Raw genomic sequence first — 201527 nt, 5'->3', positions numbered from 1 at the left:
TCTGTTACAACTTTACCCGTGCGCTCAACATCCTTGGATTCGACGGGTTTCTGGCCGCGCTCGCAAAGACGCTTGCTCTTTGCCGATGCATCCTCGCAGCCCTCCGGCGCCGCATCCAGCTTGCTCAAGGGGCACTCTGGGCAAATATCCGGCCTCTGCCCGCAATCGGCCCGTTCGCTCCGGCCTGACGCCGCCAGCGACCAAATCTTGCCCAGCCTCGTCGGGCAAAACAGGAGCAGGATGTCATGCTGCCGCTGCTCGCCTGCTTAGCCCCTTCAATCAGCAACTCGCACGCGACGCTCGGGCGCCCCCGCCCGCCACGGAGCGGATTGGCGAAAATCTAGCCAGAAGTTGACTCGGCCGCGCCCGGTTGGAGCTGTCTCGTTTGTGCTCCGTACAACTCCTTGCCTGCGGCAGTGTCCGCGCCGCACTAGCGGCCCCATCCGGGGTTTGGCTATTCTCGGCGACAGATTCGAGAGCGGAAATGAAATGAGATTTCGAGGATTTTCAAGCGTCTCGGCGGCAGCTGCGGCTGCTTTCCTCCTGATCCTGGCACAACCTGCCGCAGCCCAGTCCGGCGGCATCAGCCTCTATCAGCAGATCAACAACAACGCGGTGCAGAACCTCCTGCAGAGCCTTCGCGACCAGATCCGTGCACGCAGGCCGGGCTCGCCTCCCACGAGACTCCCGTTCAGCGCAGGCGGATCGGATTTCGACGCTCGCAATCCGTTTGCAGTCACCGGTTTTGACGACCGCTTCGAAGCTCTTGCCTACGCGAAAGCCCCGGCAGGCACACCTGCCGTCGCCTCAAGCTGGCTCTATGGCGCCAATCTGATTGGCAGCGGGGAGCGCTCCATGACCGGCGGTATCATCACCGACACAGCGTCGGTCACGGGGGCATTCGACGTTACGAAGATCGGGATTTTCAACGGCAATGACGCCTTGACCTTCATGGGAACGGGAGGCGACGCCAGGTCCCACCAGGGTGGCCTGTTGAACGTCGACACCACCGTCCCTTCGACCTCCGCTACGCTTGCCTATCTCAACGGAGGGTTCTCCCTCGACCTCACCAGCTTTGTCGGCTGGACGAGAAGCGCCCTGTCCGGCCCCGTATTCGTCCCGACCGTCATCGAGGGCAGCTCGGTCGGCTTCACCGGAAACGTGCAATACCGGATCGACTTGCCCTATTCCGTGTTCATCGAACCCGGAATTGGCATGACTTACTCCGAAGGCTACACGGCCAATTTCGGAACGAAGCTCTCGGACACCACCGAAGTGCACGCTGGCGGGCGATTGGGCACGGAAATGAAATGGATGACCTATACGGTTCAGCCGGCCGTCTCCCTGTTCGCCTATCAGATTACGGACTCCAGCGCGCTGGGAGTCGTTGGGCCGATCTTCCCGTCGAGCGCAATTGGCTATCGCGGATCGGGCAAGATCAGCGTTGTCTGGAGCGCAAATTTTTCGTCGTACCTCGAGGTGCACGCCACCGGCCAAGCCAGTGGCCCCAGCAAGCCGATCGCGGCTTACAACACGACCCAGACAACGGGAGTTCAGGCCGGTCTCCGCTACACGTGGAATTGAGCGCGTAGCGCCTTTGCGACGGAGCGGTGGCGCTTGATAAGAGCTCCCGGGCATGTTCCACTCAAGGTCGATTATTTTGAGGATAACCCGCAATGTCTGGCAGAGCGATTTTACTTGCATGCGCGACCTTCGTCCTCGGCAACGTTCTGATTACAGCCGATGCCCGGGCCCAGAATGTACAGGTGCCCGCCGGCGGGAACGGCGTCACTGTTCGCGCATTGCCCACCCCCAACACGCCAAGGCAGCCCAATCAGGTCCAGCCCCAGGGATTGCAGACAGGCAGTTATTCGCGTCCCAACAACCCGCAGAATTTGGGCCAACGCCCGGAACAGAATATCGCGGTCTCCGGTCCCTATGTGGGGGCGAAGGTGATCAGAAACGTGCCGTAAGGGCTGTTGTGAGAGGCGGCGCCTGACGCACTGTTTTCTACGGTCGGGATATATTCGCCGATCGGCTCGAAGTCGAAGTTGTGGGCAACACCGAAGATTCGATTGGCTGCGGCGAAGCCGACTACGTCGGCGAAGAGGCATTGCATGCAGGCTTGGCGCTCGGCTTCGAGGGGCGCGGTGCCGTTCTCGCCCTGGAAGAGCGAGACGGGATAGGCATCGCCGGCGGCTTCGGCGTGCCAGCAGGCTTGAACCAGAGAGGTTCGGCTCATTCGAGCCACGCTCGCCCCCTCTGGAGACTGCTTCACTCAGCTGTCAGCCAGCCAAGCTCGAAGAGCCGACGGACCACATCGTCGTATGGCTGACTCTGCGCAATCTGTTCTTTGGTCATGCCGAAATTCGCGATAACGCCTTGCTCGATCAGCTCGGTAACAAACCAGAGAAAAGCGGCGCGCATCTTTGGCCGATCCGTTTCATTGAGAGGCATGCTCTGCACGAGCTCGTAAAGCCCCTGAAGTCGCAACCGATTCGCGTCGGGCAACAGGTGGATGATGCGATCGCGCGGGAGGGCAAAGGCGGCCTGCACGTAGGACGAGACCAGAAACAGCTTTTCGAGACCGATCAGTTTGACGACGGGAAGCAATGCCGCGATTTGCTGCCGCGCCACAGGAGGCGCGGCCGCGATCAACGCCTCGTGCGGCTGCCTTTGTCCCGTCAGGACGAGCTCAGCCACCGCGACCGCGTCCTCCGATCCGGCCGGCGGGTCGCCATTATATTGACGGATCATGGCCATCACGCCGATGAACATGGCTTCATCCGGATTGAAGCCCAGGAACCCGCCGCCGCTGAAACCGGGAGATATTCCAAGGGAGCCAAGCCTGAGAGCCACCTGGTCGTTGATCTGCTGTTGTCGGCGGATGGCATCGGCCCTTTGTCTCAAGTCCGCTGCCTGTCCGATGATCTCCGCGGGTAGCTTTTGCCACGACCACCGCGCCAACAGGGCTGCATGGGCCACATTCTGGTGCATCCATATGTCCCAGATTTTCCCCATGAACCCCTGATATGGATTCTTCGCCTGGAAGAGCTTGCTGAGGATTCCGAAAATGGGAGCCTCCCATCATTGAGATGCAATGAGCGGCGGTGACCCCTTGAGCTTTTCAATCCCTGAGGGGCGCGCGCAATTCCTTGTTGATCTCCTCCGGAGTAACGCTCTCCAGCGAACGCAGCGTTCCGGCGATCTCCACCTTGATGGTCCGGATCAACGCGCCGCCTTCCGTGACCATTTTGCGCAAGGCAACAAGAAGCGTCGTTCCGGCGCCGACCGCACCGGTCATCGCGGTGAGCAGGACTGCGAGATGGGCGACCGCTGCAGGATCGAGATTTGCCTCCGAACGCACAGCCATGCCATCAACCGCAACACCCTTTACATCCCCGAGATTCGTGCGCGCCAACGCAGCGATCTCGTCTTCGTGTTTCGCAGCGATTTTGGGGTCCGGGTCCCCGTTGATCTCGACGAATATCTGCAAACTCATCGCAACCTCCGTTCGCTATGCTTTCTTGCCAAACTGCATCGCCGTGAACGGCGCCCAGTCGTAGTGTGTTCGGTGCAAGAGGTTCTTGTAGAGTTCCAGCGCTGCTATTTGGACGCTAGCGGCAGCGTCCGCCCCATTGACCCAGGCATCGTACACGATGCCCGCCATTGTCTTGGCGGCGCCGACCTCGGCATTCCAGAGTGATCCGATGACTTGGCGCGCGCCGGCGGCGCGAAATGCGGCCTGGAGCCCAAACAGATCGTCCCCGGGCCAAAATTGAATCCCCATCCCGCCGACGGCTCGTTGCCCGGAGCAGCAGGCGACGAGCACGACAAGGTCCGCGGGAACGCGAGACGTGGAGATCATGTCTGCAGTCAGGCGTTCCGACCCCAGCTGCAGGAACGACTCTCCAGGGACGTCGCCCTGCGCGGAGGTGCCGTGGCAAGCCAGCAGCAGGAAGGCGGCATGATCCAGCTCACCGACGGCCAGCATCCGTGCGAATGTCTTGCAGGCGCCGGGCTCTGTGAGCCGACTGGCGGGAAGTCCCCGAGCCGCGTGCCTTGCAACGATCTCTTCGGCAGCACCGTCAAATCCCTTGGTGGGTCGAGCATCGGGATAGAAGTCGATACCCGCAGCAACCACGCCTCGCCCGTCGGCAATCGATATACGACGATGGATGGCCCCGAGATTTGGAATCATTGTCCACGGAAAGCGTAACCCGAGCCGCCTCTCCTCAAATCTGATCATGCTGAAGGGAATCGCATGGAGCGACCGGTGCGGAAGGATGAAGAGCTTCCGGGCGCTCGTCAGTCGCGACGTCACCAGGCAGGGCAACAACACCGGGCGCAGGACGTCGAGCAATTCAGCCTCTTTGGGAGTGAAGGACCAGCCGTTGACCGCGCCGTTTCGAAGATGGGTCGAGAACGACTCCAGAATGCGCAACGCCTCTGGATCGACCGTCACCGACTTCGCCTGCAACGCATTTCGCTCGACGGTCGCGACCAGGAGACGGTCGGCTGCCAACCAGGTGTAGACGATGGCGAGTTCACCAATGTGCAGAGCATCCTGAACCAGCTTCAAATCCAATGGCGGTTCGTTTGGTAGCGCGGGCCGCTGGTTCTCTGCTGCCTTCAGCGCACACGCCAGATGTCCAGCGGCCAACGCCGCCGAGGTCGCGCTCTCGAAGACGCGAATGCGATCCCGCATGGCGGTGGCCCGGAGAATTGGATCCGTTGTTCGTTCGCGATGCTGTCGGGCCAGCTTGATCGCGCGCTGCGTCAGGTCGTAGGCGCATTCCGGCTTGGGCTCGTCGGCCTTCATCGCCGCGTCCGCCTCGATCGCGAGCGAGAGCGCCGTGACGTTCGGTGCAGACGTCTCGTCCACCAGCTCGCGCGCCTGCACGGCAAAGCGCCCGGCCCTGCCAGGCTCTTCGTCGAGGCAGGCGTCGGCCAGTTCCAGCAGGCACGCGGCTCGAACGACGCGCTGCGTCAGCGGGGCCGCCTGCGCTGCGAGCCGCTCGGCTGCCGCGAGCCGGTCTCGCCCGCGCACGCCCGACAGGCGTTGGAGCCGAACCTCGCTCAGGAGCTGATTGACTGCCAGGAGCACACTACTATTTCCGCCGGGTTAGCAGTTGATGCCGCTCGATGAGGCCTGCGTAGTGATCAGCCATGCTCGGGTTTCCGGGGTTGCCCGCATCCACCGGGCCGTAGGCAACCTTCAAGCCGCTATACAATCGATGGAAGAGCAGCCTGAGCTTCAGGATGTTGCCGGCACGCTGCACCGATTGTGCGCCACTTCCGCTACCGCCCGCGATCGATGCCATCATTTCGCTCAGGATCGCGTCGGCTGCCGGAGGTTGGTCGTAACCGGCCTGCTTCAAGGTCGCTTCGGCGTCCTTGAAGGTCGCGATCGCCGCCCATTGATTGCCGGTTTGCAACTGGATTTCACCCAGCTGGATCAAACAAGACGCTTTCGAGACCGTGGAAGGAGGTGCCGAGGCGGCCGCCGCCCGCGCGCGCGCAAGCCTCTGCTCAACATTGCCGGTCGCAACATCGACGCATGCTGCCGCGTTTTCAGCGGCCTCCCGGGCTTCGGCCAAAAGGCCAGCTCTTTCGAAACCGGCTTGAGCCGCCCTGTATTGAGTCGCTGCACGAGCAGGCAAACCCAGCACGGTATCGAGGATGAAGGCGGAGAGCCGCGAACATTCAGCCGCTTGCGCGAGAGGCGGCGCCGGCCATCCAAAAGCCGGTGCGGGCTGACCCGCAAGGGCCAAAAAGTCGGTCTCAATCTGCCGAAGTTCCGCGATCGTTGCCTCATCCACCTGCATCGACGACACGCCCAGCGCTGCCCCGGCAGCTGGCGGCAGGCTCCAGCCCATCGAGGCAAACGTGGCCTTCAGGCTCACGCGCCGAAGTCTTCCGGTCACATCGAAGAATGCATTCATCTGCCGCATGGGATCAGCGCCGCCGAAGACGTTCGGCCTTCGTCGAAGGCGTTCGACAACGGCAACATGCTCATTGATCGAAGCCGCATCCAACGCGGTCCTTCCGTTCGCGTCCCGCAGATCCCGATCGGCGCCATGGTCGAGCAATACGTTCACGGCAGCGAGTTGGCCCGTCATCGCCGCGGACATGAGCGCGGAAAAGCCGTTATCGCCGGCCGAGTTCGGATCGGCTCCCCTGGACAGCATGAGACGAAGAACATCGACTTGGCCACGTTCAGCCAGGAGGTTGAGCAATGTCGGCCCTCCCAGATAGATGTTTGGCGGCACTCCTCTGTTCAGCCCTTCGGTGACGGCCGCCAGATCACCCCTGATGGCCGCTCCTGCCAACACGATCTCTTCGTCTGTCATGCGTTTGCACCCCAACTTCGCCGGTAGAGCGCTCCGAACGAGCAAGACATGCTTTGCTCGTGTCGTGTTGGATCAGCTTTGTATGCGCCATCAACGGCAGGAAAGGCTGGCGTGACCAGCCAGAGCACCACCGTTCCTTGCCTGTTATCGCTGCTGTTGCGACCTCTCAAACGTCCAAGCAGGTCGAAAATGGGCCCGAAAGTTCGCGGAGTCGAAATCACTTGTCGTTTGGGAAGGCCCGCATAAGCACTTCCCCTTGCACAACCACAGAGCGACTTTAGCATGATATGCTCTGCCGTCAAAGCCGCTCTCCTGTTCTTTGCATCATGTGTTCATCAGCAAATACACAGCCGCGTAGAGCCAATTTATGCGCCTCACCGCGAAAACCGTGTGAACCAATTCACGACCAACACGCAACTTTTGGCCAACTGAAATCGAGCTCTTGAGGCTTATCATTTCCACGACAGATCGACGTCACCCGATCGGGTAAGCGATGGCTGGCCACCGACAATTGGCAGAGTCCTGCTGACGTTTTCGCGCATTGCAAATTTTGAGAAGCTGAGATCAGACGCGCCCGCGCTGGCCTCGACCGGCTTGAAAATGATGTGTGGGTGAGCCGAAGATGTCGCGGGGACCTTGGCAACCAAGGCGACGGCATCGCGGAGAGCTGCTGGATGCAGACCATCCGGGGACGCGCTCTATCCTTAGAGGCCTCTTCTAGACCGGAGCTAATCCCGCCTGCCCCGCAATCTCGCTACTCCGCCAGCACCTCACCGCATGCCCGTCGGCACGCGTCTCCAGTACCGGCCCCGGCTCGCTCCGGCACACCGCCTCCGCGTAACGGCAGCGCGGGCTGAAGGCGCAGCCGTTCGGCGGATTGAGCGGGTTGGGAAGGTCGCCCCCTGTCGTTGCCAGCGGTGCGTGGCGCAAGGGATCGGGGATGGCGGCGATCAGGGCTTGCGTATAGGGGTGCGCCGGCCGTTCGAAGATCTCGCGCCAGTCGCCGTTCTCGACGATGCGGCCGAGATACATCACGGCGACGCGGTCGCTCATATGCTCGACCACACCGAGGTCGTGGCTGATCATGATGTAGGACAGGCCGAGCGTGTCTTTCAGTTCCAGCAGCAGGTTGATGATCTGGGCGCGGATCGAGACGTCGAGCGCCGAGACGGGCTCGTCGCAGATGACGATCCTGGGATTGAGGATCAGCGCGCGGGCAATGCCGATGCGCTGGCGCTGGCCGCCGGAGAATTCATGCGGGTAGCGGTCGGCCTGCTCGGGTCGCAATCCCACATGCTTGAGCATGGTCGCGACGCGGTCCTCGATCTCGCTTTTCGCGGTCACGCCATGCACGCGCAGGGGATCCTCGAGCGTGCGGCGAACGGTCTGGCGTGGATTGAGCGAGGCGTAGGGATCCTGAAACACGATCTGCACGGTCCGCGCCAGGGCCTTGCGATCGGCGGACTGGCTGTTCGTCACGACCTCCCGCCCGTCCACCACGATGCGGCCACGCGTCGGCGCCAACAGGCCAAGGATCGACAAGGCGACGGTCGACTTGCCCGACCCGGACTCGCCGACGAGGCCGAGGCATTCCCCGCGCTTCAGCGTGAGATCGACACCGTCAACGGCACGGAGCAGCCGCCGCTCGCGGCCAAACAAGCCGCCTCCCAGCGGGAAATGAACCGCGAGATCCTCCACCCTGAGGATGAGATCGTCGTCCGGCTTCCTCTGCGGCTCATGCATGGTGGTAACACCTGACGAAACCGCCGGCCTCGAGGACATCCGTCTGCGGCGCGACCGTCCGGCAGATGTCGGTCGCCTGCGCGCAGCGCGGATTGAACCGGCAGCCGTTCGGAAAGCCGGTGATCGCCGGAACCACGCCCGCGATCTCCTTGAGCCTGGTGCGCCCGAGCGCGGCGCGGCTGCCGAGCCGCGGCAGCGAGGCGACGAGGCCCTGGGTATAGGGATGCGAGGGCGCGCGGAAGATATCGGCCGAGCCACGCTCCTCGACAATGCGGCCGGCATACATGACGGCAACACGGCGGCAGACATTGGCGACGAGGCCGAGATCATGGCTGATCATCAGGATTGCCGTTCCGCGCTCGGCGCAGAGATTGCGCATCAGCTCGATGATCTCCGCCTGCACGGTGACGTCGAGCGCTGTCGTCGGCTCGTCGGCGATCAGGAGATCCGGACCGCAGGCCAGCGCAATCGCGATCATGACGCGCTGGCGCATGCCACCGGACAGCTGGTGCGGATAGTCGTTCACGCGCCGCTCCGGCGCGGGCACGCGGACACTCGCCAGCGCCTCGATGGCCAGCTGGTTGGCTTCCCGCCAGCTCTTGCCCTTGTGCAGCACGAACATCTCGGCGATCTGCCGGCCCACCGGCGAGACCGGGTTCAGCGCCGTCATCGGCTCCTGGAAGATCATGGCGATGCGGTTGCCGCGCAGCTCGCGCTGGCCGGCGGCGGAGAGGTGCTGGATCTCCTTTCCCTCGAACCGAATGACGCCGCCACCGATCGACAGAGGCGGCCGCAGCAGTCCGATCAGAGCGAGCGCCGTGATGCTCTTGCCGCAGCCGGACTCGCCGACAAGGCCGAACGTCTCGCCGCGATCGATGCGGAACGAAACGCCTTCGGCAGCCGCAACGCGCCTCGATCCATCATCGAGATCGATGCGGAGATCCTCGACCTCGATCAGCGGGGAGCCCGTCATGTCCGCCGGCTCCGCGAGTGGGGATCAAGGATGTCGCGCAGGCCATCGCCGAGCAAATTGAGGCCGAGCACCGTCAGGAAGATGGCAAGGCCCGGAAACAGCGAGAGCCACGGCGCCGTGGTGATCTGGTCGCGGGCCTCCGAGAGCATGCTGCCCCAGCTCGGAAACGGCGGACGGACGCCGAGGCCGAGGAACGACAACGCGGCTTCGGAGAGCACCGCGCTGCCCATGCCGAGCGTGCCAATGACGACGATCGGCCCGAGCATGTTCGGCAAGAGCTGCGTGATCATGATGCGCAGGTCACCGTAGCCGAGCACGGTTGCCGCCTGCACATAGCCCTGGTTCCGCAGCGACAGCGCCGAGGCGCGCGCGAGGCGGCAGGTGAAGGACCAGTTGGTCAAGCCGAGTGCGATCAACAGGCTGGTGAGGCCCGGGCCGAGCACCGCCATGATGGCGAGCGCGAAGATCAGCGAGGGGATCGCGAGCATCAGATTGGTCAGGGCATTGACGACATCGTCCCACCAGCCGCCAAAATAGCCGGCGCTCAGGCCCAGCGCCACGCCGATGACGCTGTTGATGAGCTGGGAGACGATGCCGACGGTGAGGGAGACGCGTGCGCCGTAAAGGACGCGGGAATAGATGTCGCGGCCCTGCCCGTCGGTGCCGAACCACCAGGTCCAGCTCGGGGGTTCCTCCGCGTTCATCAGATTGGCGTCCATGACGGGATCGGTGTGCGCCAGCCAGGGCGCGAGCAGGCCGACGATGATCGCCAGCGCGAACAACGATCCGCCGATGACGAGATTGGCGCGGAGCTTCATGCGTATCTGATCCTGGGATCGATCACGCCGTAGAGCACGTCGATCAGCAGATTGATCGCGAGAAAGAACAGCACCACCACGAGAATGGAGCCCTGGACGGCGGGAATGTCGCGCTGCAGGACGCTGTCCACGAGCAGCGAGCCGATGCCCGGCCAGGAGAACAGTTTCTCGACCACGACCGCCTGTCCCATCAGCGCGCCGAACTGCAGGCCCATGGTCGTGAGGATGAGGACCAGCGCGTTGCGCATCACGTGCCACTTCACGACCCTGGTCTCGCTCATGCCCTTCGAGCGCGCCGTACGGACGAAGTCGGCCGTCATGATCTCGAGGACCGCCGCGCGCGTCGTCCGCGCCAGCAGCGCCATCGGCGAGACGCCAAGCGTCACCGCCGGCAGGATCAGATATTTGAGGCCGCCGTCGCCATAACCGAAACTCGGCAGCCAGCCGAGTTTGAGCGCGAACAGGTACATCAAGAGCAGTCCGAGCCAGAACTTGGCCAATGACAGGCCCGACACCGCCAGCACCATCGAGACGGTGTCGACGAGGCTGCCCGGCCGCAACGCCGCAATGAAGCCGAGCGGCACGCCGAGCAGAACCGCAAAGGCCATGGATGCGAAGATCAGCTGCAGGGTCGGCCATGCCCGCTTGGCGATCATGGTCGTGACCGGCTCGCGCGTCCGGAACGAGGCCCCGAGATCGCCGGTCGCAAGCCTCGCGACATAGGCGCCGAAGCGCATGTAGACGGGCTGGTCGAGGCCGAGCTGCTTCTTCATGCGCAGCTCGACCTGCGGATCGCTGTCGTCGCTCATGGTCGAGACGATGCTGCCGGGAACGACGCTGAACAGCACGAAGACCAGCAGCACGACGGCGAGCACGGTCGGAATGGTCTGCAGGAGACGACGGATCAGGAACGAGAGCATCTCAGCTTTTCCCCGCTCCCTCCCTCGCCTGTAGCGCTAGAGGGAGCGCGCGTGTCACTTCGCGGGCGAGGTCTCGTCGACCCAGAGGTCTTCGACGCTCTGGTGGGTCAGCTCCGTCGCGTTCAACTGAACTCCCTTGAGCCAGGGCTGCACCGCCATGACCGCCTTGTTGTAGTTGAAGAACCAGACCGGCGCCTCATCATAGAGCAGCGCATTGGCCTTCTGCAGCAGCTGGCCGCGCTTGGCGACGTCGTCGGCCTGCCCGGCCGCGTCCATCAACTTGTCGAAGTCGGCGTTCTTGAAGTTCATGTAGTTGCAGGCCGATTGCGGCGTCGCCGAGTGGAAGCATTTCAGCGCCGCCTGGGGATCCGGGCCGGTCTGCTGGGAATAGATGAAGGCCTGGTAGTCACCGGTGCGAACCACCTCCGCCAGCACCGCGGTCTCGACCTGCTTGACCTTGGCCTTGATGCCGACCTTATCCAGCATCGGGATGACCGCCGTGACGATCGGCAGGCCCCAGCTTTCATTCTGGCTGGTGGTCCATTCGAATTCGAAGCCGTTGGGATAGCCCGCGTCCGCGAGCAGCTGCTTGGCCTTCGCCGGATCGAAGGGATACGGCTTCATGGTCTTGTCGTAGAGCGGCGAGGTCAGCGGCAGCCAGCTGGTGGCGCGATAGGCCTTGCCCTTGACCAGCTTGTTGATGATCAGGTCGGTATCGATCGCATAGTTGATCGCCTGCCGGACGCGCTTGTCGGCGAACGGCTTGAACGAGGTGTTCATCCCCATGTAGCGCGTGAAGACCTCGGCGACCTCGACAATGGTGCCCTTGAGGTCGGCGTCGGACTGGTAGGCGACATACTGCGCAGGTCCCAGCACCGAGGTGTCGATCTCCTTGTTGCGGAAGGCGACATCGCGTGCCGCGGCCTCGCCCATCACCGAGACGATGACCTTGTCGGCGTAGGGCTTGCCGGGCTTGTAGAACCGGTCCCAGCGCTCAAGCACGATGCGCGATCCCGGCACGTGCTCGACGAACTTGAAGGGACCGAGACCGATCGGCTTCTGGATAAAGCTCTCCTTGGCGGCCTCGTCGGCGGGATAGATCGAGGTCAGCGCGGTGAAGAAGTAGAAGCCCGGATCAACCTTCTCGGTCAGCTTCATCTCGATGGTGAAGTCGTCGATCTTTTTCAGGCCGGAAATTTCCTTGGCCTGGCCCTTCTCTACGGCGGCGGCCCCCTCAATCACGCGGACATAGCGCGCGCCGGGATAGGCCTTGGCGCCGTCCATGATGCGGTTGTAGGACCAGATGACGTCGTCGGCGGTCATCTTGCGGCCATTGTGGAAATAGGCGTCGTCGCGAAGCTTGAAGGTGTAAACGAGGCCACCACCCGAGACGACAGCCTCCCTGGCAAGCTCCGGAACCGGCTTGCCTTCCGCGGAATCCCAGATGTAGAGCGAGCGGTGCAGCGCCTTGGCGTAGATCTCGTCCTGGGCGCGCTGGGTGGTGTGAATGTCGAGGCTGGTGAAACTCGAGCCGTAGGGCGCCGTCATCCGGATGGTTCCGCCCTTGCGCGGCGTCTGGGCTTCCACTGATCCGGCGAGCGCCAGTCCCAACCCAGCGACGATCGCCACTACCTTGAACATCATGTCCCCTCCGGCACTGCAGGCATATTCCAGTCACGGAGTTGACCACTCGCGGCACGTCGAGCGCAAGCACCTCTTTTCGTCTTGGATGCCGCAGTTGCTGGCAACGCATTCTCCAGGACGCCCGCCCGGGAGAAAAAACCCTCAAGATGAGGTCGTGCTCTGCGGCGAGCCCCTCAAACCATCCAGAATCGGAAGCGGAAACAACGATCTACGAACGGTGAACGTCCCGCCTGATCGATGCGACCAAGCTCAGGACAAGGGCCTTCCGTCCAAGGATCTCGTCGAGACAGGAATCCGAATTATGAAAAGCCGAACACTAGGTGCTCTGCTTATCGGCGGTCTGATCGCCGCCACGGCTGTGCTGGCGCGCCCGGTCGCGGCAAGCCCCGGTGGCGAGAGCTCGGCCGACAGCATCCGCTTCGGCTGGAGTCGCACCTCCGGCTCGGACAACTATGTCGACCAGACGTGGTGGGCGGTCCGGGGCCATGACACTCCGGATAATTTCGTCGACCGACTGCTCAGCATCCCTGTCGGGGCGATAGCACGCGGCGCGAGCGCCAGTTTCGAGGCCAAGCTGTCCGACGACACCGGCCTGCCACTGCCGGAGGGCTGGGCCCTGACGACGGCGAAGAACTCGCCGCTGATCAGGTCGGTTTACGCAGAGACGCCGCGCGATTTCGCAACCGTGCTCGGATTCTATCGCACCGAGCTCAGCGAGCGCGGCTGGACGGAGAATGACAATGCGGTCCTGGAGCCAGACCGGGCCGTGATCGCGTTCACGACGGCCCATGGACCCGCCCTGCTCCGGCTCTCACGTCAGGACGACAGGACAATCACCGAGCTGTCGCAGCGCAAGCGGGCGGTCGCGACGGCCGGCCTCCAGCCGAAGCCTGGGCAAGTGAGGCTGATGCTCGGCAACAAGACGGATGACAATGCGGTCATCACCGTCGCCGAGCAGACGATCAAGCTGGCGGCGCACGCCGGCGAGAAATTGGCGAACTCCGACAGCGCCGCAGGCGAATTGCCGGACAGCCAGAAGATCGATCTGCCGCCCGGCAGGTACAAGATCACACTCAAAGTCGACGGCAGTGCAGCAGAAAGCCGGGAGTTCGAGGTCGCGGCCAACGAGACCTGGGGCCTGCTGGCCGGCACGGACGGCGTCCTGCTGCCGATGCGGCTTTATTGAGGCGCGTCAGCCTCTAGCCGTTAGCAAACTCCGGCTGCCAATCGCGTAGCTTTCGCGCGGCGCCGGTGACGTTGGCGATCGTCCGGAATGCCCCCGTCTCCACCATCATCGCCCTCGCCAGCCGCACGGCGCGGGCCTCGGTGCTCGCCCGCTGCCTGGGGTCCTCGATCAGCTCGAAATCGATGTTGTGGGCAAGGCCGAAGATGCGGCGGATGATTTTTGCCGCGGCGAAGCCGACAGTGTCGGCGAACAGGCGCTGCATGTAGGCCTGCCGCTCGGCCTCCAGCCGCGCGGCGCCCTTCTCGCCCGGAAAGAGCGAGGGCGGATAGGCATCACCGGCGGCGCCGGCGCGCCAGAGATCGAGGAATTTGCCGGCGAACCCGGTCCAGACCTGCTCGACGGCGTCCAGCACCCAACCTTCAAACGCCTGCCGTTCGCCCGGCGCACGCTCGTGGCCGGCGGAGGCGAAATAGGCCATCAGCAGATTGGCCAGCACCGCGCCGACGTCGAACCCCATCGGGCCGTAGAACGCGAATTCAGGGTCGATCACCCGCGTCTGGCTCTCCGTGACCATAATCGAGCCGGTGTGGAGGTCGCCATGGAGCAGCGCCTCGGGACTCGCCATGAACTTCAGCTTCAGCCGGGAGATCGCGACATGCAGCTCCAGGTCGTCGCGCAAATCGGCGGCGAGGCCGTCGAGATACGGCGCGGTCCAGCGGTTCTGTTCGGCGATGCGGTAGGGATCGGCGAAGATCAAATCCTCGGTGATTTTGCAAAGCGCGTGGTTGCCGGCGAACGCGGCGATGCCCTCTTTTTTCTCGGCGGCGGAGAGTGCGAGGTCCGAGGTGAAGAACAGGGTGCGCGCCATGAAGGTGGTGATGTCGTCCGTGAAGCGCGGATAGCGCGTTCCCGCGACCAGGCCCTTGCGCATGATGATGTGGGGCTCGAGCAGCTCCATCACCGTCAGCGCCAGCTTTTCGTTGTGATGCAACAGCACCGGCACGAGGCTGGGCGCGAGCTGGGCCTGCCGGGACAAGGCCAAAAATTCGTAATGGGCCCGCGACAGCGGCAGCGGCCAGCTCTCGCCAACGAGACGAACGTAAGGCAGCGCCTGCTTCACGGCGACACCGCCGCGCGCGCCCTTGACGATGAAGACGAGGTTGAGATTGCCGTCGCCGACCTCGGTGATCGCCCAGGATGCGGGATCGCCGCCGAGCAGCGCCTTCAGGTCCGCAAGGCCCGCGAGATAATCCCGCAAGGCCGCCTCATGCAGAATCCGATAATCCCCTGCCCGGTCCCCGGTCATGACGATCCCACCCCATAAGTATGGGCCGGATCGTTACTCCCGCTCCAGGAAGCTCGAGCCGATCTCGGCCTTTCTTTTGATCGGATCGTAATCGCAATAGACGCTGTCCGCCACCAGCGTGTAGCTGGCGATGACGTTGTATTTGTCCGGCTTGACCGAGTTCAGCCCGATCACCGAGGTGCTCTTGCCGCCATTCCACTTGAATGGCGTCGAGCTCTTGGCCTGCTCGCAGGCCATCACCGCCTCGTTGAAGACATAGCCCTCGACGAACGCCTTCAGCGTCCGGGCCTGAACGGCGATCTTCCATTCGAAATAGCCGATGGCGCCGAGACCAGCGACGATCAGCGCCAGAAGCGCGACGACGATCCGTTGAAAAGTCATTCGTTCCCCCAACAACCATGCAACAAGAAAAATCTAGCGAAGAATACCTAAAACGGCATGCCCATCATTTTCGACAGGCGTTCGATCGAGAGATAGCCGGCATGGTAAGCCACCATGCCGAGACCGTAGATGACGGCCGAGATGATCGTGGTCCAGATCAGCTTGGGGGCCATCCGGGTCAGGATCGGCGCGCCGGGATCGGTGCCGGGGGCGCCGACGCCGTCCTCGTGCTGGCTGCGCACGCCGAACGGCAGCGTCAGGAACAGCGCGATCCACCAGATGACGAAGTAGATCGCAAGCGCGGTCGAGATCTGGATGGCCATGGGGCGGCCTTACGCCTGCTCGATTTCGACCAGCGCGCCGGAAAAATCCTTGGGGTGCAGGAACAGCACCGGCTTGCCGTGGGCGCCGATCTTCGGCACGCCATCGCCGAGCACCCTTGCCCCCTCCTTCACCAGCGTGTCGCGCGAGCGGATGATGTCGACCACCTCGTAGCAGACATGGTGGATGCCGCCGTCGGCATTGCGCTCCAGGAACTTTGCGATCGGCGAGCTCTCGCCGAGCGGCTCGATGAACTCGATCTTGGTATTGGGCAGGGTTGCGAACACGGTGGTGACGCCGTGCTCGGGCAGCGGCACCGCCTCCGAGATCTGGGCACCGAATGCCGCACCGTAGATCTTTGCGGCCTTGACGGCGTCCTTGGTCGCGATCGCGACGTGATTGAGGCGACCCAGCATGTTTCTTCTCCCTCAGGGCGTGATCCGCAAGACCACACCTAGTCTACACTGTCAGGACATGTACCAGACAGGGGGGCTTTTTGCCCCAATGTTCGTTGATGACGGCCCGGACCGCGCGCCGCACAGACTCGGCCAGGGCATCCGGATCTCGCCGGCGCGCCTTCGGCAGCCCCTCGATCGTGGACATCACCGCGTCGAAGACGAGGTCGTCGAAGGTCTCGCCCGCCCTGTTCTTCTCGGGGATGCCGACCAGATCGACCTCGGGTTCGTCGGCAAGTTCGCCCTGCGCGGTCATGGCGATGGCGACGAAGGCGCAGCCGGAGAAGGCCATGCGGCGGCGCTCGACCACGGCACGGGATTTTGAGTCCTCCAGGATCGTGCCGTCCTTGTAGAGCCGGCCCGAGGGCACCTCGCCGACGATGCCGGGATCGCCGGGGCCGAGCTTGACGAGATCGCCATTGCGGCAGACCAGCACGCGCGGCACGCCGGCGGCGCGCGCGAGCTTTGCATGCTCGTGCAGATGCAGGGCCTCGCCGTGAACCGGGATCAGCAGCTGCGGCTTCACCCAGGAGATCAGGTCGCGCAGCTCGTCGCGGCGTGGATGGCCGGAGACGTGGACCAGCGCGTCGCGGTCGGTGATGATTTCGACGCCCTGGAGCACCAGATTGTTGATGATCGAGCCGACCGCCTTCTCGTTGCCGGGAATGGTGCGCGAGGAGAAGATGACGCTGTCGCCGCGGTTCAGGGTGATCTCGGGATGGTCGTCATTGGCGATGCGCGCCAGCGCGGCGCGCGGCTCGCCCTGGCTGCCGGTGCATAGCGCCAGCACCTTGTCTTGCGGCAGATGGCCGTAGACCTCGGGCGAGCGGAAATTCTGCACGCCGTCGAGATAACCAGTCTCGCGCGCGACCTGCACCACGCGTTCCATGGCGCGGCCGACCACGACGACCTCGCGGTCGGCGGCTTTCGCAGCATCGGCCACAGCTTTGACGCGTGCGACGTTGGAGGCGAAGGTCGTGACCGCGACGCGGCCCTTGGCCGATTTGACGAGCTCGATGATGGTTTTGGCGACCTCGGCTTCCGAAGGCGAGCGGCCGTCGCGCACGGCGTTGGTGGAATCGCCGATCAGGGCGAGCACGCCCTCCTCGCCGAGCTCGCGCAGCCGCTTCTCGTCGGTCGGAGCCCCCAGCGTCGGGGTCGGGTCAATCTTCCAGTCGCCGGTGTGCAGAACGATGCCGGCTTCGGTGCGGATCGCGAGCGCATGCGCCTCCGGAATCGAATGCGCGACGGGAATGAACTCGACGTTGAACGGGCCGATATCGACGCGGCCGCCTGACGGCACCACGGTCACCGGAATCTCGGGCGCATTGCGCTCGGCGGCGCATTTGGCCTCGAACAGCGCGGCGCTGAACTTGGTCGCATAGATCGGGCATTTCAGCTTCGGCCAGAGGTCGATGATGGCGCCGAAATGGTCCTCATGGGCGTGCGTCAGCACGAGGCCCATCAGGTTCTTGCGCTCCTTCTCCAGGAAGCTGATGTCGGGCATGATCAAATCGATGCCCGGCAGATGCTCCTCGTCGCCGAAGGAGACGCCGAGATCGACCGCCAGCCAGGAGCGCTGGTGGCGGTTGCCGAGGCCATAGATCGACAGGTTCATGCCGATCTCGCCGACGCCGCCGAGCGGCGCAAACACCAGTTCGTCGGACCTCGCCATCACGCAGCCCCCGCCGAACGGGCCGGGCCGAAGAAGACCTCGCCGGCCGCCACCGGCACGCGCCGGCCGTCCTCGGTGCGGACGATCAGGCAGCCGGTGTCATCGATGGTGTCGAAAATGCCTTCCAGCGTCGTCGTCCCCGTGTGGATCGCGACTTTCTCGCCGAGGCCGGCGGCGCGCTCAAGCCACAGCTTACGGATATCGGCAAAGCCGCGGCCATTGTCCCATATGCCACGGAACTCGACCCAGGCGTCAGACAGGGCCGTAAACAGCTCCTCCGCGCTGATCTGGACGCCGAGCGCTGCGAGCGACACCGCGGGCGTCGGCGTGCCCTCGGGCGCGGCGACGACATTGGTGCCGATGCCGACGACGATGGCCAGGCGATCGCCGACGGCCTCTGCCTCCAGGCCGATGCCGACGAGCTTCTTGCCATTGGCGAGCACATCATTCGGCCATTTCAGGGCGTATCGGGGACGGTCGGGACCGAGCCGCAGCGCGGCCTCAACGCTGACCTTCTCCAGGGCGGCCTCCTCCGCCAGCCCCGCCGCAAACCCGATGGTGGCGGCAACCGCTGGCGCGATGTCCAGGACCTCGAGGACGCTGGCGGCGAGGTTGCCTTTGGGCGCGATCCAGGCGCGCTGGCGGCGGCCGCGGCCGGCAGTCTGATCGGACGTGACGAACCACATCGGGCCGCGCTCGCCGGCCCGCGCGTGCTCGATCGCGTCGGTATTGGTCGAGCCGGTCCGTTCGAAAACCGCGAGCTTGTAGCCCGCCGCGATTGCGCGAGGACCGAGCGCGAACCCCATCCTAGAACAGCGACTTTGCCGCGGCGGAGGCGACGCTCACCACGGGACCTGCGAACAATGCGAACAGGATGTTGAACAGGCCCGCAACCGCCAGCACCGTCTTCACCTCGACGCGGACCGGATCGACCTGGCCGGCCGGCTCGTCGAAGTACATCGTCTTGACGATGGCGAGATAATAGTAGGCGCCCACGACGCTGGTCAGCACGCCGATGACGGCGAGCGTGAACAGGTTGGCCTTGATCGCGGCGACGAAGACATACCATTTGGCGAAGAAGCCGGCGAGCGGCGGAACGCCCGCGAGCGAGAACAGCAGCATCGCGAAGAAGAAGGCGAGCAGCGGATTGGTGCGCGACAGGCCGGCGAAATCGCTGATCTGCTCGACCGCCTGGCCGTTGCGCTTCATGGCGAGGATGATCGAGAACGCGCCGAGCGTCATCGAGACGTAGATCACGATGTACATCAGGACGCCCTGCGCGCCCTCGACCGTGCCCGAGGCAAGGCCGACCAGCGCAAAGCCCATGTGGCCGATCGAGGAATAGGCCATCAGGCGCTTGATGTTGCTCTGGCCGATCGCGGCGAAGGCGCCGAGCGCCATCGAGGCGATCGCCACGAACACCAGGATCTGCTGCCACTGCGACAGGATGCCCGGGAATGCCGTCAGCGTGACACGGGTGAAGACGGCGAGCGCGGCCACCTTCGGCGCCGAGGCGAAGAAGGCGGTGACCGGGGTCGGGGCGCCCTCATACACATCCGGCGTCCACATGTGGAACGGCACGACCGAGATCTTGAAGCAGAGGCCAGCGAGCAGGAAGACCAGGCCGAACACCAGGCCGATATTCGCGGTCGTCACGGCCGAAGCGATGCCGGTGAAGCTGACCGTGCCGGTGAAGCCATAAATCAGCGAGGAGCCGTAGAGCAGCATGCCCGAGGACAGCGCGCCCAGCACGAAATACTTCAGGCCGGCTTCAGTCGACTTGGCGTTGTCGCGGTTCGAGGCGGCCACGACATAGAGCGCCAGCGACATCAATTCGAGGCCGAGATAGAGCGAGATCAGGTCGCCGGCCGAGATCAGCACCATCATGCCGAGCGTCGAGAGCAGCACCAGGATCGAATATTCGAAGATGCGGCGCGAGGGATCGGACAGGAACTCGGTCGACAGCACCAGCGTCACCGCCGAGCCGATCAGGGCCAGGATCTTCATGAAGCGGGCGAAGTCGTCGACGATGAAGCTGCCGCCGAAGGTCACCTGCTTGCCCGCGGGCTGGGCGTAGACGAGCACGCCGACCACGACCAGCAGCAGGACCGCCAGCGAGGTGACCGTCCTGGTCGTCTCCTGCCCGCGATAGGCTCCCAGCATCAGAAGCGCCATGCTGCCGACCGCGAGCACGAGCTCGGGCAACACCGGCGCCAATTGATAACCTGCAGTCTCAAAGCTCATGGCGATATCCTGACCTGCCCGATCACTGGAGCAGTGCGGCGGCCTTCACGGCCGTCACAGCGGTGTTGTAGTTGTTGACGAGTTGCTGGACCGAGGCGGCCGACATGTCGAGGACCGGCTTCGGATAGACGCCGAACAGGATCGTCAGCGCGATCATCGGGAACAGCGTCAGGCACTCCCGGAAGGTGAGATCCTTCATGGTCATCAGCGACGGCTTGACCAGGGCCCCGAACACCACCTTGCGGTAGAGCCACAGCGCATAGGCCGCCGACAGGATCACGCCGAAGCTGGCGAAGAACGCGGTCGGGATCGAGACCTTGAAGGTGCCGAGCAGCGTCATGAACTCGCCGACGAAGCCGCTCGTTCCGGGCAGGCCGACATTGGCCATGGTGAAGACCATGAATGTCATCGCGTAGAGCGGCATCCGGTTGACGAGGCCGCCATAGGCCGCGATCTCGCGGGTGTGCAGGCGGTCATAGACGATGCCGACGCAGAGGAACAGCGCGCCGGAGACGATGCCGTGCGAGATCATCTGGAACACGCCGCCGGCGACACCCTGCATGGTGCCGGCGAAGATGCCCATAGTGACGAAGCCCATATGCGCCACTGACGAGTACGCGATCAGCTTCTTCATGTCCTCCTGCATCAGGGCCACCAGCGAGGTGTAGATGATGGCGATGGCCGAGAGCGTGAAGATCAGCGGCGCGAAGTCGTGCGAGGCCAGCGGGAACATCGGCAGCGAGAAGCGCAGGAAGCCGTAGCCGCCCATCTTCAGGAGGATCGCGGCGAGGACCACCGAGCCAGCGGTCGGCGCCTCGACATGCGCGTCGGGCAGCCAGGTGTGCACCGGCCACATCGGCATCTTCACCGCAAACGAGGCGAAGAAGGCGAGCCAGGCCCAGGTCTGCAAAGACCGCGGCACGGCGGTGTGCATCAGGGTCGGGATGTCGGTGGTGTTGCCGTTCCAGTACAGCGCCATGATGGCGAGCAGCATCAAGACCGAGCCGAGCAGCGTGTAGAGGAAGAACTTGAATGAGGCGTAGACCCGGCGCGGGCCGCCCCAGACGCCGATGATCAGGAACATCGGGATCAGGCCGCCCTCGAAGAACAGGTAGAACAGCACGAGATCGAGCGCCGAGAAGGTGCCGACCATCAGCGTTTCCAGGATCAGGAACGCCATCATGTATTCGCGCACCCGGCTCGTGACCTTCCAGCTCGCTATGATGCAGAACGGCATCAAGGCGGTGGTCAGGATCACGAAGGGCAGCGATATGCCGTCCACGCCCATGTGGTAGGTGATGCCGGTGGCGAGCCAGTTCGCCTTCTCGACGAACTGGAAGTCGGGGTTTGCGGGATCGAAGCGCATGACCAGGATCACCGACACCGCGAAGGTGATCAGCGTGGTCCAGAGCGCGATCCAGCGCGAATTGCGCCGGCTAGCCTCGTCATCGCCGCGGCTGAGATAGACGATCAGCGCGCCGACCACCGGCAGGAACGTCGTGACCGAGAGAATGGGCCAGGTTGTCATTTACTGGCCTCCAAAGCCGAACATGAACCAGGTGATCAGGCCGGCGGCACCGATCAGCATGGCGAATGCATAATGATAGAGATAGCCGGTCTGGATCTTCACGACGTTGCGGGTGACGTCCAGCACGCGGGCGGAGACGCCGTCGGGACCGAGGCCGTCGATGATGAAGCCGTCGCCCTTCTTCCAGAGCTGATAGCCGATCCACTTCGCCGGGCGGACGAAGATGATTTCGTAGAGCTCGTCGAAGTACCATTTGTTGAGCAGGAACTGGTACAGCATCGGCTGCTCTGCCGCGAGCCGAACGGGGATGTAGGGCCGGCGGATGTAGAACAGGTACGAGACGAGGAAGCCCAGCACCATCATCACCGTCGGCAGGAAGGCGATGGTCTCGGGGATGTGGTGCATCTCCTCGATGATGTGCGGGTTCATCTTCACGGACTCGCGGAAGAACTCCTCGACGCCGTGACCGGCGAACAGCTCCTTGAACGGGAAGCCCGCGACGATCGAACCGACCGCGAGCACGCCGATCGGGATCAGGATCCAGAGCGGAGCCTCATGCGCGGCCTCGTAATGATGCTCGTCATGCGGCTCGCCGTGGAAGGTTTTGAAGATCAGGCGCCAGGAGTAGAACGAGGTCAGGCCCGCGGCGACGACCGTCATCAGGAAGCCGTAGACCCCGAACGGATTGTGCGAGGCGTAGGCGGACTCGATGATCGCGTCCTTGGAGAAGTAGCCGGCGGTGAGCGGGAAGCCGGTCAGCGCCAGCGTGCCGACCACCATCACCGCATAGGTGTAGGGGATCTTGCGCCAGAGGCCGCCCATGTTGCGGATGTCCTGCTCGTGGTGCATCGCGTAGATCACCGAGCCGGAGCCTAGGAATAGCAGCGCCTTGAAGAAGGCGTGCGTGAACAAATGGAACATGCCGACCGAATAGGCCCCTGCTCCCATCGCCACGAACATGTAGCCGAGCTGCGAACAGGTCGAGTAGGCGACGATGCGCTTGATGTCGTTCTGGACGAGGCCGATGGTCGCCGCGAAGAACGCCGTGGTCGCACCGAAGAACATCACCACGGCCTGGGCGATCGGGGCGAGCTCGAACAGCGGCGACAGGCGCGCCACCATGAAGACGCCGGCGGTGACCATGGTCGCGGCGTGGATCAGCGCCGACACCGGGGTCGGGCCTTCCATCGCGTCCGGCAACCAGGTGTGCAGCAGGAACTGCGCCGACTTGCCCATCGCGCCCATGAACAGGAGGAGGCAGGTCAGGGTCAGCGCGTCGGCGTGCCAGCCGAGGAAGTTGATGGTCTTGCCTGTGAGGCCGGGCGCGGCATGGAAGATGGTCTCGAAATCGGTCGAGCCGGCCAGCATGAAGACCGCGAAGATGCCCAGCGCGAAGCCGAAATCGCCGACGCGGTTGACGATGAAGGCCTTGATGGCGGCCGCGTTCGCCGACGGCTTCTGGTACCAGAAGCCGATCAGCAGATAGCTGGCGAGACCCACGCCTTCCCAGCCGAAGAACAGCTGGACCAGATTGTCGGCGGTCACCAGCATCAGCATGGCGAAGGTGAACAGGCTGAGATAGCCGAAGAAGCGCGGCCGGTACGGATCCTCATCCATATAGCCGATGGAATAGAGGTGCACGAGCGAGGACACGGTCGTCACCACCACCAGCATCACGGCGGTGAGCGTGTCGACGCGCAGCGTCCACCAGACCTGGAGGTCGCCGGAGAAGATGAAAGGCAGCAGCTGGATGCGGGCGTCATGGTGCATGAAGCCGACGTCGACCAGCGTCATCCAGGACAGCGCCGCCGCGACGAACAGCAGACCGGTGGTGATCAGCTCCGCCGCGCGCGAGCCCGCAGCAGCCGGCTCGACTGGGCCGTGGTCGTCATGGCCGTGATCGTCGTGGTCATGGGCCGCCGACGCGTGGGCATCGCCGTGACCATGGTCGCCGTGATGCTCGACCTCGTCGCCCGAGGGGTTGCGGGCATGCGCGCCGACCAGGGAGATGAGCCCGGCCAGAATGGCGCCCAGCAGGGGCAGGAAAACGATTGCCTGAACCATTTGAGAGCTCAGCCCTTCATCAGATTGACGTCCTCAACCGCGATCGAGCCGCGGTTGCGGAAATAGACCACCAGGATGGCGAGACCGATCGCGGCTTCAGCAGCCGCGACGGTCAGCACCAGAAGTGCGAAGACCTGACCGACGATATCGCCGAGGAAGGTCGAGAACGCCACGAGGTTGATGTTGACCGAGAGCAGGATCAGCTCGATCGACATCAGGATGACGATGATGTTCTTGCGGTTCAGGAAGATGCCGAGGATCCCGAGCGTGAACAGGATCGCGCCGACCGCCAGATAATGTCCGAGCCCGATCGTCATTTCACCCACTCCGCCGCATCGGCATCCGAGAGCCCCTGCCCCGGCGCCACCTTGCGCATCGCCATCGCCATCTCGGGCGTACGCGCGTTCTGAACGTTGATGTCCTGCCGCTTCACGCTCGCCTTGTGGCGCAGCGTCAGCACGATGGCGCCGATCATGGCGACCAGAAGCACCATGCCCGCGAGCTGGAAGTAGTGGATGTACTTCGTATAGAGCACGAGGCCGAGCGCCTCGGTGTTCGAGACGTTGGTCGGGATCGCCGCCGTGATCGTCTTGGAGACGCCGGGGTTGATGACCCAGAAGCCGACGGTGAGCAGCAGCTCGAACAGGAAGATGCCGCCGATCACGAGGCCGACCGGCAGGTACTCGATGAAGCCCTCGCGCAGCTCGAGGAAGTCGACGTCGAGCATCATGATCACGAACAGGAACAGCACCGCGACCGCGCCGACATAGACGACGATCAGCATCATGCCGAGGAACTCGGCGCCCATCAGCACGAACAGGCCGGAGGCGTTGACGAAGGCCAGGATCAGGTACAGCACGGAGTGCACGGGATTGCGCGAGACAATCACCATCACGGCCGAGGCGACGCAGATGCCGGCGAAGAGATAGAAGAACAGCGCGGGAAGGATCATGCCCTCACCTCACCGGTACGGCGCGTCGAGCTCGATCGCCTTCGCGATCTCGCGTTCCCAGCGGTCGCCGTTGGCGAGCAGCTTGGCCTTGTCATAGAACAGTTCCTCGCGGGTCTCGGTCGCGAACTCGAAGTTCGGACCCTCGACGATGGCGTCGACCGGACAGGCCTCCTGACAGAGGCCGCAATAGATGCACTTCACCATGTCGATGTCGTAGCGCACGGTGCGGCGGGTGCCGTCGTTGCGGCGCGGGCCGGCCTCGATGGTGATGGCCTGCGCCGGGCAGACCGCTTCGCACAGCTTGCAGGCGATGCAGCGCTCTTCGCCGTTCGGATAACGGCGCAGCGCATGCTCGCCGCGGAAGCGTGGCGAGATCGGGCCCTTCTCGAACGGATAGTTCAGCGTCGGCTTCGGCTGGAAGAAATAGCGCATGGCGAGGAAGAACGCCGAGACGAATTCCGACAGCAGAAGCGAGCGTGCAGTGGCGTTGATGTTGATACCCATGACGGCCCTCACTTCGGCGCGATGCCGGCGAATTGCAGCACGCCCGCCACCACGACCACCATCGCCAGCGACAGCGGCAGGAACACCTTCCAGCCGAGGCGCATCAGTTGGTCGTAGCGGTAGCGCGGCACGATCGCCTTTGCCATCGCGAACAGGAAGAACATGAAGAACAGTTTCAGCGAGAACCAGATGATCCCCGGCACCCAGTTGAAGGGCGGCAGGTCCACCGGCGGCAGCCAGCCCCCGAGGAACAGGATCGTGGCCATCGCGCACATCGTGACGATCGCGACGTACTCGCCGAGCATGAACAGCAGATACGGCGTCGAGCCGTACTCGACCATGAAGCCGGCGACGAGCTCGGATTCCGCCTCGACGAGGTCGAAGGGCGGACGGTTGGTTTCCGCCAGCGCCGAGACGTAGAACACCACGAACATCGGGAACAGCGGCCACACATACCAGTTCAGGATGGTGAGCTGCGGCAGCCCGATCAGGCTGGCAAGGCCGCGCGCATGCTGGGCCTCGACCACGGCCGAGAGGTTCAGCGTGCCGGCGCAGAGCAGCACCGTGATGATGACGAAGCCGATCGAGACTTCATACGACACCATCTGCGCCGCCGACCGCAGTGCGGCCAGGAACGGGTATTTCGAGTTGGACGACCAGCCGGCCATGATGATGCCGTAGATCGACAGCGACGAGATCGCGAAGATGAAGAGGATGCCGACATTGATGTCGGAGATCACCCAGCCGAGATTGGTCGGGATCACCGCCCAGGCCGCGAGCGCGAGCACGCATGAGACCAAGGGAGCAAGGAGAAACACGCCCTTGTTGGCGCCGGCCGGGATGATCGGCTCCTTCAGCACGAACTTGAGCAGGTCGGCGAAGGATTGCAGCAGGCCCCAGGGGCCGACCACGTTCGGGCCGCGGCGGATCTGCACCGCCGCCCAGATCTTGCGGTCGGCGAGCAGGATGTAGGCGATCGCCACCAGCAGGACGACGAGCACCAGGACGCTCTCGGCGACCATGATGATCAGCGGCCAGAGGAACCCGGTCCAGAATGCGCTTTCGAAGAATTCCATCAGATCACGCTCACTCCGCTGCGGTCAGCATCTGCCCGGAGGCAAGCCGCGAGCATTCCGCCATCACGGCGGACGCACGCGCGATTGGGTTGGTCAAATAGAAGTCCTCGACCAGAGGCTTGAACGGCGCCTTCTCGGGCGAGCCGCCCTTCCCCGCCAGCTTCTTGACCTGGTCGGCGGTGCCGGCCTCGATCTGGTCGAGACGGATCAGGTGCGGCACGGCCTTGAAGATCGCCTGGCGCAGCGCCGACAGCGAGTCATAGCCGAGCTTCTTGCCGAGCGCCTCCGACAGCGCGCGGATGATCGCCCAGTCCTCGCGGGCTTCGCCCGGCGGGAACGCGGCGCGACCGGTCATCTGCACGCGGCCTTCGGTGTTGACGTAGATCGCGGACTTCTCGGTGTAGGCGGCGGCCGGCAGGATGACGTCGGCGCGATGGGCGCCGCGGTCGCCATGGGTGCCGATATAGACGACGAAGGTGCCATCCGGCGCCTTGATCTCGTCGGCTCCGAGCAGGAACAGCAGGTCCAGCGTACCGAACGTCGTCATCTGCGCGGCGTTGAGGCCGCCCGCCGTGGCGGAGAAGCCGATATCGAGCGCGCCGACGCGCGAGGCGGTCTCGTGCAGCACGCCAAAACCGTTCCAGCCGTCCTTGAGCGCGCCGACGTCGAGCGCGAGCTTGGCGCTAGCTGCGAGAATGGCGGCACCGTCGTGACGGGCGGCCGCGCCGGCGCCGACCAAGATGATCGGATGCTTGGCGTTCTTCAGCACGTCCATGAAGGAGTGCTTGCCGGCCGCGAGCTCACTGAGAGTCTCCGTGCCCGCGCCGAGATAGTCGTAGTCGTAGGTCAGATCGGCCTTGGCGCCGATCACGCCGACCTTGAAGCCGCCGGCGCGCCAGCGCTTGCGGATGCGGGCGTTGAACACGGCCGCCTCTTTCCGCGGATTGGCACCGATGATGAGCAGCGCGTCCGCCTGCTCGACGCCGACCAGGGTCGGATTGAAGATGTAGGAGCCACGGCCGAGCGCGGGATCGAAGGCGTCGCCGCCCTGCACTGCCAGGTTGCTCGAACCATACTTGGCGAGCAGGTCCTTCAGCGCAAACATCTCCTCGACACCGGCAAGGTCGCCGGCGATCGCGCCGATGCGCTTGCCGTCGGTGCGTGCCGCCTTGGCCGCAATCGTAGCAAAGGCCTCGGGCCAAGTCGCCGCGCGCAGCTTGCCGGCCTCGCGGATATAGGGCCGGTCGAGACGCTGGGTGCGCAGACCGTCGACGACGTGGCGGGTCTTGTCGGAGATCCACTCCTCGTTCACGGCCTCGTTGATGCGCGGCAGCACGCGCATCACCTCACGGCCGCGGGTGTCGACGCGGATCGCCGATCCGACGCCGTCCATGACGTCGATCGACTGGGTCTTGCCGAGCTCCCACGGACGCGCCGCGAAAGCATAGGGTTTCGAGGTCAGCGCGCCGACCGGGCAGATGTCGACGAGATTGCCCTGCAGCTCCGACGTCAGCGCGTGCTGGAGATAGGTCGTGATCTCCATGTCCTCGCCGCGCCCCGTCGCGCCCATCTCAGGGGCGCCGGCGACTTCCGCCGAGAAGCGGACGCAGCGCGTGCACTGGATGCAGCGGTTCATCGAGGTCTTGACCAGCGCGCCGAGATATTTGTCCTCGACGGCGCGCTTGTTCTCGGCGAAGCGGCTGGTGTCGACACCATAGCCCATCGCCTGGTCCTGCAGGTCGCACTCGCCGCCCTGGTCGCAGATCGGGCAGTCCAAGGGATGGTTGATGAGAAGGAATTCCATCACGCCTTCGCGTGCCTTCTTCACCATCGGCGAACGCGTGGAGATCTCCGGCGGCTCGCCCTTGGGGCCCGGACGGCAGTCGCGCACGCCCCAGGCGCAGCTGGCGACCGGCTTCGGGCCGCCCTTCACCTCGACGAGGCACATCCGGCAATTGCCGGCGATCGACAGCCGCTCGTGATAGCAGAAGCGCGGAATCTCGGCGCCGGCCGCCTCGCACGCCTGGAGCAGCGTGTACTCGGCGGGGACATCGATCTCTTTGCCGTCGATGATGAGCTTGGTCATGTCTCTTACTCCGCCGCGACCATGTTCACGGGATCGCGGACGCCGATATCGTCGACATCGGCCTTATGCGAATACTGATCGATGCGCGCTTCGATCTCATGACGGAAGTGCGCGATCAGGCCCTGGATCGGCCAGGCCGCCGCGTCGCCGAGCGCGCAGATGGTGTGGCCTTCGACCTGCTTGGTGACTTCCAGCAGCATGTCGATCTCGCGCTTGTGGGCGCGGCCTTCGGCCATGCGGGTCAGGACGCGCCACATCCAGCCGGTGCCTTCGCGGCACGGCGTGCACTGGCCGCAGCTCTCGTGCTTGTAGAAATAGGAGATGCGGGCGATGGCGCGGATCAGGTCGGTGGACTTGTCCATCACGATCACGGCCGCGGTGCCGAGGCCCGAGCGCAGCTTGCTCAGGCTGTCGAAATCCATCGGCGTGTCGATGATCTGCTCGGCCGGCACCATGCGCACCGACGAGCCGCCGGGGATCACGGCCTTGAGATTGTCCCAACCGCCGCGGATGCCGCCGCAATGCTTGTCGATCAGCTCACGGAACGGAATGCCCATGGCCTCTTCGACGTTGCAGGGCCGCTCGACATGGCCCGAGATGCAGAACAGCTTCGTGCCGACATTGTTCGGACGGCCGATGCCGGCGAACCAGGCAGCGCCACGGCGCAGGATGTCGGGCGCAACCGCTATGGACTCGACATTGTTGACGGTGGTCGGGCAGCCGAACAGGCCGACATTGGCCGGGAACGGCGGCTTCAGGCGCGGCTGGCCCTTCTTGCCTTCGAGGCTTTCGAGCAGCGCGGTCTCCTCGCCGCAGATATAGGCGCCGGCGCCGTGCGCGACGTAGATGTCGAACGGCCAGCCGTTGACGTTGTCCTTGCCGACCAGCTTGGCCTCATAGGCCTGGTCGATCGCGGCCTGGAGGCGCTCGCGCTCGCGAATGAACTCGCCGCGGACATAGATGTAGCAGGCATGCGCGTTCATCGCGAAGCTCGCGATCAGGCAGCCCTCGACCAGGAGATGCGGATCGTGCCGCATGATCTCGCGATCCTTGCAGGTGCCGGGCTCGGACTCGTCGGCGTTGACGACGAGATAGCTCGGCCGGCCGTCTGTCGATTCCTTCGGCATGAAGGACCATTTCAGGCCGGTCGGGAAGCCGGCGCCGCCGCGGCCGCGCAGGCCCGACGCCTTCATCTCGTTGATGATCCAGTCGCGGCCCTTGTCGATGATATTCTTCGTACCATCCCAGGCGCCGCGGCGCCGCGCACCCTCGAGCCCCCAATCGTGGAGGCCGTAGAGGTTCTTGAAGATGCGGTCCTTGTCCTCGAGCATATCAGTGCTTTCCGATCAACGATTGGACTGCTTGTAGGCAAGTCCGGCGGCGCAGACGGCGAAGGTCAGCGCCCAGAGCAGACTGGATTCCAGCGACGCGTTCAGGCTGAAGCGTTGCAGGAGAAAGATGAAGGCAGCCGCCACGGCGGCTTGCATCGCGATGAAGCCCCACTTCTTCATGGCACCGCTCCCCTCCACTGCCGGCGACGAGAGACCACGCATCAGGTGATCTCCTTCAGTGTGGTCGGCCCGCCGAGCGGCGCCGAGAACTGGCGGCCATTCTGCGGACCGGGCTTGGGCGGATTGCCGGAAGCAAAGCCGTCGAGCACCTTGCCGAAGCTTTCCTTGGTCAGGTCCTCATAGGTGTCCTTGCCGATCAGCACCATCGGCGCGTTCACGCAAGAACCCAGGCATTCGACCTCTTCCCAGCTGAAATTGCCGTCCTTGGAGAGATGGAATGGCTCGTGATGGATCCGGTGCTCGCAGACGTGGATCAGATCCTCGGCGCCGCGGAGCCGGCACGGCGTGGTGCCGCAGACCTGGACATGGGCCTTCTTGCCGACGGGGGCGAGCTGGAACATCGTGTAGAAGGTCGCGACCTCGAGCACGCGGATATAGGGCATGTCGAGCATGTCGGCGATGACGCGGATCGCGGCTTCCGAGACCCAGCCGTCATGCTGCTCCTGCGCCCGCCACATGATCGCGATCACCGCGGAGGCTTGCCGGCCGGCCGGATATTTCGCGATCTGCTGCTTGGCGAACGCGAGGTTCTCCTCCGTGAACGCAAAGCTCGCGGGCTGGACTTCCTTCGGTGCTAATCGGCGAACGGACATCTCTTCAATCTCTCACTGCATGCGGCGCGCGGTCTTCGCGCTCAGAGTCTTGGCATTCAGGGTCTTGGCATTCAGGGCGTCGATCCTGTCCTGCCAGAATGCGCTTGCGGTGCCGAAAACGTTGTAGCCGACGTGGGTCGAGACCTTGATGCGGTCGAGGATCGACAGCTCGGTCACGGTTTCCATCCGGTTGCTGCGCGGATCGAACACGATCAGCTTCAGCGGGGTCTGTTCGAGGATGTAGCGCGATACCGCATGCGAGCGGTCGCTGCCGTGCTCCTCGCACATGATGACGCTGTCAGCCTGGAGCAGCCGGGCGCCGCCCTTGATCGCCTCGATCTCGACACCCTCGACATCGAGCTTGATCAAGTACTTGCCGCTGGCGGCGACCTTGCCGTCGTCGATCAGGTTGTCCAGCGCCAGGACCGGCACCTCTTCCCCACCCGCCGATGCGTCGCCGGCGATGCTGAAGGCCTCGTGCTTGGTGCCGGAGAGCCGCGCGGTACCGCGGCTCGCGCCGATGGCGCATTTCATGGTCTCGAAGCGATTGCCGTTGACGCGGGCGTTGTTGGCGAGCTTCGGATAGTTCTGGCCCGACGGCTCGATCGCGATCGCCTTGTGCGAGCCGAACGGCTTGCTCGACACCAGCACCGACCAGTAGCCGTAATTGGCGCCGCAATCGAGCAGCGTGTAGTCGACGTCGACGGAGTCGGCAAACAGCAGCTCGAGCTCGTCCTCGTAGTTGTAGGAGCGGTTGAGCAGCTTGCTCCAGTAGCCGTCGCCATAGGGGAACTCGAACACGGCGTCGGGATTGAGCCTGATCGCGATGTTGCGCTTGGGCAGCGTCTTCGCCAGCAGATTGGCGCAGGCGATGTAGCCCATATGCGAAAAGTGCGAGGAGATCTTCGATCCCGTCACCAGCGCCAAGGCAGCCGTCCGCTCCCACAGGTTAGCCCCTTCAAGGGCCCCCGAGGCGCGGTCAAACTGGATTGGCGCCTGCGCCATCACCGATCGACCTCTCCGAACACGATGTCGAGCGAACCCAGGATCGCCGAGACGTCGGCGAGCAGGTGGCCGCGGCAGATGTGGTCCATGGCCTGAAGATGCGCAAAGCCCGGCGCGCGGATCTTGCACTTGTACGGCTTGTTAGTGCCGTCAGAGATCAGGTAGACGCCGAACTCGCCCTTGGGCGCCTCGACCGCGGCATAGACTTCGCCGGCCGGCACGTGGACGCCTTCGGTGTAGAGCTTGAAGTGGTGGATCAGCGCTTCCATCGAGCGCTTCATCTCGCCACGGCGCGGCGGCGCGACCTTGTTGTCGGCGACGACGACGGGGCCCTTGCCCTCCGGCGCGTTCAGCTTCTGGATGCACTGCTTCATGATGCGCACGGCCTGGCGCATCTCTTCCATGCGGATCAGGTAGCGGTCGTAGCAGTCGCCGTTCTTGCCGATCGGGATGTCGAAATCCATCTCGGCATAGCACTCATAAGGCTGCGACTTGCGCAGGTCCCAGGCGGCGCCCGAACCGCGCACCATCACGCCCGAAAAGCCCCACTCCCAGGCTTCCTTCAGCGGCACCACGCCGATGTCGACGTTGCGCTGCTTGAAGATGCGGTTGGCGGTGAGCAGGCGATCGAGGTCGTCGACGACCTTGAGGAACGGATCGCACCAGGCCTCGATGTCGTCGACCAGCTTCTGCGGCAGATCCTGATGCACGCCGCCGACGCGAAAGAAGGCCGCATGCATGCGGCTGCCCGAGGCGCGCTCGTAGAACACCATCAGCTTCTCGCGCTCTTCGAAGCCCCACAGCGGCGGGGTCAGCGCGCCGACGTCCATCGCCTGCGTGGTGACGTTGAGGAGGTGCGACAGGATGCGGCCGATCTCGCAATAGAGCACGCGGATGAGCTGGCCGCGGCGTGGCACCTCGATGCCGAGCAGCTTTTCGGCAGCTAGGCAGAAGGCATGCTCCTGATTCATTGGCGCGACGTAGTCGAGCCGGTCGAAATAAGGGATCGCTTGCAGATAGGTCTTCTGCTCGATCAGCTTTTCGGTACCGCGGTGAAGCAGGCCGATATGCGGATCGACGCGGGCGACGATCTCGCCGTCCAGCTCCAGCACCAAGCGCAGCACGCCGTGCGCGGCCGGATGCTGGGGCCCGAAGTTGATGGTGAAATTGCGAAGCTGTTCGGGTTGCTCGTTCATGATCAGACCTTCGGCCCTGCTTTTTCATCGCCCGGAAGCACCGGATAGTCGGCTCCTTCCCACGGAGACAAAAAGTCGAACTTGCGGAATTCCTGGTTGAGCCGGACAGGCTCGTACACCACCCGCTTCTCCTGGTCGTCGTAGCGGACCTCGACGAAGCCGGTGAGCGGAAAGTCCTTGCGCAGCGGATGGCCCTCGAAACCGTAATCGGTGAGGATGCGGCGCATGTCGGGATGGCCGACAAAGAACACGCCGTAGAGGTCGTAGGCCTCGCGCTCGAACCAGTCGGCGCCGGGGAACACCTCGATCAGCGACGGCACCTGGGTGGTCTCGTCGGCCTGGGCCTTGAGGCGGATGCGCGTGTTCAGGGTCGGTGACAGGAAGTGATAGATCACGTCGAAGCGCTTTTCGCGCGACGGATAGTCCGCAGCCGTGATGTCGGTAAAGTTGACGAAACGGCAGCTCGGATCGTCGCGGAGGTACTTGACCACCTCGACGATCTTGCTGGCCTCGACATCAACCGTGAGCTGGTTGAAGGCCACCGTGTGACCGGTGGCGGCGCCCGGAAGCGCGCTAACGATCGTCTGCCCCAGTGCGTCGAGCTTGGCGTCGTCCATGACGTAAAACCTTAGCGTTCGATGGTGCCGGTGCGGCGGATCTTCTTCTGCAGCAGCAGCACGCCGTAGAGCAGCGCTTCCGCCGTGGGCGGGCAGCCCGGCACGTAGATGTCGATCGGCACGATGCGGTCGCAGCCGCGCACGACCGAGTAGGAATAGTGATAGTAGCCCCCGCCATTGGCGCAGGAGCCCATCGAGATGACGTAGCGCGGCTCGGGCATCTGGTCGTAGACCTTGCGCAGCGCCGGCGCCATCTTGTTGGTCAGGGTCCCCGCGACGATCATCACGTCGGACTGGCGCGGCGAGGCGCGCGGGGCGAAGCCGAAGCGCTCGACGTCGTAGCGCGGCATCGACACCTGCATCATCTCGACCGCGCAGCAGGCGAGACCGAAGGTCATCCACATCAACGAGCCGGTACGCGCCCAGGTGATGAGGTCGTCGGTCGCGGCCACGAAGAAGCCCTTGTCGGACAGCTCGGAATTGACCTCGAGGAAGAACGGATCATTGGCCCCGACCGGCTTGCCGGTCGAGGGATCCAGGATGCCCTTGGGGGCCGGCGTAACGACCGGACCGGCGGGCGGTGCAGTGTTCAATCCCATTCCAGTGCCCCTTTCTTCCATTCATAGGCGAACCCGACCGTCAGCACGGCGAGGAACACCACCATGGACCAGAAGCCGGTCGCGCCAAGCTTGCCGAACGCCACCGCCCAGGGAAACAGGAACGCCACCTCGAGGTCGAAGATGATGAAGAGGATGGCGACCAGATAGAAGCGGACGTCGAACTTCATTCGCGCGTCGTCGAAGGCGTTGAAACCGCACTCATACGCCGACAGCTTTTCCGGGTCCGGCTGCTGGAACGCCACGATGAACGGCGCGATCAGCAGCACGAGGCCGATGAGGCCCGCTACCCCTATAAAGACGACGAGTGGAAGATAGTTCTGTAGAATGCCGCTCATTGACGAGCCCTTTTTCCCGCGACGTCGGGGGAGCCGCGGATTCGTCCCGATTTGGAATTATTCTGAGCCTTAGCGCAGTGCACCAATGGGCGCAAGACACGCTCTTTTTAGGCCCTTTGCCGCCCCCAGAACGGTGGAAATCCCGGAATCACCCCGCGGCTGGTATGGAGCAGATCGCCATGCCCAGCAAGGGCGACCACAGTTTTACACGGTGGCTTGTTCTGAGATTGCGGGGCACGGACCGGGACAGCGATCTGCCACACAGCATCCGGTCAAAATGCCCGATTTTTTCGTGCGGCAGCGCACCCAGACCTTGGCAATAACGGCCGTGGCGGCCCTTTCCGTCACTCAGGCGACATACTCGCCCGGCCGGGTGGCGCAACGGGCGGCCGGTGAAGCTCGCGGGCGCAGGCAGGAACATGCGCGGCAATATCCTTATCCGCAGGCGCGGCTGGTCAGCCATGCGTCATGACGGGACCGCACCTCGTCCGGCGAATGTGTCGGGGCAGCATCCGATCCGGAGCGACCGCGAGCGCGGCGGCGACTTACTCGGCCGTCGCGCGCGCCGCGCTCGCATGAGCTTCGGGCCGGGGGGCATGGCCCGGGAGCTCATCGATCTCCCGATGGAAGATCAGCGGTCGTTCGGTCAGTGGAGCAGGCAGCGCCGGGCCTGCCCTCTCCTCATCCCGTACCTCACCATTTGTAGGAGACGCTGGCGGTCACGCGCCGGCGGTCGCCGTAGAAGCATGATGTGGCCGACGCACAGCTCGCGACGTAGATCTTGTCGGTTAGGTTGATCACGTTCAGCGCCGTGCGCCAGTTCTGCCATTCGTAGTGGAGCGCGAGGTCGCCAAGCACCACAGCGGGAACCTCGAGGGTGTTGGCGGTATCGGCCCAGGACGCGCCGATATAGCGGACGCCGCCGCCGAAGCCGAAGCCCTCGAGCGGTCCGTCCTTGAACGTGTAGTCGGCCCAGCCCGACACGAGCATCTCGGGCGTATTGGTCGGCGTCTTGCCGACCAGCGACGGGTCGAGATCCCGGCTGTTGAACAGATGATAGGCCGTGAAGGCGCCGATCAGCTTCAGCTCCCTGGTGGCGTTGGCCACCGCTTCGAGCTCGATGCCGCGCGAGGTCACCTCGCCGGTCTGGGTCTGCAAGACCGGCGTAGTCACCGTAGTCGTCGCGACGTTCTGGCGCTTCAGGTCGAAGAACGAGGCGGTGAAATAGCCGTCGAACCCCTTGGGCGCGACCTTCACGCCGATTTCAGCCTGCTTGCCGGTTTCCGGCAGGAACAGCTGGTTCTGTGCGTTGAGACCGATGATCGGATTGTAGCTCGTCGAATAGGAGACATAGGGCGCGATGCCGTTGTCGAAATTGTAGATCAGGCCGGCGCGACCGCTGAACTTGCTGTCATTGCGGCTGGCGACATTCGCGCCGGTGTCGCGGGCGTCTTGCGTCGTCTCGACCCAGTCGTTGCGGCCGCTCAGCACGAGCGTGAAATTGCCGAGCTTCATCTGGTCCTGGAGATAGGTGCCGGCCTGCTTCTGCGTGATGAGGAAGTTGCGGAACGGCGCGCTCGGGAGCGGAGTTTCGGCTGCCCCATAGACGGGATTGAAAATGCTGATCGAGGGCACGCCAAACCCGAAGGCCTGATAGTCGTCGATCTGATACCCCTTGAGATCGAGGCCGAACAGCATCGTGTGCTTCACGGGGCCGGTGTTGAAGCGATACTCCAGTTGGTTGTCGAGATCGGCCTGATTGGCCGTGTTCTTCGCATACCAATTGTAGCGATTGAGCGTGGCCGTGTTGATGTTGTCCCAGCCGTTGCCGACATACCCGCGATAGGTCACGTCGACATGCGCAAAGCGCGCATTCTGGCGGAACGTGAGGTCGTCGGTGAGATGGCGCTCGAACTGGTAGCCGAGCATCTCCTGCTCGCGGGTGAACTTGTCGACACTGGGATCGCCGACGAAGAAGCTTGTCGGGATCTTGCCGAATGGCGCGTTCGTCACCGTGCCCTGATAGGGCAGGAAGTTGATGCCGCGGGTGTCCTGCCTGGAGGCCGACGCCAGCACCGTGAACGTGGTGTCGGCATCCGGCTTCCAGGTGAACGACGGCGCAATGAAGTAGTTGTTGTCGGGCGTGAAGTTGACCTGCGTCGGGCCGTTCTGGACCTGGCCGACGACGCGGTAGAACAGCTTGCCATCCTGGGGCTGCGTCGCGACCGGCCCGCCAAAATCGAAACCGACATAGGCGTTGCCGAAATTGTTGACGCCGGTCTCGACGTAGCGGATCGGCTCGGCCGGCGGCATCTTGCTGATGACGTTGACGATGCCGCTCGGGCTCGATCCGCCGTAAAGCACCGCCGAAGGTCCGCGCAGCACCTCGACGCGTTCCATGTTGGGTGTCTGCAGCTTCCAGCTCGCATAGGAGGTGTAGAACAGCTGCATGCCGTCGAGGAACAGTCCGATATCGTCCGACTTGAAGCCGCGGATCAGCCACCAGTCGTTGCGCGTATCCGCGCCGAAGGTCCCCGCCCGCACGCCGGCGGTGTAGCGCAGGACCTCGTCGAGCTTGTTCGGCTTCTGGTCGCGGATCTGCTCCGCGCCGATGACGGACACCGATTGCGGCGTCTCCATGATCGGCGTGTCGGTCTTGGTGCCGGACGAGCTGCGGCCGGCGACGTAGCCATTCACCGGTCCACGCGGCGTCTCGACGAACCCGGCGTTACGCTGGGGCTGCGGCTTACTTCTATTCGCGGCCTGCACCGATCGCCGCGGCGCACTGCGTGCGGCGGACGCGGGTGCGCGGCGGCGCGCTTCCGGTGCGGTGACGGTCACGGACGGCAGGTTCTGCGCGCCGCTCTGCGTGGATGATTGTGCAAACGATGCCTGCGGCACCCAAACCCAAGCGGATGCAGTCGCCAACACGGCCGACCGCAGCATTCCAAGACTGTTCAACGCGCCACCCCAAGCTGCATGTTTGATGCGTCATGCCGCCGTGTCCCCGGGGCGGCATACGCTTGCGGTGACGCTTATGTGAGGGTGCACGAATTCCCTAATTGAAAGCCTCTTAGAGAGACTCTTAGAATCGATCCATTGTGCCCGGCAAATTGCGGGACGTCAGCGCGCGTTCTTCTCGCTCTCGAGCATCTCGGCGGCAATCGCCGTGAGCTGGTCGACCTGCCGCAGCAGCATGTCGAACTCGGCGGCGCTCAGATGTTCCAGGAGGCGGCGGTTGCGCTCCTGCGCGCCTTCGACGATCGCATCATGGGCGGCGAGGCCCGCCGCGGTGAGCGAGATCAGCACCTCGCGGCTATCCTTGGGATTTGCCGATTTCGCGATCAGCTTGCGCGACACCAGATTGGCCAGCGCGCGGCTGATCTGGCCTTTGTCCTGGCCGACCGCCTCGGCGAGCCGCGCCACGCTCATCGGCGGGCGCCGGCCGAGCGAGGCGACGAGACCGAACTCGACGGAGGACAATCCGGTCAGCCGCTTGTAGCGCAGGATGGCGCCGCGCTTGAGCAGATTGGCGAGCACCATCAGCCGCGAGGACAGCATCGCGGTGATCGGCGCCGGCTCGCTCTTGCCCTGCTCGGGGGCCATCCACCCGTCCCTGCTCGGTGTCTGGTTCATCGTCCACCTCTGCCAAGAAAGCCCGGCCCTGCCAAGCCTGAGCCGCGCAGCCGGCCGTCCTCCTCAAATGCGATTAAGAGGCATTCAGACGATCGTTGACAATGTCATCGAATTATCCTTCACTGCCGCCAAGACATCAAAAAAGGCCCGGTCAGCACGGCCGAGAGCGGGAGGACCAGCATGACCATCACCCAGCGGGATCGCGATCTCGGCACGGCCTATGCGATGAAGCCGGCGCACACACGCACCGAGCTCACCTCGGTCGTGCGCGGCACGCCGATGGGTGAACTGCTGCGCCGCTACTGGCATCCGGTCGGGCTCATCAGTGACGCCTCCGACACCCCGAAGAAAGTGCGCGCGCTCGGCGAGGATCTGGTGCTGTTTCGCGACAAGCATGGCCGCGCCGGCCTGTTGCACGCGCGCTGCTGCCACCGCGGCACCACGCTCTACTATGGCAAGGTCGAGGAGGACGGCATCCGCTGCTGCTATCACGGCTGGAAGTTCGACACCGAAGGCCATTGCCTCGAGCAGCCCTGCGAGCCCGACGGCGGCCAGTTCAAGGACAAGGTGCGCCAGCCCTGGTATCCGGTCGAAGAGCGCTACGGGCTGATCTTCGCCTATATGGGCCCGGCCGAGAAACGCCCGATGCTGCCGCGCTATGAGTGCCTGGAAAAGATGGATGACGGCGAGCTGGTCGAGGCCGACGATTCCTCGATCGGCGGCGGCGGTCCGGCGATCATCCCCTGCAATTGGCTCCAGCATTTCGAGAACGTGGTCGACCCCTATCACGTGCCGGTGCTGCACGGCTCGTTCTCGGGTCCGCAATTCACCAACATGATGGCCTCGATCCCGGAGGTGAAGTTCGAGAAATCGCCGCGTGGCGTCCTCGTGCGCTCCGAGCGCAAGCAGGACGACGGCAAGGTGTTTTACCGCGTCAGCGAGGCGGCGCTGCCGACGCTGCGCGTGGTGCCGAACCCGCGCGTGGCGCAGTTCGCCCGCGTCGAATCCATCGGCTGGGTATTGCCGATCGACGACACCTCGTTCCGCATCTATGTCGCCGGCCGCGTCAAGGCTCCCGGCGACATCAGCCGCATGCGCTCGAAGTTCAACGGAAAATTCTGGTGGGACATGACCGAGGAAGAGCACCAGCAATTCCCGGGTGACTATGAGGCCCAGGTCGGCCAGGGCGAGGTGACCGTGCACTCCGAGGAGCATTTCGGCCAGAGCGACCGCGGCATCCTGATGATCCGGCGCATGCTGAGCGACCAGCTCGACGCGCTCGCCGCGGGGGGCGATCCAATCGGCGTCTCGTTCGACGGAAGCACGCCGCCGGTCGAATTCGAAGCGGGGAATTACATCCGCGAAGGCTGAACCACCAGCCCACAGGGCTGGACCGACAACGACAACAAAGACAAATTGGGGGAAGCGATGGTCGATGTGACGTCACAGGTGTCGGTGCAAATGGCTGCCGCGGCAAAGCCCTCGGCGCGGCGCTACTACGTGCTGGGGCTGCTCACCATCATCTACGCGCTGAACTTCCTCGACCGCACGATTTTCAATGTCCTGATCGAGCCGATCAAGAAGGAATTTCAGCTCAGCGACACCATGATGGGCCTGCTCGCAGGCTTCGGCTTTGCGCTGTTCTATTCCCTCCTCGGCATTCCCATCGCGCGTGTCGCCGACCGGCTGAACCGGCGCAACATCGTGGCGGTGGCCTTCGCGTTCTGGAGCGCAATGACGGCGCTGTGCGGCGCGGCCACCAGCCTGACCTCGCTGGCGCTGGCGCGCATCGGTGTCGGCATCGGTGAATCCGCGGGCTCCCCCGCCTCGCAGTCGATCGTCGCCGACCTCTTCGCCAAGAATGAGCGCCCGCGCGCGCTCGGCATCTACGCCATCGGCACCTATCTCGGCGTCTTCCTCGGCTATTTCGTCGGCGGCTACGTCAACCAGCACTATGGCTGGCGGATGGCCTTCTACGTCGCCGGCCTGCCCGGCATCCTGCTCGCGGCCATCCTGTGGCTGACGATCTCAGAGCCGAAGCGCGGCGCCATGCAGGAGAGTTTTGTGCCCGAGCCGCTGGGGCCAACGCTGCGCTTCCTGGCCTCGCAGCAGAGCTTCATCATCGTCCTGATCGGCTTCTGCCTCACGACTTACACGAACTACGCCACCGCAGCCTGGATCCCGCCGTTCCTGGCGCGCGTGCACCATCTGTCGAGCGCCGAGATCGGCACCTATGCCGGCACCTTCAAGGGGCTCGCCGGCATGGCCGGCACCCTGCTCGGCGGCTTCGTGGTGGCGCAAATCAGCCGCCGTGACGACCGCTGGAAGCTGTGGGCGCCCGCGATCACCTCAGGGCTCGCCGGCCCGGTGTTCGCGCTGTGCATGCTGACGCAGGATTTCAAGATGATGGTCGCGATGCTGGCGCTGACCTCGTTCCTGGTCGGCTTTCATCTCGGTCCGATCTTCGCGATCGCGCAGACCGTGGCAAAGCCCAGCATGCGGGCGCTGGCCTCCGCGCTGATCGCGCTCACCGCCACCTGCTTCGGTCAGGGCGTCGGCCCGCTCGTCGTGGGCGTCGTCAACGACGCGTTGAAGGGCAGTTATGGCGCAGAGGCGGTGCGCTACTCCCTGCTCTCGGCGGCGGTCACGACCACGCTCGGCGCCCTGCTGTTCATCTGGGCCGCCCGCTCGATCCGGAACGATATTGGCCGGGCCGCGGCCTGAAAGCCGCCCCCCGCGCCACGACCCGGCGAAACCAGCCGGGCGGCGAGATGAAACCATTTTGCGGAACCCGCGAAACCATCCGGAAACAGATGGCCCTTAGAAGAAGAGCCCATAGACGGCGGCTAAGCCCGTCGGGAGGCTCATATGAACCACTCAATTCACTCTGCTGATCGTGCGACCCACCTGAAGATCGTGGTGGTGGCGCTGGTTGCCGGCATTGCAGTGGCCGGTTTCGGGATTGCTGCCCGTACCAACGCAGATTACGGCCAGACCGCCCAGTCCACCCAGATGATCAAGGCCGGCAAGCCTGTCGCGATCACCAGCGCTGGCACATCGGAGATTCGCTGATAAGCCCTGCTTCGGGCTGACCGGAGGCCGCCTGCGGGCGGCCTTTTTCGTTTTCCAAAGCAATGCTTAGCCGAGATGTGCTGGCGAAGCGCAACGTCCTTGACTTCACCAAGTCCCGCCTTTAAGTCCCCCCTCGTTCCGCGCGCTTTCAGCGAACCACGCGGGAGTAGCTCAGTTGGTTAGAGCGCCGGCCTGTCACGCCGGAGGTCGCGGGTTCGAGCCCCGTCTCTCGCGCCATTTTGGCAATCCCTTCATAGTCTTAGCCCGAACTTCTCGACGCCTTTCGCGGCCGTGGGCCATCGTCGGCGGCCGTCGGGAACCCGTGGCATAGTCAGCCCGCGTCCGAATCGTCTACGCCTTCCAGGGTTTAAGAAGGGAACCCCCACGCTTTCCCGGCTTTTCCGGGGCTTCCCCTGCAATTGAGGAGGCCAGACATGGCGAAGAAGGCAGCCGCTCCTGCCACCATCACGCTCAAGCACCTCGCCGCCGATATCGCGGAGAGCCAGGACCTGTCCAAGAAGCACGCTGAGGCTGTCCTGACCGACATGGTCGATCTGATCACCAAGCACCTGAAGAAGGGCGACAGGGTCCGCATCGTCGGACTCGGCATCCTCCAGGTCCGCAAGCGCGCCGCCCGTACCGGCCGCAATCCTGCCACCGGCGAAGCCATCCACATCAAGGCGAGCAAGAAGGTCGCGTTCCGCCCGGTCAAGGAGCTGAAAGAGGCGATCTGAGGTGATGTTTCATTAAGCCTGATCGGATCTCGTTCCGGCCGCACCACGGCCCGCTTTTCTGATATACCGCCTGCTTCCCCAAGACCTGCTTCCAAAAGCCCCGGCGGTTTAACCAGAAATGTCCTCCCTCACCTTTACGCACACCGTGACCGAGCGCTTCCTGCGCTACGTCACCATCGACACCCAGTCCGATCCAGAATCCCCCAGCTCGCCCTCGACCGAGAAGCAGAAGGATCTCGGCCGCATCCTCGCCGCCGAGTTGAGGGCCATGGGCGTCGCCGACGCCCATCTCGACGACTACGGCTATGTCTACGGCACGATCCCGGCCAACACCGACAAGAAGGTGCCGGTGATCTGCTTCTGCTCGCACATGGACACCTCGCCCGACGTGACCGGCAAGGACGTCAAGCCGCAAATGGTGAAGAGCTATCGCGGCGGCGATATCGTGCTGCCGGGCGATACCAGCCAGGTGATCCGCTTCGCCGAGCATCCGGCGCTGAAGAACCAGATCGGCAACGACATCATCACCACCGACGGCACCACGCTGCTCGGCGCCGACAACAAGGCCGGCGTCGCCGAGATCATGGATGCCGCGCATTTCTTCATCAACAACCCTGATGTGAAGCACGGCACCATCAAGATCCTGTTCACCCCGGACGAGGAGATCGGCCGCGGCGTCGACAATGTCGATCTGAAGAAGCTCGGTGCCGACTTCGGCTACACCATGGACGGCGAGAGCGCCGGCTGCGTCGAGGACGAGACCTTCTCGGCCGACGGTGCCACCATCACCATCAACGGCGTCAGCGCCCATCCCGGCTACGCCAAGGGCAAGATGGAGCACGCGATCAAGATCGCGGCCGCCATCGTCGAGCGGCTGCCGAAAGAAGGCTGCTCGCCCGAGACCACATCGGGCAAGCAGGGCTTTCTGCATCCGATCGGCATCGACGGCGCGCTGGAGCAGGCGAGCCTCTCCTTCATTGTCCGCGACTTCACCGAGGAAGGGCTGAAGGAGAAGGAGGCGCTGCTCGAGGATATCGTCAAGGACGTGATGAAGGACTATCCGCGCTCGACCTACAGCTTCGAGGTCCGGGAGCAGTACCGCAACATGAAGCAGGTGATCGACCGGCACCCGCACGTGCTCGAATACGCGATCGAGGCGATCCGCCGGGCCGGCCTGCGCCCGATGCGCACTGCCATCCGCGGCGGCACCGACGGCTCGCGCCTGTCCTTCATGGGCCTGCCCTGCCCCAACATCTTCGCCGGCGAGCACGCCTTCCACTCGCGCCTCGAATGGGTCAGCCGGCAGGACATGGAGAAGGCGGTGCAGACCATCGTCCATCTGGCGATGATCTGGGAGGAGAAGGCGTAGCTTGCGCTGGGTTTAAATTCCGTCGCGGCTCAGCTGTTCGTCCGTCCGGCCTCAGGCCGTCGCGGCAGCTTGCCCGCCGCGATACTCCGCCCACGCTTGCCGCAGGATTTGCAGCGATGAGGTGAGGAAGATTCCCGCCATTACCGCGGCGACAGCCAGATCAGGCCAAGCCGTCGCGGTGCCGAACACTCCAACGGCAGCAACCATCACGATGACGTTGCCAATGGCGTCATTGCGCGAGCAGAGCCATACCGACCGGACGTTGGCGTCACCGTCCTTGTAGCGCGTCAGTAGGAGAACCGAGGTCAGGTTAGCCGCCAGCGCGGCCAGGCTCATCGCGCCCATCAACTCCGCACGGGGAAGTCCCAGGACGAGGGTCTGGTAGACCGTCGACCCGAACACCCAGGCGGCCATGGCGCTGAGCGACACCCCCTTGAACAGCGCGGCGGTTGCGCGCGTCCTGATGCCCGCACCGATCACCGAAAGGCTCAGGCCGTAGGTGACGGTATCGGCCAGGAAGTCGAGGGCATCGGCCTTGAGAGCCTGCGAGCCGGCCAAATGGCCCGCCGTCATTTCGCTCACGAACATCGCCGCATTGATGGCGATGACGGTCCACAGCACACGCTTGTATCGCGGATCGAGCCCATCGAAGACCGGAACGCCTGCCGAGCAGCAGTCGCCGCAGCCCGATGTGGCAACGTCCTGCACTTGCGGTTTAGCGGCTGCCGTGCAGCACGCGTCGTTCGAGCAGCAAGACTCTTCGGGCATTCCAGGCTCCTCTCGGCATGCCATCTTACCATCAGCCCGCCCCGATGGCGATTTCCAGGGATGTTCCGCGTTGCGCCGCCTCGATCCGCCCCTTCGCACCGTTTCCCTGGGAGCAGGAAAATGAGAATCTTTCGAACTGACTGTAACCGGGGCGGCCATACGACCGAACTAAAGCCAAGTGGGTATGAGATCACCGGAAACTGAGCTCAGGGCACTGATGCTCGCCAGCCAGGACGGCGACGCCGCGGCACATCGCGTGCTGCTTGAGCGGCTGAGCCGTCATTTGCGCGCCTATTACAAGGGCAAGCTTGCCAGGATGGGGCGGGGTGCCACGGAAGCCGAGGATCTGGTTCAGGAGGCGGTGCTGGCGATCCACATCCAGCGCCATACCTACGATCCCGCAGAGCCGTTGACGCCCTGGGTGCACGCGATCGCGCGCTACAAACTGATCGACTATCTCCGCCGAAATCGGGCCTCGGTGACCGACGTACCGATCGACGAGGCGGGCGAAGTCATCGCCAACGACGATCACCTCAGCGCCGAGAGCAGCTTTGATCTCAGGCGGTTGCTCAAACACCTGCCGGAGAAGATGCAATGCGCGATCGAGGCCGTGAAACTCGACGGGCTAAGCGTCGCTGAAGCGGCGCAGCGCTGCCGCATCTCGGAATCGGGCGTGAAGGTCAATATCCATCGCGGGCTGAAGGCCCTGGCGGCGTTGATTGCACAGAGGACGCAAACATGAGGACGGACGAGCTGATCAGCGCACTGAGCGCGAGTGTCGAACCGATCAACCGGCGGCGGGTCAACCGTAGCGTCGGCATTGCGCTTGTGGTTGGAATGGCTGTTGCGATCGGAGTCTCGTTTTTGGCACTTGGTGCCCGCACCGACCTGACCACACCACGTCCCCTGATCTTTCTGCTCCTGAAGATCGCATTCGCGTTCGGCACCACAGGTGCGGCGGCGGTCTATCTGGCACGGCTGGCGCGGCCTGGCGGGGAACGAAGAGTATCCCCGGGCCTCGCCGCACTGCCCTTTGTGGCGATCCTCCTGCTTGCCGGCGTCAGCCTTGGGCAGGCGCCGAGCTCACACTGGGACAGGATGGTGATGGGCGATCAATGGCTCGAATGCCTCATCTCGATTCCGATCATCGCGGTCGTCCCGTTTGCCGTCGTCATTTGGGCCGTGCGACAGGCGGCTCCGACCAATCTGGTCCGTACTGGTGCCTTCAGCGGGCTCGTCGCAGGTGGCGTGAGCGCGATGGCCTATGCGCTTCACTGCACCGACGACTCGCTACCCTTCGTCGCGCTCTGGTATGGCGGTACGATCGTGCTGTGCACCCTCGCAGGCGCACTGTTGGGACCCCGGCTGCTCCGATGGTGAGAGGCCGCTCTCACGTCGGCGTGAGCTTGTAACCGTTTCGCGGATAGCTCCGAACTCCTCAGGAGAAGCGCAACAGAGGCGCTTCCGAAAAAATGATGGAGCCTGAACTATGTTGACGAAGAGCCTTCTCGCACTCACGCTTCTCGTGGCCGTGTCGGCCGGCGCCCATGCGGGCTCGACCATTTCCGACCGGAGCTACTGGCCAAATGAGGCCAGGCAAACCATGCAATCCAGAGCGTTTGTCCTACCTCAAGGCCCGTATTCCGCGTTGGCCTATGATTGGCAAGTTCCAGCGCTGCCCGCACCCGCGCCGACGGTCGGCACATCCGGATGGCATTATCAGGGAGGCCCCAAATCCCGTTAGGATTGCGCAATAACATGGTACTCCGCGATCGCTCGAAACGGTTAACCACCAGCGCTCCCTGCTCTCACACTTGTGAACCGGGGGACTTTCCAGTGCTGCCACCGTGTGAGAGTGTCGCGCCATGATGGCTCGTCGCATCCTCAGGCTCGTGCTCGCGGTCCTCGTGACCGCGGGGCTGACGGTTGCGCCGTTGGTGACACCAGCAGCGGCCGCCCCCCTGATTGCGACCGACATGCAGATGACCGACGCGCAGGACATGTCGGCCGATATGCCCTGCTGCCCCGACGAGCAGAACAGCAAGCAGTGCCAGGACTGCCCGCTCCTCGCGATCTGCATGCTGAAGGTGTTGCAGTCCGGACCTGCGGTCGTGACGGCGACCCGCTATGCGCGCGCCCTTGCACTGCTTCGGCCGCTCGATGATGCCATCGTCGACGGCCTCACCCGCCCGCCTCCGGACCACCCACCTCGATCGATCGTCTGACAGGCGCCCAGGCGCCTGGGTGAACATGCGTGCCGCAACCTCCGCGCATCGCTGCCTGCCGTCTCGCAACACGTCGTTGCGTGCGGCTCCATCAGACCCATCGAGGAATTGAAATCATGACAATGTCCCATCTCGCGCGCGCCGCCATGGCCGCGCTGATCGCCACTGCGTTCGCGGGTGTCGCGCGCGCCGAGATCAAGAACTACGAATTCCAGCTGGTGCAGCCGACCGTCAAGGCCGGCGCCGATCGTGTCGTGACGGTGCGGCTGGTCAACAAGACCACCGGCAATACAGTGCCCGATGCCGTGGTGTTCGCCAGCCGGCTCGACATGGCACCTGACGGCATGCAGGAGATGGCCACCAAGGTCACGCCGATGCCGGGCAGCGAGCCCGGCACCTACCGTTTCAAGGCGACCTTCGGCATGGCCGGACGCTGGCAGCTTTCGCTCGGCGCCAAGGTGCAGGGCGAAAACGGCACGGTCGACAACAAGCTCGTCGTCACGGCCGAGCAATGAGCAGGAGCCGCCTCATCGGCACTGCCGCTGCGCTTGTCGCAGCGGCAGGCGTCGCGCTGTCGGCTGGCAGCCTGCTGCCGCCGAACGGCGATCCAATCCTGTCCGCCGCCAATGCGGCGGATGCGCCCGCCCCGCTCTACTACCAGGACCCGGACGGCAAGCCGCTCTATTCGCCGACGCCGAAGAAGACCGATGACGGCCGCGACTATGTCGCCGTGCCGGCGCCGTCCGATGCCTCCGACCAGCCGGCGACGATGACCGCGGCCGAACACGGGGGTCAGCACAAGAGCGATCGCAAGATCAAATATTACCGCAACCCGATGGGCCTGCCCGACACCTCGCCGGTGCCGAAGAAGGATTCGATGGGGATGGACTACATCGCCGTCTACGAAAGCGACGACAGCGACGACGGCTCGGTAAAACTGTCGCCCGGCAAGATCCAGCGCAGCGGCGTCAAATCGGAGCCTGCCGAAAGGCGCCGGCTGCGGATGCTGGTGCGCGCGCCGGGCACGATCCAGCTCGACGAACGCCGGATCTCGGTGATTGCCATGCGCGCCGAGAGCTTTGTGCAGAAGGTTGCCGACGTTACCACCGGAAGCCGTGTGACCCGGGGGCAGCCGTTGATGGAGATCTACAGCCCCGCCGTGTCGTCCGCGGCGGCCGAATATCTCGCGACCATCACCTCGAAGACCACGGCAGGCATCGAGCCGTATGGCCGGGGCTCGCGGCAGCGGCTGGTCAATCTCGACGTCCCCGAGCCCGTCATCGCCGAGATGGAGAAGAGCCATTCGGTGCCGATTACCATCCAGTGGTCGTCGCCGCGTGACGGCATCGTGCTCCAGCGCAACGCCATCGACGGCATGCGCGCCCAGCCGGGCGACATCCTGTTCCGCATCGCCGATATCTCTCTGGTATGGGCCACCGTCGACGTCGCCGAGCGCGACCTCGGCGGTATCGCCGTCGGCCAGCCCGTGACGGTGCGCGCGCGCAGCTATCCCGGCCGGGATTTCAGGGGCCGCATCAGCGTCATCTACCCGCAGCTGAACAAGGAGACGCGCACGGCGCGGCTGCGGATCGAACTCGCCAACGCCGACCTCGCGCTGCTTCCCGACATGTATGTCGATGCCGAGATCGATACCGGCAATCCGGCGCCGGTGCTGGTGGTTGCCGAAAGTGCGGTGCTCGACACCGGCAGCCGGCAGGCCGTCCTGGTCGACAAGGGACAGGGCCGCTTCGAGCCGCGCGAGGTCAAGCTCGGGCGGCGGGGCGACGGCTATGTCGAGATCCGCGACGGGCTTGCCGAGGGCGACGCCATCGTCACCTCCGCCAACTTCCTGATCGACGCCGAGAGCAACCTCAAGGCAGCCCTCAAGGGGCTCGCCGAAGGCGGCAACGCCCAACCCACCAGTGCTCAAGGCACAGACGCGCACAGCGGCCACGCCATGGGAGGCAAGCCATGATCGCGCGCATCATCGCCTGGTCGGCACGCAACCTGCTGCTGGTGCTGTTCGGCACCGGCTTTGCCACTGCTGCCGGCCTCTATGCCCTGCTGCATCTGCCGCTGGATGCCATCCCCGATCTCTCCGACACCCAGGTCATCGTCTACACCGAATATCAGGGCCAGGCGCCCCAGGTGATCGAGGACCAGGTCACCTATCCCCTCGCCACCGCGATGCTGACGGTACCGAAGTCGAAGGTCGTGCGCGGCTTCTCCTTCTTCGGCGTCTCCTTCGTCTACGTCATCTTCGAGGACGGCACCGACATCTACTGGGCCCGCTCGCGCGTGCTCGAATTCCTCAACGGTGCCGCATCGCGCCTGCCCGCAGGCGTCGCGCCGACGATCGGCCCCGACGCCACCGGCGTCGGCTGGGTCTACCAATATGCCGTGATGTCCAAGGAGTTGAACCTCGCCGAGACCCGGACGATCCAGGACTGGAATCTGAAGTTCGCGCTCGCCAGGGCGGAAGGCGTGGCGGAGGTTGCGGGCGTCGGCGGCTTCGTCAAGCAATACAACGTCATCCTCGATCCGCAGCGCATGCGCGACCTCGGTATCACCATGCAGAAGATGCGCGAGGCCATCCTCGCCAGCAACGCCGACGTCGGCGGCCGCACCGTCGAGCTGTCCGAGTTCGAATATGTCATTCGCGGCAAGGGTTATCTGAAAAGTGTCGACGACATCGGCAACATCGTGCTGAAGACCGACAACGGAACGCCGGTCAAGCTGCGCGACGTCGCCCGCGTCGAGCTCGGACCGGACGAGCGGCGCGGCATCGCCGAACTCAACGGCGAGGGCGAGGTGGCGAGCGGCATCGTGCTGCAGCGCTTCGGCATGAACGCGCTCGACGTGATCGAGAACGTCAAGAAGCGGTTCAGGGAGATCGCGACCAGCCTGCCGAAATCGGTCGAGATCGTCCCGGTCTACGACCGCTCCAACCTCATCAAGGCCGCGATCGACACGCTCCGGCACACGCTGCTCGAGGAGAGCATCGTGGTGGCGCTGGTCTGCATCGTGTTCCTGCTGCATGTCCGCAGCGCGCTGGTCGCCATCCTGATGCTCCCCGTCGGCGTTCTGATGGCCTTCGGGGCCATGAAGCTGCTCGGGATCGGCTCCAACATCATGAGCCTCGGCGGCATCGCGATCGCCATCGGCGCCATGATCGACGCCGCCATCGTCATGATCGAGAATGCGCACAAGCATCTCGAGCGCGCCGAGCCCGGCCAATCCAGGGTCGCGATCCTGATCGAGGCCGCCGCCGAGGTCGGCCCTGCCCTGTTCTTCAGCCTCTTGATCATCACCGTCTCGTTCATGCCGATCTTCACGCTGGAATCGCAGGAGGGCCGGCTGTTCAGCCCGCTCGCCTTCACCAAGACTTTTGCGATGGCAGCGGCAGCCTTGCTGTCGGTCACGCTGGTGCCGGCGCTGATGGTGATCTTCGTCCGCGGCAGGATCATCCCGGAGCACAGGAACCCGATCAATCGCTTCCTGATCTGGATCTACCGGCCGGTGATCTCAGGCGTGCTGCGGGCGCGGATCCCGGTGATCCTGCTCGCGCTCGGCGTGCTCGCCGCCTCGATCTGGCCGGCCGGCCGCCTCGGCTCCGAATTCATGCCGAACCTCAACGAAGGCACCCTGCTCTACATGCCGACGACGCTGCCCGGCATTTCCGTGACCAAGGCCGCCGAGCTGATGCAGACCCAGAACCGGATCATCCGCTCGTTTCCGGAAGTCGCCTCGGTCTACGGCAAGGCCGGCCGCGCGGCCACCGCGACCGATCCGGCGCCGTCGGAAATGTTCGAGACCATCGTCGACCTCAAGCCGAAGGAGCAATGGCGCACTGGGGTGACCATCGACAGCCTGATCGCCGAGATGGACAAGGCGCTGCAGTTTCCCGGCGTCTCCAACGCCTGGACCATGCCGATCAAGGCGCGCATCGACATGCTCTCGACCGGCATCCGCACGCCCGTGGGCGTCAAGGTCATCGGCACCGACCTCGTCGGGATCGACAAGCTCGCCCGGCAGATCGAGCAGGTGCTCAAGGCCGTGCCGGGCACGTCCTCGGCCTATGCCGAGCGCAGCCTCGGCGGCTACTATCTCGAGATCACGCCGGACCGCGAGGCGCTGTCGCGCTACGGCATCGCGGTGCAGGACGTGCAGGACACGATCGCCACTGCGCTCGGCGGCCAGGCCGTGACGACGACTGTCGAGGGCCGGCAGCGCTTCACCGTCAACATGCGTTATCCGCGCGACCTGCGCGACAATCCGAAGGCGATCGCCAGCGACATCCTGGTGCCGATGCCATCAGGCGGCGCCGTCCCGCTCGGCGAGGTCGCCAGCGTCACGCCGGCGCGCGGGCCGACCTCGATCCGGACCGAGAACGGACAGCTTGCCACCTACATCTATGTCGACATCCGCGACCGCGATCTCGGCGGCTATGTCGCCGACGCGCGCGCGGCGGTGCAGGCGAGCGTCCCGTTCCCGCCCGGCTATTATGTGGTCTGGAGCGGACAATACGAGTATCTGGAACGTGCCACGGCGCGGCTCAAGATCGTCGTACCGGTGACGCTGCTGATCATCTTCCTGCTGCTCTACCTCAACTTCCGCTCGATCACCGAGACCATGATCGTGATGCTGTCGCTGCCCTTCGCGCTCGTCGGCGGCTTGTGGCTGATGTGGTGGCTCGGCTTCAACCTCTCGGTCGCGGTCGCCGTCGGCTTCATCGCACTCGCGGGCGTGGCGGCCGAGACCGGCGTGGTGATGCTGATCTATCTCAACCACGCCCTCGCCGAGACCGAAGCGCGCTGCGCGCGCGCCGGCCGTGTTCTGACCCGCGACGATCTCGACAAGGCCATCATGGAAGGCGCCGTCGAGCGCGTCCGCCCGAAGATGATGACGGTGGTTGCGATCATGGCCGGCCTGCTGCCGATCATGTGGAGCAGCGGAACGGGATCGGAGATCATGCAGCGCATCGCCGTGCCCATGATCGGCGGCATGATCTCATCGACGCTGCTGACGCTGATCGTGATCCCCGCCATCTTCGGATTGGTGAAGGGTTTTGGGCTGCGTGCGGGCGAGGCGGTTGTCGCATCTGAGCAAATTCAGGAGGCCGCCGAATGAGCTCGCAACTCCACATGTTGCGAGCCGGTCGCAGTCGCACAGAGACGTGCGGCTGCGACGTTGAGTTCCCCACACGTAACACTATTGCGGGTCGACACTGTTCCCGCTGCCATGCTAGGCCAGCCGGATCGACAGCAAGAGTGAATTCGTGGTCCCGAACCGCCGGCCCTTCCAACTGAGCTCGACGCGCAACTGGCGCGGGCTCGTGGCTGTGGTGGTCGCGGTCCTGTATCTGCTCTCGGGCGCGCTCCATGGCGCCCATGACATCGATGTGACCAGCCCCTCCGGCGGCTCGGAGATCGCCTCGATCCTCGAGGACGGCGCGGCCGGCCGTGGCGACCACAAGGCGTTTGGCGGCCATCACTGCCACGGTTGCTTCTCCGTCGCCGTCATACAGCCGGTGCAGTCGGACACCGCGACCAATGTGATCGCCCCGCCGGTCCAGCAGCGGCAGACGGCGCTTGCCGGCATCGCGCCCGATACCGATTCCCCGCCTCCAAAACACCTGACCTGAACGGATCAGCCGGGCGCTGCGCGCGCCCATCGGTTCTCCTTCACGGGTCTTTTTCATGTTTCGCAGACGAACGGCTGCGCGCATCGCGTGCGCGCTGGCTATTCTCATCAGCCCACCCCTGGCGCTGACTTCACACGCCCAGACGCTGACCATGCGTGCGGCGCTCTCGCGCGCGCTGGCCGCAAGCCCGCGCCTGACGGCGGCGGAGCGCGACGTCGGCATTGCCACCGGCCAGCGCATCCAGGCCGGCGCGCTGCTCAATCCGGAACTGTCGTACGAGCAGGACGATTCGTTCGGCTCCGGCATCTATCGCGGCACCAGATCGGCCGAGACCACGCTCCAGATCAGCCAGGCCTTCGAGCTGTTCGGCAAGCGCGACGCGCGGATTGCCGCAAGCGCAGCCGGCATCCAGGTCGCCGCGATTCAGCGCAAGGCAGTCAGGCTGGAGGTGTTGTCGGAGACCGCGATCGCCTTCCTCAGCGTGCTCGGCGCGCAGCGGCGCATCCAGATCCTGGACGAGCAGATCGACGCGATCGACCGCTTGACGCCGCTGCTCCGCCGCCGCGTCGAGGCCGGCGCCTCCTCGCCGGCCGAGACCGGCCGCGCCGAGGTCGCCTCCGCGCTGGTGAAGGCTGACCGCGAGCGCCTCAAGGCGACGCTCGCGAGCGCCCGGCGCGAGCTTGCGGTGCTGATGGGCGATCCCTCAGCGAAATTCGGCGAGGTCTCCGGCCGGCTCGACACCACCGGGCGCCCGCCGACGTTCCAGTCGGTGGTCGCGGCCATCGACGCCAATCCGCAACTGGTGCGCTGGACCGCCGTCTATGCCCAGCGCAATGCCGAACTACTGATCGCGCGGCTCAAACCCTATCCCGACGTGCGGATCGCCGCGGGCTGGCGTCACTTCAACGAGAGCAATGACGACGCGGTGCGCCTCACCGTCTCGGTGCCGATCCCCGTGTTCGACCAGAACCAGGGCAATATCCTCTCGGCGCAGGAGAGCCTCGCCAAGACCAAAGCCGAGCGCGAAGCCAACCGCAACACGCTGATCGTGATTGCCGGCCGCGCCTATGACTCGCTGCAGGGCTCGCTACGCGAGCTCGCGGTGCTGCGCGAGACCGCCATCCCCAAGGCCGTCGAAGCGTCCGAGGCGATCTCGCAAGGCTACGGCCAGGGCCGCTTCACCCTGCTCGAAGTGCTGGACGCTCAGGCGAGCGTCACCCAGGCGCGGCTGCGCGAGCAGGAGGCGCTGCAGAATTTCCACGCCGGCGTTGCGACCATCGAAGGCCTCGTCGGCAATCCCTTTGCGCTGGCCCGGGAGAGCGCGCGATGAAGACATCCTCCACCATCCTCGTTGCCGTCATTGCGGCCGCCCTCGGCGCCTACGGCTATTCCATGCTCGTGCCGGCCAAGGTCGCCTCGACGGAGCATGCCGAGCATTCCGAACCGAAGAAGCCGAACGACCATGTCGAGCAGGACGAGCATGGCGCCGACCGCATCCGCATCTCCGACGTCAAGCTGGCCGCCGCCGGCGTGACCTTGGCGGATGCCGCGAGCGCCACGCTGACCGACACGCTGTCGTTCAACGGCATCCTGCGCGCCAACCAGGAGGCAGTCGTTCAGGTCACGCCTCGCTTTCCCGGGATTGCAAAATCGATCCAGAAGCGCATCGGCGACAAGGTCGCCAAGGACGATCTGCTGGCCGCGATCGAGAGCAACCAGAGCCTCACCGTCTATGAGCTGAAGGCTCCCATCGGGGGCACAATCATCGAACGGCAGATCTCGCTCGGCGAATACGCCTCCGAGCAGAAGCCGGCCTTCGTCGTCGCCGATCTCTCCACCATCTGGGTCGATCTGTCGATCTACCGACAGGACCTGAAGCGCGTGCGGATCAACGACGACGTGCTGATCGATCCCGACGACGGCCGCGGCGAGATCAAGGGCACGATCTCCTACATGGCGCCGATCGGCTCGAGCGAGACCCAGACCGCGCTCGCGCGCGTCGTGCTGCCAAATCCCGACGGGCGCCTGCGCCCCGGCCTGTTCGTCACGGCGCGGCTGATCCTCGCCGCCCGCAATGTCGCGGTCGCCGTGCGCCGTAGCGCGATCCAGGCGCTGGAGAACAAGACCATCGTGTTCGTCCGCGAGGACGGCGACAAGATCGAGGCGCGCCCCGTGGAGCTGGGCGATGCCGACCCGAAATTCGTCGAGATCCGCGCCGGCCTTTCGACCGGCGAGCGCTACGTCGCGGAGAACAGTTTTGTGGTCAAGGCGGAAATGGGCAAGGGAGACGCCGACCATGATTGACGCCCTGCTCGCCTTCTCGGTTCGCCAGCGCTGGCTCGTGGTCCTGCTCGCCCTCGCGGCCGGCGCCCTCGGCGTCTGGAATTTCACGCGCCTGCCGATCGACGCCGTCCCTGATGTCACCAACGTCCAGGTCCAGATCAACACGCGCGCGCCGGGCCTGTCGCCGCTCGAAGCCGAGCAGCGCATCACCTTCCCGCTCGAGACCGCGATGGGCGGCCTGCCCAGGCTCGACTATACGCGCTCAATTTCGCGCTACGGCCTGAGCCAGGTCACCGTCGTATTCCAGGACGGCACCGACATCTATTTCGCGCGCCAGCTCGTCAACGAGCGCATCCAGCAGGCCAAGGACCAGCTTCCTGCAGGCACCGAGGTCGCGATGGGGCCGATCTCGACCGGGCTCGGCGAGATCTACGTCTATTCGGTCGAGGCCAAGCTAGGTGCGAAGTCGCCGACCGGGGCCGAATTCACGCCGACGGAGCTGCGCACCATCCAGGACTGGATCATCAAGCCGCAGCTGCGCACCATTCCCGGCGTGATCGAGGTCAACTCGATCGGCGGCTATGAGCGGCAATTCCACGTGCTGCCGATCCCCGGCCGGCTGATGGCCTACAAGCTCGGCTTCCGCGACATCATGACTGCGCTGGCGGCCAACAATGCCAATGTCGGCGCCGGCTATATCGAGCGCAACGGCGAGCAATATCTGGTCCGCGCCCCCGGCCAGGTCGCCAATATCGAGGACATCAGGGACATCGTGATCGGCTCGCGCGGCGGCGTGCCGGTGCGCATCCGCGACGTCGCCGACGTCCAGGAAGGCCAGGACCTGCGCAGTGGCGCTGCGACCACGAACGGCGGTGAGACCGTCCTCGGCACCGCCATGCTGCTGATCGGCGAGAACAGCCGCACCGTGGCCCAGCGCGTCAAGGCCAGGCTCACGGAGATCGCGAAATCGCTCCCCGACGGCGTGATTGCGCGCGCCGTCTACGATCGCACGCACCTGGTGGAAGCGACCATCCAGACGGTCGAGAAGAACCTCATTGAGGGCGCGGCGCTGGTGATCGCGGTGCTGTTCCTGATCCTCGGCAACTTCCGCGCCGCGCTGATCACGGCCTGCGTCATCCCGCTCTCAATGCTGTTCACGATCACGGGCATGGTCGAGAGCAAGGTCAGCGCCAATCTGATGAGTTTGGGCGCGATCGATTTCGGCATCATCGTCGATGGCGCCGTCATCATCGTCGAGAACTGCCTGCGGCTGCTCGCCGCCGAACAGCACCGGCGCGGCCGGCTGCTGACGCTGGAGGAGCGCCTCCAGACCATCCGCACTGGTGCCAGCGAGGTCATCAAGCCGAGCCTGTTCGGCACGCTGATCATCGCCGTGGTCTATCTTCCGGTCCTCACCCTGACCGGGACCGAAGGCAAGATGTTCACGCCGATGGCGCTGACGGTGCTGATGGCGCTCGCCGGCGCGGCGCTGCTGTCGGTCACCTTCGTCCCGGCCGCGGTTGCCATCTTCGTCACCGGCAAGGTCTCGGAGACGGAGAACGTCTTCATGCGAGCCGCCAAGCGGTTCTATGTGCCGCTGCTCGAGCGCGCCATCCGCTATCGCGGCAGCGTCGCGTTCGGTGCCGTGCTGATTGTCGCCGGCAGCATCTTCGCCGCGACGCGCATGGGCGGCGAGTTCATTCCCAGTCTCGACGAAGGCGACATCACCATCGAGACCATCCGGATTCCCGGCACCAGCCTGACCCAAAGCGTCGACATGCAGCTTCGGTTGGAAAAGGCGGTGAAGCAGGTGCCGGAGGTCGCGACCATCTTCTCCAAGATCGGCACAGCCGAGATCGCCAACGATCCGATGCCGCCGAACGTCGCCGACACCTATGTCACGCTGAGGCCGCGCGAGGAATGGCCCGATCCCGCCAAGCCGAAGAATGAAGTGATCGAGGACATCGAACGTGCCGCCAACACCCTGCCCGGCACCGCCTACGGCATGACCCAGCCTATCCAGATGCGCTTCAACGAGCTCATCGCCGGCATTCGCAGCGACGTCGGCGTCAAGATCTTCGGCGACGACCTCGACGTGCTCGCCGGCATCGCCCAGCAGGTCAACGGCGTCGTTCGTGGCATCGAGGGCGCCGCGGACGTCAAGACCGAGCAGATCGCGGGCCTGCCGATCCTCACCGTCAAGCTCGACCGCCAGGCGCTGTCGCGCTATGGCCTCAGCCTCAGCGAGGTGCAAAACCTCGTCGAGATCGCCATCGGCGGCAAGCCGGTCGGCAAGCTGTTCGAGGGCGATCGGCGCTTCGACATCGTGGTGCGGCTGCCGGAAAGCCTGCGTGCCAACCCCGATACGATCAAGTCGCTGCCGATCCCGCTGCCGCCGGGCGAGGACGTCGCAGCCGTCACGAAAACCGCCTGGCCGGGGGCATCGGGGACGACGCCGCGCTACGTGCCGCTCTCCTCCGTTGCGGCAATCGAGATCGCGCCTGGCCCCAACCAGATCAGTCGCGAGAACGGCAAGCGCCGCGTCGTGGTGATGGCCAATGTTCGCGGGCGCGATTTGCGCTCCTTCGTCGCCGAGACGCAGGCCGCCGTCGCCGAGAAGGTCAAGCTGCCGCCGGGCTACTGGATCGGCTGGGGCGGCCAGTTCGAGCAGCTGGTCTCGGCCACCAAGCGGCTGACCATCGTGGTGCCGGTGGCGCTGCTGCTGGTGTTTTTGCTGCTGTTCATGGGCATGGGATCGGCGGCGGATGCGGCGCTGGTGTTTTCCGGCGTGCCGCTGGCGCTGACCGGGGGCGTCGCGGCGCTGCTGCTGCGCGGCATTCCCCTGTCCATCAGCGCCGGCGTCGGCTTCATCGCGCTGTCGGGCGTCGCCGTACTCAACGGCCTCGTCATCATCGCGTTCATAGAGCGGCTGCGCAGCGAGGGACGGCCCATTGCGGAGGCCGTGCGCGAGGGCGCACTGACCCGCCTGCGCCCGGTGCTGATGACGGCGCTCGTCGCCTCGCTCGGCTTCGTGCCGATGGCGCTCGCCACCGGCGCCGGCGCCGAGGTGCAGCGGCCTCTCGCAACCGTCGTGATCGGCGGCATCATCTCCTCGACAGTGCTGACGCTGCTGGTGCTGCCGGCGCTCTACGTGTTGTTCCGGCGTGACGGGGCGCACGAAACGCCTAGAATGGCGCCTGATTTGGCAGCGTCCGGGGAGCGTTAGGTTTGGGCAGCCACGACCATCACGGCCATCATCATGACCACGCCGGCCACGGGCATGATCACGACCACGGTCACGATCATGGTCCTGGCCACGCGCATGTCCATGCGCCCGCCAATTTCGGCAAGGCGTTCGCGATCGGCATCACCCTCAACACCGCGCTGGTCGTGGCCGAGGCGGTCTATGGCTATATCGGCAACTCCACCGCCCTGCTCGCGGATGCCGGCCATAACCTTTCCGACGTGCTGGGCCTGGTCGTGGCCTGGGGCGCCTCGATTGCGGCAAAGCGCGCGCCGAGCGGCCGCTTCACCTACGGCCTGCGCGCCTCCACCATCCTGGCCGCGCTGGCGAATGCGGTGTTGCTGCTGGTTGCGACCGGCGCCATCGGCTGGGAAGCGATCTTGCGCCTGCGCGAGCCGGAGCCGGTCGCGGGCGTCACCGTGATGGTGGTCGCCGGCATCGGCATCCTCATCAACGGTTTCACCGCCCTGCTGTTCGCCAGCGGCCGCAAGGACGACATCAACATCGAAGGCGCGTACTTGCACATGGCGGCGGATGCCGCTGTCTCGCTCGGCGTCGTGATCTCGGCCGCACTGATCATCCGGACCGGCTGGCTCTGGCTCGATCCCGTCACCAGCCTCGTCATCTGCGCCACCATCCTATGGAGCACGACCAGCCTCTTGCGCGGCTCGATCGACATGTCGATGGCGGCCGCGCCCAAGGGCACCGACCTCGCCGCGATCAGGGCGCTCCTGCTGGCGCGCCCGGGTGTGTCCGCGATCCACGATCTCCACGTCTGGCCGATCTCGACCACCGAGACGGCCCTGACCTGCCACCTCGTCATGCCCGACGGGGCCGGCGATGCATTCCTGATGGAGACCGCGCAGATGCTGAAGGCATCCTACCGCATCGGCCACACCACGCTCCAGGTCGAGACCCATCCCGATAATGGCTGCGCGCTCGCGCCGGATGATGTGGTGTGAGGAGGCTGCGTGACAGCTCCAATCTCCGCTGTCGTCCCGGACAAGCGCAGCGAAGCGGAGCGCTGATCCGGGAGCCATAACCACAGGATGAAGTTTGACGAAGACTCGGAGTTGCCGGTTTCGTGCGACAATTTCTGCCTGTGGTTATGGGTCCCGGCGTTCGCCGGGACGACACCGAGTGTTAGGCAGACAGTTTCCGCCTCAATAGCGTCTAAGCCGCCGCTACCCCATCTTCGCCGTCACGATCCAGATCGCCCCCTGCAGCGCCACGCTCTGCCCTTTCAGGAACGGCGCGAGCGCCTCGCGGATCGAGGCCTTTGCAGCCTCGTAGGTTTCCGGCGGATGGCCCTGCAGCGCGCGGCTGGCGGGGCCGATCTGGAGCGAGCCATCGACGGCGGCATCGAGGCCGCCGCCGATGGCGATATCCATCGCAAGATTATGCGGCTCCATTGCCACATCGACGAAGCCGGCTCCCTCAAGGATACGCATCACGCGCTCCCCTGAAGCAAAGGCGAACGGGCCCGGCTCCTCAGGCCCGACCGGCGGCATCTTCGGCACATGCTTATAGACCGCCATCAGCGGCGCCATCATCCACGGATTCTCCTTCGGCTCGCGCCAGCAGACGAAGGCGAGCCGCCCGGTGCGCTTCAGTGCACGGCGGAGATTGGCGAATGACGCGACGGGATCGGCAAAGAACATGACGCCGAAGCGCGAGGCCAAGAGGTCAAAGCTCGCTGGCTCGAACGGATGCACCGTCGCATCCGCCAGCACGAAATCGAGCGGCAGGCCCTTTGGCGCCAGCGCCCGCGCCTGCGACAGCATCGGCTCGGAAACATCGAGCCCGAGTGCGAAGCCATCAGGCGCGACTGCCTTCGCGAACGCCACCGTCGTCGCTCCTGAGCCGCAGCCGACGTCGATCACGCGCTCGCCCGGTCTTGGTCTGGCGCGGTCGATCAGCACATCGGCGATCGGTCCGAGCAGCTTTTCCTGCACGGCATGGCGGTCGGCCCAGCGCTGCCCGCTGGGGCCATTCCAATAGGCGATCTGGTCGGCGTTCTGCTCGTGTCCGCTCGGTTGCTGCATAGTGTCCCCGGTCATTTTCGTCCGCGCGATACCGCCACCGCGGTCCGACCGCATGCACCGGCACAGCGGCGATATCACGTCGGGATGCTTGGCGCACTCTCTCCGGAACCAACGCCAGTTGCCGGTTACACCCCGCGCCGCCGCCTGTGACGTTCGTCACACAGGGGCTTTTGCCTTGATGGCACTCTGCCACTACTCTGGTCACATTGCGATTTGGGGCTGCAATGGGCGCGATTCGGATTTTTCTGTTTTTATTGGCCGTCTTCTGTCTTGGCTGCGGCAGTGCGCAGGCGGAAAAGCGCGTTGCGCTGGTGATCGGCAATTCCGCCTACAAGAGCGCGCCGAGGCTTGCCAATCCCGTGAACGACGCCTCCCTCGTCGGCGGCATGCTGAAGAAGGCAGGGTTCGGCCTGGTTGATATCAAGCTCGACCTCAACGCTGCGGAGATGCGCCGGGCGCTGCGCGACTTCGGCGGCAGGACGCGTGAGGCCGATGTGGCCGTCGTCTACTATGCCGGTCATGGCATCGAGCTCGACGGCACCAATTACCTGATCCCCACGGATGCCAGCCTCGAGACGGACAGCGACGTCCTCGACGAGACGCTGCCGCTGGAACGCGCCCTGTTCGCGGTCGAGCCGGCCAAGCAGCTCCGCCTCGTCATCCTCGATGCCTGCCGCGACAACCCGTTCGCGAAAACCATGAAGCGGACCATCGCCGCGCGCGCCATCGGCCGCGGCCTCGCCAAGGTCGAACCAACCAGCCCGAACACCATGATCGCCTTCGCCGCGAAGGCCGGCTCGACTGCCTCCGACGGCGGCTCCAAAAACAGCCCGTTTGCCGCGGCCCTGGTCGAACGCCTCCCTACACCCGGGCTCGACCTGCGCAAGGCCTTCGGCTTCGTGCGGGACGATGTTCTTAAGAACACCGGCTACAAGCAGGAGCCCTACGTCTATGGCTCGCTCGGCGGCGACGACGTGCCGCTGGTTGCGGCGAAGCCGATCGTGGCCGGCCCGCAGGCAAACCCCGACAGCGAGATCCGGCGCGACTACGAACTGGCGCTTCAGCTCGGCACGCGCGACGGATGGACAGCGTTCCTCAATCGCTTTCCGAGCGGCTTCTATGCCGATCTCGCCAAAGGCCAGTTGAACAAGATCGCCGCCGAGGAAACTCGCGCGGCGACGGCAGAGAAGGCTCGGCAGGCAGAAGAGGAGAAGGCCCGGCTCGCCGCCGAGCGCGCCAACAAGGCCGAGCAGGAGAAGGCGGCAGCCGCCGCCAAGGCGGCCGAGGACAAGCGTCTTGCCGCCGAGAAGGCCAAGCAGGTCGAGGAAGCCAAGGCGGCCGCTGCCGAGCAGCGGCGCAAGGACGCCGAGGCGGCAGTGGCGAAGGCAATGGCCGAGAAGCAGGCCGCCGAAAAGGCGCTTGCCGAGAAACTCGCGAACGAGAAGGCCGCGGCCGAGGCGGCCGCGAAACGGGCCTCCGAGCAAAAGGCGCAAGTCGACGCTGAACAGAAGGTCGCAGCCGTCGCTCCGACTGCATCACAGCCGAGCCTGTCGCCTCAGGAGATGACAAAACTGGTGCAGTCAGAGCTGCGCCGCGTCGGCTGTCTGACAGCCTCGGCGGACGGCGACTGGAGCGCTTCGTCACAACGCTCGCTGACGCTGTTCAACAAGTATGCCGGCACCAAGTTCGACACCAAGCTCGCGAGCTTCGAGGCGCTAGACGCGATCAAGGCCAAGCCGGGCCGCGTCTGTCCGCTGATCTGCGACCACGGCTTCAAGGCCGACGGCGACGCTTGCGTGAAAATCACCTGCCGCGACGGCTACCGCGTCAATGACGACAATGACTGCCAGAAGGTGCAGGACAAGAAGCCGGTCGCGACGCGCGACGATAGCGCTAAGCGGGATGCTGAGCGCAAGAAGGTCGAGTCCGCACCGTCAAAGCCTCAGACAAGCGGGCAGATCATTTGCAACAACGCTGGCTGTCGGCCCGTGGCGAAGGGATGCCGTCTCGTCTCCTCGGGATCAGCAATGCCGGGTAGTGTCGCGCAGGGTATCTCCCGTGAACACGAGGTGTGTAACTGAGGGGACCATGACGCTCGGCTGGCGTGCATCGCACGGGATCCATCATCTTTAGTACGCCGCATGGACGTGACGACCCATCGTCTGATAGTGATCCTCTCGTCGCAGAAGCACCGCGCGCAGCGCGTCTCGCCTGTGCACACTACGGCCGCATTGGTTTCACCGAACCGCCGCATCAGAATCAGATGCCAACCAGATTTCGTCGATAGGATTCGCCGTTCCTCAAACTGGAAAGGCATGACCATGCGCAGCTTCACGGCATCCGTCATCGTTGCGGCCCTCTCCCTCGGAACACCTGCTCTGGTGCAGGCACAGGGCGCATCGTCGCAATCCGGCGCGGAACAACCGTCCGCTCAGTCCAGCACGGTGATCCGGAGCATACAGGTTGTGGACATCAAGGAATTGCAGCCGGCCGTGCGCGCGAAGGTCGATGAACTCGTGGCGCACACAAGCGACCAAGACATCCAGTCGCTCCGGCAGTCCATCGACGCCACACCGCAGGCCGCCTCAGTGCTCAAGGCCAAGGGCTTGAGCTCGTCACAAGTCGTCGCAATCAACATCGCCGACGGCGTCCTGACGATGTTCACCAAGACGGCCTGACATCAGGCGGGAACTCCAGGCCGAGGCACTGCACAGCGGCGGCGAGCACGATCGCCGTCTGCTCGGTCGGACGACGCGAAGCGCGCTACGAAAGTGAATTCCCCCTGCAGCGGGCTCGCCGCAGGGCTGCTCGCGTCCGATCTGAAAACCCTGACCGAGCCGCAAATTGGGGCCAGCTCGCGGCGCGCTCGCCCCTTGCTCCTCCCCCCGCCGGAGCGCTAAAGAGGCGCCGTGGGGCGGTTAGCTCAGCTGGTTAGAGCATCTCGTTTACACCGAGAGGGTCCGCGGTTCGAATCCGTGACCGCCCACCAGCCTTCGCCCGCTTCGCGGGCTACGGCTTGGCAAGCCAGCCAAAACGTGCACCGACGCGAAGCGGGCGAAGGCTGCCACGCCGAAGCCGAGCAGGCGAAGGTGGGCTTTTCGCAGCGAGCTACGGCTAGGCAAGCCCCACTCTCAATCCCCCGGCCTCCCCGGCAGCAGCGGCACCGCGTCGATCCAGACCGCTGCCGACTGGCACCAGATCTGCCTGGAGGGCCGCAACGCGTCGCGCTGGCGGATGCTGCCCCAGCGGATGCCCCAATCGTCGGCCTGATCGGCCTCGCCGCTGGTGAACAGCGGGGAACCGCAATCGCCGCAGAAATGCTGGAAGCGCATCCGGCCGTTGTCGCCCCGCTTGCCGTAGATTTTGGGCGTGCCGGCAGTGAGCGTCACGTCGGCCTTGGTGCAGATCGCGGTCACCCGGAACGGCGAGCCGGTCAGCACCTGGCAGTCGGTGCAGTGGCACACCGAGACCGCCTCGGGGTCGATCTCGGCCTCGAACGTGATCTTCCCGCAATGGCACTGCCCATCGATTTGCATGACCAGCCTCAAACAAAAACGGCGCCCGAAGGCGCCGTTTTATCATCTTTCGCTTGGGATCAGTGAGCGGTCAGGCCGCCGGCGGCTTCATCGCCATCCGGCTTCACCGTCACCTTGGTGTCCTCTTCCCAGACGATCGGCACCGGCTTCTTCACCAGCGCCTTGGCGACGACGTCGTCGAGGCGCGAAACCGGGATGATCTCCATGCCGCCCTTGATTGCATCGGAAATCTCCGTGAGATCCTTGGCGTTGTCCTCGGGGATCAGCACCGTCTTGATGCCGCCGCGGGCCGCAGCCAGCAGCTTCTCCTTGAGGCCGCCGATCGGCAGCACGCGGCCGCGCAGCGTGATCTCGCCGGTCATCGCGACATCGTGGCGGACCGGAATGCCGGTCATCACCGAGATGATCGCGGTGGCCATGGCCACGCCTGCGGACGGACCGTCCTTCGGCGTCGCGCCTTCCGGCACGTGCACGTGGATGTCGCGGCGGTCGAACATCGGGGGCTCGATGCCGTAATTGATCGCGCGCGAGCGGACGTAGGACGCCGCCGCCGAGATCGATTCCTTCATCACGTCGCGCAGATTGCCCGTGACCGTCATCTTGCCCTTGCCGGGCATCATGACGCCTTCGATCGTCAGCAGCTCGCCGCCGACATCGGTCCAGGCAAGGCCGGTGACGATGCCGACCTGCGGCTCGCTCTCGATCTCGCCGAAGCGGTACTTCGGCACGCCGAGCAGCTCTTCCAGAGTCTTCTCGGTGACCTTGACCGACTTCTTCTTGGAGATCATCAGCTCCTTCACCGCCTTGCGGGCGAGTGTGGAGAGCTCACGCTCCAGGTTACGCACGCCCGCTTCGCGGGTGTAGCGGCGGATCAAAAGCAGCAATGCTTCGTCGTCGATCGAGAACTCCTTGGAGTCCAGGCCGTGCTTGGACACCGCGTTCGGGATCAGGTGCTTGCGCGCGATCTCGACCTTCTCGTTCTCGGTGTAGCCCGCGATCCGGATGATCTCCATGCGGTCCATCAGCGGGCCCGGAATATTGAGCGTATTCGCGGTCGTGATGAACATCACGTTGGACAGATCGTAGTCGACCTCGAGATAGTGGTCGTTGAAGGTCCCGTTCTGCTCGGGGTCGAGAACCTCGAGCAGGGCCGATGACGGATCGCCGCGGAAATCGGCGCCCATCTTGTCGATCTCGTCCAGCAGGAACAGCGGATTGGACGACTTCGCCTTCCGCATCGACTGGATGATCTTGCCGGGCATCGAGCCGATATAGGTGCGGCGGTGACCGCGGATCTCGGCCTCGTCGCGCACGCCGCCGAGCGAGACGCGCACGAACTCACGTCCGGTCGCCTTCGCGATCGACTTGCCGAGCGAGGTCTTGCCGACGCCGGGAGGCCCGACGAGGCACAGGATCGGTCCGGTCAGCTTGTTGGCGCGCGACTGCACCGCGAGATACTCGACGATACGCTCCTTGACCTTCTCCAGACCGTAGTGATCAGAGTCCAGGATGGCCTGCGCGGCCTCCAGGTCCTTCTTCACCTTGGACTTCTTGTTCCACGGAATCGACAGCAGCCAATCCAGATAGTTGCGCACGACGGTCGCTTCCGCGGACATCGGCGACATCTGGCGCAGCTTCTTCAATTCATGCTGCGCCTTCTCGCGCGCTTCCTTGGAGAGCTTGGTCTTGGCGATCTTCTCTTCGAGATCGGCGAGCTCGTCGCGACCGTCGTCGTCGCCGAGTTCCTTCTGGATCGCCTTCATCTGCTCGTTGAGATAGTACTCGCGCTGCGTCTTCTCCATCTGGCGCTTGACGCGCGAGCGGATGCGCTTCTCGACCTGCAGCACCGAGATCTCGCTCTCCATCAGGCCCAGCACCTTCTCAAGGCGCGTGGTGACGGACAGCGTCTCCAGGATGCCCTGGCGATCCGCGATCTTGACGGCGAGATGCGAGGCAACCGTGTCGGCGAGCTTGGCGAAATCGGTGATCGCCTGCACGACGCCGACGACCTCGGCCGAGATCTTCTTGTTGAGCTTCACATAGCTCTCGAAGTCGGACACGACCGAGCGCGCCAAGGCTTCCGCCTCGACCGATTTCGCATCGGTATCGGCGAGCGCGACGGCAGTCGCCTCATAGTAGTCGGCGCGATCGGTATACTTCTGCACGCGCGCACGCTCGAGCCCTTCGACCAGCACCTTCACGGTGCCGTCGGGAAGCTTCAGGAGCTGCAGCACGCTGGCGAGCGTACCGGTCTCGTAAATGGCATCGGGCGCCGGATCGTCATCGGACGCGTTCTTCTGCGTCGCGAGCATGATCAGCGCGTCGTTCTTCATCACCTCTTCAAGCGCGCGGATCGACTTCTCGCGACCGACGAAGAGCGGAACGATCATGTGCGGGAAGACGACGATGTCGCGCAGCGGCAGCACGGGATAAGCGTGCGCTTCGCCATGGACGATGGTTGGCCGGGGTTTTGGATTAGTCATGGCCTTTTCCTTTTGCTTTGCCCCCTTGCACGCAGCCCGCCATGCTCATGCGCAACCGCCACAAGGTGCCGAGGTGATCCACAAAACCGGTCGGTCCTCTTGAAAAGTTGGACCGGCTCGCCGGATCGGAACAGAGGCGAATCTTGAAGAGAATTCTCACTCGCCGCCGACATTAGGTGGCTATCGACCCGGGGGGTGTCAAGTCATTGAAAAACGCGCGCCATCAGGCGCTTACGCACGCGGATAAGCGAACGCAACACCGGCTGCGGAGATACACTTCCGCAGCCCAACTTGATGAGACGATTGGAGCGTTCCAGCGCCGGGAAATCAGGCGCTGGCATTCTCGACGGCGCGATCGGTCCGATCGGCGTAGATGTAGAGCGGACGCGCCGTGCCTTCCACGACTTCGCGGGAAATCACGACTTCTTCCACACCTTCCAGGCCCGGCAGGTCGAACATGGTCTCGAGCAGGATCGCCTCGAGGATCGAACGCAGCCCGCGCGCGCCGGTCTTGCGCTCGATCGCCTTGCGGGCAACCGCGCCAAGCGCCTCGTCGGCGAAGGTCAGCTCGATGTTCTCCATCTCAAACAGCCGCTGGTACTGTTTCACCAGTGCGTTCTTCGGCTCGGTCAGGATCTTCTTCAGCGAGGTCTCGTCGAGGTCCTCGAGCGTCGCCACGACCGGCAGACGGCCGACGAACTCGGGGATGAGACCGTACTTCAGGAGGTCCTCAGGCTCGACGTGACGGAAGATCTCGCCGGTCCGGCGATCCTCCGGCGCGAGTACCTGGGCGCCGAAGCCGATCGAGGTCGACCGGCCGCGCGCCGAGATGATCTTCTCGAGGCCGGCAAAGGCACCGCCGCAGATGAACAGGATGTTGGTGGTATCCACCTGCAGGAACTCCTGCTGCGGATGCTTGCGGCCGCCCTGCGGCGGGACCGAAGCCACCGTGCCTTCCATGATCTTGAGCAAAGCCTGCTGCACGCCCTCGCCCGACACATCGCGCGTGATCGAGGGATTGTCGGACTTGCGGCTGATCTTGTCGATTTCGTCGATGTAGACGATGCCGCGCTGGGCACGCTCGACATTGTAGTCGGCGGCCTGGAGCAGCTTCAGGATGATGTTCTCGACGTCCTCGCCGACATAGCCGGCTTCGGTCAGCGTCGTCGCATCCGCCATCGTGAACGGCACGTCCAGGATGCGGGCGAGCGTCTGCGCGAGCAGCGTCTTGCCCGAGCCGGTCGGACCGATCAGCAGGATGTTCGACTTCGCGAGCTCGACGTCGTTGTGCTTGGTCTGGTGGTTGAGGCGCTTGTAGTGGTTGTGCACCGCGACCGACAGGACCTTCTTCGCATGGCTCTGGCCGATCACGTAATCGTCCAGCACCTTGCAGATTTCCTTCGGCGTCGGAATCCCGTCGCGCGACTTCACCAGCGAGGATTTGTTCTCCTCGCGGATGATGTCCATGCAGAGCTCGACGCACTCGTCGCAGATGAAGACCGTGGGACCCGCGATCAGTTTGCGGACTTCGTGCTGGCTCTTGCCGCAGAACGAGCAATATAGCGTGTTCTTGGAGTCGCTCGTGCCGACCTTACTCATTCATGTCTCCGTCCGCGGTTCGATCCCGTTCCGCTCGATCGCTCCATTCCGACACGATGGCCGGGATGAAGTTCAAATAGAGCAAATTCCGTACCAAAAAAGACCTACGCGTTACTACATCCCGTGCGAATCACGGTCACTCGATTCTCCCGCGATCATAGCCGATCAATCGTAGCCAACCATGCTGTCACCCGACTATCAAGAATTCGCTAATCGGGGGTCGCCGGCTACCCGTGACAATACCGTGATTTCCGGTCTTGGCACGGGCGAAGTGACCGAAATCACCCCGGCGTTGCTGGATTACCACGAAATAACAAGCACGAAAGCGGAACTTTCTGCCTGCCGCAGGGCGCAAAACGACGTTTTGCAATGCGCCCACGCGCACCTAGCGTGAACGCCGCCCTGATGGGACCCCGGCGATCCCGGGGATCGCCGTTACGGTCCAGTAGTGCTACGGGGCCTTCGCCGGCGCCGGCTCCTCGGCGCGCTTGTCGATGACCTTGTCGACCAGGCCGAACTCCTTGGCGTCGTTGGCGGTCAGGAACTTGTCGCGTTCCAACGCATCCTCGATCGTCTTGTAGGTCTGGCCGGTGTGCTTCACGTAGATCTCGTTGAGCCGCTTCTTCAGGTTCAGGATTTCCTGGGCGTGCAGCATGATGTCGGTCGCCTGGCCCTGGAAGCCGCCTGAGGGCTGATGCACCATGATGCGCGCGTTCGGCAGCGAGAAGCGCATGTCCTTCTCGCCGGCGGCGAGCAGCAGCGAGCCCATCGAGGCGGCCTGGCCGGTGCAGAGGGTCGAGACCGGCGGGCGGATGAATTGCATGGTGTCGTAGATCGCAAGGCCCGACGTCACCACGCCGCCCGGCGAGTTGATGTACATCGAGATTTCCTTCTTCGGATTTTCCGCCTCGAGGAACAGGAGCTGCGCGACGATCAGAGTCGACATGCCGTCCTCGACCGGACCGGTCACGAAGATGATGCGCTCCTTCAACAGGCGCGAGAAAATGTCGTAGGCGCGCTCGCCACGGTTGGTCTGCTCGACCACCATGGGCACGAGGTTCATGTAGGTTTCAACCGGATCGCGCATGAGTCACCTAGGGTTTTGAGAGGCGGACATCGCCAGTCTTGGCTGCCAGATTGGGCTGGATGTGCCGGAAGGCCGATGGACGTCCCGTGATGCAGGAAGTTGGTAGAAGTAGAACGCATAGGTACAGGGTGTACCGACAGATATAGCCCAATTCGCGCCAGACAAGTGCGGAGCGAATTAAGGCTTAATCCACTGGGGACTTGAAGCTGATTCTCGCAAAAAGGCCCAGCCAGCCACATGGCTAGCCGGGCCTCATCCTTGATCATCCTTAATAGGAGGCTGCCTCAAATCCTTCAGGCAGCGGTCTTTTCCGCCTCGTCGTCCTTGTAGAGATCTTCGCGCGAGACCTTCTTCTCGGTCACGTTGGCGAGTTCGAGGATGAAGTCGACGACCTTGTCCTCATAGATCGGTGCACGAAGCTGGGCCAGCGCCTGGGCGTTGCTGCGGTAATAGTCCCAGACCTCCTTCTCGCGGCCGGGCATCTGCCGGGCACGCTCGATCACGGCGCGGCCGACCTCGTCGTCGGTCACGGTGATCTTGTTCTTCTCGCCGATCTCGGAGAGCACGAGGCCGAGCCGCACGCGGCGGTCGGCGATCTTGCGGTACTCTTCCTTCGCCTTGTCCTCGGTGGTGTCCTCGTCGGCAAAGGTCTTGCCGGCGGAGTCCATCTCGGCCTTGACCGAGTTCCACATCAGATTGAACTCCTCGTCGACCAGCGAGGGCGGCGCCTCGAAGCGATGCGCTTCGTCGAGACGGTCGAGCAGCGCGCGCTTGACGCGCTGGCGCGTCGCGGTCGCGAACTCGGCAACCAGACGCTCGCGCGCGGCTTCCTTCAGCTTGTCCAGCGATTCCAGGCCAAGCGTCTTGGCGAACTCGTCGTCGATTGCGACGTCCTGCGGCGCTTCGATCGTCGTCGCGGTGGTTTCGAACTCGGCGGGCTGGCCGGCGAGCTTTTCGCTCATGTAGTTCTTGGGGAACGTCACCTTCAGCGTGCGCGTCTCGTTCGCGCCGATGCCGATGAGCTGCTCCTCGAAGCCAGGGATGAACGTGTTGGAGCCGATCACGACCTGGATGCCCTCGCCGGCACCGCCCTCGAAGGCTTCGCCGTTGATCGAGCCCTTGAAGTTGATGGTGACGCGGTCGCCAGAGGCAGCCTTTTCGCCCTCACCCTTCGCGGCATAACCACGATTGCTGTCCGCGATGCGCTTGATCGCCTCATCAACGTCGGCGCCGGAGACCTCGGCAACGGGCTTCTCGACCTGGAAGGTCTTGAAATCGGCGAGCGCAATCGACGGCACCACCTCGATCGCGACCGTGTAGGTCAGATCGGTCTTGCCGCTCAGCAGTTCCTCGACCTCGGCCTGCTCGGTCGGCATCGTGATCTTCGGCTCGGTTGCGAGACGGAAGCCGCGCTCCGAGAAGAGCTGCGTGTTGGTGTCGCGGATGGTCTGGTCGATGGTCTCGGCCATCACCGAACGGCCATAGACCTTCTTCAGGTGCGTGACCGGCACCTTGCCGGGACGGAAGCCGTTGATGCGGACCTTGTCCTTGAGATCGACGAGCTTGGCGCCGGCCTTGGCGTCGAGATCAGACGCAGGAACGCTGATCTTGAACTCGTGCTTCAAACCTTCCGAGAGGGTCTCTGTGACCTGCATGGCGTCCAATCTTCTTTTCGTTCGGCCCCGGCGCGCATGCGTCGGGACGCTGTCATTAATCGATCCGGCGCGAGGCAAACGCCTCAACGCCGGTGGTTCATCGGACCGGCTTCAGGCGGACAACCATCCGCGAGGAGCAAGTCCTCGTAATCCGTGCAAACGCGATAAGCGCTTGGTGCGGGCGGAGGGACTCGAACCCCCACAACTTTCGTCACTGGAACCTAAATCCAGCGCGTCTACCAGTTCCGCCACGCCCGCGTGAATTTGCATCAAGACCGGCCGCGATGCCGCGGGCGGCCGGGCTTATAACATGTGCTTGACTGTTCGCAGCAAAAAAATGGCTTGCTGGCTGCAGGCTTCAAGTAGGCACGACGGCTGGACTTATCCAGCGCGGCGTGGTCCGGATCGCGCCATGAAACCGCGGATTTTTGACCCGACGAGGCGCGAGGTTTTGGCCGGCCTCGGAGCCTCGGCGGCCGGCCTGATTGTGGGCGGAGCAACCCCGCCTGTGACCGCCCAGATTGCCCTCCAGGCAAGGTCGGGGACCCTGCCTTTGAAACCGGGGCAGCCGGCTACACCGATCTGGGAGCTGGCTGCCGTAAGCCATCTCAGGGCCGTCCGTCTCAAGCGCTTTGACCGCTGCGAGGTGGTGTTCCGGAACGACCTGCCTGTACCGCTTGCACCAGTCTGGTACGGCCTCAATGCCCCGGCCGCCGCCGCCGATCCGCTCCGGGGACGGGCACCGGCTCCGCCTAGTGCGGTTGAAACATCAGTTATTTCAATACCTAATGCAGGAACCCTGCTGGCCGACTTCCGGCTGTTCGAGGACGGCCTGAAGCAGCCCGCGCGCCCGCTTCCGATCATCGCGGTTGAGACCAGCCCGGTCGCCGTCGATCGCGACGAGATCCTGCTGATCGAGGAATGGCGCCTGCGGCCCGATGGCACCGCGGTCCCACCGGGTCAGGATCCCAAGGACACGACACCGCTCTACACGGTCAACGGGCAGACTTCATTCGAACTCTCAGCCGCAGCTAATGAGCGGCTGCGGCTGCGCTTTATCAATGGCTCCCAACGTACTGTTCTGGCAATCAAATTGGAAAGCCATGAGGTTCGCGTGATGGCCCTGGACGGGCAGCCCGCCGAGCCGTTCCCGGCCCGCAACGGCGCCCTGGTGCTGGCCCCCGGCGGACGGGCCGACGCGTTTGTGGATACGGCCGCATCGGCCGCATTCCTGCTGCATGACGGCAAGGAGGCGCGCCAGGTGGGCAGCCTCAAGATATCAGGCCAATCGGAGCGGCGCGCGCCGCTATTGCCGCCGCAGCCACTGCCGTCGAACGACCTTCCCGAGAAGCTCGATCTGAAAGGCGCCCTGCGGTTCGATGTCGCGCTTGGCGCAGCTCAGTCCGGTTGGGCACGGCCCGCAAACTTCTCCACCGCCTCCGCCCCCGCCTTCCGCTCCAAGGCCGGCCGCACCATCGTGGTGGCCCTCAAGAATTCCGCTCCCATCACCACCGTCTTCCACCTGCACGGCCACCCCTTCCGCCTGCTCGACAAGCTCGACGACGGCTGGAAGCCCTACTGGCTCGACACGCTCGCGATCGAGCCCGGCCAGACCCAGCGCATCGCGTTCGCGGCGACCTCCCCCGGACGATGGCTGATCGAGTCGGTTGTAACGGACTGGGCCGCGCCGCGCCTGGTGCGCTGGTATGGGGTGGAGTGAGCGCCTACTGGCGGGTCCAGACGTAGCGAGCGTCGGGTTCCTTCTCCTCATTCCGCGCCCCATCGGTCTCCTCGACCAACGCGAACCCGCGCGCCTCATAGAAGCGCCGCGCGGGCGCATTGCGCTGGAAGGTCCAGAGCTCCAGCCGTCCGCTGGCGCCTTGGCGATGTCGAGGAGTTCGGTGCCGACGCCGCGGCCCTGCGCAACCGGAAGCACGTAGAGCTGTTCGACCCAGCCCTCGCGGAAGGCGATGACACCACGCAGGAGGTCATCAGCGAACCATCCCCACACGCGGCACGTCGGAAAGATACGTTCGCGATAGAACCAGCGATCCTCCTCCGGTGTGTGCAGCCCGACCAGCCACGGCATCGCCTGGTCAAACGCGATCCGATGGACGCCCGCCGCCGCGCCCATGTCGGCGAGCGCGAGTTGCCTCAGCACTAGTACTCCACTCCCAGCGCATCGTAGATGCGCCGATGCACGGCCGGCAGGGTCTCGGTGAGATCTTCCGCAATCAATCCCGGCCCCGCCTCGCTTGCCGCCTCGCCGTGCATCCAGACGCCGATGCTGGCGGCTTCGAACGCGGGCACGCCCTGCGCCAGCAGTCCGGCGATGATGCCGGAGAGCACGTCACCGGCGCCGGCGGTGGCCAGCCAGGGCGGCGCGTTGGCGGCGATGGTGGCGCGGCCGTCGGGCGCGGCGATGGTGGTATCGGGCCCCTTCAGCAGCACCACCGCGCCGGAGCGCTCGGCGGCGGCGCGCACGCGTTCGAGCTTGGAGCGGCCCGGATGCTTGTTGCTGAGGTCGGAGAACAGGCGCGGAAACTCGCCCTCGTGCGGGGTCAGCACCACTGCACTGTCCTGGGACGACTTGATCGATTCGAACAAGCGCTCGGGATTTGCGGCAAAGCTCGTCAGCGCATCCGCGTCCAGAACCAGATGCCGCTGCGCGGTGAGCGCGGTGTGGACCATGTCGCAGGTGCGCTCGCCGATCCCGGCGCCCGGACCGATGATGCAGGTGTTGTAGCGCTTGTCGCCGAGCATCTCGCCGAACTCGACCACAGTATCGACGGGGCGCACCATCACCGCCGTCAGCGCACTTGCATTGATCGCGAGCGCATCGCGCGGGCTCGCCAGCGTCACCAGGCCCGCGCCGGCGCGTAACGCGCCGCGCGCGGCAAGCCGCGCTGCGCCGGTCGCGGCTGCGTCGCCCGATACCGCGAGCACGTGGCCTCGCGCATATTTGTGGCCGTCGATGCGCGGCACCGGAAAGGCCCCGCCCCAGAAATCCGGATCGTTCTCGAAAATCTGCGGCCCGATCTCGTCCAGCACCTGTGCGTCGATACCGATGTCGGCAACCCGCACCCGGCCGCAATGCACCCGTCCCGGCAGCAGCAGGTGCGCCGGCTTCTTGCGGAAGAACGTGACCGTCTCGGTGGCGTTCACGGCCACGCCCAGCACGGCGGCGCTGGTGCCGTTGATCCCGCTCGGCAGATCGACCGCGAGCACCAGGGCGCCGTTGGCGTTGATGGCCTCGATCATCTCCCGCGCCTCGCCCTCGACGGAGCGGCTGAGGCCCGCGCCGAACAGCGCATCGATGATCAGCGCAGGTTTTCCGATCGCCTGCGGATTGAACGGGAGCACCGGATGCTTCCAGCCGCGCGCGGCGGAGGCCGCATCGCCCTGGAGCTGATCGCGCTCGCACATCAGGATCACCGAGACCTCGCGGCCTTGCGCGGCGAGCTCGGCGGCTGCGACAAAACCGTCACCGCCATTGTTGCCGGGGCCGGCCACGATCAGGATCGGCCCCTCCTCCACCAGCGCATTGGCGGCTTCAGCGACCGCCTGGCCGGCGCTCAGCATCAGCTTGAAGCCGGGCGTGCCGGCGGCGATCGCGAGCTGGTCGGCCCGCTGCATTTCGGCGTTGGTCAGAACTTCCATGCCACTTCCCTGGTACAAACGCCTCTTCAGCAGGCATCTTTTATGCCGATCCGGCGCCGGGAACACAGATCTGCACAGATACTGAACTATTTGCCTATTTCGTAGTCTTCGGTATTTTGGCCCGGTCGGCGCCACCTATCAGAGATGCTCGTTAAAAGGCTGATAACGCTCCAATAATCAGGGCATTTGCAACTTGGCATAGACCCTGCTTTCGAGGAAGCCGCTTCGGTTCGTCGTGCTCACTGACGCTTATCTGGGTGTGGCCGGCCGTTGTTGCCGGACTGGTCAGGGATCCCGGCATAGCGAAGACAAAATCGTGCGTGAAGAAAAGCGCATCCTGACGAAGACGTTGCTATTTGATCGAAAGGCCGGGAGGCGCGCAGTGAAGAAAATCGAAGCCATCATCAAGCCGTTCAAGCTCGACGAGGTGAAGGAAGCGCTTCAGGAAGTCGGCCTTCAGGGCATCACCGTCACCGAAGCCAAGGGCTTCGGCCGGCAGAAGGGGCACGCCGAGCTTTACCGCGGCGCAGAATACATCGTCGACTTCCTGCCCAAGGTGAAGATCGAGATCGTGATCGGCGACGACCTGGTCGAGCGCGCCATCGACGCGATCCGCCGCGCGGCGCAGACCGGACGCATCGGCGACGGCAAGATCTTCGTCTCCAACATCGAAGAGGCGATCCGCATCCGGACCGGCGAATCCGGGCTGGACGCTATCTGAGCCGGGTGCTATCCCGCATTTTGCGACACTCTGACAAGAAATAAGGCTGCTTCGGCGGCCTGATTTCGTTTGTGCGGTCGCGCAAAACTCGCCCAAGCGAGAATAATTTTGCTCATCTGGAAACCGACCCGCAGAGCCAAAAGGGGTATGCATGAAGACCGCCAAAGACGTCCTGAAATCGATCAAGGACAACGACGTCAAATACGTCGACCTGCGCTTCACCGATCCGCGCGGCAAGTGGCAGCACGTCACGTTCGACGTCAGCATGATCGATGAGGACATTTTCGCCGAAGGAACGATGTTCGACGGCTCCTCGATCGCCGGCTGGAAGGCGATCAACGAGTCCGACATGTGCCTGATGCCCGATCCGGTGACCGCGACGATCGATCCGTTCTTCGCCGAGACCACGATGGTCATCACCTGCGACGTGCTCGAGCCGACCACCGGCGAGCCCTACAACCGCGACCCCCGCGGCATCGCCAAGAAGGCCGAAGCCATGGTGAAGTCGATGGGCGTGGGCGACAGCGTGTTCGTCGGCCCCGAAGCCGAGTTCTTCGTGTTCGACGACGTGCGCTTCTCCTCCTCCCCCTACAACACCGGTTTCCGCCTCGACTCCTCGGAGCTGCCGACCAACACCGACACGGAATATGAGGGCGGCAACCTCGGCCACCGCATCCGCACCAAGGCCGGCTACTTCCCCGTCCCGCCGCAGGACTCGGTGCAGGACATGCGCTCGGAGATGCTCGGGGCCATGGCCAAGATGGGCGTCAAGGTCGAGAAGCATCACCACGAGGTCGCGTCCGCCCAGCACGAGCTCGGCATGAAGTTCGACACGCTGACGCTGATGGCCGACCACCTGCAGATCTACAAATACTGCATCCATCAGGTCGCGCACATCTACGGCAAGACCGCCACCTTCATGCCGAAGCCGGTCTACGGCGACAACGGCTCGGGCATGCACGTGCACCAGTCGATCTGGAAGGACGGCAAGCCGGTGTTCGCCGGCAACAAATATGCCGACCTGTCGGAGACCTGCCTCCACTACATCGGCGGCATCATCAAGCATGCCAAGGCGATCAACGCCTTCACCAACCCGTCGACCAACTCCTACAAGCGCCTGGTCCCGGGCTATGAGGCCCCGGTGCTGCTCGCCTACTCCGCGCGCAACCGCTCGGCCTCATGCCGCATCCCCTACACCGCTTCGCCGAAGGCCAAGCGTGTCGAGGTGCGCTTCCCCGATCCGCTTGCCAATCCCTATCTCGGCTTCGCCGCGATGCTGATGGCCGGCCTCGACGGCATCAAGAACAAGATCGATCCGGGTCCGGCGATGGACAAGGACCTCTACGACCTGCCGAAGGAAGAGCTGAAGCAGATCCCGACCGTCTGCGGCTCGCTCCGCGAGGCGCTGGAAAACCTCGACAAGGACCGCGGCTTCCTCAAGAACGGCGGCGTGTTCGACGACGACTTCATCGACGCCTATATCGAGCTGAAGATGACCGAGGTCGAGCGTTTCGAGATGACCCCGCACCCGGTCGAGTTCGACATGTACTATTCGGGCTAAGCGGCCTGAACTCTCTGCAACAAGCAAAAGGCGCTCCGAAAGGAGCGCCTTTTCGTTTGGGTCGATCGCAGGGTACGGCGGCCGAGGCGCAATCCGTCCTCCACTACAATCGGTTTGGCTTCGTTCTACCCGTCGCACAGATCACTTGCGGACATCCGACGGGGACGCGCCGTAGACGCGGCGAAAGGTGCGATTGAAGTACGAGATGTCGTTGAAGCCGGACCGGTGCGCGATTTCGCTGATCGACCGGCCTGCAAAGTTCACGTCGGTGAGCATCTTGTAGGCCGAGGCCAGCCGCTGATTGAGCACGAACTCGGTAAAGCTCGTACCCTCGAGCTCGAACAGCCTGCGGACATAGGATTTTGAAATACCCTGCTTGGAAGCCACAGAAGCCAGGCTCAGCCCGGGATTGCCGGACTGCGCGCGAATGAGCGCCTTGATGCTCCGCATTCTGGCGGCTGCAACACCGCGCGCGTTTGCCATCTCGGCGACATCCGGAGTCGCGCCCAGCAGCAGGGCGCCGAGATCGAGCATATGGTTCACGACGGTCCGCCGCATTGCGGCGTTCGCGAGCGTCTGACGCTCGTTGACGATGCCGAGATAATCCAGAAAGAGCGAAAGCGCCGGATTGTGCCTGTCCAGCCGCTTGCCGATGGCGTCGTCGAAGTTCGCGACCAGAGGCGCAATCAGTGCGCGGCTGATCCGCCAGCTGACCACACGCCGCGTCGTGTAATTGGTCGCGGTCCCCGGCAATCCATTCGTGGTCAGGATCGCATCGCCGGGACCGAGATGGGTCTCGTGACCATTCTGATTGTGGATCGCCACACCCTCGCGGTTGAGCACGATCACCGGATCGTCGTTGTCGATCATCGCTTCGGTGTGGCGACAGAAGATCGGAGAGACGGTCGCGGCCGCGACGGACATTCCAGGCAACGCACGCAGCTTCATGTCGATCTGAAGTGCCGTGTCTGGCAGCGGCTCGATCTCCAGCTTGAGAATTTCGCGCCCGTAGATCTGGTGAAAAGCCTCCGTTCGGTCGCGGTCGGCAAATGCGGAGCTGGACAGCTCCAATGCGATCAATTCGTCGCCATTATCCAACGCACCGCTCCATAAGAGTAGATTGCCCGGCGCTCCTTTGTCGCAGGAAATCCAGCGGTGTTCAAAGGGCCTTCATTGCGATGTCCCGTTCGGATCGCCCGGCGCTTCAGGCGCGGCCTGATGCGACGTCGGTTCAGGGCCGACGCGCCCATGGATGTGGCAAGGCGATCACAGTTGATAGTTATCGTCCTGCTTGTGGTGATCTGTCCAAGTCGGTGTAGCGCGTGCCCCAAGCCGAAGCAGCCCCGCTCCCAGTATACCTGCCTGACGGCACTTTCGAATGCGCGCACCGGTTGCAGGGGGCTCAATGGCAATCATGGGAAGACTTGTTTCGGCTTCTACCTTCGGTCCACCTGACGAAATCCAGCTGCCGGGCAAGCGCCTTGTATCTGGGCATGGCGCGTGTCGCAGCGAGCTTCCCATGAAGATTACCGCCTTGGCACTTGCGCTCGCCGTCACGTTCCCCTCGCTGTCCATGGCCGCGGACATGGCGGTGAAAGCGCGGCCGGCTGTCGTCGCTTCGCCTTCCGTTACATGGACCGGCTGGTATGCCGGTTTAAACGTCGGTGGCGCCTGGAACGACACGTCGGATACGGTGTTGCCGGTCGCAGGATACTTCAATCCCGCTCTGCTACCCGCTAACCCTGCAAGAACCGATTCTGCCGATTTCCGAGGTTCTGGTTTCACAGGCGGCGTACAACTCGGTTACAACTGGCAGGCCGACAGATGGCTGCTCGGTATCGAAACCGACATCAACTACAACGGCGTTCGCGACAGCAATTCAGTCAACCGCCCGCTCGCAGCGCCTTTGACTGGAAGTTTTATCCATGCGGAGACCGAGCGACTGAACTGGTTCGGCACTGTGCGCGGCCGGATTGGCGGGCTGGTGACGCCGAGCTTTCTTCTCTACGCAACAGGGGGCCTTGCGTACGGGCAGGTCAAGTCGACAAGCAACCTGCTGTTTACGGCGTCCGGCGACACCTATGTCGGATCGCTTGATCAGACTCGGGTGGGATGGACTGCAGGTGCGGGCGGCGAGTGGAAGTTCGCACCAAACTGGTCGCTCAAGGCCGAGTACCTCTATGTGGACCTCGGCAAGACGAGCTACACCGACACTTGCATCACGCCCGTGGGCATATGCAATTTCGTGACGCCGCCAATTGCGTACCAGACCGACCTGCACGTCCGTGAAAACGTCGCGCGCTTTGGCGTGAACTACCAGTTTGGCGGCCCGATCGTCGCGAAATACTAGCGGACGAGAGCATTCGGCCGATCACCGTTTCTCGCACTGTGGAGCAGCGCCGTGCAGAAACGGCGCTGCTATCCCCTCAGACTCGGGGTTTCGATGCACTCTACCACGTTGCAGTGAACGCCTTCTGCAGCTCGGCCGGCGCCGACACGCCGCTCGCGATCAGCAACTGGGTGAGCACCCGCGCCTTCTGCGGATTGAGATCCTCGGACACGACGAACCCGTTCTTGTCATCGTCGACCTCGACGTTCCGCGTGACGAAGCCGGAGCGAACGCGGGTCGAGCGGACGACGAGGATGCCCTTCTTTGCGGCAGCCTCGAGCGCGTCGAGTGCGGACTTCGACGTATTGCCGTCGCCGACGCCGGCCAGCACGATGCCCTTGGCTCCGTGCGAGATGGCATCCTCGATCGGAACGGCGTCCATATTGGCGTGCGAGTAGACGATCTCGACGCGCGGCAATTGCTCGCCTGCTGGCAGCTGATAGGTCGCGCGCTTGAAGCCGGCGGCCTGGGTCATGAAACGGATGCCGCCGGCGGTGTCGACATAACCGACCGGGCCGTCATTGGGGGAGCTGAAGGTCTCGATGCTCGTCGTGTTGGTCTTCGTCACCGAGCGCGCGCCCTGAATCTTGTCGTTCAGCACGGCCATGACACCACGCCCGCGAGAGCGTGGATCGGCCGCCACCTGCACCGCTTCGTAGAGATTGCCGGGGCCGTCCGCGCTGACCGCAGTGGCCGGCCGCATCGAGCCGACGATCACCACCGGCTTGTCGCCGCGCACCACGTTGTCGAGGAAGAACGCGGTCTCCTCCAGCGTATCCGTGCCATGGGTGATGATGACGCCGTCGGCTTCATTCTTGTCGAAGGCGTCCTGGATGCGGCGGGCCAGCGCGAACCAGACCTTGTCGTTCATGTCCTGGGAGCCGATCGACGAGATCTGCTCGGCGTTCAGCTTCGCCAGCTTGTCGAGGCCCGGCACCGACTGCATCAGCTGCTCGCCCGTGATCTGGCCGGACTTGTACGCACCGGTCGCGCGCGGATCGGCCTGGCCGGCGATGGTGCCTCCCGTCGCAAGCACGAGAATGCGCGGCAGGGTGCCAGACGAAGCCTCCTTGCCCGGCTCTGCAGCGTGCGCCGCTGCGCCGATGCCGCCGGACCAGAGCGCGAACGAGATCAGCGGAATGGTAAGCATGGATAGTTGGCGACAGCTGGCTGGGCTGGCGGTAGGCTTCGTCATCGAATTGTCCTCCCGTTTAAGTAGGGATCGACATTCGATACGCCCATTGAGGCCGAAGATGGGTCAGCCTGCTGCTTTCCCTATGGATTGTCCCGCCGCGGCATGAAATGGTCTAGCAGACCCGTCGGAAGCGGAAACACGACGGTCGACGACCGTTCGCCCGCGATGTCGTGGAGAGCCGCGAAATAGCGCAGCTGCATCGCCTGAGGCTCCTGCGCAAGAATCCGGCCGGCTTCGACTAGCTTTTCAGCAGCCTGCTGCTCGCCCATCGCATTGATCACCTTGGCCCGCCGCAAGCGCTCCGCCTCAGCCTGTTTGGCAATCGCGCGAACCATGGTTTCGTTGATGTCGATGTCCTTGATCTCGATGCCGGTGACCTTGATGCCCCAGACGTCGGTCTGCTTGTCGAGGATTTCCTGGATGTCGGCGTTCAACCGGTCGCGCTCGGCAAGCATCTCGTCGAGCTCGTGCTTGCCGAGGACCGAGCGCAACGTGGTCTGGGCGAGCTGGCTGGTGGCGGCCATGTAGTCGCCAACCTTGATGATCGCTCGTTCGGGGTCGACGATGCGGAAGTACAGAACGGCGTTGACCTTGACCGACACGTTGTCCCGCGAAATCACGTCCTGCGGCGGCACGACCTGCACCATCACCCGCAGATCGACCTTGACGAGTTGCTGCACGACCGGAATGAGGAGGATGAGGCCCGGTCCTTTCACGCCGGTGAAGCGGCCGAGCGTAAAGACGACGCCACGCTCGTATTCGCGCAGGATTCGAATGGCCTGGGATAGAAACATGACGACAAGCAGCGCAAGCGCCGCATACGTCAGATATTCCAGCATCATGATGGACCTCCCTCGCCGGTTCGGGCTGGTGCGCGTCGTATCAGCAGCGTCAGGTCGACGACGTTGGCGACCTCGGCCATCTCTCCGGGCGTGAACGTTTCGGCACCGCGCGCCTGCCAGCGCTCACCATGGGCGAACACATGACCTTCGTTCCCGTTCCAGTCGAGAACCTCCGCGGGCAAGCCTCGCATGGCCTTCGCGCCGACCAGTGCAGGAGCCGTGCGGACCCGCCGAAGTGAACCAAGCACGACGAGCGCAAAGCCGGTGAACACGGCCGCAGTGATGCCGATCACCCACCACGACAGTTGGTAGCCAGGCGCCTCGCCCCTGAAAAGCATCAAGGCTCCCAGCACGAAAGCGATGATTCCTCCGAGACCGATCACCACGGTCGGGTTGAAGGCTTCGATGGTGAGAAGCACGAGCCCGACCAGCATCAGGGCGAAGCCGGCATAATTGACCGGCAGCAGATTGAGCGCATAGAGGCCGATCAGCAGGCAGATCGCGCCGACGACCCCCGGAGCGACGGCACCGGGAGACATGAATTCGAAGATCAGGCCATAGATGCCGACCATCAGGAGAATGAACGCGACGTTCGGATCGGTGATGACCGCCAGGAAGCGGGATATCCATCCGGGGTCGATGGCTTCAACGACGGCATCCTTCGTCGCAAGGCGTTGCGTCTTGCCGCCTGCAACCTCCACCACACGGCCGTCCAGCTGCCTCAGCAATGCAGCCTGATCGCGCGCGACGAGATCGATGGCATGAGCCTCGAGCGCGCCGTTGGCAGAAAGTGTGGCAGCTTCTCGGACCGCCTTCTCCGCCCAGTCCACATTGCGGCCGCGCAGCTCCGCAAGGCTGCGGATGAAAGCGACCGCATCATTGGTCGCCTTCGCCGTCATTGGATCCTTCAGCTCGCCCTGCTGGTCACCGTCCTTCTTGTCCTTGCCGCCCTTGTCCGGCGCACCGCCCGGCAGACCCGGCAGCGGCCCGCCAATCTGCACCGGCGTCGCCGCACCGATATTGGTGCCTGGCGCCATCGCCGCGATGTGGGTCGCATAAAGGATATAGGTCCCCGCACTCGCCGCGTGGGCGCCGGAGGGAGCGACGTAACCGACGACAGGGATGGGCGAGGCGAGCACATCCGTGATGATCTCGCGCATGCTGGAATTGAGACCGCCGGGCGTGTTCATTCTCAGAAGCACGACCTCGGCGCGCCGTTCGCTCGCCTTGGCCAAAGCCTCCTTCACATAGCTGGCCGACGCAGGGCCAATGGCCCCGTCGATCGAAACAATCAGGACGACACGGCCGCCCTCCTCCGCTGAGCTGGGAAGGAGGCAGCAGGTCAAAGCCACGACGGTGATCGCCGCAACGAGGGCCGCCTTCATGGTCTGCACGGCAAGGGCTCCCTAGCAGAGGATATGGTGTTCCTCTTGAGAACCTCAATGCTGCGCGTAGAGACCAACGTTGCGATTGTGCAACGCAATGGGAAGGCCACGCAGGATGGCGATGTGATCGGTTGAGCAGAGGCAGTGGCGGACCATGCCTTGGGACAGGCCTTGGGCTGATCCGCCCTGCGCCAGGCGCTGCTACCGTGCCACCCTCACGCCATCGGCTCCGATCGCACCGAACGTGCTCGCGATGATCTCGCTCGTCGGCTGCATCCCGCCGAGCGACCAGTGCGAGGGCTCCTGCTCCTCGATCCTGACCCAGACGTTGCGGCGGAAGTCCGGGCTGCCCTGCCCTTCGACCTCGACCATCAGGTCGGTGATCCGTTCGAGCAGCGTCTTCTTCTGTGCCGCGTCCAGGATGCCGCGGACGGTGGAAATGGTGATGTAAGGCATGTTTCTCTCCAATCATGTCGTGTGACGACGCGGCAAATTTGGACCTGGCAGGCCCGGCAAGGCAGTGGCGGATAAGCCAGAGATCGGGCAATTTCCGCCACGCGCGGGCGCGGCGATCGGCTAGGATCGTCGCGTCCTCCTGGAGGTCTCATGAAGCTCGCAATTCTGGCGCTGGAAGGTTGCATGCATTCGGCGATCGCCGGCGTCGCCGACGTCCTGTCGCTCGCCAATCATGTGATGCAGCAAAGCGGCGCAGCGCCCCGCTTCACCTGGCAGACGCTGTCGCTCGACGGCCGGGACGTGCGTGCCGGCGGCGGCCGGATGGTCGCGGTCGATGGCGCCATCGGCAGACGCGGCAGCTTCGATGCGATTCTCGTCCCCGGCAATCTCGTCGATCACGTCACGGCCGAGCGCCTAAAGCCACAATATGCCCGTGCCGGCGCCTGGCTGCGGCAGCAGCATGCGAACGGCCGGCTGATCGGGGCGTTTTGCAGCGGCGTGTTCCTGCTGGCAGGCAGCGGCCTGCTCGACAACCGCCGCGCCACCATCACCTGGTGGCTGCAAGGCGAGCTGCGGCAGCGTCATCCCGCGATCGACCTCGCTGCCGACGCCGTCATTACGGTTGCGGACCGCATCGTCTGCGCGGCCGGACCAATGTCGTGGGTCGACCTCCTGCTCAGGCTGATCGAGATGATCGATGGCAAGGAGATCGCAAAACTGTGCGCGGATTACGTCGTCATCGACACCGCGCAGCGCAGCCAGTCGATCTTCATGCCCGTCGGCTATCTGCTCTCGCAGGACCCGCTGCTGACCAGGGCAGATCTCCTGGTTCGCCGCACCGGCAAGAGCCCGATGACGGTCAAGCGCCTCGCGGGTGCGCTTGGATTGAGCGAACGCACGCTGAACCGCAAGTTTCAGGAGCTCACGCACGAGCCGCCGCAGGCCTTCATCATGCGCCGCCGCGTCGAGCATGCGCGCACTCTGCTTGAGACCACGACGCAGCCGGTCAAGACCATCGCCCGCGCCGCCGGCTATGAGGACGAAAGCAGCTTTCGCAAGGCGTTCCGCAAGCTGACCTTGATGTCACCGCAAGCGTATCGCGCGCGGCGGATGGAGCTGGTAGCGTGAGGCTGGCCTATTGCGCCCCGGCGCGGAGATGGGTTGGCCAACCGACACGGATCAACGTTTCATCTGGGTCAGAGATCGCAAATTCGTACATCCCCCACGGCTTGTCTTCGGGTGATTGCTGAAATTCGCGCGCTGCAGCATTGACATTCTCGAGGTAAAGATAAAGCCCAAAAGGGTTTCTGCCCGGCATTAGCCATCCCTCGACCGCGTCCGTCAGATGTAGATATCCGCCCCTCCCGTTCGACAGCATGCGATAGGTGTCGGGCTCTCCCGCAGCAGGCCTTTCACTGTCCGGGCGCGCAAAGCCCAGCCGATTGTAGAACCGCTCCGACGCATCAAGGTCATTGCACGGCAGAATCGCGATCAAAGCTCCGGAAGGGCTCATTCGTGCACTCCAACGTCATGCAACTATTTTCGTCCGCTCTTCTCAACGTCTGAAAATTTGTCACCTTTGAGGTGGGAATTGGAGTTGGGACAGCCAGATGGCGGCTATGGCTTGCCGCGCATTATAAGTCCACACCTCGCGCCGTCAGCTTTCGTTCTGCATCTGACTCCACTTCGTTCTCAAAGAACAAATCAGAGCCGCAAAAATCAGGGCGGACCAATTCCTACTGATTGGTTTATCTCGTCCGAATTTGGAGTGCGCCTTGAATACGTGACGCAGTCTCCAGCAATCTCCCGCCCTCGCAATGATGGCGGGGTAAGAGTCTGCCCTACGCCGCCGCCTTCTGCCGCGCCACCAGCGCCTCGCCAAAGGCCTCGAACAGCTTGCGGTTGATGGGATTGTGCTGCGGGTCGTATTCGGCATGCCATTGCACGCCGAGCGCAAAGGTCGGGGCTTCCGCGATGCGGATCGCCTCGATGGTGCCGTCCTCGGCAATGCCCTCGATCAGCACGCGCTTGCCGGGATCGAGGATGCCCTGGCCGTGCAGCGAATTGACCCTGATCTTCTCGCAGCCGAGGATTTTTGCGAAGGCCCCTCCCGGCGTCAGGTCGACGTCGTGACGGTCGGCGAAGACGACGGTTGGATCGGGATGGATCTCGCCGTTCTCGAGCCTGGGCATGCGGTGGTTCATGCGGCCGGGGATCTCGCGGATCTCGGGATGCAGCGAGCCGCCGAAGGCCACGTTCATCTCCTGGAGACCGCGGCAGATGCCGAACAGCGGCACGCCGCGGGCAACGCAGGCCACCGACAGCGCCAGCGCCACCTCGTCGCGGTGGATGTCGTAGGGCTCGTGCTTCTCGCAAGGATCGACGTTGAAGCGGGTCGGATGCACGTTGGCCCGGGCGCCGGTGAGGATGATGCCGTCGACGGTGTCGAGCAGCGCCCCGATGTCGGTGATATCGGGCGAGCCCGCGAACATCACCGGCAAGCCGCCGCAGACCTCGGCCACGGCGCGCAAATTGCGCTCGCCGACCATCTGGACCTGAAATCGATTCTCGACGCGATGGGAATTCCCGATCACGCCGACGACCGGCTTTCTCATCTGTCGTTCCGACCTCCTCGCCGAAGAAGATTCTCCAAAGATGCCCCTGGGATGGAACAAATTCAACCGAGGGGATCGCGGGACGGCAATGCTATTTTCGCGCAAATGCCGGTGCCCGCCCGCGTGGATCTGGCGCTTTTGGCGTCCTGGCGTCCTTTCAGGGCCGGACGCGTCAAATCGGCGCCGAGCCGGCGCTTGGGCCCGGCTTGATCCCCGCTGGAATTTCGCGAAAGAGTGGCCGCCTGCAGCCTTCCGAAAAGGACCCGATGTGACCATTTCCAGAGATGAACGGCCCCGGACCCGCGCGGACCTGGCTCTCGATCAGGCCTGGGCCATCTCGGTCGGCGGCATCGGCGTCGTGCTGTTCACCGCGCTGCTCGCCTTCACTTGGCATTTTGCGGCCACCCTCCTCCTGATCTTCACCGGCATGCTGCTCGGCGTCGGCCTCAACGCGCTGACCAATGCGCTCGGACGGCGTGTTCACCTGCCACATACGATGCGGCTCGCGATCGTCTGCCTCGTCCTTGCGGTGCTGCTCGCAGGCGTTGCCTATCTCGGCGGCGCCACCATCGCCGAGCAGGCCTCCCTGCTCAGCAAGACCATCAAGTCGCAGATCACCAACGTCCGTTCCTTCCTGGAGAACCACGGCATCGACACCAGCGTGTTCGATCTCGGCAATGGCGCGCCTGCGGCCTCGACCGACGCGGCGCCGGCGCCGGCCCCGAGCCCGGGCGTGCACGGCGGCCTGCCGGGCGCAGGCGCGCTCGCCTCCAGCGGCGGGGCGATCGTGAGCCAGACCTTCAAGCTGCTGTTCGGCGCGATCAGCGCGGTCGGCAACATCTTCATCGTGCTGTTTCTGGGGCTTGCCTTCGCCGCCCAGCCCGCCGTCTATCACGACGGCCTGCTGTTCCTCGCGCCTGCGAAGCATCGCACCCGCGTCACGCTCATCATCGACCGCATCGGCGAGACCCTGGAGCGCTGGCTGATCGCACAGATCATCGTCATGATCGCGGTCGGCATCGTGACCTGGATCGGGCTCGCCATCATCGGCATCCCCGGCTCGTTCATCCTGGGGATTCAGGCCGGCCTGCTCGCCTTCATCCCGACCGTCGGCGCCATCATCGCCGGCGTCGTCGTGGTGCTGGCGAGCCTCGCCTCGGGCTGGATCCCGGCGCTGTCGGCGTTTCTGCTCTTCATGGTGGTCCACGCCATGGAGAGTTACGTGCTGACACCGCTCCTGCAGCGGCAGGCGCTCGACATCCCGCCGGCCACGCTGTTCGCGTTCCAGATCCTGCTCGGCGTCGTGTTCGGAATCTGGGGCCTGGCGCTGGCGCTCCCGCTGGTCGCCATCGCCAAGGTCATGATCGACCATTTCAAGACGTATGAAGCACCGCCTCTTGCCGAGGCGGCGTAAAGCGCCGTGAACCGGATCAGGTCGTCAGCACGGTCTCGGTGTGCTCGACTTCCGGGGGCGCCGCAAAATACTGGCCGACGAGGCCACGCCATTCGGTGAAATTCTCGGAGCCGCGGAAATCGACGGTGTGGTTTTCCAGCGTCGCCCACCTCACCATCAGCCGGTAGCGCTGCGGCTTCTCGATCGACTTGTGCAGCTCGAAGCCGTGAAAGCCCTTGGAACTACCGAAGGCGGCCTTGGCCTTGGCGACGGCGGCCTCGAAATCCTTCTCGCTGCCCGGCTTGACGTCGATTTGCGCGATCTCGGTGATCATCGGTTTCCACCCTTCTTGTTCGATGGGCGTGTCTAGCGCACCCCACTGAAAAGAAAAAGGCGCCGAAACGGCGCCCTGGTGGAGCAAAAATGCGGATGCTCTCAGGCGAACAGCAGGACGGAGCCCGCCACGATCAGCGCGCAACCGACGAACAGCGCGAGCGGCCAATAGCTGCGGCCCTGCGTGTAGCGGCCCTGCGCACGGCGCTCGGTGATCAGCGCCGTCTCGTATTCGTCCGCGGACGAGAACAGGCAGGCGAAGCCGCCGCGTGCCGAAGCTGCTTGCGCTTCGAGCGACATCAGGGCGGCCTGCGGGTTCTGTCGACGGATCGATTCCATGACCGCAATGGTAGGGATCGATTGGTAAACAGCGGATTACCGCAGGGCCGCCCCCGAGTTCACGCCGTGACTGGACGCGCCTGCGGCGCACCGGCCCGCGCCGCGCTCTGGCGGCGCCAGTTCTCCAGCGACAGCGGCAACTCCTCCGCCGCCTCGACGCGGTTACGGCCGCCGCGCTTGGCCTGGTAGAGCGCGGTGTCGGCCGAGGCCAGCAGCACCTCGAGCTCGGTGCCGGCCGGACCGCCGGCGACACCGATGCTGACGGTGGTGTCGACCGGGCCTTCGTCGACCACGACACCGGAGGTCTCGAACGCCTCGCGCACACGCTCGGCGACCAGCACGCCCTCCTCCAGCGAACACGGCAACAGGGCGGCGAACTCCTCGCCGCCGATGCGGCCCGAGAGGTCGGAGATGCGCAGATTGTTGACGACGACGGTCGAGAACAGTCTCAGCATCTCGTCGCCGGCGGGATGGCCGAAGCGGTCGTTGATCGACTTGAAGTGGTCGATGTCGAAGATCATCACGGTGACGGGACGTCCGGCCTTGGCCTCGCGATCGATCACGCGGCCGCAGGCTTCCGAGAAGCCGCGGCGGTTGAGCATGCCGGTCAGGGGATCGGTCGACGCCGCAGTCCGGTGCGCGGTGACGGTGCGCTCCGACACCAGCATGAAGATCACGAACACGGTGCCGACGGCGTAGAGCACGAGCTCGACCGCGAACACGGTGACCCAGATGCTCGAGGAGAAGCCGGCATCGTGCGGGCGCAGGAAGCTGCCGATCAAGATCGGCAGCATCAGCACGCAGCCGTGCATCACCGGCACGACGAAGGCCGGCCAGCGCCGCTGCAGGCTCTTGCGCCGCTCGACCCAGAGCTCGCTCGCCGTCACCGCCGCGTACACCGAGACGATGCCGGCGCCGATGATCATGCGCAGCATGGACGCAGTAGGATCGAGCAGCGTCACGGCGGCGACCCAGGCGAGCGCGCCGAGCACGAGGCCGGGCCAGTTCGGCTTGCGCCCGTGGAACACGCGCGCCGCGTTCCACACCATGCCGCAGGCCACGAAGCCGACGGCATTTAGCGCCAGATAGAGATGCGGCCCCAGCCTTTCGCCGGCCGCCGTCCACAGTGCGACGGAGGCGGCACCGAGCAGATAAGCGGTGCCCCACCATTTCAGCGCAGGACTGTTCTCCTGCTTGCCGAAGAACACCATCATGGCGCCGAGCAGTGCGGCAACCATGGTGGCAACCAAATAGAGCGTGATGCTATCGAGCGACATCATGTCGGCCCCCTTGAAAACATAGCAGTTACGCGATCGGCACATCCGATTTGCGCGCCCTTCCGAATGCGACGCTAGGTTCCCGCGGGTTCCATTCAGGTTTTCGCGCGTCCGCAAGTTTTCCGGAAACTCGTCGTCAATTTGCATACAAACGAACAATAAAAAGGGCGCTGAAAATCAGCGCCCTTTTGCATCTCATTGAAGCCGCTTTCGCGGCGAATGCGACCGAAGCGATTAACGCTTCGAGAACTGGAAGGACCGGCGGGCCTTGGCCTTGCCGTACTTCTTGCGCTCGACCACGCGCGAGTCGCGGGTGAGGAAGCCGCCCTTCTTGAGCACGGTACGCAGCTCCGGCTCGAAATAGGTGAGCGCCTTGGAGATGCCATGACGGACCGCGCCGGCCTGGCCGGACAGACCGCCGCCGGCGACGGTGCAGATCACGTCGTACTGGCCCGAACGCTGGGCCACGGAGAACGGCTGCTCGATCATCATGCGCAGCACGGGACGGGCGAAATAGACCTCGACCTCGCGCGAGTTGACGGTGACCTTGCCGGCGCCCGGCTTGATCCACACGCGGGCGACCGCGTCCTTTCGCTTGCCGGTGGCATAGGCGCGGTTGAACTTGTCGACCTTCTTCTCGTGCTTGGGCGCCTCGGGCGCCGCCGCCGTCTTGAGCTGCGAGAGCTGGTCGAGCGACTGGATGGATTCGGCCATGTTATGCGGCCCTCGTGTTCTTGCGGTTCAACTTGGCGATATCGATCTTCTCGGGCTGCTGCGCCTCGTGCGGATGATCGGCGCCGCCGTAGACACGGAGGTTGCCCATCTGCACGCGACCGAGCGGACCACGCGGGATCATGCGCTCGACGGCCTTCTCGAGCACGCGCTCGGGATGCTTGCCCTCGAGGATCTGGCGCGCGGTGCGCTCCTTGACGTGGCCGACATAGCCGGTGTGCTTGTAGTAGGTCTTCTGCTCGCGCTTGCGACCGGTGAGGACCGCATGCTGCGCGTTGATGATGATGACGTTGTCGCCGCAATCAACGTGCGGGGTGTAGGTCGGGAGGTGCTTGCCGCGCAGGCGCATGGCGACGATGGTGGCGAGACGGCCGACGACCAGACCCTTGGCGTCGATCAGCACCCACTTCTTCGTCACCTCGGCCGGCTTTGCCGAAAAGGTTTTCATGTCAGAGTTTCCGTGGACGGGGAGCATCGGCGCGAACACCGCGCCGGACTGCGCAGGTTTCTAGAGAAGTGACGCGCAACGGTCAATGCCCGAAGATTGGAATTACATTCATGAAATCAATAGCTTAAAAATATGGTTCTATATTACCTGCGAAAAGCTCAAACATTTGGAATGGAATAGGTCGAGGTGACATGAGCGATCGGATCGGGTGAGGTCCCCGACAACAGGTTCACCTCCCCGACCGCGAGGCGCTTGCCGAGCTTGAGCAGCCGCGCCTCGGCCAGAACGTCCTGGCCGGGCTGGCCCTTACGCAGGAAGTTGATGTTGAGATTGGTGGTCACCGCGAGCCCGACCGGCCCGATCGCGGACAGGAGCACCACGTACATGGCGAAATCGGCGAGCGCCATCAGCGTCGGGCCCGACACGGTTCCACCCGGCCGCAGCATCCTTTCGCTGTAGCGCTGGCGCAGGAGGCAGGTCTGGCCGTCCGCGCTCTCGATCGTGATGTCGTCGCCACTGAAGGCCTGGGGAAACTCGTCACGGAGAAACTGCTCGACCTCCGCCACGCTCATTTTCGCTAACGCCATGCCACCCCTCACCCTCGCTTCACGTTGCCTGTTACATTAAGTTATCTGCGTCATCCAACTGCAATATCCCAAGCGGAATCTTCCATGTCCGTCCAGCCCGCCCGCACCCCCTCCCCGGAACCGCCGATCCTGCTGCGGGAGATTGTCGGTACCGTCGCCGTGCTCACGCTGAACCGCCCCGCCGCGCGCAACAGCCTGTCGGAGGCCATGATCGGCCAGCTGCATGCGAGCTTCAACGCGATTGCCGAGGACAAACGCATCCGCGCCGCCGTCATCGCCGCCAACGGCCCAGCCTTCTCCGCCGGCCACGACATGAAGGAGCTGACCGCGCGCCGCACCGATCCGGATCGCGGCCGCGCCTTCTTCGCCGAGATGATGAACGCCTGTAGCGCGATGATGCAGGCCATCGTCCACCTGCCAAAGCCGGTGGTCGCTGCCGTCCAAGGCATCGCGACCGCGGCCGGCTGCCAGCTCGTGGCGAGCTGCGATCTCGCGATCGCCTCGGAAGCGGCGAGCTTCGCCACGCCCGGCGTCGACATCGGCCTGTTCTGCTCGACGCCGATGGTGGCGCTGTCACGCAACGTACCGCGCAAGCAGGCGATGGAGATGCTGCTGACGGGCGAGCCGATCACGGCCGACCGCGCCCGCGAGATCGGCCTCGTCAACCGGGTGGTGCCCGCCGGCACCGAACTCGGCGCCGCGATCGAGCTCGCGCAACAGGTCGCGCTCAAATCCGCCTACACCGTGAAGCTCGGCAAGGAGGCCTTCTACCGCCAGGCTGAAATGAGCCTTGCGGACGCCTATCGCTATGCCGCGGAGGTGATGACCGAGAACATGATGGCGCGTGATGCCGAGGAAGGCATCGGCGCCTTCATCGAGAAGCGCACGCCGACATGGCGGGATGAATGACCCCCGTCATTGCGAGCGCAGCGAAGCAATCCAGAATCCTTCCGCGGTGACAGTCTGGATTGCTTCGCTGGGCTCGCAATGACAACAAGAAAAGATAAGTGATGAACCACGACGCCTATCCCGACAATTACATCCGCGGCATCCTCAACAGCGTGAAGTCGATCGCGATGGTCGGCGCCTCGCCGGTCAACGTGCGGCCGAGCTATTTCGCGTTCAAATATCTCGCGCAGCGCGGCTACGACATGATCCCGATCAATCCCGGCCATGTCGGCAAGGATCTGCTCGGCAAACCCTTCGTCGCCTCGCTCTCCGACATCGGCCGCCCCGTCGACATGATCGACATCTTCCGCAATTCCAGCCACATTATGCCCGTGGTCGAAGAGGCGCTCACGCTCGACCCGCTGCCGAAGGTGATCTGGATGCAGCTCGGCGCGCGCGATGATGCCGCGGCGGCGAAGGCGGAGTCGGTCGGTATCAAGGTGGTCATGAACCGCTGCCCCAAGATCGAATATGGCCGCCTGTCCTCCGAAATATCCTGGATGGGCGTGAATTCGCGCACACTCAGTTCCAAGCGCGCGCCGGTACCGACACAGGGCATGCGGCTATCCCTCAATCGGATGAGCGTCGGCGGTGGCAACACCGCTGCGTCGGATCGCGCCGCGAAAAACAAGACCGAGCAAAGCTGACGCAATTGCGAAGATTTCGTTTCGCGAACGCGACAATGCGTAGCACGATCATTCCCAAATGATCCTGATGTGAAGCGGCGCCTTGACGGCGGACGCCCAGCCCATCAGCATGCCGCGCGATTTCAGACCACAAGAACAGGACGCCTTCTATGAGCGATCGCCTTCCGGGATTTTCAACCCTCGCCGTGCATGCCGGTGCACAGCCCGATCCGACCACCGGCGCGCGCGCGACTCCGATTTATCAGACCACTTCTTTCGTCTTCAACGATGCTGACCACGCTGCCTCGCTGTTCGGCCTGCAAGCGTTCGGCAACATCTACACCCGCATCGGCAACCCGACCAACGCCGTACTGGAAGAGCGCGTCGCCGCGCTCGAAGGCGGTACGGCTGCGCTTGCCGTTGCTTCGGGCCACGCCGCGCAGGTCGTGGTGCTGCAGCAATTGCTGCAGCCCGGCGACGAATTCATCGCCGCGCGAAAACTCTATGGCGGCTCGATCAACCAGTTCACGCACGCGTTCAAGAGCTTTGGCTGGAACGTGGTGTGGGCCGATCCCGATGACATCGCAAGCTTCGAGCGCGCGGTGACGCCGCGCACGAAAGCGATCTTCATCGAGTCCATCGCCAACCCGGCCGGCAGCATCACCGACATCGAGGCGATCTCGACGGTCGCGCGCAAGGCGGGCGTGCCGCTGATCGTCGACAACACGCTGGCCTCGCCCTACCTCATTCGCCCGATCGACCACGGCGCCGACATCGTCGTGCACTCGCTGACGAAGTTTTTGGGCGGCCACGGCAACTCGCTCGGGGGTATCATCGTCGATGCCGGCACCTTCGACTGGTCCACGGGCGGCAAATATCCGATGCTGTCGGAGCCGCGGCCGGAATATCACGGCATCCGTCTCCAGGAGACCTTCGGCAATTTCGCCTTCGCGATCGCCTGCCGCGTGCTGGGCCTGCGCGACCTCGGCCCCGCGCTCTCGCCCTTCAACGCCTTCATGATCCTCACCGGCATCGAGACGCTGCCGCTGCGCATGCAGAAGCACTGCGACAACGCCAGGGCTGTCGCCGAATTCCTCGCCGGCCATCCGGCGGTGGCCTCGGTGAGCTATGCGGGCTTGCCGAGCGACAAGTACAACCAGCTCGCGCGCAAATACGCGCCGAAGGGTGCGGGCGCGGTGTTCACCTTCAGCCTGAAGGGCGGCTATGACGCCGGCGTGAGCCTGGTGTCAAAGCTGCAGCTGTTCTCGCACTTGGCCAATGTCGGCGACACCCGCTCGCTGGTGATCCATCCGGCCTCGACCACGCACAGCCAGCTCGACGACGCCGCCAAGGTGAAGTCCGGCGCCGGCCCCGACGTGGTGCGGCTCTCGATCGGCATCGAGGACAAGGAAGATCTGATCGCGGATTTGGAGCAGGCGCTGGGGGCGTAGCTTCCTGTCGTTCCGGGGCGGTGCGAAGCACAGAACCCGGAACCTCGATATTGTCTGCTCAGCTCTGGATTCCGGGTTCGGTGCTTCGCACCGCCCCGGAATGACGACGGCCGTTTTGTCCGCCGTCAGTTAACAGTCATTAACCATATCTGCCGCATACATCGTCCTTGGATCGCCCGTTTGATTCGGAGCCGACGATGCTGCGCTGGATGGTGCCTGCCCTTGCGGCGATGCTGACGGTTTCAGGCGCGCTCGCCGCCGATCTGCCGGCGACGGCGAAGCGGCGCGCTGCGGTGCCGCCGCAGGATCCGCCGCAGGTCTATGTCGAGACCGATCCGGACGCGCTGATCTCGCCGGCCTATGGCATCGGCAGCTACATCCGCAACCTGCCGGGCACGCCGCTCCTGCCCGGCTCCAACACCTTGCCGGGCTATTACGGCCGGCCCTGGAGCTACGATTATCAGGGCCCGTATTACGGCGGGAAGCAGGTCGATTATTTCTGGCGCCTGCCCTACGCGTGCGGCGTCTATGGCTATTGCTGATCAGCCGGGCTGATGGTGATCAGCCGGCCTGACCGACCGGGACCGCGCGCGGCTGCGCCAGCTTATGCTGGCGCGACGACAGGCGCTCCGCCTGCATGACGGCCAGCGTCAATACCACGATCGCAACCGCCTGGTGCGAAAGTGCGAGATCGATCGGCACCTGGTTGACCAACGTCAGGATACCAAGGACCGCTTGCACCGTTACCGCCGCGAACAGCCAGAGCGCGCCGCCGACCGCTGTCCCCGCGCGCGAGCGCACCGCATCGAACGCATGCAGCGCCGCCAGCACGAACAGCGCATAGGCGGTCATGCGGTGCTCGAACTGCACGGTCAGTACATTGTCGAACATGTTGCGCCACCACGGCGTCTCGAACCACAGCCGCTCGGCCGATGGAATGAACGCGCCATCAATCTGCGGCCAGGTGTTGTAGGCGCGCCCGGCGCGCAGGCCCGCGACCAGCGCACCGAAATAGATCTGCACGAAGGTCACCACGAGGAGCAGCGCACTGGTGAAGCGCAGCCGTGCCGACACGACAATCTGCGGCCGCTCCTTGAGCCGCCGCACCGTCCAGACGATGCCGGCGAAGATCAGGAGCGCCAGCACCAGATGCGTCGCCAGCCGATATTGCGACACCTCGACCCGCTCCGTCAGGCCCGAGGCCACCATCCACCAGCCGACCGCGCCCTGCAGGCCGCCGAGCGCAAACAACAGCCACAGCCGCCGCTTCAGCTCACCCGACAGGCCGCCGCGCCAGAGGAAGAACAGGAACGGCAGCAGATAGGCAACGCCGATGAAGCGGCCGAGCAGTCGGTGGCTCCACTCCCACCAGAATATCTCCTTGAACTCGGACAGGCTCATACCTGCGTTGAGCTCACGATATTGCGGGATCTTCTTGTAGGCCTCGAACGCCTCGGTCCACTGCGTCTCCGAGAGCGGCGGAATGCTGCCCGTGACCGGTTTCCATTCGACGATCGACAGGCCGGATTCCGTCAGCCGCGTCGCCCCGCCGACCAGCACCATCAGCGCGATCAAGGCGGCCACGGAGATCAGCCACCAGCGCACGGCGCGCTGCGGCTCGGACGGGGTGGAAATCATCGTCATTTCAAGGACAAAACCAAGCCTGTGCCTAAGAGACTTGAACCGGATTGCGTGCCCCTTATAGTCCCCCGCTCCCGCAGCGCAAGTTACGCGAAAGCCGCAACAGTCCGCCATGACGATCCGCACCCGCAAGTTCCTCGGCGCCATCCTGCTTCTGGTGCTGGCCACCGTCTGGGCCCTGCTCGGCATGGCGGCGGCGCAGATGCCGTGGATCGCCGAGTCCGGCTGGCGGCAGGCGATCTACTACGTCGTGGTCGGTATGGGCTGGGTGCTGCCGGCGATGCCGATCGTAAGCTGGATGCAGCGGCCTGATCGCATCAAGTCTGGCTCGTAGCGCTGCCGGTCGGCCTCACCGGCGCAAAGGCGACGCCTGACACCAGCACGCGCAGCATCCGCAGCGAGCGCACGCGCCCGTCCCAGGAAATCCGCGGCAGCGCCCGCAGATTGGTGCGCCCCTCCGCCTCCACGATGCCCGGGATCGTCGACACCGCGCTGGCAAACCCGGCCTCCTCCGCCATCACGACGTGGCTGCGCCGGAACGAGGCGCGATCGCCGAACGGAAAGGCGAGATGCCTGATGTTACGGTGAAAGGCGGATTCCGCGACAGCCTTGCCCATCGCCATCTCGCGCAGCGCGGCGGCGTCCTTCATGTTAGCGAGAACGGGATAGTTCACGGTCGCGCTGCCGATCGTGACCAGCGGGTCGTCAGCCAGCTTCGCCAGGTCCTCCCAATCCATCGACGCCTCGCGCGAGAGCGCGGCAAGATCGACCCGGTAGCGCGTGCAGAGATCGGCGATCGCAGCCGACAGCTCCGCCGGCGGCAATGAGCGCAGCCAGCCTTCGAGATAAGCGAACAGCGCCTGCTTCTCGGCATTGCCTGTGACCGTGAAGCGCTGCTCCCTGTCGCCCATCATCAGGCTGATGCGGCTCTCGCGCGCGATCACCCGCTCCAGCCCGAGCCACCAGGCTTCGCCGACGCCGTCGGGAAATGCGGTGGGCACATAGATCGTGAAGGGCACGGCGTGGCGAGCCAGCACCGGATAGGCGAAGTTGATGAGGTCCTTGGGCGCGCCGTCGAAGGTCAGCGCCACGAAGCGCCGCTTCTCCGGCAGCGTCACGGCGCGGCGGCAGACCTCGTCCATGCCGAGACACTCATACTTCCACCGCTTCAGCGCGCGAATGGCGCGGTCGAGGAATTGCGGCGTGATCTCGTGCTCGCGCAGCGGCTGAAATCCGCCGCGCCGCCGCGGCCGCACATGCGCAAAGCGCAGGATGGCGCCGGCACCACGACTGCGCAGCAGCGCCTGCCCGGTGAACCAGCTCAGCTCCAGGCGCAGCCGTTCCAGCCATCTGTCGTCGGATGCCAATATCCCACCTTCGCGCTCGCCGGCGGTCCGTTCCCTCGCCCCTCCTCATTACCCTTTGTTGACATTTCTTTGCAAAGGTCGGCCACAGGCCGAATTACGCATTTTTCGTTTTCTCGACAGGTTTCGCGAATGACCATGGCTGCGGCGATGCAAAGCCGGACGGCAGAAGCGCCAGCGCGGTCGAAAGCGAACCGTATCGCGCATGTCGATATCCTCGGAGACCTCGGCGAGGCCGAGGCGGTCTGGCGCGCCTTCGAGGAGCCCGGTCACCTCTTCACGCCCTACCAGCGCTTTGACCTGCTCGGCCCCTGGCAGCGGCAGGTCGGCGGTTGCGAGGGCGCCCGCCCCTTCATCGTCATCGCCCGCGACGCCGATCGCCAGCCGCTCCTGTTGCTGCCGCTCTCGCTGCGCCAGAGCCACGGCGTGCGCACGGCCTGCTTCATGGGCGGCAAGCACACGACCTTCAACATGGGCCTGTGGAACGCCGAGTTCGCAGGCGAGGCCAGCACCGCCGATCTCGACGCGCTGCTTGCGCCGCTGCCCAAGCATGTCGACGTGCTGGCGCTGACGCAGCAGCCGCTGCGCTGGAACGACCAGCACAACCCGTTTGCAGCCCTGCCGCGGCAGAGCGCGATCAACGGCTGCCCGCTGCTGACGATGGAGCCGGGCGGCCCGCCCGCATCGCGGATCAGCAATTCCTTCCGCCGCCGCCTCAAGAGCAAGGAGAAGAAGCTCCAGACGCTCGCCGGCTACCGCTATCACCTCGCCACAACGGACGCGGACGTCACCCGCCTGCTCGACTGGTTCTTCCGCGTCAAGCCAGCGCGGATGGCCGAACAGAAACTCCCGAACGTCTTCGCCGAGCCGGGCGTGGAGCAGTTCGTCCGCAGCGCCTGCCTTGCGCCGCGCGGCGAAGGCCGCGTCATCGACATCCACGCACTCGAATGCGACGAGGAAGTGATCGCGATCTTCGCCGGGGTCGCCGATGGCCAGCGCTTCTCGATGATGTTCAACACCTACACGACGTCGGAGCATGCCCGCTACAGCCCGGGCCTGATCCTGATGCGCTACATCATCGACCGCTACGGCGAGCGCGGCTACCGCTCGCTCGACCTCGGCATCGGTTCGGACGAGTACAAGCGGATGTTCTGCAAGGACGACGAGGACATCTTCGACAGTTTTGTCCCGCTGACCTCGCGCGGCAAGCTCGCGGCGATGGCGATGTCATCGCTCAGCCACGGCAAGCGGCTGGTGAAGCAGAACCAGGTGCTGTTTGATTTGGCCCGGCGGCTGCGTCAGGCGTTCGGGTAGGCGCCGAAGACGTTCAACTCTCTCACTTGCGAGATGCCTTCCCTTCTTCCCTTGTGGGAGAAGGTGGCGCGAAGCGCCGGATGAGGGGTTCTCTCCACTTGCTAGACTGTTCGTGAGGATGGAGACCCCTCACCCGTCTCGCCGCTAGCGCGGCGAGCCACCCTCTCCCACAAGGGGAGAGGGTAAGAGAGATCACGCCGCGACCACGCGCGGCGGCTCCACGGCATCCGACGCCTGCACGGGCCTGCTCAGCATCGTCACCTCGCTGAAGCCGACGGCTTTCAGCTGCTCGCACATCTGCGTGCGCGCATCCGGCGCCATCGAGGCATCGGGCACCACGACGGCGCGGGCGTTGGTCGTCAGCAGCTCCGCCGGAAGGTCGGACGCGCCGCCGGCATCGAGCAGCACGTGGTCGTAGGCGCGCAGCAGCGCGTCGATCGCGAGGCCCACGCGCGGCGATTGCAGCAGGCTGCGGTCGAAGCCGGGACGGCCGGCCTTGACCAGATGCAGCCGCGAGAGCTTGTCGCGGGTGATGACCTGGGCAAACGAGGCCTCGCCCTGCATCAGCTCGGCAAGGCCGGGCGAGGAAGCATCGACGGACACCGCGGCGATCGTCGGCGAGGACGCGGCGAGATCGACCACGACGACGCGCGCCTCGCGCGCCAGATGGCGCGCCAGCGTCAAGGCCGACAGCGTGACGGCTTCGCCCGGCGCGGTGCCGAGCACCGTGACCTTCTTCGCCCCCGGACCGGCGGCACGCAGACTGTCGGCGAGCTGCTCGATCTCGGCGAACTCGGCGACACCGGCATCGGCCGTCATCTCCGGCTGAAGCGGCGCGCGCTCCGCTATCACCGGCTCGACGACCGGTTCGACGAACGGCTCGACCGCCGGTTGGACGACTGGCTCCTGCCGAACCGCGGCCTGCGTTTGCACCGCTGCCGGCGCCGGGGTGAAGACAGCCGCCGCGCGCGGCGCGGTCTGGCGGAGCAGCTCGCCGGTGACGACGACGCCGGACGAGAGCAGCAGCGTCGCGATCGTCGCGATCAGCACGATCGGCAGCTTCTTCGGGTAAGCCGGCGTGTTGGAGACGATGGCGCGCGAGATGATGCGACCGTCCGTCGGCGCGGTGTCGATGGTCTCGCGGGTGTTGGCCTCGCGATACTTGGCAAGATAAGTCTCGAGCAAGTCGCGCTGTGCCTTGGCCTCGCGCTCGAGCGCACGCAATTGCACGTCCTGCCCATTGGTCGAGGTCGCCTGCTTCTTGAGCTGCTCGAGGCTTGCGGTCAGGCTGTCGACCCGGCCGCTGGCGATCCGGGCGTCATTTTCAAGCGAGCGCGAGATCTTGCTGGCTTCGTCGCGAATCTGGGTCTCGAGATCGCCGAGCTGCGCCTTCAATTCCTTGATGCGCGGATGGTTGCCGAGCAGCGTCGAGGACTGTTCGGCAAGCTGGGCACGCAGCGTCACGCGCTGCTCGGACAGCCGCCGCATCAGCTCGGAATTCAGCACTTCCGACGCCTCGATCGGCTTGCCGCTCTGGAGCATCTCGCGGATCAGCCGCGCCTTCGCCTCGGTGTCGGCCTTCAGCGCACGCGCATTGTTGAGCTGGGTGTTGACCTCGCCCATCTGCTGGTTCGACAGCGTGGTGTTGTTGGTGCCGACGAACAGGCTCGACTTGGAACGGAAGTCCTCGGCCTTGGCCTCGGCCTCGGAGACCTTCTTACGCAAATTGTCGATCTCGCCGGACAGCCACTGGCTCGCGTTCTTGGCCTGGTCCTGGCGCGCGCTCTGCTGCAGCACGAGATAGCCCTCGGCGATCGAGTTGGCGACGCGCGCGGCGAGATCCGGATCGGCGGACTGGAATTCGACGACGATGACGCGCGACTTGTCGACGGCGTAGGCCTGAAGCCGCTCGTAATAGGCATCCAGCACGCGCTCTTCCGGCGTCATCGAGAACGGATCGCGGCCGATGCCGACGAGGGCCGCGAGCGACTTCAGCGGCGAAATTCCTTGCAGCACGGGATCGAATTCGGGGCGTTCGGCCAGCTTGTTCTTCTTGATGATCTCGCGCGCGAGATCGCGCGACAGCACGAGCTGAACCTGGCTGGTGACGGCCTCGGCGTCGAGCGCCTGCCGCTCCTCGGCGCGGTCGCTGTTCGGGCGCAGGAACACGTTCTCGCGGCCGTCGATCAGGATGCGGGATTCCGACTTGTAGCGCGGCGTGACGAGATTGACCGCGGCGATGGAGGCGACGAGCGCCAGCACCGTCGGCACGATGATCCAGCCGCGCTTGCGCGCCAGTGCCGCGCCGAGCGCGTGCAGATCGATGTCACCGGATTCGACTGCGGCCTGCTTCGCGACAACGGGCGCAGGCTTTGCTTCAACCTTGGTCGGTTCGGGCTTGGTAGATTCGGCCTTGAGCGCGGCTTCGGCTTTGGACTTCGAGACAGCCCGCTCGACCACCGCCTTGTCCTTGCCGGCACGCCAGAACGCTAAACGCATCGAACACTCCCGCAGGGCAACGCCGCGACTCTACCTCAACCACCGCGATTACACTCCATTAAGGTTGCCGCTGGGTTAATCGCGACGTCCCGCGCCTCGCACCCGCACGCTCCTCACCGTTTGTTAACCACGAAGGCTCTTAATCCATCTCGATATTTCCTGGAATTGTTCGGTACTCGCCGTCGAGCGCTGGTTTTGATCATGCCCCCCTCACCCGACCAGCCGCTACGCATCCTGCACGCCGTGCGCGCTCCGGTCGGCGGCATCTTCCGCCACATCCTCGACGTCGCCAACGGCCAGGTCGACCGCGGTCATCATGTCGGAATCCTCGCCGACAGCCTCACCGGCGGCGAACGTGCCGACAAGGCGCTGGTCGAGCTCGCGCCGCGGCTGAAGCTCGGCGTGCACCGCATGGCGATCCGCCGCGAGCCGTCGCCCGATGACGTCATGGTGTGGGTGCGGATGCGGCGCCTGATCGCGAAGCTCAAGCCTGACGTCATGCACGGCCACGGCGCCAAGGCCGGCGCCTTCATCCGCATGCGGCGGCGCACCGACGACACCATCCGCATCTACACCCCGCATGGCGGCTCGCTGCACTATCCGCTCAACACCTTGAAGGGCGAATTCTACGCGCGGCTCGAACGCTCGCTGATGGGCGCCACCGACCTGTTCCTGTTCGAGAGCGCCTTCGCCCGCGACACCTATCAGCGCATCGTCGGCACGCCCAAGGGCGTGGTGCATTGCGTCTTCAACGGCGTGACGCCGGAGGAATTCGAGCCTGTCATCACCGCCGAGGATGCGACCGACCTCTGCTATGTCGGCGAGTTCAGGCACATCAAGGGCGCCGACCTGCTGGTCGATGCCGTGGCACGGCTGCGCGAGGGCGGCAAGAACGTCACGCTCACCCTCGGCGGCGACGGCGAGGAGACGGCGGCGCTGAAGGCGCAGGTCGAGAAGCTCGGCCTCGCGAACGCCATCCGCTTCATCGGTCACGTCAAGGCGCGCTATGGCTTCTCCAAGGGGCGCTTGCTGGTCGTGCCCTCGCGCGGCGATTCCATGCCCTATGTGGTGATCGAGGCGGGAGCCGCCGGCATTCCCATGATCGCATCGAAGATCGGCGGCATTCCCGAAATCTTCGGCACCGACAGCCCCGCTCTGTTTGCGCCGAGCAATCCCGAGGCCATGGCCGAGGCGATCGCTGCGGCGCTGGACGATCCGCAAGCAACCGCGCAACGCGCGACATCCTTGCGCGAGCGCATCTCCGCGCGTTTCTCCCAGCAGGCAATGGTCGACGGCGTGCTCGCGGGCTATCGCGACGCATTCGCCAATCATTAACCATCCTTAAGGCCGCTTTAGAAAATCTTCCGATTTATTCGGTAATCGAGGTGCCAGGGGATGCTTGCCCGGGGCCGCAAAGCCGCGACCCGCGGGTTCTTGGAATGGACGTGGACGCCCGTGGAACCGCTCAACGCACGCTCGATGCTCGATGCCGCGACCAGCGCCGCGGCCAAGCCCGCTGACCAGCCCTTTGTGGAGCGCCGCCGCCGGCTCTCGCCCGCCGCGCTCGAGGTCGTCAACCAGAAGGTCGCCCGCGCCTATTCACCGATCGTGATCACCGGCTTCGTCCGCCTCATTGACTTCGCTCTGCTGTGCCTCGTCGGCATCGCGGTCTATGTCGGCTATGTCATGCCGCTCGCCGGCGGCTTCAGCTGGATCTATCCTGCGGAGATCGTGGCCGTCGCGATCGCAGCCGTGGTCTGCTTCCAGGCTGCCGACATCTACCAGGTGCAGCTGTTCCGCGGACATCTCCGGCAGATGACGCGGATGATCTCGTCCTGGTCGTTCGTCTTCCTGCTGTTCATCGGCGTCTCCTTCTTTGCCAAGTTCGGCAGCGAAATGTCGCGGCTGTGGCTCGCCGCCTTCTATGTCCTCGGGCTCGCCGCGCTGATCGCGGAGCGTCTGGTGCTGCGCTCGCTGGTGCGGGCCTGGGCGCGCGAGGGCCGGCTCGACCGCCGCACCATCATCGTCGGCTCCGACCGCAACGGCGAGGAGCTGGTCGAAGCGCTGAAGGCGCAGGACGATTCCGACATCCACGTGCTCGGCGTGTTCGACGACCGCAACGACAGCCGCGCGCTCGACACCTGCGCAGGTGCGCGCAAGCTCGGCAAGGTCGACGACATCGTCGAGTTCGCCCGCCGCACCCGCGTCGACCTCGTGCTGTTCGCGCTGCCGATCTCCGCTGAGACGCGCATCCTGGAGATGCTGAAGAAGCTCTGGGTGCTGCCGGTCGACATACGCCTCTCCGCCCACACCAACAAGCTGCGCTTCCGTCCCCGCTCCTATTCCTATCTCGGCGATGTGCCGACGCTCGACGTGTTCGAGGCGCCGATCACCGACTGGGATCTGGTGATGAAGTGGCTGTTCGACCGCATCGTCGGCGGCATCGCGCTGCTCGCGGCACTGCCGATCATGGGACTGGTGGCATTGGCCGTGAAGCTCGACAGCCCCGGTCCGGTGCTGTTCCGCCAGAAGCGTTTCGGCTTCAACAACGAGCGCATCGACGTCTACAAGTTCCGCTCGATGTACCACCACCAGGCCGACCCGACGGCGTCGAAAGTGGTGACCAAGAACGATCCGCGCGTCACCCGCGTCGGCCGCTTCATCCGCAAGACCAGCCTCGACGAATTGCCGCAGCTCTTCAACGTGGTGTTCTCCGGCAATCTGTCCCTGGTCGGTCCGCGCCCGCATGCGGTGCAGGGCAAGCTGCAGAGCCGCCTGTTCGACGAAGCCGTCGACGGCTATTTCGCCCGTCACCGCGTCAAGCCCGGCATCACCGGCTGGGCCCAGATCAACGGCTGGCGCGGCGAGATCGACAATGAAGAGAAGATCCAGAAGCGTGTCGAGTTTGACCTCTATTACATCGAGAACTGGTCAGTGCTGGTCGATCTCGTCATTCTCCTGAAGACGCCGGTCTCGCTGCTGACCAAGAACGAGAACGCGTATTGAGTTGAGTGCGCCAAGAATGCGCTGTCATCGCCCGGCTTGACCGGGCGATCCAGTAATCACCAGCGGCGAACGTCGCCACTGACAGCGCGGAGTACTGGATGCCCCGCCCCCCGTGCGCAATTGCGCACTAGGCGGGGCATGACGGCGGAAGTTGTGTTTGTGGCGTATGAGTAGCGTGAGCGTATGATGGCGTATGCGGCGACAGCCGGTGGAGTGAAATTGGCCGCACCGGCCGCGCCCGGCGTGCTGGCGCTCCAGCGCGCGCTGGTATGGCTGGTCGGCGCCTCCGGCGCCATCGTCTTCATCGAGCCCAGCCCCTACGAGATCGTGACGCTGCTCGCGAGCGTCACCTTCTTCGCCACCGGCCTGCGCCTGCGGCTCGCGATGATGCCGCTGGTGCTGATGCTGGTTCTGCTCAATGTCGGCTACACCATCAGCGCGATCCCGCTGTTCGAGCAGCCCGAGGTGGTGAGCTGGATCGCGACCTCCTGGTACATGGCGGTCACCGTGGTGTTCTTCGCCATGGTCACCTCCGAGGATACCGCGGCCCGGCTCGACATGCTCCGCCGCGGCCTCGTGGTCGGCGCGATGGTCGCTTCGTTGTCGGCGGTCGCCGGCTACTTCCACCTCGTTCCCGGCGGCGACGACCTGCTCACGCTCTACGGCCGCGCGCGCGGCACGTTCAAGGACCCGAACGTGCTCGGCGCCTTCCTGATCCTGCCGGCGCTGTTCGCGCTCCAGAGCGTGGTCTCGGACAAGCTCGGCAAAGCGTTCCGCAACGTCATCGCCTTCGGCATCATGTCGCTGGCGATCCTGCTCGCGTTCTCGCGCGCCGCCTGGGGCGGCCTCGTGCTGACCTCCGCCTTCATGCTGGCGCTGATGGTGCTGACCAGCCGCACCAACGCGCAGCGCTCGCGCATCGTCATCATGGCGATCGTCGCCGCGGTGCTGGGCCTTGCGCTGATCGCGGTGCTGCTGTCATTCGATTCCACCGCCGAGATGTTCAAGCAGCGCGCGAGCTTCGACCAGAGCTACGACGAAGGCCGCTTCGGCCGCTTCGGCCGGCACATCCTCGGTGCGGAGATGGCGCTCGAGCTGCCGTTCGGCATCGGCCCGCTGCAATTCCACCGCTACTTTCCCGAGGACACCCACAACTCCTACCTCAACGCCTTCATGTCCGGCGGCTGGCTCTCCGGCGTCTGCTATCCCGCGCTGGTCTTCACCACCGTCATCATGGGCTTCAGGCACATCTTCGTCCGCGTGCCCTGGCAGCGCGCCTATCTTGCGATCTTCTCCTCCTTCGTCGGGACCGTCGGCGAGAGCTTTGTGATCGACACCGACCACTGGCGGCACTTCTGGATGATGCTGGGCGCGATGTGGGGCATGATCGCCGCGGCGCAAATCTACAAGGTTAGCGACGAAGCTTCTTCAGCTTGAGATCGGGACGCTTCTCCGGCGGCGTGTCGAGCAGGCCCTTCAGCGCCTCCGTTGCCGCGAGCACGCCCTTGTAGCCCTCCGTCGCAAAGCGCAGCAGCAGACGCAGCTCCTCGTCGGAATAGGCGCTAAAAACCTTCTCCATCGCCTGCTGCATCGGCACGTAGAGCTGGCCGATCTTCATGGCCGTCTCCGGCACGACGGAAATATAGACCTTGCGGCGATCCTTCTCATCCCGCTCGCGGCGCACGAGGCCGGCCTTCTCGAGCCGGTCGACCACGCCGGTGATCGCGCCCGTCGTCAGGCCCGTGACCTCGGCGAGCCGGCCCGCGGTGACGCGACCCTCGAGATAGAGGATGTCCATGCATTCGAGGTCGGAGTTGGCGATTCCGGCAACGTTCGCAACGGTCTGGCCATAGAGCACGCCCTGCGCGGAGGACCGGCGCATCGCCGCCTCGAGCTCCTGCAACAGCGCAGCGCGCGCCTTCGTCCTTGACAAGGTCGACCTCTTATCTTACTCGATATATATCTTAGTCACTAAGAGATTTAGCGACCGTAATTTCTCCTAGCACCACGGAAACGTCGGGAGCAAGTCATGTCCTATCGTCCCCGCAAGGCCCTGATCATCGGAGCCGGCATCGCCGGACCCGTCGCCGCGATCCTGCTGCGCCGCGCCGGCATCGAGTCCGCGATCTACGAGGCCTGGCCCTATTCCAAGGGCATCGGCGGCGGCCTCCAGATCGCACCGAACGGCATGCACGTGATGGACGAGATCGGCCTTGCGAACGAGCTGATCAGCCGCGGCTCGGTCGCGGAGGCCTTCGACTTCTATTCGCAAGGGGGCGAGAAGCTAGGCTCGATCAACCGCGACATGGCGCGGCGCTTCGGCCAGCCGGCCGTCAACATTTCCCGCGCGACGTTGAACGAGATCCTGATCGACAAGGCCTGGTGCGCCTGCGTCTCGCTCTATTTCGAGAAGCGCCTGATCAAGATCGAGGATCGCGGTGACCAGCCGATCATCGCCTACTTCTCCGACGGCACCACTGCCGAAGGCGACTTCCTGATCGGCGCCGACGGCGTGCATTCGGTGGTGCGCCGCCAAGTCGTGCCTGATGGCCCGCAGCCGTTCGACACCGGCCTGATCGGCTTCGGCGGCTTCGTGCCGCACGCCGTGCTCGACGGTAGATCAATCGGCCGGCACGTCGAGACCACGTTTGGCCAGAGCGGCTTCTTCGGCTACGGCTATTGCAGCCCGGATCCGAACGACGGCGTGATGTGGTGGAGCACCCAGCCCGCGCACGGCATGGACGCGGCGATGTTCCGCGCGCTCGACCACGCGACGCTGAAGCAGCATCTGCGCGGCTTCCACCGCGGCTGGCACGATCCGATCCCTGATATCATCGAAGCGGCCGAGAACATCGTCGTCACCGACACGCTCGATGTTGCGACCCTGCCGACCTGGTCGCGCAAGCGCTCGCTGCTGATCGGCGACGCCGCGCATGCGACCAGCCCCCATGCCGGCCAGGGCGCCTCGCTGGCGTTGGAGGACGCGATGCGGCTCGCGCGCCTGATGCAGGAGGGACAGGAGCTCGGCGCCACCTTCCAGGCCTTCGAGGCCGAACGCCGTCCACGCACCGAGAAGATCGTCGCGATGGCCCGCCGCAACGGCAACAGCAAGCGCGAGTTCAGCGCCACCGGCGCGTGGGTCCGCAATCGAATGCTGAAATGGCTGTTGCCGCTGGGCTCCAAGAGCATGGAGTTCATGTACGCGTATGATGCGCGGGCGGCGTAGGACTCCGCTGCCGTAGGGTGGGCAAAGCGAAGCGTGCCCACCATTGCTGATGCGATCGCAGAGAGATGGTGGGCACGGCGCGTTGCGCCTTTGCCCACCCTACGATGGCTCGCAAGCGGAAAGACCCTACCCTTCCATCCCGAACGTCAGCCCAGCGTTCTCGACCAGCCGCTTGATCAGCTTGTGCTGCATCGCCGCGCCCGGCGTCCAGAGACCGGCCACCACGTTCGGCGTGTCGCGCAACAGGCAGATCGCACATTCGGAGATGATCCTGGCCGTTGATGCATAGCCCGGATCAAGATCGCCCTTCACCGCCGCACGAACCTGACGGCCATCGGGCGCGATCGCGACATAGAGCAGGTCGTAATGGCCGTTGTCGCGCTCCGCCTTCGTCGGTCCCTCGCCGGGCTTGAGCGCCTCAGGGCCGGTCTTTTCGCTGTTGGCAACCATCACGCGCTTGGCGTTGGCCTGTCCCTCTTCCCCCGCGCCCGTCAGCACCATCTCGTCGTAGACGAAATCCCTGCCATACGGGAATCCCATCAGCATGTTGGAGCGGTGGACGTTGCGTGTATTGAGGGTCGCCATCGCGAACGGGGCGGACCAGGACTGCAGGTCCTCCTCGAACACGGGCTTGTTGCCGCGCGGCTGCTTGGGCCCTTCGAATCCAGGCGTGAATGCAAATGGATCCTTGAGGATCGACACCAGGCTAAGATCCTGCGCAACCGCTTCAAAGGTGACCCTTGCGCTCGCCGAGGTGCCGCCGGAGAACTTCCAGCTGATGTTGCGGACGCGCCCCTTGACGCGCGGCACTGGTGCTCCGAACACGCGCCTTGCTTCCTCCTGGACGAAGAACGCGCCGAGCTCAAAGGGAATCGAATCGAAGCCGCAGGAAAACATGATGCGCGCGCCGCTCGCCTTGGCGGCCGCCTCATGCCTGTCGATCATCTGCTTCAGCCAGATCGGCTCACCACAGAGATCCATGTAGTCGGTGCCCGACGCGACGCAGGCGGCAAGCAGATCGGACCCGTAAAGCTGGTACGGACCGACGGTGGTGACGATGAGCTTTGCCTGATCCACCATCGCCCGCAGCGACACAGGATCGGCGGCGTCCGCCACGATGAGCGGCGTGTCCTTGGGTGCACCGATCGCGTCGCGAACGGAGGCGAGCTTGTCCCTGCTGCGCCCCGCCATCGCCCAGGTCGGCGCGCCGCTACCTGCGTAATGCGCGGCGAGGTACTCGGCAACGAGCTGACCGGTGTAGCCGGTCGCACCGTAGACGACGATGTCGAACTTCGCGGACACGGATCACGCTTCCTGCTGGACCGCGGGCTTTAGCCTTCCACCCTGAACGTCAGCCCCGCGTTGTCCTGCAGCCGCTTGATCAGCTTGTGCTGCATCGCAGCGCCAGGCGTCCAGAAGCCGGCGGCAACATCGCTCGCGTCACGCAGCATGCAGATCGCGCATTCGGAGATCATCTTCGAGGTTGAGCCGTAGCCGGGATCGCGGTCACCGGTGACGCCGGCACGGACCATGCGGCCGTCGGGCGCGATCGCGACGTACAGGAGATTGAAGAGGCCCTTCTCCCGCTCCTCCTTCGACGGGCCCTCGCCCGGCTTCGGCGCGTTCGGGCCGGTCTTCTCGGCGTTGGCCGCCATCACGCGCTTGGCGTTGGCCTCGCCCTTCTCGCCGGGACCGGTCAAAACCATCTCGTCGTAGACGAAGTCCTGGCCGTAGGGAAAGCCCATCAGCATGTTGGAGCGATGGACGTTGCGGGTGTTGATCAGCGCCATCATGAACGGCGCGGCCCAGGACTGCAGGTCCTCCTCGAAGACCGCCCTGTTGCCCTTCGGCTGTTTCGGTCCGGTGAAGCCGGGCGTCAGCGCGAAGTGGTCGTTGAGGATGGCGACGAGGCTGAGATCCTTGGCGACAGCGTCGAAGGTCGCTTTCGCACTCGCCGCGGTGCCGCCCGACAGCGTGCCGCGCATGTCGCGGACGCGGCCCTTCACGCGCGCCGCCGGCGCGCCGAACACGCGCTTGGCTTCCTCCTGCACGAAGAACGTCCCGAGCTCGAACGGCACGGAATCATAACCGCAGGAAAACACGATGCGCGCGCCGCTTGCCTTGGCCGCCGCATCGTACTTGTCGATCATCTGCCGCATCCAGACCGGCTCGCCGCACAGATCGAAATAATCCGCACCCGCAGCGACGCAGGCAGCTAACAGGTCCTCGCCGTAGAATTGATAGGGACCGACCGTCGTGATCACCGACTTGGTCTGCGCCACCATCGCCTTCAGCGAGGCCGCGTCCGACGCATCCGCCACGATCAGCGGCGTGTCGGCGGGCGCGCCGATGGCATCACGCACCGATTTCAGCTTGTCGAGGCTGCGGCCCGCCATCGCCCATTTGAGCGCCTTGTCGTCCCCGTAATGCGCCGCCAGATATTCGGCGACGAGCTGGCCGGTGAAACCGGTCGCACCGTAGACGACGATGTCGAATTTCGCAGAGCTCATGACTGGCCTTTACTTCTTCGCGTAGCTCACGCCCATGCCGGCACGGACGTCGCTTTGAATACCATAGGGCGGGATCGGATAGCGCAGGCCATTCTTCGCCAGCGCCTTCATGCCCTCGATTGCCTTGGCGAGATGCGAAGGTTTCAGGGCCATCAGCATCTCCTCGTCCGGCACGCCGCCATAGCGCCGTTCGGCATAGCATGGCAAGGACAGGCTGGGCTCCCCGGTCTTGAGCGCCCGGCCCCAGGAATCCGCGCACGCGGTCTCGCCGACCACGCCCCATTCGAATTTCCTGTAGCCGGTATATTGCAGCCCGTTGATCAGGATGATCATCTGCCCCGGCGTCGCGTAGACGAGGCAGATGTCGGGCGGATCGAGCCGGCCGCTGGCGAGCGGACTGACCGCGAGCGCCTGATAGTGCCCGAACGGAACCACGTCCAGCGCCTCCTGGCGCTTGCGTGCGTCCTCCGCGGTGCCGTGCCAGACCCCGACATAGTTTTCGCCGGCGAGCCATTTGTCGTCCTGGGGGCTAAGCCCAATCACCGCGCGGCACTGCGCGCCGACCAGATCCTCGGCGGTGATGCCGACGGTCCAGCCGAGCCGCGCGGCCATGCTGACGATCTGGTCGGTGGTATGGATCGCGTTCGGCCGCCGGATCTTGGGGATCGCCTCCATGTCGGCAGCTTGCGCAAACAGCTTCATGCCGATCACCGTGGTCTTCAGCCGCAACAGGTTGTTGAGATCGGCGACGAGGCCGGCGAGATCGATCCTGTCTGCGCTCTGCTGCTGCATCGCGTCCTCCCGGCCGGCGGTCGCGCGCCGGTGCTGTGTTCTTGTTTTGCGACCCTCGTTCTAGTCCTTGGCCGGCCCCGGTAGCAACTCGCCGGTCCGGCCCATGATGCGGTACGCCAGGAGGCCGATCCATTCGCGCATGGCGACGTCGGTCTTGGCAAGCCCCTCGCCGCCGATGCGGGTGAACGCGAAGAGATCGTCGCGCCCGCCCATGCGCCAGTCCACGGGATAGGCCTCGACATCGAATCCGGCCTTGCGAAAGATTCCCATCGAGCGCGGCATGTGAAAGGCCGAGGTGACCAGCAGCCAGCGCTCGCCCGGCTTCGGCGACACCAATTGCCTGGTGAAGATCGCGTTCTCCCAGGTATTGCGGGAGTCGCGCTCGAGGATCAGGCGCTCCTTCGGGATGCCCAGGTTTTCCAGCACCGGTGCGGAGTAGTCGGCTTCCCTGGCCTCGGTCGAGACGAGGTTCGCAGTGCCTCCGGTGAAAACGATGCGTGCGTTGGGATAACGGCGGGCGAGATCAGCCGGCGCGAACAAGCGATCGGCTGCGTGCCGAACGACCGGCGTGCGATGCGCCGCCGACAGATCGGTGTCGACGGAGCCGCCGAGCACGATGATGCCGTCGGGCGCGCCCCGCGACGGGTCCCACTGCGGAAAGCGCGACTCCAGCGGATAGAGCAACAGATTTCCGAGCGGCGAGAACGCAGCCAGCGCCAGCAGGACCAGCGTGGTCACCGCAAGCTTGCGGCCAAGCGCGGCAAAGCGCGTCAGCATCAGCACCAGCGACAGGATGCCGAGCTCGACCAGGAGATTGATCGGCAGCAGCGCCATGCCGATTGTCTTGGACAGGACGAAATACAGGGGAGCCTCACTCGAATGATCGTGCCATGCGCGGGCTTGACCGGCCCGTCCATGATCGGAAATCTTCTTGAAAGAGGATCGCTCGCCGGGTCAAGCCCGGGCATGACGAGCAAAACCGATTGGACGGCCGCAAATGACCCATCACCACCTGCATTCAAGCCCTGAGACCTGCCATTGGGGCTTCTTCGAAGCCAAGCTCAAGCCGGTCCTGACGATCAAAAGCGGCGACGAGGTGACGGTCGACACCATCAGCGGCGGCCCCGACATGCTGCCCGACCGCGACAAGTTTCATATTCCGCCGGAGATGTACGAGGTCCATGCCAAAAGCGAGCGCATGCTGCCCGGCCACATCCTCACCGGTCCGATCGCGGTCGAGGGCGCCGAGCCCGGCGACGTGCTCGCGGTCGAGATCCTCGACGTCCAGCTCCGGCAGGATTGGGGCTGGAACATGATCAAGCCGCTGTCCGGCACCCTGCCCGACGACTTCCACGAGACGCGCATCCTCAACATTCCGCTGGACCGGACGCGGATGGTCGGCCGCCTGCCATGGGGCCTCGATCTGCCGCTCAAACCGTTCTTCGGCGTGATGGGCGTTTCGCCGCCACCTAGCTGGGGCCGCATCTCCTCGCTGGTCCCGCGCGCCATGGGCGGCAATCTCGACAACAAGGAGCTCGGCGCCGGCGCGACGCTCTATCTGCCGGTGTTCGTTCCGGGCGCGCTGTTCTCCTGCGGCGACGGCCATGGCGTGCAGGGCGACGGCGAGGTCTGCGTCACCGCGATCGAGACCGCGCTGCAGGGCCGCTTCCGCCTGACGCTGCGCAAGGATCTCAAGCTCGACTATCCCCGCGCCGAGACGGCCACGCACTACATGACCATGGCGATGGACCCCGACCTCGACCAGTGCGCTGTGCGCGCGCTGCGCGACATGATCGCGCTGCTCGGCGAGAGGCGAAACCTGTCACGCGAGGACGCCTACACCTTGTGCAGCCTGGCGGCCGATCTGCGGGTGACCCAGACCGTCAACGGCTCCAAGGGCATCCATTGCATGATCGAAAAGGCCATCGTGCACGGCTGAGCCGGCCCGCACCTCCTGCCCTGTCAACGCTACGCCGCCGCGCCGGTTTCCGCGCGGCGCGCTGCCGCGAGCCCGATTTCTCAAGCGATTCCAATGCGCTGAGCTAAGGCCCGAGACCGCATTTGACTTCCACCCCCGAACCTAAATAGAGTCTTAATCGTTACTTTTATGTACCCGAGTAAGAGGCTAGCGTTCGGGCCATGGCCACCGAAAAAGCCGAGACTGACCGTATTCCCGTAACCTTGGCGCTCTCGACCATCACCTATCTGGAGAAACTGGTGAGACAGGGCACCCACGGCACCAGCGTTCCCGGCGTCGCACGAACCTTGATCGAGGAAGGCATCCGTCTCGCCATCAAGGACGGGCTTCTGTCGATTCGCGACAATGGCAGGACGTGAGCGCGCGCCGGACGTGAGGCGGACGGATCTCGACAGGGCGGATGGCCGACATCTGCAACCTGGGACCGTTACCAATGCCTGTTCTCTCACCGACTTCTTCACCGACCTGGACCGACGAACGAATTGAACTTCTGAAGCAGCACTTCGAGGCCGGCCTCTCCTGCCGCGAGATCGCCGCCGACATCGGCGTCAGCCGCAATGCGGTCATCGGCAAGCTGTCCCGGCTCAATCTGACCCGCAGCCGCGCGGTCGAAGACCGCAGGCTCGAGCGAAGCCTCGCGCCGCCGGCGCGCGCGACACGCGCCGTGCCGCGACTGCAATATGAAATGCTCGCGACGATCTATGGCGAGACCGACGCGCCCGTGGTCGCCGGTCCCATCGACGACGCCAATCGCTGCTCGCTGCTGGAATTGTCCGAGAACCGCTGCCGCTGGCCGATCTCGACGCCGGGTGCGGAGGATTTCTGTTTCTGCGGCAATAGCGCGCCCGACGGCCAGTCCTATTGCGCCGGTCACAGCCGTCTCGCCTACCGGCCGAACTCGCGCGCCCGCATGATGCGCGGCTAGCATCGTGCTTGACGCGTTTCTTGACGCGAACCGGCCCCCAAAAGAAAAACCTCCGGCGGGGCATCACCGGAGGTTCCTGGAGGCTTAGCGTGAAGCTAAGAGCCGCAACTTTCGTATTTGGCTGAGAGCTATATAGCTGATTAACTCAGGTAAGTAAATAAGTTTGAAGACGATCGAATCGCATAGCTCGTCTTCGTCCCCTGCACAGGCCACCGGATTTTCCGAAAGCCTTCTCTTTAAGAAGAAGCCCCGGCGGTTTCCCGCCGGGGCTTCATCAGATCCGATAGACCGACCTTACCAGTTGCGCTGGGCGCGCAGCAGCAGGCTGTAGGTGTCCTGGTCCTTCAGCTCGTAGGTGGCCGCCGGCTTGGCGACGCCCGTCAGAGCACCGGTCGTGATCACGCCCGAATACTTCTGGTCGAGATGGCTGTAGGTGAAGTCAGCCGAGAAGGTCAGGTTCTTCACCGGCGTCCAGCGGGTGATGACACCCACCTGGCCGATGTTGAAGTCCGGGTTGCAGGTGCCGGTCAGGGTCGCGAACGCGGCGCTGCCGCAGATCAGGCTCTTCGCCGTGCCGCTGTAATTGACCGCAGCCCACGCGCCGTAGACGGCCGTGTTCCAGAACGGGCTCCAGTTGTGGGTGTAGGCACCACGGAAGCCGTAGGTCTTGGTCAGCTCGAGGCCGCCGCCCGGACCGAACACCGCGTCAGACACGCCGGCAAAGCCGATGCTCTGATACGCCGCGTTCGAGCTGCCGAACATCGAGTAGCTGGTCGCTGCTAGCTCCTGGAAGTTGTAGCGGCTCGCGCCCTCGGTGTAGACGCCCGAGACGTTGATCACGTCGCCGGCACCGGTCGGGATGTTCTTGATCTGCAAGGCGAGCTGAACGGCCCAGCCCCACTTGTCTTCGGGATGACCGGTGACTTCGGTCGCGCCGTAGTAACCGACATGGTTGTCGTGCGCGGCGACCGACGCCTGGAACAGGCCCCAGGCCTGGTCGACGCGGACCATGCCGACGATGTCGGGAGCACGGGAGCCGCCCAGGTTGTTCGAGCCGTAGGCACCGCCGAGGACGCCGGTGGTCGACATGCCGGCGGTGTTCCAGATGTTGGTCTGGAAGACCTGCGTCTGGTCCTGCACCGAGAACGCGGCCGTCACGCCCTGGCCGAAATCGGCCGTGTAGGTGGCCTGAACGACGCCATTGGTGGTGCCGCTGCCGCCGACGAGCTGGTCGAAGTTGTTGCCGGGATAGTTGATCCAGGGCGCGTCGAACTGCGAGACGGCCTTACCCAGGGTGAAGCCGGCGAACTGGATGAAGGCGTAGTAGACGCCGAGCGCGCCGCCGGAGATGCCGCCGTCGGTGCCGTTGACGGCACCGCCGCTCGAGCCCGTGAGGCCGGTCCCCGCAGCATTGAGGCCGATCGTGCTGCTGTACTGGGTGCCGCCCGTGGCCGAACCGGTGCCGCCATAGTTGCCGGTCGTCCAGGTGAAGACCGCGTCGAAATAGGTGCGGACCACGCCGTACTCGGTCGCGGTGCGCGTGTCGATGTTGAGATCTTCACGAGCACGCATCGAGTAGTAGTTGGTGAGCCGGTTATTGGCCGCGAATACGCCGTTGTACTGGGCGCTGTAGTTGCCGCCGGCATTGAGCGCCACTTCGGCACGCAGATAGCCGCCGAGCTTGATGCAGGTGTCGCTGCCCGGGATGTAGTAGAAACCCGCGCCGTAGAGCGAGCAGATCTTCACGTACTCGACCGCCTTGGCCTTGACCGGAAGATCGGCTGCCTGAGCTCCGCCGACGGCGATCAGACCCGCCGCAGTGCCGAGCAAAAGGCTCTTCACCATTTTCATTTAAAACCTCCAAGTTGCTCATTTTGCGGAGACTGGACCGTGAGGCCCCCCAGATCCCCGTCTCTTCAAATCCGCTCGGCCGCTTCGCGCTTTCGGACACACCCGCTTTCGACGCGAGGGACGTGAGCGAACCACCTGCAACGGGACGATCGAGTACCCCCCACCGTCAGGCGCCAATATGCCTTCGCCATTACGCTAATCAAAATAGTTTATTTAATCAGCTTTGTGGTTTCACTAAACCTGTGCCCCGGGCGCAACACCCGGGCGGGGCGAATATGCTGACCGGCTCATCTTTGTAGTTTTAGTGACAAGATTACCCTGCTCTGCACTTGCGTCAGGGCAGGCTTGCGTGGACTATGCCCTCCGCACGAACACCGGCCTGAAGAATCATTTCACGGGAGTGATGCTGTGTCCGCGACGAGGAAAGAAGGAGCGCGCCTGCGCTCCATCGGCAATCTGGATATCATCAGGCGCTTCACCTGGGAGATATCCTCGATCAACATGTATCTGGAGGAGCTGCGTCAGTTCTGGGCGAGGACGCTCGGCATCAGCGGCCCGCAATGGTTGATCCTGATGGCGATCTCCGACCTCGACAAGGACGACGGCGTGCCCGTCAACGTGGTCTCCAAGCTGCTCCACGTCGATCCCTCGTTCGTCACCACCCAGTCCAAGCTGCTGGAGAAGAAGGGCCTGCTCCGCCGGCGGCCCTCGCCGACCGACGCCCGCGTAGTGCGGCTGTCCCTGGTCGACAAGACCCAGAAGCACATCGCGAGCCTCAACGAGCAGTACAAGACGATTCGCGAATTCGTCTTCCAGGAGTTCGACGAGAACGAGCTGACGGAATTCACCGGGAAGCTCGCGACGCTGAAGACCCGGCTGGAGAAGGCCTGCGTCCGGATCTCGCTCGATTTCTGAGAGCCGAGGTCGCGCTCAGGCGCGCCGTCCAGCGCCCAGCCGCGTCTCCAGCCAGTCGAAGATGTATTCGTTGGCAAGGCTCGGATTGTCCGCATGGGCCTGGGCCGCGCCGGTCTCCGTGGCGGTGAACACCTTCAGCGCGATGTCGGAGCTGCCGAGCCGGGACTTCTGGACGATCTGACGCGCCCGGTCGGCCTTGAGCCAGCCATCCTCGCCGAGCGTGATCAGCACCGGACAATCGGCGCTGGAGGCCATCAGCGGCGCATGCGGCACCGGGACGATGCTGAGGTCGCTCATCGCAAATCGGCTGGCGAAGAAGGATCGTTCGTGCAGATCCCAGAGGCCGCCGTCGCAGACCGCCGCAGCCAGCCGCGGCTCCTGCAACACCGCGCGCGCCACGAACGAGGAGCCCCACCCGTCCGCCACGATGGCGACGCGGTCGAAATCGACGTCGTCGCGCGTCTCCAGATAATCCATGACGCTCGCAATCGCGCTCTCGAGGTCGCGGCGCTGCAGAAGCGTATCGGTGTAGTCGTCGCGCTGGTCGCCGAGCAGGTCCAGCGCCAGCATCGACAGTCCGCGCTCGCGCGCATGCGGCGCGAGCTTGAACAGGAATTCCTCCTTGCGGTGTCCGGGCTCGCCGATGCAGATCACGGTCGGCGCCCTTCGCCGCGCCGACGGCGCCGGCAGGAAGTAGCCCTGCAACGCATGATCCTCGACCCAGGGAATCGTCACGACTTCGCCGGCCGGCGCGCGCGCCGTGAGATAGCGGCGGGCGCATTCCTGCATCGCCAGCACCGCAACCCAGCGGCGCTCGTCGGCCGGATCGAGCGGCATCGCCGCCGCACCATAGTAGTTGAGGGCCCGCAGCCAGTTGCGCTGCGCGGTTGCCATGTGGCCTTCCGCGAACGCGGCCTCGGCACGGTGGCGATTGGTCCGCGCGAGCTTCTTCCACTCGCGATGCCAGGACTGCTCGTCGCCCCGCTTGAGCTGCCGCGCGATCATCAGGCATTCCGCGATCGTGGCGCCGCCCTCCTGGGCCGCGGTGAGGAGCCGCGTGAATTCAGCGGAGATGTCCTCTCTCTCCGGGCAAAGGATCCAGTCGTCGGAGAGGCATGCGGGCATCATCGGGAGCTACGCTCTATCATCGCGTTACCCCTGATTGACTAAACTATTTTGGTTCGCCGACCAAGCTGTCGCGGGCGACATTACAGGCGTTTGAGATCACCATCGCTTGAATGACGCTTGAACGATGGGCCATGTCGCATGCGTGACATTCCAATTCGTCATAGGGCTGCCAATACTGGCAAGAGGTGGCACGTCAAATGACCCGCGCACCTCTTGCCATGACGATCATCATACCCATATCGGCGCGTCGCCGGCCGCCGCGGCGAAGCAGACTCAACCGAGTCGCCAGCCGACCTCCTGGGTAAAGCTTTCGTAGAAGGCGCGCTCATAGGCCTGCTCCGGCGTGGTGCGGACGCGCTCGTCGAGGCGTTTGGCGTCCTCGCCGACAAGGATGCGCCAGCGCTCCACCTTGACGCCGTCGAGGATGATCTTCGCGGCCTGCGCGGCCGTCGTCGGCGCATCCTCCAGGAAGCTGCGGGCGCGCTCGGCGAACGCCGCCTGGATGTCCTCGTCCGCCATCTTGTCGGCATCCGGCACGCCGGCCGCGACCATGCGCTTGCGGGTCAGCGCGACCTCGTCGGCGTTGAGCCGCTCCGAACCGTCCGCGCTCTGCACCTTGCGCGAATTGGAAACGATCGAGGTGCCGATATGGCCTGGCATGACCACCGAGCATTTGACGTGCGGGGCGTGCAGGCGCAGGTCGTTGATCAGCGCTTCGGTAAATCCCTTCACCGCGAACTTGGCCGAGCTGTAGGCGGTGTGCGCCTGGTTCATGCCGATCGAGGCCCAGAAGCCGTTGACGCTGGCGGTGTTGACGATGTGAGCTTCGTCGGCCGCGACCAGCATCGGCAGGAAGGTGCGCACGCCGAGATAGACCCCGCCCCAGCAGATGCTGAAGGTGCGCTCCCACTGCTCGCGCGTGTTGGTGAACAGGCTGCCGCCGCCGCCGATGCCGGCATTGTTGAACAAGAGATGGATCCTGTCCGTCTTCTGCTGCTCGGCGAGCTCGTCGCGGAAGCGCTTGAGGTGATCTTCAATCGCGACATCGGCGACATGCGTCGTGACGCGCAATCCCTGCGGCAGCTTCTCGACCTCGCAGAGCCGTTTGGTCTCGGCCATCGCGGCCTCCGAGACGTCGCACATCGCGACGTTGCAGCCTTCGGCAACGAGCTGCCGCGCGAGCTCGCGCCCCATTCCCGTGCCGCCGCCGGTGACGACCGCGATCTTTCCAGCAAAATCCTTCATGGGACTTTCGGCCCCTCCCTTTATCGGTGTGTTTCTTGTCACTGCGCCGTTCGTCGGCGCGCGCAAAATGTAGCAGCGCCGCATCCGCAGGTAAAAGCGGATCGGCGCTGCCGTTCGATGTCCGTTATTTCGGCGTGCGGACTATTCGGCCGCCGCGATGCGCGGCCCGTTTAGCGCGCCAAGGCCTTCCAGCGCCTTGCGGATCGCGGCCTGCTGCGTGCTTGATGCCTCCGGCATCGGCGCGCGCGGATATGTCCTGGGCAGTCCCTGGAGCGTCTGTGCGTAACGCGTGCAGGCCGGTAGATTGTCGGCAATGACCGCGTTCCACACCGTCAGCAGCTTCTTGTGCAGGTCGAGCGCGCGCGGATGGTCGCCCGCCTTCACCGCATCCCACAGCGCGACGGAGGCATGCGGCGCCGCGGTCAGGATCGCGGCGATCGAGCCATGGGCCCCGAGCGTGTAGGACGGATACATCAGGGCATCGACGGCGCTGTAGATCAGCTTGTCGGGCGCCATCATCATCAAGTCCGCGAACAGTTTTAAATCGCCCGCGCTCTGCTTGACGCCGACGACCAGCGGCACCTCGGTCATGATCCGCGTCAACAGCGCCGGCGAGAGATACGACCACGGCACGACGTTGTAGATGATGATGGGCATGCCGGTCTCGTCCGCCATGGCGCGGAAATGCGCGACCATCGCCTCGTCGTCCGGCTTGAACAAATAGTGCACCGGCGTGACCTGGAGCGCTGCGACATTCATGTCGCGGACCAGCTTGCCGCGGCGGATCGCATCGCGCGTGGAGTCGACGATGATGCCCGCGATCACGGGAATGCGTCCCTTCACCGCCTCAACCGTCGCGGCCACGAGGTCGCGATATTCCTCGTGGTCGAGCGTGTGGCCCTCGCCGGTGGAACCGCCGGCCGCAACGCCGTGCACGCCGGCGCCGATCATCCAGTCGACCTGGGGCGCCACGAGCTCAAAGTCGATCTCGCCGTCTTTCCGGAACGGCGTCGTCATCGGCGGGATCACGCCGGTCGGTCGTACCTTCATGGTCCGCCCTCGCGTTTCCTGTGTGCTGCGGCAGCCCCGCTCTTTTGACGAGTGTCCCGCAACTTCACGAATCGTATCGGCCGCGCGGGCCTTGTGAAGTGGCTCATACGCGGCGCAGCCCTGACAATCGATCATTCCTGGGTGTTTGGCTGCGGGTTCCCCGTATTTGTCCGGCTTCGGGTTAATGGCAATTTTTTTACAATCCGAATCGTCAAATGAAGGTGGACGCTGGGTCGAGTCGTCCAGGCCAGCGTGTTGTTTGTGTCACAGGCTCTGGCACTCCGCTTGCATCCTCTTCGTGGTCTGAAACTACCGATGAGGTGACAGGAATGTTCGTGACCGTCGTTGCCGTGCTCTGCCGGCTAGGTGCATCTGCCTCGGGCGCTTGCGTCGAGGAAATCGTGACCGACAGCAACATGACGCCCGAAATGTCGATGATGCAGTGTGCAATCGGTGCACAGGCACCGCTGGCGAAATGGATGGGCGAACATCCGATCTATCACGCTAACTGGCGCCTCGAGCGCTACAAATGCGTGCCGGGTCACTACGAGATCAAGGGCCACGCCTGAAGGCCCCGCAAAACTACTGGTACCGGGTCGACGGAAACCAGGACGACTGATCTAGGAGGAAACGCCCCGGGGGCCGCCTTGTCCCTCCACGCGGGCACCGCCAGCGCCGGACCGTTCGCGGCAGCGCTCTGTGACAATGATCACGCTGTTCCCCTTAAGCCACCTCACGCAAGATGATCGCACGCGCCCGCCGTCCCTCTGGCGTCGGCATCAGCGCATAATTATGCGGCTGGTCACGCAACAGATGCAGCTCGACCGGCACACCCACGGTCCTCGCCCGCTCCGCGAGATCGACGCTGTCGGGGTAAAGTAGATCGCGCGTCCCAGTGAAGATCGTCATCGGCGCCAGCGCGCGGAACGCGCCGTTGAGCGGACTGACGAAGGGATGGCCGACGTCGAGCTCTCCGGCATAGAGCCGTCCCGCTTCAATGATCCCCGGAATGTCCTGGATCGGATCGCGCGCAGCGATCGCGACCTGCTCCGGACGGCTGACCGACGCATCGGCCGCGGGCGAGATCAGCATCAGCCGGCTTGGCTGCCGATGGCCGCGATCGCGCAGCCACTGGCAGGCCGCGAGCGCGAGCCCCGCGCCGGCGGAGTTGCCGACCACCGTGACCTTTGCGGACCCTGCGTCTTCCAGCAGCATGCGTAACAGCTCCGCCGTCGCCGGCACGACATCCTTCGCGGTCGCGCGCGGCGCCAGCGGATAGATCGGCACGACGCAGCACACGCGCGCCTTGCGCGTCATCTCCCCGACGAAGCGCCAATGCGCCGGCACGATCTCGTTGATGAAGCCGCCGCCATGCAGGAACATGACGTAGTTGCAGCCCTCGTGTCCCGAAGACGGCGCGGTGTAATAGACCGACCAGCCGCCCATCTTCGTCAACGTTGCCTCGACGCCGCGGCCAAGCCCCGTCGGCTCGAACGTTACAGGCTCCAATGCGAGCTTCTGCACGTGCGCCTGCACGGCCTCGGCTGATGCGAGCTGCTCCTTGAACGGAAGAAGGCGCAGCAGCAGATTGAAAGCGCGGCTTTGCAGGCTTGGTGCAGGATCGCGCCGGGCCGATGGACTGAACGCGCAACCGCCCGGGCAGAACTGCAAGGCCGACACGATCCTGGCAACGCTCATGGCCACATCCCCATCTGGCTCTTTTCGAAACGGCGACAAAGAGGCTTGCCGACCCGCCGCCACTTGTCGATATAATGCGAGCATTCGCTCGCTTTTCCTACTCGCATTCAGATCACAAGGCCGTGGCCCGCAAACCGCCCACAAAACCCCGGAAAAATGCCTTGCAGGAGCGCTCTCGCGCCACCGTCGACGCATTGGTCGAGGCAACTGCTCGCATTCTGGTCAAGGAAGGCTTTGAGAAGGCGAGCACCAACCGCATCGCCGAAATCGCCGGCGTCAGCGTCGGCTCGCTCTATCAATACTTTCCAAGCAAGGAAGCGCTCGTCGCCGCCGTGATCGACCGCCACAACGAGGAGATCATGGCCATCGTCCGCACGGCGCTCCTTGAGGTCGCCGACCTCCCGATCGACAAGGCCGTGCGAAAAACTCGTCACCGTCGCGATCGAAGCCCACCGCATCAATCCGAAACTACATCGGGTGCTCGCCGAGCAGATCCCGCGCACCGGCCAGCTCAAGGACGTCGAAGCCTTCAACCGCGAGGTCCACACCCTCGTCCGCACCTATCTCGAGAGCCGCCGCAAGGAGATGCGCAAGGTGGACGTTGATGTCGCAACCTTCATCTGCGTCAGCGCGATCGAGTCGGTCGCGCACAACACGGTGCTGAACCACGCGGAGATGCTGACGGAGAAGACGGTGCGGACGCTGGTGGACGAGACGACAAGGATGGTGGTGGGGTATTTGAGGTAGGTGGAGCGATGCCCGAAACCTCGACACGCTTGCTAAAATGCGAGGAAGGGTTGCGCCTCATAGCGCGAAGAAAAATATGCACGTCCACAAAATCAGAAAACCTTATGGAGCGCACTGATTGAGTATGCCGACTAGCTTCGGCTTGCCGCTCCCGATGCTCATTCCCTCGAACCCGAGGAATATAGGTGCCTCATACGCGGCCTGAATCGCCACACCAACATTCTCCCCCTTGCGAAGGGCGACTATTTCCTGTTGTGACAGACTGTATGCGACATTGAACAGCCCGTTTTGAATCCGCTTGGAATTAGGACTCAGTCGATACACCTGCCCATCGATCAAAAGAGAATGGGCGGCCATATTCATTAGTTCAGTATCCCTGCGAAGAGTATCGAAGATAGCCAGCAAGACTGCGCGGCGTTTTTCGCAGTAGATGATGAACTTGTTTATTCCAGATTCCTCGGTTGTTCGCTGTCCTTTCAGATAAAGTTGTCCGTCCGTACTTTCAATTGTCCAGACAGGTCGGGTTCGCCCATTGTTGACGACATTCAGCCGCTCCAAAGTCGCTTTGTCGATTTCCTGCATCCCGTCAGGGCTCGCGGCGGCGCCCAACGTGAATAGATCTGGATCAACATCCATTGAGCGCATGTATTCTACTGCCAAGGCGGAAACGACTTGAGCAGTTCCTTCAATGCGCGCATCGGCTCGCAGCGACTTGAATTGGTGAACGCCGTATCGGGACCCGCGCTTCAAATACCTGAATTGGCCGCCCAAATAGGCGTATGCGCACGCGCTGTAACAGCCGCCCTCATCAATATCGAAGGACTTTGAAGAGAATGGTGATTTCCGACCGATATCGGTGGAGAACCCATATTTTCGGAACAGGCGGCCGAGTTCTATTCCAGCAGCCAAGCTTCCACCGGGTGAGTTCAGGTAGACAATAGACCGGTCGGGAATACGATTCTGCGTTACATATCGCTCGAACCGCTGGGGTGCGTCGGGATCGATGTCTCCGTCCAAAAAGACGAACCACCGACTGCCCGCTATCTCATTGGGTAGCTCCGGCGGGAATCCCTTTACAGTCATGTTCGATTGCGCATCCGCTGAGCCCGACTGAAAAGCCAATAAGAGAGCGAGCGCGTAAATCTTTCGCCGCACCATGGCTTTCATAAGCTGCGCCATCGATTCAATTCCTGCATCAAACGCCACAAAGTAGCGTGAGACCACAGGCCGTCGCTACACCTTTTGGTAGAAGCAAGCCTGACGCACCGCAAATCGCTTCGGAAAAACGCCATTCCATCAATGGCATCGCTACTGTGCATGGGGTTGTTTTCGGGAATTTTGGCTTGCCGACCACCGAAGCAGCCACCCGCCGCCGACCGTCGCGCACGCGTCCCTGGCCAGCACGAGCCCTACGCCCCGGTCAATCCGCCCGACAGATGCTTTGAGAAAAATGGTCGGAGCGAGAGGATTTGAACCTCCGACCCCTAGTCTCCCAGACTAGTGCGCTAACCGGGCTGCGCCACGCTCCGAACGCCGTTCCATTAGCTAGGATCGCCGCTTTGCGCAAGGCGAGGTCACACCATTTTGGTGTGTCCCCGGCCAAAGCCCCCGGAACAGGCCACAAAGCCGGCGAAACGCGCCCCTACCCGTCCTTCAGCGCCTGATCCAGCATTTCCCGGCAGGCGACGAGGTCGGCGAGCGCCCGGCCGAGACGCTCCCGGTCCAGCGCGCTGGGGCCGGCGGGCGCGGCGGGGGCGCCGCCCTTGCGGAAGGTGGTGAGGATTTCCTCGTCGTCGACCTCGGTGAAGCGGAAGTCGATGCCTTCCTCCTCATCCCCCTGATAGTCGTCATCGTCGGCATCGGCGATACCCTTGATCGGGCCCTCGTCGTCCGGCTCGATCAGGCTCGCGCCGATGGCGTCCTCGATGGCGCCGAACGAGACCGCGGCCGCGCCGTCAGCGAGGCCCTGCACCGATTTGACGCCGTGCTCCTTCAGGATCCGCTGCACCCCGCGGATGGTATATCCCTCCCCGTAGAGCAGCCGGCGGATGCCCTTGAGCAGGTCGACGTCGTCGGGGCGGTAATAGCGGCGGCCGCCGCTGCGCTTCATCGGCTTGATCTGGGAGAATCGGGTCTCCCAGAACCGCAGCACGTGCTGCGGAATGTCGAGTTCCTGCGCTACTTCGCTGATGGTTCGGAACGCATCCGGCGCCTTGTCCAAATGCCAATCCTTTCCGAAAGGCGGTTACGCCTCGGGTTGAACCTTGCTGCCGTCGCCGTTGGTGCGGTGCTGCGCGTTGATCCGCTGCTTCAGGATCGCGGACGGCTTGAACACCATGACGCGGCGCGGCGAGATCGGCACCTCGGTGCCGGTCTTCGGATTGCGGCCGATACGCTGGCCCTTCTTGCGCACCATGAAGGAACCGAACGAGGACAGCTTCACCGTCTCGCCCTTTTCAAGGCAGTCGGTGATCTCCTTCAGCACGAGTTCCACGAACGCAGACGACTCCGTCCGCGACAGGCCCACCTTCTGGTAGACGGCTTCGCAGAGATCCACACGCGTTACGGTTTTACTTTGATCGGTCATCGCCCTGCCCCACATCACGGCGAACAATTGTTGTCTGAAATTATGAGGTTACGATACGGCGGTCAACAGCGCTCATCAATGCAGACGCATCGATAATCGCAGCTGATTCCGGCAAAATTTTATCAACTGTGGCGCTACCAGCGCACCAGCGCTGAACCCCAGGTAAAGCCGCCGCCCATCGCTTCCAGGAGGACCAGGTCGCCCTTCTTGATGCGGCCGTCCTTGCGCGCCACCGCCAGCGCCAGGGGAATCGAGGCGGCCGAAGTGTTGCCGTGACGGTCCACCGTCAGCACCACCTTCTCCGGCGCGATATGCAGCTTGTGGGCGGACGCGTCGATGATTCGCTTGTTGGCCTGGTGCGGCACGAACCAGTTGATGCTGTCGGCATTGAGCCCAGTCGCCTCGAAGGCATCGACGATCACGTCGGTGATCATGCCGACCGCATGCTTGAAGACCTCGCGGCCTTCCATGCGTAAGTGCCCGACGGTCTGGGTCGAGGACGGTCCGCCGTCGACGAACAGTTTTGCCTTGTGGCGGCCGTCGGAGCGCAAATGGGTGGTGACGACGCCGCGGTCGGTCGCGGCATTGCCCGGCTGCTCCTGCGCCTCCAGCACGACCGCGCCGGCGCCGTCGCCGAACAGCACGCAGGTGCCGCGGTCGTTCCAGTCGAGGATGCGCGAGAAGGTCTCCGCGCCGATCACCAGCGCGCGCTTGTAGGCACCGGTGCGCAGGAAATTGTCTGCGGTCGCGAGCGCGAACACGAAGCCCGAGCACACCGCCTGAAGGTCGAAGGCCGCGCCATGGTCGATGCCGAGCCCGTGCTGCACGGCGACCGCCGTTGCAGGGAACGTGTTGTCGGGCGTCGAGGTCGCCAGCACGATCAGCTCGATCGACTGCGCGTCCACGCCGGCGTCGGTGAGCGCCGCCTGCGCCGCCTTGATCGCGAGATGCGAGGTGAACTCGCCCTCGGCCGCGATGTGCCGCTCGCGAATGCCGGTGCGCTGGACGATCCACTCGTCGGACGTGTCGATACGCGCCGCCAATTGGGCGTTGGTCACCACCTGCTCCGGCAGGTAGGAGCCGCAGCCGAGCACGACCGAACGAATTTGAGTCACGAAACAGCCTCCTGCGCGGCCTGCACGGAACTGAGTGCACCACCCTCGCGGTTGAGCATCTGATTGATCTTGTTCAGGAGATCGAATTTGACCATGTCATAGCCAACATCGATCGCGTAGGCAAAGCCTTCGGCGTTGATTCCGCCATGGCTCTTGACCACGACGCCTTTCAAACCCAGGAACACGCCACCATTGGACTTGTTGGGGTCCATCTTGTCGCGCAGGGCCTGGAAGGCATTGCGGGCGAAGAGGTAGCCGAGCTTGGACAACCAGCTCCGCTGCAGCTCGTTCCTGAGCAGTTCCGCCATCTGCCGTGCGGTTCCCTCGGCGGTCTTGAGCGCGATGTTGCCGCTGAAACCCTCGGTCACGATCACGTCGGCCAGCCCCTTGCCGATGCCGTCGCCCTCGACGAACCCGATATAGTCGAGCTCCGGCAGGTTCCGCGCGCGCAGGATCTCGCTGGCCTCGCGGATCTCCTCGTGGCCCTTGATCTCCTCGGCGCCAATGTTGAGGAGGCCGACGGTGGGCCGTTTCTTGTTGAACAGCACGCTCGCCATGGCCGCGCCCATGACGGCCAGCGACACCAGATGGTGCGCATCACCGCCGAGGGTGGCGCCGAGGTCGAGCACGACGGACTGGCCGCGCTTGGTCGGCCAGATCGCGGAGATGGCCGGGCGGTCGATGCCGGGCAGCGTGCGTAGATGGAAGCGCGACATCGCCATCAGCGCGCCGGTATTGCCGGCGGAGACCGCGACATCGGCCTCGCCCTTCTTCACCGCGTCGATGGCAAGCCACATCGAGGAGGTCTTGCGGCCGCGCCGCAGCGCCTGGCTCGGCTTGTCGTGCATGCTGACGGCGACGTCGGTATGGATGATCTTCGAGGCGGCCTTGAGCTGGGGATGCTTCTCGAGCTCGGGCTCGATCTTGGCCCGGTCGCCGACCAGCAGGAACTCGGTGTCGCGATGCCTGCCAAGCGAGATGGCCGCGCCTGGAATGACCACGGCGGCGCCGTCGTCGCCCCCCATGGCGTCAAGCGCGATACGAACCTTGCTGGGCATGAAAGTCCTGGAAACCTGGTCTGGTGCGGTCATGAACGAGCGGGGCCGCAAATGGGTTCGCCATGGATATGGCGACCGGCCAAGCGCCACGCCGCACCCGGACCGGGGCGCGACAATAGCGTTTTGTTATCCCGAAACAACCTCTTGCCCCCAGCCTTTTGCTTTCAGGGCGATCCGGCGGCGGATCGGCGAATTCGCCGGAAACGTATAGAAATCAAACAGATAAATCTGACTCTCAAACCACCGCCGCAAACGCCTGCTGCGCGGTGGCAGCGGTCTTACGGGGAATCGGCAGCTACTGGTCCTTTTTGTTGTCCTGGAGCGCCTTCAGCGCCGCGAACGGATGGTCCTCCGGATCGGGGGCGGTGACCTCCGCCTCGAACACGGCCCCCTCCTTGCGCGGATAGGGGTCGATCGCCAGGAACAGGGCATCGGTGGCGAGCCGGCCGAGGTCGATGACCCCGTTGAGGATGGCCTCCGGCGGATCGGCCACCTCCGGCGGCTCCTCGTTGTCCTGCCCGTCCTCGATCAGGTCCGCCAGCCGCCGCGCCTCGGCCTCGGGGGCGAACATCAGGTCCACCTCCTCGTCGATCTCGCTCTCGATCGGATCGAGCGTGACCACGCAGGTCTGGCCGATCCGGGCGCGGACGAGCCCCGTCACCTGGACTCTGCCGCCGCTCTTGGGCACGACGTCGAAGCTGGCGTGAGCGGACAGGATCTCCCGGAGGCCTGCGAGCTCCGCCATGGCCTGCCGCTCGGCCGCCGATGCCTCGAGCTCGCGATGCAGGCCGGTGTCAGGGATCTGCGCAACGATGACGGGCGCCCGCCAGGGATCGGGCGACGGTGTGGTGTTGGGTCGATTCATGGCGTGACACCCTCCCTGAACGCCGGGGGAAATTTGAAGGACGCACCAAGCAGTGCGGCCTCGCCGGTCCGGCCAAGATCGGCCTCGGTCGCCCTGGCATAGGCCGCGAGCTGCCGGGCCTGGTCCATGCCGGCGCCGTTCAAGATATTCTTGCAGATCGCCGCCGCCAGCGCCTCACCGCCGCCGTCCATGGCCTGGTCGTAAGCCTGGACGCGGCCGTAGAAGGCCTCGCCGAAGGCCCGCATCCGCTTCGGCACGGTCTGGTCGCCCACGCCCATCTCGCGCAGATTGTCGTCCATGTCCTCGCAGAAGCGATCGAACAGCGCCTGAGACAGCTCTGTGGCGCCCTGGACAGTGCGCAGGCGGCGCAAGAGCAGCCACAGATGCAGCAGCAACAGGTCGAAACGCCCGTTAACCGTGTCCGGCGCGCCCAAGTCGCGGTAAAATATGGGTTCTCGCGCCTGCGTCACGATCATGCCATAGATGGCTTCAATGGTGCCCGGGGCTAGCCGGGGTTTCCTGAAGTGATTGAACGGCCAAAGCATTGTGGTTTCCGCAAGCGGGCGCGCGCGTGTTGCATTCAGAGCCTCCGCCCGGTACTTCAGCGCCTCGCGCGACGCAAGGGGACGGAATCAGTTCCGCTATGACGATAACGAACCAGACCGGCCAGCGCGCAGACAAGCGGCGCGGCCTTCATGCACGTTGGCGCGGCCTGCGCGTGGCGGCCGCAGCAGCCTTGCTCGGCGTGGCGCTTGCGGGCTGCACGGGCGAGCAATTCCAGAAGGGCTACATCCTGCCGCCCGGCGCGCTGGAGCAGATCCCGATCGGGGCGAGCCAGGACCAGGTGCTGATCGTGATGGGCACGCCCTCCACGGTCGCCACCCTCGACGGAGAGGTCTTCTATTACATCTCGCAGCGCTCGGAGCGCATGGTCGCCTTCATGAACCAGAAGGTGGTCGATCAGCGCGTGATCGCGATCTATTTCGACAAGAACCGGCGCGTGCGCCGGCTGGCGAATTACGGCCTCCAGGACGGCAAGATCTTCGACTTCATCAGCCGCACCACGCCGACATCGGGCCAGGAGATGAGCTACCTCACGCCGATCTTCAAGCTGCTCAGCTTTAACTGAGCCTTCAGCCTGCGGCGTCGTGCCGCTATCCGCGCGGCGCTTGCCGTCGCGCGCGACTTGCCGTTGCGCAACGGGTTCCCTACGCTCCCTGCAAAACAAGAAGCAGGGAGTGGATTCGTGCCTAAGCCTTTGTTGTTGTCCCGCCGTCGCGTGCTCGCCGGTGCTGCCGGCCTTTCGGCCGCAACGATCCTGCCGCGATCGAGCCTGGCGGACTGGAAGCCCACTGAGAACGTCCGCCTCGTCGTACCGGCTGCGGCCGGCGGCTCGACCGACGTCATGGGCCGGCTGCTGGCCGCCCATCTTCAAACCGTCTGGGGCCAGTCGGCCGTCGTGGAGAACCGCTCCGGCGGCGGCGGCACGATCGGCACCGCCGAGGTGGTCCGCGCCAAGCCCGATGGTCACACCATCCTGGTCGGCAATCCCGGTCCGAACGCGATCGCCTACAGCATCTTCAAGAACCTGACCTACAAGCCGGACCAGCTCCAGCCGGTCTCCAACATGATCCGGATCCCGAACATCGTGTCGGCCCATCCGAAGACCGGCATCAAGTCGATCGCCGAGCTGATCGCGTACCTGAAGGCCAATCCGGACAAGCTCAGCTACGCCTCCTCCGGCGTCGGCCAGAGCCCTCACCTCACCGGCGCCTGGTTCCTCCAGCTCACCGGGCTGAAGATGACGCACATCCCGTTCCGCGGCGCGGGCCCCGCGCTCCAGGCCGCACTCGCCGGCGACATCCAGATCCTGTTCGACAATCTCTATCCGAGCCTGCCTCAGGTGCAGAACGGCACGCTCAACGGTCTCTGCGTCACCACGACCGAGCGCAGCGACCTCGCGCCGAACCTGCCGACCATGCGCGAGAGCGCGCCGGAGCTCGCTAATTTCGACATATCGTCCTGGTTCTCGGTGTTCCTGCCGAAGGGGGTCTCACCCGAGGTGCTCAACGCGCTCAATCTTCAGGTGAAGGCGATGTTGGAGCGTGACGACATCAAGAAGCAGATCGCCGCCATGGGCGCCCGCGCCGATTACGGCACCCCGCAGCAGTTCGCCGACTTCGTGGACGCCGAGACGAAGAAGTTCGCCGGCATCATCCAGAAGGAAGGGCTGCAGATGGATGTGCAGTGACGCGCAGCGTCATTCCGGGGCGGCTCGAAAGAGCCGAACCCGGAATCTCGAGATTCCGGGTTCGGTCCTGTGGACCGCCCCGGAATGACAGACGGAAACAAAAACCCCGCGGCTGGCGCCGCGGGGTTTTGTCTTGTCTCGTCATCTCCGCTCAGTGCGCCAGGATCGCCAGCAGCAGAAGGGCCACGATGTTGGTGATCTTGATCATCGGGTTCACCGCGGGTCCCGCCGTGTCCTTGTAGGGATCGCCGACGGTGTCACCGGTGACGGCGGATTTGTGGGCATCGCTGCCCTTGCCGCCGAAATGGCCGTCCTCGATGTACTTCTTGGCGTTGTCCCAGGCGCCGCCACCCGAGGTCATGGAGATCGCGACGAACAGACCCGTCACGATGACGCCGAGCAGCATCGCGCCGACGGCCGAGAACGCCGCCGACTTGCCGGCCGCGCCGCCGCCCGCGATCGCGTAGATCACGAAATAGACGACGATCGGCGACAGCACCGGAAGCAGCGAGGGGATGATCATCTCCTTGATCGCCGCGCGGGTCAGCAGGTCGACCGCCTTGCCGTAGTCCGGCTTGTCGGTGCCCTGCATGATGCCGGGTTTTTCGCGGAACTGACGTCGCACTTCCTCGACGATCGCGCCGGCCGCACGGCCGACCGCGGTCATGCCCATCGCGCCGAACAGGTACGGCAGCAGGCCGCCGAACAGCAGACCAACAACCACGTAGGGGTTGTTGAGCGAGAAGTCCGGATTGACGCCGGCGAAGTACGGGGTCTTGTTCGCGACGAAGAACTTGAGGTCTTCGTTATAGGCCGCAAACAGCACGAGGGCACCGAGACCGGCGGAGCCGATCGCGTAGCCTTTCGTCACCGCCTTGGTGGTGTTGCCGACCGCATCGAGAGCGTCGGTCGACTTGCGCACCTCCTTCGGCAGGCCCGCCATCTCGGCGATGCCGCCGGCGTTGTCGGTGACGGGGCCGAAGGCGTCGAGCGCGACGACCATGCCGGCCAGCGCCAGCATGGTGGCGGTCGCGATCGCGATGCCGAACAGGCCGGCCAGGCTGTAGGTGACCAGGATGCCGGCGATGATGACGATCGCGGGCAGCGCGGTCGCCTCCATCGAGACGGCAAGGCCTTGGATCACGTTGGTGCCGTGACCGGTCACCGAGGCCTGGGCGATCGACTTCACCGGACGATAGTCGGTGCCGGTGTAGTATTCGGTGATCCAGATGATCAGCGCGGTGACGACGAGGCCGACCACGCCGCATTCGAACAGCGCCATGCCGGTGTAGCCGACGCCGTCGAGCTTGCCGAAGCCGATCAGGCTGTAGATCACCCCGGCAATGCCGATCAGCGACAGGATGCCAGTTGCGATCAGGCCCTTGTAGAGCGCCCCCATGATCGACTGGCTCGGTCCGAGCTTGACGAAGAAGGTGCCGATGATCGAGGTGATGATGCAGATGCCGCCGATGGCGAGCGGCAGCGTCATCATGTTGGCGAGGATCGGCGTCTTGGCGAAGAAGATCGCCGCGAGCACCATGGTGGCGACCGCGGTCACCGCATAGGTCTCGAACAGGTCGGCGGCCATGCCGGCACAGTCGCCGACATTGTCGCCGACGTTATCGGCAATGGTCGCGGGGTTGCGCGGATCGTCCTCGGGAATGCCGGCCTCGACCTTGCCGACGAGGTCGCCGCCGACGTCCGCACCCTTGGTGAAGATGCCGCCGCCGAGACGGGCGAAGATCGAGATCAGCGAGGCGCCGAAGCCGAGTGCCACCATGGCGTCGACCACGGTGCGGCTATCGGGCGCGAGCTTGAGCGAATGGACCAGGAAGCCGAAATAGAGGGTCACACCCAGCAGCGCGAGACCCGCCACCAGAAGCCCGGTAATGGCCCCCGCCTTGAAGGCGAGCTCGAGGCCGCCGGCCAGCGACGTCGTCGCAGCCTGGGCGGTGCGCACATTGGCACGGACCGAGACGTTCATGCCGATGAAGCCCGCCGCCCCTGACAGGACGGCGCCGATGGCAAAACCGATCGCGACATAAAGGCCGAGGAAATAGGCAAGCAGCACGAAGATGACGATGCCGACGATACCGATCGTGGTGTACTGGCGCCGGAGATAGGCCTGTGCGCCTTCGCGCACGGCTCCTGCAATTTCCTGCATGCGCGGCGACCCCGCATCCGCGCCCAACACCGAAGACGTCGCCCAAATCGCGTAGACGACGGAAAGCACTCCGCAGAGCACTATCAACCATAATGCTGTCATGTGATTTTTGCCTCAGATCCTTGATGTACCCCCGGCGCCTTTTGTTGTCCGTCGTGCGGTGCGGCGCCTTGATTTTGAACAAAGCCGCCCCTTTCCCGAAGGGGCGGCTCCAGTCGGTCACAAGCTTGCCAAAATCAAATTGAGGGTGCAACGCCGGATAGTGCCGAAAAGACCGATCTCGGCAGGTATTTAGACGAACCTTGAGAGCCTGGCCGCCGGTTTGGAGCAATTCCTAGAAGTGGCTGTAGGATAGGCGTTTCAAAACCAGTTCCTGGCCCTGCCCGTCCAGGAAGCGCGGGCGCTCGTGGCCCGCAACGATCGTGCCGATGACCGAGACCGCAACGCCGACGGCGCGCCCCGCGGCAATCAGCGCATCGCTTTGCGCCGGCGGCACCGTGCACAGCACTTCGTAATCGTCGCCCCCGGCAAGCAACGTCTCGACGCCAACGACGTTGCGGGCAATCAGCCCCGCCGCGGCAGCCGAGAGCGGCACGCTCGCCACGTCGACCGTCGCCGAGACGCCGGACGCGGCGCAGAGTTTCGTGAGGTCGCCGGCGAGGCCATCGGAGACGTCCATCGCGGCCGACGCATGGTCGCGCACGGCCCGCGCCAGCGCGTTGCGCGGCTGCGGCACGCGATAGCGCGACACCAGCAAATCCCGCGCAATGGGATCAGACATGAGTGCTCCGGCCACCGCGCCGCCCGTGAGCACGTCGAGACCGAGCGCGGCGTCGCCAATCGTGCCTGTCACGAGGATGCGGTCGCCAGCCCTAGCGCCGGTGCGGCCGGCCATCCGCCCCTTCGGCACGCGGCCGAAGGCGGTGATCGAGATCATCTGCGGCCCCGGCGTCGACACGGTGTCGCCGCCGAGCAGCGGACAGGCGAACGTCTTGGCGTCATCGCCGAGCGCGTCCGCAAACGGCCTGAGCCAGCCATCCTCCTTGCTGCGTAGCGCCAGCGTCAGCACGAAGCCGGCCGGCGTTGCGCCCTTGGCGGCGAGATCGGACAGGTTCACTCGCAGCGCCTTGCGCGCGATGGTGTCGGGAGGATCAGTGGCAAGATAATGCACGCCCTCGACCACGGCATCGGTGGTGACGACGATGTCGTCGCCGGATGAGGACAGGATCGCGGCGTCGTCGACCAGCCCGAACGCACCGGGATCGGTCGCCAGCGGCTTGAAATAGCGCGCGATGAGGGAGTCTTCGGCGGAGGCTTGGTATCTGTCCTGCGTCACGATAGCAGACCCGTCATCCTGAGGTGCGAGCCCTTGCGAGCCTCGAAGGATGGACGGCCGAGGTGCGACCTCAGCGGCACGCCGCCGCCCTTCGAGGCCTCCGCTTCGCTCCGGCACCTCAGGGTGACGGCTGCGGCGGAAGTCATCGTCTCAATTACCCCCGCCCGAACTCGTCACCGCGAAACTGGCGGCCGATCTGGTCCAGCACGGCGTTGACCATTCCGGTCTCCTCGCGGTCGACAAAGGCATTGGCGACGTCGACATATTCGGAGATGACGACACGGCCCGGCACGTCCTTGCGGTGCTCCAGCTCGTAGGCCCCGGCCCGCAGCACCGCGCGCAGGATCGCCTCGATCCGCTTCAACGGCCAGCCTTTCGACAGTGCCTCGTCGATCAGGGGGTCGAGCTTCTTCTGGTCGCGCACGACGCCGGAGACGACGTCGCGGAAGAAGGCGGCTTCCGCCGGCAGATAGGTGTCGCCCTCGACCTCGTTGCCGAGCCAGTGGCTCTCGAACTCCGCAAAAATGTCGTTGATGCCGGCGCCAGCGATGTCCATCTGGTACAGCGCCTGGACGGCCGCGAGCCGCGCCGCACCGCGCCGGTTCGCCTTCTTCTCGCTGAGCCCCGCCGGCTTCTTGGTGTTGTCGGCCATGGCTTTAAGCCCGCGCCAGGCGGCGTTTGATGCGCAGCATCGCAAGCGCCGCGCGCGCGGCATCGCCGCCCTTGTTGAGCTCGCTGGCTCGCGCCCGCGCCCAAGCCTGGTCCTCATTGTTGACGGTGAGGATGCCGTTACCGAGCGGCAGCTTGCGCGCCACGGCGAGGTCCATCAGCGCGCGCGAGGATTCCTGCGAAACGATCTCGAAATGGATGGTGTCGCCGCGGATCACGCAGCCGAGGGCAATCACCGCGTCGTAGGGCTTGCCGTTTGCCGCCGCAGCATCGACCGCGATCGCCACCGCCGCCGGGATCTCCAGCGCACCGGGAACCGTGATCACGTCATGCGTCAGGCCGGCCGCCTTCAGCTCGGCCACTGCGCCTTCGAGAAGCGCGTCCTGGAGATCGTCATAGAACCGGGCCTCGACAATCAGCGCGCGCGCGCCGGAAATGTCGGTCTGGTCCTTCAGGGGTGCGCGCCGCGCGTCTGCCATCGTTCAATCCGTTTCGAAAGGGGTCGGCGCTATGTAGTCGCCGCCAGAGGCTAAGCCAAGTTCAAAGAGACTGTCATTCCGGGGTGGCGCGCATGCGCCAGACCCGGAATCTCGAGATTCTCGGGTGCGCAACCGCGCACCCTGGTTCGATGCTAACGCATCGCCCCGGAATGACGGCTCTGCCGTCACTTCAATTCCGTCAGCCGCGCCGCGTAGCGGGCCATCAGATCGACTTCGATATTGACCTCGGCCCCCGCCTTCCAGCCGCCGATGGTCGTGACCGTCAGCGTGTGCGGGATGATCAGCACCGAAAAGGTCACGTCCGCAACCGTATTGATCGTCAGCGAGACGCCGTCGAGCGTGATCGAGCCCTTGGTGGCGATGAACCGCGCCAGCTCCCGCGTCGTCGAGAGCACGAACCGCGCCATGTCGGGCAGGTCCTCACGGCTGACGATGGTGGCGATGCCGTCGGCATGGCCGGCAACGATATGGCCGCCGAGTTCGTCGCCGATCTTCAGCGCACGCTCGAGGTTAAGCTTCGTTCCCAGCCTCCAGTGTTTTGCCGTCGTCAGCGCCAACGTCTCTGCGGCAGCATCGACGTCGAACCACGTCCTGCCGTCCGCAACACCGGATGCAACCACCGTCAGGCAGACGCCGTTGCAGGCGATCGAGGCACCGTCGGCAATGGTGGTCTGATCGTAGCGGCAGGCGATGCGCAGCCGATGCAGCTGGCCCTGCGCCGTCGGCGTGAAGCTGACGATCTCGCCGATGTCGGTGACTATGCCGGTGAACATGTTAGGCGCGCTCGTAGATGGTGAGAGTATCGTGACCGAATGTCTCGCTAGCATGAACCTTGTAGGCCTGCGACTGCGTGATTTTCGACAGGGGCAATGCATCGAGCGCATCGACGCCGCCTGCGCCGACCGCTTCCGCCCCGCGGAACAGCCAGATCTCGTCGACGAGGTCGGCCGCGACGAACGAGGCCGCAACGCGGCTGCCGCCCTCGACCATCAACCGCGTGATGCCCTTCTCGGCCAGCGCATGCAGCACGGCCGAAAGATCGAGCCCGGCTGCACTGCCTGGAGGCATGCGCATGATTTGCGCACCGGCAGCGCCAAGGCGCGTCGCAGCGGCCGCTTCCGCAAGCTCCGAACCGATCACCCAAAGCTGTGTCTCGCGCGCGGAGCGCACCAACTGGCTCGAGGCCGGAATGCGCAGATTCTGGTCAAGTACGACACGTATTGGAGAACGCGCTTCCATGCCCGGCAGGCGGCAATTGAGCTGCGGATCGTCGGCCAGCACCGTGCCGATGCCGACCAGGATCGCGTCGCTCTGCGCGCGCAAGAGATGCACGCGATTGCGTACGGCCTCTCCCGTGATCGCAAGCGGTTTGCCGCCGGCTGCACCGATCTTGCCGTCGGGCGAGACCGCGAGCTTCAGGATCACATGCGGGCGCTTGTCGCGGATGCGGCGGAAATGGCCGGCGTGGTCGAACGCAGCCTCCGCCGCGCAAAGACCGACATCCACCGTGATGCCGGCGGCGCGCAGGCGCGCATGGCCCTGGCCCGCCACTTCCGGATTGGGATCCTCGATCGCCGCCACCACGCGCTTGATGCCTGCAGCAATCACTGCATCGGCACAAGGCGGTGATTTGCCGAAATGCGAGCACGGCTCGAGGGTGACATAGAGCGTGGCGCCCCGCGCCGCTTCGCCCGCGCGCCGCAGCGCCTCGGGCTCGCCATGCGGCCGTCCACCGGGCTGCGTCCAGCCGCGGCCGACAATCACGCCGTCCTTGACGATCACGGCGCCCACGGCCGGATTGGGCCAGGTGCGCCCCTGCCCGCGCTTACCCAGCGCGAGCGCAAGCTCCATGAAACGGCGATCGGCCTCTTTGGCGTCGCGGGCCTTCTGCGCGAACTGATCCTCCAGGATGCGGAAGATCATTTGCGGATCGCGGCGAGCCGCGCTTCCTCCTCACCGGAGAGCTCGCCAAGCACGTCGGCGAAATCCTTGGCCTCGCGGAAATTGCGGTAGACCGAGGCGAAGCGCACATAGGCGACGTCGTCGAGCGTGCGCAGATGCTCCATCACGGTCTCGCCGATCACCTCCGAGGAGATCTCGGCCTCGCCCCCGGTCTCGAGCTCGCGCACGATGGTGGAGACCATCTTCTCGACCCGCTCCGGCTCAACCTGCCGCTTGCGCAGCGAGATCTGCACCGAGCGCATCAGCTTGTCGCGGTCGAACGGCACGCGGCGGCCATTACGCTTGATCACCGTGAGCTCGCGCAGCTGCACGCGCTCGAAGGTGGTGAAGCGGAAATTGCAGGCGACGCACACGCGCCGCCTGCGGATCACGGACGAGTCCTCGGTCGGACGCGAGTCCTTTACCTGCGTATCGAGACTGTTGCAGTTCGGGCACCGCATCCGCTTGCCTTGATCAGTTTACCTTGGCCTTACTGGTAGATCGGGAACCGGTCGGTGAGCGCCTTGACCCGTTCCTTGATCGCGGCTTCCACCAGCGGCGCCTTGCCGTCGTCGGACTGCGCGATCGCGTTGAGGACCTCGGCGATCATGCCGCCGACCTGCTGGAATTCAGCAACGCCGAAACCGCGGGTGGTCGCGGCCGGCGTGCCGAGACGCAGGCCCGAGGTGACGAACGGCTTTTCGGGGTCGAACGGAATACCGTTCTTGTTGCAGGTGATGGCGGCGCGGACCAGCGCCTTCTCCGAGACGTTGCCCTTCAGGCCCTTCGGCCTGAGGTCGACCAGCATCAGGTGGTTGTCGGTGCCGCCGGAGACGATATCGAATCCGTGGCTCTTCATCGCCTCAGCCAACGCCTTGGCGTTCTCGACGACGTTCTTGGCATAGACCTTGAAGTCCGGCCGCAGCGCCTCGCCGAAGGCAACGGCCTTCGCCGCGATCACGTGCATCAAGGGGCCGCCCTGGAGGCCCGGGAAGATCGCCGAGTTGAGCTTCTTGGCGAGCGTCTCGTCATTGCTGAGGATCAGGCCGCCGCGCGGACCGCGCAGCGACTTGTGCGTCGTGGTCGTCGTGACATGCGCATACGGCACCGGCGAAGCGTGCACGCCGCCGGCGACCAGGCCCGCGAAGTGCGCCATGTCGACCAGGAGGTAGGCGCCAACGCTGTCGGCGATCTCGCGGAAACGCTTGAAATCCCAAGCGCGCGAATAGGCCGAGCCGCCGGCGACGATCAGCTTCGGCTTGACCTCTTCGGCCTGCTTCTGCACCGCGTCCATGTCGATGATCTGGTCCTCGCGGCGCACGGTGTAGTGCGCGGCCTTGAACCACTTGCCGCTCATGTTGACGGGCGAGCCGTGGGTGAGATGGCCGCCGGCCGCGAGGTCGAGGCCCATGAAGGTGTCGCCGGGCTGGAGCAGCGCCAGGAACACCGCCTGGTTCATCTGGCTGCCGGAGTTCGGCTGCACGTTGGCGAAGTTCGCGCCGAACAGCTTCTTGGCGCGATCGATCGCGAGGTTCTCGGCGACGTCGACCCACTCACAACCGCCGTAATAGCGCGCGCCCGGATAACCCTCTGCGTATTTGTTGGTCATCACCGAACCCTGCGCTTCCAGCACGGCCCGGCTGACGATGTTCTCGGAGGCGATCAGCTCGACCTCATGGCGCTGCCGGCCGAGCTCGCCCTTGATGGCGGCTGCGATTTCCGGGTCGGCCTGCTCGAGCGAGGCGGTGAAAAACGAATCGGGCGCGGAGGCGGTCTTTGCGAGGGTCATCTTGCGAATATCTCCACCGCCGCAGCCTTTTGGCGGGCTACGGGCGGGTCTGGTGTGGCGATCGGAAGCACGCGCGATCTACCACATCGCCCGCCCCCGGCCAAGCATTTGCGGGTCGGGCCTGATATTTATGCAAGATATGGTGGGGATCGGGGATTGGGGCGCGCGAGCGGTCTCGAGGGAGCCGCCCGTGCACTGAACATCCTGAAGGGTCCGTTTCGGACCTTAAACCTTGCCCAGAAACCTTGCCCAAGGCCAGCCCCAGACGGCCCGCCTGCTCCCTAAAGCCCCGTATACCCCGCCTTCACGGGGTCCACGCTGCCGTCGAGCTGGCGCAAATAGGTCAGGCCGCAGACCGTCAACCTGTGCGGATCCTTCTCGCCAGCTTCCACCAGGGTATTGAGGTAGTTCGTCACCTTTGCGCGTGCCTCCTCGCTGGCTGCCGCCGTGCGATTGGCGAGCAGGTCATAGGTCTGCATGATGCGGTCGATGGCAGCTTCCATTGCACCCTCTGGTTCTTCCGAATTGCGGGAATCTTGATCAGGCAACCGCGCGGGCCTCGGACTGCGTCTCGAACCGGGCGATCGCCTTGTTGGCGAGCCTGATCTTGTTGAATTCGCCATGCTGGAGCAGCTTGATGATGATCTCGAGCAGGCGTTCGTTGGTGACGAGCGTATCGGGGATTGCGCCCGAGCGGCGGAGGTAATTCGCGGCGATGGCATAGGCATCGCTCACGAGCTCGACGTTCATTGTCTGCAACCCGCGCCCGCCGAGCATGGCATCCCTCCGATCCAGAGGATTAACTGCGATGCGGCGACCTGGTTCCCGTCCGCGCGGGCATTTTTTCGCAACTGCAAAACGTCAAAACGCACCGGTCCGGGCAAAGCCGGGCCGATGCGCTTGGGGAAGTCAGGCACGTTCGGGAGGCTTGCCGGTCTTGTTGGCGGGCCGGCTTGGCCTTGATCCCTTGGAACTCAGAGGCGGTACAGGATCTGGTCGGTCCAGAACCGCTCGAGACGGTGCAGCGACTTGTTGAGCGTGGAGAACTCCTCGCCCGAGATGCCACCGACCTGCTCGACCGTCTTGACGTGCTTCTGGTAGAGCGCGTCGACGATGCGGCGGACTTCCTGGCCCTGCGGGGTCAGGCGGATGCGCACCGAGCGGCGATCAACACGCGAGCGCTGATGATCGAGGAAGCCGAGCTCGACGAGCTTCTTCAGATTGTAGGAGACGTTGGAGCCGAGATAGTAGCCGCGGGTGCGCAGCTCGCCGGCAGTCAGCTCCTTGTCGCCGATATTGTAGAGCAGCAGCGCCTGCACCGAGTTGATGTCGGCGCGGCCGCGGCGATCGAACTCGTCCTTGATGACGTCGAGGAGCCGGCGATGCAGCCGCTCCACCAGAGTCAAAGCTTCCAGATAGAGCGACTGCACCGAACCCTGCTGGCCGGAGACGCGCTCTGCGGTATCTGCCGCAGTTGCGACGGCTTTCATCATGACACTTCCCCTGTTGTCGTTTTTATCGACACTTATTCGACGAAACTTGTGTCCCGTCCGATAGGTGCAACTTAAGGGGCTCGTTTGAAGATCGGCTTAAATAAGAGAATAAAGAGATCATGAATTTAAGACAGTGAATTGCGGATTAAGCCTGTGCCACAAGGACTTTTCGCAACCGTCTGTTGACCTTCGCAAGGTCCTGTTCACCCTCCGTCCGCCGCCACTGTCGCATTCCAGAACAGCCCCGCCCCGTTTCGAAACGGGCGCGTAACAGCTGTGGCGGAACACACGGAGTCAACGAAAAGTTACCTCGAATTTTAGGCAACCAGCGGTCAACCAAGCGCAACACTCTCGTGTCCCGGACAAGCGCAGCTCTTGGCAACGCGTAGCGTTGTCCAGGGCGAAGCGCAGAGCCGGGACCCAGATGTTTCAAAGCGAGATTGCGGATCAATGGGCCCCGGCTCTGCAACGCATCACGCCGCAAGTAGCGCCGTGCTGCGTCGCGTCCGGGGCACGAGAGTATTTGCGAGCGACGTCGCCTACGGCGGCCGTTCGCGCGCAGCCATCCAGGCGAGCGCCAGATAGGCGGCGAGCATGAAGACCTCGACGCCGACCACGACCAGGCTGCCGCCGTAGATTCCCGGGAACATCAGCTCGATCACCGCCATCGACACCACGGTGGTCAGCCACACCACCGCGCCCCAGGGCGTGGCAAGCCAGAGGCCCACCGCGGCAACGAGTTCGATCACGGCGAAATAGACGGTCGCGGCCTGCCAGGCCATCGACTGGTTCTCGAATGCCTCGTCCTCGCCGCCGACGAAGCCGGTCACCTGCGCCCAGTGATAGAGGCCCTTGAGGATCGAGAGCAGCGCCATCACCCGCAGGAACAGGACGAGCCGCCGCGTCCAGACATTGTCGTCGGACTCAGGCCGTTCCGACGAGATCGCCGCCACCGAGAGTGCGCTCTCTCTGGCATTCTCTCGGGCAGCGTCCCTGGCACTGGCGCCGTCACGGGCCGCATCGCGGGTGGAGATCTCGGACATAAGCCCCTTCTGGCTGCTTCGGCCCACAAAATCAATCGGCTGCCATCCCTTGCGGCAGGTCAAGCCGCGGTGACGGGAACCATGCGAGCTGGTATAAGAATAATTCCAGCCGGAGGAAGAATGATGGCGATCAAATACGGACGTCCGATCGAATTGCGCGAGGTGTCGCGCCGGGATGGCGGAGCAGCCTCCCCTGCCCTCGATCTGACCGTCCGCCCGCGCCGCAACCGCAAGGCCGAATGGGCCCGGCGGATGGTGCGCGAGAACGTCCTCACCACCGACGATCTGATCTGGCCGCTGTTCCTGATCGACGGCAACAACAGGCGTGAGCAGGTCGCCTCGATGCCGGGCGTCGACCGGCTCAGCGTCGACCAGGCTGTGCGCGAGGCCGAGCGCGCGATGAAGCTCACCATCCCCTGCCTCGCGCTGTTTCCCTACACCGACCCGTCCTTGCGGGACGAGGAAGGCTCGGAAGCCACCAATCCGAACAACCTGGTCTGCCAGGCCGTGCGCGCGATCAAGAAGGAATTTCCGGAGATCGGCATCCTCTGCGACGTCGCGCTCGATCCCTTCACCAGCCACGGCCATGACGGCCTGATCTCCGACGGCAAGATTTTGAACGACGAGACGGTGGCCGTACTCGTGCGCCAGGCGCTGGTGCAGGCCGAAGCCGGCTGCGACATCATCGCGCCCTCCGACATGATGGACGGCCGCGTCGCCGCGATCCGCGAGGGGCTGGACCGCGCCGGCCTGCTCGACGTGCAGATCATGGCCTATGCGGCCAAATACGCCTCCGCCTTCTATGGCCCCTTCCGCGACGCGATCGGCTCGGCCAAGACGCTCACCGGCGACAAGCGCACCTACCAGATGGACAGCGCCAACACCGATGAAGCGCTGCGCGAGGTCGAGCTCGACATCGCGGAGGGCGCCGACATGGTGATGGTGAAGCCCGGCATGCCCTATCTCGACGTCGTCCGCCGCGTGAAGGACACCTTCGCGATGCCGACCTTCGCCTACCAGGTCTCCGGCGAATACGCGATGATCGCAGCCGCCGCCAACAACGGCTGGCTCGACGGCGAGCGTGCGATGATGGAGAGCCTGCTCGCCTTCAAGCGCGCCGGCGCCGACGGCGTGCTGAGCTATTTTGCGCCGAAGGCGGCGGAGAAGCTGCGGAGCCAAACGTAAGGCGCCGTAGGGTGGGCAAAGCGAAGCGTGCCCACCACTCCATCTATCGTGCACGACAGCGGGCAATGGTGGCACGGCGCTACGCGCCTTTGCCCACCCTACGGCTCCCGCGCCAGCGGCGCGAACCGCCCCCGAATCGCCGGAATATTTCGGCTTGCTAACGCCCGCGCGCCCTTGGCACGGGGATGGCCTGTTCCCATGTCCTGCGAAGGGGCTTCGCTGGGAGAACGGACGATGTCGGACTCGGGTAATTCAGGCGCCTGGCGCAACGACGGCGCCGTGCAACCGCACGCCTACGATCCCTATCTCCACCCGGAACTGTTCCGGGGCGTCGCGACGCGACGGGTGTTCGCGTTCCTGATCGACATGGTCGTGATCTCCGTTCCCGTCATCCTCGGCTACATCTTCATCGCGCTATTCGGCGTGGTGACGCTCGGCATCGGCTGGGCATTGTTCTGGCTGGCCTGGCCGGCCTCCGTGATCTGGGCCATCGTCTATTATGGGGCGTGCATCGGCGGCCCGTCCTCGGCAACGATCGGGATGCGGGTCATGGATCTGGAGCTGCGCACCTGGTACGGCGCGCCCGGCTATTTCGTGCTCGGCGCTACCCATGCCGTGCTGTTCTGGGTGACGGTGTCGTTCCTGTCGCCCTTCGTGGTGCTGGTCGGCCCGTTCAACGGCCGCCGGCGCCTGCTCCACGATTTCGTGCTGGGAACGGTCGTGATCAACAATTCCGTCCGTGCCCCCGTGCCGCAAGGCGCAAGGACCTACTGAGAACCCGGCAATCAAGGACCTATCAACCAGGACCGACTAAGCTGACGCATGACCCGCCGAGCAGACCAATTGACCGAGAGCTTCCGTAGCGCGATGCTGATACTCACTTCGGAGGCCCACGACGTCCCTTGACCCAGCACTCGCGCGACACCCCCCAATTTTACCTTACGGCGCCCTCGCCCTGCCCGTATCTGCCGGGTCGGCATGAGCGCAAGGTGTTTACGCACCTCGTGGGTGACCGCGCCGGCGACCTCAACGACCTCCTGACCCATGGCGGCTTCCGCCGCAGCCAGTCGATCGCCTACCGGCCGGCCTGCGACCAGTGCCGCGCCTGCGTCTCGGTCCGGGTCATCGCCAACGAGTTCCGGCCCTCGCGCAACTTCCGCAAGGTGATGGCGCGCAACGCCGACATCATCGGCGAGCAGCGCAGCGCGGTGCCGACCTCCGAGCAATATTCGGTGTTCCGCGCCTATCTCGACGCCCGCCACCGCCATGGCGGCATGGCGGACATGACCGTGCTCGACTACGCCATGATGGTCGAGGACAGCCATGTCGAGACCCGCATTATCGAGTACCGCAAGCGCGGCCCCGACAGCGGCATCACCGGCCGCGGCGAGGAGCTGATCGCGGTGGCACTCACGGACGTGCTCAGCGACGGCCTGTCCATGGTCTATTCGTTCTTCGAGCCGAGCCAGGTCAGCCGCTCGATGGGCACCTTCATGATCCTCGACCACATCGCCCGCGCGCGACGTCAGGGCCTGCCTTACGTCTATCTCGGCTACTGGATCGAGGGCTCCAAGAAGATGGACTACAAGGCCCGCTTCCTGCCGCAGCAGCGGCTTGCTCCCTCAGGCTGGCTGCGCATCGATGCGCAGGGCGATACGGCGTCCGAGCCGCAGGACTAATCTCTCTCTGTCATGCCCCGCGAAGCTGCGTGGTGGTAACATCACCCGAAAAACGTATCCGCCAGCAGCTTCACATTCAAAATCACGATCACGCCCGCGACGATCCAGGCGATCGCGGCAACGGACACCGGGATCGCGAACTGCCCCATCTTGCGGCGGTCGGAGACGAAGCGGACCAGCGGAATGACAGCGAAGGGCAGCTGCATCGACAGCACGACCTGGCTGAACACCAGCAAATCCGCCGTGCCGCGCTCGCCATAGATCGCGGTGACGATGATCACCGGAATGATGGCGATGCCGCGCGTCAAGAGGCGGCGCGCCCAGCTCGGCAGGCGCAGGTCGAGAAAGCCCTCCATCACGATCTGACCGGCGAGCGTTGCCGTCACCGTCGAGTTGAGGCCCGAGGCAAGCAGCGCAATGGCAAACAGCGTCGAGGCAATGCCGAGGCCGAGCAGCGGCGACAGCAGCTCGAAGGCCTGGCCGATCTCGGCGACGTCGGAATGGCCGCTCTTGTGGAAGGTCGCGGCAGCCACGACGAGGATCGCGGCGTTGATGAACAGCGCCAGCATCAGGGCGATGGTGGAGTCCGTCGTCGCCCATTTGATCGCCTCGCGGCGGCCCTCGTCGTTGCGCTCATAGGCACGCGTCTGCACGATCGAGGAGTGCAGGTAGAGGTTATGCGGCATCACGGTGGCACCGATGATGCCGATCGCGATGTAGAGCATCTCCGGATTGGTGAAGATCTCGCTCTTCGGCACGAAGCCGTGCAGGACCTCCGCGACCGGCGGAGCTGCCGCCGCGATCTGGACCACGAAGCATGCCGCGATCACCGCCAGCAGCGCGATGACGAAGGCCTCCAGGAATCGAAAGCCGCGGTTCATCAGGATGAGAAGCAGGAACGCATCGAGCGCTGCGAGCAATGCACCGCCGATCAGGGGAATGCCGAACAGCAGTTTCAGCGCGATCGCGGTGCCGATCACCTCGGCGAGATCGCAGGCGATGATCGCCGCCTCGCAGGCGAGCCACAGCATGAAATTGACCGCCGGCGAATAGGTCGCGCGGCAGGCCTGCGCGAGGTCGCGGTCGGTGACGATGCCGAGCCGCGCCGCCAGCGACTGCAGCAGGATCGCCATCAGGTTCGAGAGCAGGATGACGGAGAGCAGCGTGTAGCCGAACTTCGAGCCGCCGGCGAGGTCGGTCGCCCAATTGCCGGGGTCCATGTAGCCGACCGAGACGAGGTAGCCCGGACCGACGAAGGCGAGCAGCCGCCGCCACCACTGGGCCGCGACCGGAATGGCGACCGTGGCATTCACCTCGGCGAGGCTTTTGGTGGTTGGCGCGTCAGTGCGCCAGCCGGCGGCATCGGGGGTTAGATCGGGCGAGCGGGCATCCATGCGGTCAGAATACCGAAGTCGAGGCTTATTGCAACTCATTTGCAACTGCATCTAGCCGCATCAGTTCCCCGGCGCGGGCCGCGTTCTGCCCCGCCCTGTCGGAAAGCGGGTGGTTTGGCCGCCGTCGGGCGCGAATACTGGCGCCAAACCGACTTTGCAGGAAATGAGCCATGTCAAATTCGCCGCACCTCCCTGACACCTTCAGCCGCCTCGCCTGGTCCAATCTCGCGGCGCAGTCCGCCGAGCAGATCGCGCTGGCCGCCGCTCCCATCGTCGCCGTGCTGACGCTCGGGGTCGCCGAGGGCCAGACCGGCGTGCTGCAGACCGCGCTGACCCTGCCCTTCGTGCTGTTCGCCATTCCGGCCGGCCTGCTCGCCGACCGCATCTCCCGCCGCGCGCTGATGGCGGGCGCCGAGGCGCTGCGGGCGGCAGCGCTCGCATCCATCGTGCTGCTGCTCGTGCTCGGTGCGCTCAATCTGCCGCTGCTGGCGTTGCTCGGCTTCGCGGCGGTGTGCGGCACCGTCGTCTACAGTGTCGCCGCGCCGGCGCTGGTGCCCTCGCTGGTCAGCGCGGACCAACTGCCAGCTGCAAATGCCCGCATCGAGCTTGCGCGCACCGTTGCCTTTGCAAGCGGGCCAGCGCTCGGCGGCGCACTGGTCGGCTGGTGGGGGGCGAGCCTCGCCTTCGGCTTTGCCGCGGCGCTTTCGGCCATCGCCGTGGTGCTGCTCTCCGGCATCTACGAGCCCGCTCGCGCGCCGATGCCACGGCGCCATCCGTTCCAGGAGATCCGCGAAGGCGCGGCCTTCGTGTTCCACCATCCGCTGCTGCGGCCGGTGTTCATCACCCAGTTCATCTTCAACACCGGTTGGTTCCTGCAGATCGCGGTGTTCGTGCCCTATGCGGTGCGCCATCTCGGCCTGACCGCCACCGGTGTCGGCACGGTGCTGACGATGTACGGCGTCGGCATGGTGATTGGCGCGCTCTTCGCGACGCGCGTGATGAAGCGCATCGCCTTCGGCACGGTTGTCGGCCTCGGCCCGGTCACGGGCTTCATCGCCTCGGTGGTGATGGCGCTGACGGTGCTGGTCCCCTCGCCCTGGCTTGCGGGCTTGAGCTTCTTCCTGCTCGGCGTCGGCCCGATCCTGTGGGTGATCTCGACCACGACGTTGCGCCAGTCGGTGACGCCGCCGCGCCTGCTCGGCCGCGTCTCCGCCATCAACATCATGAGCTACGGCGCCCGTCCGCTCGGCTCGGCACTGGGCGCGATCGTCGGCGGCTTCTGGAGCGCCGAAGCGTGCCTCTATCTTGCGGCGGCGGTATTCGCCGCGCAGGCGCTGGTGATCCTGCTGTCGCCGGCTGCGGCACTCGACCGGCAGCCGGACATGGTGGGAGATGAGGTGGCGGTGGGGTGTTAGCTGCGTCGCGATTGAGGCAAGCATTCTCCGTCGTCCTGGCGAAAGCCAGGACCCATTACCTCAGGGAGGAGTTCGGGGCGAACCAGCAACTCCGAGCCTTCGCAAAACTAAGGCCGGTGGTTATGGGTCCTGGCTTTCGCCAGGACGACGTTGGAGAGGCAGTCGGCTCAACTCGCCAGATACCGCTCATAGCTCCCCGTCACCGGCTCGCTCGCATCGACCTCGGGATCGAGCGTGTAGAGGTCCTGCGCGCGGCCGATGCCACGCAGCGCGTAGCGGCCGGTGGAGACGAGATAACGGCGGCCGGCGGCATCCAGTCCCTTGTAGAACTCCGCTGATGCCAAGAGTTCGCGATCGACCGAGCGGCTCATCGAGGCGATGCGACTGACCTCGTTCACCGTCGGGCCGACCACCGTGAAATCGAGCCGGTCCTCGCTGCCGATATTGCCGTAAAAGACCTCGCCGACATGCAGGCCGATATAGGCGGACGTGGTGGGACGGCCGTCGGCCGCCCGGCGCGCGTTCAGCGCCGAAACGTTCTGTCGGAACAGGTGCTCGGCGCGCAGCGCGGCGCGGCGCGCGGCTGCCATATCCTCGCCGGTGAACATCGCGAGCACCCCGTCGCCGATCAGCTTCAGGACGTCGCCGCCGGCGTCGTGGATGGCGTCGATCACCGCCTGCGCATAGTCATTGAGGAACGGGATGATCTCGTCCGGGCCAATGCTCTCGCTGATCCCGGTCGAGCCGCGCAAATCCGAGTACCAGAGCACGGCATTGATGCGCTCGGTGACGCCGCGCGAGATGCGGCCGCGCAGCACCTGCTCGGAGGCGTCGCGGCCGAGATAGACCCGGCCGAGCGTGCGCGCGATATCGACCTGCTGCGCCGATTTGATCGCAAGTCCCAGCACCGGCACCAGATCGCGCAGCGCCTCCAACCCGTCTTCGCCAAAGCCTTCGGGGCGGCGTGTGGTCCAGCAGGAATACAGGCAATCCATCAGGCCGAGCGCGCCGTTCTCGCCGAAGCGATGCACGAAAGCGAGATAGTGCTTGTGGCCCTTCTCAGCGAGTTCGCCGATCTGCGAGAAATCCAGCGACGGCGCATCTGCAAGATCGATCACCATCTCGTCGTGGCCGTGCTCGAGCATGTGGAAGAATACCGAGCGGCGCCAGCTCTTGGCGGCATCGCCCTCGGCGGTCGAGCCGTATTCGAACATGTCGCTCTCGTTGCTCTGCCGGTCACTCCAGCGGAAGCCGCGGCCCTCATAGATCGGATGCAGCGTGTCGATGACGACGAGGGCGCGCGAGAGTTCCAGGCCCTCGGCGCGGCAGCGCTCGCAGAACCCGCGGAGCAGTTCGTTTTCGGGCAGGCCCGTGAGCCCCTGGCCGGTCAGCCAGTTCATCAGCGCAAGGCGCGAGGTCAATTGCATACGCCATTATGCCGTGCATTCGTGACGAGCGAAAGGCGCAAGCCTCGCGCGGGCCGAGCGCAAGGTTCCCCGTCCCGCGCAGGTCGAATATGCCGCAGCCGCGGTTGACGCACTCGCTACGCGGGCGGCAAATGCTTGCGATGATGACGTTGTCGGCCAGAATCGAAAGCACGTGCGGATGAGCCAGCGCCAGCTTCCGATCATCCTGGCGCTCGGCACCACGCAGACCCTGGCCTGGGCCTCCAGCTACTATTTGCCGGCCCTGCTCGCCGACCCCATGGCGCACGACCTCGGCGTCTCCTCCAACTGGATTTTTGGCGCGTTCTCGGCCTCGCTCGTGATCTCTGCGATGCTTGGCCCGCGCATCGGGCGGCAGATCGATCTCGTCGGCGGACGGCAGGTGCTGTCGGTCTCCAACCTGACCATCGCCGCCGGCCTCGTGCTCCTTGGGTTCTCGCAATCGATCACGGTGATGGCGATCGCCTGGCTCGTGCTCGGCATCGGCATGGCAATGGGACTCTACGATGCCGCCTTCGCCGCTCTGGGGCGCATCTACGGCACCGAGGCGCGCCGGCCGATCACCGGCATCACGCTGATGGCGGGCTTTGCCTCCACCGTCGGCTGGCCGCTCACCGCCTGGGGCCTTGCCCATATCGGCTGGCGCGAGACCTGCTTTGCCTGGGCCGCCGCCAACATCCTGATCGGCCTGCCGCTCAACTTCTTCATGCTGCCCGCGATCAAGGGCGCGAGGCAGGCGGCGGCGAGCGCCGAGAAGCCGCATCTGCCGCTCGACCGAACCATGATCCTGCTCGCCTTCGTCTTCGCCGCGGTCTGGACCGTCACCGGTGCGATGGCCGTGCATTTCCCGCGCATCGTCGAGGCCACGGGCGCGACGCATGTCGAGGCGATCGCAGCCGGCGCGCTGATCGGCCCGGCGCAAGTGGCGGCGCGCATCCTCGAAGCCAGCGTTCTGAGCCGCTTTCATCCCTTGTGGTCGACGCGGCTAGCCTCTCTCACCCACCCGATCGGCGCTGCCGTCGTCGCCATCTTTGGAGGGGCCGCCGCGAGCGCGTTTGCGCTGTTCCACGGCTCGGGCAACGGCATCCTGACGATTGCACGCGGCACGCTGCCGCTGTCGATCTTCGGCCCCAAGGATTTCGGCTATCGCCTCGGCATCATCGGCGCGCCGGCGCGGATGGCGCAGGCCGTGGCGCCGCTGGTCTTCGGCCTGCTGATCGACGTCATGGGCGCCAGGGTGCTGATCGTCTCATCCGCGCTCAGCCTCTCGGCGCTGGCGGCGCTGTTCCTGATCCGCGCCGAGCGGCGGCCGGATTGACCGCACCGCCGCTTTCGCGCACAAGCGGGCCATGACCGAGGACAACAGCCCGCCCCGCACATTCAAAGGCCTTTTGCGCTGGGCGACCACACCGCCGCAGGCCTGCGGCGTCTATCTCCTCGCCCTCCTGCTGGTGTGGCTGGTCTCGTTCTATGCCGGCTCGCTGAAGCCGAAGAAGACGCCGGAGACGAACCCGCCCGCGGCCACGGCGCCGAAAAGCTAGGCCGGCTTCGTCTCGCTGGTCGCAATCCAGATGCCGGCGAAGACCGCGACGAGCCCGATCAGAAGGTTCGCCGTGATCGGCTCGCCGATCAGCAGCGCTGCCAGCAGCGTCGCGGCAATCGGATTGACCGTCATGGTGTTGGCGACGCGGGTCGGCGTCGCCCGCCCCAAGGCCATGACCCAGAGGATGAAGGCGAGCGCACCGCCGCCGGCACCGAGATAGATGCCGGCAATCCACTGCGCCTCGGTGAAGTGATCGAGCGCCGCAAAGCTGCCCTTCACGAAACCCGCCAGCACCAACACCACGGCGCCCGCGCCCATGCCGACCGTGAGGAAGCCGAGCGCGCTCGAACGCTGCATCAGCGGGCGCGACAGCACGTTGTAGAACGCCATGCAGAACACGGCCGCGGTCATGATCAGTTCGCCGCGCCAGGCTCCCGGCGGGCTTTGCGCCAGCCCCGCGGCGAGCGCCGCCGCGACGCCGAACACGGCGATGCCCACACCCATGATCTTGCGCGTGGTCAGCCGCTCCACGCCGAGGATCGCACCGACCACCATGGTGTGCAGCGGCAACGTCGCCAGCGCGAGGCTGGCGCGCGCCGCGGTCGTGTAGGACACCGCGATATTATAGAGGATGAAGAACAGGCCGAAGAAGCAGATGCCGAGCAGCGCCACGGCCGGCCAGTCGGAGCGCTGCGGCCAGCGCACACCGAGCAGCAGCGCGCATGGCAGGAGACAGAGGAAACCGATCCCCCAGCGCAGGATTGCCAGCAGGACCGGATCGGCGCCGCCAACGAGATAGCGGGTGATCGCCGCCGCCGTGCCGCCGATGCTGCTCGAGACAAGCGCGATCGCAACGCCAAGCCACTCGCCCACGACCGTCTCCTGTCCCGGAGCTATTGCGGGCGGCTAGCACAGCCCTGCTGCCACCGGTGTGGCAACAGGGGCTTAACGAGGGCTAATCGTAAAACTCCGGCGCCATCTTCTGGCCGTCGCGCTGGGCCTTGTCGTGGTTGATCCAGAGCTGCGCCTTCTCCTTGGTGAGGGTGTCGGCAATCTTCTGCATCGAAGCCGTGGTCTGGTCCTTGTTGACGTTCATGCTGGGAACGCGGCGGTTGTCCCAATTGTCCTTGAAGTGCACGGCGTCGCCGGAGAGGATCACCGCGCCGGTCGTCGGCAATTTCACCAGCAGCGACTGGTGCCCCGGCGTGTGACCGGGCGTCGACAGGATGGTCACGCTGCTATCGCCGAACACGTCCTTGTCGCCCGTAAGCTGCTCGACCGGATGCGAGGGCTTGAAGCGCGGCTCGTTGTTGGTGCCGGGCCAGTCATATTCGGCCTTCTGCACGTAGAGCGTGGCCTGCGGGAACAGCTCGACATTGCCGGAATGGTCCGGATGCGTATGCGAGACGGCCATGGCCTTGATATCGTCGGGCTTGACGCCGAGCTGTTCGAGCTGAGCGGCCAGCGTCTTCGGCCGGCGCCAGGTCACCGCCTTGGGATCAGCGGGCACCAGGCCGTTGGGCATGGCCGCAACGGCATCAGCGATGCCGGTGTCCCACAAAAACCAGCCCCTGGCGTGCTTGACGAGGTAGCAGCTGTCGACGAAGTCCATCGTCTTGCCCTCGTTCAGGCCGGGCGTCCAGCGCGAGATGTCGCCGGCAGTGCCCTCGCCGCAATTGAGGACGTAGAGCCTCTCGACGCCGGTCTTCTCCGACTGCGCCATCGCTGCATGACTGAACAAGGCGAGAGCGGCGGCGGCAAAAGCAAGCTTGATCATGGACGTCATCCCTGGTCCTCCTTGGCAAGCGTTTTTGGGAAGTTGCGACCGTGGGATCAACCCCGGCCGCGCCGCAGAATTCCGCTCCCGCCGATCACGTCAGTGCGGGCAGGTCTCGACCTCGACCGTGACGTGGCTGAGGCCCTTCAGCCCGGCGAGCCGCTTCTTGTAGACCGCCGGCTGCTTCGGCTTGTCCGACACCACCGACACCAGCACGGCGCAATGGCCGGGGCCGACCTGCCAGAGATGCAGATCGGTGACGCGGTCCTCGCCGACCTCCATGCGCGCCCGGATCACCCGCTCCAGCTTCTCGTCGGCGCGCACGTCGAGCAGCACCGCGCCTGACGACTTGATCAGGCCGAACGCCCAGCTTGCGATCACGACGCTGCCGATCAGGCCCACGGCCGGGTCGGCCCAGACCCAGCCCGAATACATCGCAACCACAAGGGCGCCGATCGCCAGCACCGAGGTCGCTGCATCCGCCATGACGTGGACGTAGGCCGCGCGAAGGTTGTTGTCGTGATGATGGTGATGGTGACCATGGTCATGGTCGTGATCATCGTGATCATGATGCGCATGGCTGTGGCCATGACCATGGCCGTGATGGTCGTGGCTGTCGCGCAGCAGCCACGCGCTGGCGAGGTTCACGCACAGCCCCAGCGCGGCCACCGCGATCGCCTCACCGTAGACGATCGGCACCGGTGTGATCAGCCGCAGCACGCTTTCATAGGCGATCTCGACCGCGATCAATCCCAGGATGATCGCGCTGGAAAAGGCGGCGAGATCGCCGAACTTGCCGGTGCCGAAGGTGAAATGCGCATTGCCCAGGTGCCGGCGCGCGAAGCGGTAGGCGAAGGCGGCTATGCCGAGCGCGGCCGCATGCGTTCCCATGTGCCAGCCGTCGGCCAGAAGTGCCATCGAGCCGAACAGCGAGCCCGCCACGATCTCGCCGACCATCATGACCAGCGTCAGCACAACGACGAGCCAGGTGCGCCGCTCGTTCTCGTCGTGCTTCTCACCCAGGAAGGCGTGGTCATGGGTCCACTGCTCGATGGAATGGGAGTGCATCGGCCAAATCTCCGGAAAACAGAATCCGAGGGCCAATATAGGCCCCGGAAGCATATCTTTCTAACGTCAAATACCGACGAAACCGGCGATTGACAGGCCGCCCCGGTTTCGTTGTAATTGAGGCATGGGGATTTGAGCGATCTCCCCACGAGGCGACATGCCCAAGTATCGCGTCCCGTTCGGTTTTTGCGAGGACGCATCAACATGTCTACATTCACGACTATATCATCTGACAAATTGGCGCGCCTGATCGGCACGGCCAATGCCCCTGTCCTTATCGACGTGCGAACCGAGGAGGATTTTGCCGCCGACCGGCGGCTGATCCCAGGCTCCATCAGGCGCAGCCACGAGACCGTTGCGGAATGGGGCGGCGAATTTGCCGGCCGCCGGGCCGTCGTCTCGTGCTTCCGCGGCGAGAAGCTCGCGCAGGGCACGGCGGCCTGGCTCCGCCAGCTCGGCGTAGAGGCCGAGACGCTGGAGGGCGGCTTCGAGGGCTGGAAGGCGGCCAAGTTGCCGCTGCTCGATACCCGCAAGCTGCCACCGCGCGATGCCAGGGGGCGCACCGTCTGGGTCACGCGGGCGCGGCCGAAGGTCGATCGCATCGCCTGCCCATGGCTGATCCGCCGCTTCGTCGATCCCAGCGCGGTGTTCCTCTATGTGGCACCGTCCGAGGTGGTCGCGGTCGGCGAGCGCTTTGGCGCAGCCCCCTTCGACATCGAGAACGTGTTCTGGAGTCACCGCGGCGAGCTCTGCACCTTCGACGTCATGGTCGAGGAGTTCGGCATCGCGACGCCGGCCCTGCTCCACCTCGCGACGCTGGTGCGCGGCGCCGACACCGCGCGGCCAGACCTTGCGCCGGAGGCGCCCGGCCTGCTCGCGGCCTCGCTCGGGCTGTCGCGGATGTACGATGACGATCTCGAGCAGCTCGAGGCCGGCATGACGCTCTACGACGCGTTCTACCGCTGGTGCCGGGACGCCACCACCGAGACCCACAACTGGCCGACCAACAAAGTGAAGGCGTAATGGACACCCGTAGCGTTCAAACAGGAGCTGATGCCGGTCACGGCATCAGCTTCAACGAGGCCTTCCGCGTCTGGCTGCGCGTCGCCTGCCTCAGCTTCGGCGGGCCCGCGGGCCAGATCGCGGTGATGCATCGCATCCTGGTCGAGGAGAAGAAGTGGATCTCCGAGGGCCGTTTCCTGCATGCGCTGAACTATTGCATGCTGTTGCCGGGACCGGAGGCGCAGCAGCTTGCGACCTATGTCGGCTGGCTGATGCATCGGACCGCCGGCGGGCTCATGGCGGGCGGGCTGTTCATCCTGCCCGGCATCATCGCGATCATGGCCCTCAGCTACATCTACGCTGCTTTCGGCAATGTGAGCTTCGTCGAGGCGCTGTTCTTCGGCCTCAAGGCCGCCGTGCTCGCCATTGTGGTCGAAGCCGTATTCCGCGTCGGCAAGCGCGCGCTGAAGAACCGCATCATGATCGCGCTCGCTGCCATCGCCTTCGTCGCGATCTTCTTCTTCGCCGTTCCCTTCCCGATCATCATCATTGCCGCCGGCGTGATCGGATATATCGGCGCGAGGCAAGGTCGTCCGGAATTTGCTCCGGCCGGTCACGGCCCTAGCGGCAGCAGCGCCGTGATCGACAGCATGCTCGGCGACGCCGTGCCCGATCACGTCAAACCAGACACCGGCCGCGCGATCCGCGTCGGCGCGCTGTGGCTCGCGCTCTGGCTGGTGCCGGTGATCGCACTGCTCGCAGCGTTCGGTGAGGCCAACGTCTTCAGCCAGATCGCGCTGTTCCTCTCGAAGATGGCGCTCGTCACCTTCGGCGGCGCCTATGCGGTGCTGGCCTATGTCGCCCAACAGGCGGTCGAGCATTATCACTGGCTGAAGCCGCACGAGATGCTCGACGGCCTCGGCATGGCCGAGACCACGCCGGGCCCGTTGATCATGGTGCTGCAGTTCGTGGGCTTCATGGCGGCCTATCGCGACCCGGGTGGTCTGTCGCCGATGGTCGCGGCCACCTTCGGCGGCCTGCTCGCGACCTGGGTCACCTTCACGCCCTGCTTCCTCTGGATCTTCGTCGGCGCGCCCTATATCGAGCGCCTGCGCGGCAACACGGGCCTTGCCGGCGCGCTCAGCGCGATCACCGCCGCGGTCGTCGGCGTCATCCTCAACCTCTCGATCTGGTTCGCGCTGCACACGCTCTTCCGCGAGACCGTACCGGTGCATGCCTTCCCGTTCGCGTTCGACCGGCCGGTCCTGACCAGCGTCGACATCCCCGCGCTCGTGCTGGCGATCGCGGCCGCAACCGCGATCTTCCGGTTCAAGCTGGGGATGCTGACGGTGCTGGCGGGCAGCTGCGCTGCGGGCGTGGGGCTGCGGCTGGTGGGGGTGATCTGAGTTCTCCCCCAAAGAAGAGGGTTTCTATTACACTTACCAAAGTTGGGGGCCCTGGAAACTCGGCAACTCATGCCCACATCAGCGGCACTGACCTCAACTTTCAGGAATGGCTCTTTAGCATTGCAATCTTGACGCCTAATGATAATCTGACATTTTTACTTAAGAAGCTTATCCATGAACGTCCTTCCTGGTTCGCTTTTTTTCGTTCTCGCGTCTCAGATTCTCTTTGTTGGCTGTTTTGCTTACACCTATGTCGTCTACTTTCAGCCAGACAAGCTCGTGGGCGGAACGGCGAGTATCGCAGCGGCTGTTTTGGCGATCCTGGCCGGCGCCTACAAGCTTCTGCCAACGAACTTGCTAGACGTTTTCAGCTCATACATCGGATCTGTCGTCGACAAAATTGGATACTGGTTGGCCGCCACACTGTTGGTCTGGATAGCCCTCGTCGCAGGGAGCTACGAGATGCGAAGCGATATATTTGGCCGTCTGCTCTATGTAAGACGCTTGCAAGAGGCCATTGGCCAAGGTGCGCTTGATCGAATTTCACTGCCGAACACCACCGCTCTAGCGTCGGCGTTCTCTACTTTTCCGAATCGCAGAGAAGTTCCCGTATTACTTGCCCGATCGTCACGTCTCCTCATTCAAGCGGGAAGACCAGACATATTCCGTTCCTTTCAGCACAGCTTTCTCGAAAAGGTCGATCTTGACCAAGTCGTCTCGAACACATGCCGAATGCGCGCACATCCCCCCCGTCATGATGGCTTAACCTTCCTGGCGACGATCGCAGCAGAAGGCTATTGGCCGTCCGCTCCTCCATCCGATCCGAACTATCGGGTACAGCTGCAAGCGAGTTTGGAAAAGCTCAAAACACTCATCGAGGCAGTCAAGAAATGTAGAAAGGGAGTTCTTGAGGCCGAGATGGAACTCGTCAAACTATACGACTCCATAAACGACATGCTCACCTCTGGCGGCCTGCCCATTCAATATGACATCAAAGCAGAGCTAACCAAGCTTGAGCAAGCTCTCTCGGGGCCAAATCAGCAGGCAATATTGGACTTCTGGCAATCGCACGGTGCTCAGGACTATCTAGATTTTCGCGCCTATATGCTTCTTGACGATTTGAAAACTCGATATGAACGCGAGAACAACTTCGAGAACAGCGCCGAAGCAACGGCAATGATGAGCAAAGCCTTATCGCACTTCGAAACTCTATTGCTTCTAAGACAGAGTTCTGTGAGACCCGGTGATGTCATATGGAGCACACCACCATTCAAGCTCACGTTGTTCTACGCCTTTATGATCGACGCAAACGTTCGCACAGTCGTTTGGGATGACCAAGTCGAGCTCTTCACGCGCGTCCCCCGCGTCCAACGAAGTGTGCAGGAATTTGCAAACCGCAAAGTGTTCGATGAATTTAGATCAGCGCGCGGGTGGTATGCGGGCACACCTCTGGATTCCAACCTGAACGGAAGCGCTCTCACAGACAAGATAAACGCCTGGCTGAAATTGGACTGGTAACAAAATGATTGGAGACTGACATGCATTTTGCATCAAGCCGCAGAACCCAAAGCGAACTGCCAAATGCGACCAGCAAGGGGCTTATTGGCGGAGGAACGGGCGGACACCATATCGCGCCTTCCGAGCAATTTGTTTACACATTCGGATCGCAAGAACTTCAACGTGCATTTTCGCACGCGACCGCCAAAGTGATCATTCACCACGGCGACTTGGTTCATTCAGAGCGTTACGCTGCGGTACACCCCTACTTCGAAGGAACGACAATTCATGCGACGCCAGGGTCAGGGCTTGAGATTTTGACGATCCAAGATTTGAGGCTGATATTCGCCGGCAAAATTTCCAACTGGAATCAGATCGGGGGAAATGATTTGCCGATCGATCTCGCTATGCGCGGAGACCCCATTTTCTTTGAGGCTGCGAACTACAATCTGGTCAGGCAAGGTATCAAGCTCGAACGCCAGCTGGTTCTCGCTCGATCATACGAAGAATTGGCAAGCTTCGGCGCAGCAAAACTGGGGGCATTGATATTTGGGTTGCGCGGTCCTTTCGCCCACCATCCGGATCTACGTCCATTAAAACTGGACGGAGGACTTCCTCAGAAAAATAACATCGGCTATCCACTCAGGTCGCAAATGACGACCTTGGTTCGAACGCACGATGCACGAGCCTTAGACTTGGCCCTTCGGTTCGCGGCAAGCCTGCGTGAGCAATTTGCTGCGGACGGAATGCTAGTTGATGTTGAGCAAGACTTTCTATGCCTCGAGGCTTTGCAACATCGAAGGATGGGTACAAGCCAGTTTGCCGCCCGTCACTGCCTAGAACCTGCCTCCTAAGGTAATCTTACCCGCAATGGAGCCGCTACTTGGCGTGCATCGCCCAGCAGGCGGTTGAACATTGCCGTCTGAAGCCACACGAGATGCTCGACGGCCTAGGGTCCACGGCCGTCGTGATGAAGTGGAAACCACAGTAAGTAGCGCCTCCCACGCCACAACCCCCTCGGGCAACACAGGCGCGACGCCATGGCCACATCGACTGTCAAGCCCGCCACCGGAAAATATTTCACTTTACCGAAATTCGGATTTGTCGTACAAGCAAAACACCCTGGCCCGAGACAAGGGGCGGATCGCGATCGTCACGAACCGCGGGCTGGGCAGCGATGGACGCGACGGCGTCGGGCACGATCGGCATTGCAGGGCGGCTTCGGCTGTGAGCAATGACCATCGCGCCAACGACACGACGCTGACAGCGTCTTCGCATGACTTCGGGAGCGAGCACACGCCACCTCTCGAAAGTCCCGGCGAAGACGTGCGCGGACGGAGAAGTCGTGTGGTCCTGACGCCCGGGGTCTGTGCGTCAAGGCTTGCGGTGATGTGGCGGCCCGACCGGGTGCGCGCATCAGTGATCCGCAAGGCGACGGGGGCAATAGTGCATCGCTCCCCGGGGAGAGCACGAAGGACACCGTTAAAACCAGTCGCGCAGGGAAGGCCGGGCGATCCGGCGAGACCTGTGGTCCACCCCGTGTGCATTTTCTGTGGCGCACGGACTTGCGGGTGCCAGCGCGCCGCGAGAACGCGATTGTGCGCCTGCTGTTTGAAATGTGAACTGGAGAGCGATGGCCTCGCCGCTTGCTCCGTCATTGCGAGCGGAGCGAAGCAGTCCAGACTGTCTCCGCGGAAAGATTCTGGATTGCTTCGCTCCGCTCGCAATGACGCTGAGTTAGCCATGCGCGCCACACCATCGCCGTCACTCTGATGAGCGAGTTGGTGCCGTAGGGCTACCGCATCATCATCCGCGCAATCGCCTCGCCGATCACTACCGTGGTGAAATGCATGTTGGCGCGGCAGTCGGACGGCATGATCGAAGCGTCGGCGACGCGCAGGCCCGCGATGCCCTTCACCGTGCCATCGGGATTGACCACGCCATCGGCGTCGCCAGCGCCGCTCATGCGGCAGCTGCCGGCAGCATGCTGGATGTCGCCGGTCTCTCGCCGCAGCAGCGCATCGAGCTCGTGATCCGGCAGGCTGGCTGCCTGCGGCAACGTCAAGTCGGTGTCGGTCAAGCGGATCCAGTCGGCGATGCCTGACAGCGCCGGCTGCGAGGTGATCACGGCAAGGCGTTTCACCGCATCCATCATCCGCAGCATGTCGCGGGGATCGGCCAGCATGTTCTCCTCGACGACAGGATCGATCTCAGGGTCGGTCGAGGCCAGCTTGAGCGTTCCACGCGAATAGGCGTTGAACAGCCCGGCGCCGATCGCGCCGGGCACGCCGATGCCGCGATGGTTGAACGCGATCAGGATCATGTCGCGCTTGCCGCCGTTGGCAAGGCCCGACGAATAGGTCACGCAGCAATTGGTGTGGCGAGTGTCCGGATCGGTCGGCCGCAGGTCCTCGCGGAGCTGGATGGTGGCACGAAACAGCGGGTGGTCGAAGAAGTGGCGGCCGACCGGCAGGTCGCGCTCGACCGCGATCCCCATCGCCTTCAACTCGTCCGCAGGTCCAATGCCCGAGCGCAGCAGGATCGCCGGGCTGTGGATCGCGCCGGCGCAGAGCACGATCTGACGCGCGCTGATCTCCTGGGTGCCCTGCCCCTCGATGTGAACGCGGAGGCCGGTCGCCCGTCCGTCGCTGATCAGCACGCGATCGACCAGCGCATGCCCGCGGATTTCCAGATTGGCGCGGCCGCGCGCAGGCTCGAGATAACCCTCATTGGTGGTGATGCGGCGCAAGTTGCGGCTGTTGATGGGATAGCAGGCAACGCCCTCACCGTCCGGGCCGTTGAGGTCGGCGCACCAGGGATAGCCGCTCGCCAGCGCCGCATCGCGCAAGCCGCGATCGATCGGCCCCCATGTCTCGGGTGGCGCGCGATAGACCGGCAATGGTCCACCGCGGCCATGGCCTGCGGTGTCGCCGAATTCAAGATCGTCCTCGATCACCGAGAATAGCGGCATCACCTCTTTCGCCGACCAGCCGTTGCAGCCATTGGCCGCCCATTCGTCGAAGGCATCGGCAACGCCGCGGATCGCGATCTGGCCGTTCATCATCGATGAGCCACCAAGCCCCTTGCCGCGCCAGTAGAAGCGCGGCTCCTGCCCGGCCACGCGACGGGTCAGAAGATCGGGCCACTGCCACTTCTCCTGGTACTCGCGCTTGTGGATGATCGGAATCGGATTGGGCGTTCTCACCTCCCAAGGCGCTTCATCAGCGCGCCAGTCGAGACCGGCCTCTAACAGCAGCACGCGGCGTGCGGGATCTTCGGAGAGCCTTGCGGCCACAGCGGCGCCGGCTGAGCCGCCGCCGACAACAATGACATCGTACATCGCGCTACTTCTCAACGTTCCAGAACACCGGAATTGCCGACGGGATCAGATTGCGCCACTCGGCACGATAGGCGGCCGGTTGGGCGAACTGCCCCCACGGAATCGCGGGCGCCTGATCGTACATGACGGCCTGGATCTCGGAAGCGATCTTCTTGCGGTCCTCCTCGGCCGGCGCCTTGGCGAAGGCTTCCATCAGAGGGGTGATGCGCGCATCGCATTGCCAGCCGGTGAAGTCGGCGCAATTGAAGGCGACCATGACGTTGGTCAGCGGCGAGCCCAGGTCGTAGCCGCCGGCATGAACGCCATACACGCTCCAGCCCTCCTTCTTGGCGCGGCGCGCCAGCACGCTCGCCCAATCCATCACCTGGAGATCGACGTTGAAACCGGCCTGTTTCAATCGTTCGGCCAGCACCTGCGCCGATACGCGCGGGGCTTCGAGATCGTTGGCCTCCATGACGACGACCGGCTCGCCGGCATATTTGGTCGCCTTCAGCGCAGCCTTCGCCGCCTCGATCGACGGCTTGGCGGCAGCTTCCGTGCCGGCCTTGCTCTCATAGGTGGTTCCGCAGGTGAAGTAGGTCGCGCAAGGAGCGGCGTATTTGGCGTCGAGCCCAAGTGCATCCAGCACCTCGCGCTGGTCGACCAGCTTCCACAGCACGCGCCGGATCGCGGGATCGTCGAACGGTTTCGAGGCAGCGTTGAGGCGATAGGCACCGGCGAACATGTTGCCGCCGGTGAAGTTGACGAGTTTGACGCGGGAGTTCTTCTCCAACTGCGGCAACAGATCGAACGGTGCGTATTGCATGAAGTCGACTTCGCCCGCCTGAAGCGCGGACGCGGCGGTCGCACCGTCGGGGATGACGCGGATCTCCAGCGTATCGATGTTGACGCGCTTGCCGCCGGCGAGGAAGTCGGCGGGCTCAGAGCGCGGCACATAATCGGCGAACTTCTTCAGGATCATGCGATCGCCGGTGCGGTGATCGGCCTTGCTGTAGACGAACGGACCGGAGCCGATGATCTCGGTGATGCGCTGGTCGCCCGGTGTCTTGGCGATGCGCTCGGTCATCATGAAGGCGACGGGGCTGACGGGATTGCCGAGCGCGTCGATGACGAGGCCGGACGGCTCCTTCAGCGTCAGCACGAAGGTCTTCGCATCGGTCGGCTCGAGCGAGGCCGTGATCGCAAAAATGCGGCGGCCGAGCGCGCTGCGGGTGCCCCACCGGCGCAACGAAGCGACGCAATCGGCAGATGTGACCGGCTGGCCGTCATGCCATTTCAAACCGTCGCGCAGCGTGAACGTGTAGGTCAACCCGTCGGCCGAGACTTTCCAGTCCTGCACCATCTGCGGCTTGATCTCGCCCTTGGAGTCCTTCGCGAACAGCGTGTCGAACACCATGTAGCCGAACGTGCGCGAAATATAGGCCGTGGAAAAATGCGGATCGAGCGTAACGATCTCCGCCTCGAGCACCGCGACGAGATTGCCCGCCGCATGCGCGGGCGCCGCCACCAGCGCGAGGCCGAACAGCGCCGGAATGAAAGCCTTCAGTTTGAACATTGGTGTCTTTTCGCCTTTTGACCAGCCGTTTGCAGTGGCCAGGAAAAAGCAATGTTCGTGCCCGCACGTATGCTCTCGTGGCTATCTGCCACGCGTTTACGGGGTACTCAATGTCAGTTGCAATGACGATGGGGAGATAGGTGCGCACCACTCTCTCGTGCCCCGGACGCAGCGCAGCGCTCCTTAGCGGTGCGCTGCAGAGCCGGGGCCCATGTCTCCGAGCGATCCGTGCAGCGTGGGTCCCGGCTCTGCGCAGCAACGCGAAGAGCGTTGCAGCGCGTCCGGGACACAAGCACCCTACCCGATCACCCGGCCGAACTTGTTCGACTTCGGGAAACCCTTCGGCGGCAGGCGGCCGGCATCCGCGCGGGTGCCCTGCCACTCCGCGAGCTCCTTCATGGTCGCGCTGAACTCGCGACCCGCGGAGTCCTTCCAGGTCAGGCCGGCCTTGGCGTCGAACACGGCGACGTCGGAGAGGCCGCCATCCTTGTACTTCTGCAGGCGCACGCCGCGGCCGCGGGCCATCTCCGGCACCTGGTCGAGCGGGAACACCAGCATCTTGCGGTTCTCGCCGATCACCGCGACGGTGTCGCCGAGCACCTCGGTGACCGTGCGTGCCTCGTTCGGCATGTCGACGTTGAGGACCTGCTTGCCCTTCTTGGTGGTGCCGACGCAATCGTCCTCGTTGACGACGAAGCCCTGGCCTTCGTGGCTCGCTACCAGGAACTTGCGGCCGCCCTTGTTGACGAACAGCGCGACGGGCGCGGCCTCCTGCTCGAGGTCGATGAACAGGCGGATCGGCTCGCCGTGGCCGCGGCCGCCCGGGAGTTTCGCGACATCGAGCGAGTAGAATTTGCCGTTGGTGGCGAACAGCAGCAGTTTCGAGGTCGTCTCGGCGAAGAAGGCGAAGCCGAGCTTATCGTCCTGCTTGAAGGCGAGGCCCGAGAGATCCTCGACATGCCCTTTCATGGTGCGGATCCAGCCCTTGTCGGAGACGACGACCGTCACCGGCTCACGCTCGACGAAAGCTTCCTCGATCGCGGCGAGGTCGTGCTCGGGCGCGTCGGCGAAGGTGGTGCGGCGCTTGCCGAGCGGCGTCTTCGGTCCGAACATGTCGCGGACCTTGCCGACCTGCTCGCCGACCTTCTTCCACTGCTCGGCTTCGGAGGCGAGCACCGCGTTGATGCCCTTGAGCTCGGCGCGGAGGTTCTTGTCCTCGGTGCGGATCTCCATCTCCTCGAGCTTGCGCAAGGAGCGCAGGCGCATGTTGAGGATGGCTTCCGCCTGCACCTCGGTGAGCTTGAACGCCTTCATCAGCTCGGGCTTCGGCTCATCCTCGGTGCGGATGATCTTGATCACCTTGTCGATGTTCAGATAGGCGATCAGGAAGCCGCCGAGGACTTCCAGCCGGTGCTCGATCTGCGTCTTGCGGTAGTTGCTGCGGCGGATCAGCACGTCGCGTAGATGGTCGAGCCATTCGCGCAAGCACTCCGCGAGCCCCACGACCTTGGGGATGCGGCCCTTGATCAGCACGTTGAGGTTCAGCGGAATCTTGTTCTCGAGCTCGGTGAGCCGGAACAGCGATTCCATCATCAGGGCGGGATCGACGTTCTTCGACTTCGGCTCGATGACGATGCGGACGTCTTCGGCCGACTCGTCCCTGACGTCGCCGACCAGCGGCAGCTTCTTCTGGTCCTGCAGCTCGGCGATCTTCTCGATCAGGCGCGACTTCTGCACCAGGAAGGGGATCTCGGTGACGACGACGACCCAGGTGCCGCGTGCGCCCTCTTCCTGCTCCCAGCGGGCGCGGACACGGAACGAGCCACGGCCGGTGGTGTAGGCTTCAGCGATGGCCTGCTTGGAATCGACGCAGATGCCGCCGGTCGGGAAATCCGGGCCCTTCACCCACTTGAGCAGCGCCTTCGACTTCGCGTCGGGCTTCTCGATCAGATGCAGCGCGGCGTCGCAAAGCTCGGCGGCGTTGTGCGGCGGGATCGAGGTCGCCATGCCGACCGCGATGCCCTGCGCGCCGTTGGCGAGAAGGTTCGGAAAGCCGCCGGGCAGCACGACCGGCTCTTTCGACTGGCCGTCGTAATTGGCGCGGAATTCGACGCCGTCCTCGTCGATGCCTTCGAGCAGAAGCCGCGCGACGTCGGTCATGCGCGCTTCGGTGTAGCGGTAGGCGGCCGGATTATCGCCGTCGATATTGCCGAAATTGCCCTGGCCGTCGACCAGCGGATAGCGCGAGGAGAAATCCTGCGCGAGGCGGACCATGGCGTCGTAGATCGCCTGGTCGCCGTGCGGATGGAACGAACCCATCACGTCGCCGACGATCTTTGCGGATTTCTTGAACGCCGTGCCGGGGTCGAGGCGGAGCAGCCGCATGCCGTAGAGGATGCGCCGGTGCACCGGCTTCAGGCCGTCGCGCGCGTCCGGCAGCGCGCGATGCATGATGGTGGACAGCGCATAGGCGAGATAGCGCTCTTCCAGCGCTTCCCGCAGCGGAACCTCATGGATTTCGGCCGGCTCTTCCGGCGGAACTATTCGTTTGCCCATTAGGCCTTTACTTTCAAAGACTTCCGGCCGGGCCTCGGGCAACTTCCCAAAAACCTGGCCAATTCTCCCCCGCTGGGGCGCGATTCGGGCGGATATATAGCAGGCTGGGCAGCGACATGCGCCCCCTGCCCGGCGCTGGGGCGGTCCGCTGAGTTATCCACAGGCCGCCTGCCGCTGCTTCGGGCGGTATGGGGTTACGCGACGGTCGAAAGATAGAGCTGCGTGTCGAAATAGTCCGATGCCCGGAGCGGGTTCGTGACTCCGGCATCTGCCATGAAGAAGTCGCTGACCTGCTGAAGCCACTTCACGACGGTGCCGTCCGAATAGAGGCGTCGCCATTCGCGCGAGGAATAAAGCTTCTGGGCCTTGAAGGCCTCGGTGATGCCGTCCCGACCCGACTGCTGATAGTGCGACCATTGCAAGGACTCCGCGGCCGCCGCTGGATTGCGGACCATGTGATTGTTCGCGTCCGTCCAGGCACGGATGATGCGGCTCAGTACCTCCCTGTTCTGCGCGTAGTAATCGCTCCTCGCGGCCCAACCGCCCAGCACGGCCGATTGCGGATAGAAGGCGGACGCATCGACCAGCTTGATCGCCTCGGGCAGCGCCTGGCGCACGGCGATATTGAACGGCACCCAGAGCGCCACGGCAGGAACGTCGCCGGCGATGAACGCCTGGACCGCGGCGGGCATGCTGCGATTGACGATCTGGACCTCGGACGGATTGATGTTGTTGGCGCGTAGCGCCCTGTCGAGAAAGATGTGCGCGGTCGTCTTCGTGGTCGTCGCGATCCGTCTCCCCCTGAGGTCGGCGAAGGTCGTGACGCCGAGCGTCGGCCGGACCCAGAGTTGCGCGGTCGCCACCTCGATGTCGTTGATGAGAAAGCCGCGGCCCTGGCCAAGCGCGAGATAGTTCGAGATGACGCCACCAGCCGACACGACATCGACCCGTCCCTTCCCCATCGCCTCGAACACCTCGGGTCCGGTGCTGAATTCGTGCAGCTCGAAATCAACTCCCTCGCGGTCGAACGAGCCGCGATCGAGACCAGTCCAGATGTGTCCGTCCACGGCAACCACGTGGAGATAGCCGAGCCGCACTCTGCTGCGCGCCTGCGCAAGAGCCGGTGCGCCCAGCGCCGACATGGTGGCCAGGGCCGCGCCACGATGCAGCAACCGTCGGCGGCTGATGTCGCCGGCGCTCACGCCGCCTCCCCCGGATTCTGGGCCGCCGCGCGGAGGCGCCGGGCGTGATACTGCGCGATGCCGTCCGCGGGATAATCGAGCAGGAAGCCGGCGAGCCGGGCCAGAGTCGTCTCGACCGCACCGTCCTTGGCAATCAGCGTGAAAACCTCGTCCCAGCGTCGGCACATCGCGATCTCGGCCTCGTTCGCCTGCGCGAGCTCGCTGCGCAGCTCGCTGACCTCGATCGCCTCGGCAAATCCCTTCGGCCTGATGCTGTCGACGCTCCGGAACAGGAAGGCGTGCCCGGCATGCGCGCGGACGGCCGCACTAACCAGCACGCGCGTGCCGTAGTTCTTGTTCAGCCCTTCCAGCCGCGAGGCCAGGTTGATGGTGGCACCGAGCGCGGTGTAGTTCATCCGGTCGCTCGAGCCGATATTGCCGACCACGGCATCGCCGACGTGAAGGCCGAAGCGCGTATCGTAGGGCGGCCAGCCCTCGCGCCGAAATTCCCTGTTGAGCGCTTCATTTGCCACGACGCATGCCAGGACGGCACGGCACGCATTGACGGTGTGATCAGGGTCATCGGCGGGCGCATTCCAGAACGCCATCACGGCATCGCCGATATATTTGTCGATCGTGCCCTGGTGCCGCATGATCTCGTCCGACAATGCGGCGAAGTAGCGCGAGGTGTGGATCATCACCTGCGACGGATCGGCCCGTTCCGTCTTGGCGGTGAAATCGGCGATGTCGGTGAACAGCACCGTCACCTCGCGCCTGGCGCCGCCGAGGCTGAGCGAGGAGCCGGTCTCGATCAGCTGCCGCACGATCTGGCGCGGGATGAAGCTGGCAAAACTGCGGACCACGCTACGCATGGTGAACACCGAGCGACCGAGTTCCTCGATCTCGGTAATGACGGAATGAACGCGCGGCCGCTCCGCGATCTCAAAGCGCTGGATCTCGTCGGTCTGCTGGACGATGTTGCGCAGCGGCCGCGCCATCAGCGATCCCAGCCAGAACGCGAATGGCAGCGTGGCGCCGACGAAAGCGAGCGCCAGCGCGAACAGGGTGCGGCGCTCGCCGATGATCTGCGCGTAGAATTCGTCGAGCGGCGCGATCATCGCGAGGCGAACGTTGGCGGAGCCCGTCGTTTCAAGCTTATGAACCGCGGCGACATAAGTGCGCCCCGACGCGCCGGTGAAGAATTGCTGGGCCGGCCCGCCCTCGCGCCAGGAGCGGATGATCGGCACGAGGCCCGGCAGCTTGAGCGCGCCGACCTGCGGCAGGTCGTCCTGCCGTTCCGGGATCTCGGCCATCAGGCGGCTCATCTCGGGATGGCCGACGATCCGCTCGCTGCCGTCGAACAGGAAGGCGAGTCCCGACTGCCCGAGCTTCTGCTCCGCCAGCATGTCTTCGAAGCGGTTCAGCAGCACGTCTCCGGCGACGACGCCGCGCCGTCCCTCCTTCAACGGCGTCCGCAGCGTGTAACCGGGTTCGCCCGTGGCGTAGAAGACGTAAGGGCCGGTGAGCAGCGTCTTGTCGTTCCTGAATGCCTCGACATACCAGGGCCGCTGACGCGGGTCGTAATCCCTGGGGCCGGCGACCTCGGCCACCTGGATGAGGTTCTCGGACAGATACTGGGTCACCGGTGCGGCGCCCGCCGTGCGCGAGATCACCACCAGCCGGAAGGCCGCATCCTGATCCACGTTCAGGCTCGTCCTGAAAGCGGGCCTGGCGCGATCGATCACGTCCATCTCGATGAATGAACCATCCTCATAGCCCACATAGAGATTGAAGAGCTGCGGATCATTGCGCAGCATCGCCGCCATCAGGCTGTAGAGCCGCGAGTTGTCGGCGACGTCGGCCTCCCGGATGGACGGCAGGCCGGACAGGATGTCGAGACTGTCGCGAACGTTCTTGAACTGCTCGTCGACGTGGTCCGCCCCCAGTTGAGCCACCTTCTCGATGAAGCTGCTGGCCGCCTTCTGCGTGATCACCGTCACGCGTTCGAAGCTGAGATAGACCAGCGTCAAGCCCACGATCAGCACGACGGCAACGAACACCGTGATGATCGACGTCTGAAAGCCGATGCTGAATGCGCGCTTTGTGGTTTGATCTCCCGCCATCGAGCGACGCCGGCGCCTCCCTCAGTACTTTCGAACGATGGGCTTCGTCGCCGCCGGCGCAGGCGCGGCCGGCGAGACCGAGAAGGTGACCCAGGTCGACCAGCTGTTCGGCCGGTTCTCGACCTCCAGGTCCTTGTAGCCACGGACATTGAGATAGCCCTGGTAGCCGTCGGACATCGGGATCATGAAACCGATCTGCGGCCCGATGCCGACCGCCTGCCCCCTGAAGCCGCCAAGCCTGGCGCCGGGACCGCTGTCGTCGGTGAGCTGCTGGAAGAAATAGCGGGCGACGCCGATATGGACATTCTTGCTGACAAACTGGGACGCCGCCCAATCGACATGGAAGTCGATGCCGTTCTGGTACTGGAGGAACGGGTTCATGAAATTGTAGGTGAGCCCGCGGCCATCTGGGCCTGCGCCATTGCCTCCGACGTCAGTGCCGCAGCGGCGACGATCGAGGACGTTCCAAGCAGCAGATGTCTGCGATTGAGCGGTTGGTCAGCCCGAGACTGGTTGTTGTTGTTCTCCAATTGGGTACTCATCTGACACTCCTATGCTGCGGCTGTTCCTTCTTGCTCGTGGTGAACACCAAACGGTGACCGCACCACGCAGCGGAAGCCGACATGGCTGGTCGAGGTATCGATCGGCTCGGCATGCCGCGCCGCCGGGCGGTAGCGGCGGCAGTAATTCGGCGCGCAGAGGTGTGAGCCGCCCTTCAAGACTTTGCGCGGGATGCGGACGTCGGGTTGACATGGATCAAAGCTCGCATCTTCCCGGCCGCCACGCGGATTTCTGGGAATGCAGCAGGGCTTCGCCGCTTCGGCCTGATGCCGCGACGACCACCAGTCCGAGGTCCACTCCCAGACATTGCCGATCATGTCGTAGAGCCCGTAGCCGTTCGGCGGAAAGGCCATGACCGGCGAGGTACGCTTGAACCCATCCTCGCCGAGGTTCTGGACAGGGAAGTTTCCCTGCCAGATGTTGGCCATGTGCCTGCCGCCCGGCATCAGCGCGTCACCCCAGGCAAACTCCTCGCCGTCGAGCCCGCCGCGCGCAGCGAACTCCCACTCCGCTTCCGTCGGCAGGTCCTTGCCAGCCCAGCGCGCATAGGCGGTCGCGTCATTGTAGGAGACGTGCACGACCGGGTGGTCGTCGAGCCCTTTGATATTGCTGCCGGGGCCGTAGGGATGGCGCCAATTGGCGCCGCGCATGAAGGACCACCACTGGCTCCAGTCGGCAAGATCCGTGATGCGCGGCAGCGGCGAGAACACCAGTGAGCCCGCGTAGAGCATCTCCCTGAGCGCGCCTGGATAGTCCTTGGGATCAGGGACGACCTGCGCCTCCGTCACATGGCCGGTGGCGTTGACGAACTGCTCGAACTGCCGGTTGGTCACCGGCGTGCGGTCGATCCAGAAGCCGTCGACTGAGACACGATGGCTCGGCGCTTCCTCGGGATAGTGGTGATCGGATCCCATACGGAAGGTGCCGCCGGGAATGAAGACCATCTCGCCGGTCTTCACATCATCCGGCAACCACTCGCAGTGATCCAGGTCGGCCCGCAGCATGGTGGAACTCCGATACGCGTAGTCCACAGGTGCTATGATACGGACTTCGGCAGCCGCCGATGACGGCAGATTGCCTCGCGCATTGGACGCATGGTCTGGTCCCCCCTCTTCCCTGGCGCTGAGGGCCGGAGATGTAGATCGCGAGTTGCGTCAACATCTCTCCCGTTCTTGCGCGCACGCGTTCAGAGCATGCAGCAGCACGCTGCCCCTTCCGCGCCGCGATCCGCAGCGCGCTTTCGATTCATATCGCTTAGGTTGCAAATGGTATCCGAAGATGCAGCGACTGTGATGTGCAGATTGTGCCAGCATCTCGCGGCGATGGCCGGGACCGAGCGATGCTGCGTCTCATAGCCGCACAATTCGCAGCCTCGCGGCCGGATTTATCGCGTCGCATTCGACGATCATTCGCCTCAAAACGCGAACTCAATTCACAGCACCTCTTCGCGTTGTGGTGGTATTTCGCTTGTCGTCTGCCGCACAAATGTCGCGCTTCAAGACAAGTGTACGACCATGGAGCAGTCTCTTCTGGTTGATTCGCGGAAGCTCGACGGTTTCGAGGGCCTACACCAGGCCGTGCACGGCTCTCACGTCGACGTCATGCAGCTCGGACGCGGGCGGCTACGCGGGACATTGTCCCATGTCGGCATCGGCGATTTCTCGCTCAGCATCGGCGCCTTCAACATCGGAATGCGCACGCAGCGCACGTCCAGCGACGCCAAGCTCATCATCGGGATGCTGCTGGCAGCCGAGCAGCGCGTTGCCCATTGGTCCTTCGACATGCAGCTCAACGATGTGCTCGTGATTCCGCCGCTGCTCGAGCATGATGGCGTCTTTCACGGCGCATCCGCTTATGCGGCCATGCGCTTCGATCTCGATCAGGTGGCGGAGCTGTTCGGCGGAGAGGCGCGTCTGAGCGATCCCGACACTTGGCGCAGGCGCGGTCACTTCCGGGCGGACCTCGCGACCGGCGCATTGGCCTCGCGTCGTCTGATCCGGATCATGTCCCATCTGGCCACCCACAAGCACGGCCTGACGCCGTCGACAGCCGATTTCTGGAAGCGATCGATCGTCGAATGCATGGCTGCGAACGTGATGTCGTCGCTGCCGCCCGATGACGGCGGCAGACTTCCTTCAGCAAGGCGGCTCATCCGCAGAGTCGAGGAGTATCTTGACCAGGCCGGCACGCGCCCGGTGCATGTTTCGGAAATATGCGCCGCGTTCATGGTGTCGCGACGTACCCTGCATCGCGCCTTTCAAGAGGTGTTCGGGCTCGGCCCCGTCACCTTCCTGCGCCATAAGCGCCTGTGCACCATTCACTCCATCTTGCGAGAGAGCAGGCCGGGTTCGACCACCGTGGCGGCGGTCGCGATGCAGCAGGGCTTCTACGAGCTCGGGCGCTTCTCGCAGTATTATTCGATGATGTTCGGGGAGCGTCCCTCGCAAACCCTGGGAGTCACATCATTCCCTCTCTCTGACGATGGGCACGCCCAAGCAAGCTCCGCCCCCTCCCAGAGATGAAACGACGAGCGGATCTCGCGACGTTGTCCCGTGCAGCCCGGTTCAGGATCAATCCGTTCCTTGTGGGCGGGCTACTGCCCGGCCCATCCGGCGGTCACGGTCTGGGTCTTTGCCTGTGCCGGGATGTTGGTCAGGCAGCGGCGGGCCGTCTCGATCTCGGCCTCCGTTGCGCCGTGGGAGCGCGCCCACGTCTCCGCGGCCGCCGCGGAGTATTTCGCCACATAGTAGCGCACGACCGTGCAGGAGGCGCGGCGAAACAGGCCGGGTTGCGGCTCGCCAGCCATCGCGTCCGGCGCAAGGGCAAGCAGCGCCGCCGACAGCGCAAATCCTCTGATCAACATTTAGGCTGTCCCCATTGTGGAACCCTGGCGCCAACGCGATCACGCCGATTTCGTTCCCGGGAGCTCCATGCCCTCAGGCAGAGCAGATGCGCAGTTCCCTCATGGTCCCGAAATCGCCCTCGCCTGCTGCCGTAGCAGCGCATTGATGAAGCCGGCCCGCGCATCGGAATGGCCCTGCCCGCGCGGCTCCAGCACGTGGCGCAGCAGGAACAGGCCGGTCAGCCGGAAGCCATCCTGGAGATCCTGCTCTGTGAGTTCGCTCGCGGTTTCGCCGTGCCGCAGGAACGGAGGCAGCCGCAACAGCCGGTCCCGCCACGGCTCGCCCGCGCCGCGCGATACCGCCCCGCCGGATTTGGGCGAAACGTAGATCAGGTCCGTGGTCTCGCCGGTCACCGCGCAATTCTCCAGCGCGAGCCCGAAGCCGAGCTCGGCGAGCATCGCCAGTTCGAAGTGAATGAGATGCACCGCGGCGCTGCCGATGTCGTCGAAATCGTCCAGCGAATGTTCGAGCAGCGAGAATATCTCCTCATGCGGATCGCGCTCCGGCAGCAGCCGCGCAATCGAGGCGAGATGAGTGACGCCGTAGACGCCATGAGAGGATCCCAGCAGCGACGCCGCACGCAGCTTCAGCCCTTCGATGGCGTAGGTGCCGAGATGCTCGTCGAGCCGCGCCCGCCACACCGCGCTGACGCTGTTGCCGGGCTGGAGCAGCGGCCGCAGCCGCGAGCTGGCACCGCCGCGCACGAGGCCGAGATGCCTGCCGTGCGCGCGCGTCAAGAGCTCGACGATGGCGCTGCTCTCGCCATGCCGCCGCACGCCCAGCACGATGCCTTCGTCGGTCCATTCCATGTGCAAAGTATAGCGCGATATGCCTTGATGCAGAAGTTTGGACACGCTTGGAATCACAATGGACTTCATTGCCGGATTGATCGCCCCCATTATCGAGTTGGTGATCTGGGTCGTCTGGAAGGTCATCTTCGATGCAGTGCCGGCCGTTTTCTATTTCACTGCGCTGGCGCTGCTGTTCGTGATCACCTTGGGCAAAGTCAGGGTCGAGTTTCCGGAACGTCTGACCCGCGTTGGCTGGACGGGCGCCCTGCATATCAGGCGGCCGGGCGAAGGCCGGGTGATCCTGTCACCGGCGCTCGGCGTGATCGCGGGCTTCGTGATCTGGGCCATCGTCGCAAGCGCGGTGATCATTGTCCACGCCTACCGATCATAGAATCGTAGGGCGGATTAGCCGAAGGCGTAATCCGCCAACTACCCGCGCACACCTGAATGGTGGATTACGCTTCGCTAATCCACCCTACGGCATCGCCTGAAAACTTACGTGTTGAACCAGCCCTGCGCATCGCCGCTGAAGGAAAAATACAGGCCCATCGTCGTCAGCACGCAGGAGACGATTTCGATGGCGCTGTCGAGCTCCATGCCCTTCTCGCCGATGATCTGGCCGAGCGAGATCACCGACAGCACCAGCGCTGCCGCCAGCACCCAGCGCGGCCAGTTCTTGCGCCAACGCGCAGCCAGCCAGACGAAATAGACGAGGAGCAGGATCATGCCGCCGGCGAGCAAGGTCGCCGTCATGATCATCTGCTCGGTCATCTCGGCATTGGGCGTGCGGTCCTGCACCGCGACCGAGACGGCATCCAGCATCAACGATGCATAGAGCAGCGCTTCGAAGCGCTGGACGTTGGCGGGTACGCTCATCGAATGCCGATCTTTTCTTGGTTATTCTTTGGGGAAGTCCAGGCCCATCTCGCGGTAGCGGTCGGGATCGTCACCCCAGTTCTCGCGCACCTTGACGAACAGGAACAGATGCACCGGCACGTCCAGGATCTGCATCAGCTCTTTCCGCGAGTCCGCGCCGATCGACTTGATGGTGGCGCCGCCCTTGCCGAGCACGATCTTGCGCTGGCTTTCGCGCTCGACGAAGATCGTCTGCTCGATCCGCACCGACTTGTCCTTGCGCTCCTCCCATTTGTCGGTCTCGACCGTGGACTGGTAGGGCAATTCCTGGTGCAGCTTCTGATAGATTTTTTCGCGCGTAATCTCGGCCGCCAGCTGCCGCATCGGCGCGTCCGACATCTGGTCCTCGGGATAGAGGAACGGGCCCGGCGGAACCATCTCGGCGAGCGTCGTGCGGATGTCGTCGACGCCGTCGCCCGAGATCGCCGCGATCATGAAGGTTTTGGCGAACTTCATGCGCTCGTTGGCGGCCTGCGCCAGCGCCAGCAGCTTCTCGCGCTGGACCAGGTCGACCTTGTTGATGACCAGGATCTTCTCGTGATTGACGCTGGCCGCCTTGGCGAGGATCGCCTCGGCCTCCTCATCGATCCCGGTCTTGGCGTCGAGCAGCACGCAGACGAGGTCGGCATCGTGCGCCCCGCTCCAGGCGGTCGAGACCATGGCGCGGTCGAGCCTGCGCTTCGGCGAGAAGATGCCGGGCGTGTCGACCAGAATGATCTGCGCGTTGTTCTCGATGACGATGCCGCGGATCAGCGCGCGCGTGGTCTGCACCTTGCGCGAGACGATCGTGACCTTGGCCCCGACCAGCGCGTTGACCAGCGTGGACTTGCCGACATTGGGCGCGCCGATCAGCGCGACGAAGCCGCAGCGCGTCGCGGCAGGCGCCTCGCCGCTTGCTTCAGCCGTCATTGCCGCCGCCAACGCCTTCACGTTCGATCATCACTGAAGCTGCCACCTTCTCTGCCGCGCGCTTGCTGCCGCCGACACCTTCAGCCGGCGCGAGGCCCGGCAGGTCGACGGCGACGCGGAATTGCGGATCGTGATGCGGGCCGGTGCGCTCGACCTCGCGGTAAACCGGCGTCGGCAGCCCCTTGCCCTGCGCCCATTCCTGCAGCACGGTCTTGGGATCGCGCAACGGACGCCGCGGCTTGTGCATGCGCTCGGTCCAGTTGCGCCTGACGAACTCGGCCGCTGCGGCATGGCCGCCGTCGAGGAAGATCGCGCCGATCACGGCCTCGCAGATGTCGCCGAGAATGGATTTGCGCAGCCGCGCATCCGCACTGGAGCCGACCGATCCGAGCTTGATGTCGTCGAGCAGGCCGAGCGACTTGGCAACGTCCGCGCAGCTTTCCTTGCGCACGAGCTCGGCAAGCCGCTTGGACAGCTCGCCTTCGTCGGCGTTGGGGAAGGCATGATAGAGCATGTCGGAGACGACCAGACCGAGCACGTGGTCGCCGAGGAATTCCAGCCGCTGATAGCTGTCGCCGCGCTTGCGTCCGGACTTCAGCGCCGAGACATGCGTGATCGCCTGCATCAAGAGGTTCGGGTCGGTGAAGCTGTGGCCGATGCGCGCCTCGAGCGCAGCGTTCGCGTCCGCCGCCTTGGCCTTGCTGCTCCGCACCCGCTTCTTCTTCGCAGGCGTCTTGGTTGCAGCTTCGCCCTCAGGGACGGCTTGCGCGTCGATCGGTTGGGTCGTGATGTCCTTGGCTTCGTCTTTCATCGGACGATTTTGAAGAAGCGATTCCAGCGCACCGCCCACGGCCAGCGCCAGAACATCCAGGCATGCTCGCCTTCGGCAATCGAGAAGAAGATCATCTGGGCGCGGCCGATCAGGTTCTCCTGCGGCACATAGCCGACCTGGCCGAGGAAGCGGCTGTCGGTCGAGTTGTCGCGGTTGTCACCCATCATGAAGAAATGGCCTGCCGGCACGGTATAGACGTTGGTGTTGTCCACGTAGCCGTTGTCGGCGCAATCCAGCGTCTCGTAGGACACGCCGTTCGGCAGAGTCTCTTTCCAGCGCTTCACCCGGGAGATGCCGCCACCTTCCGAGCCGCAGGGCTCCTCACCGACATATTCGCTCATGCGCTGCCGCTCGACCGGCGTGTCGTTGATGTAGAGCAGCCCGTCCTTCATCTGGATGCGGTCGCCGGGCAGGCCAATCACACGCTTGATGTAATCAGTGGAGTCGTCCTTGGGCAGGCGAAACACGACGATGTCGCCGCGGTTCGGATCCGAGCCCCAGATCCGGCCCGAGAACAGGTTCGGCGAGAACGGGATCGAGTAGTGGCTATAGCCGTAGGAATATTTCGAGACGAAGAGATAGTCGCCGACCAGCAGCGTCGCCTTCATCGACCCGGACGGGATGTTGAACGGCTGGAACAGGAAGGTGCGGATCACGAGCGCGATCAGGAGAGCATGGATCACGACCCGGATCGTTTCGCCGAAGCCGCTCTCAGTTTTCGTTCCCGAAGTCACGCTCATTGCTCTCTCAATTCCGGCCGGCGATCACAGAGCGCCCCCCTTCCGCGAACGGCCCATCGCTTCGCGGCGCAAGGAGATTGTCCTGATTCTGATAATGAGGGCCAATTCCGGCGTAAAGCCGAATTCGCCCAGCCTGATTTGCGTCGGCGGACTTTTAGACGGTTGTCGGGAGCCACGCAATCAAGGATCGCATCAAAACTGTATAAGATATTGATTTATAAAACGAATTATAAAATGACCACCGAACGGTCAAGGCTTGGCCCGTGGGACGGCGGAAATGATGACGAAGGCCTGCGCGAGCGGCCAGTCATCGGTGATCGACAGGTCGATCCGCGGCTCGAATCCTTCCGGGGTCAGGTCCTGGAGCCGGGCCAGGGCACCGCCGGTGAGCTGCATGGTCGGCCGCCCCCCCGGCAGGTTGACCACCCCCATGTCGCGCCACCAGACGCCGCGCCGGATCCCCGTGCCGAGCGCCTTGGAGCAGGCCTCCTTGGCGGCGAAGCGCTTGGCGTAGGTCGCCACCACCATCTTCTCGTTCTTGGCCCGCCGCTCCGCCTTGGCCCGCTCGGCCGCGGTGAAGATGCGGTCGAGGAAGCGCTCGCCATGGCGCTCGATCACCCTGGCGACGCGGGTGATGTCGATCAGGTCGGAGCCGATGCCGATGATCATGCCCGGCTCCGGCCGCGGTCCATCGCGGCGCGCATCTTGCGCACCGTCTCGGCAAGGCCCACGAACAGCGCTTCGCCGATCATGTAGTAGCCGATGTTCAGCTCCATGATCTCGGGCAGAGCCGCGATCGTCTCCGCCGTCGCATAGTCGAGCCCGTGGCCGGCATGAACCTCGAGCCCCACCTGCCTCGCCAGCGCCACCCCCGCCACGATCCGCTGCCATTCGGCCGCGGCCTTGTCGGTGTGGCCGTCGACGACGGCATCGCACCAGGCGCCGGTATGGATCTCGATCACGGGCGCACGCAGCCGCGCCGCCATCTCGATCTGGGCGGGGTCCGCGGCAATGAACAGCGAGACGCGGATGCCGGCATCGCTCAGCCGCGCGATGTAGGGCGCGAGCGCATTGTGCTGGCCGACCACGTCTAACCCGCCTTCGGTCGTCACCTCCTGGCGCCGCTCCGGCACCAGGCACACCGCATGCGGCTTGGTGGCCAGCGAGATCCGCATCATGTCGTCGGTCGCCGCCATCTCGAAATTCAGCGGCCTGGAGATTTCCGCCTTCAGCCGCGCCATGTCCTCGTCGCGAATGTGCCGGCGATCCTCGCGCAAGTGCGCCGTGATGCCGTCGGCACCCGCCTCAATCGCCAGCAGCGCGGCACGCACCGGATCGGGATGGCGGCCGCCGCGCGCGTTACGCACGGTTGCAACGTGATCGATATTGACGCCGAGGCGGAGCGGAGTTGCGGGCATTTCAGGACTCACGAAATCAGAGAGACGGACGCAAGCGAGTTGCGTCTATCCATTAACACGTTCGACGCGGGCGACGACCGCCTTGGCGCGCAACTGGGCCAGGATCGCGCTCAGGTGCTTGAGATCGTAGACTTCGAGATCGATCGTCGTCTCGGTGAAATCCGGCGAGCGGCGCTGCATGCTGATGTTGTCGATGTTACCGTCGTGCTCGGCGATCACGGTCGCGATCTGCGCCAGCGCGCCGGGCTCGTTGACGTTCTCGACCTTGATGCGGGCCGGGAAGCGCTGCGGCGCGGTGTCCTCGATGTCCCAGCGCACATCCAGCCAGCGCTCCGGCTCCTCCTCGAAATCCTTCAGGGCCGGCGCCTGGATCGGGTAGATCGTGATGCCCTCGCCCGGCGTGACGATGCCGACGATGCGGTCGCCGGGCACCGCGCCGCCATTCGGCGCGAACTTCACCGGCAAGTCGGAATTGATGCCGCGGATCGGGATCGCGACCGGGCTGCGCGGCGGCTCGGCCGCCTTCTCCTTGAGCTTGGCGGCGAGGCCCTTCTTGATGCCGTAGCGTGCGACGCGCTCCTCCTTGTAGTCGGGATACATGGCGCGCGCGACGTGGGAGGCCTTGATCTCGCCGCGCCCCACAGCCGCCATGACGTCCTCGATCGAGGTGCGCGCCAGCCGCGGCAGCGCGCCCTTGAGCTTGTCGTCGGCGTATTCGATCTTCGCGCGCTCGAACAGGCGCTCGACGATGCGCCGGCCGAGGCCGACATATTGGTCGCGCACGGCGGTCCGCGTGGCACGGCGGATCGCGGCGCGCGCCTTGCCGGTGACTGCCAGCGTTTCCCAGGCGGACGGCGGCGCCGATTGCGCCTCGGAGGTTAGCACCTCGACCTCGTCGCCGTTCTGCAGCTCCGAGGACAGCGGCGCGAACTTGCCGTTGATCTTGCAGCCGACGGCGCTGTTGCCGACGTCGGTATGCACGGCATAGGCAAAGTCGATCACGTTGGCATGGCGCGGCAGCGCGATCAGCTTGCCCTTGGGGGTGAAGCAGAACACCTGGTCGTGGAACAGCTCGAGCTTGGTGTGTTCGAGGAATTCCTCGGGATTGGCGCTCTCCGACAGGATGCCGACGGTGTGACGCAGCCAGGCAAACGCGTTGGATTCGCGCTTGAGGAATTCGGTCGGCGAGCCCGCGCCTTCCTTGTAGAACACGTGCGCGGCGATACCGCGCTCGGCGATCTGGTCCATCGCCTCGGTGCGAATCTGGAGTTCGGCGCGCTGGTTGCCGGGGCCAATGACCGTCGTGTGAATCGAACGATAGTCGTTCTGCTTCGGCGTCGAGATGTAGTCCTTGAAGCGGCCCGGCACGACCGGCCAGGTGGTGTGGACGATGCCGAGCGCGCGATAGCAGGACTCGACGTCGTTGACGACGACACGGAAGCCGAAGATGTCGGACAGTTGCTCGAAGCCGATGGATTTTCGCTCCATCTTGGTCCAGATCGAGAAGGGCTTCTTGCGGCGGCCATAGACGCGCGCGCCGAGCCCCTTGTGGCGCAGATTGTTGGAGAGCTGGGCCTCGATCTCGCCGATCAGGTTGCGGTTGCGCTCGGCGAGCGCATCGAGCCGCTGCATCACCACCGAATAGGCCTCGGGGTCGAGGGTGCGGAAGGACAGATCCTCCAGCTCTTCGCGCATCTCCTGCATGCCCATGCGCCCCGCGAGCGGCGCATAGATATCGAGCGTCTCCTCGGCGATGCGCCGGCGCGATTCCGTCGGCACGAATTCCAGCGTGCGCATGTTGTGCAGGCGGTCGGCGAGCTTGACCAGCAACACGCGGACATCGTCGGCAATTGCCAGCAACAATTTGCGCAGGTTCTCGGCCTGCTTGGCCTCGCGCGACACCAGTTCCAGCCGCTTCAGCTTGGTCAGGCCCTCGACCAGCGCGCCGATCTCGGGCCCGAAGATCTGGTCGATCTCGGCCCGCGTCGCTTCGGTGTCCTCGATCGTGTCGTGCAGCAACGCGGCCACGATGGTGGCATCGTCGAGCTTGAGGTCGGTCAGAATCGCCGCCACTTCGAGCGGGTGCGAGAAATAGGGATCGCCCGAGGCCCGCGTTTGCGAGCCGTGCGCCTTCATGGCGTAGACATAGGCGCGGTTCAGCAGATCTTCGTTGGTGTTGGGATTGTAGGACCTGACGCGCTCGACGAGGTCATATTGACGCATCATGCGCGCGCGCGGCTTTGCCGGCCGCACCACCGGCGCAGTCGGGGCCATGGCAACCGATTCGGTTGCGGCCTGCATCTGCGTTGATCTCCGGCGCCGATATACCATCCCGTCCTGCCTTCAAACGGGCCATGAGGCGACCCGTTGTATACATCTTAGCTCCGATCGCGCGCGCGTCCGATCAATTCGGTGACAGGTGCGCGGCGCCAACCGACAACACTATGGTAACCACGAAAACGCCAACAAAAGCAAAGGCCCGAACAACGGTTCGGGCCTTTGATATGATCACAAGAAGTCGACGATTGCGACGGGACGATTTACTCGTCCTCCTCGGGCTGCTCTTCCGGCGGCGCGAGGCCTTCGAGGCCCTTCAGGAGCTCCTCTTCGGTCATGCGCTCAACGGCAACTTCGGTATCGTCCGCATCGACGCTGGCGCCGGCGGAACCGATCAGCGGCACCGTATCCGGCTCGGGCTCGTCGACCTCGACGAACTTCTGGAGCGAGTGCACCAGCTCCTCGCGGAGGTCCTCCGGCGAGATGGTCGTGTCGGCAATTTCGCGCAAAGACACAACAGGGTTCTTGTCGTTATCGCGGTCAACCGTTAGTTGTGAACCTGACGAAATCATGCGGGCGCGGTGGGCGGCCAGCAGGACCAGGTCAAACCGGTTGTCGACCTTGTCGATACAATCTTCTACGGTGACGCGAGCCATGGACTGTCGCTCCGTTGTGGGTGGGACGAAATATGTGGATGATTGGGGCTAGTTATAGGGGCCAAGGCGGTTTCGCAAGGCCAATTTGTGATTTGGCCTCGCCAAATGGCTCTGGTACCCCCACATTGGGGCTGGGATGGGTGATTTCCCGGGCTGCCAGCGAGGGCGGCGCCGGGTGTTTGAGAGTCCGCCATAACTATACCTTGATTGCCCCGACTTCTCCGGATTTGCGGATTCGACGGGTTTAGGCGCCACCTTGGGACTGCGCGACTGGCTGCCGCCGCGCCAACAATAAACGATCAATCACGACACACTACGCGAGCAAACTGAATGTCACCTTCTCCTACCAACAAGATCGCGCTCTTCATCGACGGGGCCAATCTCTACGCGACGGCGAAAACCCTGGGCTTCGACATCGACTACAAGCGCCTGCTGAAGGAGTTTCAGAGCCGCGGGACGCTGCTCCGGGCGTTCTACTACACCGCCATCATCGAGGATCAGGAATACTCCTCGATCCGCCCGCTGATCGACTGGCTGGACTACAACGGCTACACCGTCGTCACCAAGGCGACCAAGGAATTCATCGACGCCTCCGGCCGCCGCAAGGTCAAGGGCAACATGGACATCGAGCTGGCCGTGGACGCCATGGAGCTCGCCGAGCACATCGACCAGATGGTGCTGTTCTCCGGTGACGGCGACTTCCGCTCCCTCGTCGAGGCCGTCCAGCGCCGTGGCGTACGGGTCACCGTGGTCTCCACCATCGCCAGCCAGCCGCCGATGATCGCCGACGAGCTGCGCCGCCAGGCCGACGTCTTCACCGACCTCGTCGAGCTGCAATCCAAGCTCGGCCGCGACCCGTCCGAACGCCCCGCCCCGCGCGACCGCGGCGAGCGTGGTGAGGGACGCCACCACGCCCCGCAGTTCCTCCAGCGCGCGACCACCATGGCGCCGAGGGGCGATGACGACTTCGAGGAGTGAGGCGGCACGGTCAAGCCGCCAGCCCCCCACCCTCGTCCCCGATCGAGACTGTCCGCTCTGCCCGCGCCTGGTCGCCTTTCGCCAGGCGAACCGCGCGCGTGAGCCGTCGTGGCACAACGCCCCGGTCCCGCCCTTCGGCGACATCACCGCGCGCCTCCTGATCGTCGGCCTGGCGCCGGGCATGCAGGGCGCCAACCGCACCGGCCGTCCGTTCACCGGCGACTATGCCGGCGACCTGCTCTACGCCACGCTGCTCGAATACGGCTTTGCCAAGGGGAGCTATCAGGCACGGCCCGATGACGGGCTGAAGTTGGTCGACTGCCGCATCGCCAATGCGGTGCATTGCGTGCCGCCGCAGAACAAGCCGCTGCCGCTCGAGATCAACACCTGCCGCCAGTTCCTCGTCGCCAATCTCGAGACGATGCCGAAGCTGCGCGCCATCGTCGCGCTCGGGCGGATTGCGCACGACAGCGTGCTCAAGCCGCTGAAGCTGAAGGCCTCGCAAGCCCCCTTCGGCCACGGCGCGGTGCATCAGGCCGGCCCGTTCAAGCTGTACGACAGCTATCACTGCTCGCGTTACAACACGAACACCGGCGTGCTGACCGCCGACATGTTCCGCTCGGTGTTCGCGAGGATCAAGGCCGACCTCGACTAGGGCCTCTGATCGGGGCTCGGATCAGGCCTTCGCAGGATTGGCCTTCAGCCAGTCCAGGACGTCGCCCGCATTCCGGTCGGGCGGAAACACCGGATAGAACACATGCGTGATCCTGGCGTCGTCGATGATCAAGGCGAGACGCTTGATCAGCGTCAGGCCCGCGACCTCCATGGTCGGCAGCTTCAGCGCGCGCGTCAGCGCCAGCCTCTCGTCCGACAGCACGGGGAACGGGAGATGCAGGCGCGAGGCCATCTCGGTCTGGTAGGCATTGCTTTGGGTTGAGAGACCGAACACGTGGGCGGCGCCGGCGGCCTTCAGCTCGGCGAACAGATCGCGGAATGCGCAGGTCTGCGGCGTGCAGCCGCGCGCACCCGGAATCATGTCCCAATCGTCCACCAGCGCGATCTTGCCGGGCTCGCCGGTGCGCGGATAGGCGAACACAACGGTCCGCCCCAAAAGCGCCGACAGCGTCACCGACCTGTCGTCGGTCGCGAGCAGGCCGATCGGAGGCAGCGTCATGCCCGTCAGATGCGCGGCACCGCCGTCATCGGCGGGTGCCGGAATCTGGCTCCAGTCGACCTCGAGCAGGTTCCGCTGGTTCATCTCGCTATCCCCTCGCCCGCATCAGCCGGCCCTTCTCCCGGCTCCAGTCGCGCTTCTTCTCGCTCTCGCGCTTGTCGTGCAGCTTCTTGCCCTTGGCAACCGCGAGCTGCAATTTGGCGCGCCCGCGTTCGTTGAAGTAGAGCTTGAGCGGGATCAGCGTCATGCCCTCGCGGTCGACCGCACCCATCAGCTTGTTGATCTGCCGGCGATGCAGCAGCAGCTTGCGCGGCCGCTTGGGCTCGTGATTGAAGCGGTTTCCCTGGAGATATTCGGGAATGGTGGCGTTGATCAGCCAGATCTCGCCGTCCTTGGAGTCGGCGTAGGATTCCGCGATCGTGCTCTTGCCGTTGCGGATCGACTTGACCTCGGTGCCGGTCAGCGCAATGCCCGCCTCGATCGTGTCCTCGATCGCATAGTTGAAGCGGGCCTTGCGATTTTCCGCCATGACCTTGATCGGACGTTCGTTCTTGTCGGCCATGACCGTGAAACCCGGGAGTCAACCTGATCGAGATGCGCAGCGATGCTAACAGTTTGGACGAAGTGCGCGCGTCACTTCTTGAGGAGATCGCGGATCTCGGTGAGCAGCTCGACCTCGGCCGACGGCTTCGGTGGAGCGGCCGGCGCGGCCTCCTCCTTGCGCTTCAGCGTATTCATGGCGCGGATCACCAGGAACAGCACGAAGGCAATGATGATGAAGTTGATCGTCAGCGTGAGGAAGCTGCCGTAAGCAAGCACTGCACCTTGCTTTTTCGCATCCGCTAAGTTGGTGGCTGTCACCGCCTTCGACAAGGGGATGAAGTAGTTCGAGAAGTCGAGGCCGCCGGTGGCGGCGCCGATGATCGGCATGATGACGTCACCGACCAGCGACGTGACGATGGCGCCGAAGGCCGCGCCGATGATGACGCCGACCGCGAGGTCGACGACGTTGCCCTTCATGGCGAACTCGCGGAACTCCTTGAGCATGCGCATGCCCTTTTCGTCGACCCCGCTCATGACAAGCTCCCCGACAGCCTACCGCATCAGTTGATCAGGCCGGCGTGCACCATGGCGCTGCGCACCGCAACACGCGTCGGCTCGGAGACCGGCACCATCGGCAGCCGCAGCGTCTCGTCGAGCTTGCCGAGCAGCGACATCGCATACTTGATCGGCGCCGGATTGCTCTCGATGAAGAGGTTGTTGTGCAGCGGCATCAGCTTGTCGTGGATCGCAAGCGCAGCCTTGGTGTCGCCCTTCTGCCAGGCGGCGTGGAACTCCGAGCACAGGCGCGGAGCGACGTTCGAGGTCACCGAGATGCAGCCATGGCCGCCATGCGCCATGTAGCCGATGATGGTGGCGTCCTCGCCCGAGAGCTGGTTGAAGTCCTCGCCCAGCGCCGCGCGCTGCTGCGACACGCGCACCATGCTGGCGGTGGCGTCCTTGACGCCGGCGATGTTCTTCAGCTCCCACAGCCGCTTCATGGTGTCGACCGACATGTCGATCACCGAGCGCGGCGGGATGTTGTAGATGATGATCGGAATCCCGATCGCATCGTTGATCGCCTTGAAGTGCTGATACATCCCTTCCTGGGTCGGCTTGTTGTAATAGGGCGTCACGATCAGCACGGCGTCCGCGCCCGCCTTCTCGGCGTGCTGCGACAGCTCGACCGCCTCCTTGGTCGAATTGGAGCCGGCGCCCGCGATGACAGGCACACGGCCCTTGGCCTCAGCGATGCACCATTCGACGACCTTCTTGTGCTCGTCATGGCTCAGCGTCGGGCTTTCGCCGGTGGTGCCGACCGGGACCAGGCCATTGGTGCCCTCCGAGATCTGCCAGTTCACCAGGGAGCGGAACGCCGCCTCGTCCAGCGAGCCGTTCTTGAACGGCGTGACCAAGGCGGTGAACGACCCCCGGAATTTCGTCTTGGCTGCCATGGACTTCCTCCGTACGCGGCAATCTTGAGAGCAAGCCCCATACATATCGGGTCTATCCCGCCGGTAAAAGGGCCGCCGCCGGGTGACGCACCGTTTAGGCCGCGATTTTGCCGCGGTGGTGGTGCAAACCCGCCGGAAGTAAGCGGCTGTTGGTATTTTGTCCGCATATTCAATCAGATTCAGCTAGATCTTGAGCCACTTCACTGATTCGGGGCGACGAAACGCCGTGACCTCCTTTCCTCGTGCCGCCTGGCGATCCGCCGGTCTGGTCGTGAGCCTGATGGCAGGGCTGTCGGTCGGCTGTGTCGCCCTCGCCAAGTCCAACGAAACGCCTGCGGACGCGACCAAGGAACCCGCAAAGCAAGCAGCCAAGGACGCCGCGAAGGGATCAGCAAAGGACGCATCCAAGGGAACCGGCAAGGACACAAAGGGCTCGAGCAAGGGGACAGCCGGCGCCCCGCCCAAGGACGCAGCGAAGAAGCCGGCCAAGGATGCAACCAAGGATGCCGGCAAGAACGCAGGCAAGGACTCCGGGAAGGACAAGCCGAAGCCAGCGGCCGCAGCCCCCACGCCAAAATCACAGCCGACCGCGAGCAGCTCGCCTCCCAAGACCGCCCCCGCCCCGGCCGTGACGGCCACCGTCAGGCCAACCGCCCCGGCCCCCGCCAAACCCATCGCGGCTCCTGTGCTGGCGCCTGCGACCCGCAAGCACGCCGCACCGCGCAAGCCGGTCACGCCGGCCGCGGTCGCGGCAACCTCGTCGACGTCGCAGGCCGACAAGGACGTGCTGGAGAACGTCATCGAGCTCGTGCGCAAGCGCAAGCCGGGCGATGCCACCAATTATGCCGCCTCGATCTCGGATCCCGTCGCACGCAAGCTTGCGGAATGGATCATCCTGCGCAGCGAGGACAATGGCGCGACCGTCGAGCGCTACCGCGCCTTCCTCTCCGCCAATCCGAGCTGGCCGTCGCAGACCTTCCTGCGCCGCCGCCTCGAGGCCGCGATGTGGGACGACAGGCGCGACGAATCCGTCGCGTGGTCCTGGTTCGAGAACGAATCCCCGGTGTCCGCCAAGGGCCGCTTCACGCTCGCCAGGGCGATGCTGGCACGCGGCGACCGCGCCAATGCCGAGCGGCTGGTGCGCGAGGCCTGGCGCAGCGATCCGATGTCGGAGGACACCGAGAACAACGCACTCGACCAGTTCGGCGCCCTGCTGACGGCGGGCGACCAGAAGGCGCGGATGGACACCCTGCTCTATGGCAGCGAGAACGAGGCCGCTCTGCGCGCCGCCAAACGCCTCGGCGCCGGCTATGTCGCTCTCGCCAAGGCCCGCATCGCCTCGGTCAAGAAGGCGCCGAACGCCCGCGCATTGCTCGAGGCGGTGCCGCGCGAGCTGCACAATGATCCCGGCTTCCTCTTCAGCAAGATCCAGCTTTTGCGCCGCGAGGAGAAGTTCACTGAGGCCGCCCAGCTGATGTTGTCGGCGCCGAAGGATCCGAACCGGCTCTACAATCTCGACGAATGGTGGATCGAGCGGCGCCTCCTGGCGCGCAAGATGATCGACACCGAGGAATTCCGCAGCGCCTATCTGATCGCGCGCGATGCGGCCCTGCCCTCGCGCGACATCTACAAGACCGAGCAGGAATTCACCGCGGGCTGGATCGCGCTGCGCTTCCTCAACGATCCCGCGACCGCCGCCCAGCATTTCGCCCGTATCGGCGTCGGCAGCGTCAACCCGACCACGCTGGCGCGCGCCGGCTACTGGCAGGGCCGCGCCGCGGAAGCCGCCGGCCGCCAGCAGGAGGCGCGCAACGCCTACGCGCGGGCAGCAGAACAATCCACGAGCTATTACGGCCAGCTCGCGCGCGCAAAACTCGGCCTGCCGCAAATCGAGCTCAATAGCCAGCCGCGCGGCCGCGGCGCCGAACGGCTGGAGATCGTGCGTGCCGCGCAGCTGCTCTACGAGCTCGATGAACGCGAAATGGCGGTGCCCATGCTCGCCGACATGGGCGAGAACGGCGATCCCGAAGCGCTCGCCGGCCTTGGCGAGCTCACCCAGCGCTACAGCGACGCGCGCGGCATGCTGCTGCTCGGCAAGGCCGCGCTCAACCGCGGCCTGCCGTTCGATTTCTACGCCTACCCCGTCAACGGCATTCCGCAATTCACCCCGATCGGCCCCGAGGTCGAGCGCAGCATCGTCTACGCGATCGCGCGGCAGGAAAGCGCGTTCAATCCCTCGGTGGTCTCGCCGGCGCAGGCCTATGGCCTGATGCAGGTGACGCCGGACGCCGCGCGCTATGTCTGCAAGCGGCACGGCGCGACCTACGATCTGGGGCGGCTCAAGAACGATTCGGTCTACAACGCCACGCTCGGTTCGGCCGAGCTCGGCGGGCTGCTCGAGGATTATCGCGGCTCCTACATCATGACCTTTGCCGCCTACAATGCCGGCCGCGGCAGCGTGAAGAAGTGGATCGACCGCTACGGCGATCCGCGCGACCCCAAGGTCGACGCGGTCGACTGGGTCGAGCTGATCCCGTTCTCCGAGACGCGCAACTACGTGCAGCGGATCATGGAGAACCTTCAGGTCTACCGCGCCCGGTTCGGCGGCGGTACGCGGCTGCAGATCGAGGCCGATTTGCGTCGCGGCGCCGGCAGCGTGGAATAAAGACGGCCTCCTCTCGATTCACGGCCGGGAGCATCGGGTCTGCCTCGCCGCCCGGGCGAGCCATCCCCACCCCGGAGCGCGCCGAGAGCTGCCAATGTCGCGGGTCAGACCGGCAGCTCGCGCCACTTCCGGGCTTGGGGCGCCCGTCGTCGCATATCCTACTTACCAGCGTGCGACTGCATGGCCTTCTCTATCTGCTCCTTGACGGCTTCCAGCGTTGCGACTGGCTACTGACCTTCGCGATGCTTGACCATCTCCTGAATCTTTCTCTTCACCGCTTCGAGATTGAAGGAAGCCGGGTCCTGCATCGGCGGATAGTCGACCGCCGTCATCGCAAGTTTCTCGACAAACTGCTGGACCTGGACGAAGCGCCAGAATTCGCGGGCATAGAAGTCGTTCATGTAGCCTCCGGCCAGATGGTTGAGGCTTTCGCCGCGTATTGACGGCGTCCGCTCGAACGGATCCTGGCGAATGTTGACCATTAACGGCATGTCCGTTGTGGTCTTCTCGCCCGGCCAGCCATAAGGCTGCACGTAGAACTGGAACTTGAAGTCGTCGATGCGAACCGCGCCCAGCTGCGCGCCGCCGAAGTAAAACAGCTCATGGCGTTTGGATGGTCCCTTACCAGTAAGGAGATCCATCTGGTTGTAGCCATCGAGATGATTCTTGTAGGTCCGGTCGCCGAGCTTCACGCCCTTCAGCAACTGATTGGTGATATCAGGATTGCCCGCCGCGGCCATCAGGGTGGGGAACCAATCGAGGCCGGAGAAGATTCCGTTCTCGACCGTGCCCGGCTTGATCTGGCCTGGCCACCGGATGATGCACGGTACGCGGAAGCCACCCTCCCCGACGGTGCCCTTGGTGTTCTTGAATGGCGTCATGCCGCCATCCGGCCACGTGAATACTTCCGCGCCGTTGTCGGTCGTGAAGATCAAGATGGTGTTGTTGGCCTCGCCGATGTCGTCGAGATGCTTCATCAGTGCGCCGATGCTGTCATCCATCTGCGTCATGCCGGCTTCCTCGAGACCATAGTTCGTCTGGCTGTTCTGCATCGAGCTGTACTTCTTGGAGAGAAACGTCCAGACGTGCATGCGCGTGGTATTGTGCCAGACGAAGAACGGCTTGCCCTCCCTCTTGGCTTTGGACATGAAGTCGGTGGAAGCCTTGACCAACACCTCGTCGAAGGTCGTCATGTCGTACTTCGGCTTCAGGAACGGCAAGTCGTGCATGTTCTGCACGTTCGACATGTCCGGGAACGGCGGCAGAGGTCCTTCATCGACGATCCTCTGCTTGCCGATTTTTCCCCAACGCGGCATCTCGGTCGAATCCTCGGTGTCGGCAGCATAGCTGTGGATCACGCTGCGCGGGCCGTAGGTGTTGTAGTATTTCTCGTCGACGGGGAACGAGTACCAGTACGGGTCCGACATCGCATCGAGGTGGTACAGGTATCCGAAGAACTCATCGAAACCGTGCAGGGTCGGGAGATACTTGTTCAGGTCACCGAGGTGGTTTTTGCCGAACTGCCCGGTGGCGTAGCCTTGTTCCTTCAAGGCGGTGGCGAGTGTCGCAGCCTGTGCCGGGATGCCGACGTCGGCACCGGCCTGGCCTACGGTCGTCAGCCCGGTGCGGATCGGCAACTCGCCGGTGATGAAGTTGGCCCGGCCCGCCGTGCAGCTTGCTTCGGCGTAATAGTCCGTGAACATCATGCCTTCAGATGCCAGCTTGTCGAGGTTCGGCGTCTTCCCCGACATGATTCCCCGATGGTAAGCGCCGATGTTGAACCAGCCGACATCGTCACCCATAATGACGACGATGTTCGGCCGTCGTCCGGCCGCTGCTGGCGCCGGTGCCGGCTGCTGCGCTTGTGCCGGGCTCGTCAATCCGACTGCCGAGAGCGCCGAAGCGGCGACGAGAGAACTACCACTCAACAAGAGATCGCGGCGTTTCAATCCTCCGCCGATTGGTCCCGTGCTCATCTCAGGCTTTTCCGGAATCCTATCTGTACTCATGATGTGATCCTCTTCCTGGTGATGCACCTGAAGCCGAGATGGCTTGCTGAGGTGTCGATCGGCTCGGCATGACGCGCGGCCGGATAGCGGCGGCAGTAGTTGGGAGCGCAAAGATGCGAGCCGCCCTTGAGCACCTTGCGCGGAATCCTGAGGTTTGGCTGACAAGAGTCGTAGCTCGCGCCCTCGGGCCCGCCGCGAGGATTTTGCGGGATGCAGCAGGCTTTCGGGGCGTCGGCTTCGTGCTTCTGCGAATACCAATCGGCCGTCCATTCCCAGACATTGGGCGCAATGGCAGAGGCTCAAATTCGGGGCGGTTGGTGACCGGCGTGCGATCCATCCAGAATCCGTCAACGGTAACGCGATGGGCTGGCGCATCCTCCGGGTAATGCCGATCCGAGCCCATGCGAAACGTGCCGCCCGGCGCATAAAGCATCCCCTCACCTGCTGGATGCTCAGACGATTGTCCGGAGCCAGACAACGATTTCGTATCAGCCAGATTCATGACGCCCCCCGGGCGCGTGCATCAGCGGCCTGCGTTGCTTGATTCGTGACACCGCCCGAAGAGTCGATTCGCTTGACGTGCGTCTTTCGAAAGTGGGGCCTTTGACGGACGGTGAGGCGTACAGAAACGGAGCGGCTCGTCTCCGGATTGATCCAGATCAAGGGTCCACAGCTCGGCGGCAGCGGAGGCTCAAGCCTGAGTAGCTTGAAATTGGCCCGCGGACCTCGTCAGTTCTGGGGCTCATCCGCCAGTTCGGAACCGTTCGATTTCGAGTGCGGCAGAACGAAGGGAAGCCCTTGCCTGCGCGGCGAGATCAATCGGCGAGATGTTCGCTGGCTGTGTCCGTGAAGCGACGGGGGGACCACGTGCGCTCCGTCCGGGGATGGCGTGCAGAGCGGTCGCCGGCTCTTGTGCAGCGGCCGTGACCCGAGGCGCGGCGAGCGACCGGTCGCGAAAGCGACGCGCCGCCCCGGCCGCCCCTCGCTGGCGCACAAGCCCATCCGCCAAAAAGAAGAGCCCCGGCGGTTTCCCGCCGGGGCTCTCTGTCAGGTCGTTAGACCGAACTTACCAGTTGCGCTGAGCGCGGAGGAGCAGAACGATCGAGTCCTGATCCTTCAGCTCGTACACAGCGGCCGGCTTGGCGATCGCACCAGCGCCAGCGTAAGCAAACGTACCTGCGAACTTCTGGTCGACGTGGGTCCAGTTCACATCAGCCGAGAACGTCAGGTTCTTGACCGGGGTCCAGCGGGTGATCAAGCCAATCTGGCCGATCGCGAAGTCCGGGTTACACGAGGTAACGCCAGCCACCGCGAACGTACCACCGACGCCGCAGAGGGAGGTCTTCGCGAGCGAGCCGTACTGAGCCTGAGCGTAGGCACCGTAGATCGCGGTGTTCCAGTAGGGATCCCAGTTGTGGGTGTAGGCACCACGGAAGCCCCAGGTCTTGACGGTCTCCTGCTGGCTACCGCCGCCCGCCGACGTGAACACCGTATCCGGCGCAAACGCGAAGCCGACGCTCTGGTAGGCAATGCCGGAGCTGCCGAAGATCGAGTACGAGCTGCCCGCCAGGTTCTGGAAGTTGTAGCGGGTCGCACCGTCGGTGTAGACGCCCGAAATGTTGATCACGTCACCCGCACCGGTCGGGATGTTCTTGATCGACAGAGCGAGCTGAACCGCCCAACCCCACTTGTCGTCGGGGTGGCCAGTCGGCTCGGTCGCGCCATAATAGGCAACGTGGTTGTCATGCGCAGCGACCGACGCCTGGAAGAGACCCCAAGCTTGGTCGACGCGGACCATACCGACGAGGTTCGGAGAACGCGAGCCACCGATGGCGTTGATGCCAGAGGTGCCGCCGACAAGGCCAGCCACGGTAGCGCCGGCGAGGTTGACGTTGCCAGCCTGGTAGTAGGCCGTCGCGTCTTCCGCCGAGAACGCCGCCGTCACGCCCTGACCAAAGTCAGCGGTGTAGCTGAACTGGTTGACACCCGTGACCGTGCCGCTGCCGCCGACGAGACCGTCGAAGTTGTTGCCGGGATAGTTGGTCCAGGGCGCGTCGAACTGCGACACGGCCTTACCCATCGTGAAGCCGGCGAACTGGATGAAGGCATAGTACACGCCGAGCGAACCGCCCGAGGTACCGCCGTCAGTCGGGTTGATCGTCGTACCAACGAGGGCCGGGGTCGCACCCGAGGTATTCAGAGCCACCGTGCTGCTGTAGGCGGTGCCGCCGAACGCGGAGCCGGTGCCCTGATAGCCGCCGGTCGTCCAGGAGAACGTCGCATCGAAGAAGGTGCGGACCACGCCGTATTCGGTCGCGGTGCGCGTATCGATGTTGAGATCTTCACGAGCGCGCGCGGTGTAGTAGTTGCTCAGGCGGTTGTGCGCACCGGCGGGAGCGCCGTTGGCAATGCCGAAGACGCTGTTGGTACCCAGCGCGACTTCAGCGCGCAGATAACCACCCAGCTTGATGCAGGTGTCAGTGCCCGGGATGTAGTAGAATCCGGCACCGTACAGGGAGCAGATCTTCACGTATTCGACCGCCTTGGCCTTCACGGGGAGATCGGCTGCCTGCGCTCCGCCAACGGCGATCAGACCCGCCGCTGAACCGAGCAAAAGGCTCTTAACCAACTTCATGTTAAACCTCCAAGTTTGCTCTATAGGGAAGGTTCCGGATCCGCTGGGTGACGACACCCTAAGGTTGGTTCCCTTGTCCCTTAACTCACCGCTTAGTCGCTTCGCGCCTTCGGACACACCCGCTGAACGCGAGGGACTTAAGCGAACCACCTAAAACGGGACGACCTCGGGATGCCCCCCTCCGTCGCTCAGTCACAATTACCGAACGTCCTTGCACACACAACAACAGAACGCTTCTAACCGGGCCTAAGAGGCGCGTTTTCCGATGGGTGTTGCACAAATAACACGCAGATGTGATCGCAGTGCCCTCATAACATTCTGTTTTTGCTATCATTTTCGCGGCGGTTCCATTTGCCATGAAAACTCCCCAGTTAAGGAGCGACGGACAACGCGTTCGCTCGCACGGGCTTTGACGCGCTCGAATCGTGGAATCAGAAGGAGACTCAAGGACAAGGCTCAGCCTCCTTCCGCGGCTCTTTTCGTGACTCATCTCTGGGTGCCGCGCGGTCACAATGGCGCTCCCAGGCTGCGGCATACTCTTAGGGATGGCGGGGGACGATTGCGGAGCCGGAGGAACCCAGACAGGCGCTGGCGCGCGCAAGCTCCGAGAATCTATAAGTAATGTCAGGTGCTTGGGTAGGAAAAGCAGCGCTCATCCGCGAAAGGCGTCCTTGTTTTGGGACGCCAGACGAATCCAGCTCACTGATCCGTTCTCGCCGCCTCAGGTTCTCGCCCCGAGCGCAAACCGATTTGTTTGGAAAATCGATGGGAATATTCGAGCGAAAACACCCGCTTCCAAATTGACCGGCTCAAGCAATTAGATGCATAAGGCTCGCACCGGAGAGGTGGCCGAGTGGCTGAAGGCAACGCTTTGCTAAAGCGTCATACGGTCTCAAGCTGTATCGAGGGTTCGAATCCCTCCCTCTCCGCCACTCAACAGCAGCAGCACTGAGGCCTGTGGGTTCTTTCACCTGAAAGCGACCACCGAACGGCTGCGAAAGCCCCGCACCAAGGATCCGAGCTCAGGCGCGATTCGCGATCACCTTATATATGTGTGTCCGCGCCTAGCAGCCGGACCGCCAGATGCGCCAATGCGAGGGCGAAATCAGCACCGGCTCGTCGGCCCAGACATTGAACCAGATGCCGGACCTGCGGCGGGCCGGAAAGGTCCAGGGCACGATGCCTGTCTTGTGCGGCCGTCCGAGTTCCAGATCGCAATCGTCGGGCGCGATCTGAATCGGCAGCCATTGTCCATTCGTGTCACGGGCGCTCATACCGGGCCGGGTCTTAAGCGGCGGCACGGCGAAACCATTGATTCAACGCAACGGGCTTCCCCCGTGAAAACACGGGGCCGGACGCGATTCTCGGTTCAGTGGGCGGAAACCCAGGCCCTCGCGTCGCGCTGCGCGGCCGAGATCTCGGCATCCGACATCTGCCCGGCGACTTCCTGGCGCAACGCCACGGCATCCTTGCGGCCCTTCAGCGCGGCCAGATTGAACCATTTGTGCGCGGCGACGAGATCGACAAGGCCGGAGCGGCCGCTCGCCCAATAGATCCCGCGCTCGAACAGCACGTCCGACAGCGCGTTCGTGTCGATCGGCGTCGCCGTCTCCAGATCGAAAGTACCCTGAAACATAACGCATCCCCTTTGTTCTTGTGCCGCCTCGTTCCCCCGAGCGCGGCTCCCGTCCAGCTCTGATGTGCATGATCCCTTCTGGGATCGCGCGGTGTTCAACTCTTCCCCAAGTCTTCTTGCCCAAGCCGTTTGCCGGCTTGTTGGAGGCGATGATGGCGGGCAAATTTGAATGGCAGTTTAAGTATCGCGATGAAGCAGACGTAAACGCGAGCGCGCGAGGCCTGCGCGAGGAATTCAAGAAGTCCCCGATTTGCAGGCACTTCTGCGATTCGTCAGATTCGGTTTACCCTGGGATTTTCGGAGAACGATAACCATTGCGCGCGGAGGCGCGCATGTCCCGCAGCATCCCTGCTCGCTGTCATCACCAGCGGCTCGCTACCTGGCCGCGCCAAGGCTTCGCCGGAGCTCGCGATCTCAGGACGCCGAAGCTTCAGCGAAGGTGGCAAGCGGACGACTCGGTTCCCGGAACAGCGACGTCCAACGAGAGGCCCCGGCGTACTGGATCGCCCGGTCGGAGCCGTGCGGTGACAGCCCATGGGAGAGACGGCGAACAAGCGCCGCAGCCCTCGCCTGCCCGAAGGCAGCACGACAAGAGCGGCGCGGACGCGTCGCGGTCAGATCAGCAATGTCGGGAAAGGGAATGCCGGCAATACCCCGGCCTCAGGGAGAACGAGGGCGTCGGCGAACACGTCAGGACCAGATTCCACGTTGACCCGAAGGCCGCTTGCGGAATTGCGGAGCCCTTTGGAAAGAGAACCGCACCGAACGAAGAAAACTTGTTTCTTCTGCCGGACCGCGAAAGAGAGCGATCCGACCGTTGACCTGATGTCTCGCCGACACCCTCTATCGTCGACCAGAACCTCTGGGAGGCGCTGATGACGTGCCGGCTGCTTTAAGAGCCGGCAACTTCAGAAGCGAAGTTACTTCTTCTTCTTCGCGACCTTGCGGGTCTTCTTCGCAGTCTTCTTCACTGCGCTCTTCGCCTTCTTCGCCTTCTTCGCTTTCTTGGCCATGTTGCCCTCCGATGTGTGAGATGGCTTTAATCGCTGCGTGCACTCGGGGATCGAATGCACTCACCCCGAATACACCAACACGACGAAAAAAACATCTTCTCACTTAAGGAAGTGTTGACGGCGCGGTGCGCGTGCGCCAGCCGCGCTTGATTTGCCGACACGCAGAGACACGCGTCCGCGATTGCAAATGCTTGTCGCAGCATCGACGTCGTCAAGCGCAGCGATTGCAAAAAAACTCTATGCAGCAAGTATTATTCTGTGCACGCACATCACGCGTGATCAGTGCGACGAAGCACGCTGCAAAGCGCTCGATCGCCTCGCGGAGGCGAGTCGCGGACTCTGAGTCGCGAATTTTGGCAACGAAATTATTTTCATGCTTAACGGCGCAAGCGCTCGTCAGAGCGTGTGCAAGCCGCCGTTTTACGCGAATCGCGCGACGGCGATTCGGTGGCGCTGCGCGCCCTAAGCGGGTGATGTTTGCCGCTCGAGGATGCGCGCGGGCGTCGCATCGCGAACCAAAGCGAAGTGACGGAGCGCGTCCGTCACCTCGTTCGAACGCGTGAGGCTAGACGCCGAGCTTAGACTTGAGCACGTCGTTGACGCTCTGCGGGTTCGCCTTGCCGCCGGACGCCTTCATCACCTGGCCGACGAACCATCCCAGCGACTGCGGCTTGTCCTTCACCTGCGCAGCCTTGTCGGGATTGGCCGCGATGATGTCGTCGACCACCTTCTCGATCGCCGAGAGGTCGGTAACCTGCTTCATGCCGCGGCTTTCGACCAGCGCACGGGGGTCGCCGCCTTCCTGCCAGACGATCTCGAACAGATCCTTGGCGATCTTACCGGAGATCGTACCCTCGCCGATCAGGTCGATGATTGCTGCGAGCTGCTCGGCATTGACCGGAGAGTCCGTAATATCCCGGCCTTCCTTGTTGAGACGGCCGAACAGCTCGTTGATCACCCAGTTCGCCGCCATCTTGCCGTCGCGCGCGCGGTTGGCGAGCTTGTCGAGCACCGTCTCGTAGAACACCGCGCTCTCGCGCTCGGCGACGAGCACGCTCGCATCATAGGCAGAGAGACCGAAATCGGCGACGAAGCGCGTCTTCTTCTGGTCCGGCAGCTCAGGGAGCTTCGCTTTCAGCTCGTCGACGAACTCCTGGCTGAACTCCAGCGGCAACAGGTCGGGATCGGGGAAGTAGCGATAGTCGTGCGCCTCTTCCTTCGACCGCATCGAGCGCGTCTCGCCCTTGTCGGGGTCGAACCGGCGCGTCTCCTGCTCGATCTGCCCACCGTCCTCGATGATCTCGATCTGGCGCCGCGCTTCATACTCGATCGCCTGGCCGATGAAGTTGATCGAGTTCATGTTCTTGATTTCGCAGCGGGTGCCGAGCGGCCCGCCGGGCTTGCGCACGGACACGTTGACGTCGGCGCGCAGATTTCCCTTCTCCATGTCACCGTCACAGGTGCCGAGATAGCGCATGATTGAGCGCAGCTTGGTCACATAGGCCTTGGCCTGCTCGGCGTCGCGGATGTCCGGTTTTGAGACAATCTCCATCAGCGCCACGCCGCAGCGGTTGAAGTCGATGAAGGACAGCGACGGCGACTGGTCATGCAGCATTTTGCCGGGATCCTGCTCGATATGCAGGCGCTCGATGCCGATGGTGACGCTGCGGCCGCCGTCGAGCTCGACCAGCACCTCACCCTCGCCCACCACCGGCGACTTGTACTGGCTGATCTGGTAGCCCTGCGGCAGGTCCGGATAGAAATAGTTTTTCCGGTCGAAGACCGAACGCAGATTGATCTTGGCGTTGAGGCCAAGCCCGGTCCGGACAGCCTGCCTGACACATTCCTCGTTGATGACGGGCAGCATGCCCGGCATCGCAACATCGACCAGCGACACGTGGCTGTTCGGCTCGCCGCCGAACGCGGTGGACGCGCCCGAGAACAGTTTCGCGTTCGACGTCACCTGGGCATGGATCTCCATGCCGATGACCATCTCCCAGTCACCGGTTGAGCCCTTGAGAAGCTTGTGCGTGGCCGTGCTCATGTCTTGCTCCCGAGCAGCGTGGCAGCGATCCGCTCCCACTCCGCTTCCAATGAATCCTTTGCCGCGACCTGGCCGGCCTGGCGGTACCAGTAGCCGGCATTGCCGAGATCGCCTTCGACGCGGTGCAAATATGCGTGCACCCAGGCGGCGTCGCGACCCTGGTCGTCCTGAACGATCTTGTGCGCCTGGTCCCAGTCGCCCTTGGCGGCCCACCAGAGACCTCTAAGCGGCGCGCTCAGGCCAGGCGCGGGCGCCGCGCCGTCGAGGCTCGCGATGAAATCAGCGACATTCACCACCACCTCGCGGGCGTGAAGCGGCCGGCCGCCTGCTCGATCACCTCGCCGAGCGAGAACAGCGTCTCCTCCTCGAACGGACGGCCGATCAGCTGCAGCCCAAGCGGCAGGCCCTGCGGATCCTTGCCGGCGGGCACGGCGATGCCGGGCAGGCCCGCCATGTTCACGGTCACCGTGAAGATGTCGTTGAGATACATCTCGACCGGATCGGCGCCGCCCTTCTCGCCGATGCCGAAGGCCGCCGACGGCGTCGCCGGGGTCAGGATCGCGTCGACACCCTTGGCGAAGCAATCCTCAAAATCCTTCTTGATCAGCGTGCGCACCTTCTGGGCGCGCAGATAATAGGCGTCGTAATAGCCGGCCGAGAGCACGTAGGTGCCGATCATGACGCGGCGGCGCACCTCTGCGCCAAAACCTTCGGCGCGGGTGTTCTCGTAGAGCTCGATGATGTTCTTTCCCTGCTCGCGCAGGCCGTAGCGGACGCCGTCATACCGCGCGAGGTTGGAGGACGCTTCCGCGGGCGCCACGATGTAATAGGCCGGCAGCGCGTATTTGGTGTGCGGCAGCGACACCTCGACGAGCTCGGCGCCGGCGCTCCTGAGCCACGCCGCGCCCTCGCCCCAGAGTTTCTCGATCTCGGCCGGCATGCCGTCGAGACGATACTCCTTGGGGATGCCGATCTTCATGCCCTTCACGGACTTGCCGATCGCAGCCTCGTAATCCGGCACGGGAATATCGACAGACGTGGTGTCCTTAGGATCGTGCCCGGCCATCGAGCGCAGCAGCATCGCGGCATCGCGCACGCTGCGCGCAATGGGACCTGCCTGGTCGAGCGAGGAGGCAAAGGCGACGATGCCCCAGCGCGAGCAGCGGCCATAGGTCGGCTTGATGCCGACGGTCGCGGTGAACGCAGCCGGCTGGCGGATCGAGCCGCCGGTGTCGGTCGCGGTCGCGCCCATGCACAGCAGCGCCGCCACCGCCGAGGCCGAGCCGCCGGACGAGCCGCCCGGCACCAGCGTCGTGTTGCTCCCCTCGCGCCGCCAGGGATTGCCGACGGGGCCGAAGCACGAGGTCTCGTTCGCCGAGCCCATCGCGAACTCGTCATTGTTGAGCTTGCCCAGCATCACCGCGCCGTCGCGCCAGAGCTGCGAGGTCACGGTCGACTCATAGGTCGGCACGAAATTGCCCAAAATCTTCGAGCACGCCGTGGTGCGCACGCCCTTGGTCGCGAACAGGTCCTTGATGCCGAGCGGGATGCCCGCGAGCGGGCCGCCCTCACCCTTGGCGATCTTGGCGTCGGCCTCGCGCGCCATGTCGCGCGCCTGATCCGGCGTTTCCATCACGAAGGCATTGAGCACGCGCGCGGCTTCGATCGCGGAAAGATGCGCGTCGGTCAGCTCGAGTGACGTGAAAGTCTTGTCGGCGAGACCCTTGCGGGCCTCGGCGAGCGTCAGCGATGTCAAATCGGTCATTTATTGATCGGGCTGCAGAAGAACGGAGACAGGGTCTTGTCGTTGGCCGGGTCGTCTTTTTTGGCGGCGGCTTTCGCGGCCGCCTCGATCTCGTCGAGCACGGCATTGACCGCGACATTGGGATCGGCAGCCTTGCCCTGCCGCTCCATCTTGTCGAGGTAATTCATGTAGGCCTGATAGGCCTTCTCATCGTCGCAAAGCAGACACATCGGACCACTCTTGAAATTTACTCGACGACCTTCGGCACCAGGAAGAAGTGACCTTCGGTCGCCGGCGCGTTGGCAACGATATCGTCGGCGATGTCGCCGTCATTGACTACGTCCTGCCGCTTCTTCATCTGCATCGGGGTGACCGAGGTCATCGGCTCCACGCCCTCGACATTGACCTCCGAGAGCTGCTCGACAAAGGCGAGCATGGCGTTGAGCTCGCCCTGCAGATGCGGAACCTCATCCTCGGAAACCGCAATGCGCGCCAGATGCGCGATGCGGCGGACGGTAGCGGCGTCGACGGACATTATATAAGGCCTCTCACGGCAAAACCTATGTGCCGTATAGCAGAGGCCGCTTTTGCGCTGCAACCGGCGCTACGCGCATGATCTGGAAAAGTGCGCAGCGGTTTTCCGAAAAGATCATGCGCAAACAATAACCTAAAGCGCGATGAGCCCGGGGCTCACCGCGCTTTAGGGCCTATCCAGCCAGCGCTTTCAGGCAAGCAAGGGCCGATTTGGCCAGATCGCGGGTCAACTCAGCAGCGGGGACCTCACGGCCCAGGGCAACCGCCTGTCCAGCCCATAGATTGGTGAAGTCCACCCTGCCCTGCTTTTCGGCCGCCGCCTTGAGCGGCCCCAGCGCGGTCGCGGCATGGGGGAATGGCGGCGCATCGGGCGAGATCGGGCCGGCCTCGCGCATCAGGCGGTTCTGCACCCCGCGCGCCGGCCGGCCGGTCATGACATTGGTGATCACGGTGGAATCGTCGCGCGCCTCGGCGAGGGCCTTGCGCCCGCCCGCGCTGACCTTGGATTCCGGGCAGCGCAGATAGGCGCTGCCGATCTGCACGCCGGAGGCGCCGAGCGCGAAGGCCGCGGCAATGCCGCGTCCGTCGGCGATGCCGCCGGCTGCAATGACGGGCACCTTCACGGCATCGGCCACCTGCGGCACCAGCGCAAAGGTGCCGGGCTGCTCGGAGACCTTGTCCGTCAGGAACATGCCGCGATGGCCGCCCGCTTCGGCGCCTTGCGCGATCACGGCATCGACGCCGTGCTGCTCGAGCCAGACCGCTTCCTTCACGGTGGTGGCGGAGGAGATGACGAGGCAGCCCGCCGCCTTGACGCGCTTGAGCAGCGTTTGCTCCGGCAGGCCGAAATGGAAGCTGACGACCTCCGGCTTCAGCTCCTCGACCACCTCGCAGAACGCCGCATCGAACGGCGCGCGGTTCGCCGCAGCGATCGGCGCCGCCGGATCGAGACCATGCTCGGTGTAATAGCCCGTCAGCCGCTGCTTCCAGCGCGCGTCGGCCTCGCTCGTGAGCTCGATCGGCGTATGGCAGAAGAAGTTCATGTTGACCGGCGCCTTCACGCGCTGGCGGATCAGACCAACCTGCTCGCGCGCCTTCTCCGCCGAGATCATCGCGCAAGGCAGGGAGCCCAGCGCCCCGCCCTGCGCGGCTGCAATCACCAGCTCCGCATCCATGATGCCGGCCATCGGCGCCAGCACGATCGGGAATTCGGTCTTGAAGAGATCGATCAGTCGACGGTCAGGCCACATGGTTGTTCTCTCGCTCTTACCCTCTCCCCTTGTGGGAGAGGGTGGATCGCCGCGCAGCGGCGAGACGGGTGGGGGGTTTCTCTCCGCGGAAGAAGCTCCCTCAAATTGAGTTCGTCTCCCCGCGGATAGAACCCCTCATCCGGCGCTGCGCGCCACCTTCTCCCACAAGGGGAGAAGGAAAAGAAGAAACCGAGTTACGCCGCCCAGCAAGCAGCTGCTCCGCCTCAATCACAATCCGCTCAACGATCTCCGCCGCCGGTGGAATATCATGGATCAGGCCAACCGCCTCGCCCGCGATCACCGCCGCGACATCGAAATTGCCGGCGGCCTTCGCCGCCGCATACTCCGCAGCGACTGCGGCAACATTCTGCATCAGCTCGACCTCGCGGCCGATCCAGCGCCTGGCGTGGTCGTTGACCAGGCATCGTCCCGTGAACGGCGCCGGCCAGACATTGTTGCGCGAGAGATCGAAGATGATGCCGCGCACGGTCGAGCCGCTGTTTGCCGCGCAGATGCGCCGCTTGGCCTCCTCGGCGCCGTCGGCCTCCTGGCTGGCATAGAAGCGCGTGCCGAGCAGCACGCCGGTCGCGCCCAGCATCATCATCGCGGCGAGCCCGCGTCCGTCTGCGATGCCGCCGGCCGCGACGACAGGCACGCGGCCCGCGGCGAGATCGACGATGGCCGGCACAAGATCGACGGTGGTGCGCGAGGCGCCGTGACCGCCCGCCTCCGTCCCCTGCGCAATCAGGATATCGGCGCCGGCGTCGAGCGCCTGCCGCGCCATCGCCTCGTCCTGCACCTGGCAGATCAGTCGTGCGCCGGCGGATTTGATCCTTGGCGCGAACGGCGCGGGATCGCCGAACGACAGCATGATCGCAGAGGGTTTTGCAGCGAGTGCGACATCGAGCAACTCGGGCCGCTTGGCGAGGCTCCAGGTGATGAAGCCGATCCCGAACGGCGCACGCAGTTCAGCGAGCTTCGCCGTCTCCTGCTCCAGCCACGCCCGCTCGCCATAGCCACCGCCGAGAATGCCGAAGCCTCCCGCGCGGCTCACAGCCGAGACCAGCCGGCTGCCGGCGATGATATCCATCGGCGCCAGCAGGATCGGATGCTCGATCTCCAGCAATCTCGTCAGCGACGTCACAATCGGCATGGTCCCTCCCCGATCTGGACATCAAGACTAGGGGCGACTAGCATTCTCGAAAAATGAATTGTTGCGAACGCTGCCATCTCAAAAGCGAAACGACGCCATGGAACTCAGCGATATCCAGACCTTCGCCGCGGTCGCCCGCACCGGCGGCATCACCCGCGCCGCTGAAGAGCTCAACACCGTGCAGTCGAACGTCACCCAGCGCGTGAAGGCGCTGGAGGCTGAGATCGGCACGCCGCTGTTCGAGCGCCACAGCCGCGGCATGACCCTGACCGGCGCCGGCAAACGTCTTCTCCCCTATGCGCAACGGATGGCCGCGCTCTCGCGTGAGGCCGTGCTGGCCGCGCGCGACGATGGCGAGCCGAAGGGACCGCTGGCGATCGGCTCGATGGAGACGACGGCCGCCGTGCGCTTGCCGCCGCTGCTCGCCGATTTCCACCGCCGCTTCCCCGCCGTGCGTCTCTCCTTGCGCACCGCCACCACGGCCGACCTCGTCGCCGGCGTGCTCGACGGCACACTCGACGGCGCCTTCGTCGCAGGTCCCATCGCGCATGCCGACCTCACCGCGACCAGCGCCTTCCGCGAAGAGTTGGTGCTGGTCAGCGCGCGGCGCTGGACTTCGCTCGCCGAGCTGCGCGCCGGCACGCCGGAGTCGGGTCCAACGGCGCTCGTGTTCCGCACCGGCTGCACCTACCGCCAGCGGCTCGAGCAGGTGTTCGTCGAATTCGGCTGGCCGTCGGCCGCACGCTTCGAGCTCGGCACGCTCGACGGCATGATCGGCTGCGTTGCCGCCGACATGGGCGTGATGCTGCTGCCGCGCGCTGTCGTCGAACGCAGCGCGATGAACGGCAGCGTGTCGATCCACACCCTGAGCTCCGCGCATGCGCGCGCCGAGACGCTCTTCATCCAGCGCAGCGCCGGCCATCAATACAGTGCGCTACAAGGTTTCATCGCCTGCCTGAAGAAGGATGACGACGTCATCGCGGCCTGACGCGCGCGCTGACGTTCCATCGCACGAAATTCACTGTCACAAATCTGTCGTACTTGCGGAGCGGTCGATGCTGCGTTCAGCCCTCGCATCGTCGCACGCCGAAAAATTTTGAAGCCCGTGAGTTTTCTACGTTAGGATGCGTTGCTGGCCAGCGCGAAACCAAAACGAAGCCATAACATCGGCAAGAACATCGGGAGGACTATCGATGCGCAATACGCTCGTGTTGTGCTGTGTCGCCGCGTTGTCGGCGATATCAGGAACTGCAAGCGCTCAGGACTGGACCAAATCGAAATGGGGGCCGAACGACGAGATCGGCGCTGCCAACTACATGACGCCGGAGCTCGTGGTGAAGGCGGCGTCTCTGGTGAAGACCGGCAAGACCTATGCGCTCGGCATTCCCGTCACGTCGCAGACGCCGGCCTATCCGCCACGCAGCTTCAAGATCACCGTGGTGCAGCCGGGACAAGCCGGCAGCCCGGGCCTCGGACCCAACAAGGCCACCTACAACGACGATATCCTCGACACCTGGGTCGGCATCGGCAGCCAGCTCGACGGGCTCGGCCATCTCGGCGTCGAGCACGTCTATTACAACGGCAACAAGCTCGCCGATTTCGCCGATCCGAACGGGCTGAAGAAGCTCGGCATCGAGAAGGTGCCGCCGATGGTCACCCGCGGCGTGCTGCTCGACATGGCCGCCTATTTCAAGACCGACATCGTGAAGGAAGGTACCGCCTTCAACGTCAAGGAGATCGAGGAAGCCGCCAAGCAGCAGAACGTCGAGATCCGCCAGGGCGACGTCGTCATCTTCCACACCGGCTGGCTCAGCCTGATCGGCAAGGACGACAAGCGCTACTCGGCCGGTGAGCCCGGGCTCGGCGTCGAGGGCGCAAAGTACCTGACCGGCAAGGGCGTCGTCGCTATCGGCGCCGACACCTGGGCGCTCGAGGTGTTGCCGTTCGAATCCAAGAACGTGTTCGAGGTGCACCAGATCCTGCTCGCGATGAACGGGACCTACATCCTCGAGAACATGGACACCGCCGCGCTCGCCCGGGACAAGGGCTACGAATTCCTGTTCGTGCTCGGACAGCCGCGCTGGACCGGCGGCGTGCAGGCGATGATCAACCCGATCGCGATCCGCTGATCTGATACCGGGCGAGGAGCCGCCTGCCGTCCGGCAGGCCCCTCGCTCACCCCTCCGTCACCGCGGCCTCAGATGCCACCGCCGCAGCGCGACCAAAGCCCAGATCGCCTCGACGACGCCGAACGGCCAGGCACCTTGCAAGAATCCATAGGCCGAACCGAGCGCGCAGGACGCCGCGAACAGCAGCACGAACCAGTGGCTGCGATCCTCCAGGGCATAGCAGACCAGCATCGCCGTCACGGCAAACAGGCCGAATAGTGTCAGCGCATCCATGTTCCGGGTTCACTCCGCAGCGCGACGCATGATATGCGCTAAATCCATGCCGGCTCTTATCCTGCCCCTCATCGATGCTGCAACCCACTGGCCCGAACGCGGCGCGCTGGTCGGGCTCGATCTCGGCACAAAAACCATTGGCGTCGCCGTGTCCGATCCGGACCGACGCTTGGCCACCGGCGTCGAGACGATCCAGCGCAAGCAATTCAAGCAGGACGCGGCCCGGCTGCTTGCCATCGCCGCCGAGCGCAAGGCGACCGGCTTCGTGCTCGGCCTTCCCATCAACATGGACGGCAGCGAGGGCCCGCGCGCGCAATCCACCCGCGCCTTCGCCCGCAACCTCGCCGGCCTCACCGCGCTTCCCATCGGTCTCTGGGACGAGCGCCTCTCGACCGCGGCCGTCGAGCGCGAGCTGATCGGCATGGACGTCAGCCGCGCCAAGCGCGCCGAGGTGATCGACGAGCACGCCGCGATCTTCATCCTGCAAGGCGCGCTCGACCGGCTGACCAATCTGCGCGCCGGCTGATCCCATGCCCGTCGTGATCGCGGCGCTGCTGCCGGTCTTCATTCTCATCGTGCTCGGCGTCGTGCTGAAGCGCAGCCTGATGCGGCTGGACACGCAATGGCACGGCCTGGAGCGGCTGACCTATTTCGTGCTGTTCCCGATGCTGCTGATCCAGACGCTGGTGAAGGCTGACCTTTCAAAAGTGCCGGTCGCCGGCGTCGGCGGCGCGCTGCTGCTGTCGGCACTGGCGATGTCGCTGCTCTGCCTCGCGCTCCGGCCCGCCCTCGGGCGGCTCGGCGTCGACGGCCCCGCCTTCACCTCGATCTTCCAGGGCGCGGTGCGCTGGCAGACCTTTGTGGGGCTGTCCGTCTCCGCCAACATGTTCGGCGACGTCGGATTGGCGCTCGCATCCGTGGCGA

189 protein-coding genes, 5 tRNA genes and 3 pseudogenes (1 of these 197 cut by a window edge) are annotated in these 201527 nt (G+C 64.4%); 67 read left to right on the top strand and 130 right to left on the bottom strand.

Features of this window, described 5'->3' with window-relative positions; genetic code table 11:
- Nucleotides 1-450: 450 nt before the first annotated feature.
- Nucleotides 451-1584: a hypothetical protein gene (locus tag JQ635_RS20665; protein ID WP_211411618.1), complete on the top strand. Its 1134-nt coding sequence runs from the start codon at nt 451-453 to the stop codon at nt 1582-1584.
- Nucleotides 1585-1936: 352 nt separating this feature from the next.
- Here the strand turns inward: JQ635_RS20665 and JQ635_RS39400 are convergent, their stop codons facing one another.
- The 10 genes from JQ635_RS39400 to JQ635_RS20615 form a co-directional block, all read right to left on the bottom strand.
- The gene (locus JQ635_RS39400) at nt 1937-2242 is read right to left on the bottom strand and encodes a hypothetical protein (RefSeq protein WP_433996569.1); all 306 of its coding nucleotides are present in this window, start codon (nt 2240-2242) and stop codon (nt 1937-1939) included.
- Nucleotides 2243-2274: 32 nt separating this feature from the next.
- Nucleotides 2275-2997 (bottom strand): hypothetical protein, encoded by a 723-nt coding sequence (locus JQ635_RS20655; RefSeq protein WP_211411617.1) that lies wholly within the window; start codon nt 2995-2997, stop codon nt 2275-2277.
- 130 nt (nt 2998-3127) lie between these two features.
- A complete protein-coding gene (locus tag JQ635_RS20650; protein ID WP_211411616.1) occupies nt 3128-3502 on the bottom strand; it encodes a hypothetical protein in 375 nt (124 codons plus the stop codon).
- Nucleotides 3503-3517: 15 nt separating this feature from the next.
- Nucleotides 3518-5107, bottom strand: coding sequence for a CHAT domain-containing protein (locus JQ635_RS20645; protein ID WP_211411615.1), 1590 nt, complete (start codon nt 5105-5107; stop codon nt 3518-3520).
- Nucleotides 5108-5111: 4 nt separating this feature from the next.
- Nucleotides 5112-6353, bottom strand: coding sequence for an ankyrin repeat domain-containing protein (locus JQ635_RS20640; protein ID WP_211411614.1), 1242 nt, complete (start codon nt 6351-6353; stop codon nt 5112-5114).
- 717 nt (nt 6354-7070) lie between these two features.
- A complete protein-coding gene (locus tag JQ635_RS20635) occupies nt 7071-8096 on the bottom strand; it encodes an ABC transporter ATP-binding protein (RefSeq protein ID WP_211411613.1) in 1026 nt (341 codons plus the stop codon).
- Complete coding sequence (locus JQ635_RS20630; protein WP_211411612.1) at nt 8089-9069, bottom strand: ABC transporter ATP-binding protein; 981 nt, start codon at nt 9067-9069, stop codon at nt 8089-8091. The genes JQ635_RS20635 and JQ635_RS20630 overlap by 8 nt, the downstream gene beginning before the upstream one ends.
- Nucleotides 9066-9887, bottom strand: coding sequence for an ABC transporter permease (locus tag JQ635_RS20625; protein WP_018642354.1), 822 nt, complete (start codon nt 9885-9887; stop codon nt 9066-9068). The genes JQ635_RS20630 and JQ635_RS20625 overlap by 4 nt, the downstream gene beginning before the upstream one ends.
- The gene (locus tag JQ635_RS20620) at nt 9884-10807 is read right to left on the bottom strand and encodes an ABC transporter permease (protein WP_130366422.1); all 924 of its coding nucleotides are present in this window, start codon (nt 10805-10807) and stop codon (nt 9884-9886) included. Before JQ635_RS20620 ends, JQ635_RS20625 begins: the two co-directional genes overlap by 4 nt.
- 54 nt (nt 10808-10861) lie before the next feature.
- Entirely contained in the window at nt 10862-12451 is a 1590-nt protein-coding gene (locus tag JQ635_RS20615; protein ID WP_211411611.1) for an ABC transporter substrate-binding protein, read from the bottom strand.
- Nucleotides 12452-12752: 301 nt separating this feature from the next.
- Here JQ635_RS20615 and JQ635_RS20610 point away from each other — a divergent pair, with 301 nt between their 5' ends.
- A complete protein-coding gene (locus JQ635_RS20610; RefSeq protein WP_211411610.1) occupies nt 12753-13637 on the top strand; it encodes a hypothetical protein in 885 nt (294 codons plus the stop codon).
- A gap of 13 nt (nt 13638-13650) precedes the next feature.
- Here the strand turns inward: JQ635_RS20610 and mtnK are convergent, their stop codons facing one another.
- The 24 genes from mtnK to JQ635_RS20490 form a co-directional block, all read right to left on the bottom strand.
- Nucleotides 13651-14943 carry an S-methyl-5-thioribose kinase gene (mtnK, locus tag JQ635_RS20605; protein WP_211411609.1) on the bottom strand — a complete coding sequence of 431 codons (1293 nt, stop codon included), beginning with the start codon at nt 14941-14943 and terminating at the stop codon, nt 13651-13653.
- 33 nt (nt 14944-14976) lie between these two features.
- Nucleotides 14977-15324: a hypothetical protein gene (locus JQ635_RS20600; protein ID WP_211411608.1), complete on the bottom strand. Its 348-nt coding sequence runs from the start codon at nt 15322-15324 to the stop codon at nt 14977-14979.
- 47 nt (nt 15325-15371) lie between these two features.
- Nucleotides 15372-15647, bottom strand: coding sequence for a DUF1467 family protein (locus tag JQ635_RS20595; RefSeq protein WP_211411607.1), 276 nt, complete (start codon nt 15645-15647; stop codon nt 15372-15374).
- Nucleotides 15648-15656: 9 nt separating this feature from the next.
- The gene (gene mce / locus JQ635_RS20590) at nt 15657-16061 is read right to left on the bottom strand and encodes a methylmalonyl-CoA epimerase (protein WP_211411606.1); all 405 of its coding nucleotides are present in this window, start codon (nt 16059-16061) and stop codon (nt 15657-15659) included.
- Between the two features lie 43 nt (nt 16062-16104).
- On the bottom strand, nt 16105-17775 hold the full coding sequence (locus JQ635_RS20585; protein WP_211411605.1) for a ribonuclease J: 1671 nt from the start codon (nt 17773-17775) through the stop codon (nt 16105-16107).
- Nucleotides 17775-18581, bottom strand: coding sequence for a biotin--[acetyl-CoA-carboxylase] ligase (locus JQ635_RS20580; RefSeq protein ID WP_211411604.1), 807 nt, complete (start codon nt 18579-18581; stop codon nt 17775-17777). The genes JQ635_RS20585 and JQ635_RS20580 overlap by 1 nt, the downstream gene beginning before the upstream one ends.
- Before the next feature lies 1 nt (nt 18582).
- A complete protein-coding gene (gene nuoN / locus JQ635_RS20575) occupies nt 18583-20019 on the bottom strand; it encodes an NADH-quinone oxidoreductase subunit NuoN (protein ID WP_211411603.1) in 1437 nt (478 codons plus the stop codon).
- Between the two features lie 22 nt (nt 20020-20041).
- Nucleotides 20042-21547, bottom strand: coding sequence for an NADH-quinone oxidoreductase subunit M (locus tag JQ635_RS20570; RefSeq protein WP_211411602.1), 1506 nt, complete (start codon nt 21545-21547; stop codon nt 20042-20044).
- Nucleotides 21548-23611: an NADH-quinone oxidoreductase subunit L gene (gene nuoL, locus JQ635_RS20565; protein ID WP_211411601.1), complete on the bottom strand. Its 2064-nt coding sequence runs from the start codon at nt 23609-23611 to the stop codon at nt 21548-21550.
- An 8-nt stretch (nt 23612-23619) separates the two neighbouring features.
- A complete protein-coding gene (gene nuoK, locus JQ635_RS20560; protein WP_008547737.1) occupies nt 23620-23928 on the bottom strand; it encodes an NADH-quinone oxidoreductase subunit NuoK in 309 nt (102 codons plus the stop codon).
- Nucleotides 23925-24563 (bottom strand): NADH-quinone oxidoreductase subunit J, encoded by a 639-nt coding sequence (locus tag JQ635_RS20555; protein WP_092180920.1) that lies wholly within the window; start codon nt 24561-24563, stop codon nt 23925-23927. The genes nuoK and JQ635_RS20555 overlap by 4 nt, the downstream gene beginning before the upstream one ends.
- A gap of 9 nt (nt 24564-24572) precedes the next feature.
- A complete protein-coding gene (gene nuoI / locus JQ635_RS20550) occupies nt 24573-25061 on the bottom strand; it encodes an NADH-quinone oxidoreductase subunit NuoI (protein ID WP_026232873.1) in 489 nt (162 codons plus the stop codon).
- Between the two features lie 14 nt (nt 25062-25075).
- The gene (nuoH, locus tag JQ635_RS20545; protein ID WP_211411600.1) at nt 25076-26143 is read right to left on the bottom strand and encodes an NADH-quinone oxidoreductase subunit NuoH; all 1068 of its coding nucleotides are present in this window, start codon (nt 26141-26143) and stop codon (nt 25076-25078) included.
- Between the two features lie 10 nt (nt 26144-26153).
- Entirely contained in the window at nt 26154-28229 is a 2076-nt protein-coding gene (nuoG, locus tag JQ635_RS20540) for an NADH-quinone oxidoreductase subunit NuoG (RefSeq protein WP_211411599.1), read from the bottom strand.
- Between the two features lie 5 nt (nt 28230-28234).
- Entirely contained in the window at nt 28235-29560 is a 1326-nt protein-coding gene (gene nuoF, locus JQ635_RS20535; protein WP_211411598.1) for an NADH-quinone oxidoreductase subunit NuoF, read from the bottom strand.
- Between the two features lie 15 nt (nt 29561-29575).
- Nucleotides 29576-29782, bottom strand: a complete 207-nt coding sequence (locus JQ635_RS20530) for a hypothetical protein (RefSeq protein WP_211411597.1) — start codon at nt 29780-29782, stop codon at nt 29576-29578.
- Nucleotides 29782-30393 carry an NADH-quinone oxidoreductase subunit NuoE gene (nuoE, locus tag JQ635_RS20525; protein ID WP_211411596.1) on the bottom strand — a complete coding sequence of 204 codons (612 nt, stop codon included), beginning with the start codon at nt 30391-30393 and terminating at the stop codon, nt 29782-29784. Before nuoE ends, JQ635_RS20530 begins: the two co-directional genes overlap by 1 nt.
- A gap of 12 nt (nt 30394-30405) precedes the next feature.
- On the bottom strand, nt 30406-31398 hold the full coding sequence (locus JQ635_RS20520) for an FkbM family methyltransferase (RefSeq protein ID WP_211411595.1): 993 nt from the start codon (nt 31396-31398) through the stop codon (nt 30406-30408).
- A complete protein-coding gene (locus JQ635_RS20515) occupies nt 31398-32594 on the bottom strand; it encodes an NADH-quinone oxidoreductase subunit D (RefSeq protein ID WP_211411594.1) in 1197 nt (398 codons plus the stop codon). The genes JQ635_RS20520 and JQ635_RS20515 overlap by 1 nt, the downstream gene beginning before the upstream one ends.
- 2 nt (nt 32595-32596) lie before the next feature.
- Nucleotides 32597-33211, bottom strand: a complete 615-nt coding sequence (locus JQ635_RS20510) for an NADH-quinone oxidoreductase subunit C (protein WP_211411593.1) — start codon at nt 33209-33211, stop codon at nt 32597-32599.
- An 11-nt stretch (nt 33212-33222) separates the two neighbouring features.
- On the bottom strand, nt 33223-33810 hold the full coding sequence (locus tag JQ635_RS20505; RefSeq protein ID WP_246583657.1) for a NuoB/complex I 20 kDa subunit family protein: 588 nt from the start codon (nt 33808-33810) through the stop codon (nt 33223-33225).
- Complete coding sequence (locus tag JQ635_RS20500) at nt 33801-34166, bottom strand: NADH-quinone oxidoreductase subunit A (RefSeq protein ID WP_008136158.1); 366 nt, start codon at nt 34164-34166, stop codon at nt 33801-33803. Before JQ635_RS20500 ends, JQ635_RS20505 begins: the two co-directional genes overlap by 10 nt.
- Nucleotides 34167-34859: 693 nt before the next feature.
- A complete protein-coding gene (locus tag JQ635_RS20495; protein WP_211411591.1) occupies nt 34860-37112 on the bottom strand; it encodes a TonB-dependent siderophore receptor in 2253 nt (750 codons plus the stop codon).
- Nucleotides 37113-37289: 177 nt separating this feature from the next.
- Nucleotides 37290-37802 (bottom strand): MarR family winged helix-turn-helix transcriptional regulator, encoded by a 513-nt coding sequence (locus tag JQ635_RS20490; RefSeq protein WP_211411590.1) that lies wholly within the window; start codon nt 37800-37802, stop codon nt 37290-37292.
- A gap of 180 nt (nt 37803-37982) precedes the next feature.
- Here JQ635_RS20490 and JQ635_RS20485 point away from each other — a divergent pair, with 180 nt between their 5' ends.
- From JQ635_RS20485 to pepT, 6 genes are all read left to right on the top strand, one after another.
- Complete coding sequence (locus JQ635_RS20485) at nt 37983-39173, top strand: aromatic ring-hydroxylating dioxygenase subunit alpha (RefSeq protein WP_211411589.1); 1191 nt, start codon at nt 37983-37985, stop codon at nt 39171-39173.
- A gap of 57 nt (nt 39174-39230) precedes the next feature.
- Nucleotides 39231-40526 carry a spinster family MFS transporter gene (locus tag JQ635_RS20480; RefSeq protein ID WP_211411588.1) on the top strand — a complete coding sequence of 432 codons (1296 nt, stop codon included), beginning with the start codon at nt 39231-39233 and terminating at the stop codon, nt 40524-40526.
- 144 nt (nt 40527-40670) lie between these two features.
- On the top strand, nt 40671-40874 hold the full coding sequence (locus tag JQ635_RS20475) for a hypothetical protein (protein WP_028171704.1): 204 nt from the start codon (nt 40671-40673) through the stop codon (nt 40872-40874).
- 160 nt (nt 40875-41034) lie between these two features.
- Nucleotides 41035-41111, top strand: a tRNA-Asp gene (locus JQ635_RS20470).
- A gap of 197 nt (nt 41112-41308) precedes the next feature.
- Nucleotides 41309-41608, top strand: a complete 300-nt coding sequence (locus JQ635_RS20465; protein ID WP_211411587.1) for an HU family DNA-binding protein — start codon at nt 41309-41311, stop codon at nt 41606-41608.
- A gap of 118 nt (nt 41609-41726) precedes the next feature.
- Nucleotides 41727-42977 carry a peptidase T gene (gene pepT, locus JQ635_RS20460; RefSeq protein ID WP_211411586.1) on the top strand — a complete coding sequence of 417 codons (1251 nt, stop codon included), beginning with the start codon at nt 41727-41729 and terminating at the stop codon, nt 42975-42977.
- A 51-nt stretch (nt 42978-43028) separates the two neighbouring features.
- Here the strand turns inward: pepT and JQ635_RS20455 are convergent, their stop codons facing one another.
- Nucleotides 43029-43745 carry a cation transporter gene (locus JQ635_RS20455; protein ID WP_211411585.1) on the bottom strand — a complete coding sequence of 239 codons (717 nt, stop codon included), beginning with the start codon at nt 43743-43745 and terminating at the stop codon, nt 43029-43031.
- A 184-nt stretch (nt 43746-43929) separates the two neighbouring features.
- On the opposite strand from JQ635_RS20455, the gene JQ635_RS20450 reads away from it, so the two are divergent.
- The 11 genes from JQ635_RS20450 (at nt 43930) to JQ635_RS20400 (ending at nt 58103) form a co-directional block, all read left to right on the top strand.
- Entirely contained in the window at nt 43930-44487 is a 558-nt protein-coding gene (locus JQ635_RS20450; RefSeq protein WP_211411584.1) for a sigma-70 family RNA polymerase sigma factor, read from the top strand.
- A complete protein-coding gene (locus tag JQ635_RS20445; RefSeq protein ID WP_211411583.1) occupies nt 44484-45125 on the top strand; it encodes a DUF1109 domain-containing protein in 642 nt (213 codons plus the stop codon). The genes JQ635_RS20450 and JQ635_RS20445 overlap by 4 nt, the downstream gene beginning before the upstream one ends.
- A 485-nt stretch (nt 45126-45610) precedes the next feature.
- Nucleotides 45611-45970 carry a hypothetical protein gene (locus JQ635_RS20440; RefSeq protein ID WP_211411582.1) on the top strand — a complete coding sequence of 120 codons (360 nt, stop codon included), beginning with the start codon at nt 45611-45613 and terminating at the stop codon, nt 45968-45970.
- 116 nt (nt 45971-46086) lie between these two features.
- Entirely contained in the window at nt 46087-46485 is a 399-nt protein-coding gene (locus JQ635_RS20435) for a FixH family protein (RefSeq protein WP_211411581.1), read from the top strand.
- The gene (locus tag JQ635_RS20430; RefSeq protein WP_211411580.1) at nt 46482-47945 is read left to right on the top strand and encodes an efflux RND transporter periplasmic adaptor subunit; all 1464 of its coding nucleotides are present in this window, start codon (nt 46482-46484) and stop codon (nt 47943-47945) included. Before JQ635_RS20435 ends, JQ635_RS20430 begins: the two co-directional genes overlap by 4 nt.
- Nucleotides 47942-51100 carry an efflux RND transporter permease subunit gene (locus tag JQ635_RS20425; protein WP_211411579.1) on the top strand — a complete coding sequence of 1053 codons (3159 nt, stop codon included), beginning with the start codon at nt 47942-47944 and terminating at the stop codon, nt 51098-51100. Before JQ635_RS20430 ends, JQ635_RS20425 begins: the two co-directional genes overlap by 4 nt.
- Nucleotides 51101-51248: 148 nt before the next feature.
- Nucleotides 51249-51614 (top strand): hypothetical protein, encoded by a 366-nt coding sequence (locus JQ635_RS20420; protein ID WP_211411578.1) that lies wholly within the window; start codon nt 51249-51251, stop codon nt 51612-51614.
- A 55-nt stretch (nt 51615-51669) separates the two neighbouring features.
- Nucleotides 51670-52944: a divalent metal ion exporter subunit IhpA gene (gene ihpA / locus JQ635_RS20415; RefSeq protein ID WP_211411577.1), complete on the top strand. Its 1275-nt coding sequence runs from the start codon at nt 51670-51672 to the stop codon at nt 52942-52944.
- A complete protein-coding gene (ihpB, locus tag JQ635_RS20410) occupies nt 52941-53918 on the top strand; it encodes a divalent metal ion exporter adaptor subunit IhpB (protein WP_211411576.1) in 978 nt (325 codons plus the stop codon). The genes ihpA and ihpB overlap by 4 nt, the downstream gene beginning before the upstream one ends.
- Nucleotides 53911-57123, top strand: coding sequence for a divalent metal ion exporter subunit IhpC (gene ihpC / locus JQ635_RS20405; RefSeq protein WP_211411575.1), 3213 nt, complete (start codon nt 53911-53913; stop codon nt 57121-57123). Before ihpB ends, ihpC begins: the two co-directional genes overlap by 8 nt.
- A gap of 2 nt (nt 57124-57125) precedes the next feature.
- Nucleotides 57126-58103, top strand: a complete 978-nt coding sequence (locus JQ635_RS20400) for a cation diffusion facilitator family transporter (protein ID WP_211411574.1) — start codon at nt 57126-57128, stop codon at nt 58101-58103.
- Nucleotides 58104-58325: 222 nt separating this feature from the next.
- Here the strand turns inward: JQ635_RS20400 and JQ635_RS20395 are convergent, their stop codons facing one another.
- Complete coding sequence (locus tag JQ635_RS20395; protein WP_211411632.1) at nt 58326-59186, bottom strand: class I SAM-dependent methyltransferase; 861 nt, start codon at nt 59184-59186, stop codon at nt 58326-58328.
- A 224-nt stretch (nt 59187-59410) separates the two neighbouring features.
- Here JQ635_RS20395 and JQ635_RS20390 point away from each other — a divergent pair, with 224 nt between their 5' ends.
- The 3 genes from JQ635_RS20390 to JQ635_RS20380 all read left to right on the top strand — a co-directional run bounded on the left by JQ635_RS20390 (nt 59411) and on the right by JQ635_RS20380 (nt 62175).
- Nucleotides 59411-61267, top strand: a complete 1857-nt coding sequence (locus JQ635_RS20390) for a caspase family protein (RefSeq protein WP_211411573.1) — start codon at nt 59411-59413, stop codon at nt 61265-61267.
- A 60-nt stretch (nt 61268-61327) separates the two neighbouring features.
- A complete protein-coding gene (locus JQ635_RS20385; protein ID WP_246583656.1) occupies nt 61328-61864 on the top strand; it encodes a hypothetical protein in 537 nt (178 codons plus the stop codon).
- A gap of 234 nt (nt 61865-62098) precedes the next feature.
- Nucleotides 62099-62175 (top strand) — tRNA-Val (locus JQ635_RS20380).
- Nucleotides 62176-62317: 142 nt separating this feature from the next.
- On the opposite strand, the gene JQ635_RS20375 is transcribed toward JQ635_RS20380, so the two are convergent.
- The 6 genes from JQ635_RS20375 to JQ635_RS20350 form a co-directional block, all read right to left on the bottom strand.
- Complete coding sequence (locus JQ635_RS20375; RefSeq protein ID WP_211411572.1) at nt 62318-62722, bottom strand: GFA family protein; 405 nt, start codon at nt 62720-62722, stop codon at nt 62318-62320.
- A 59-nt stretch (nt 62723-62781) separates the two neighbouring features.
- The gene (gene lon / locus JQ635_RS20370) at nt 62782-65205 is read right to left on the bottom strand and encodes an endopeptidase La (RefSeq protein ID WP_211411571.1); all 2424 of its coding nucleotides are present in this window, start codon (nt 65203-65205) and stop codon (nt 62782-62784) included.
- Nucleotides 65206-65532: 327 nt separating this feature from the next.
- Nucleotides 65533-66804, bottom strand: coding sequence for an ATP-dependent Clp protease ATP-binding subunit ClpX (gene clpX, locus JQ635_RS20365; RefSeq protein WP_211402163.1), 1272 nt, complete (start codon nt 66802-66804; stop codon nt 65533-65535).
- Nucleotides 66805-67255: 451 nt separating this feature from the next.
- On the bottom strand, nt 67256-67891 hold the full coding sequence (locus tag JQ635_RS20360; protein ID WP_211411570.1) for an ATP-dependent Clp protease proteolytic subunit: 636 nt from the start codon (nt 67889-67891) through the stop codon (nt 67256-67258).
- Nucleotides 67892-68184: 293 nt separating this feature from the next.
- Nucleotides 68185-69546, bottom strand: coding sequence for a trigger factor (gene tig / locus JQ635_RS20355; protein ID WP_211411569.1), 1362 nt, complete (start codon nt 69544-69546; stop codon nt 68185-68187).
- Nucleotides 69547-69719: 173 nt separating this feature from the next.
- A tRNA-Leu gene (locus JQ635_RS20350) sits at nt 69720-69804 on the bottom strand.
- Nucleotides 69805-69958: 154 nt separating this feature from the next.
- On the opposite strand from JQ635_RS20350, the gene JQ635_RS20345 reads away from it, so the two are divergent.
- Nucleotides 69959-71266: a multicopper oxidase domain-containing protein gene (locus JQ635_RS20345; protein WP_211411568.1), complete on the top strand. Its 1308-nt coding sequence runs from the start codon at nt 69959-69961 to the stop codon at nt 71264-71266.
- 4 nt (nt 71267-71270) lie between these two features.
- Here the strand turns inward: JQ635_RS20345 and JQ635_RS39010 are convergent.
- Nucleotides 71271-71707 (bottom strand): annotated as a pseudogene (locus JQ635_RS39010) (GNAT family N-acetyltransferase).
- A complete protein-coding gene (locus JQ635_RS20340) occupies nt 71707-73206 on the bottom strand; it encodes an NAD(P)H-hydrate dehydratase (RefSeq protein ID WP_211411567.1) in 1500 nt (499 codons plus the stop codon). The pseudogene JQ635_RS39010 and the gene JQ635_RS20340 overlap by 1 nt, the downstream one beginning before the upstream one ends.
- A gap of 382 nt (nt 73207-73588) precedes the next feature.
- Here JQ635_RS20340 and JQ635_RS20335 point away from each other — a divergent pair, with 382 nt between their 5' ends.
- Nucleotides 73589-73927 (top strand): P-II family nitrogen regulator, encoded by a 339-nt coding sequence (locus tag JQ635_RS20335; protein WP_007603495.1) that lies wholly within the window; start codon nt 73589-73591, stop codon nt 73925-73927.
- A 151-nt stretch (nt 73928-74078) separates the two neighbouring features.
- Nucleotides 74079-75488 carry a type I glutamate--ammonia ligase gene (glnA, locus tag JQ635_RS20330; protein ID WP_014494828.1) on the top strand — a complete coding sequence of 470 codons (1410 nt, stop codon included), beginning with the start codon at nt 74079-74081 and terminating at the stop codon, nt 75486-75488.
- Nucleotides 75489-75629: 141 nt separating this feature from the next.
- On the opposite strand, the gene JQ635_RS20325 is transcribed toward glnA, so the two are convergent.
- Nucleotides 75630-76586 (bottom strand): helix-turn-helix transcriptional regulator, encoded by a 957-nt coding sequence (locus JQ635_RS20325; protein ID WP_211411566.1) that lies wholly within the window; start codon nt 76584-76586, stop codon nt 75630-75632.
- Nucleotides 76587-77007: 421 nt separating this feature from the next.
- Between JQ635_RS20325 and JQ635_RS20320 the strand changes: the two genes are divergently transcribed.
- A complete protein-coding gene (locus tag JQ635_RS20320) occupies nt 77008-77838 on the top strand; it encodes an outer membrane protein (RefSeq protein ID WP_211411565.1) in 831 nt (276 codons plus the stop codon).
- 100 nt (nt 77839-77938) lie between these two features.
- Here JQ635_RS20320 and JQ635_RS20315 read toward each other — a convergent pair whose 3' ends face one another.
- The 4 genes from JQ635_RS20315 to JQ635_RS20300 all read right to left on the bottom strand — a co-directional run bounded on the left by JQ635_RS20315 (nt 77939) and on the right by JQ635_RS20300 (nt 81755).
- Nucleotides 77939-79027, bottom strand: coding sequence for an asparaginase (locus tag JQ635_RS20315; RefSeq protein ID WP_246583655.1), 1089 nt, complete (start codon nt 79025-79027; stop codon nt 77939-77941).
- A 125-nt stretch (nt 79028-79152) separates the two neighbouring features.
- On the bottom strand, nt 79153-79914 hold the full coding sequence (locus JQ635_RS20310; protein ID WP_080136956.1) for a slipin family protein: 762 nt from the start codon (nt 79912-79914) through the stop codon (nt 79153-79155).
- The gene (locus JQ635_RS20305) at nt 79911-81308 is read right to left on the bottom strand and encodes an NfeD family protein (RefSeq protein ID WP_211411563.1); all 1398 of its coding nucleotides are present in this window, start codon (nt 81306-81308) and stop codon (nt 79911-79913) included. The genes JQ635_RS20310 and JQ635_RS20305 overlap by 4 nt, the downstream gene beginning before the upstream one ends.
- A gap of 192 nt (nt 81309-81500) precedes the next feature.
- Complete coding sequence (locus JQ635_RS20300) at nt 81501-81755, bottom strand: tautomerase family protein (protein ID WP_211402173.1); 255 nt, start codon at nt 81753-81755, stop codon at nt 81501-81503.
- Between the two features lie 150 nt (nt 81756-81905).
- Here JQ635_RS20300 and JQ635_RS20295 point away from each other — a divergent pair, with 150 nt between their 5' ends.
- Nucleotides 81906-82883: a GlxA family transcriptional regulator gene (locus tag JQ635_RS20295; protein ID WP_211411562.1), complete on the top strand. Its 978-nt coding sequence runs from the start codon at nt 81906-81908 to the stop codon at nt 82881-82883.
- A gap of 7 nt (nt 82884-82890) precedes the next feature.
- On the opposite strand, the gene JQ635_RS20290 is transcribed toward JQ635_RS20295, so the two are convergent.
- Nucleotides 82891-83268 (bottom strand): VOC family protein, encoded by a 378-nt coding sequence (locus JQ635_RS20290; RefSeq protein ID WP_211411561.1) that lies wholly within the window; start codon nt 83266-83268, stop codon nt 82891-82893.
- A 328-nt stretch (nt 83269-83596) separates the two neighbouring features.
- Nucleotides 83597-84370 carry a gamma-glutamyl-gamma-aminobutyrate hydrolase family protein gene (locus tag JQ635_RS20285; protein ID WP_211411560.1) on the bottom strand — a complete coding sequence of 258 codons (774 nt, stop codon included), beginning with the start codon at nt 84368-84370 and terminating at the stop codon, nt 83597-83599.
- Nucleotides 84371-84638: 268 nt separating this feature from the next.
- Here JQ635_RS20285 and JQ635_RS20280 point away from each other — a divergent pair, with 268 nt between their 5' ends.
- Nucleotides 84639-85784 (top strand): AI-2E family transporter, encoded by a 1146-nt coding sequence (locus tag JQ635_RS20280; RefSeq protein WP_211411559.1) that lies wholly within the window; start codon nt 84639-84641, stop codon nt 85782-85784.
- Between the two features lie 16 nt (nt 85785-85800).
- On the opposite strand, the gene JQ635_RS20275 is transcribed toward JQ635_RS20280, so the two are convergent.
- From JQ635_RS20275 to JQ635_RS20250, 6 genes are all read right to left on the bottom strand, one after another.
- A complete protein-coding gene (locus JQ635_RS20275; protein ID WP_211411558.1) occupies nt 85801-86097 on the bottom strand; it encodes an antibiotic biosynthesis monooxygenase family protein in 297 nt (98 codons plus the stop codon).
- 101 nt (nt 86098-86198) lie between these two features.
- A complete protein-coding gene (locus JQ635_RS20270) occupies nt 86199-86435 on the bottom strand; it encodes a hypothetical protein (RefSeq protein ID WP_211411557.1) in 237 nt (78 codons plus the stop codon).
- Between the two features lie 59 nt (nt 86436-86494).
- On the bottom strand, nt 86495-87715 hold the full coding sequence (locus tag JQ635_RS20265; protein ID WP_211411556.1) for a GGDEF domain-containing protein: 1221 nt from the start codon (nt 87713-87715) through the stop codon (nt 86495-86497).
- Between the two features lie 231 nt (nt 87716-87946).
- A complete protein-coding gene (gene rpsI, locus JQ635_RS20260) occupies nt 87947-88426 on the bottom strand; it encodes a 30S ribosomal protein S9 (RefSeq protein ID WP_211411555.1) in 480 nt (159 codons plus the stop codon).
- Between the two features lies 1 nt (nt 88427).
- Nucleotides 88428-88892 carry a 50S ribosomal protein L13 gene (gene rplM, locus JQ635_RS20255; RefSeq protein ID WP_011087726.1) on the bottom strand — a complete coding sequence of 155 codons (465 nt, stop codon included), beginning with the start codon at nt 88890-88892 and terminating at the stop codon, nt 88428-88430.
- Between the two features lie 158 nt (nt 88893-89050).
- On the bottom strand, nt 89051-89479 hold the full coding sequence (locus JQ635_RS20250) for a PaaI family thioesterase (protein ID WP_211411554.1): 429 nt from the start codon (nt 89477-89479) through the stop codon (nt 89051-89053).
- An 84-nt stretch (nt 89480-89563) separates the two neighbouring features.
- On the opposite strand from JQ635_RS20250, the gene JQ635_RS20245 reads away from it, so the two are divergent.
- From JQ635_RS20245 to JQ635_RS20230, 4 genes are all read left to right on the top strand, one after another.
- Nucleotides 89564-90388, top strand: coding sequence for an enoyl-CoA hydratase (locus JQ635_RS20245; RefSeq protein WP_211411553.1), 825 nt, complete (start codon nt 89564-89566; stop codon nt 90386-90388).
- 101 nt (nt 90389-90489) lie between these two features.
- The gene (locus JQ635_RS20240) at nt 90490-91074 is read left to right on the top strand and encodes a CoA-binding protein (protein ID WP_211411630.1); all 585 of its coding nucleotides are present in this window, start codon (nt 90490-90492) and stop codon (nt 91072-91074) included.
- Nucleotides 91075-91223: 149 nt separating this feature from the next.
- Nucleotides 91224-92504, top strand: a complete 1281-nt coding sequence (locus JQ635_RS20235; RefSeq protein ID WP_211411552.1) for an O-acetylhomoserine aminocarboxypropyltransferase — start codon at nt 91224-91226, stop codon at nt 92502-92504.
- 197 nt (nt 92505-92701) lie between these two features.
- Nucleotides 92702-93046: a hypothetical protein gene (locus JQ635_RS20230; RefSeq protein WP_211411551.1), complete on the top strand. Its 345-nt coding sequence runs from the start codon at nt 92702-92704 to the stop codon at nt 93044-93046.
- 19 nt (nt 93047-93065) lie between these two features.
- On the opposite strand, the gene JQ635_RS20225 is transcribed toward JQ635_RS20230, so the two are convergent.
- Nucleotides 93066-94148, bottom strand: coding sequence for a COX15/CtaA family protein (locus tag JQ635_RS20225; RefSeq protein ID WP_211411550.1), 1083 nt, complete (start codon nt 94146-94148; stop codon nt 93066-93068).
- 109 nt (nt 94149-94257) lie between these two features.
- Here JQ635_RS20225 and JQ635_RS20220 point away from each other — a divergent pair, with 109 nt between their 5' ends.
- Nucleotides 94258-94479: a DUF2842 domain-containing protein gene (locus JQ635_RS20220; protein WP_152102867.1), complete on the top strand. Its 222-nt coding sequence runs from the start codon at nt 94258-94260 to the stop codon at nt 94477-94479.
- On the opposite strand, the gene JQ635_RS20215 is transcribed toward JQ635_RS20220, so the two are convergent.
- Entirely contained in the window at nt 94463-95512 is a 1050-nt protein-coding gene (locus tag JQ635_RS20215; RefSeq protein WP_211411549.1) for a polysaccharide deacetylase family protein, read from the bottom strand. The two genes, JQ635_RS20220 and JQ635_RS20215, sit on opposite strands and share 17 nt — an antisense overlap.
- A gap of 129 nt (nt 95513-95641) precedes the next feature.
- On the opposite strand from JQ635_RS20215, the gene JQ635_RS20210 reads away from it, so the two are divergent.
- Complete coding sequence (locus JQ635_RS20210; protein ID WP_211411548.1) at nt 95642-96823, top strand: GNAT family N-acetyltransferase; 1182 nt, start codon at nt 95642-95644, stop codon at nt 96821-96823.
- Between the two features lie 192 nt (nt 96824-97015).
- On the opposite strand, the gene JQ635_RS20205 is transcribed toward JQ635_RS20210, so the two are convergent.
- Nucleotides 97016-99322, bottom strand: a complete 2307-nt coding sequence (locus JQ635_RS20205) for a GumC family protein (protein WP_211411547.1) — start codon at nt 99320-99322, stop codon at nt 97016-97018.
- Nucleotides 99323-99523: 201 nt separating this feature from the next.
- Between JQ635_RS20205 and JQ635_RS20200 the strand changes: the two genes are divergently transcribed.
- The 3 genes from JQ635_RS20200 to JQ635_RS20190 all read left to right on the top strand — a co-directional run bounded on the left by JQ635_RS20200 (nt 99524) and on the right by JQ635_RS20190 (nt 103765).
- The gene (locus JQ635_RS20200; protein WP_211411546.1) at nt 99524-100657 is read left to right on the top strand and encodes a glycosyltransferase family 4 protein; all 1134 of its coding nucleotides are present in this window, start codon (nt 99524-99526) and stop codon (nt 100655-100657) included.
- 120 nt (nt 100658-100777) lie between these two features.
- On the top strand, nt 100778-102328 hold the full coding sequence (locus JQ635_RS20195; RefSeq protein ID WP_211411545.1) for an undecaprenyl-phosphate glucose phosphotransferase: 1551 nt from the start codon (nt 100778-100780) through the stop codon (nt 102326-102328).
- 186 nt (nt 102329-102514) lie between these two features.
- Nucleotides 102515-103765, top strand: coding sequence for an O-antigen ligase family protein (locus JQ635_RS20190; RefSeq protein ID WP_211411544.1), 1251 nt, complete (start codon nt 102515-102517; stop codon nt 103763-103765).
- Here JQ635_RS20190 and JQ635_RS20185 read toward each other — a convergent pair.
- The gene (locus tag JQ635_RS20185) at nt 103740-104210 is read right to left on the bottom strand and encodes a MarR family transcriptional regulator (protein ID WP_211411629.1); all 471 of its coding nucleotides are present in this window, start codon (nt 104208-104210) and stop codon (nt 103740-103742) included. The two genes, JQ635_RS20190 and JQ635_RS20185, sit on opposite strands and share 26 nt — an antisense overlap.
- Before the next feature lie 147 nt (nt 104211-104357).
- Between JQ635_RS20185 and JQ635_RS20180 the strand changes: the two genes are divergently transcribed.
- Nucleotides 104358-105554, top strand: a complete 1197-nt coding sequence (locus tag JQ635_RS20180) for an FAD-dependent monooxygenase (RefSeq protein ID WP_211411543.1) — start codon at nt 104358-104360, stop codon at nt 105552-105554.
- A gap of 126 nt (nt 105555-105680) precedes the next feature.
- Here JQ635_RS20180 and JQ635_RS20175 read toward each other — a convergent pair whose 3' ends face one another.
- From JQ635_RS20175 to JQ635_RS20160, 4 genes are read right to left on the bottom strand one after another with little or no spacing between them, the layout of a single operon-like run.
- Complete coding sequence (locus JQ635_RS20175; RefSeq protein ID WP_211411542.1) at nt 105681-106856, bottom strand: saccharopine dehydrogenase family protein; 1176 nt, start codon at nt 106854-106856, stop codon at nt 105681-105683.
- A gap of 29 nt (nt 106857-106885) precedes the next feature.
- Nucleotides 106886-108064, bottom strand: a complete 1179-nt coding sequence (locus JQ635_RS20170; RefSeq protein ID WP_211411541.1) for a saccharopine dehydrogenase family protein — start codon at nt 108062-108064, stop codon at nt 106886-106888.
- A gap of 9 nt (nt 108065-108073) precedes the next feature.
- Nucleotides 108074-108856 (bottom strand): DUF169 domain-containing protein, encoded by a 783-nt coding sequence (locus JQ635_RS20165; protein WP_211411540.1) that lies wholly within the window; start codon nt 108854-108856, stop codon nt 108074-108076.
- A gap of 60 nt (nt 108857-108916) precedes the next feature.
- The gene (locus JQ635_RS20160) at nt 108917-109690 is read right to left on the bottom strand and encodes a YdcF family protein (protein ID WP_211411539.1); all 774 of its coding nucleotides are present in this window, start codon (nt 109688-109690) and stop codon (nt 108917-108919) included.
- A 163-nt stretch (nt 109691-109853) separates the two neighbouring features.
- Here JQ635_RS20160 and JQ635_RS20155 point away from each other — a divergent pair, with 163 nt between their 5' ends.
- The 3 genes from JQ635_RS20155 (at nt 109854) to JQ635_RS20145 (ending at nt 111759) form a co-directional block, all read left to right on the top strand.
- The gene (locus JQ635_RS20155) at nt 109854-110795 is read left to right on the top strand and encodes an acetamidase/formamidase family protein (protein ID WP_211411538.1); all 942 of its coding nucleotides are present in this window, start codon (nt 109854-109856) and stop codon (nt 110793-110795) included.
- Nucleotides 110796-110995: 200 nt separating this feature from the next.
- Nucleotides 110996-111193, top strand: coding sequence for a hypothetical protein (locus JQ635_RS20150; protein WP_007603456.1), 198 nt, complete (start codon nt 110996-110998; stop codon nt 111191-111193).
- Between the two features lie 74 nt (nt 111194-111267).
- Nucleotides 111268-111759 carry a GcrA family cell cycle regulator gene (locus JQ635_RS20145; RefSeq protein ID WP_211411537.1) on the top strand — a complete coding sequence of 164 codons (492 nt, stop codon included), beginning with the start codon at nt 111268-111270 and terminating at the stop codon, nt 111757-111759.
- 294 nt (nt 111760-112053) lie between these two features.
- Here the strand turns inward: JQ635_RS20145 and JQ635_RS20140 are convergent, their stop codons facing one another.
- Entirely contained in the window at nt 112054-113610 is a 1557-nt protein-coding gene (locus JQ635_RS20140) for a porin (RefSeq protein WP_211411536.1), read from the bottom strand.
- Between the two features lie 408 nt (nt 113611-114018).
- Between JQ635_RS20140 and JQ635_RS20135 the strand changes: the two genes are divergently transcribed.
- Nucleotides 114019-114525 carry a MarR family winged helix-turn-helix transcriptional regulator gene (locus JQ635_RS20135; RefSeq protein WP_211411535.1) on the top strand — a complete coding sequence of 169 codons (507 nt, stop codon included), beginning with the start codon at nt 114019-114021 and terminating at the stop codon, nt 114523-114525.
- A gap of 15 nt (nt 114526-114540) precedes the next feature.
- Here the strand turns inward: JQ635_RS20135 and JQ635_RS20130 are convergent, their stop codons facing one another.
- The 3 genes from JQ635_RS20130 to JQ635_RS20120 all read right to left on the bottom strand — a co-directional run bounded on the left by JQ635_RS20130 (nt 114541) and on the right by JQ635_RS20120 (nt 117948).
- Nucleotides 114541-115653 (bottom strand): alpha/beta hydrolase family protein, encoded by a 1113-nt coding sequence (locus tag JQ635_RS20130; protein WP_211411534.1) that lies wholly within the window; start codon nt 115651-115653, stop codon nt 114541-114543.
- Between the two features lie 273 nt (nt 115654-115926).
- Nucleotides 115927-116898 (bottom strand): SDR family oxidoreductase, encoded by a 972-nt coding sequence (locus tag JQ635_RS20125; RefSeq protein ID WP_211411533.1) that lies wholly within the window; start codon nt 116896-116898, stop codon nt 115927-115929.
- 141 nt (nt 116899-117039) lie between these two features.
- On the bottom strand, nt 117040-117948 hold the full coding sequence (locus JQ635_RS20120) for a dihydrodipicolinate synthase family protein (protein WP_211411532.1): 909 nt from the start codon (nt 117946-117948) through the stop codon (nt 117040-117042).
- A gap of 329 nt (nt 117949-118277) precedes the next feature.
- On the opposite strand from JQ635_RS20120, the gene JQ635_RS20115 reads away from it, so the two are divergent.
- Nucleotides 118278-118517, top strand: coding sequence for a hypothetical protein (locus JQ635_RS20115; RefSeq protein ID WP_027547402.1), 240 nt, complete (start codon nt 118278-118280; stop codon nt 118515-118517).
- A 154-nt stretch (nt 118518-118671) separates the two neighbouring features.
- Here the strand turns inward: JQ635_RS20115 and JQ635_RS20110 are convergent, their stop codons facing one another.
- Nucleotides 118672-119646, bottom strand: a complete 975-nt coding sequence (locus tag JQ635_RS20110) for an alpha/beta fold hydrolase (protein WP_211411531.1) — start codon at nt 119644-119646, stop codon at nt 118672-118674.
- 74 nt (nt 119647-119720) lie between these two features.
- Between JQ635_RS20110 and JQ635_RS39005 the strand changes: the two are divergent.
- Both JQ635_RS39005 and JQ635_RS39000 read left to right on the top strand, forming a co-directional pair.
- Nucleotides 119721-119921 (top strand): annotated as a pseudogene (locus JQ635_RS39005) (TetR/AcrR family transcriptional regulator); the annotation flags it as partial.
- A gap of 202 nt (nt 119922-120123) precedes the next feature.
- A complete protein-coding gene (locus JQ635_RS39000) occupies nt 120124-120393 on the top strand; it encodes a hypothetical protein (protein ID WP_349631874.1) in 270 nt (89 codons plus the stop codon).
- A 102-nt stretch (nt 120394-120495) separates the two neighbouring features.
- Here the strand turns inward: JQ635_RS39000 and JQ635_RS20100 are convergent, their stop codons facing one another.
- From JQ635_RS20100 to JQ635_RS20065, 8 genes are all read right to left on the bottom strand, one after another.
- Nucleotides 120496-121572 carry a hypothetical protein gene (locus JQ635_RS20100; protein ID WP_211411530.1) on the bottom strand — a complete coding sequence of 359 codons (1077 nt, stop codon included), beginning with the start codon at nt 121570-121572 and terminating at the stop codon, nt 120496-120498.
- Between the two features lie 272 nt (nt 121573-121844).
- Nucleotides 121845-121922 (bottom strand) — tRNA-Pro (locus JQ635_RS20095).
- A gap of 113 nt (nt 121923-122035) precedes the next feature.
- Nucleotides 122036-122614: a MerR family transcriptional regulator gene (locus tag JQ635_RS20090; RefSeq protein ID WP_211411529.1), complete on the bottom strand. Its 579-nt coding sequence runs from the start codon at nt 122612-122614 to the stop codon at nt 122036-122038.
- A 24-nt stretch (nt 122615-122638) separates the two neighbouring features.
- Nucleotides 122639-122980 (bottom strand): integration host factor subunit alpha, encoded by a 342-nt coding sequence (locus JQ635_RS20085; RefSeq protein ID WP_026311906.1) that lies wholly within the window; start codon nt 122978-122980, stop codon nt 122639-122641.
- A gap of 134 nt (nt 122981-123114) precedes the next feature.
- Nucleotides 123115-124095 carry a beta-ketoacyl-ACP synthase III gene (locus JQ635_RS20080; RefSeq protein WP_211411528.1) on the bottom strand — a complete coding sequence of 327 codons (981 nt, stop codon included), beginning with the start codon at nt 124093-124095 and terminating at the stop codon, nt 123115-123117.
- Nucleotides 124092-125153 (bottom strand): phosphate acyltransferase PlsX, encoded by a 1062-nt coding sequence (plsX, locus tag JQ635_RS20075; RefSeq protein ID WP_211411527.1) that lies wholly within the window; start codon nt 125151-125153, stop codon nt 124092-124094. Before plsX ends, JQ635_RS20080 begins: the two co-directional genes overlap by 4 nt.
- 295 nt (nt 125154-125448) lie before the next feature.
- Nucleotides 125449-126018, bottom strand: a complete 570-nt coding sequence (locus JQ635_RS20070; protein WP_211411526.1) for a YceD family protein — start codon at nt 126016-126018, stop codon at nt 125449-125451.
- On the bottom strand, nt 126015-126563 hold the full coding sequence (locus JQ635_RS20065) for a ubiquinol-cytochrome C chaperone family protein (protein ID WP_211411525.1): 549 nt from the start codon (nt 126561-126563) through the stop codon (nt 126015-126017). The genes JQ635_RS20070 and JQ635_RS20065 overlap by 4 nt, the downstream gene beginning before the upstream one ends.
- Before the next feature lie 98 nt (nt 126564-126661).
- On the opposite strand from JQ635_RS20065, the gene JQ635_RS20060 reads away from it, so the two are divergent.
- A complete protein-coding gene (locus tag JQ635_RS20060; protein ID WP_211411524.1) occupies nt 126662-127147 on the top strand; it encodes an outer membrane protein assembly factor BamE in 486 nt (161 codons plus the stop codon).
- Nucleotides 127148-127264: 117 nt separating this feature from the next.
- Complete coding sequence (locus JQ635_RS20055; protein ID WP_211411523.1) at nt 127265-128269, top strand: Bug family tripartite tricarboxylate transporter substrate binding protein; 1005 nt, start codon at nt 127265-127267, stop codon at nt 128267-128269.
- A gap of 151 nt (nt 128270-128420) precedes the next feature.
- Here JQ635_RS20055 and JQ635_RS20050 read toward each other — a convergent pair whose 3' ends face one another.
- From JQ635_RS20050 to JQ635_RS19995, 12 genes are all read right to left on the bottom strand, one after another.
- A complete protein-coding gene (locus JQ635_RS20050) occupies nt 128421-130535 on the bottom strand; it encodes a sodium-translocating pyrophosphatase (RefSeq protein WP_211411522.1) in 2115 nt (704 codons plus the stop codon).
- 232 nt (nt 130536-130767) lie between these two features.
- Nucleotides 130768-131769 (bottom strand): thiamine-phosphate kinase, encoded by a 1002-nt coding sequence (gene thiL / locus JQ635_RS20045; protein ID WP_211411521.1) that lies wholly within the window; start codon nt 131767-131769, stop codon nt 130768-130770.
- A gap of 154 nt (nt 131770-131923) precedes the next feature.
- Nucleotides 131924-132421 carry a transcription antitermination factor NusB gene (gene nusB, locus JQ635_RS20040; protein ID WP_211411520.1) on the bottom strand — a complete coding sequence of 166 codons (498 nt, stop codon included), beginning with the start codon at nt 132419-132421 and terminating at the stop codon, nt 131924-131926.
- A gap of 4 nt (nt 132422-132425) precedes the next feature.
- Nucleotides 132426-132917 carry a 6,7-dimethyl-8-ribityllumazine synthase gene (gene ribH / locus JQ635_RS20035; protein ID WP_211411519.1) on the bottom strand — a complete coding sequence of 164 codons (492 nt, stop codon included), beginning with the start codon at nt 132915-132917 and terminating at the stop codon, nt 132426-132428.
- 185 nt (nt 132918-133102) lie between these two features.
- Nucleotides 133103-133711, bottom strand: a complete 609-nt coding sequence (locus JQ635_RS20030) for a riboflavin synthase (RefSeq protein WP_211411518.1) — start codon at nt 133709-133711, stop codon at nt 133103-133105.
- Nucleotide 133712: 1 nt separating this feature from the next.
- On the bottom strand, nt 133713-134861 hold the full coding sequence (gene ribD / locus JQ635_RS20025; RefSeq protein ID WP_211411517.1) for a bifunctional diaminohydroxyphosphoribosylaminopyrimidine deaminase/5-amino-6-(5-phosphoribosylamino)uracil reductase RibD: 1149 nt from the start codon (nt 134859-134861) through the stop codon (nt 133713-133715).
- Nucleotides 134858-135340: a transcriptional regulator NrdR gene (gene nrdR, locus JQ635_RS20020; RefSeq protein ID WP_011087793.1), complete on the bottom strand. Its 483-nt coding sequence runs from the start codon at nt 135338-135340 to the stop codon at nt 134858-134860. Before nrdR ends, ribD begins: the two co-directional genes overlap by 4 nt.
- 29 nt (nt 135341-135369) lie before the next feature.
- A complete protein-coding gene (glyA, locus tag JQ635_RS20015) occupies nt 135370-136668 on the bottom strand; it encodes a serine hydroxymethyltransferase (protein ID WP_145680152.1) in 1299 nt (432 codons plus the stop codon).
- A gap of 281 nt (nt 136669-136949) precedes the next feature.
- Nucleotides 136950-137171 (bottom strand): hypothetical protein, encoded by a 222-nt coding sequence (locus JQ635_RS20010; protein WP_018644620.1) that lies wholly within the window; start codon nt 137169-137171, stop codon nt 136950-136952.
- 37 nt (nt 137172-137208) lie between these two features.
- Nucleotides 137209-137445, bottom strand: coding sequence for a hypothetical protein (locus tag JQ635_RS20005; RefSeq protein ID WP_211411516.1), 237 nt, complete (start codon nt 137443-137445; stop codon nt 137209-137211).
- Between the two features lie 197 nt (nt 137446-137642).
- Nucleotides 137643-138161 (bottom strand): transcriptional regulator LdtR, encoded by a 519-nt coding sequence (gene ldtR, locus JQ635_RS20000; RefSeq protein WP_018320040.1) that lies wholly within the window; start codon nt 138159-138161, stop codon nt 137643-137645.
- Nucleotides 138162-138700: 539 nt separating this feature from the next.
- Nucleotides 138701-139204, bottom strand: a complete 504-nt coding sequence (locus tag JQ635_RS19995; protein ID WP_211411515.1) for a DUF6163 family protein — start codon at nt 139202-139204, stop codon at nt 138701-138703.
- Nucleotides 139205-139327: 123 nt separating this feature from the next.
- Here JQ635_RS19995 and hemB point away from each other — a divergent pair, with 123 nt between their 5' ends.
- From hemB to JQ635_RS19980, 3 genes are all read left to right on the top strand, one after another.
- Complete coding sequence (gene hemB / locus JQ635_RS19990) at nt 139328-140389, top strand: porphobilinogen synthase (protein ID WP_211411628.1); 1062 nt, start codon at nt 139328-139330, stop codon at nt 140387-140389.
- A gap of 234 nt (nt 140390-140623) precedes the next feature.
- Nucleotides 140624-141163, top strand: coding sequence for an RDD family protein (locus JQ635_RS19985; RefSeq protein WP_246583653.1), 540 nt, complete (start codon nt 140624-140626; stop codon nt 141161-141163).
- A gap of 128 nt (nt 141164-141291) precedes the next feature.
- On the top strand, nt 141292-142068 hold the full coding sequence (locus JQ635_RS19980) for an arginyltransferase (RefSeq protein ID WP_018644615.1): 777 nt from the start codon (nt 141292-141294) through the stop codon (nt 142066-142068).
- A 41-nt stretch (nt 142069-142109) separates the two neighbouring features.
- Here JQ635_RS19980 and JQ635_RS19975 read toward each other — a convergent pair whose 3' ends face one another.
- Nucleotides 142110-143462, bottom strand: coding sequence for an Nramp family divalent metal transporter (locus JQ635_RS19975; RefSeq protein WP_211411513.1), 1353 nt, complete (start codon nt 143460-143462; stop codon nt 142110-142112).
- A 170-nt stretch (nt 143463-143632) separates the two neighbouring features.
- On the opposite strand from JQ635_RS19975, the gene JQ635_RS19970 reads away from it, so the two are divergent.
- Nucleotides 143633-144877: an MFS transporter gene (locus tag JQ635_RS19970; RefSeq protein ID WP_211411512.1), complete on the top strand. Its 1245-nt coding sequence runs from the start codon at nt 143633-143635 to the stop codon at nt 144875-144877.
- Between the two features lie 167 nt (nt 144878-145044).
- Here JQ635_RS19970 and JQ635_RS19965 read toward each other — a convergent pair whose 3' ends face one another.
- Complete coding sequence (locus JQ635_RS19965) at nt 145045-146304, bottom strand: adenylate/guanylate cyclase domain-containing protein (protein ID WP_211411511.1); 1260 nt, start codon at nt 146302-146304, stop codon at nt 145045-145047.
- Between the two features lie 178 nt (nt 146305-146482).
- On the opposite strand from JQ635_RS19965, the gene JQ635_RS19960 reads away from it, so the two are divergent.
- Together JQ635_RS19960 and JQ635_RS19955 are read left to right on the top strand one after the other, a co-directional pair.
- A complete protein-coding gene (locus JQ635_RS19960) occupies nt 146483-147640 on the top strand; it encodes an MFS transporter (protein WP_211411510.1) in 1158 nt (385 codons plus the stop codon).
- A 31-nt stretch (nt 147641-147671) separates the two neighbouring features.
- Nucleotides 147672-147863, top strand: coding sequence for a hypothetical protein (locus tag JQ635_RS19955; RefSeq protein ID WP_211411509.1), 192 nt, complete (start codon nt 147672-147674; stop codon nt 147861-147863).
- Here JQ635_RS19955 and JQ635_RS19950 read toward each other — a convergent pair.
- From JQ635_RS19950 to dmeF, 3 genes are all read right to left on the bottom strand, one after another.
- Entirely contained in the window at nt 147860-148738 is an 879-nt protein-coding gene (locus tag JQ635_RS19950; RefSeq protein ID WP_211411508.1) for a DMT family transporter, read from the bottom strand. The two genes, JQ635_RS19955 and JQ635_RS19950, sit on opposite strands and share 4 nt — an antisense overlap.
- An 82-nt stretch (nt 148739-148820) precedes the next feature.
- Nucleotides 148821-149651, bottom strand: a complete 831-nt coding sequence (locus JQ635_RS19945) for an N-acyl homoserine lactonase family protein (RefSeq protein ID WP_211411507.1) — start codon at nt 149649-149651, stop codon at nt 148821-148823.
- Between the two features lie 90 nt (nt 149652-149741).
- The gene (gene dmeF, locus JQ635_RS19940; protein ID WP_211411506.1) at nt 149742-150710 is read right to left on the bottom strand and encodes a CDF family Co(II)/Ni(II) efflux transporter DmeF; all 969 of its coding nucleotides are present in this window, start codon (nt 150708-150710) and stop codon (nt 149742-149744) included.
- 204 nt (nt 150711-150914) lie between these two features.
- Here dmeF and JQ635_RS19935 point away from each other — a divergent pair, with 204 nt between their 5' ends.
- From JQ635_RS19935 to JQ635_RS19920, 4 genes are all read left to right on the top strand, one after another.
- Nucleotides 150915-151733 carry a chromate resistance protein ChrB domain-containing protein gene (locus JQ635_RS19935; protein WP_211411505.1) on the top strand — a complete coding sequence of 273 codons (819 nt, stop codon included), beginning with the start codon at nt 150915-150917 and terminating at the stop codon, nt 151731-151733.
- The gene (gene chrA, locus JQ635_RS19930) at nt 151733-153118 is read left to right on the top strand and encodes a chromate efflux transporter (protein WP_211411504.1); all 1386 of its coding nucleotides are present in this window, start codon (nt 151733-151735) and stop codon (nt 153116-153118) included. Before JQ635_RS19935 ends, chrA begins: the two co-directional genes overlap by 1 nt.
- A 174-nt stretch (nt 153119-153292) precedes the next feature.
- Complete coding sequence (locus JQ635_RS19925) at nt 153293-154636, top strand: hypothetical protein (protein ID WP_211411503.1); 1344 nt, start codon at nt 153293-153295, stop codon at nt 154634-154636.
- 20 nt (nt 154637-154656) lie between these two features.
- Entirely contained in the window at nt 154657-155469 is an 813-nt protein-coding gene (locus JQ635_RS19920; RefSeq protein WP_211411502.1) for a substrate-binding domain-containing protein, read from the top strand.
- Between the two features lie 941 nt (nt 155470-156410).
- Here JQ635_RS19920 and JQ635_RS19915 read toward each other — a convergent pair.
- The 8 genes from JQ635_RS19915 to JQ635_RS19880 form a co-directional block, all read right to left on the bottom strand.
- Nucleotides 156411-157955, bottom strand: a complete 1545-nt coding sequence (locus JQ635_RS19915) for a GMC family oxidoreductase (protein ID WP_211411501.1) — start codon at nt 157953-157955, stop codon at nt 156411-156413.
- A gap of 4 nt (nt 157956-157959) precedes the next feature.
- The gene (locus JQ635_RS19910; protein WP_211411500.1) at nt 157960-159510 is read right to left on the bottom strand and encodes an ABC transporter substrate-binding protein; all 1551 of its coding nucleotides are present in this window, start codon (nt 159508-159510) and stop codon (nt 157960-157962) included.
- 297 nt (nt 159511-159807) lie between these two features.
- On the bottom strand, nt 159808-162066 hold the full coding sequence (parC, locus tag JQ635_RS19905) for a DNA topoisomerase IV subunit A (RefSeq protein ID WP_211411499.1): 2259 nt from the start codon (nt 162064-162066) through the stop codon (nt 159808-159810).
- A gap of 194 nt (nt 162067-162260) precedes the next feature.
- Complete coding sequence (locus tag JQ635_RS19900; RefSeq protein WP_211411627.1) at nt 162261-163208, bottom strand: ABC transporter substrate-binding protein; 948 nt, start codon at nt 163206-163208, stop codon at nt 162261-162263.
- A gap of 56 nt (nt 163209-163264) precedes the next feature.
- Entirely contained in the window at nt 163265-165370 is a 2106-nt protein-coding gene (locus tag JQ635_RS19895; protein ID WP_211411498.1) for an adenylate/guanylate cyclase domain-containing protein, read from the bottom strand.
- Nucleotides 165371-165391: 21 nt separating this feature from the next.
- Nucleotides 165392-165751: a SphA family protein gene (locus JQ635_RS19890; protein ID WP_349631873.1), complete on the bottom strand. Its 360-nt coding sequence runs from the start codon at nt 165749-165751 to the stop codon at nt 165392-165394.
- Complete coding sequence (locus JQ635_RS19885; protein WP_211411497.1) at nt 165748-165912, bottom strand: hypothetical protein; 165 nt, start codon at nt 165910-165912, stop codon at nt 165748-165750. Before JQ635_RS19885 ends, JQ635_RS19890 begins: the two co-directional genes overlap by 4 nt.
- 9 nt (nt 165913-165921) lie before the next feature.
- Nucleotides 165922-166935, bottom strand: coding sequence for a formylglycine-generating enzyme family protein (locus tag JQ635_RS19880; RefSeq protein WP_211411496.1), 1014 nt, complete (start codon nt 166933-166935; stop codon nt 165922-165924).
- 510 nt (nt 166936-167445) lie between these two features.
- On the opposite strand from JQ635_RS19880, the gene JQ635_RS19875 reads away from it, so the two are divergent.
- On the top strand, nt 167446-168453 hold the full coding sequence (locus JQ635_RS19875; RefSeq protein ID WP_211411495.1) for a helix-turn-helix domain-containing protein: 1008 nt from the start codon (nt 167446-167448) through the stop codon (nt 168451-168453).
- Between the two features lie 71 nt (nt 168454-168524).
- Here JQ635_RS19875 and JQ635_RS19870 read toward each other — a convergent pair whose 3' ends face one another.
- Together JQ635_RS19870 and recO are read right to left on the bottom strand one after the other, a co-directional pair.
- The gene (locus tag JQ635_RS19870) at nt 168525-168794 is read right to left on the bottom strand and encodes a hypothetical protein (RefSeq protein ID WP_211411494.1); all 270 of its coding nucleotides are present in this window, start codon (nt 168792-168794) and stop codon (nt 168525-168527) included.
- A 99-nt stretch (nt 168795-168893) separates the two neighbouring features.
- Nucleotides 168894-169643 (bottom strand): DNA repair protein RecO, encoded by a 750-nt coding sequence (gene recO / locus JQ635_RS19865; RefSeq protein WP_211411626.1) that lies wholly within the window; start codon nt 169641-169643, stop codon nt 168894-168896.
- Nucleotides 169644-169701: 58 nt separating this feature from the next.
- Between recO and JQ635_RS19860 the strand changes: the two genes are divergently transcribed.
- Entirely contained in the window at nt 169702-170016 is a 315-nt protein-coding gene (locus tag JQ635_RS19860) for a hypothetical protein (protein ID WP_211411493.1), read from the top strand.
- Nucleotides 170017-170120: 104 nt separating this feature from the next.
- On the opposite strand, the gene JQ635_RS19855 is transcribed toward JQ635_RS19860, so the two are convergent.
- From JQ635_RS19855 to rpoZ, 8 genes are all read right to left on the bottom strand, one after another.
- A complete protein-coding gene (locus JQ635_RS19855) occupies nt 170121-170501 on the bottom strand; it encodes a hypothetical protein (RefSeq protein WP_211411492.1) in 381 nt (126 codons plus the stop codon).
- A 21-nt stretch (nt 170502-170522) separates the two neighbouring features.
- Nucleotides 170523-171449 carry a GTPase Era gene (era, locus tag JQ635_RS19850; RefSeq protein ID WP_211411491.1) on the bottom strand — a complete coding sequence of 309 codons (927 nt, stop codon included), beginning with the start codon at nt 171447-171449 and terminating at the stop codon, nt 170523-170525.
- Entirely contained in the window at nt 171439-172260 is an 822-nt protein-coding gene (rnc, locus tag JQ635_RS19845) for a ribonuclease III (protein WP_211411490.1), read from the bottom strand. The genes era and rnc overlap by 11 nt, the downstream gene beginning before the upstream one ends.
- A complete protein-coding gene (gene lepB / locus JQ635_RS19840) occupies nt 172257-173021 on the bottom strand; it encodes a signal peptidase I (protein ID WP_211411489.1) in 765 nt (254 codons plus the stop codon). The genes rnc and lepB overlap by 4 nt, the downstream gene beginning before the upstream one ends.
- 249 nt (nt 173022-173270) lie before the next feature.
- On the bottom strand, nt 173271-173690 hold the full coding sequence (gene acpS / locus JQ635_RS19835) for a holo-ACP synthase (protein ID WP_211411488.1): 420 nt from the start codon (nt 173688-173690) through the stop codon (nt 173271-173273).
- The gene (locus JQ635_RS19830; RefSeq protein ID WP_211411487.1) at nt 173687-174439 is read right to left on the bottom strand and encodes a pyridoxine 5'-phosphate synthase; all 753 of its coding nucleotides are present in this window, start codon (nt 174437-174439) and stop codon (nt 173687-173689) included. Before JQ635_RS19830 ends, acpS begins: the two co-directional genes overlap by 4 nt.
- Before the next feature lie 45 nt (nt 174440-174484).
- Nucleotides 174485-176770 carry a RelA/SpoT family protein gene (locus JQ635_RS19825; protein WP_211411486.1) on the bottom strand — a complete coding sequence of 762 codons (2286 nt, stop codon included), beginning with the start codon at nt 176768-176770 and terminating at the stop codon, nt 174485-174487.
- Between the two features lie 209 nt (nt 176771-176979).
- Entirely contained in the window at nt 176980-177372 is a 393-nt protein-coding gene (rpoZ, locus tag JQ635_RS19820; protein WP_008133017.1) for a DNA-directed RNA polymerase subunit omega, read from the bottom strand.
- Between the two features lie 330 nt (nt 177373-177702).
- Between rpoZ and JQ635_RS19815 the strand changes: the two genes are divergently transcribed.
- The gene (locus JQ635_RS19815) at nt 177703-178350 is read left to right on the top strand and encodes an NYN domain-containing protein (RefSeq protein ID WP_018644573.1); all 648 of its coding nucleotides are present in this window, start codon (nt 177703-177705) and stop codon (nt 178348-178350) included.
- Nucleotides 178331-179005, top strand: coding sequence for a uracil-DNA glycosylase (locus tag JQ635_RS19810; protein ID WP_211411485.1), 675 nt, complete (start codon nt 178331-178333; stop codon nt 179003-179005). Before JQ635_RS19815 ends, JQ635_RS19810 begins: the two co-directional genes overlap by 20 nt.
- 21 nt (nt 179006-179026) lie before the next feature.
- Here the strand turns inward: JQ635_RS19810 and JQ635_RS19805 are convergent, their stop codons facing one another.
- The 4 genes from JQ635_RS19805 to dapA form a co-directional block, all read right to left on the bottom strand.
- Nucleotides 179027-179608, bottom strand: a complete 582-nt coding sequence (locus JQ635_RS19805; RefSeq protein ID WP_211411484.1) for a peroxiredoxin — start codon at nt 179606-179608, stop codon at nt 179027-179029.
- Between the two features lie 4 nt (nt 179609-179612).
- A complete protein-coding gene (gene smpB, locus JQ635_RS19800) occupies nt 179613-180086 on the bottom strand; it encodes an SsrA-binding protein SmpB (protein ID WP_035709956.1) in 474 nt (157 codons plus the stop codon).
- A gap of 71 nt (nt 180087-180157) precedes the next feature.
- Nucleotides 180158-180571, bottom strand: a complete 414-nt coding sequence (gene mscL, locus JQ635_RS19795) for a large conductance mechanosensitive channel protein MscL (RefSeq protein WP_211411625.1) — start codon at nt 180569-180571, stop codon at nt 180158-180160.
- A gap of 56 nt (nt 180572-180627) precedes the next feature.
- The gene (gene dapA, locus JQ635_RS19790) at nt 180628-181518 is read right to left on the bottom strand and encodes a 4-hydroxy-tetrahydrodipicolinate synthase (protein ID WP_211411483.1); all 891 of its coding nucleotides are present in this window, start codon (nt 181516-181518) and stop codon (nt 180628-180630) included.
- 280 nt (nt 181519-181798) lie between these two features.
- On the opposite strand from dapA, the gene JQ635_RS19785 reads away from it, so the two are divergent.
- Entirely contained in the window at nt 181799-184183 is a 2385-nt protein-coding gene (locus tag JQ635_RS19785) for a lytic transglycosylase domain-containing protein (RefSeq protein ID WP_211411624.1), read from the top strand.
- 227 nt (nt 184184-184410) lie between these two features.
- On the opposite strand, the gene JQ635_RS19780 is transcribed toward JQ635_RS19785, so the two are convergent.
- The 3 genes and pseudogenes from JQ635_RS19780 to JQ635_RS19770 all read right to left on the bottom strand — a co-directional run bounded on the left by JQ635_RS19780 (nt 184411) and on the right by JQ635_RS19770 (nt 188827).
- Nucleotides 184411-186159 carry an arylsulfatase gene (locus JQ635_RS19780; RefSeq protein ID WP_246583652.1) on the bottom strand — a complete coding sequence of 583 codons (1749 nt, stop codon included), beginning with the start codon at nt 186157-186159 and terminating at the stop codon, nt 184411-184413.
- A gap of 29 nt (nt 186160-186188) precedes the next feature.
- A pseudogene (locus JQ635_RS39395) lies at nt 186189-186473 on the bottom strand (formylglycine-generating enzyme family protein); the annotation flags it as partial.
- Between the two features lie 785 nt (nt 186474-187258).
- Nucleotides 187259-188827, bottom strand: coding sequence for a porin (locus JQ635_RS19770; protein WP_211411482.1), 1569 nt, complete (start codon nt 188825-188827; stop codon nt 187259-187261).
- An 839-nt stretch (nt 188828-189666) separates the two neighbouring features.
- On the opposite strand from JQ635_RS19770, the gene JQ635_RS19765 reads away from it, so the two are divergent.
- Nucleotides 189667-189759, top strand: a tRNA-Ser gene (locus tag JQ635_RS19765).
- 132 nt (nt 189760-189891) lie between these two features.
- Here the strand turns inward: JQ635_RS19765 and JQ635_RS19760 are convergent.
- The 9 genes from JQ635_RS19760 to JQ635_RS19720 all read right to left on the bottom strand — a co-directional run bounded on the left by JQ635_RS19760 (nt 189892) and on the right by JQ635_RS19720 (nt 198201).
- Nucleotides 189892-190101 (bottom strand): hypothetical protein, encoded by a 210-nt coding sequence (locus JQ635_RS19760; RefSeq protein ID WP_211411481.1) that lies wholly within the window; start codon nt 190099-190101, stop codon nt 189892-189894.
- A 95-nt stretch (nt 190102-190196) separates the two neighbouring features.
- Nucleotides 190197-190463, bottom strand: a complete 267-nt coding sequence (locus JQ635_RS19755) for a hypothetical protein (RefSeq protein WP_211411480.1) — start codon at nt 190461-190463, stop codon at nt 190197-190199.
- A gap of 1578 nt (nt 190464-192041) precedes the next feature.
- A complete protein-coding gene (gene gatB / locus JQ635_RS19750) occupies nt 192042-193520 on the bottom strand; it encodes an Asp-tRNA(Asn)/Glu-tRNA(Gln) amidotransferase subunit GatB (protein WP_211411479.1) in 1479 nt (492 codons plus the stop codon).
- A complete protein-coding gene (locus tag JQ635_RS19745) occupies nt 193517-193819 on the bottom strand; it encodes a hypothetical protein (protein ID WP_211411478.1) in 303 nt (100 codons plus the stop codon). The genes gatB and JQ635_RS19745 overlap by 4 nt, the downstream gene beginning before the upstream one ends.
- Complete coding sequence (gene gatA / locus JQ635_RS19740; RefSeq protein WP_211411477.1) at nt 193810-195285, bottom strand: Asp-tRNA(Asn)/Glu-tRNA(Gln) amidotransferase subunit GatA; 1476 nt, start codon at nt 195283-195285, stop codon at nt 193810-193812. Before gatA ends, JQ635_RS19745 begins: the two co-directional genes overlap by 10 nt.
- On the bottom strand, nt 195282-195494 hold the full coding sequence (locus JQ635_RS19735) for a hypothetical protein (protein ID WP_027547180.1): 213 nt from the start codon (nt 195492-195494) through the stop codon (nt 195282-195284). The genes gatA and JQ635_RS19735 overlap by 4 nt, the downstream gene beginning before the upstream one ends.
- A 17-nt stretch (nt 195495-195511) precedes the next feature.
- Nucleotides 195512-195799, bottom strand: coding sequence for an Asp-tRNA(Asn)/Glu-tRNA(Gln) amidotransferase subunit GatC (gatC, locus tag JQ635_RS19730; RefSeq protein ID WP_063194894.1), 288 nt, complete (start codon nt 195797-195799; stop codon nt 195512-195514).
- A 172-nt stretch (nt 195800-195971) separates the two neighbouring features.
- Entirely contained in the window at nt 195972-197048 is a 1077-nt protein-coding gene (locus tag JQ635_RS19725) for an NAD(P)H-dependent flavin oxidoreductase (RefSeq protein ID WP_211411476.1), read from the bottom strand.
- Nucleotides 197049-197148: 100 nt separating this feature from the next.
- Nucleotides 197149-198201 (bottom strand): NAD(P)H-dependent flavin oxidoreductase, encoded by a 1053-nt coding sequence (locus JQ635_RS19720; protein WP_211411475.1) that lies wholly within the window; start codon nt 198199-198201, stop codon nt 197149-197151.
- A 97-nt stretch (nt 198202-198298) separates the two neighbouring features.
- Here JQ635_RS19720 and JQ635_RS19715 point away from each other — a divergent pair, with 97 nt between their 5' ends.
- Entirely contained in the window at nt 198299-199189 is an 891-nt protein-coding gene (locus JQ635_RS19715; RefSeq protein ID WP_211411474.1) for a LysR family transcriptional regulator, read from the top strand.
- Between the two features lie 205 nt (nt 199190-199394).
- On the top strand, nt 199395-200330 hold the full coding sequence (locus tag JQ635_RS19710; RefSeq protein WP_211411473.1) for a cyclase family protein: 936 nt from the start codon (nt 199395-199397) through the stop codon (nt 200328-200330).
- 57 nt (nt 200331-200387) lie between these two features.
- Here JQ635_RS19710 and JQ635_RS19705 read toward each other — a convergent pair whose 3' ends face one another.
- Nucleotides 200388-200603, bottom strand: coding sequence for a hypothetical protein (locus JQ635_RS19705; protein WP_211411472.1), 216 nt, complete (start codon nt 200601-200603; stop codon nt 200388-200390).
- 46 nt (nt 200604-200649) lie between these two features.
- On the opposite strand from JQ635_RS19705, the gene ruvX reads away from it, so the two are divergent.
- Both ruvX and JQ635_RS19695 read left to right on the top strand, forming a co-directional pair.
- Entirely contained in the window at nt 200650-201129 is a 480-nt protein-coding gene (gene ruvX, locus JQ635_RS19700) for a Holliday junction resolvase RuvX (protein ID WP_211411471.1), read from the top strand.
- A gap of 4 nt (nt 201130-201133) precedes the next feature.
- On the top strand, nt 201134-201527 hold the start of the coding sequence (locus tag JQ635_RS19695) for an AEC family transporter (RefSeq protein ID WP_211411470.1). The gene runs 530 nt beyond the window's last position; the window shows 394 of its 924 coding nt (coding positions 1-394); the start codon lies at nt 201134-201136; its stop codon lies off the right edge, out of view.

Origin of the sequence: Bradyrhizobium iriomotense (genome assembly GCF_018130765.1) — a bacterium.
GTDB lineage: Bacteria > Pseudomonadota > Alphaproteobacteria > Rhizobiales > Xanthobacteraceae > Bradyrhizobium > Bradyrhizobium iriomotense_A.
This window is presented reverse-complemented; position numbering and strand designations above follow the sequence as displayed.

What these genes read in the sequence shown, in the direction of transcription:
- JQ635_RS39400 (WP_433996569.1), bottom strand. Translation starts at nt 2,242, where the DNA reads ATGAGCCGAACCTCTCTGGTTCAAGCCTGCTGGCACGCCGAAGCCGCC.
- JQ635_RS20655 (WP_211411617.1), bottom strand. Translation starts at nt 2,997, where the DNA reads ATGCACCAGAATGTGGCCCATGCAGCCCTGTTGGCGCGGTGGTCGTGG.
- JQ635_RS20650 (WP_211411616.1), bottom strand. Translation starts at nt 3,502, where the DNA reads ATGAGTTTGCAGATATTCGTCGAGATCAACGGGGACCCGGACCCCAAA.
- JQ635_RS20640 (WP_211411614.1), bottom strand. Translation starts at nt 6,353, where the DNA reads ATGACAGACGAAGAGATCGTGTTGGCAGGAGCGGCCATCAGGGGTGAT.
- JQ635_RS20635 (WP_211411613.1), bottom strand. Translation starts at nt 8,096, where the DNA reads ATGCATGAGCCGCAGAGGAAGCCGGACGACGATCTCATCCTCAGGGTG.
- JQ635_RS20630 (WP_211411612.1), bottom strand. Translation starts at nt 9,069, where the DNA reads ATGACGGGCTCCCCGCTGATCGAGGTCGAGGATCTCCGCATCGATCTC.
- JQ635_RS20625 (WP_018642354.1), bottom strand. Translation starts at nt 9,887, where the DNA reads ATGAAGCTCCGCGCCAATCTCGTCATCGGCGGATCGTTGTTCGCGCTG.
- JQ635_RS20620 (WP_130366422.1), bottom strand. Translation starts at nt 10,807, where the DNA reads ATGCTCTCGTTCCTGATCCGTCGTCTCCTGCAGACCATTCCGACCGTG.
- JQ635_RS20615 (WP_211411611.1), bottom strand. Translation starts at nt 12,451, where the DNA reads ATGATGTTCAAGGTAGTGGCGATCGTCGCTGGGTTGGGACTGGCGCTC.
- JQ635_RS20610 (WP_211411610.1), top strand. Translation starts at nt 12,753, where the DNA reads ATGAAAAGCCGAACACTAGGTGCTCTGCTTATCGGCGGTCTGATCGCC.
- mtnK (WP_211411609.1), bottom strand. Translation starts at nt 14,943, where the DNA reads ATGACCGGGGACCGGGCAGGGGATTATCGGATTCTGCATGAGGCGGCC.
- JQ635_RS20600 (WP_211411608.1), bottom strand. Translation starts at nt 15,324, where the DNA reads ATGACTTTTCAACGGATCGTCGTCGCGCTTCTGGCGCTGATCGTCGCT.
- JQ635_RS20595 (WP_211411607.1), bottom strand. Translation starts at nt 15,647, where the DNA reads ATGGCCATCCAGATCTCGACCGCGCTTGCGATCTACTTCGTCATCTGG.
- mce (WP_211411606.1), bottom strand. Translation starts at nt 16,061, where the DNA reads ATGCTGGGTCGCCTCAATCACGTCGCGATCGCGACCAAGGACGCCGTC.
- JQ635_RS20585 (WP_211411605.1), bottom strand. Translation starts at nt 17,775, where the DNA reads ATGGCGAGGTCCGACGAACTGGTGTTTGCGCCGCTCGGCGGCGTCGGC.
- JQ635_RS20580 (WP_211411604.1), bottom strand. Translation starts at nt 18,581, where the DNA reads ATGGGGTTCGCGCTCGGTCCTCGCGCAATCGCGGCGGGCTACAAGCTC.
- nuoN (WP_211411603.1), bottom strand. Translation starts at nt 20,019, where the DNA reads ATGAGCTTTGAGACTGCAGGTTATCAATTGGCGCCGGTGTTGCCCGAG.
- JQ635_RS20570 (WP_211411602.1), bottom strand. Translation starts at nt 21,547, where the DNA reads ATGACAACCTGGCCCATTCTCTCGGTCACGACGTTCCTGCCGGTGGTC.
- nuoL (WP_211411601.1), bottom strand. Translation starts at nt 23,611, where the DNA reads ATGGTTCAGGCAATCGTTTTCCTGCCCCTGCTGGGCGCCATTCTGGCC.
- nuoK (WP_008547737.1), bottom strand. Translation starts at nt 23,928, where the DNA reads ATGACGATCGGGCTCGGACATTATCTGGCGGTCGGCGCGATCCTGTTC.
- JQ635_RS20555 (WP_092180920.1), bottom strand. Translation starts at nt 24,563, where the DNA reads ATGATCCTTCCCGCGCTGTTCTTCTATCTCTTCGCCGGCATCTGCGTC.
- nuoH (WP_211411600.1), bottom strand. Translation starts at nt 26,143, where the DNA reads ATGGAATTCTTCGAAAGCGCATTCTGGACCGGGTTCCTCTGGCCGCTG.
- nuoG (WP_211411599.1), bottom strand. Translation starts at nt 28,229, where the DNA reads ATGACCAAGCTCATCATCGACGGCAAAGAGATCGATGTCCCCGCCGAG.
- nuoF (WP_211411598.1), bottom strand. Translation starts at nt 29,560, where the DNA reads ATGCTCGAGGACAAGGACCGCATCTTCAAGAACCTCTACGGCCTCCAC.
- JQ635_RS20530 (WP_211411597.1), bottom strand. Translation starts at nt 29,782, where the DNA reads ATGCGTGGTCTCTCGTCGCCGGCAGTGGAGGGGAGCGGTGCCATGAAG.
- nuoE (WP_211411596.1), bottom strand. Translation starts at nt 30,393, where the DNA reads ATGTCCGTTCGCCGATTAGCACCGAAGGAAGTCCAGCCCGCGAGCTTT.
- JQ635_RS20520 (WP_211411595.1), bottom strand. Translation starts at nt 31,398, where the DNA reads ATGGCGCAGGCGCCAATCCAGTTTGACCGCGCCTCGGGGGCCCTTGAA.
- JQ635_RS20515 (WP_211411594.1), bottom strand. Translation starts at nt 32,594, where the DNA reads ATGAACGAGCAACCCGAACAGCTTCGCAATTTCACCATCAACTTCGGG.
- JQ635_RS20510 (WP_211411593.1), bottom strand. Translation starts at nt 33,211, where the DNA reads ATGGACGACGCCAAGCTCGACGCACTGGGGCAGACGATCGTTAGCGCG.
- JQ635_RS20505 (WP_246583657.1), bottom strand. Translation starts at nt 33,810, where the DNA reads ATGGGATTGAACACTGCACCGCCCGCCGGTCCGGTCGTTACGCCGGCC.
- JQ635_RS20500 (WP_008136158.1), bottom strand. Translation starts at nt 34,166, where the DNA reads ATGAGCGGCATTCTACAGAACTATCTTCCACTCGTCGTCTTTATAGGG.
- JQ635_RS20495 (WP_211411591.1), bottom strand. Translation starts at nt 37,112, where the DNA reads ATGCTGCGGTCGGCCGTGTTGGCGACTGCATCCGCTTGGGTTTGGGTG.
- JQ635_RS20490 (WP_211411590.1), bottom strand. Translation starts at nt 37,802, where the DNA reads ATGAACCAGACACCGAGCAGGGACGGGTGGATGGCCCCCGAGCAGGGC.
- JQ635_RS20485 (WP_211411589.1), top strand. Translation starts at nt 37,983, where the DNA reads ATGACCATCACCCAGCGGGATCGCGATCTCGGCACGGCCTATGCGATG.
- JQ635_RS20480 (WP_211411588.1), top strand. Translation starts at nt 39,231, where the DNA reads ATGGTCGATGTGACGTCACAGGTGTCGGTGCAAATGGCTGCCGCGGCA.
- JQ635_RS20475 (WP_028171704.1), top strand. Translation starts at nt 40,671, where the DNA reads ATGAACCACTCAATTCACTCTGCTGATCGTGCGACCCACCTGAAGATC.
- JQ635_RS20465 (WP_211411587.1), top strand. Translation starts at nt 41,309, where the DNA reads ATGGCGAAGAAGGCAGCCGCTCCTGCCACCATCACGCTCAAGCACCTC.
- pepT (WP_211411586.1), top strand. Translation starts at nt 41,727, where the DNA reads ATGTCCTCCCTCACCTTTACGCACACCGTGACCGAGCGCTTCCTGCGC.
- JQ635_RS20455 (WP_211411585.1), bottom strand. Translation starts at nt 43,745, where the DNA reads ATGCCCGAAGAGTCTTGCTGCTCGAACGACGCGTGCTGCACGGCAGCC.
- JQ635_RS20450 (WP_211411584.1), top strand. Translation starts at nt 43,930, where the DNA reads ATGAGATCACCGGAAACTGAGCTCAGGGCACTGATGCTCGCCAGCCAG.
- JQ635_RS20445 (WP_211411583.1), top strand. Translation starts at nt 44,484, where the DNA reads ATGAGGACGGACGAGCTGATCAGCGCACTGAGCGCGAGTGTCGAACCG.
- JQ635_RS20440 (WP_211411582.1), top strand. Translation starts at nt 45,611, where the DNA reads ATGATGGCTCGTCGCATCCTCAGGCTCGTGCTCGCGGTCCTCGTGACC.
- JQ635_RS20435 (WP_211411581.1), top strand. Translation starts at nt 46,087, where the DNA reads ATGACAATGTCCCATCTCGCGCGCGCCGCCATGGCCGCGCTGATCGCC.
- JQ635_RS20430 (WP_211411580.1), top strand. Translation starts at nt 46,482, where the DNA reads ATGAGCAGGAGCCGCCTCATCGGCACTGCCGCTGCGCTTGTCGCAGCG.
- JQ635_RS20425 (WP_211411579.1), top strand. Translation starts at nt 47,942, where the DNA reads ATGATCGCGCGCATCATCGCCTGGTCGGCACGCAACCTGCTGCTGGTG.
- ihpA (WP_211411577.1), top strand. Translation starts at nt 51,670, where the DNA reads ATGTTTCGCAGACGAACGGCTGCGCGCATCGCGTGCGCGCTGGCTATT.
- ihpB (WP_211411576.1), top strand. Translation starts at nt 52,941, where the DNA reads ATGAAGACATCCTCCACCATCCTCGTTGCCGTCATTGCGGCCGCCCTC.
- ihpC (WP_211411575.1), top strand. Translation starts at nt 53,911, where the DNA reads ATGATTGACGCCCTGCTCGCCTTCTCGGTTCGCCAGCGCTGGCTCGTG.
- JQ635_RS20395 (WP_211411632.1), bottom strand. Translation starts at nt 59,186, where the DNA reads ATGCAGCAACCGAGCGGACACGAGCAGAACGCCGACCAGATCGCCTAT.
- JQ635_RS20390 (WP_211411573.1), top strand. Translation starts at nt 59,411, where the DNA reads ATGGGCGCGATTCGGATTTTTCTGTTTTTATTGGCCGTCTTCTGTCTT.
- JQ635_RS20385 (WP_246583656.1), top strand. Translation starts at nt 61,328, where the DNA reads ATGGACGTGACGACCCATCGTCTGATAGTGATCCTCTCGTCGCAGAAG.
- JQ635_RS20375 (WP_211411572.1), bottom strand. Translation starts at nt 62,722, where the DNA reads ATGCAAATCGATGGGCAGTGCCATTGCGGGAAGATCACGTTCGAGGCC.
- lon (WP_211411571.1), bottom strand. Translation starts at nt 65,205, where the DNA reads ATGACTAATCCAAAACCCCGGCCAACCATCGTCCATGGCGAAGCGCAC.
- clpX (WP_211402163.1), bottom strand. Translation starts at nt 66,804, where the DNA reads ATGAGTAAGGTCGGCACGAGCGACTCCAAGAACACGCTATATTGCTCG.
- JQ635_RS20360 (WP_211411570.1), bottom strand. Translation starts at nt 67,891, where the DNA reads ATGCGCGATCCGGTTGAAACCTACATGAACCTCGTGCCCATGGTGGTC.
- tig (WP_211411569.1), bottom strand. Translation starts at nt 69,546, where the DNA reads ATGCAGGTCACAGAGACCCTCTCGGAAGGTTTGAAGCACGAGTTCAAG.
- JQ635_RS20345 (WP_211411568.1), top strand. Translation starts at nt 69,959, where the DNA reads ATGAAACCGCGGATTTTTGACCCGACGAGGCGCGAGGTTTTGGCCGGC.
- JQ635_RS20340 (WP_211411567.1), bottom strand. Translation starts at nt 73,206, where the DNA reads ATGGAAGTTCTGACCAACGCCGAAATGCAGCGGGCCGACCAGCTCGCG.
- glnA (WP_014494828.1), top strand. Translation starts at nt 74,079, where the DNA reads ATGAAGACCGCCAAAGACGTCCTGAAATCGATCAAGGACAACGACGTC.
- JQ635_RS20320 (WP_211411565.1), top strand. Translation starts at nt 77,008, where the DNA reads ATGAAGATTACCGCCTTGGCACTTGCGCTCGCCGTCACGTTCCCCTCG.
- JQ635_RS20315 (WP_246583655.1), bottom strand. Translation starts at nt 79,027, where the DNA reads ATGCTTACCATTCCGCTGATCTCGTTCGCGCTCTGGTCCGGCGGCATC.
- JQ635_RS20310 (WP_080136956.1), bottom strand. Translation starts at nt 79,914, where the DNA reads ATGATGCTGGAATATCTGACGTATGCGGCGCTTGCGCTGCTTGTCGTC.
- JQ635_RS20300 (WP_211402173.1), bottom strand. Translation starts at nt 81,755, where the DNA reads ATGCCTTACATCACCATTTCCACCGTCCGCGGCATCCTGGACGCGGCA.
- JQ635_RS20295 (WP_211411562.1), top strand. Translation starts at nt 81,906, where the DNA reads ATGAAGCTCGCAATTCTGGCGCTGGAAGGTTGCATGCATTCGGCGATC.
- JQ635_RS20290 (WP_211411561.1), bottom strand. Translation starts at nt 83,268, where the DNA reads ATGAGCCCTTCCGGAGCTTTGATCGCGATTCTGCCGTGCAATGACCTT.
- JQ635_RS20285 (WP_211411560.1), bottom strand. Translation starts at nt 84,370, where the DNA reads ATGAGAAAGCCGGTCGTCGGCGTGATCGGGAATTCCCATCGCGTCGAG.
- JQ635_RS20275 (WP_211411558.1), bottom strand. Translation starts at nt 86,097, where the DNA reads ATGATCACCGAGATCGCGCAAATCGACGTCAAGCCGGGCAGCGAGAAG.
- JQ635_RS20270 (WP_211411557.1), bottom strand. Translation starts at nt 86,435, where the DNA reads ATGGAATCGATCCGTCGACAGAACCCGCAGGCCGCCCTGATGTCGCTC.
- JQ635_RS20265 (WP_211411556.1), bottom strand. Translation starts at nt 87,715, where the DNA reads ATGATGTCGCTCGATAGCATCACGCTCTATTTGGTTGCCACCATGGTT.
- rpsI (WP_211411555.1), bottom strand. Translation starts at nt 88,426, where the DNA reads ATGGCCGAATCCATCCAGTCGCTCGACCAGCTCTCGCAGCTCAAGACG.
- rplM (WP_011087726.1), bottom strand. Translation starts at nt 88,892, where the DNA reads ATGAAAACCTTTTCGGCAAAGCCGGCCGAGGTGACGAAGAAGTGGGTG.
- JQ635_RS20250 (WP_211411554.1), bottom strand. Translation starts at nt 89,479, where the DNA reads ATGGCGTTAGCGAAAATGAGCGTGGCGGAGGTCGAGCAGTTTCTCCGT.
- JQ635_RS20245 (WP_211411553.1), top strand. Translation starts at nt 89,564, where the DNA reads ATGTCCGTCCAGCCCGCCCGCACCCCCTCCCCGGAACCGCCGATCCTG.
- JQ635_RS20240 (WP_211411630.1), top strand. Translation starts at nt 90,490, where the DNA reads ATGAACCACGACGCCTATCCCGACAATTACATCCGCGGCATCCTCAAC.
- JQ635_RS20235 (WP_211411552.1), top strand. Translation starts at nt 91,224, where the DNA reads ATGAGCGATCGCCTTCCGGGATTTTCAACCCTCGCCGTGCATGCCGGT.
- JQ635_RS20230 (WP_211411551.1), top strand. Translation starts at nt 92,702, where the DNA reads ATGCTGCGCTGGATGGTGCCTGCCCTTGCGGCGATGCTGACGGTTTCA.
- JQ635_RS20225 (WP_211411550.1), bottom strand. Translation starts at nt 94,148, where the DNA reads ATGACGATGATTTCCACCCCGTCCGAGCCGCAGCGCGCCGTGCGCTGG.
- JQ635_RS20220 (WP_152102867.1), top strand. Translation starts at nt 94,258, where the DNA reads ATGACGATCCGCACCCGCAAGTTCCTCGGCGCCATCCTGCTTCTGGTG.
- JQ635_RS20210 (WP_211411548.1), top strand. Translation starts at nt 95,642, where the DNA reads ATGACCATGGCTGCGGCGATGCAAAGCCGGACGGCAGAAGCGCCAGCG.
- JQ635_RS20205 (WP_211411547.1), bottom strand. Translation starts at nt 99,322, where the DNA reads ATGCGTTTAGCGTTCTGGCGTGCCGGCAAGGACAAGGCGGTGGTCGAG.
- JQ635_RS20200 (WP_211411546.1), top strand. Translation starts at nt 99,524, where the DNA reads ATGCCCCCCTCACCCGACCAGCCGCTACGCATCCTGCACGCCGTGCGC.
- JQ635_RS20190 (WP_211411544.1), top strand. Translation starts at nt 102,515, where the DNA reads ATGGCGTATGCGGCGACAGCCGGTGGAGTGAAATTGGCCGCACCGGCC.
- JQ635_RS20185 (WP_211411629.1), bottom strand. Translation starts at nt 104,210, where the DNA reads ATGCGCCGGTCCTCCGCGCAGGGCGTGCTCTATGGCCAGACCGTTGCG.
- JQ635_RS20180 (WP_211411543.1), top strand. Translation starts at nt 104,358, where the DNA reads ATGTCCTATCGTCCCCGCAAGGCCCTGATCATCGGAGCCGGCATCGCC.
- JQ635_RS20170 (WP_211411541.1), bottom strand. Translation starts at nt 108,064, where the DNA reads ATGAGCTCTGCGAAATTCGACATCGTCGTCTACGGTGCGACCGGTTTC.
- JQ635_RS20165 (WP_211411540.1), bottom strand. Translation starts at nt 108,856, where the DNA reads ATGCAGCAGCAGAGCGCAGACAGGATCGATCTCGCCGGCCTCGTCGCC.
- JQ635_RS20160 (WP_211411539.1), bottom strand. Translation starts at nt 109,690, where the DNA reads ATGGCGCTGCTGCCGATCAATCTCCTGGTCGAGCTCGGCATCCTGTCG.
- JQ635_RS20155 (WP_211411538.1), top strand. Translation starts at nt 109,854, where the DNA reads ATGACCCATCACCACCTGCATTCAAGCCCTGAGACCTGCCATTGGGGC.
- JQ635_RS20150 (WP_007603456.1), top strand. Translation starts at nt 110,996, where the DNA reads ATGGCCACCGAAAAAGCCGAGACTGACCGTATTCCCGTAACCTTGGCG.
- JQ635_RS20145 (WP_211411537.1), top strand. Translation starts at nt 111,268, where the DNA reads ATGCCTGTTCTCTCACCGACTTCTTCACCGACCTGGACCGACGAACGA.
- JQ635_RS20140 (WP_211411536.1), bottom strand. Translation starts at nt 113,610, where the DNA reads ATGAAAATGGTGAAGAGCCTTTTGCTCGGCACTGCGGCGGGTCTGATC.
- JQ635_RS20130 (WP_211411534.1), bottom strand. Translation starts at nt 115,653, where the DNA reads ATGATGCCCGCATGCCTCTCCGACGACTGGATCCTTTGCCCGGAGAGA.
- JQ635_RS20125 (WP_211411533.1), bottom strand. Translation starts at nt 116,898, where the DNA reads ATGAAGGATTTTGCTGGAAAGATCGCGGTCGTCACCGGCGGCGGCACG.
- JQ635_RS20120 (WP_211411532.1), bottom strand. Translation starts at nt 117,948, where the DNA reads ATGAAGGTACGACCGACCGGCGTGATCCCGCCGATGACGACGCCGTTC.
- JQ635_RS20115 (WP_027547402.1), top strand. Translation starts at nt 118,278, where the DNA reads ATGTTCGTGACCGTCGTTGCCGTGCTCTGCCGGCTAGGTGCATCTGCC.
- JQ635_RS20110 (WP_211411531.1), bottom strand. Translation starts at nt 119,646, where the DNA reads ATGAGCGTTGCCAGGATCGTGTCGGCCTTGCAGTTCTGCCCGGGCGGT.
- JQ635_RS20100 (WP_211411530.1), bottom strand. Translation starts at nt 121,572, where the DNA reads ATGGCGCAGCTTATGAAAGCCATGGTGCGGCGAAAGATTTACGCGCTC.
- JQ635_RS20085 (WP_026311906.1), bottom strand. Translation starts at nt 122,980, where the DNA reads ATGACCGATCAAAGTAAAACCGTAACGCGTGTGGATCTCTGCGAAGCC.
- plsX (WP_211411527.1), bottom strand. Translation starts at nt 125,153, where the DNA reads ATGCCCAGCAAGGTTCGTATCGCGCTTGACGCCATGGGGGGCGACGAC.
- JQ635_RS20070 (WP_211411526.1), bottom strand. Translation starts at nt 126,018, where the DNA reads ATGAATCGACCCAACACCACACCGTCGCCCGATCCCTGGCGGGCGCCC.
- JQ635_RS20065 (WP_211411525.1), bottom strand. Translation starts at nt 126,563, where the DNA reads ATGCTTTGGCCGTTCAATCACTTCAGGAAACCCCGGCTAGCCCCGGGC.
- JQ635_RS20060 (WP_211411524.1), top strand. Translation starts at nt 126,662, where the DNA reads ATGACGATAACGAACCAGACCGGCCAGCGCGCAGACAAGCGGCGCGGC.
- JQ635_RS20050 (WP_211411522.1), bottom strand. Translation starts at nt 130,535, where the DNA reads ATGACAGCATTATGGTTGATAGTGCTCTGCGGAGTGCTTTCCGTCGTC.
- nusB (WP_211411520.1), bottom strand. Translation starts at nt 132,421, where the DNA reads ATGGCCGACAACACCAAGAAGCCGGCGGGGCTCAGCGAGAAGAAGGCG.
- ribH (WP_211411519.1), bottom strand. Translation starts at nt 132,917, where the DNA reads ATGGCAGACGCGCGGCGCGCACCCCTGAAGGACCAGACCGACATTTCC.
- JQ635_RS20030 (WP_211411518.1), bottom strand. Translation starts at nt 133,711, where the DNA reads ATGTTCACCGGCATAGTCACCGACATCGGCGAGATCGTCAGCTTCACG.
- ribD (WP_211411517.1), bottom strand. Translation starts at nt 134,861, where the DNA reads ATGATCTTCCGCATCCTGGAGGATCAGTTCGCGCAGAAGGCCCGCGAC.
- nrdR (WP_011087793.1), bottom strand. Translation starts at nt 135,340, where the DNA reads ATGCGGTGCCCGAACTGCAACAGTCTCGATACGCAGGTAAAGGACTCG.
- glyA (WP_145680152.1), bottom strand. Translation starts at nt 136,668, where the DNA reads ATGACCCTCGCAAAGACCGCCTCCGCGCCCGATTCGTTTTTCACCGCC.
- JQ635_RS20010 (WP_018644620.1), bottom strand. Translation starts at nt 137,171, where the DNA reads ATGGAAGCTGCCATCGACCGCATCATGCAGACCTATGACCTGCTCGCC.
- JQ635_RS20005 (WP_211411516.1), bottom strand. Translation starts at nt 137,445, where the DNA reads ATGCTCGGCGGGCGCGGGTTGCAGACAATGAACGTCGAGCTCGTGAGC.
- ldtR (WP_018320040.1), bottom strand. Translation starts at nt 138,161, where the DNA reads ATGATGAAAGCCGTCGCAACTGCGGCAGATACCGCAGAGCGCGTCTCC.
- JQ635_RS19995 (WP_211411515.1), bottom strand. Translation starts at nt 139,204, where the DNA reads ATGTCCGAGATCTCCACCCGCGATGCGGCCCGTGACGGCGCCAGTGCC.
- hemB (WP_211411628.1), top strand. Translation starts at nt 139,328, where the DNA reads ATGGCGATCAAATACGGACGTCCGATCGAATTGCGCGAGGTGTCGCGC.
- JQ635_RS19985 (WP_246583653.1), top strand. Translation starts at nt 140,624, where the DNA reads ATGTCGGACTCGGGTAATTCAGGCGCCTGGCGCAACGACGGCGCCGTG.
- JQ635_RS19975 (WP_211411513.1), bottom strand. Translation starts at nt 143,462, where the DNA reads ATGGATGCCCGCTCGCCCGATCTAACCCCCGATGCCGCCGGCTGGCGC.
- JQ635_RS19970 (WP_211411512.1), top strand. Translation starts at nt 143,633, where the DNA reads ATGTCAAATTCGCCGCACCTCCCTGACACCTTCAGCCGCCTCGCCTGG.
- JQ635_RS19965 (WP_211411511.1), bottom strand. Translation starts at nt 146,304, where the DNA reads ATGCAATTGACCTCGCGCCTTGCGCTGATGAACTGGCTGACCGGCCAG.
- JQ635_RS19960 (WP_211411510.1), top strand. Translation starts at nt 146,483, where the DNA reads ATGAGCCAGCGCCAGCTTCCGATCATCCTGGCGCTCGGCACCACGCAG.
- JQ635_RS19955 (WP_211411509.1), top strand. Translation starts at nt 147,672, where the DNA reads ATGACCGAGGACAACAGCCCGCCCCGCACATTCAAAGGCCTTTTGCGC.
- JQ635_RS19945 (WP_211411507.1), bottom strand. Translation starts at nt 149,651, where the DNA reads ATGACGTCCATGATCAAGCTTGCTTTTGCCGCCGCCGCTCTCGCCTTG.
- dmeF (WP_211411506.1), bottom strand. Translation starts at nt 150,710, where the DNA reads ATGCACTCCCATTCCATCGAGCAGTGGACCCATGACCACGCCTTCCTG.
- JQ635_RS19935 (WP_211411505.1), top strand. Translation starts at nt 150,915, where the DNA reads ATGTCTACATTCACGACTATATCATCTGACAAATTGGCGCGCCTGATC.
- chrA (WP_211411504.1), top strand. Translation starts at nt 151,733, where the DNA reads ATGGACACCCGTAGCGTTCAAACAGGAGCTGATGCCGGTCACGGCATC.
- JQ635_RS19925 (WP_211411503.1), top strand. Translation starts at nt 153,293, where the DNA reads ATGAACGTCCTTCCTGGTTCGCTTTTTTTCGTTCTCGCGTCTCAGATT.
- JQ635_RS19920 (WP_211411502.1), top strand. Translation starts at nt 154,657, where the DNA reads ATGCATTTTGCATCAAGCCGCAGAACCCAAAGCGAACTGCCAAATGCG.
- JQ635_RS19915 (WP_211411501.1), bottom strand. Translation starts at nt 157,955, where the DNA reads ATGTACGATGTCATTGTTGTCGGCGGCGGCTCAGCCGGCGCCGCTGTG.
- JQ635_RS19910 (WP_211411500.1), bottom strand. Translation starts at nt 159,510, where the DNA reads ATGTTCAAACTGAAGGCTTTCATTCCGGCGCTGTTCGGCCTCGCGCTG.
- parC (WP_211411499.1), bottom strand. Translation starts at nt 162,066, where the DNA reads ATGGGCAAACGAATAGTTCCGCCGGAAGAGCCGGCCGAAATCCATGAG.
- JQ635_RS19900 (WP_211411627.1), bottom strand. Translation starts at nt 163,208, where the DNA reads ATGTCGGCGCTGGGCGCACCGGCTCTTGCGCAGGCGCGCAGCAGAGTG.
- JQ635_RS19895 (WP_211411498.1), bottom strand. Translation starts at nt 165,370, where the DNA reads ATGGCGGGAGATCAAACCACAAAGCGCGCATTCAGCATCGGCTTTCAG.
- JQ635_RS19890 (WP_349631873.1), bottom strand. Translation starts at nt 165,751, where the DNA reads ATGAACCCGTTCCTCCAGTACCAGAACGGCATCGACTTCCATGTCGAT.
- JQ635_RS19885 (WP_211411497.1), bottom strand. Translation starts at nt 165,912, where the DNA reads ATGAGTACCCAATTGGAGAACAACAACAACCAGTCTCGGGCTGACCAA.
- JQ635_RS19880 (WP_211411496.1), bottom strand. Translation starts at nt 166,935, where the DNA reads ATGCTGCGGGCCGACCTGGATCACTGCGAGTGGTTGCCGGATGATGTG.
- JQ635_RS19875 (WP_211411495.1), top strand. Translation starts at nt 167,446, where the DNA reads ATGGAGCAGTCTCTTCTGGTTGATTCGCGGAAGCTCGACGGTTTCGAG.
- JQ635_RS19870 (WP_211411494.1), bottom strand. Translation starts at nt 168,794, where the DNA reads ATGTTGATCAGAGGATTTGCGCTGTCGGCGGCGCTGCTTGCCCTTGCG.
- recO (WP_211411626.1), bottom strand. Translation starts at nt 169,643, where the DNA reads ATGGAATGGACCGACGAAGGCATCGTGCTGGGCGTGCGGCGGCATGGC.
- JQ635_RS19860 (WP_211411493.1), top strand. Translation starts at nt 169,702, where the DNA reads ATGGACTTCATTGCCGGATTGATCGCCCCCATTATCGAGTTGGTGATC.
- JQ635_RS19855 (WP_211411492.1), bottom strand. Translation starts at nt 170,501, where the DNA reads ATGAGCGTACCCGCCAACGTCCAGCGCTTCGAAGCGCTGCTCTATGCA.
- era (WP_211411491.1), bottom strand. Translation starts at nt 171,449, where the DNA reads ATGACGGCTGAAGCAAGCGGCGAGGCGCCTGCCGCGACGCGCTGCGGC.
- rnc (WP_211411490.1), bottom strand. Translation starts at nt 172,260, where the DNA reads ATGAAAGACGAAGCCAAGGACATCACGACCCAACCGATCGACGCGCAA.
- lepB (WP_211411489.1), bottom strand. Translation starts at nt 173,021, where the DNA reads ATGAGCGTGACTTCGGGAACGAAAACTGAGAGCGGCTTCGGCGAAACG.
- acpS (WP_211411488.1), bottom strand. Translation starts at nt 173,690, where the DNA reads ATGATCATCGGCATCGGCTCCGACCTGATCGACATCACCCGCGTCGCC.
- JQ635_RS19830 (WP_211411487.1), bottom strand. Translation starts at nt 174,439, where the DNA reads ATGCCCGCAACTCCGCTCCGCCTCGGCGTCAATATCGATCACGTTGCA.
- JQ635_RS19825 (WP_211411486.1), bottom strand. Translation starts at nt 176,770, where the DNA reads ATGGTATATCGGCGCCGGAGATCAACGCAGATGCAGGCCGCAACCGAA.
- rpoZ (WP_008133017.1), bottom strand. Translation starts at nt 177,372, where the DNA reads ATGGCTCGCGTCACCGTAGAAGATTGTATCGACAAGGTCGACAACCGG.
- JQ635_RS19815 (WP_018644573.1), top strand. Translation starts at nt 177,703, where the DNA reads ATGTCACCTTCTCCTACCAACAAGATCGCGCTCTTCATCGACGGGGCC.
- JQ635_RS19810 (WP_211411485.1), top strand. Translation starts at nt 178,331, where the DNA reads ATGACGACTTCGAGGAGTGAGGCGGCACGGTCAAGCCGCCAGCCCCCC.
- JQ635_RS19805 (WP_211411484.1), bottom strand. Translation starts at nt 179,608, where the DNA reads ATGAACCAGCGGAACCTGCTCGAGGTCGACTGGAGCCAGATTCCGGCA.
- smpB (WP_035709956.1), bottom strand. Translation starts at nt 180,086, where the DNA reads ATGGCCGACAAGAACGAACGTCCGATCAAGGTCATGGCGGAAAATCGC.
- mscL (WP_211411625.1), bottom strand. Translation starts at nt 180,571, where the DNA reads ATGCTCAAGGAGTTCCGCGAGTTCGCCATGAAGGGCAACGTCGTCGAC.
- dapA (WP_211411483.1), bottom strand. Translation starts at nt 181,518, where the DNA reads ATGGCAGCCAAGACGAAATTCCGGGGGTCGTTCACCGCCTTGGTCACG.
- JQ635_RS19785 (WP_211411624.1), top strand. Translation starts at nt 181,799, where the DNA reads ATGGCAGGGCTGTCGGTCGGCTGTGTCGCCCTCGCCAAGTCCAACGAA.
- JQ635_RS19780 (WP_246583652.1), bottom strand. Translation starts at nt 186,159, where the DNA reads ATGAGCACGGGACCAATCGGCGGAGGATTGAAACGCCGCGATCTCTTG.
- JQ635_RS19770 (WP_211411482.1), bottom strand. Translation starts at nt 188,827, where the DNA reads ATGAAGTTGGTTAAGAGCCTTTTGCTCGGTTCAGCGGCGGGTCTGATC.
- JQ635_RS19760 (WP_211411481.1), bottom strand. Translation starts at nt 190,101, where the DNA reads ATGAGCGCCCGTGACACGAATGGACAATGGCTGCCGATTCAGATCGCG.
- JQ635_RS19755 (WP_211411480.1), bottom strand. Translation starts at nt 190,463, where the DNA reads ATGTTTCAGGGTACTTTCGATCTGGAGACGGCGACGCCGATCGACACG.
- gatB (WP_211411479.1), bottom strand. Translation starts at nt 193,520, where the DNA reads ATGAGCACGGCCACGCACAAGCTTCTCAAGGGCTCAACCGGTGACTGG.
- gatA (WP_211411477.1), bottom strand. Translation starts at nt 195,285, where the DNA reads ATGACCGATTTGACATCGCTGACGCTCGCCGAGGCCCGCAAGGGTCTC.
- JQ635_RS19735 (WP_027547180.1), bottom strand. Translation starts at nt 195,494, where the DNA reads ATGTGTCTGCTTTGCGACGATGAGAAGGCCTATCAGGCCTACATGAAT.
- gatC (WP_063194894.1), bottom strand. Translation starts at nt 195,799, where the DNA reads ATGTCCGTCGACGCCGCTACCGTCCGCCGCATCGCGCATCTGGCGCGC.
- JQ635_RS19725 (WP_211411476.1), bottom strand. Translation starts at nt 197,048, where the DNA reads ATGTGGCCTGACCGTCGACTGATCGATCTCTTCAAGACCGAATTCCCG.
- JQ635_RS19720 (WP_211411475.1), bottom strand. Translation starts at nt 198,201, where the DNA reads ATGCCGATTGTGACGTCGCTGACGAGATTGCTGGAGATCGAGCATCCG.
- JQ635_RS19715 (WP_211411474.1), top strand. Translation starts at nt 198,299, where the DNA reads ATGGAACTCAGCGATATCCAGACCTTCGCCGCGGTCGCCCGCACCGGC.
- JQ635_RS19710 (WP_211411473.1), top strand. Translation starts at nt 199,395, where the DNA reads ATGCGCAATACGCTCGTGTTGTGCTGTGTCGCCGCGTTGTCGGCGATA.
- JQ635_RS19705 (WP_211411472.1), bottom strand. Translation starts at nt 200,603, where the DNA reads ATGGATGCGCTGACACTATTCGGCCTGTTTGCCGTGACGGCGATGCTG.
- ruvX (WP_211411471.1), top strand. Translation starts at nt 200,650, where the DNA reads ATGCCGGCTCTTATCCTGCCCCTCATCGATGCTGCAACCCACTGGCCC.